Origin of the sequence: Aquincola tertiaricarbonis (assembly GCF_000969605.1) — a bacterium.
In the GTDB taxonomy this organism is placed as follows: domain Bacteria; phylum Pseudomonadota; class Gammaproteobacteria; order Burkholderiales; family Burkholderiaceae_C; genus Aquincola; species Aquincola tertiaricarbonis.
In genome coordinates this window covers 1-205,608 of record NZ_JZUE01000013.1, presented here as the reverse complement: position 1 = coordinate 205,608, position 205,608 = coordinate 1, and the positions used below count along the sequence as shown (strand labels likewise).

The 205,608-nt window shown below is 69.9% G+C and carries 184 protein-coding genes and 1 pseudogene; 104 read left to right on the top strand and 81 right to left on the bottom strand.

Translation table 11 applies throughout. The features are described 5' to 3' along the window. From VO99_RS17770 to VO99_RS17750, 5 genes are all read right to left on the bottom strand, one after another. Window positions 1-184: NAD(P)-binding domain-containing protein (locus VO99_RS17770; RefSeq protein WP_046114221.1), on the bottom strand; the 184-nt coding region annotated here is incomplete at its 3' end. A 30-nt stretch (window positions 185-214) separates the two neighbouring features. Beyond that, window positions 215-1,015 (bottom strand): HpcH/HpaI aldolase family protein, encoded by an 801-nt coding sequence (locus VO99_RS17765; RefSeq protein WP_046114220.1) that lies wholly within the window; start codon window positions 1,013-1,015, stop codon window positions 215-217. Window positions 1,016-1,031: 16 nt separating this feature from the next. Then, entirely contained in the window at window positions 1,032-2,015 is a 984-nt protein-coding gene (locus VO99_RS17760; protein ID WP_046114219.1) for a Bug family tripartite tricarboxylate transporter substrate binding protein, read from the bottom strand. Window positions 2,016-2,105: 90 nt separating this feature from the next. Beyond that, window positions 2,106-2,825, bottom strand: a complete 720-nt coding sequence (locus VO99_RS17755) for a FadR/GntR family transcriptional regulator (RefSeq protein WP_046114218.1) — start codon at window positions 2,823-2,825, stop codon at window positions 2,106-2,108. 124 nt (window positions 2,826-2,949) lie between these two features. Then, window positions 2,950-4,737, bottom strand: a complete 1,788-nt coding sequence (locus VO99_RS17750) for a pectate lyase (RefSeq protein ID WP_232315403.1) — start codon at window positions 4,735-4,737, stop codon at window positions 2,950-2,952. A gap of 358 nt (window positions 4,738-5,095) precedes the next feature. Here VO99_RS17750 and VO99_RS17745 point away from each other — a divergent pair, with 358 nt between their 5' ends. The 6 genes from VO99_RS17745 (at window position 5,096) to VO99_RS17720 (ending at window position 10,176) form a co-directional block, all read left to right on the top strand. Next, window positions 5,096-5,923, top strand: a complete 828-nt coding sequence (locus tag VO99_RS17745; protein ID WP_046114217.1) for an NAD-dependent epimerase/dehydratase family protein — start codon at window positions 5,096-5,098, stop codon at window positions 5,921-5,923. Next, the gene (locus VO99_RS17740; protein ID WP_046114216.1) at window positions 5,920-6,792 is read left to right on the top strand and encodes an SMP-30/gluconolactonase/LRE family protein; all 873 of its coding nucleotides are present in this window, start codon (window positions 5,920-5,922) and stop codon (window positions 6,790-6,792) included. The genes VO99_RS17745 and VO99_RS17740 overlap by 4 nt, the downstream gene beginning before the upstream one ends. A gap of 40 nt (window positions 6,793-6,832) precedes the next feature. After that, window positions 6,833-7,804, top strand: a complete 972-nt coding sequence (locus tag VO99_RS17735) for a TRAP transporter substrate-binding protein (protein WP_046114215.1) — start codon at window positions 6,833-6,835, stop codon at window positions 7,802-7,804. Window positions 7,805-8,048: 244 nt separating this feature from the next. Beyond that, on the top strand, window positions 8,049-8,480 hold the full coding sequence (locus tag VO99_RS17730) for a TRAP transporter small permease (RefSeq protein ID WP_046114259.1): 432 nt from the start codon (window positions 8,049-8,051) through the stop codon (window positions 8,478-8,480). 16 nt (window positions 8,481-8,496) lie between these two features. Continuing rightward, the gene (locus VO99_RS17725) at window positions 8,497-9,786 is read left to right on the top strand and encodes a TRAP transporter large permease (protein ID WP_046114214.1); all 1,290 of its coding nucleotides are present in this window, start codon (window positions 8,497-8,499) and stop codon (window positions 9,784-9,786) included. Window positions 9,787-9,876: 90 nt separating this feature from the next. Beyond that, the gene (locus VO99_RS17720; RefSeq protein WP_046114213.1) at window positions 9,877-10,176 is read left to right on the top strand and encodes a hypothetical protein; all 300 of its coding nucleotides are present in this window, start codon (window positions 9,877-9,879) and stop codon (window positions 10,174-10,176) included. A 90-nt stretch (window positions 10,177-10,266) separates the two neighbouring features. On the opposite strand, the gene VO99_RS30875 is transcribed toward VO99_RS17720, so the two are convergent. Continuing rightward, window positions 10,267-10,410, bottom strand: coding sequence for a hypothetical protein (locus VO99_RS30875; RefSeq protein ID WP_198156975.1), 144 nt, complete (start codon window positions 10,408-10,410; stop codon window positions 10,267-10,269). 24 nt (window positions 10,411-10,434) lie between these two features. After that, entirely contained in the window at window positions 10,435-12,090 is a 1,656-nt protein-coding gene (locus VO99_RS17715; RefSeq protein WP_157039613.1) for an MFS transporter, read from the bottom strand. Between VO99_RS17715 and VO99_RS30325 the strand changes: the two genes are divergently transcribed. Continuing rightward, window positions 12,065-12,220 carry a hypothetical protein gene (locus tag VO99_RS30325; protein ID WP_157039612.1) on the top strand — a complete coding sequence of 52 codons (156 nt, stop codon included), beginning with the start codon at window positions 12,065-12,067 and terminating at the stop codon, window positions 12,218-12,220. The two genes, VO99_RS17715 and VO99_RS30325, sit on opposite strands and share 26 nt — an antisense overlap. A 66-nt stretch (window positions 12,221-12,286) precedes the next feature. Here VO99_RS30325 and VO99_RS17710 read toward each other — a convergent pair whose 3' ends face one another. The 3 genes from VO99_RS17710 to kdgD form a co-directional block, all read right to left on the bottom strand. Further along, window positions 12,287-13,231 carry a 2-hydroxyacid dehydrogenase gene (locus VO99_RS17710; protein ID WP_046114211.1) on the bottom strand — a complete coding sequence of 315 codons (945 nt, stop codon included), beginning with the start codon at window positions 13,229-13,231 and terminating at the stop codon, window positions 12,287-12,289. Between the two features lie 116 nt (window positions 13,232-13,347). Beyond that, window positions 13,348-14,787 (bottom strand): aldehyde dehydrogenase family protein, encoded by a 1,440-nt coding sequence (locus VO99_RS17705; protein ID WP_046114258.1) that lies wholly within the window; start codon window positions 14,785-14,787, stop codon window positions 13,348-13,350. 11 nt (window positions 14,788-14,798) lie between these two features. Next, window positions 14,799-15,710 (bottom strand): 5-dehydro-4-deoxyglucarate dehydratase, encoded by a 912-nt coding sequence (kdgD, locus tag VO99_RS17700; protein ID WP_046114210.1) that lies wholly within the window; start codon window positions 15,708-15,710, stop codon window positions 14,799-14,801. 177 nt (window positions 15,711-15,887) lie between these two features. Between kdgD and VO99_RS17695 the strand changes: the two genes are divergently transcribed. Together VO99_RS17695 and garD are read left to right on the top strand one after the other, a co-directional pair. Beyond that, entirely contained in the window at window positions 15,888-16,877 is a 990-nt protein-coding gene (locus tag VO99_RS17695; RefSeq protein ID WP_046114209.1) for a tripartite tricarboxylate transporter substrate binding protein, read from the top strand. Between the two features lie 7 nt (window positions 16,878-16,884). Continuing rightward, complete coding sequence (garD, locus tag VO99_RS17690; protein ID WP_046114208.1) at window positions 16,885-18,495, top strand: galactarate dehydratase; 1,611 nt, start codon at window positions 16,885-16,887, stop codon at window positions 18,493-18,495. Window positions 18,496-19,056: 561 nt separating this feature from the next. Here the strand turns inward: garD and VO99_RS31865 are convergent. Continuing rightward, window positions 19,057-20,481: pseudogene (locus tag VO99_RS31865) on the bottom strand (methyl-accepting chemotaxis protein); the annotation flags it as partial. A gap of 274 nt (window positions 20,482-20,755) precedes the next feature. Here VO99_RS31865 and VO99_RS17665 point away from each other — a divergent pair. After that, on the top strand, window positions 20,756-22,423 hold the full coding sequence (locus VO99_RS17665; RefSeq protein WP_157039611.1) for a ShlB/FhaC/HecB family hemolysin secretion/activation protein: 1,668 nt from the start codon (window positions 20,756-20,758) through the stop codon (window positions 22,421-22,423). Window positions 22,424-22,433: 10 nt separating this feature from the next. Then, window positions 22,434-27,851, top strand: a complete 5,418-nt coding sequence (locus VO99_RS17660; RefSeq protein WP_198156974.1) for a YDG domain-containing protein — start codon at window positions 22,434-22,436, stop codon at window positions 27,849-27,851. 49 nt (window positions 27,852-27,900) lie between these two features. Here VO99_RS17660 and VO99_RS17655 read toward each other — a convergent pair whose 3' ends face one another. Then, on the bottom strand, window positions 27,901-28,485 hold the full coding sequence (locus VO99_RS17655; protein ID WP_232315402.1) for an OmpA family protein: 585 nt from the start codon (window positions 28,483-28,485) through the stop codon (window positions 27,901-27,903). Between the two features lie 71 nt (window positions 28,486-28,556). Continuing rightward, the gene (locus VO99_RS17650) at window positions 28,557-29,165 is read right to left on the bottom strand and encodes a GNAT family N-acetyltransferase (RefSeq protein ID WP_052736419.1); all 609 of its coding nucleotides are present in this window, start codon (window positions 29,163-29,165) and stop codon (window positions 28,557-28,559) included. Window positions 29,166-29,364: 199 nt separating this feature from the next. On the opposite strand from VO99_RS17650, the gene VO99_RS17645 reads away from it, so the two are divergent. The 7 genes from VO99_RS17645 to VO99_RS17615 all read left to right on the top strand — a co-directional run bounded on the left by VO99_RS17645 (window position 29,365) and on the right by VO99_RS17615 (window position 33,043). Continuing rightward, window positions 29,365-29,688: a DUF4148 domain-containing protein gene (locus VO99_RS17645; protein ID WP_046114203.1), complete on the top strand. Its 324-nt coding sequence runs from the start codon at window positions 29,365-29,367 to the stop codon at window positions 29,686-29,688. 141 nt (window positions 29,689-29,829) lie between these two features. Further along, window positions 29,830-30,171 carry a DUF4148 domain-containing protein gene (locus tag VO99_RS17640; protein WP_046114202.1) on the top strand — a complete coding sequence of 114 codons (342 nt, stop codon included), beginning with the start codon at window positions 29,830-29,832 and terminating at the stop codon, window positions 30,169-30,171. 33 nt (window positions 30,172-30,204) lie between these two features. Further along, window positions 30,205-30,540 carry a DUF4148 domain-containing protein gene (locus VO99_RS17635; RefSeq protein ID WP_046114201.1) on the top strand — a complete coding sequence of 112 codons (336 nt, stop codon included), beginning with the start codon at window positions 30,205-30,207 and terminating at the stop codon, window positions 30,538-30,540. Between the two features lie 101 nt (window positions 30,541-30,641). Beyond that, complete coding sequence (locus tag VO99_RS17630; RefSeq protein WP_046114200.1) at window positions 30,642-30,890, top strand: hypothetical protein; 249 nt, start codon at window positions 30,642-30,644, stop codon at window positions 30,888-30,890. Window positions 30,891-30,908: 18 nt separating this feature from the next. Further along, window positions 30,909-31,856, top strand: a complete 948-nt coding sequence (locus VO99_RS17625; protein ID WP_046114199.1) for a rhodanese-like domain-containing protein — start codon at window positions 30,909-30,911, stop codon at window positions 31,854-31,856. A 55-nt stretch (window positions 31,857-31,911) separates the two neighbouring features. Then, entirely contained in the window at window positions 31,912-32,682 is a 771-nt protein-coding gene (locus VO99_RS17620) for a ParA family protein (RefSeq protein WP_046114198.1), read from the top strand. Window positions 32,683-32,689: 7 nt separating this feature from the next. After that, a complete protein-coding gene (locus VO99_RS17615) occupies window positions 32,690-33,043 on the top strand; it encodes an antibiotic biosynthesis monooxygenase family protein (protein WP_046114253.1) in 354 nt (117 codons plus the stop codon). 12 nt (window positions 33,044-33,055) lie between these two features. Here VO99_RS17615 and VO99_RS17610 read toward each other — a convergent pair whose 3' ends face one another. From VO99_RS17610 to VO99_RS17595, 4 genes are read right to left on the bottom strand one after another with little or no spacing between them, the layout of a single operon-like run. Next, window positions 33,056-33,874 carry a M90 family metallopeptidase gene (locus VO99_RS17610; protein ID WP_046114197.1) on the bottom strand — a complete coding sequence of 273 codons (819 nt, stop codon included), beginning with the start codon at window positions 33,872-33,874 and terminating at the stop codon, window positions 33,056-33,058. A gap of 19 nt (window positions 33,875-33,893) precedes the next feature. Then, window positions 33,894-35,306 (bottom strand): efflux transporter outer membrane subunit, encoded by a 1,413-nt coding sequence (locus tag VO99_RS17605; RefSeq protein WP_046114252.1) that lies wholly within the window; start codon window positions 35,304-35,306, stop codon window positions 33,894-33,896. Window positions 35,307-35,329: 23 nt separating this feature from the next. Then, on the bottom strand, window positions 35,330-38,584 hold the full coding sequence (locus tag VO99_RS17600) for an efflux RND transporter permease subunit (protein ID WP_046114196.1): 3,255 nt from the start codon (window positions 38,582-38,584) through the stop codon (window positions 35,330-35,332). A gap of 13 nt (window positions 38,585-38,597) precedes the next feature. Continuing rightward, window positions 38,598-39,824 (bottom strand): efflux RND transporter periplasmic adaptor subunit, encoded by a 1,227-nt coding sequence (locus tag VO99_RS17595; protein ID WP_046114195.1) that lies wholly within the window; start codon window positions 39,822-39,824, stop codon window positions 38,598-38,600. A gap of 155 nt (window positions 39,825-39,979) precedes the next feature. On the opposite strand from VO99_RS17595, the gene VO99_RS17590 reads away from it, so the two are divergent. The 10 genes from VO99_RS17590 (at window position 39,980) to VO99_RS17545 (ending at window position 49,156) form a co-directional block, all read left to right on the top strand. Continuing rightward, window positions 39,980-40,375 (top strand): winged helix-turn-helix transcriptional regulator, encoded by a 396-nt coding sequence (locus VO99_RS17590; protein ID WP_046114194.1) that lies wholly within the window; start codon window positions 39,980-39,982, stop codon window positions 40,373-40,375. After that, a complete protein-coding gene (locus VO99_RS17585; protein WP_046114193.1) occupies window positions 40,372-40,773 on the top strand; it encodes an OsmC family protein in 402 nt (133 codons plus the stop codon). Before VO99_RS17590 ends, VO99_RS17585 begins: the two co-directional genes overlap by 4 nt. A 183-nt stretch (window positions 40,774-40,956) precedes the next feature. Then, window positions 40,957-42,414, top strand: coding sequence for an MFS transporter (locus VO99_RS17580; protein ID WP_046114192.1), 1,458 nt, complete (start codon window positions 40,957-40,959; stop codon window positions 42,412-42,414). Window positions 42,415-42,442: 28 nt separating this feature from the next. Further along, window positions 42,443-42,817, top strand: coding sequence for a DUF1428 domain-containing protein (locus tag VO99_RS17575; protein ID WP_046114251.1), 375 nt, complete (start codon window positions 42,443-42,445; stop codon window positions 42,815-42,817). Window positions 42,818-42,909: 92 nt separating this feature from the next. After that, a complete protein-coding gene (locus VO99_RS17570; RefSeq protein WP_046114250.1) occupies window positions 42,910-43,305 on the top strand; it encodes a nuclear transport factor 2 family protein in 396 nt (131 codons plus the stop codon). 2 nt (window positions 43,306-43,307) lie between these two features. Then, window positions 43,308-44,132: a helix-turn-helix domain-containing protein gene (locus tag VO99_RS17565; RefSeq protein ID WP_046114191.1), complete on the top strand. Its 825-nt coding sequence runs from the start codon at window positions 43,308-43,310 to the stop codon at window positions 44,130-44,132. A gap of 77 nt (window positions 44,133-44,209) precedes the next feature. Beyond that, window positions 44,210-45,253, top strand: coding sequence for a sensor histidine kinase (locus VO99_RS17560; protein WP_052736418.1), 1,044 nt, complete (start codon window positions 44,210-44,212; stop codon window positions 45,251-45,253). A gap of 167 nt (window positions 45,254-45,420) precedes the next feature. After that, entirely contained in the window at window positions 45,421-45,711 is a 291-nt protein-coding gene (groES, locus tag VO99_RS17555) for a co-chaperone GroES (RefSeq protein WP_046114190.1), read from the top strand. A 132-nt stretch (window positions 45,712-45,843) separates the two neighbouring features. Next, a complete protein-coding gene (gene groL, locus VO99_RS17550; RefSeq protein WP_046114189.1) occupies window positions 45,844-47,487 on the top strand; it encodes a chaperonin GroEL in 1,644 nt (547 codons plus the stop codon). A 130-nt stretch (window positions 47,488-47,617) separates the two neighbouring features. Beyond that, on the top strand, window positions 47,618-49,156 hold the full coding sequence (locus VO99_RS17545) for a DUF1631 family protein (protein ID WP_157039609.1): 1,539 nt from the start codon (window positions 47,618-47,620) through the stop codon (window positions 49,154-49,156). 147 nt (window positions 49,157-49,303) lie between these two features. Here the strand turns inward: VO99_RS17545 and yihA are convergent, their stop codons facing one another. Further along, window positions 49,304-50,038, bottom strand: a complete 735-nt coding sequence (gene yihA / locus VO99_RS17540; protein WP_046114187.1) for a ribosome biogenesis GTP-binding protein YihA/YsxC — start codon at window positions 50,036-50,038, stop codon at window positions 49,304-49,306. 51 nt (window positions 50,039-50,089) lie between these two features. On the opposite strand from yihA, the gene VO99_RS17535 reads away from it, so the two are divergent. The 6 genes from VO99_RS17535 to VO99_RS17510 all read left to right on the top strand — a co-directional run bounded on the left by VO99_RS17535 (window position 50,090) and on the right by VO99_RS17510 (window position 56,643). Further along, complete coding sequence (locus VO99_RS17535; protein ID WP_046114186.1) at window positions 50,090-50,704, top strand: c-type cytochrome; 615 nt, start codon at window positions 50,090-50,092, stop codon at window positions 50,702-50,704. 73 nt (window positions 50,705-50,777) lie between these two features. Beyond that, window positions 50,778-52,898 carry a cytochrome c biogenesis protein ResB gene (locus VO99_RS17530; RefSeq protein ID WP_046114185.1) on the top strand — a complete coding sequence of 707 codons (2,121 nt, stop codon included), beginning with the start codon at window positions 50,778-50,780 and terminating at the stop codon, window positions 52,896-52,898. Then, window positions 52,895-54,238 (top strand): c-type cytochrome biogenesis protein CcsB, encoded by a 1,344-nt coding sequence (gene ccsB, locus VO99_RS17525; protein WP_046114184.1) that lies wholly within the window; start codon window positions 52,895-52,897, stop codon window positions 54,236-54,238. The genes VO99_RS17530 and ccsB overlap by 4 nt, the downstream gene beginning before the upstream one ends. Before the next feature lie 102 nt (window positions 54,239-54,340). Further along, window positions 54,341-55,327 (top strand): protein-methionine-sulfoxide reductase catalytic subunit MsrP, encoded by a 987-nt coding sequence (msrP, locus tag VO99_RS17520; RefSeq protein ID WP_046114183.1) that lies wholly within the window; start codon window positions 54,341-54,343, stop codon window positions 55,325-55,327. A 2-nt stretch (window positions 55,328-55,329) separates the two neighbouring features. After that, window positions 55,330-55,974, top strand: a complete 645-nt coding sequence (gene msrQ / locus VO99_RS17515) for a protein-methionine-sulfoxide reductase heme-binding subunit MsrQ (RefSeq protein WP_232315401.1) — start codon at window positions 55,330-55,332, stop codon at window positions 55,972-55,974. Window positions 55,975-56,019: 45 nt separating this feature from the next. Continuing rightward, complete coding sequence (locus VO99_RS17510; RefSeq protein ID WP_046114182.1) at window positions 56,020-56,643, top strand: YitT family protein; 624 nt, start codon at window positions 56,020-56,022, stop codon at window positions 56,641-56,643. 12 nt (window positions 56,644-56,655) lie between these two features. Here the strand turns inward: VO99_RS17510 and VO99_RS17505 are convergent, their stop codons facing one another. From VO99_RS17505 to VO99_RS17495, 3 genes are all read right to left on the bottom strand, one after another. After that, on the bottom strand, window positions 56,656-57,948 hold the full coding sequence (locus VO99_RS17505) for a TRAP transporter large permease (protein ID WP_046114181.1): 1,293 nt from the start codon (window positions 57,946-57,948) through the stop codon (window positions 56,656-56,658). Next, window positions 57,945-58,442: a TRAP transporter small permease gene (locus VO99_RS17500; protein ID WP_232315400.1), complete on the bottom strand. Its 498-nt coding sequence runs from the start codon at window positions 58,440-58,442 to the stop codon at window positions 57,945-57,947. Before VO99_RS17500 ends, VO99_RS17505 begins: the two co-directional genes overlap by 4 nt. Before the next feature lie 154 nt (window positions 58,443-58,596). Next, complete coding sequence (locus VO99_RS17495; protein ID WP_046114180.1) at window positions 58,597-59,610, bottom strand: TRAP transporter substrate-binding protein; 1,014 nt, start codon at window positions 59,608-59,610, stop codon at window positions 58,597-58,599. Between the two features lie 180 nt (window positions 59,611-59,790). Between VO99_RS17495 and VO99_RS17490 the strand changes: the two genes are divergently transcribed. After that, a complete protein-coding gene (locus VO99_RS17490; RefSeq protein WP_046114179.1) occupies window positions 59,791-60,378 on the top strand; it encodes a hypothetical protein in 588 nt (195 codons plus the stop codon). Between the two features lie 7 nt (window positions 60,379-60,385). Here the strand turns inward: VO99_RS17490 and uvrA are convergent, their stop codons facing one another. After that, on the bottom strand, window positions 60,386-66,073 hold the full coding sequence (gene uvrA, locus VO99_RS17485) for an excinuclease ABC subunit UvrA (protein ID WP_046114178.1): 5,688 nt from the start codon (window positions 66,071-66,073) through the stop codon (window positions 60,386-60,388). Between the two features lie 239 nt (window positions 66,074-66,312). Here uvrA and VO99_RS17480 point away from each other — a divergent pair, with 239 nt between their 5' ends. The 19 genes from VO99_RS17480 (at window position 66,313) to VO99_RS17390 (ending at window position 90,818) form a co-directional block, all read left to right on the top strand. After that, window positions 66,313-67,620, top strand: a complete 1,308-nt coding sequence (locus VO99_RS17480; protein WP_046114177.1) for an ABC transporter substrate-binding protein — start codon at window positions 66,313-66,315, stop codon at window positions 67,618-67,620. 7 nt (window positions 67,621-67,627) lie between these two features. Then, the gene (locus VO99_RS17475) at window positions 67,628-68,488 is read left to right on the top strand and encodes a carbohydrate ABC transporter permease (RefSeq protein ID WP_046114176.1); all 861 of its coding nucleotides are present in this window, start codon (window positions 67,628-67,630) and stop codon (window positions 68,486-68,488) included. A 9-nt stretch (window positions 68,489-68,497) separates the two neighbouring features. Next, entirely contained in the window at window positions 68,498-69,313 is an 816-nt protein-coding gene (locus tag VO99_RS17470; protein WP_046114175.1) for a carbohydrate ABC transporter permease, read from the top strand. Between the two features lie 29 nt (window positions 69,314-69,342). Continuing rightward, complete coding sequence (locus VO99_RS17465; RefSeq protein ID WP_046114246.1) at window positions 69,343-70,398, top strand: ABC transporter ATP-binding protein; 1,056 nt, start codon at window positions 69,343-69,345, stop codon at window positions 70,396-70,398. Beyond that, window positions 70,395-71,786: a D-arabinitol 4-dehydrogenase gene (dalD, locus tag VO99_RS17460; RefSeq protein ID WP_198156973.1), complete on the top strand. Its 1,392-nt coding sequence runs from the start codon at window positions 70,395-70,397 to the stop codon at window positions 71,784-71,786. Before VO99_RS17465 ends, dalD begins: the two co-directional genes overlap by 4 nt. A gap of 2 nt (window positions 71,787-71,788) precedes the next feature. After that, on the top strand, window positions 71,789-72,577 hold the full coding sequence (locus VO99_RS17455; RefSeq protein ID WP_046114174.1) for an L-iditol 2-dehydrogenase: 789 nt from the start codon (window positions 71,789-71,791) through the stop codon (window positions 72,575-72,577). 39 nt (window positions 72,578-72,616) lie between these two features. Next, window positions 72,617-73,537 carry an AraC family transcriptional regulator gene (locus tag VO99_RS17450; protein WP_046114173.1) on the top strand — a complete coding sequence of 307 codons (921 nt, stop codon included), beginning with the start codon at window positions 72,617-72,619 and terminating at the stop codon, window positions 73,535-73,537. A gap of 99 nt (window positions 73,538-73,636) precedes the next feature. Next, complete coding sequence (locus VO99_RS17445) at window positions 73,637-76,102, top strand: PAS domain-containing protein (RefSeq protein ID WP_046114172.1); 2,466 nt, start codon at window positions 73,637-73,639, stop codon at window positions 76,100-76,102. A 96-nt stretch (window positions 76,103-76,198) separates the two neighbouring features. Then, complete coding sequence (locus VO99_RS17440) at window positions 76,199-76,909, top strand: GntR family transcriptional regulator (protein WP_046114171.1); 711 nt, start codon at window positions 76,199-76,201, stop codon at window positions 76,907-76,909. Further along, window positions 76,899-78,206, top strand: a complete 1,308-nt coding sequence (locus VO99_RS17435) for a malonyl-CoA decarboxylase domain-containing protein (protein ID WP_046114170.1) — start codon at window positions 76,899-76,901, stop codon at window positions 78,204-78,206. The genes VO99_RS17440 and VO99_RS17435 overlap by 11 nt, the downstream gene beginning before the upstream one ends. Window positions 78,207-78,283: 77 nt before the next feature. Continuing rightward, window positions 78,284-79,288, top strand: coding sequence for a Bug family tripartite tricarboxylate transporter substrate binding protein (locus VO99_RS17430; protein ID WP_046114169.1), 1,005 nt, complete (start codon window positions 78,284-78,286; stop codon window positions 79,286-79,288). Between the two features lie 10 nt (window positions 79,289-79,298). Next, entirely contained in the window at window positions 79,299-80,837 is a 1,539-nt protein-coding gene (locus tag VO99_RS17425) for a malonate--CoA ligase (protein ID WP_046114168.1), read from the top strand. Next, window positions 80,830-81,054 (top strand): cysteine-rich CWC family protein, encoded by a 225-nt coding sequence (locus VO99_RS17420; protein WP_046114167.1) that lies wholly within the window; start codon window positions 80,830-80,832, stop codon window positions 81,052-81,054. Before VO99_RS17425 ends, VO99_RS17420 begins: the two co-directional genes overlap by 8 nt. A 72-nt stretch (window positions 81,055-81,126) precedes the next feature. Beyond that, complete coding sequence (locus VO99_RS17415) at window positions 81,127-82,341, top strand: lipase family protein (protein ID WP_046114166.1); 1,215 nt, start codon at window positions 81,127-81,129, stop codon at window positions 82,339-82,341. Further along, window positions 82,338-84,398 carry a hypothetical protein gene (locus VO99_RS17410; RefSeq protein ID WP_046114165.1) on the top strand — a complete coding sequence of 687 codons (2,061 nt, stop codon included), beginning with the start codon at window positions 82,338-82,340 and terminating at the stop codon, window positions 84,396-84,398. The genes VO99_RS17415 and VO99_RS17410 overlap by 4 nt, the downstream gene beginning before the upstream one ends. Further along, the gene (locus VO99_RS17405; protein ID WP_046114164.1) at window positions 84,395-85,432 is read left to right on the top strand and encodes an AAA family ATPase; all 1,038 of its coding nucleotides are present in this window, start codon (window positions 84,395-84,397) and stop codon (window positions 85,430-85,432) included. Before VO99_RS17410 ends, VO99_RS17405 begins: the two co-directional genes overlap by 4 nt. A gap of 32 nt (window positions 85,433-85,464) precedes the next feature. Then, window positions 85,465-90,075 carry an SAV_2336 N-terminal domain-related protein gene (locus VO99_RS17400; RefSeq protein WP_046114163.1) on the top strand — a complete coding sequence of 1,537 codons (4,611 nt, stop codon included), beginning with the start codon at window positions 85,465-85,467 and terminating at the stop codon, window positions 90,073-90,075. A gap of 48 nt (window positions 90,076-90,123) precedes the next feature. Next, the gene (locus tag VO99_RS17395; RefSeq protein WP_046114162.1) at window positions 90,124-90,387 is read left to right on the top strand and encodes a hypothetical protein; all 264 of its coding nucleotides are present in this window, start codon (window positions 90,124-90,126) and stop codon (window positions 90,385-90,387) included. Continuing rightward, complete coding sequence (locus VO99_RS17390; protein WP_046114161.1) at window positions 90,384-90,818, top strand: PIN domain-containing protein; 435 nt, start codon at window positions 90,384-90,386, stop codon at window positions 90,816-90,818. Before VO99_RS17395 ends, VO99_RS17390 begins: the two co-directional genes overlap by 4 nt. On the opposite strand, the gene pcaG is transcribed toward VO99_RS17390, so the two are convergent. The 5 genes from pcaG to VO99_RS17365 form a co-directional block, all read right to left on the bottom strand. Further along, window positions 90,815-91,456: a protocatechuate 3,4-dioxygenase subunit alpha gene (gene pcaG, locus VO99_RS17385; protein ID WP_046114160.1), complete on the bottom strand. Its 642-nt coding sequence runs from the start codon at window positions 91,454-91,456 to the stop codon at window positions 90,815-90,817. The two genes, VO99_RS17390 and pcaG, sit on opposite strands and share 4 nt — an antisense overlap. Before the next feature lie 14 nt (window positions 91,457-91,470). Next, window positions 91,471-92,199: a protocatechuate 3,4-dioxygenase subunit beta gene (gene pcaH / locus VO99_RS17380; RefSeq protein WP_046114159.1), complete on the bottom strand. Its 729-nt coding sequence runs from the start codon at window positions 92,197-92,199 to the stop codon at window positions 91,471-91,473. A 115-nt stretch (window positions 92,200-92,314) separates the two neighbouring features. Further along, complete coding sequence (locus VO99_RS17375; RefSeq protein WP_232315399.1) at window positions 92,315-93,292, bottom strand: LysR substrate-binding domain-containing protein; 978 nt, start codon at window positions 93,290-93,292, stop codon at window positions 92,315-92,317. Continuing rightward, a complete protein-coding gene (locus tag VO99_RS17370) occupies window positions 93,289-94,068 on the bottom strand; it encodes an SDR family oxidoreductase (RefSeq protein WP_046114158.1) in 780 nt (259 codons plus the stop codon). The genes VO99_RS17375 and VO99_RS17370 overlap by 4 nt, the downstream gene beginning before the upstream one ends. A 60-nt stretch (window positions 94,069-94,128) precedes the next feature. After that, a complete protein-coding gene (locus VO99_RS17365) occupies window positions 94,129-94,584 on the bottom strand; it encodes a response regulator (protein ID WP_083440684.1) in 456 nt (151 codons plus the stop codon). Between the two features lie 309 nt (window positions 94,585-94,893). On the opposite strand from VO99_RS17365, the gene VO99_RS17360 reads away from it, so the two are divergent. Then, window positions 94,894-99,084 (top strand): DEAD/DEAH box helicase, encoded by a 4,191-nt coding sequence (locus VO99_RS17360; RefSeq protein WP_157039608.1) that lies wholly within the window; start codon window positions 94,894-94,896, stop codon window positions 99,082-99,084. Here the strand turns inward: VO99_RS17360 and VO99_RS17355 are convergent. From VO99_RS17355 to VO99_RS17330, 6 genes are read right to left on the bottom strand one after another with little or no spacing between them, the layout of a single operon-like run. Further along, on the bottom strand, window positions 99,071-99,712 hold the full coding sequence (locus tag VO99_RS17355) for a 2-hydroxychromene-2-carboxylate isomerase (protein WP_046114157.1): 642 nt from the start codon (window positions 99,710-99,712) through the stop codon (window positions 99,071-99,073). The two genes, VO99_RS17360 and VO99_RS17355, sit on opposite strands and share 14 nt — an antisense overlap. After that, window positions 99,709-99,936 (bottom strand): DUF1289 domain-containing protein, encoded by a 228-nt coding sequence (locus VO99_RS17350; RefSeq protein WP_046114156.1) that lies wholly within the window; start codon window positions 99,934-99,936, stop codon window positions 99,709-99,711. The genes VO99_RS17355 and VO99_RS17350 overlap by 4 nt, the downstream gene beginning before the upstream one ends. Continuing rightward, on the bottom strand, window positions 99,933-100,451 hold the full coding sequence (locus tag VO99_RS17345) for a YbaK/EbsC family protein (protein ID WP_046114155.1): 519 nt from the start codon (window positions 100,449-100,451) through the stop codon (window positions 99,933-99,935). The genes VO99_RS17350 and VO99_RS17345 overlap by 4 nt, the downstream gene beginning before the upstream one ends. Before the next feature lie 45 nt (window positions 100,452-100,496). Then, window positions 100,497-101,105, bottom strand: coding sequence for a DUF4126 domain-containing protein (locus VO99_RS17340; RefSeq protein WP_046114154.1), 609 nt, complete (start codon window positions 101,103-101,105; stop codon window positions 100,497-100,499). Window positions 101,106-101,118: 13 nt separating this feature from the next. Beyond that, window positions 101,119-101,553, bottom strand: coding sequence for a hypothetical protein (locus VO99_RS28955; RefSeq protein ID WP_157039607.1), 435 nt, complete (start codon window positions 101,551-101,553; stop codon window positions 101,119-101,121). A 4-nt stretch (window positions 101,554-101,557) separates the two neighbouring features. Beyond that, complete coding sequence (locus VO99_RS17330) at window positions 101,558-101,995, bottom strand: CreA family protein (RefSeq protein ID WP_046114240.1); 438 nt, start codon at window positions 101,993-101,995, stop codon at window positions 101,558-101,560. A gap of 135 nt (window positions 101,996-102,130) precedes the next feature. Between VO99_RS17330 and VO99_RS17325 the strand changes: the two genes are divergently transcribed. Beyond that, on the top strand, window positions 102,131-102,517 hold the full coding sequence (locus VO99_RS17325; protein WP_046114153.1) for an ArsR/SmtB family transcription factor: 387 nt from the start codon (window positions 102,131-102,133) through the stop codon (window positions 102,515-102,517). After that, window positions 102,514-103,119 (top strand): SRPBCC family protein, encoded by a 606-nt coding sequence (locus VO99_RS17320; RefSeq protein WP_232315398.1) that lies wholly within the window; start codon window positions 102,514-102,516, stop codon window positions 103,117-103,119. Before VO99_RS17325 ends, VO99_RS17320 begins: the two co-directional genes overlap by 4 nt. Here the strand turns inward: VO99_RS17320 and VO99_RS17315 are convergent. The 9 genes from VO99_RS17315 to VO99_RS17275 all read right to left on the bottom strand — a co-directional run bounded on the left by VO99_RS17315 (window position 103,086) and on the right by VO99_RS17275 (window position 110,944). Continuing rightward, a complete protein-coding gene (locus VO99_RS17315; protein WP_046114152.1) occupies window positions 103,086-103,664 on the bottom strand; it encodes a DinB family protein in 579 nt (192 codons plus the stop codon). The genes VO99_RS17320 and VO99_RS17315 overlap by 34 nt on opposite strands. Window positions 103,665-103,693: 29 nt before the next feature. Further along, a complete protein-coding gene (locus VO99_RS17310; protein WP_046114151.1) occupies window positions 103,694-104,302 on the bottom strand; it encodes a 2-hydroxychromene-2-carboxylate isomerase in 609 nt (202 codons plus the stop codon). A 65-nt stretch (window positions 104,303-104,367) separates the two neighbouring features. Then, window positions 104,368-105,510 carry an acyl-CoA dehydrogenase family protein gene (locus tag VO99_RS17305; protein WP_046114150.1) on the bottom strand — a complete coding sequence of 381 codons (1,143 nt, stop codon included), beginning with the start codon at window positions 105,508-105,510 and terminating at the stop codon, window positions 104,368-104,370. A 32-nt stretch (window positions 105,511-105,542) separates the two neighbouring features. Next, the gene (locus tag VO99_RS17300) at window positions 105,543-106,208 is read right to left on the bottom strand and encodes an SDR family oxidoreductase (RefSeq protein WP_046114149.1); all 666 of its coding nucleotides are present in this window, start codon (window positions 106,206-106,208) and stop codon (window positions 105,543-105,545) included. Window positions 106,209-106,219: 11 nt separating this feature from the next. Continuing rightward, window positions 106,220-107,401, bottom strand: a complete 1,182-nt coding sequence (locus VO99_RS17295) for an acetyl-CoA C-acyltransferase (protein ID WP_046114148.1) — start codon at window positions 107,399-107,401, stop codon at window positions 106,220-106,222. Between the two features lie 12 nt (window positions 107,402-107,413). Then, window positions 107,414-109,171 (bottom strand): bifunctional isocitrate dehydrogenase kinase/phosphatase, encoded by a 1,758-nt coding sequence (gene aceK, locus VO99_RS17290; RefSeq protein WP_046114147.1) that lies wholly within the window; start codon window positions 109,169-109,171, stop codon window positions 107,414-107,416. A 26-nt stretch (window positions 109,172-109,197) separates the two neighbouring features. After that, the gene (can, locus tag VO99_RS17285; RefSeq protein ID WP_046114146.1) at window positions 109,198-109,866 is read right to left on the bottom strand and encodes a carbonate dehydratase; all 669 of its coding nucleotides are present in this window, start codon (window positions 109,864-109,866) and stop codon (window positions 109,198-109,200) included. Between the two features lie 35 nt (window positions 109,867-109,901). After that, window positions 109,902-110,444, bottom strand: a complete 543-nt coding sequence (locus VO99_RS17280) for a GNAT family N-acetyltransferase (RefSeq protein WP_052736416.1) — start codon at window positions 110,442-110,444, stop codon at window positions 109,902-109,904. Further along, window positions 110,441-110,944, bottom strand: coding sequence for a MerR family transcriptional regulator (locus tag VO99_RS17275; protein ID WP_046114145.1), 504 nt, complete (start codon window positions 110,942-110,944; stop codon window positions 110,441-110,443). Before VO99_RS17275 ends, VO99_RS17280 begins: the two co-directional genes overlap by 4 nt. 59 nt (window positions 110,945-111,003) lie before the next feature. On the opposite strand from VO99_RS17275, the gene VO99_RS17270 reads away from it, so the two are divergent. The 7 genes from VO99_RS17270 to VO99_RS17240 all read left to right on the top strand — a co-directional run bounded on the left by VO99_RS17270 (window position 111,004) and on the right by VO99_RS17240 (window position 114,804). Continuing rightward, window positions 111,004-112,065 carry an MBL fold metallo-hydrolase gene (locus tag VO99_RS17270; RefSeq protein WP_046114144.1) on the top strand — a complete coding sequence of 354 codons (1,062 nt, stop codon included), beginning with the start codon at window positions 111,004-111,006 and terminating at the stop codon, window positions 112,063-112,065. 10 nt (window positions 112,066-112,075) lie between these two features. Continuing rightward, a complete protein-coding gene (locus VO99_RS17265) occupies window positions 112,076-112,510 on the top strand; it encodes a GFA family protein (RefSeq protein WP_046114143.1) in 435 nt (144 codons plus the stop codon). Window positions 112,511-112,574: 64 nt separating this feature from the next. Then, window positions 112,575-112,958, top strand: a complete 384-nt coding sequence (locus tag VO99_RS17260) for a VOC family protein (protein ID WP_046114142.1) — start codon at window positions 112,575-112,577, stop codon at window positions 112,956-112,958. Continuing rightward, window positions 112,955-113,248, top strand: a complete 294-nt coding sequence (locus tag VO99_RS17255; RefSeq protein ID WP_157039606.1) for a hypothetical protein — start codon at window positions 112,955-112,957, stop codon at window positions 113,246-113,248. Before VO99_RS17260 ends, VO99_RS17255 begins: the two co-directional genes overlap by 4 nt. Next, window positions 113,214-113,603 (top strand): VOC family protein, encoded by a 390-nt coding sequence (locus VO99_RS17250; protein ID WP_046114140.1) that lies wholly within the window; start codon window positions 113,214-113,216, stop codon window positions 113,601-113,603. The genes VO99_RS17255 and VO99_RS17250 overlap by 35 nt, the downstream gene beginning before the upstream one ends. A gap of 33 nt (window positions 113,604-113,636) precedes the next feature. Continuing rightward, window positions 113,637-114,005, top strand: coding sequence for a GNAT family N-acetyltransferase (locus VO99_RS17245; RefSeq protein WP_052736415.1), 369 nt, complete (start codon window positions 113,637-113,639; stop codon window positions 114,003-114,005). 130 nt (window positions 114,006-114,135) lie between these two features. Continuing rightward, window positions 114,136-114,804, top strand: a complete 669-nt coding sequence (locus VO99_RS17240) for a hypothetical protein (protein WP_046114139.1) — start codon at window positions 114,136-114,138, stop codon at window positions 114,802-114,804. On the opposite strand, the gene VO99_RS17235 is transcribed toward VO99_RS17240, so the two are convergent. Further along, entirely contained in the window at window positions 114,789-115,373 is a 585-nt protein-coding gene (locus VO99_RS17235) for a metal-independent carbonic anhydrase family protein (protein ID WP_046114138.1), read from the bottom strand. The two genes, VO99_RS17240 and VO99_RS17235, sit on opposite strands and share 16 nt — an antisense overlap. Before the next feature lie 100 nt (window positions 115,374-115,473). Here VO99_RS17235 and VO99_RS17230 point away from each other — a divergent pair, with 100 nt between their 5' ends. Genes VO99_RS17230 through VO99_RS17210 form a run of 5 tightly spaced genes read left to right on the top strand, consistent with a single transcriptional unit; the run spans window position 115,474 to window position 120,290 of the window. Further along, window positions 115,474-117,165: a sensor histidine kinase gene (locus tag VO99_RS17230; RefSeq protein WP_052736414.1), complete on the top strand. Its 1,692-nt coding sequence runs from the start codon at window positions 115,474-115,476 to the stop codon at window positions 117,163-117,165. After that, window positions 117,162-117,896: a response regulator transcription factor gene (locus VO99_RS17225; RefSeq protein WP_046114137.1), complete on the top strand. Its 735-nt coding sequence runs from the start codon at window positions 117,162-117,164 to the stop codon at window positions 117,894-117,896. The genes VO99_RS17230 and VO99_RS17225 overlap by 4 nt, the downstream gene beginning before the upstream one ends. A gap of 32 nt (window positions 117,897-117,928) precedes the next feature. Next, complete coding sequence (locus VO99_RS17220) at window positions 117,929-118,696, top strand: SGNH/GDSL hydrolase family protein (protein WP_046114136.1); 768 nt, start codon at window positions 117,929-117,931, stop codon at window positions 118,694-118,696. 45 nt (window positions 118,697-118,741) lie between these two features. Further along, window positions 118,742-119,299 carry a cysteine hydrolase family protein gene (locus VO99_RS17215; RefSeq protein WP_046114135.1) on the top strand — a complete coding sequence of 186 codons (558 nt, stop codon included), beginning with the start codon at window positions 118,742-118,744 and terminating at the stop codon, window positions 119,297-119,299. Between the two features lie 4 nt (window positions 119,300-119,303). Then, entirely contained in the window at window positions 119,304-120,290 is a 987-nt protein-coding gene (locus VO99_RS17210) for a GlxA family transcriptional regulator (protein WP_046114134.1), read from the top strand. On the opposite strand, the gene VO99_RS17205 is transcribed toward VO99_RS17210, so the two are convergent. The 6 genes from VO99_RS17205 to VO99_RS17180 form a co-directional block, all read right to left on the bottom strand. Continuing rightward, complete coding sequence (locus VO99_RS17205; protein WP_046114133.1) at window positions 120,291-120,932, bottom strand: HAD family hydrolase; 642 nt, start codon at window positions 120,930-120,932, stop codon at window positions 120,291-120,293. Next, window positions 120,929-122,530, bottom strand: a complete 1,602-nt coding sequence (pgi, locus tag VO99_RS17200) for a glucose-6-phosphate isomerase (RefSeq protein ID WP_046114132.1) — start codon at window positions 122,528-122,530, stop codon at window positions 120,929-120,931. The genes VO99_RS17205 and pgi overlap by 4 nt, the downstream gene beginning before the upstream one ends. After that, window positions 122,527-123,480 (bottom strand): transaldolase, encoded by a 954-nt coding sequence (gene tal, locus VO99_RS17195; protein WP_046114131.1) that lies wholly within the window; start codon window positions 123,478-123,480, stop codon window positions 122,527-122,529. Before tal ends, pgi begins: the two co-directional genes overlap by 4 nt. Window positions 123,481-123,558: 78 nt before the next feature. Then, window positions 123,559-124,614: an ABC transporter ATP-binding protein gene (locus VO99_RS17190; protein WP_046114130.1), complete on the bottom strand. Its 1,056-nt coding sequence runs from the start codon at window positions 124,612-124,614 to the stop codon at window positions 123,559-123,561. 12 nt (window positions 124,615-124,626) lie between these two features. Then, the gene (locus VO99_RS17185; RefSeq protein ID WP_046114129.1) at window positions 124,627-126,816 is read right to left on the bottom strand and encodes an ABC transporter permease; all 2,190 of its coding nucleotides are present in this window, start codon (window positions 126,814-126,816) and stop codon (window positions 124,627-124,629) included. Window positions 126,817-126,826: 10 nt separating this feature from the next. Beyond that, complete coding sequence (locus tag VO99_RS17180) at window positions 126,827-127,867, bottom strand: ABC transporter substrate-binding protein (RefSeq protein WP_046114128.1); 1,041 nt, start codon at window positions 127,865-127,867, stop codon at window positions 126,827-126,829. Between the two features lie 161 nt (window positions 127,868-128,028). On the opposite strand from VO99_RS17180, the gene zwf reads away from it, so the two are divergent. Together zwf and VO99_RS17170 are read left to right on the top strand one after the other, a co-directional pair. Further along, window positions 128,029-129,498, top strand: coding sequence for a glucose-6-phosphate dehydrogenase (zwf, locus tag VO99_RS17175; RefSeq protein ID WP_046114127.1), 1,470 nt, complete (start codon window positions 128,029-128,031; stop codon window positions 129,496-129,498). Then, window positions 129,498-130,367, top strand: a complete 870-nt coding sequence (locus VO99_RS17170) for a MurR/RpiR family transcriptional regulator (RefSeq protein WP_046114126.1) — start codon at window positions 129,498-129,500, stop codon at window positions 130,365-130,367. Before zwf ends, VO99_RS17170 begins: the two co-directional genes overlap by 1 nt. On the opposite strand, the gene VO99_RS17165 is transcribed toward VO99_RS17170, so the two are convergent. From VO99_RS17165 to VO99_RS17080, 18 genes are all read right to left on the bottom strand, one after another. Then, the gene (locus VO99_RS17165) at window positions 130,346-130,624 is read right to left on the bottom strand and encodes an STAS domain-containing protein (RefSeq protein WP_046114125.1); all 279 of its coding nucleotides are present in this window, start codon (window positions 130,622-130,624) and stop codon (window positions 130,346-130,348) included. The two genes, VO99_RS17170 and VO99_RS17165, sit on opposite strands and share 22 nt — an antisense overlap. 7 nt (window positions 130,625-130,631) lie before the next feature. Further along, a complete protein-coding gene (locus tag VO99_RS17160; protein WP_046114124.1) occupies window positions 130,632-131,246 on the bottom strand; it encodes an MlaC/ttg2D family ABC transporter substrate-binding protein in 615 nt (204 codons plus the stop codon). Window positions 131,247-131,386: 140 nt separating this feature from the next. Then, complete coding sequence (locus VO99_RS17155) at window positions 131,387-132,157, bottom strand: MlaA family lipoprotein (RefSeq protein WP_052736413.1); 771 nt, start codon at window positions 132,155-132,157, stop codon at window positions 131,387-131,389. Next, window positions 132,157-132,654 carry an outer membrane lipid asymmetry maintenance protein MlaD gene (gene mlaD, locus VO99_RS17150; protein WP_046114123.1) on the bottom strand — a complete coding sequence of 166 codons (498 nt, stop codon included), beginning with the start codon at window positions 132,652-132,654 and terminating at the stop codon, window positions 132,157-132,159. The genes VO99_RS17155 and mlaD overlap by 1 nt, the downstream gene beginning before the upstream one ends. A gap of 23 nt (window positions 132,655-132,677) precedes the next feature. Beyond that, window positions 132,678-133,460, bottom strand: a complete 783-nt coding sequence (mlaE, locus tag VO99_RS17145; protein WP_046114122.1) for a lipid asymmetry maintenance ABC transporter permease subunit MlaE — start codon at window positions 133,458-133,460, stop codon at window positions 132,678-132,680. Then, on the bottom strand, window positions 133,457-134,257 hold the full coding sequence (locus VO99_RS17140) for an ABC transporter ATP-binding protein (protein WP_046114121.1): 801 nt from the start codon (window positions 134,255-134,257) through the stop codon (window positions 133,457-133,459). The genes mlaE and VO99_RS17140 overlap by 4 nt, the downstream gene beginning before the upstream one ends. Window positions 134,258-134,385: 128 nt before the next feature. Then, window positions 134,386-135,861 carry a glutamate synthase subunit beta gene (locus tag VO99_RS17135; RefSeq protein WP_046114120.1) on the bottom strand — a complete coding sequence of 492 codons (1,476 nt, stop codon included), beginning with the start codon at window positions 135,859-135,861 and terminating at the stop codon, window positions 134,386-134,388. Between the two features lie 29 nt (window positions 135,862-135,890). Further along, window positions 135,891-140,660 carry a glutamate synthase-related protein gene (locus VO99_RS17130; protein ID WP_046114119.1) on the bottom strand — a complete coding sequence of 1,590 codons (4,770 nt, stop codon included), beginning with the start codon at window positions 140,658-140,660 and terminating at the stop codon, window positions 135,891-135,893. Between the two features lie 244 nt (window positions 140,661-140,904). Further along, window positions 140,905-141,618 (bottom strand): transposase, encoded by a 714-nt coding sequence (locus tag VO99_RS17125; protein ID WP_046114118.1) that lies wholly within the window; start codon window positions 141,616-141,618, stop codon window positions 140,905-140,907. 44 nt (window positions 141,619-141,662) lie between these two features. After that, window positions 141,663-142,802, bottom strand: coding sequence for a deoxyguanosinetriphosphate triphosphohydrolase (locus VO99_RS17120; protein WP_046114117.1), 1,140 nt, complete (start codon window positions 142,800-142,802; stop codon window positions 141,663-141,665). Between the two features lie 14 nt (window positions 142,803-142,816). Further along, on the bottom strand, window positions 142,817-143,941 hold the full coding sequence (gene aroB / locus VO99_RS17115) for a 3-dehydroquinate synthase (RefSeq protein ID WP_046114116.1): 1,125 nt from the start codon (window positions 143,939-143,941) through the stop codon (window positions 142,817-142,819). Between the two features lie 10 nt (window positions 143,942-143,951). Beyond that, complete coding sequence (locus VO99_RS17110) at window positions 143,952-144,515, bottom strand: shikimate kinase (protein ID WP_046114115.1); 564 nt, start codon at window positions 144,513-144,515, stop codon at window positions 143,952-143,954. Window positions 144,516-144,517: 2 nt separating this feature from the next. Then, window positions 144,518-146,929 carry an invasin domain 3-containing protein gene (locus tag VO99_RS17105; protein WP_157039605.1) on the bottom strand — a complete coding sequence of 804 codons (2,412 nt, stop codon included), beginning with the start codon at window positions 146,927-146,929 and terminating at the stop codon, window positions 144,518-144,520. A gap of 66 nt (window positions 146,930-146,995) precedes the next feature. Continuing rightward, on the bottom strand, window positions 146,996-149,215 hold the full coding sequence (locus VO99_RS17100) for a type IV pilus secretin PilQ (protein WP_232315397.1): 2,220 nt from the start codon (window positions 149,213-149,215) through the stop codon (window positions 146,996-146,998). 23 nt (window positions 149,216-149,238) lie between these two features. After that, on the bottom strand, window positions 149,239-149,775 hold the full coding sequence (locus VO99_RS17095) for a pilus assembly protein PilP (protein WP_046114112.1): 537 nt from the start codon (window positions 149,773-149,775) through the stop codon (window positions 149,239-149,241). Continuing rightward, window positions 149,772-150,467 (bottom strand): type IV pilus inner membrane component PilO, encoded by a 696-nt coding sequence (locus tag VO99_RS17090; RefSeq protein ID WP_046114111.1) that lies wholly within the window; start codon window positions 150,465-150,467, stop codon window positions 149,772-149,774. Before VO99_RS17090 ends, VO99_RS17095 begins: the two co-directional genes overlap by 4 nt. 10 nt (window positions 150,468-150,477) lie before the next feature. Then, on the bottom strand, window positions 150,478-151,092 hold the full coding sequence (locus VO99_RS17085; protein WP_046114110.1) for a PilN domain-containing protein: 615 nt from the start codon (window positions 151,090-151,092) through the stop codon (window positions 150,478-150,480). Next, the gene (locus VO99_RS17080; RefSeq protein WP_046114109.1) at window positions 151,089-152,168 is read right to left on the bottom strand and encodes a pilus assembly protein PilM; all 1,080 of its coding nucleotides are present in this window, start codon (window positions 152,166-152,168) and stop codon (window positions 151,089-151,091) included. The genes VO99_RS17085 and VO99_RS17080 overlap by 4 nt, the downstream gene beginning before the upstream one ends. 267 nt (window positions 152,169-152,435) lie before the next feature. Between VO99_RS17080 and VO99_RS17075 the strand changes: the two genes are divergently transcribed. Continuing rightward, window positions 152,436-154,817, top strand: a complete 2,382-nt coding sequence (locus VO99_RS17075) for a penicillin-binding protein 1A (RefSeq protein ID WP_046114108.1) — start codon at window positions 152,436-152,438, stop codon at window positions 154,815-154,817. 24 nt (window positions 154,818-154,841) lie between these two features. On the opposite strand, the gene cyaY is transcribed toward VO99_RS17075, so the two are convergent. Beyond that, a complete protein-coding gene (gene cyaY / locus VO99_RS17070; protein ID WP_046114107.1) occupies window positions 154,842-155,186 on the bottom strand; it encodes an iron donor protein CyaY in 345 nt (114 codons plus the stop codon). On the opposite strand from cyaY, the gene lptM reads away from it, so the two are divergent. Together lptM and lysA are read left to right on the top strand one after the other, a co-directional pair. Further along, window positions 155,077-155,364 carry an LPS translocon maturation chaperone LptM gene (gene lptM, locus VO99_RS31985; RefSeq protein WP_375136402.1) on the top strand — a complete coding sequence of 96 codons (288 nt, stop codon included), beginning with the start codon at window positions 155,077-155,079 and terminating at the stop codon, window positions 155,362-155,364. The genes cyaY and lptM overlap by 110 nt on opposite strands. After that, complete coding sequence (lysA, locus tag VO99_RS17065) at window positions 155,361-156,707, top strand: diaminopimelate decarboxylase (RefSeq protein WP_083440679.1); 1,347 nt, start codon at window positions 155,361-155,363, stop codon at window positions 156,705-156,707. The genes lptM and lysA overlap by 4 nt, the downstream gene beginning before the upstream one ends. A 90-nt stretch (window positions 156,708-156,797) precedes the next feature. On the opposite strand, the gene VO99_RS17060 is transcribed toward lysA, so the two are convergent. The 8 genes from VO99_RS17060 to VO99_RS17025 all read right to left on the bottom strand — a co-directional run bounded on the left by VO99_RS17060 (window position 156,798) and on the right by VO99_RS17025 (window position 166,666). Next, window positions 156,798-157,787, bottom strand: a complete 990-nt coding sequence (locus VO99_RS17060) for an ABC transporter ATP-binding protein (RefSeq protein ID WP_046114106.1) — start codon at window positions 157,785-157,787, stop codon at window positions 156,798-156,800. After that, window positions 157,784-158,770 carry an ABC transporter ATP-binding protein gene (locus tag VO99_RS17055; RefSeq protein WP_046114105.1) on the bottom strand — a complete coding sequence of 329 codons (987 nt, stop codon included), beginning with the start codon at window positions 158,768-158,770 and terminating at the stop codon, window positions 157,784-157,786. The genes VO99_RS17060 and VO99_RS17055 overlap by 4 nt, the downstream gene beginning before the upstream one ends. A gap of 13 nt (window positions 158,771-158,783) precedes the next feature. After that, window positions 158,784-159,716, bottom strand: a complete 933-nt coding sequence (locus VO99_RS17050) for an ABC transporter permease (RefSeq protein WP_046114104.1) — start codon at window positions 159,714-159,716, stop codon at window positions 158,784-158,786. Then, window positions 159,713-161,284: an ABC transporter substrate-binding protein gene (locus tag VO99_RS17045; RefSeq protein WP_046114103.1), complete on the bottom strand. Its 1,572-nt coding sequence runs from the start codon at window positions 161,282-161,284 to the stop codon at window positions 159,713-159,715. The genes VO99_RS17050 and VO99_RS17045 overlap by 4 nt, the downstream gene beginning before the upstream one ends. A gap of 33 nt (window positions 161,285-161,317) precedes the next feature. Then, complete coding sequence (locus VO99_RS17040) at window positions 161,318-162,301, bottom strand: ABC transporter permease (protein WP_046114102.1); 984 nt, start codon at window positions 162,299-162,301, stop codon at window positions 161,318-161,320. Window positions 162,302-162,437: 136 nt separating this feature from the next. Next, window positions 162,438-164,054, bottom strand: coding sequence for an ABC transporter substrate-binding protein (locus VO99_RS17035; RefSeq protein ID WP_083440678.1), 1,617 nt, complete (start codon window positions 164,052-164,054; stop codon window positions 162,438-162,440). 109 nt (window positions 164,055-164,163) lie between these two features. Further along, window positions 164,164-165,423 carry a porin gene (locus VO99_RS17030; RefSeq protein WP_046114101.1) on the bottom strand — a complete coding sequence of 420 codons (1,260 nt, stop codon included), beginning with the start codon at window positions 165,421-165,423 and terminating at the stop codon, window positions 164,164-164,166. A gap of 211 nt (window positions 165,424-165,634) precedes the next feature. Further along, entirely contained in the window at window positions 165,635-166,666 is a 1,032-nt protein-coding gene (locus VO99_RS17025) for a porin (RefSeq protein ID WP_046114100.1), read from the bottom strand. Between the two features lie 237 nt (window positions 166,667-166,903). Here VO99_RS17025 and coq7 point away from each other — a divergent pair, with 237 nt between their 5' ends. Continuing rightward, window positions 166,904-167,533, top strand: coding sequence for a 2-polyprenyl-3-methyl-6-methoxy-1,4-benzoquinone monooxygenase (coq7, locus tag VO99_RS17020; RefSeq protein ID WP_046114232.1), 630 nt, complete (start codon window positions 166,904-166,906; stop codon window positions 167,531-167,533). Between the two features lie 23 nt (window positions 167,534-167,556). On the opposite strand, the gene VO99_RS17015 is transcribed toward coq7, so the two are convergent. Then, window positions 167,557-167,979: an OsmC family protein gene (locus tag VO99_RS17015; RefSeq protein ID WP_046114099.1), complete on the bottom strand. Its 423-nt coding sequence runs from the start codon at window positions 167,977-167,979 to the stop codon at window positions 167,557-167,559. Window positions 167,980-168,255: 276 nt separating this feature from the next. Here VO99_RS17015 and ilvA point away from each other — a divergent pair, with 276 nt between their 5' ends. Further along, window positions 168,256-169,815 (top strand): threonine ammonia-lyase, biosynthetic, encoded by a 1,560-nt coding sequence (gene ilvA, locus VO99_RS17010; RefSeq protein ID WP_046114098.1) that lies wholly within the window; start codon window positions 168,256-168,258, stop codon window positions 169,813-169,815. 19 nt (window positions 169,816-169,834) lie between these two features. Next, window positions 169,835-170,959 carry a nicotinate-nucleotide--dimethylbenzimidazole phosphoribosyltransferase gene (locus VO99_RS17005; RefSeq protein WP_046114097.1) on the top strand — a complete coding sequence of 375 codons (1,125 nt, stop codon included), beginning with the start codon at window positions 169,835-169,837 and terminating at the stop codon, window positions 170,957-170,959. 16 nt (window positions 170,960-170,975) lie between these two features. Here VO99_RS17005 and VO99_RS30315 read toward each other — a convergent pair whose 3' ends face one another. Continuing rightward, window positions 170,976-171,629 (bottom strand): type II secretion system protein N, encoded by a 654-nt coding sequence (locus VO99_RS30315; protein ID WP_157039603.1) that lies wholly within the window; start codon window positions 171,627-171,629, stop codon window positions 170,976-170,978. A 60-nt stretch (window positions 171,630-171,689) separates the two neighbouring features. Between VO99_RS30315 and gspG the strand changes: the two genes are divergently transcribed. The 14 genes from gspG (at window position 171,690) to VO99_RS16930 (ending at window position 185,194) form a co-directional block, all read left to right on the top strand. After that, on the top strand, window positions 171,690-172,136 hold the full coding sequence (gspG, locus tag VO99_RS16995) for a type II secretion system major pseudopilin GspG (protein WP_046114230.1): 447 nt from the start codon (window positions 171,690-171,692) through the stop codon (window positions 172,134-172,136). A 7-nt stretch (window positions 172,137-172,143) separates the two neighbouring features. After that, complete coding sequence (locus tag VO99_RS16990; RefSeq protein ID WP_046114096.1) at window positions 172,144-172,617, top strand: pilus assembly FimT family protein; 474 nt, start codon at window positions 172,144-172,146, stop codon at window positions 172,615-172,617. Continuing rightward, window positions 172,614-172,982: a type II secretion system minor pseudopilin GspI gene (gspI, locus tag VO99_RS16985; RefSeq protein ID WP_046114095.1), complete on the top strand. Its 369-nt coding sequence runs from the start codon at window positions 172,614-172,616 to the stop codon at window positions 172,980-172,982. The genes VO99_RS16990 and gspI overlap by 4 nt, the downstream gene beginning before the upstream one ends. 2 nt (window positions 172,983-172,984) lie before the next feature. Further along, window positions 172,985-173,614 carry a PulJ/GspJ family protein gene (locus VO99_RS16980; protein ID WP_046114094.1) on the top strand — a complete coding sequence of 210 codons (630 nt, stop codon included), beginning with the start codon at window positions 172,985-172,987 and terminating at the stop codon, window positions 173,612-173,614. Between the two features lie 2 nt (window positions 173,615-173,616). Beyond that, window positions 173,617-174,606 carry a type II secretion system minor pseudopilin GspK gene (gspK, locus tag VO99_RS16975; RefSeq protein ID WP_046114093.1) on the top strand — a complete coding sequence of 330 codons (990 nt, stop codon included), beginning with the start codon at window positions 173,617-173,619 and terminating at the stop codon, window positions 174,604-174,606. 89 nt (window positions 174,607-174,695) lie between these two features. Next, window positions 174,696-175,937: a type II secretion system protein GspL gene (gene gspL / locus VO99_RS16970; RefSeq protein WP_046114092.1), complete on the top strand. Its 1,242-nt coding sequence runs from the start codon at window positions 174,696-174,698 to the stop codon at window positions 175,935-175,937. A gap of 61 nt (window positions 175,938-175,998) precedes the next feature. Continuing rightward, a complete protein-coding gene (locus tag VO99_RS16965; protein WP_046114091.1) occupies window positions 175,999-176,517 on the top strand; it encodes a type II secretion system protein M in 519 nt (172 codons plus the stop codon). After that, window positions 176,514-177,386 (top strand): type II secretion system protein N, encoded by an 873-nt coding sequence (gene gspN / locus VO99_RS16960; protein WP_083440676.1) that lies wholly within the window; start codon window positions 176,514-176,516, stop codon window positions 177,384-177,386. The genes VO99_RS16965 and gspN overlap by 4 nt, the downstream gene beginning before the upstream one ends. Window positions 177,387-177,390: 4 nt before the next feature. Then, complete coding sequence (gene gspD / locus VO99_RS16955; RefSeq protein WP_083440675.1) at window positions 177,391-179,631, top strand: type II secretion system secretin GspD; 2,241 nt, start codon at window positions 177,391-177,393, stop codon at window positions 179,629-179,631. A gap of 16 nt (window positions 179,632-179,647) precedes the next feature. Then, on the top strand, window positions 179,648-181,069 hold the full coding sequence (gspE, locus tag VO99_RS16950) for a type II secretion system ATPase GspE (protein ID WP_046114090.1): 1,422 nt from the start codon (window positions 179,648-179,650) through the stop codon (window positions 181,067-181,069). A gap of 5 nt (window positions 181,070-181,074) precedes the next feature. Then, window positions 181,075-182,301 (top strand): type II secretion system inner membrane protein GspF, encoded by a 1,227-nt coding sequence (gene gspF / locus VO99_RS16945; RefSeq protein WP_046114089.1) that lies wholly within the window; start codon window positions 181,075-181,077, stop codon window positions 182,299-182,301. After that, on the top strand, window positions 182,298-183,062 hold the full coding sequence (locus VO99_RS28945) for a GGDEF domain-containing protein (RefSeq protein WP_052736410.1): 765 nt from the start codon (window positions 182,298-182,300) through the stop codon (window positions 183,060-183,062). Before gspF ends, VO99_RS28945 begins: the two co-directional genes overlap by 4 nt. A gap of 130 nt (window positions 183,063-183,192) precedes the next feature. Further along, window positions 183,193-184,200 carry an AAA family ATPase gene (locus tag VO99_RS16935; RefSeq protein WP_046114088.1) on the top strand — a complete coding sequence of 336 codons (1,008 nt, stop codon included), beginning with the start codon at window positions 183,193-183,195 and terminating at the stop codon, window positions 184,198-184,200. Between the two features lie 37 nt (window positions 184,201-184,237). Continuing rightward, a complete protein-coding gene (locus tag VO99_RS16930; protein WP_046114087.1) occupies window positions 184,238-185,194 on the top strand; it encodes a 5'-nucleotidase in 957 nt (318 codons plus the stop codon). Between the two features lie 5 nt (window positions 185,195-185,199). On the opposite strand, the gene VO99_RS28940 is transcribed toward VO99_RS16930, so the two are convergent. Further along, window positions 185,200-187,113: a hypothetical protein gene (locus VO99_RS28940; RefSeq protein ID WP_052736409.1), complete on the bottom strand. Its 1,914-nt coding sequence runs from the start codon at window positions 187,111-187,113 to the stop codon at window positions 185,200-185,202. Between the two features lie 24 nt (window positions 187,114-187,137). Then, a complete protein-coding gene (locus VO99_RS16920) occupies window positions 187,138-189,255 on the bottom strand; it encodes a M14 family zinc carboxypeptidase (protein WP_046114086.1) in 2,118 nt (705 codons plus the stop codon). Between the two features lie 502 nt (window positions 189,256-189,757). Here VO99_RS16920 and VO99_RS16915 point away from each other — a divergent pair. From VO99_RS16915 to VO99_RS16900, 4 genes are all read left to right on the top strand, one after another. Further along, window positions 189,758-190,651, top strand: a complete 894-nt coding sequence (locus VO99_RS16915) for a transporter substrate-binding domain-containing protein (protein WP_046114085.1) — start codon at window positions 189,758-189,760, stop codon at window positions 190,649-190,651. A gap of 38 nt (window positions 190,652-190,689) precedes the next feature. After that, window positions 190,690-191,580, top strand: coding sequence for an amino acid ABC transporter substrate-binding protein (locus VO99_RS16910; protein ID WP_046114084.1), 891 nt, complete (start codon window positions 190,690-190,692; stop codon window positions 191,578-191,580). A 62-nt stretch (window positions 191,581-191,642) separates the two neighbouring features. Continuing rightward, window positions 191,643-193,505, top strand: coding sequence for a sensor histidine kinase (locus VO99_RS16905; protein ID WP_198156971.1), 1,863 nt, complete (start codon window positions 191,643-191,645; stop codon window positions 193,503-193,505). Beyond that, window positions 193,502-194,845, top strand: coding sequence for a sigma-54-dependent transcriptional regulator (locus VO99_RS16900; RefSeq protein WP_046114083.1), 1,344 nt, complete (start codon window positions 193,502-193,504; stop codon window positions 194,843-194,845). The genes VO99_RS16905 and VO99_RS16900 overlap by 4 nt, the downstream gene beginning before the upstream one ends. Here the strand turns inward: VO99_RS16900 and VO99_RS16895 are convergent. Next, window positions 194,842-195,570, bottom strand: coding sequence for a Crp/Fnr family transcriptional regulator (locus VO99_RS16895; protein ID WP_052736407.1), 729 nt, complete (start codon window positions 195,568-195,570; stop codon window positions 194,842-194,844). The two genes, VO99_RS16900 and VO99_RS16895, sit on opposite strands and share 4 nt — an antisense overlap. 101 nt (window positions 195,571-195,671) lie before the next feature. Between VO99_RS16895 and VO99_RS16890 the strand changes: the two genes are divergently transcribed. The 9 genes from VO99_RS16890 to VO99_RS16850 all read left to right on the top strand — a co-directional run bounded on the left by VO99_RS16890 (window position 195,672) and on the right by VO99_RS16850 (window position 205,496). Then, window positions 195,672-197,618, top strand: a complete 1,947-nt coding sequence (locus VO99_RS16890) for an AMP-dependent synthetase/ligase (protein WP_157039602.1) — start codon at window positions 195,672-195,674, stop codon at window positions 197,616-197,618. 35 nt (window positions 197,619-197,653) lie between these two features. Next, a complete protein-coding gene (locus VO99_RS16885; RefSeq protein ID WP_375136403.1) occupies window positions 197,654-198,505 on the top strand; it encodes an ABC transporter ATP-binding protein in 852 nt (283 codons plus the stop codon). Window positions 198,506-198,527: 22 nt separating this feature from the next. Next, a complete protein-coding gene (locus VO99_RS16880; RefSeq protein WP_046114081.1) occupies window positions 198,528-199,457 on the top strand; it encodes a branched-chain amino acid ABC transporter permease in 930 nt (309 codons plus the stop codon). An 18-nt stretch (window positions 199,458-199,475) separates the two neighbouring features. Next, window positions 199,476-200,540, top strand: a complete 1,065-nt coding sequence (locus VO99_RS16875; protein ID WP_046114080.1) for a branched-chain amino acid ABC transporter permease — start codon at window positions 199,476-199,478, stop codon at window positions 200,538-200,540. A 46-nt stretch (window positions 200,541-200,586) separates the two neighbouring features. After that, entirely contained in the window at window positions 200,587-201,906 is a 1,320-nt protein-coding gene (locus VO99_RS16870; RefSeq protein ID WP_046114079.1) for an ABC transporter substrate-binding protein, read from the top strand. 10 nt (window positions 201,907-201,916) lie between these two features. After that, window positions 201,917-202,756, top strand: coding sequence for an ABC transporter ATP-binding protein (locus VO99_RS16865; protein WP_232315395.1), 840 nt, complete (start codon window positions 201,917-201,919; stop codon window positions 202,754-202,756). A 23-nt stretch (window positions 202,757-202,779) separates the two neighbouring features. After that, window positions 202,780-203,076 carry a hypothetical protein gene (locus VO99_RS16860; protein ID WP_046114077.1) on the top strand — a complete coding sequence of 99 codons (297 nt, stop codon included), beginning with the start codon at window positions 202,780-202,782 and terminating at the stop codon, window positions 203,074-203,076. After that, a complete protein-coding gene (locus VO99_RS16855) occupies window positions 203,073-204,383 on the top strand; it encodes a phenylacetate--CoA ligase family protein (RefSeq protein WP_046114076.1) in 1,311 nt (436 codons plus the stop codon). The genes VO99_RS16860 and VO99_RS16855 overlap by 4 nt, the downstream gene beginning before the upstream one ends. Window positions 204,384-204,527: 144 nt before the next feature. Further along, complete coding sequence (locus VO99_RS16850; RefSeq protein ID WP_046114222.1) at window positions 204,528-205,496, top strand: tripartite tricarboxylate transporter substrate-binding protein; 969 nt, start codon at window positions 204,528-204,530, stop codon at window positions 205,494-205,496. The last annotated feature ends 112 nt before the right edge of the window (window positions 205,497-205,608 follow it).

The following is a 205,608-nucleotide window of genomic DNA, read 5'->3' as shown; positions in this document are numbered from 1 at the left end:
TCAGGAAGACGATGTCGGCCTGCTGCGCCACCTCGGTGGCGTTGGCGCAGGCCACGGCGCCGGCGTCCTTCAGTACTGCGGGCACCTCGCTGCGGGTGTGCACGTACAGCTCATGGCCGGCGGTGCGCAGGTGGCCCGCCATCGGGGTGCCCATGATGCCCAGGCCGATGAATCCGAGTTTCATGTCGTTGTCCTTCGAAGGATGAGAGGTGGGTCAGTAGCCGGCGGCCGGGTCGGCGGCGGGCGGTGCTTCGTGGCCGGCGCGCATGCGGGCCAGCGTCTCCTGCGCACCGGCGGCCATGAGCCGCGCGTCGGAGCTGACGGTGACGAAGTCGAAGCCCTTGGCGATGCGGCCCAGCGCGATGTCGGTGCGGCCGTTGTGGATGCCGGCTCGCAGGCCGTGGGCCTTGGCGCGTTCCAGGATGTGGTCGATGGCTTGAGCCACCAGCGGCTCCACGTCATCGAACACCGGCTTGCAGCCCAGCGCCAGCGACAGGTCCGACGGGCCGATGTAGATGGCGTCCAGGCCTTCCACCGACAGGATGTCGTCGAGGTTGTCCAGCGCCTGCCGGGTCTCGATCATCGCGAAGCTGACGATGGTGTCGTTGGCATGCTCGGCATAGTCGGGCCCGCCGTACAGCAGCGCGCGCACCGGGCCGAAGCTGCGGGTGCCGCGCGGTGCGTAGTGGGTCCAGGCGACGAGGTTCTGCGCGTCCTGCCGGCTGTTGATCATCGGGCAGATGACACCGTAGGCGCCCGCGTCCAGCGTCTTCATCAGGATGCCGGCTTCCAGCCAGGGCACGCGCACCACCGGCACGGTGGGCGTGGTGCTGATGGCCTGCAGCATGCCCACCATGGCCTGGTAGTCCACCATGCCGTGCTGCAGGTCGATGGTGAGGGTGTCCCAGCCCTGGTGGGCCATGGTCTCGGCCGAGAAGCTGTTGGGAATGGCCAGCCAGCCGTTGACGGCGGCCTTGCCTTCAGCCCACAGCGTTCGCAAGCGGTTTTCTCTCATGGCCGTGTCTCCTTGCTCAGTCGAGCTTGACCTTGCCTTCGGCCACCACGGTGGCCCAGTGCTTGCGCTCCTTCTCGAAGAAGGTCTTGAACTCGGTGGGCGTCATCGTGTAGACCTCGGCGCCCTGGGCCGTCAGCCGCGAGCGCACCTCGGGCGAACGGATGATGCGCGTGAGTTCGGCCTGCAGCTTGTCGACCACCGCCTGCGGCGTGCCGGCCGGTGCCAGGATGCCCTGCCAGGTGCCCGACTCGAAGCCCTTGACGCCCTGCTCGGCGATGGTGGGCACCTCGGGCAGCAGCGGCACGCGGGTGGCCTTGCTCACGCCCAGCACCTTGAGCTTGCCCGACTGCACGAAGGGCAAGGTGGCCAGCATGCCGTTCATCACCACCTGCGTCTGGCCGGCCACGGTGTCGCTCAGCGCCTGCGAGCCGCCCTTGTACGGGATGTACTCCCACTTGGCCTGCGTCGCCTTCTCGACCGCCACGCCGGCCAGGTGCGGCGCGCTGCCGATGGCGGTGATGGCGAAGTCCATCTTGCCGGCCTGGGACAGGGCCACCAGCTCCTTCAGGTTGTTGGCCTTGACCGACGGGTGCACCACCAGCAGGTGCGGCGAATAGGCCAGCATCGTCACGCCCTTCAGGTCCTTGGACGGATCGAATGGCAGCTTGGTGTAGACCGACGGGCTGATCGACAGCGCGCCCACGTCGCACATCAGCAGCGTGTAGCCATCGGCCGGGGCCTTGGCCACCATGTCGCTGCCGGTGTTGCCGTTGGCGCCGGGCTTGTTCTCGACGATCACCGTCTGCTTCAGCGCCTCCTGCAGCGGCTGGCTGATGATGCGGGCGATGATGTCCGACGAGCCGCCCGGGGTGTACGGCACGATGATGCGGATCGGCTTGGTGGGCCAGTTGGCCGCCGACTGCGCGCCGGCCAGGCCGGTGGCGGCCAGCAGGCCGAGGGCGGCCGAAGCCTGGAGGAACTTGCGGGTGGTGAACTGCATCGCGGGTCTCCGGGTGGCGCCGGGTGGCGGCCTGTTAACGATAAAGAACTGAGGCGGACAAGGCGGCGACCCGCAAGCAGGGCGCGCGCTTCAGCCGCGTTCTGCCAGCGCGGTGGCGCGGCGGCGGCGTTCGCGGCTGTTGGCCAGGTGGGTGCGCATCGCGGCCCGGGCCCCTTCGGGGTCCTGGTGGACGATGGCGTCGTAGATGCTCTCGTGCTCGCCGTTGACACGGCGCAGGTACTCGCGGCGCTCGGCGTCCAGCACGTCGGCGCCGTTCAGGCGCGCGCGCGGGATGATCATTGCGCCCAGGTAGTTCATCAGGCCGATGAAGTGCGTGTTCTGCGTGGCCCGCGCGATCTCCACATGGAACTGGAAATCGGGGCCCACGGTGTCGCCGTCGGTCTCCAGCGCCACCGAGAAGGCGTCCAGCGCGCTGCGCATCGCGGCCAGGTTCTCGGCCGAGCGGCGCTGGGCCGCCAGGCCGCAGGCCTCGGTCTCCATGCCGATGCGCAGCTCCAGCAGCGCAATCACGTCGCGCAGCGTGCCGAGCTGCTCGCGGTCGATGCGAAAGGGCTCGGCCTCGTCGCCCACGCCGCGCACGAAGGTGCCGATGCCGTGGCGCGTCTCCACCAGGCCGGAGGCCTGCAGCTTGGAGATGGCCTCGCGCACCACCGTGCGGCTGACGCCGAACTCACCCATGATGGCCGCCTCGGTGGGCAGCTTGTCGCCCACCTTGAGCTGGCCGTCGCGGATGCGGTCGCCCAGCGAATCCACCAGCTCGAGCGCCAGCGTGCGGGGCCGGCGGCGCATGGCGGCACCGTCGGCGCCAGGGGACACAGCAGGGTTCACGGAGGTTTGGGGCAGTTTCACGTCAGCATTGTGCAGGGTTGTATGACAACCGACAACAGCCTTGAGCCGTTGCCGGTGCCACACCCTACTTCACCGGTGCCACGTACGCGATGAGCTTGCCCATGCGGCTGACGAAATCGGCCGTGCTGATGCCAAGCGGCCGGTCGCGCTTGGCGTAGGGCGCCACCAGCGGCGGGTCCTGCGGGTCGTAGGGCGAGGTGTCGTACACGTCGCCCACGTGCTTGCTGCGGTACGCATCGCCCGCGTACTCGGTGGCCGGGCCGTTGCCGCGGTAGGGGTTGGTCACCTGGGACAGCGGCGTGAGCCAGTGGTTCTTGGTGCCCAGGTCGGCGATCACCGCGGCGGCATCGGCCTCGGGCACGACGGGGCTCGTCATCACCGCGCCGGTCATCAGGTCGGGGAAGTCCACCTCGCGCAGCGAGAAGTACTTGGGCAGCTCGCCAGCGGCGGTCACCTTCAGCGGCGAGCGGGCGGCCATCTCGGCCACGGCCGCATCGCTCATGCCGGCCAGCTCGTCATAGGTGCGCTGCAGGCCGGCGATGTTGATGTTGCGGCCGGCCGAGTAGTGGCTGGGCGTGTTGCGGTGGTCGTAGTCGACGTAGTAGGCGCCGTTCCAGATGTTGGAGCCGTAGCGGTGCACGAAACGCGCGCGGTTGGTGCCCAGCTCGATGAAGGTGGGATGGGTGCGGCCGCCGCCGAGCAGCGGGTTCTCGGCCACCTGCTGCGCGGTGAGCTTGCAGCTTTCCAGCCAGGCGATGGCCTCGGGCACGCGGGCCAGGTAGTTGCGGTCGCCGGTGATGCGGAAGTAGTTGAACAGCTGCTGCACATTGGTCTGCGTGGTGTGCGTGGCCAGCGCGCGCGGCTCGTAGCTGCGGGCACCGGCGGGCGCGCCGGCAGGTCGGCCGCCCTGGTCGGCGGCCAGGTGCTGCAGGCCCCAGCCGGCCTGCGGCCCGGGCTGCTGCAGCCGGCGCAGGCATTCCATGGCGCGCTGGATGGGCGTGACGAGGTCGGTGCGGCCCAGGCCCTTCACGCACAGGAGCAGGAACTTGATGTTCTCGCCGGCCACGTCGTCGTTGAAGGTCACCTGCTTGGTGTAGTCGCCGTCCTCCATGCCCTGCGTGGCGCCGGCCGGCAGCAGCTGCGGATTGGGCTGCGGCATCGAGGTGATGGCATTGGCCGCGGCCGGGAAGCGCTGCGGCCAGCCGCCGTCGGCGATGCCGCCGCTGAACTGCGCGGCCAGCACGAAGCCGATGGCCTTGTCCACCGAGGCCTTGAAGCGCGGGTCCTTCTTCTCCAGGTACATGCGCAGCATGAACTGGCTGGACACGGCGGTGCCGGCGTCGTCGAAGGTGGCGTTGCCGTAGTAGTGCTGGAACTCCTCGAGCCGCCAGCCGTTGATGCCGATGGTCTCGTACCAGTGCTTCAGCGATTCTTCGCCGGCGAAGTCGTGGATGTAGTTCCAGCCGCCGGCCGGGTGCTGCGCGTCGATCAGCGCCAGCGCGGTGCGCTCGGCGGCGGCGTAGAAGGTCTCGTCGCCGGTGGCGTGGTAAGCGTCCAGCATCGCGTGGCCGGCAGTGGGCGTGCCGGGCGGCTGGATCCAGCACATGGTGCGCTTGGCCTCCATCTCGCCCCAGGTGACGGTGAGGTCGGGCAGGTACTGCCACACGTAGCCGCCGCGGTAGGACACGGTCTGGTCCATGAACACCGCGGCACGCTTCATCGCGTCGCGGGCCTGGGCGGCGGTGTCGGTCGCCGGGTCGGTCGGCGGGGTGTCGTCGTCGTCGCTGCCGCCGCAGGCGGCCAGCGCCACCGGCGCGAGCGTGGACAACATGAAGGAACGGCGTCGCAGCATCTTGGTCTCCTGTGTGGGGCTGCCCAGGGCAACCCTGTCGTTGTGTCGTAGGTCATCGTACAAGTGCCGCCTTGCAGGACCACGGATGGAACCCCGCTTCACAAGCCGCCGCCCGGCGTGCCACCGCGCCCGCGCATGCGCCCGCCCGCGCACGCGTCAACAAGTGAGTACGGCCTGTCACAACTGCCGATTCAGCGCCCGGCCTCTCGGTAGTCGAGAGGCTGGGGGCGGCGGCTTGGCTTGCCGCACCGCCCGCCACCCGGTGCCCGCGCCGGGTAAACCCTGCGTGGCACGCGCTTGACAGTGCTGGGCCGCTCATCGACCATTGCGGCCGTTGTATGACAACTGACAACCGACGATGTCCACTGCCCCGGTCGCCCCATCACCCATCCGCTTCAAGCGCCTGCTGCTGACCGGCGCGGCCGGCGGCCTGGGCCAGGAGCTGCGGCACCGACTGCCGCACTACTGCGACGTGCTGCGCCTGTCCGACATCAACGACCTGGGCAGCGCCGGCGAACGCGAGGAACTGATGCCCGCCCGCCTGGAAGACGCCGCCGCCGTGCACCAGCTGCTGGAAGGCGTGGATGCGGTGGTGCACCTGGGCGGCGTGTCCACCGAGCAGCCGTGGGAACCCATCCTGCAGGCCAACATCGTCGGCCTGTACAACCTGTACGAGGCGGCGCGCAAGCAGGGCGTCAAGCGCATCCTGTTCGCCAGCAGCAACCACGTCACCGGCTTCTACCGGCAGGACGAGGTCATCGACGCCCGCGACCCGATGCGCCCCGACGGCCTGTACGGCCTGAGCAAGGCCTTTGGCGAGAGCCTGTCGCGCTTCTACTGGGACCGCCACGGCATCGAGACGGTGTGCGTGCGCATCGGCTCCAGCTTCCCCGAGCCGCGCAACCGCCGCATGCTGGCCACCTGGATGAGCTACGACGACCTGGAGCGCCTGGTGGTGGCCAGCCTGACGGCGCCGGTGGTGGGCCACAGCATCCTGTTCGGCATCTCCGACAACCACACCCGCTTCTACGACAACAAGTACGGCCAGCACCTGGGCTACCGCCCGCAGGACAGCTCCGAGCCCTTCCGCGCCAAGGTGGAGGCGGCCGATCCCCGGCCCGACCTCAGCGACCCGGCCAACGTCTTCCAGGGCGGCCCCTTCGTGCGCACGGGGCCTTTCGAATGAAGCCGGTATCCGACCTGCGCGACCAGGTGGGCGAAAGCCCGGTGTGGTCTCCCGCCGAGCAGGTGCTGTGGTGGGTGGACATCGACGGCCGCTGGCTGCACCGCCACCACCCGGCCACCGCCCGCACCCAGAGCTGGGCCACGCCCGAGCGCACCGGCTGCATCGCGCTGCATGCGCAGGGCGGCCTGCTGGCCGCGATGGAGACGGGCCTGTGGCGCCTGCAGCCGCAGGACGACGGCACCATGGACACCGCCCGCATCGAGGTGGTGGAGCATGCGCACGAGAACATGCGCTTCAACGACGGCCGCACCGACCGCGCCGGCCGCTTCTGGGCCGGCACCATGGTGCGCGACATGAGCCTGGCCAGCGATGCCGGCGCGCTGTACCGGTATGACGGCCGCGGCCTGGTCAAGGTGCTGCAAGGCTTCATCACGCCCAACGGCCTGGGCTTCAGCCCCGACAACCGCACCATGTACCTGTCGGACTCGCATCCCAGCGTGCAGAAGGTGTGGGCCTTCGACCTGGACGAGGACGGCACGCCGTCCAACCGCCGCGAGTTCATCGACTTCACGCAGCACCCCGGCCGCCCCGATGGCGCCGCGGTGGATGCCGAGGGCGCCTACTGGATCTGCGCCAACGATGCCGGCCTGGTGCACCGCTTCCTGCCCGATGGCCGGCTCGACCGCTCCATCGCCGTGCCGGTGGCCAAGCCCGCGATGTGCGCCTTTGGCGGCGCCGCGCTGGACGAGTTGTACGTCACATCGATCCGCCCCGCCACGCCACCGCCGGAACAGGCGACGCTGGCCGGAGCGCTGTTCGTCGATCGCCCGGGCGCCAAGGGGCTGCCCGAAGCGCCTTACCGGGCCTGAAGAACCGGCCCACGCCCCCATTCCCACAGGAGACTGACCCATGCGCAAGACACTGCTGCTGGCCGCGCTGATCGGCGCCGCCGCCATCGCCCCGGCCGTCAACGCCCGCGAGTTCCGCTCGGCCGACGTGCACAACAGCGACGACTACCCCACCGTGGCGGCCGTGCGCTACATGAGCGACGTGCTCGACAAGCAGAGCAACGGCAAGTACAAGATCAAGGTCTTCAACAAGAGCGCGCTGGGCACCGAGAAGGAAACCATCGACCAGGTGAAGATCGGCGCGCTGGAGATGAACCGCGTGAACATCAGCGCGCTGAACTCCATCTGCCCGAAGACGCTGGTGCCCACCATGCCCTTCCTGTTCGATTCCATCGAGCACATGCGCAAGACGCTGGACGGCCCCATCGGCGAGGAGATCCTCAAGGGCTGCGAGAGCGAAGGCATGGTCGGGCTGGCCTTCTACGACAGCGGCGCGCGCAGCATCTACGGCAAGAAGGCCGTCAAGAGCGTGGCCGATGCCAAGGGCATGAAGATCCGCGTGCAGCAGTCCGACCTGTGGGTGTCGCTGATCTCGGCCATGGGCGCCAACGCCACGCCGATTCCCATCGGCGAGGTGTACACCGGCCTGAAGACCGGCCTGATCGACGCGGCCGAGAACAACATCCCGTCGTACGAAGGCTTCAAGCACTACGAGGCGGTGAAGTTCTATTCGCGCACCGAGCACTCGATGGCGCCGGAGATGCTGGTGATGTCGAAGGTCATCTTCGACAAGCTGCCCAAGGCCGAGCAGGACATGTTCCGCGCCGCCGCCAAGGAATCGGTGGCTTTCCAGCGCAAGAAGTGGGACGAGCAGGAGGCCAAGTCGCTGGCCACCGTCAAGGCCGCCGGCGCCACCATCGTCGATGGCGTGGACAAGGCCTCGTTCCAGCAGGTGATGGCACCGGTGTACGCCAAGTTCATCACCACGCCCGACCTGAAGCGCCTGGTCAAGGCCGTGCAGGACAACAAGTGACGCCCCGGCGGCGCCCCGCGGCCTGCGGGGCGGCCGCCCGCCCCAGAGGATGCCCATGAACACCGCCCTGCCGCCCACGGGCGCGCCGGTTCCCCCCGTCGCGCATGCCGCTTCCACCGCGGCCGTCGCCGCCCCGGTGGCTCCCGCCACCGATCCCCAGCCCGCGCCGCGCCCCGCGGCGCACCATCTCTACAACCGGCTGTGCGCCGCGCTGTCCAAGGCCAGCCTGATCGGCGCGGTGCTGATGCTGCTGGCCATCATCCTGTGCGTGCAGTACCAGGTGATCGGCCGCTACGTGTTCAACGACACGCCCACCTGGGCCGAGGGCCTGGCGCTGCAGCTGGTGCTGTACGTCACCGCGCTGGGCGTGGCCGTGGGCGTGCGCGATGCCGGCCACATCGGCCTGGAATCGCTGGTGGCGCTGCTGCCCGATGCGGCGCGGCTGAAGATCGAGATCCTGATCCATGCGCTGGTGGCGCTGTTCGGCGGGATCATGAGCTGGAGCGGCTGGACCTGGGCGGTGATGAAGTGGACCGACATCAAGCCCATGCTGGGCGTGCCGGTGGGCCTGGACTACCTGGCGCTGGTGGTGGCGGGCGCCCTCATCGTGATGTTTTCGATCGAGCACATCCTGGCGCTGATCGCCGGCGAAGACGTGCTGCCTGCCTGGCATTGAGCCCCGGAGCCCCCTCATGGAACTGACCGTTCTTTCCATCAGCTTCGCGGCACTGCTGCTGCTTGGCGTGCCCGTGGCGTTCTCCATCGGGCTGGCCTCGGTGGCCACCGTGCTGTATGCGGGCATGCCCGTGGCGATCGTCTTCCAGAAGATGGTCGGCGGCATGCAGATCTTTTCCTTCCTGGCCATCCCGTTCTTCGTGTTCGCGGGCGAGCTGATGCTGTACGGCGGCATCGCCGACCGCATCGTGCGCTTTGCCAACAGCCTGGTGGGCCATGTGCGCGGCGGCCTGGGCATGAGCAACGTGCTGGGCTGCACCCTGTTCGGCGGCGTGGCCGGCTCGCCGCTGGCCGACGTGTCGGCCATGGGCTCGGTGATGATCCCGCTGATGAAGAAGGAAGGCTACGACGCCGACTATGCGGTGAACGTGACCACGCATGCGGCGCTGGTGGGCGCGCTCATGCCCACCTCGCACAACCTCATCATCTTCACCCTGGCCACCACCGGCATCGCCTCGGTCAGCGTGTTCAGCCTGATCCTGGCGGGCGTGATCCCGGCGCTGATCCTCACCATCTGCAACCTGGCCGCGGCCTACTACGTGGCCGTCAAGCGCGGCTATGCCATCCACGGCCGCTTCCCGGGCTGGCGCGAGGTGGTGTGGAGCTTCCTGGGCGCGCTGCCGGGGCTGCTGATCGTGGTGATCATCCTGGCGGGCATCCTGTCGGGCATCTTCACCGCCACCGAGTCGGCCGCCACCGCGGTGTTCTGGGCGCTGCTGGTCACCGCGCTGGTCTACAAGACGCTGAGCTTCGAGAACTTCCTCAAGGCCTGCGCCAAGGCCTGCAAGACCACGGGCGTGGTGCTGCTGCTGATGGGCATCTCGTCGGCCTTCGGCTACTTCATGGCGCTGTACGAGGTGCCGCAGAAGACGGGCGAGCTGATGCAGTCGGTGACCACCAGCCCGTGGGTCATCTTCCTGATGATCAACGTGCTGCTGTTCGTGCTGGGCACCTTCCTGGACATGGCGGCCACCATCCTGATCTGCACGCCGATCTTCCTGCCCATCGCCCAGCACTTCGGCATGGACCCGGTGCAGTTCGGCATCATGATGCTGATCAACTGCGCGCTGGGCCTGAACACGCCGCCGGTGGGGACCACGCAGTTCGTGGGCTGTGCGATCGGGGGTGTATCGGTCGGGGAGGTGATGCGAAGCATCCTGCCTTTCTACGGGGCGCTCACCGCCTGCCTGATGCTGGTGACCTACGTGCCCGCCTTCTCGCTGTGGCTGCCGAACATGTTCCGTTGAGGCGCTCGGCACGCTGAGATCCCGGCCCCGCGGCTTGTGCCGCGGGGCTTTTTTCTTGTTGGCGTGCGAAGCCCCGGCACACTCCACGCCATGGCCCCGCCTACTCCATCCAGGTCCTTCATCACCCTCCGCTGGCGCGGCGAGGCGCCGGTGCGCCGGGTGCTGTGGCGCGACATGCTGGGCGCGGGCACGTTGCTGAACCTGTTCACCACGCTGGCCGCGCTCGTGCTGATGGCCCGCGACGCCTCCACCGCCACGGTGGCCCTGGTGCACTTCAGCCCGCTGCCGATCAACTTGCTGCTGTTTGCGGCCGTGCAGCGCTGCCAGGATCGCGGCCGCGTGCATCTGCTGCTGGCCGGGGTGTGGCTGGTGGCGGTGACGGTGGCGTAGCCGCGCGGGCCGCCGGCAGAGAAAAAGGCCCCGGCGCTCACGCCCCGGGGCCTTGCTGCTTGTGGCCGGCAACCTGCCGGCCTCAGCGCCTTACTGCGACGCCGCCGAGGCCGGCGGGTGGGCGGTGTCGATGCCGTGCTTCTCGCCGCCCATGTCGATGCTGCCGCCGGCGGTGCTCAGCACCCAGATGGCGACGGCGGCGAAGAGCACGAAGCCCAGGAGAATCTTCCACATGTGTCGTCGTGCCTCGTCGTCGGGTCAGTCGTTGGCGTAGATGTCCACGTCCTTGGTCTCGCGCACGAACAGCATGCCGATCACCAGCGTGATGACCGCGATCACGATCGGGTACCACAGGCCGTAGTAGATGTTGCCGTTCTGCGCCACCATCGCGAAGCTGATGGACGGCAGCAGGCCGCCGAACCAGCCGTTGCCGATGTGGTACGGCAGGCTCATCGAGGTGTAGCGGATGCGGGTCGGGAACATCTCCACCAGCATGGCCGCGATCGGGCCGTACACCATGGTCACGTACAGCACCAGGATGAACAGGATGCCCACCACGGTGAACCACTGGCTGGAGCCGAACGGGATGGGATCGGCCTTGGCCGGGTAGCCGGCAGCCTTCATCGCGTCGGCCACTTCCTTCTTGAAGGCGGCGATGCTCTTGGCACTGGCCTCGTCGAACTTGTGGCCGCCGGCCGTCAACGTGCCGGTGGGCACCTGCAGCACCTTCTCGCCGATCTTCACCGTGGCCGGTGCGCCCGGGCTGGCCACCGTCTCATAGCTGGCCGAGGCCTGCGCCAGCGTCCGCTTGGCGATGTCGCAGCCGGTGGTGAAATCCACCTCACGGGCGATCGGGCTGCCCTGGAAGGAGCACTGCGCCGGGTCCACCGTCACGCTGATCTGGGCCGAGGACTGGGCCGCCGCCAGCTTGGGGTTGGCCGCGGCGGTGAGGGCCTGGAACAGCGGGAAGTAGGTCAGCGCGGCTAGCAGCAGGCCACCCATGATGATGGGCTTGCGGCCGATCTTGTCGCTCAGCGTGCCGAAGATGACGAAGAACGGCGTGCCCAGCAGCAGCGCGATGCCCACCAGGATGTTGGCGGTGGCACCGTCCACCTTCAGCACCGCGGTCAGGAAGAACAGCGCATAGAACTGGCCCGAGTACCAGACCACCGCCTGGCCGGCCGTCAGGCCGATCAGCGCCAGGATCACGATCTTCAGGTTCTTCCACTGGCCGAAGGACTCGCTCAGCGGCGCCTTGGAGGTCTTGCCCTCCTCCTTCATCTTCTTGAAGGCGGGCGACTCGTTCATCGACAGCCGGATCCACACGCTGATGCCCAGCAGGAAGATGGACAGCAGGAACGGGATGCGCCAGCCCCAGTCGGCGAAGGCTTCCTCGCCCAGCGCGGTGCGGGTGCCCAGGATGACCATCAGCGACAGGAACAGGCCCAGCGTGGCCGTGGTCTGGATCCACGAGGTGTAGGCGCCGCGCTTGCCGTGCGGCGCATGCTCGGCCACGTAGGTGGCGGCACCGCCGTACTCACCGCCGAGTGCCAGGCCCTGCAGCATGCGCAGGGCGATCAGCAGCACCGGCGCGGCCACGCCGATGGTGGCATAGCTGGGCAGCACACCCACGATGAAGGTGGACAGGCCCATGATCAGGATGGTGACCAGGAAGGTGTACTTGCGCCCGATCATGTCGCCCAGGCGGCCGAACACCAGCGCGCCGAACGGCCGCACCAGGAAGCCGGCGGCAAACGCAAGCAGCGCGAAGATGAAGGCCGACGTCGGGTCCAGCGCGCTGAAGAACTGCTTGGCGATGATGGCCGCCAGCGAGCCGTAGAGATAGAAGTCGTACCACTCGAACACCGTGCCCAGCGAGGAGGCGAAGATGACCTTCTTCTCCTCCGCGGTCATCGGCGTGTTTGCTGCCGGCTTGGTGCCGGCCGTCCCTGCCATCGCCATGATGAAAGTCTCCTGCGTTGCGCCGGATCACAACATGCCCGGCGTGGGCGGACTGTCAAAGCGGTGGCTGACGGAAAGCTGACGTGGCGGGCCTGCGGCGGCCCGTCTCCGGGCAAGTGCTGTTGGTACAAACCTGTAGAAGCCGAGCTCAGCGGGCCGAGGCCAGCACCCGCCCTTCGCGGAAGAAGGCTGCTAGGTTGTCGAAGGTGAGGTCGGCCATGGCGGTGCGCGTCTCCTGCGTGCCGCTGGCGATGTGGGGCAGCAGCACCACGTTGTCCAGCTGCATGAGCTCGCCGGGCACATGCGGCTCGCGGTCGAACACGTCCAGCCCCGCGCCGGCAATGCGGCCTTCCTGCAGCGCCTTCACCAGCGCCTGCTCGTCGATCACGCTGCCGCGTGAGACGTTGATGAGGAAGCCGTCCGGGCCCAGTGCCTCCAGCACCTGCGCGTCGATCAGGTGGTGCGTGCCTGCGCCGCCGGCGGTGATGACCACCAGGAAGTCGGCCCAGCGGGCCAGTTCATGCAGCATCGGCTCGTAACCCCAGGGCACGCCGGCCACCGGGTTGCGGCTGTGGTAGCGGGTGGGCATGTCGAAGCCGGTGGCGCGCTGGGCGATGGTGCGGCCGATGCGGCCCAGGCCCACGATGCCCAGCCGGGCGCCGCTGACCTTGCGGCCCAGCGGAAACTTGCGCTCCACCCATTCGCCGCGGCGCACGAAGCGGTCGGCCGCGCTCACGCCGCGGCCCACGTCCAGCATCAAGGCCATGGCCAGGTCGGCCACGCAGTCGTTCAGCACGTCAGGCGTGTAACCCACTGCGATGCCGCGCCGGCCTGCCGCATCCAGGTCGATGCGGTCCAGGCCCACGCCGAAGCTGGACACCACCTGCAGCGAAGGCAGCGCCTCGATCTGCGCCGCGCTGCATCCGTGCACCGCGGAGGTGGCCATGCCGACGATGCCTTCGCCGTGCTCGGCCAGCCAGGCCTCGGGGTCGGGCTGGGTGTCCAGCCGGTGCAGCTCGTAGGTGGCCGCCAGGCGGGCTTCCAGGCCCGGCATCAGCGGGCCCGTCTGCAGGATGCGGTGTCGTGTGGTCATCGGAACTCCTTGACTCGATGCAAGCGAAAAACCCCGCACGCTGGGAGGCGCCGGGGTTGCGAAGGCAGGGCAGCGCGGCCACCCGGCATCATGCCGCCGGGCGGGGCCGCTGGCCATCAGGCCTGGGTGTAGGCGGTCTTCACGGTGGTGAAGAACTCGGCCGCGTACCGGCCCTGCTCGCGCGGGCCGTAGCTGCTGCCCTTGCGGCCGCCAAAGGGCACGTGGTAGTCCACGCCCGCGGTGGGCAAATTCACCATCACCATGCCGGCCTGCGCATGCCGCTTGAAGTGGGTGGCGTGCTTCAGGCTGGTGGTGGCAATGCCCGAGGCCAGGCCGAAGGGCGTGTCGTTGGCCAGGTGCAGCGCCTCTTCGTAGTTCTTTGCGCGCAGCACGCTCACCACCGGGCCGAAGATCTCCTCGGTGTTGATGCGCATGCCGGGCGTGGTGTCGGCGAACAGCGCGGGCTGCAGATAGAAGCCGGGCGCGCCGTCGGCATTGGTGGCGATGGCCTGGCCGCCGGCCACCAGCCGGGCGCCTTCCTGCTGGCCGATGCCGATGTATTCCAGGTCCTGGCCCAGCTGCTTCTCGTCCACCACCGGACCGATGTCGGTGCCGGGCTTGCGGGCGTCGTCCACCTTCAAGGTCTTGATGCGCTCGGCCACCGCGGCGACGAAGCGGTCGTGGATGCCTTCGGTGACGATGAGGCGCGACGACGCGGTGCAGCGCTGGCCGGTGGAGAAGAAGCCGCTGTTGACCGCCGCGGCCACGGCCACGTCCAGGTCGGCATCGTCCAGCACCACGAAGGGGTTCTTGCCGCCCATTTCCAGCTGGAACTTGGCCATGCGGGCCACGCAGGCGGCGGCCACGCGCTGGCCGGTGGCCACCGAGCCGGTGAAGCTGATGGCGGTGACGCGCGGGTCGTCCAACAGCACCGCACCCACTTCGGAGCCGCGGCCCATCACCAGGTTGAACACGCCGGCCGGCAGGCCGCTGCGCGACAGGTTCTCGGCCAGCGCCCAGGCCGAGCCCGGCACCAGGTCGGCCGGCTTGAACACCACCGCGTTGCCGTGCGCCAGCGCCGGGGCGATCTTCCAGGCCGGGATGGCGATGGGGAAGTTCCACGGCGTGATGAGGCCCACCACGCCGACCGGTTCGCGCGTGACCTCCACGCCCACGCCGGGGCGCACCGAGGCCAGCAGGTCGCCGCTGGCGCGCAGGGCCTCGCCGGCGAAGAACTTGAAGATGTTGCCGGCGCGGACCACCTCGCCGATGGCCTCGGGCAGCGTCTTGCCTTCCTCGCGGGCCAGCAGGTCGCCCAGCTCGGCCTTGCGCGCCAGGATCTCGGCGCCCGCGGCGTCCAGCACGTCGAAGCGCTGCTGCGGCGTGCTCAGGCCCCAGGCCGGCGCGGCGGCATGCGCGGCGGCGATGGCCTGCTTCGCCTGCGCGGCATCGGCCTGCGCGTATTCGCCGATCAGGTCGCGCGTGTCGGACGGGTTGATGTTGCGGCTGGTGCGGGCGCCGGGCACCCACTCGCCGCCGATCCAGTTCTTGTGCATGGCGGTCTCGCTCATTGCGGGCCCAGGGTGGCGATCAGGGCCTTCAGCTCGTCGAACTCGGCCTGCTTCAGGTCGCTCAGCGGCGGGCGCACCGGGCCGGCGCCGTGGCCGACGATGGTGGCACCGGCCTTCACGATGCTCACCGCATAGCCCTCGCCGCGGTTGCGGATGGCCAGGTAGGGCAGGAAGAAGCTGTCGATCAGCCGCTCGGTGGTGGCGGTGTCTCCCGACGCCAGCGCGTTGTAGAACTCCATCGCGGTGCGCGGGATGAAGTTGAAGACGGCCGACGAATACACCGGCACGCCCAGCGCCGCATAGGCGGCGGCATACACCTCGGCGGTGGGCAGGCCGCCCAGGTAGGCCACGCGGTCGCCCAGGGCGCGGCGCACGCCGACCATCTTCTCGATGTCGCCCACGCCGTCCTTGTAGCCCACCATGTTCGGGCAGGCGTCCACCAGGCGCTGCAGCGTCTCGGGGCTGTAGCGCGAGGCGCCGCGGTTGTAGACGATGACGCCGATCTTCACGCTGTCGCACACCGCCTTGGCATGCTGGAACAGGCCGTCCTGCGTGGCTTCGGTCAGGTAGTGCGGCAGCAGCAGGATGCCCTGCGCGCCGGCACGCTCGGCCTCCTGCGCATAGCGGATGGCCAGCGTGGTGCCGCCGCCGGCACCGGCGACGATGGGCACCTGGCCGCGGCAGGTCTCGGAAGCCACCTTGATCACCTGGCTGAACTCCACCGGCTCCAGCGAGAAGAACTCACCCGTGCCGCCGGCCGCGAACAGCACCGTGGCGCCGTACGGCATCAGCCATTCAAGGCGCTGGGCATAGCCGCGCGGGTCGAACTTCAGGTCGGCGCTGAAATCGGTCAGCGGAAACGACAGCAGGCCCGACGACATTGCTTGCTTGAGTTCCTGGGGGCTCATGGATGCTCCGGTGTGAGGGGTCAGTGTTGTCGGTCATCGTACAACACGCGCAGGGCGGCCCGCAAGTGTTAACGGTATCCGTACTTCCGCGTAGCGCGTACGTAGACGCCGCAGCTTGACGGCCGAGTTCACACGCCGCAATATGTTGTACGACAACTGATCTGTTCCGGAGACGACATGGCTGTTTCATCGTTCTTCCACGCCGCCCTTGCCGGCACCCTGGCGGCCCTCTGCTCGCTGGCAGCGCTGCCCGCCTCAGCCCAGGACGACTGGCCGGCCAAGCCCATCCGCATCGTGGTGCCCTTTGCGGCCGGTGGCACGTCCGACGTGCTGGCGCGCACCCTGGGCGCGCAGCTGCAGGCGTCGCTCAAGCAGACGGTGCTGATCGAGAACAAGGCCGGCGCCGGCGGCGTGATCGGCGCCGACAGCGTGGCCAAGGCTGCGCCCGACGGCTACACCCTGCTGCTGGGCACCATCGCCACCCATGCCATCAACCCGGCGCTGCTGCCCAAGATGCCCTACAACGCGGCCAAGGACTTTGCCCCGGTGATGCTGCTGGGCAGCATCTCCAACGTGCTGCTGGTGGGCCCGGACCAGCCCTTCAAGACGGTGGCCGAGCTGGTGGCCGCTGCCAAGGCGCGGCCGGGCTCGTTGCAGTTCGCCTCCGCCGGCCAGGGCACCTCGCAGCACCTGTCGGGTGAGACCTTCAAGCTGCTGGCCGGCGTCAACCTCACCCATGTGCCCTACAAGGGCAGCGCCCCCGCCATCCAGGACGTGATGGGCGGCCAGATCCCGATGAGCTTCGAGACCGCGCTGGTGGCGCTGCCGCAGATCAAGGCCGGCAAGGTGCGGGCGCTGGCCGTCACCTCGGCCAAGCGCAGCGCGGTGCTGCCCGACGTGCCCACGATGCAGGAAGCCGGCATCGCCACCTTCGACGTGGCCAGCTGGCAGGCCCTGTATGCGCCGGCCGGCACGCCGCCTGCCATCGTGAGCAAGCTCAATGCCGAGCTGGCCAGGATCGTGGCCCAGCCCGAGACCAAGGCCCGCATCGACGGCCTGGGCCTGGAGTACACGCCCAACACGCCCGAGCAGTTCGGCGCCTTCCAGCGCGGCGAACAGGCCAAGTGGGCGCGTATCGTCAAGGACGGCAACGTCAAGGTTGAATAGACAAGTGATGGCAGACAGCAAGACACCGGCGCAGGCCGGCGCGGCGGCGCGACCGCCGCTGCTCATCAGCATGCACCCGCGCGACAACGTGGCCATCGTCGCCAACGACGGCGGCCTGCCGCCGGGCACGGTGCTGCCCTCGGGCCTGGTGCTGCGCGACCAGGTGCCCCAGGGCCACAAGGTGGCGCTGGTGGACCTGGCCGAAGGCGATGCGGTGCGCCGCTACGACGTGGCCATCGGCTTCGCCGCGCAGCCCATCGAGGCCGGCCGCTGGGTGCACGAGCGGCTGCTGCGCATGCCCGAGGCACGCTCGCTGGACGACCTGCCCATCGCCACCGTGAAGCCGGAGCCGCAGCCACCGCTGGAAGGCTTCACGTTCCAGGGCTATCGCAATGCCGACGGCTCGGTGGGCACGCGCAACATCCTGGCGATCACGCAGACGGTGCAGTGCGTGGCCGGCGTCACCGACTTCGCGGTGCAGCGCATCAAGGCCGAGCTGCTGCCGCGCTATCCCAACGTGGACGACGTGGTGGCGCTGGAGCACGGCTACGGCTGCGGCGTGGCCATCGACGCGCCCGATGCGGTCATCCCCATCCGCACGCTGCGCAACATCAGCCTCAATCCCAACTTCGGCGGCGAGGTGATGGTGGTGAGCCTGGGCTGCGAGAAGCTGCAGCCCGAGCGCCTGCTGCCGCCCGGCAGCATTGCGCTGGTGGACGAACGCAACGTGGCCGACATCGGCGAGACCGCCGAGCCCAAGCTGGACGTGGTGTGCCTGCAGGACGAGGCGCACGTCGGCTTCATGTCGATGATCGACTCGGTGATGCGCCAGGCCGAGCTGCACCTGGAGCGGCTGAATGCCCGCCGCCGCGTGACGGTGCCGGCCAGCGAGCTGGTGGTGGGCGTGCAGTGCGGCGGCAGCGACGCCTTCTCCGGCGTGACGGCCAACCCGGCGGTGGGCTTCTGCACCGATCTGCTGGTGCGCGCCGGCGCCACGGTGATGTTCTCGGAAGTGACCGAGGTGCGCGACGGCATCGCCCAGCTCACCTCGCGCGCCACCACGCCGGAAGTGGCCGAGGCCATGATCCGCGAGATGGCCTGGTACGACGCCTACCTGGCCCGCGGCCGGGTGGACCGCAGTGCCAACACCACGCCGGGCAACAAGAAGGGCGGGCTGTCCAACATCGTCGAGAAGGCGATGGGCAGCATCGTCAAGAGCGGTTCAGCGCCGATCTCCGGCGTGGTGTCGCCCGGCGAGAAAGCGCGTGGCAAGGGCCTGCTGTACGCAGCCACGCCGGCCAGCGACTTCATCTGCGGCACGCTGCAGCTGGCCGCCGGCATGAACCTGCATGTGTTCACCACCGGCCGCGGCACGCCCTACGGCCTGGCGCAGGTGCCGGTGATCAAGGTGGCCACGCGCAGCGACCTGGCCCGCCGCTGGCATGACCTGATGGACGTGGACGCCGGCCGCATCGCCACCGGCGACAAGACCATCGAGGAGGTGGGCTGGGAGATGTTCCGGCTGATGCTGGACGTGGCCAGCGGCCGCAAGACCTGGGCCGAGCACTGGAAGCTGCACAACGCGCTGGTGCTCTTCAACCCGGCGCCGGTGACCTGAGCAGGCTTCCGGCGCCGCGGCCCGCCTAGAAGGTTTCCCAGTCGCCGTCGTCAGCCGTGGCGGCGGCGCGTGCCGGCTGGGGCGCCGGGTTCGCCGGCGGCTGGACAGGTGCCGACTTCGCCGGCGCGGCACTCGATCCATCGGCCGCGGGCTTTGCGGCCACCGGCACGGCCGGCGCGCGCGGCGCGGGGCGCACGAGCGCCGGCCGCTTGGCCAACGCGGGCGCCTTGCCCTTGCCCGGCGCCGCGGTCGGCGTGGCGGCGCTGCGCTTGCCCGACAGGAGGACGCGGCAACCGGCGCGGGTTGGGCGGCGGTGGCCGTCGCCGTCTTGGCAGCGGTGGTGGGTGCAGGCGCGGCGGCCGGCTTGGCAACCGGCGTGGCCGCGGGCTTGGCCGCCGCTGCCGGCGCACCGGCCGGGCTTGGCGGCGCGGCGGCGTCGCCGTGCGCCAGCCGGAACACCGCCACCGCCTGCACCAGCTGGCTGGCCTGGCTGCGCAGGCTTTCCGACGCCGCGGCGCTCTCCTCCACCAGCGCCGCGTTCTGCTGCGTCGCGCGGTCCATCTGCGTCACCGCTTCGCCCACCTGGGTGACGCCGGAGGCCTGCTCGCGGCTGGCGGCGCTGATCTCGGCCACGATGTCGGTCACCCGCTGGATAGCCTGCACCACCTCGCCCATGGTGGCGCCGGCGTTGTTCACCAGCGCGCTGCCATGCTCCACCCGCTCGACGCTGGTGGCGATCAGCGTCTTGATCTGGCGCGCCGCCTCGGCCGCCCGCTGCGCCAGGCTGCGCACCTCGCCGGCCACCACGGCAAAGCCGCGGCCCTGCTCGCCGGCGCGCGCCGCCTCCACCGCGGCATTCAGCGCGAGGATGTTGGTCTGGAAGGCGATGCCGTCGATGGTGCCGATGATGTCCGCGATCTGGCGCGAGGAATCGTCGATGCTGCGCATCGTCTCCACCACCCGGTCCACCACGTCGCCGCCCTGGCGGGCCACCTCGGAGGCATTCAGCGCCAGCTGGTTGGCCTGCTGCGCGTTGTCGGCATTCAGCTTGACCGTACTGGACAGCTGCTCCATCGACGCGGCCGTCTGCTGCAGCGCGCTGGCCTGCTGCTCGGTGCGGGCGCTGAGGTCGCTGTTGCCGGCGGCAATCTGCGCGCTGGCGGTGGCCACGCCATCCGCGCCATGGCGCACGCCGGCAACGATGCCCCGCAGCTTGGCCTGCATGTCGGCCAGGGCGGTCAGCAGGCGGCCCAGCTCGTCCCGGCTGCCCGCGGGGATGGTGCGGCTCAGGTCGCCGTTGGCCATGCACCCGGCCTCCGTCACCGCCTGCTCTGCGGTGCGCGACAGCCGGCCCGACAGGACCATCGCCACGCTGATGCCCGCCAGCAGCGAGCCCAGCCCGGCCACCAGCAGCTCCCAGCGCGCCAGGCTGAACGCCTTGCTGCCGGCGGCGGCGCTGGCCTCGGCACCCTGGGTGTTGATCTCCACCAGCTTCTTCACCGCCAGCGCCGTCTGGTCGAACACCGCGCCCGACTGCACCAGCAGCGCTTCCAGGCCGTTTTCGTCGCCGGCCTTGGCCAGGCGTTCCACCTCGGCGTGCAGGCCGGCATAGCGCTCCCAGGCGGCCACGAAGGCGTCGAAGCCAGCCTGCTCCTCGGGGCTGCTCACCAGGCCCGCATAGGCCCGGCGATGCTTCTCCACCTCGGCCTGGAGGGCCTGCGCCTCCGACCGCAGCGCAGGCAGGCCGCCGGTGTCCTCCACCCGCACCACGATGCGCAGGCGGTTGATGCGGTAGGCCATCAGGTCGTTGCGCAGGTCGCCCAGCCGCTCCACGCCGGGCAGCCAGTTGTCGGCCAGCTGGGTGTTCTCGTGTTGCACCTTGGTCAGGCCACGCAGGGCCAGCACGCCCTGCACCAGCCCGATGAGGATCAGCAGCCCGAAAGCGGCCAATAGTTTTTTCCGGATGCTGAGGTCAGCGAAACGCATGGAAAGCACTCCCGGCGGCCAACAACGCGCAGGCTCGAACACCGACGGGCATCCCACAGACACAGCGCGCGTACCGCTCACCAGGTGATAACGGCAGCATGCCGCGGGAACTTGACCCGCGATTTCGGCTGGTTTGCGCATCTTCGAACCGACTTATGTGGCGCGCAGGCATCGCCTCTGCCGACCTGCAGCCTGCGTGTTCTTCGGGATGAACGTTTTGTCACCGCGGGCGTATCCTCTGCCGCCCCTCGTGGAGGGCCACTGAAAGGACGGCATGAGCAACCCCCTCTCCCCCCTGCCGCGCTGGCGCCGCGCCATGCTGCCGACGGCGCTGCAGGCCGGCCTGCTGGCCACCCTGGCTGGCGCCGCGGGCGCCCAGACGGCCGGTGCACCGCCGGCCGTGGCGTCGGCCCCGGCCGCTGCCGAGGCGCCGCGGCTGCAGGTCAGCGGTTTCCGGGTGGAGGGCAACACGCTGCTGCCGGCCGAGCGCATCGACGCCGTGCTTGCGCCCCATGCCGGCCAGCGCAGCGTGGCGGAGTTGCAGGCGGCGGCAGCCGCGCTGCAGGCCCTGTATGCCCAGGCGGGTTATGGCGGCGTGGTGGCCTTCGTGCCGCCGCAGCAGCCGGCCGACGGCGTGGTGCGCATCACCGTGGTGGAGGGCCGGCTGGCGCGGGTGGCGATCGAGGGCCAGAAGCAGTTCAGTGCCGACAACGTGCGCGCCGGCCTGCCCGCACTGGTGCCGGGCAGCACGCCGCGGCTGCAGGCGCTGGACACGCAGATCGGCATGTCCAACGAGAACCCCGCCAAGCAGCTGCAGGTGCTGCTGCAGCCCGGCGCGGCGCCGGGCGAGACCGATGCACGCATCGTGGTCAGCGAGCAGCCGCTGCAGCGCTGGACGGCCAGCCTGGACAACCGCGGCAACCGGCGCACCGGCCATTTGCGCGCCGGCCTGGGCTGGCAGCACGCCAACCTGAGCGACCGCGACGACGTGCTCACCCTCAATGCGCAGACGGCACCGGACAAGCCCAGCGCGGTGAAGGTGCTCAGCGGCAGCTACCGGCTGCCGCTGTATGCGCGGCACACCTTCGTCGATGCCTATGCCGCCTGGTCCGACGTGGACGGCGGCACCACCACCACCGTGGTGGGTCCGCTGAGCTTTGCCGGCCGCGGCCGCCTGGCCGGTGTGCGCGCCACGCTGCTGCTGCCCCGCTGGGGCGAGGCCGACCAGCGGCTGGCCCTGGGCCTGGACTACCGCGCCTACCTGAACAGCTGCCGCATTGCCGGCCTGCCCGAGGGTGCCTGCGGCTCGGCCGGCGAGAGCGTCTCGGTGCAGCCGGTCTCGCTGGAGTACTCGTTGCAGCGCGGCGGCGCCCTGGCCTATGGCCTGTCGGTCGGCCTGCACCACAACCTGCAGCTGGGTGGCGGCCGGGCCCGCAGCAGCCGCTTCGAGGCGGTGCGCGAAGGCGCCCAGCCCCGGTTCACCGCGCTGCGCAGCACGCTGCAGCTGGGCGCTTCACCTTATGAAGGCTGGAACCTGCAGCTGCGCGCAGCGGGCCAGTTCACCAACCAGGCGATGGTGCCGGGCGAGCAGTTCGGCATCGGCGGGGCGGGCTCGGTGCGTGGCTACCGCGAGCGCGAGCTGGCCGGCGACCGCGGCCTGCAGGCGGCGCTGGAACTGCTGGGCCCCGAGCTGCTGGCCGGCGGCGCCGACGCCACCGTGCGGGCGCTGGGCTTCTTCGACGCCGGCTGGGTGGGCAACCGCCGCGGCCTGCCCTGTGAGGAGGGCCGCGACGAATGCAGCCTGCGCGCCTGGGGCCTGGGCCTGCGCGCCGCGCTGGGCCGCTGGCAGGGCACGCTGCATGTCGCCCAGGCCCTGAAGGCCGCCCCGCAGACCGACCGCCACGACTTGCGCGCGCATGTGGCCGTCAGCACCAGCTTCTGAAGGACACACCATGGCCCGCCTCCCGCTCCCATCCGTCCGCGGCTCCGCATTGCGCGCCCGCCCGCATCCGCTGGCCATGGCGCTGGCCCTGAGCCTGGCCGGCCCGTCCGCACTGCAGGCGCAGGCCCTGCCCAGCGGCCTGCAGGTGGTGCACGGCCAGGCCGCGGCCACCACCGCCGGCCAGCAGATGACGGTGCGCAACAGCCCCAATGCCATCCTGAACTGGCGCAGCTTCTCCATCGGGGCGCAGCAGTCGGTGCATTTCGACCAGGCCAGCGCCGCCAGCCAGGTGCTCAACCGCGTCACCGGCGCCGATCCCTCGGCCATCCTGGGCAGCCTCACCAGCAACGGCAAGGTGTGGCTGCTGAATCCGCACGGCGTGCTGTTCGGTGCCGGCGCGCGGGTGGACGTGGCGGGGCTGGTGGTGTCCACGCTGAACCTGGGCGACGCCGACTTCCTGGCCGGCCGCTACCGCTTCGGCGCGGCCGACACGCTGGCCGGCGAAGGCCGCATCGTCAACCAGGGCGCGCTGCGCACCGCCTCCGGCGGGCGGGTGGCGCTGCTGGCGTCGGCCGCGGGCGTGGCCAACGAAGGCCTGATCGAAGCGCCCGGCGGACAGGTGATGCTGGCCGCCGGGCAGGAGATCGAGCTGGTGGACACGCAGGCGCCCCATCTGGCGCTGCGCGTGGCCGCACCGGCCGGCGAGGCCCTGAACCTGGGCCAGGTGATCGCGCCGGCCGGCCGCATCGACGTGCAGGCCGCCATCGTCAACCAGCAGGGCGTGATGCGGGCCGATGCCCTGGCGGCCGGCCCCGGTGGCGAGCTGGTGCTGCAGGCCAGCCAGCAGCTGCAGCTGGGCGCCGGCAGCCACAGCAGTGCCAGCGGCGGCAGCGGCGGCCGCATCACGCTGGATGCGGGCGCGCAAGGCACGGCGCTGGTGGCCGGCACCGCGGCCGTCATCGGCAGCGCGGGCGGCGGCGGCCAGCTGCGGCTGCTGGGCCGCCACGTGGCGGTGCTGGACGGCGGCGTGCTGGAGGCCTCCGGCCACGCCGGCGGCGGCGAGCTGCTGGTGGGCGGCGGCGCCCAGGGCCGCGATCCCGGCGTGCCGCATGCGCAGGCGGCCTTCATCGCCCCCGGCGCGCTGCTGGCGGCCGACGCCACCGGTGCGGGCGATGGCGGACGCATCGTCGTGTGGTCCGATCTGGCCACCCGCGCCTATGGCCGCTTCAGCGCCACCGGCGGGCCGCTGCGTGGCCATGGCGGCCTGGTGGAAACCTCGGGTGGCTGGCTGGATGCGCGGCCGGCGGCGGTCACGGTGCAGGCGCCGCGCGGGCGCGCCGGCACCTGGCTGCTGGACCCGAACGACATCGAGATCGCGGACAACGTCAGCGACACGCAGATCGTCGGCAACCCCGACTTCACCAGCACCGATGACGCGGCGCAGATCTCCACCCTGACCATCCGCACCGCGCTGGAGGCGGGCAACAACGTCAGCATCACCACCGGCACCGGCGGCAGCAACAGCGAGGAGGGCAGCATCCGCATGATCGGCGCCACCATCGCGCCGGCGCTGAACTCGCCGGTGTCGCTCACGCTGAATGCGCACCGCAACATCCAGCTGTCGGGCTCCACCATCAGCGCGACCGGCGCGCCGCTGGACATCACGTTCAACGCGGCCAAGGACGGCGGCGCCGGCTCCATCGTGGTCGGCAGCAGCACCCTCAACACCAACAACGGCAACCTGCTGCTGGGCGGCAACGGCGTGGCCACCGGGCCGCAGGGCAACGCGCCGTTTGCCGGCGCGGTGGGCGTGGACTCGGACTTCGCCTACGGCGTGGACGTGTTCGGCAGCACGCTCACCGCCGGCAGCGGCAGCATCACGCTGCGCGGCGCCTCGGCGGTGGCCAGCAGCACCACCGGCGGCGTGCTGCTGGACGGCAGCAACCTGTCGGCCCGCAACATCACGGTGCAGGGCTGGGTCGACGGCGGCAACTTCCGCCAGGGCGTGTTCATCGATGGCGGCAGCCTGGTGGCCACGCAGTCGCTCAGCATCCAGGGCCAGGCGCTGGGCGCCACCGATCCCACCGGCACCGATCCCCAGCGCGCCAGCCTGGTGGCCGGCGTGGGCATCGTGGGCGCGCAGGTGAGCGTGCAGCCGCCCGCGCCCGATGCCAGCGCGTCGCTCAGCATCGTCGGCACGGCCACGCTGCAGGGCGCGGCGTCCTCCAGCACGCCCGTGGTGGCACAGGGCGTGTATGCGCAGGCCGAGAACGGCAGCGGCAGCATCAGCGCCGGCAACCAGGCCAGCCTGCTGGTGCAGGGCACGCTGGATTCGGCCGACGGAGGCTACTCGCTGCTGCTGGCCTCCGACGGCTATGGCGGCGCCATCGTGTCGGCCGGCGGCGCGGCCTCGCTCAGCCTGCAGGCACTGGGCAGCGGCGAGCACCGGCTGGGCATCGTCGGCGCGCAGGTAGCCGTGCCCAACGGCGGCACCGCCAGCATCACCTCCACCGGCGGCATCGACATGCTGGATGCCGATGGCGGCTTCTTCAACTCGGCTTCCATCAACGGCGCGCCCACCAGCCTGCTGATGCAGGCGCAGCGCGACATCACCCTGGCGGGCGGCAGCGCCGTCAACTTCAGCGGCCAGGCCACGGCCGTCACGCTGGAATCGCTGGCGGGCGACATCACGCTGGCGGACGCCAGCTTCGTCTCCACCGACAGCACGGTGCGCCTGCTGGCCGCGGGCGTGACGCTGGCCGACAGCACCAGCGTGAGCGCGGGCGCGGCGGGCGATGCCATCGTCATCGCCGGCAGCGGCGGGCGCAATGCCGACCGCTTCAGCCATGGCGCGGCCAGCCCGGCGCTGCAGGCCACCAACGGCCGCTGGCTTGTCTATGCAAGCAACCCGTCCGCCGGCTTCGATGCCGGCAATCTGGCGCACGACTTCCGCCAGTACGACGCGGTGTTCGGCGATGCGCCCACGGTGCTGGGCAGCGGCAACGGGCTGCTGTTCTCGGTGGCGCCGGTCGTCACCCTCAGCGGCAGCATCAGCAAGGTGTACGACGGCTCGGCCTCGGTCCTGCTGGCGCCGGGCGCGGTGCTGCTGGGCAGCGGCGCGCTGGCGGGCGACCAGCTGCAGGTGGGCTCGGGCACCGCCCTGTACAGCGATGCCCGTGCGGGCACCGGCAAGGCCATCACCGCCGACAGCGCGCTGATCAGCGCCACCGACGCCGCGGGCAAGCCGGTGTACGGCTACCGCAGCGCCGGCCTGACCGGCAGCATCACGCCGCGCACCCTGAGCGTGTCGGGCGTGACCGCGGCCGACAAGGTGTACGACGGCCTGACCACCACCACTGCCACGGCCGGCGGTCTGGTGGGCCTGGTGGAGGGCGAGGCGCTCGACCTCACGCTGGATGCCCGCTTCGCCGATGCCAATGCCGGCACCGGCAAGCCGGTGACGGTGAGCCTGGGGCTGGCCGACGGCGCCGGTGGCCGCGCCAGCGACTACCAGCTGGCCAGCAGCAGCGCCAGCACCACCGCCCGCATCACGCCGCGGCCGCTCACGCTCAACGTGCTGGCCGACGGCAAGCTGTACGACGGCACCGACGTGGCCAACGTCAGCCTGGCCGGCGTGTCCGGGCTGGTGGAGGGCGAGCAGCTGGCCTTGACCACCAGCGGTCGCTTCAGCGACGCCAATGCCGGCGCAGGCAAGACGGTGCTGGTGAGCGTTTCGGCCGCCGATGGCAGCAGTGGCCGGGTGGCCAACTACAGCGTGCCGGGCTCGCTCACCACCACCGCCGAGATCGGCCTGCGCACCCTGACCTACCTGGCCGACCCGGTGACCGCGGCCGCCGGCAGCGTGCTGCCGGCCTTCACCGGCCAGGTCAGCGGCTTCATCGAAGGCGAGAACGTGGGCAATGCCACCAGCGGCACGCTGCAGTTCAGCAGCCCGGCTGGCAGCACTTCGCCCGCCGGACGCTATGCCATCGAAGGCGGCGGCCTGTCCGCCCGTAACTACCGCTTCACCCAGGCCGAGGGCAATGCGCTCGCACTGACGCTGGTGGCACCGCCCGTGGTGCCTCCCGTGGTACCTCCGGCCGAACCGCCCGCCCCGCCGCCGCCCAGCGCGCCGCCGGTGGAAGCCACCACGCCGCTGCAGCAGGCGGCGCCGCAGGAGCTGGCGCGGGTGCTGGCCGTGGTGCTGCAGCAGCCGCCGGTGGTGCCCGTGCCGCTGCAGAACCGCGCGCTGGACGCCACGCAGGCGCTGGTGCCCGGCCCCGCCAGCACGCCGCGTTTCGGCACCGTGCCGGTGGGCGCGCTGTCCCAGGAGGCGCTGGCCACGCTGCTGGCCTCGCGCGACCGGCTGAAGCAGCAGATCTTCTCGGATGCGCTGGCCCAGCTCAGCCGCAATCCGCAGGCGGCGGACGTGAAGGCCTGCGAGACGCCGGAGCAGGCCGAAAGCGGCATCTGCATGATCACCGTGAAGCAGCGCGACGAGATCCGCGCCGCACGCGCCGCCCAGGCCGGAGCGCCGGCCGCAGTGCCCGAGGCGCCTGCGCCCGGACCTGCGCCTGCGCCGGCACCTGCCGCGCCGGCCCCGGTGGCTCCGCCCTCCCCGGTGCTGCAGGCGGCGGCGCCGGCCCTGCCCGCGCCGCTGTTCCCGGCCCGCGCCACGGTGCGCAACGCCGCGCTGCCGCAGATCCAGCGCAAGCTCGCCGTGCTCATCGGCACCGACCGCTATGCCGACGGCCGCATCCCGCAGCTGGACAACGCGGCCAGCGACGCACGTGCCGTGGGTGCGCTGATGCAGTCCGCGCTGGGCTACGAGACGCTCGTCATCGAGAACGCCAGCAAGGACACCGTGATGCGCACGCTGAACCGCCTGGCCACCGAGGCCGGGCCGGATGATTCCGTGGTCATCTACTACGCCGGCCATGGCGCGGTGGTGCCTGCCACCGGGGAAGGCTACTGGCAGCCGGCCGACGCCGACGCGACGCGGCCCGAGACCTGGATCAGCAATGCCGACATCGGCCGCGCAGTGGAGCGCCTGGGCGCCAGCCAGGTAGCCTTGATCTCGGACAGCTGCTACTCGGGCACCCTGGTGTCCGACGCCCGCATCCGCGCGGCCACCAGCGCGCTGGACCCGGCGCAGGTGCTGTCACGCCGCACGGCGGTGGTCATGTCCTCGGGCGGCAACGAGCCGGTGTTCGATGCCGGCAAGGAAGGCCACAGCACCTTTGCCTGGAACCTGATGCGCACGCTGCAGCAGGTGCCCACCTGGCAGCCCGGCGGCAACGTGTTCGAGCGCGTGCGCTTCGCGGTCGCCCGCGAGCTGCCCCAGCGCCCGCAATACGGGGCCTTCTCCTCCAGCAGCCACACCGCCGGCGGCGACTACCTGTTCGAGAAGCGCGAACTCGGGCGCTGAACGGCGCTCGGCGGGTGGGCCCGTGCATGCACGGGACCGGGTGCTGCATCTACCGGTTGGTGACGATGGTCACCCGCCGGTTCTCCGGCGCCTCCGGCCGCGCGGCGTCCACCGGCTCGGTGGATCCCTTGCCCTGGGGCGCCAGCCGCTCGGGCAGCACGCCGCGCACGGTCACCAGGTAGTCGACCACCGCCTGCGCGCGCAGCTGCGACAGCTTCATGTTGCGGTCGGCCTGCCCGCGCGGGTCGGCATGGCCTTCCACCCGGAAGCCGAAACCGGCCAGCTTGTCCGATTGCAGCGCCTTGGCCACCGTGTCCAGTGCGGCCTTGCTCTCGGCCGTCAGCTCCGCCGAATCGGTGGGAAAGGTGATGAGCAGCGAGGCCTTGCCCGGCGCGGCCGGCTTGTTGCTGGGCGGACGCACCGCCGGGCGGAAGCCGCGCGTCTTGGCATCTGCCGGCGGCTCGGGCGCCTCGATGGCCAGCGCGTCCACCAGCGCCGATTCGGTCACGTCGGCCCCGCGCAGCATCGGCTCGGGCTGCGATGCGGCCTCGGCCGGCTGCGCCTGCGCCAGCGTGCCGGCACCGGCCAGGACCACGGCCATGAAGAAGCGCGAACGAAGAGCGTGGTGTGTCATGGGCTTCCCCTGCATTGCCTGCGGCCGAGTTTATGGCCGCGCCCGGGCCGCGCGAGGAGCCCGGCGCCTGGCTAGGCCTGCGCGTCGGGCGGCTGCCAGTCCGCATTCACCCGCTGCCACAGCAGGTGGTCGCGCCATTGGCCGTCGATCATCAGGTACTGCGGCGCCAGGCCGATCTGCGTGAAGCTCATGCGGCGGATGAGCGCCAGGCTGCGTTCGTTCTCGGGCCGGATCCCGGCTTCGATGCGATGCAGCCGGCCGCGCGGCGAGAACATCTCCTCGATGCCGCGTGCCAGCGCCTCGGCCATCACGCCGCGGCCTTCCAGGCTCTGGTCCACCGAGTAGCCCAGCGAGGCGCTTTGGAACGGACCACGCGCCACGTTGGAGAAATGCACGCTGCCCACCACGCGCTGCGGCGCATGCGGCTCCACCAGCCAGTAGCGGAAGCCGGTGCCCATGCCGAAGGCCACGGCCGCCATCTGCAGGCGCTCGGCCTGCACCGCCGCGCTGGCGAAGCCGGGCGGCGAGGGCGGGTCCCAGCGGCTGAAGTGGGCCGCGTTGCGGCGGTAGTAGTCGGCCACCGCGGCGGGCTCGACGAAGGCGGAGGCCACCAGTTCCACACGCTGGCCGGCCAGTCGCATGAAGGGGCCTTCGGGCTGGGAGGGAACGGGCAGGGACATGCAGGAATTGTGCGGCAGCCACCCGTCGCATGCGCCGTGATTGTTGACGGCAATGCAATGAGCCATTGGCGTGGCGGGCCTGTTTCCCGAGGGGGTGGCTGCCTACAGTTCATCCCATCGACAGGGCACTCCGACACACAACGCAAGCAGCGCCCGGCCGACGAAACCAGATCACTCCACTCTTGAAGGAATCGTCATCATGAACACCAAGTCCCTCATCGCCGCTTCGCTCGTCGCCCTGCTCGCCTCGGGTGCCGCCACCGCCCAGGTGTATGGCGACACCGGCGGCTACGACGTGCCGGAACTGAAGACCCAGGTCGCCCCCAAGACCCGCGCCCAGGTGCTGGCCGAACTGCAGCAGGCCCGTGCCAACGGCGAGCTGCGCACCGATGCCGACGGCTACGACTTCGCCCGCCGCCATGCCGCGCCCTCCACCCGCACCCGTGCGGAAGTGCAGGCCGAGGCCGTGAAGGCCCTGAAGTCGGGCGAGGCGCTGAGCCGCGGCGACCACATCCGCGGCTGAGCCGGCAGCGCAGCCAACTTGTCTAGGCAAGCCGGTGCGCCCACGGCCACTGTTGCAGCCCACGCAATGACGCATTGACGGCCAGGCGCTTTTTCCAGGCAGCCACCGTCCCTACAGTCTCTCTCCATAGGAGCACACATCATGACCACCAAGAACCGCATCGCCACCACCGTCGCCGCTTCGCTCATCGCCCTGCTGGCCTCCACCGCCGCCACCGCCCAGGTGTACGGCGACACCGGCGGCTACAACGTGCCCGAGCTGCAGGCCCCTTCCACCAAGACCCGCGCCCAGGTGAACGCCGAGCTGGCCCAGGCCCGCGCCAATGGCGAGCTGCGCATCACCGCCGAGGGCTACGGCCTGGGCGAGCGTGGCTTCGCGGCCCCCACCGCGTCCACCAAGACCCGTGCCGAAGTGCGCGCCGAAGTCATCAAGGCCATCCAGGCCGGCGAGCACCTGAGCCAGGGCAACTACAGCCGCGGCTGAGCACCTTACTCACGCAACGAACGAAAGCACATCATGAACAGCAAGACCATCTACGCCGCGGCCCTGGCCGCCGGCCTCACGCTGATGAGCGGCGCCACCTTCGCGCAGGCCCACCTGGGCGACACCTACGGCTACACCGTCACGCAGCAGGAATTCAAGTCCACCAAGACCCGCGCGCAAGTGCAGGCCGAGCTGCTCCAGGCCCGTGCCAACGGTGAACTGCGTACCGATGCCGACGGCTACGGCTACCTGGCCCAGCGCCCTGCGGCTTCCGAGCGCAGCCGTGCCGAAGTTCGCGCCGAAACCATCAATGCCATGAAGAGCGGTGCGCTGAGCCAAGGCCAGCAAGCGCTGTACTCACGCGGCTGACCCGCCTTGCGCCCCGCGCCTGACGACGGGCGGCCTGCAAGGGCCGCCCGTCGTCGTTCCAGGGCTGCCCGCAACCTTGTCTAGACAAGAGGAGCCACACCATGAAGACCGCATTCGTGTTCACCGTCGCCGCGCTGGGCTTTGCCGCCAGCGTGGCCTGGGCCGGCCCGGCGCCGGCGGTGGCACCGCGGCAGGCCGCCACGCCCGCGGCCACCGCACCGGCACAGGCACCCACGGCCATGCCTTCGGCCACGACCCCCTCCGCCACCCCCACCAGCACGCCGGGCACCGCGCCGCGCCAGGCGCCCAAGGTGCTGTGCGCCTGCATCGGCGGCGACCACTTCGCCTGATCGCGGCAAGAATGGGGCATGCAAGCCTTGATGTCCCTGCTGGCTGAACACGGCCTGCTGATCGTCTTCCTGGTCACCCTGGCCGCACGGGCCGGCGTGCCGGTGCCCGCCGCGCCGCTGCTGGTGGTCGCAGGCGGCCTGGCCGCGGGGCCGGCCGGTGGTGCCACGCCGCCATGGTGGTGGGCCCTGGGCCTGGCCATCGTGGCCAACGTGGCCGGCGACGCCGTGTGGTTCGCTGCCGGGCGCCGCTACGGCCACCGCGTCATGGGCCTGCTGTGCCGGCTCTCGCTGTCCCCCGATTCCTGCGTGCGCCAGAGCGAGACGATGATGACCCGCTGGGGCGGCAGCGCGCTGGTGGCGGCCAAGTTCGTGCCGGGCGTGTCGGTGGTGGCCGCGCCGATGGCCGGTGCGCTGGGCATGTCGGTGCCCCGCTTCGTGGCCTACGACGTCGTGGCCGGCGCCATCTGGTCGGGCCTGTTCCTGGGCCTGGGCGCCGCCTTCAGCCGGCAGGTGGATGCGGTGCTGGCGGCACTGGCCCAGGCCGGCATGGCGGCCGGCATGCTGCTGGTGGCGCTGGTGGCCGGCTTTGCCGGCTGGCGCTGGTGGCGCCGCCGGCGCTTCCTGCGGGCGCTGGCGATGCAGCGCATCAGCGTGACCGAGCTGCGCCAGCTGCTGCAGGCGGCCGACGCCGCGCCAGTGGTGATCGACGTGCGCTCGGGCACCGCAGGCCAGCTGGACCCGCGGCGCATTCCGGGCGCCCGCCCCGTGGCCCTGCCGGACATCCTGGCCCATGCGGCCGGCCTGCCGCGCGATGCGCACATCGTGCTGTATTGCAACTGCCCGAACGAGGCCTCTGCCGCGCTGGCCGCGCAGCGCCTGGCCCGTCAGGGCTTCACCCGTGTGCAGCCGCTGGCCGGCGGGCTGGAAGCCTGGGCCGCCGCGGGCCATCCGGTGAGCACGGGCTGAGCAGCTGCTGCATTGCACAATCGGCGCTCCGGATCGAGTCACCAGGGGAAGCCGCATGCGCCGTGTCGTGTTCAATCAGAAGGGTGGCGTGGGCAAGTCCACCATCACCTGCAACCTGGCCGCCATCGGCGCGCAACAGGGGCATCGCACGCTGGTGGTGGACCTGGACTCGCAGGGCAACACCACCCACTACCTGATGGGCCAGGCCGCGGCCGAAGGCCTGGGCGCCGGCGCCGCCGAGTTCTTCGAGCAGACGCTGAAGTTCAGCGTGCGGCCGCCGGCCACCACCGACTTCATCGTGGCCACGCCGTGGGAGAACCTGAGCCTGATGCCGGCCAGCATCCACCTGGACGAGCTGCACGGCAAGCTGGAGTCGCGCTACAAGATCTACAAGCTGCGGGATGCGCTGGCCGAGCTGGCCGACGAGTTCGACGACATCTGGATCGACACCCCGCCGGCACTGAACTTCTATACCCGCTCCGCCCTGATCGCGGCCGAGCGCTGCCTGATCCCCTTCGACTGCGACGACTTCTCCCGCCGCGCGCTCTACGGCCTGATGGAAACCGTGCAGGAGATCCGCGCCGACCACAACGATGGCCTGGAGGTCGAAGGCATCGTGGTCAACCAGTTCCAGCCGCGCGCCAGCCTGCCGCAGCGCACGGTGCAGGAGCTGATCGACGAAGGCCTGCCGGTGCTGCAGCCCTACCTGAGCGCCAGCGTGAAGATCAAGGAGTCGCACGAGCAGGCCAAGCCGATGGTGCACCTGGACGCGCGCCACAAGCTCACGCAGGAGTTCGTGGCGCTGCATGCTGCACTGGCGGCTTGAGCAGGCCATGTACACCTCCACCTTCACCTTCCTGCCCGGGCAGTACGACGACGCCTTCCATGCGCTGGACCAGGTGATCGCCGAGGTGGCGCGCTCGATTCCCGGCTACCTGGGCGAGGAGGCGTGGGAGAACCCGGCCACGGGGCTCGTCTGCAACGTGTACTACTGGGAGTCGATGGACGCGCTGCAGGCGCTGATGCGGCACCCTTCGCACGTTGAGGCCAAGCAGGCCCAGTCCCGCTGGCTCAACGGCTACCAGGTCGTGATCGCGCAGGTGGTCGGCAGCTATGGCGACGGACGCATCGCCCATCCGCTGGCGGGCCAGACCGTCGCGCCGTCGCGGGTGCCTCAGCGAGCCTGACCCCGCCCCGGCCTACCAGCCCGCCGGGTCCACCTGGTAGTAGCCGCGCAACTCGGCATACAGCGCCGGGTGTTCGGCGGCCAGCCGTTGTGGCTGCTCGAAGAACACCTCGGTGGCCACCGCGAAGAACTCCGCCGGCTCGGTGGCGCCGTAGGCATCGAAGAGCGTGGGCTCGCCGGCCGCCAGCTGCTGGCGCAAGCGCTCGAAGGCCGCGCCCAGCACCTGCGACCAGCGCTGGTAGTGCAAGCGCCCGGCCAGCGGCGGCGCACCGTTGGCGGCGCCCGTGATCTGGTCGAGCTGGTGCGCGAATTCATGGATCACCACGTTGTGGCCATCGTCCGGGTCGGCCGCGCCCATCAGCGCGTCGTGCCACGAGAGCAGCACCTGGCCCTGCGACCACGATTCGCCGGCCAGCACACGCCGGTCGTCGTGCTGCACGCCGCCGCCGGCCGGCCGCACCCGGTCCACCACGAAGGCGCCGGGGTACAGCAGCACCTGCCGCAGCTCGGTGAAGGCCGCCTGCGGCCGGTTGAGCAGCAGCAGGCTGGCCTGCGCGGCCACGGTCACGCGCATCTCGTCGGTGACCACCAGCCCGTCGCAGCCGATGAAAGGCACCTCGGCCAGGAAGACCTGGATGCGCTGCTTGAGCTGCAGCTGCAGGTACGCCGGCAGCCTGCGCACCAGCGGCACGCGCCGCCGCAGGATGCGCCGCCAGGCCGCCGGAAACGGCTGCGCACGCCAGCGCCTGCGGCGCTGTTCGCGCAGCCAGGGCTGGCCCAGGAACCAGCCCACCAGCAGCAGGCCCGCCAGGGCCAGGGCGATCATCTCCATCGGAGGGCCAGTGTGCGCGTCATCCGCCGGCCACGTCCCAGCCGCCGCCCAATGCTCGCACCAGGCCGACGGTGGCCTGGTACTGAGCGGCCCGCACCTGCAGCGCCTGCCGGCGGTTGCGCAGCTCGGTGCGCTGGGCGTCCAGCAGGTCGAGCTGGCTCACGTAACCATTGCGGTAACGTGAGGTGGACAGGCTCGTGGCCCGGGTGGCGGATGCCACCGCGCGCGACTGCGCCTCCGCCTGGTCGGCCAGCAGGCGCAGCGCGGCCAGTTGGTCCTCCACGTCGCGGAAGGCCACCAGCACCTGCTCGCGGTAGCCGGCCAGCGCGCCGTCCAGCTCGGCCCGGGCGCTGTCGACGCCGGCCTGTCGGCGGCCGCCATCGAACAGCGGCAGCGACAGCAACGCCCCCACGCCCCAGCTGCGCATCGACCACTTGAACAGGTCGCCGACGTCGGTGGACGCCTGGCCGGCACTGCCGGTGAGCGACACGCTCGGGAACCAGGCGGCCTGGGCCACGCCCACCCGCGCCTGCGCGGCCAGCATGCTGCGCTGGGCGGCGGCCACGTCGGGCCGGCGCTGCAGCACGGTGCTGGGCAGGCCCGGCGGCACCGTGGGCAGCGCGGCCGACCAGTCCTGCGGCGGCACGCTGAAGCTGGAGGCGGCCTCGCCCACCAGCACCGCCAGCGCATGCTCCAGCGTCGCGCGGCGCTGGTCGAGCGCCAGCGCTTCCGATTCGGTGGCGGCCACCTCGGTGCGCACGCGGGCCACGTCCAGCTCGGCGATGTCGCCGGCCTGCTGGCGGCGCTCGGTCAGGCGCAGCGTGTCGCGGTAGGCGTTGACGGTGTCGCGCACCAGCGCCCGCTCGGCGTCCAGCATGCGCAGCGCCAGGTAGGTCTGCGCCGTGTCGGCCTGCACCAGCAGGCGGGTGCTCTGCAACAGGGCCGCCCGGCTCTGCGCATCCAGCTCGGCCGCCTGGCTGGCCCGCGAGAGCCGGCCGAACAGGTCCAGCTCGTACTGCAGGTCGATGCCCACGCGGGCCAGGGTGTTGGCCGGGCCGTTGTTGTCCACACCCGCTTGCCTGGACAAGCCGGCCCCCACGCCCACCTGCGGCGCGCGGTTCGCGTCGGCCGAGCGCACCAGCGCCCGCGCCTGCTGCAGCCGTGCCGCAGCCTGCTGGATGCTGGTGTTCTGCTCGCCGGCACGTTCCACCCAGCGGTCGAGTTCGGCATCGCCGAAGCTCTTCCACCATTCGCCGCGCGGCTGGGCATCGGCCGGCGTGGCCTGGGCCCAGCGGCCATCGGTTTCCTTGAAGGCGGCCGGCGTGGCAGGCAGCAGGCGGTCTTCCACCGGCGGCAGCGCGGTGGCGCAGCCGGCCAGCACCAGCGCGGCCAGCAGCGGCGTGAGCCGCGTCCAACGGTTCAGGTTCTTCATCTTGTTCTCCTTGGCGGCGGGCATCAGGCGTCGTGCGGGTGGCGCGGCGCGGCCGGTGAGGGCTGCAGGCCGGCACCGCCCGTGGCGGGCGCCGCATGGGCACCGGCGAAGGCCTCCAGGTGCGGCACCTCGCCATGCAGCTTCAGCGGCCGGTTGCCGGTGAGCTGGCGCAGCAGCACGTAGAACACCGGCGTGAGGAAGAGGCCGAAGGCCGTGACGCCGATCATCCCGGCGAACACCGCGATGCCCATGGCGCTGCGCATCTCGGCGCCCGCGCCGGTGGACAGCACCAGCGGCAGCACACCCATCACGAAGGCCAGCGAGGTCATCAGGATGGGACGCAGGCGCAGGCGGCTGGCCTCGATGGCGGCCTGCAGCGGCGTGCGGCCGGCAAACTCCAGCTCGCGCGCGAATTCCACGATCAGGATCGCGTTCTTCGCGCTCAGCCCCACCAGCACCACCAGCCCGATCTGCGTGAACACGTTGCTGTCGCCATCGGACAGCCACACGCCCGTCATCGCCGCCAGCAGCCCCATCGGCACGATGAGGATGATGGCCAGCGGCAGCGTCAGGCTCTCGTACTGCGCGGCCAGCACCAGGAACACCAGCAGGATGGCCAGCGGGAACACGATGACCGCGGAGTTGCCGGCCAGGATCTCCTGGTACGTCAGCTCGGTCCATTCGAAGCCGATGCCGGGCGGCAGCGTCTCCTTGGCGATGCGCTCGATGGCCTCGCGCGCCTGGCCCGACGAATAACCCGGGGCCGGGCCACCGTTGATGTCGGCCGACAGGAAGCCGTTGTAGCGCATCGCGCGCTCGGGCCCGAAGCTGGGCTGCACGTTCATCAGCGCGGCCAGCGGCACCATCTCGCCGGTGGCCGAGCGCACCTTCAGCAGGCCGATGTCGTCGGCCCGTGCGCGGTGCTCGGCATCGGCCTGCACCCGCACCGAGTACGTGCGGCCGAACTTGTTGAAGTCGTTCACGTACAGGCTGCCGAGGTAGATCTGCATCGTGTCGAACACGTCGGTCACCGCCACGCCCAGCTGCCGCGCCTTGGTGCGGTCGATGTTGGCGTAGAGCTGCGGCACGTTCACCTGGTAGCTGCTGAACATGCCGGCCAGCTCGGGCGTCTGGTAGGCCTTGGCCATGAAGGCCTTGGTGGCCGCGTCCAGCGCCTCGTAGCCGAGCGAGGCGCGGTCCTCCAGCTGCAGCTTGAAGCCGCCCGTGGTGCCCAGCCCCTGCACCGGCGGCGGCGGGAACATGACGATGAACGCATCCTCGATCTGCGCGAACTGCTGGTTCAGCGCCCCGGCGATGGCGCCGGCGTTCAGGCTCTTGTCGGTGCGTTCCTCGAAAGGCTTCAGGCTGACGAACACCACGCCCGAGTTGGAGCTGTTGGTGAAGCCGTTGATCGACAGGCCCGGGAACGAGATGGCGTGCTCCACGCCCGGCTGCTTCAGCGTGATCTCGCCCATGCGGCGGATCACCTCGTCGGTGCGGTCCAGCGTGGCGCCGTCGGGCAGCTGGGCGAAGCCGATCAGGTATTGCTTGTCCTGCGCGGGCACGAAGCCGCTGGGCACCGACTTGAACAGGCCGAAGGTCAGCGCCACCAGGCCCAGGTACAGCGCCATCATCAGCGCCTTGCGGCCCAGCACGCGGGTGACGCCGCGGCTGTAGGCCTCGGAGCTGCGGCCGAAGGCCTTGTTGAAGCCGCGGAAGAACCAGCCGAAGGCCCGGTCCATGCCGCGGGTCAGCGCGTCCTTGGGCTCGTCATGGCCCTTGAGCAGCAGCGCGGCCAGCGCGGGCGAGAGCGTCAGCGAGTTGATGGCCGAGATCACCGTGGAGATGGCGATGGTCAGCGCGAACTGGCGGTAGAACTGGCCGGTCAGGCCGCTGATGAAGGCCAGCGGCACGAACACCGCCACCAGCACCAGCGCGATCGCGATGATGGGGCCGGACACCTCGCGCATCGCGCGGTAGGTGGCCTCGCGCGGGCTCAGGCCCGCCTCGATGTTGCGCTCGACGTTCTCCACCACCACGATGGCGTCGTCCACCACGATGCCGATGGCCAGCACCAGGCCGAACAGGCTCAGCGCATTGATCGAGAAGCCGAACAGGTGCATCACCGCGAAGGTGCCCACCACCGACACCGGCACCGCCAGCAGCGGAATGATGGAGGCGCGCCAGGTCTGCAGGAACACGATCACCACGATGACCACCAGCAGCACCGCCTCCAGCAGCGTGTGCACCACCGATTCGATGGACGCGCGCACGAACTGCGTGGTGTCGTAGACGATGCTGTATTCCACGCCCTCCGGCATGGCCTGCTGCGCCTCGGCCATGGTGGCGCGCACCTGGTCGGCGATGTCGATGGCGTTGGAGCCCGGCGAAGCCAGGATGGCGATGGCCACCGCCTCCTTGTTGTCGAGCAGCGAGCGCAGCGCATAGTCGGCCGCGCCCAGCTCCAGCCGCGCCACGTCGCGCAGGCGGGTCACGGCGCCGTCGGCACCGGTCTTGACGATGATGTCGCCGAACTGCTCCTCGCTTTCCAGCCGGCCCTGGGCATTCACCGAGAGCTGGAAATCCACGCCCGGCAGGCCCGGCGAAGCACCCACCACGCCGGCCGCGGCCTGCACGTTCTGCTGACGGATGGCGGCAGCCACGTCGCCGGCGGCCAGGCCGCGCTCGGCCACCTTGGCCGGGTCCAGCCACACGCGCATCGCGTAGTCGCCGCTGCCCCACAGCTGCACCTGGCCCACGCCCTTCAGGCGCGCCAGGCGGTCCTTCAGGTTGATGGCGGCGTAGTTGCGCAGGTAGGTGTTGTCATAGCGGCCGGTGGGCGACACCAAATGCACCACCAGCGTGAGGTCGGGCGAGCTCTTGATGGTGGTCACGCCCAGCCGACGCACTTCCTCGGGCAGCCGCGGCTCCGCCTGCGAGACGCGGTTCTGCACCAGCTGCTGCGCCTTGTCGGGGTCGACGCCCAGCGCGAAGGTGACGGTGAGCTGCATCACGCCGTCGGTGGTGGCCTGGCTGCTCATGTAGAGCATGCCTTCCACGCCGTTGATCGATTCCTCCAGCGGCGTGGCCACGGTCTCGGCGATCACCTTCGGATTGGCGCCGGGGTACTGCGCCCGCACCACCACCGAAGGCGGCACCACTTCCGGGTACTCGGACACCGGCAGCACCCGCAGCGCCAGCAGGCCGCCGATGAGCATCAGCACCGACAGCACGCCCGCGAAGATGGGCCGGTCGATGAAGAACTTGGACAGGTTCATGTCGCGCTCCCGATCACGAGTTGGCCTGTGCGGCCTTGCGCTCGGTGGCGGCGGTCACGTCGGGCTTGGCATCCATCGGCACCAGCTTGGGCGCCACCTGCACGCCCGGGCGCACCCGCTGCAGGCCGTTGACCACCACGCGCTCGCCGGCCTTCAGGCCCTGCGTGACGATGCGCAGGCCATCGACCGAGGCGCCCAGGGTCACCTCGCGCCAGGCCACCTTGTCGCCCTCGCCCACCACCATCACGTAGCGCTTGCTCTGGTCGGTGCCCACCGCGCGTTCGTTCAGCAGCAGCGCCTGGCCGGTCCTGGCCTGGCCCATGCGCAGCCGCGCGAACTGGCCCGGCGTGAGCTGCCCCTGCGGGTTGTCGAACACCGCGCGCACGCGCACCGTGCCGCTGCGTGCGTCCACCATGTTGTCGATCAGTTGCAGCCGGCCATCGACCGACACGCCGTCGGCGGTTTCCATGCGCACCGGGATGCGCTGCAGCTGCTCATGCCGCTGCGTGCCCGGCAGCTCGGCCAGCGCCTTGGTGACGATGCGCTCGTCGGCATCGAAGGTGGCGTAGATCGGGCTCACCGACACCAGCGTGGTGAGCACCGGCGCACCGGCACCGGCCGAGATCAGGTTGCCCACGGTCACCTCGATGCGGCCCACGCGGCCGGACACCGGCGCACGCACCTGGGTGTAGCCGAGGTTGAGCCGGGCCGACTGCAGCGCGGCCTGCGCCGCGCGCAGGTTGGCGGCGGCCTCGTTGTGGGCATTGCGGCGCTCGTCCAGCTCGCGCTGGGCGATGGCCTGTTCCTGCCAGAGGCGCTGCGAACGCTCGGCCTCGCTCTGCGTGAAGGCCACGCGGGCCTGCGCCGCGGTCACCTGCGCCTCGGCGCGGTCCACCTCGGCGGCATAGGGCGCGGGGTCGATGGTCAGCAGCAGGTCGCCCTTCTTCACCAGCGAGCCTTCGCGGAAGTGCACCGCCTGCACCGCACCGGCCACGCGGGAGCGCACCTCCACGCGGTCCACCGCTTCCAGCCGGCCGGAGAACTCGTCCCAGGCGGTGACGTCACGCGCCTCGACGGTGGCCACCGACACCGGCACCGCCGGAGGGGCCGCCTGCGCGGCGGGCACGTCGGCCGCATCGCTGCGGGGCGACAGGCTCAGCGCCGCAGCGGCGGCGATCGCGGTGACGGCAAGGCCGCCGAGCCACCAGGCTCGTGGCCGGCTCAAGGGATTGCGGTTCATGGGGGTACTCCTGCTGGAAAAAGGGAAACGCCAAGATCGTTGTTGTCAGCGTTCCGCGGTGCGAGCCGGGGAACTTGGGCTCTACAATGCGATCTCAATTTCCGAATGGCAAGTACCCACCTTTTGGTAAGTGCCACAAATTTTTCGGAGGCGCCATGATTCGCAAGACCTACGGCTGCGGCCTGGAAGCAGCGCTGTCGCTCATCGGCGGCAAGTGGAAGCTGCTGATCCTGTACAACCTGACGGGTGGCGAGGCGCGCCGGTTCGGCGAGCTGCGCAGGCTCATCGGCAACATCAGCGAGAAGATGTTGACGCAGGAGCTGAAGGAGCTGGAACTCGACGGCGTGGTGCTGCGCAGAAACTACCAGGAAGTGCCGCCACGCGTGGACTACACGATCACGCCCTTTGGTGAATCGCTGATGACAGCCCTCGGGCCGCTGTGCGAATGGGGCAGCAAGAACATGAAGCGCATCGGCAACCTGCCCACGCAGGTGCTGCCCGACGAGGAAGAAGCCCCCGTGGCCTGCAACGACAAGAGGATGAAGGCATGACCATCCAGGCGCAATGGAACGTGGACCGTGGCGTCACCGCCTGCGAGGTGGCGCTGCCCGGCGGCCTGCTGGCCGTGGACGTGGACGCCAAGCCCGGCGAGACAGCGGCGCATCCTTCGCCGCACGACCTGCTGGATGCGGCGCTGGCCGCCTGCACCACGCTGACGCTGGAGCTCTATGCCCAGCGCAAGGCCTTCGACATCCGGCAGATCGACGTCAAGGTGACGCACACGCACGAGGCGGGCGTCTACCGCATGCGACGCAGCATCCAGGTGTTCGGCGCGCTCACCGACGACCAGCGTGCCGCGCTGCTTCGCGTGGCCGAGGCCTGCCCGGTGCACAAGACGCTGGTGGGCGACATCCAGATCGACACGCAGCTGGAAGCCGACGCGCTGTAGCGCCAACCCTGCGCAGCGCCGCGCATGGACCGCGCCGCGCCGGGCGTCCCTGCTGCGAGCCTTGGTTACGAATTTTTCGGCGTCGCCCGCTGTGTCCACACCGGCATGTCGATGCGGCCGGCGCTCGTTCGTCGTAGGGTTGCAGGCTCGCCGAGCCGGCTTCACCTCGAGGACGATGGCCCCATGGCGCCCACCGCACCACAAGCGACCGAGCCCCACCTGCGACAGCGCTGGCTGGCACTGACCGTGCTGTGCCTGGGCGTGCTGATGATCGTGCTGGACACGACCATCGTGAACGTGGCGCTGCCCTCCATCCGCGCCGACCTGCAGTTCAGCGAGACCTCGCTGGTGTGGGTGGTCAATGCCTACATGCTCACCTTTGGCGGCTTCCTGCTGCTGGGCGGCCGGCTGGGCGACCTGTACGGGCACCGGCGGTTGTTCCTGGTCGGCATTACCGCCTTCACTGTCGCCTCGCTGGCCTGCGGCCTCAGCCACACGCAAGGCCTGTTGATCGCTTCACGCGCGGTGCAGGGCGTGGCGGGCGCGGTGGTCTCGGCGGTGGCGCTGTCGCTCATCATGACCCTGTTCCAAACGCCGGCGGACCGGGCCAGGGCCATGGGCGTGTACGGCTTCGTGTGCGCCAGCGGCGGCAGCATCGGCGTGCTGATGGGCGGGCTGCTCACCGGCACGCTGGGCTGGCCTGCCATCTTCCTGGTGAACCTGCCGATCGGCCTGGGCGTGTTCATCGCCTCCTGGCGGCTGCTGCCCGCCGCGCGCGGCGGCGCCGGCCCGGTGCGGCTGGACCTGGCGGGCGCAGCCACCATCACGCTGTCGTTGATGCTGGCGGTGTACGGCGTGGTGGACGGCAACGCCGCGGGCTGGCTTTCGCCGCGCACGCTGGGCGTGCTGGGCGCGGCGGTGCTGCTGTTCGCAGCCTTCCTGGTGATCGAGCAGCGGGTGGCCTCGCCGCTGGTGCCGCTGCGGCTGTTCAGGCTGCGCAACGTGGCCACGGCCAATGCGGCCGGCGTGCTGTGGGCGGCGGCGATGTTCGCGTGGTTCTTCGTCTCGGCGCTGTACATGCAGGGCGTGCTGGGCTATTCGCCGATGCAGGTGGGCCTGGGCTTCCTGCCCGCCAACCTTCTGATGGCGGCGTTCTCCCTCGGGCTGTCGGCCCGCATCGTGATGCGCTTCGGCCTGCGCCGGCCGATGGCCGCCGGGCTGGGGCTGGCCGCCGTCGGCCTGGCGTGGTTCGCGCAGGCGCCGGTGGTCGGCAGCTTCATGCTGCATGTGCTGCCGCCGATGCTGCTGCTCGGCCTCGGCGCGGGCGTGGCCTTCAACCCGATGCTGCTGGCGGCGATGAGCGACGTGCGCGAGGACGAATCGGGCCTGGCCTCCGGCGTGGTCAACACCGCCTTCATGATGGGCGGCGCGCTGGGCCTGGCCGTGCTGGCCAGCCTGGCGGCCGCACGCACCAGCGCAGCGCTGGCCGGCGGCATGCCGGCCACCGAGGCCCTTCACACCGGCTACCAGCTGGCCCTGCTGCTGGGTGCCGTGTTCGCCGCCGTGGCGGCGCTGATCGGCGCGCTGTTCATGCGTGCCCCCGTTGCCGCCCGCCCGGCGGCCCATCCCGGCGCGGCCTGAGGCCGGCGCCGACTTCCAGGAGATTCCCATGTCGCGATATGTCGATGGATTCGTGGTGCCCGTGCCCAAGAGCAGGCTGGACGACTACCGCCTGCTGGCCGAGAAGGCCGGCGCGGTGTGGATGGAGCACGGCGCACTGGCCTACTGCGAATGCGTGGCCGACGACGTCAAGGTGGGCGAGGTGACCTCCTTCCCGCGCAGCGTGCAGCTCAAGGACGACGAGACCGTGGTGTTCGCCTACATCGTCTACGCCTCGCGCGAGGAGCGCGACCGCATCAATGCCGCGGTGATGGCCGACCCGCGGCTGGCCGACATGGATCCGCAGAACATGCCGTTCGATGGCAAGCGCATGTTCTGGGGTGGCTTCAAGCCGCTGGTGACCATCGGCGACACGGCGGGCTGAGGCGGCAGGCCGTGGCGCGATGACCTGCGAGGTCGTTGAGCGGTGGCCGCTGCGGGCCGATGCTGGAGGCCCGCAACCTCCTGGAGATCCAGATGTCAGAAGCCCCCACCCCCGCCCAGCAGCAGGCACAGCAGCTGGCCCAGCGCTACATCGCCTTGTGGAACGAGCCCGATGCGCAGCGCCGCAATCACCTGCTGCAGGCGCTGTGGCATGAGGAAGGCCGCTACATGGACCCGATGATGCAGGCCAGCGGCCATGCGCAGATCGACGCGCTGATCACCGCCGTGCAGCAGCGCTTTCCCGGCTTTCGCTTCATGCTGGCCGAAGGCTCGGCCGATGGGCACGCCGACCGGCTGCGGTTCTCGTGGCACCTGGGCCCGGCCGGTGCCCAGCCGGCGCCCATCCGCGGCACCGACTTCGCCACGCTGCACGGCGGCCGGCTGCTGGAAGTCACCGGCTTCATCGACGCGCTGCCGGAGGCCGCCTGACGGTGGCGGCCACCGCCACGCCCATCGGGGAGCACCTGCGCCAGTGGCGCCAGCGCCGGCGTCTGAGCCAGCTGGCGTTCGCCCTGCAGGCCGACGTGTCGCAGCGCCACCTCAGCTGCCTGGAAAGCGGCAAGGCCGCGCCCAGCCGCGAGATGGTGCTGCGCCTGGCCGAGCAGCTGCAGGTGCCGCTGCGCGAGCGCAACGCAATGCTGGTGGCGGCCGGCTATGCGCCGCTGTATGCCGAGCGCCCGCTCGACGACCCGGCGCTGGCGCCGGTGCGCCAGGCCGTGCAGCAGGTGCTGCAGGCGCATGAGCCCTGGCCGGCGTTGGCGATCGACCGCCACTGGCAGCTGGTGGCGGCCAACCGCATGCTGCCGCTGTTGCTGGCCGGCGTGGGCAGCGGCCTGATGGCGCCGCCGGTCAACGTGCTGCGGCTGAGCCTGCATCCCGACGGCCTGGCGCCGCGCATCCTCAACTACCGCGCCTGGCGCGCCCACCTGCTGGAGCGGCTGCGCCAGCAGGCCGGCGGCACCGGCGACCCGGTGCTGGCCGCGCTGCTGCAGGAGCTGCAGGCGCTGCCATCACCGGCCTCGGTGGAAGCCGCCGCGCCCGGACCGGTCGACGATCCCGAGCCTGGCGGCATTGCCATGCCGCTGCGCCTGTCCACGCCGGTGGGCCCGTTGTCGCTGTTGTCCACCACCACGGTGTTCGGCACGCCGCGCGACATCACGCTGGCGGAGCTGGCGCTGGAAGCCTTCTATCCCGCCGACGAAACCACCGCCCAGCGACTGCGCCGGCTGGCCGAGCCGGGCCGCACGCCCCTATAGTCGCGCCCGTCGGGCAGCCCGGCCGTGCATGCATGCGGCCGGGCCCCGCGCGGGGCAACGTCGTGAGGGAGTGCACCTTGAGCAGCCGCCCGTGGGATCGGTTCCTGGCCTTCGCCGCGCGCTCACGCAGCCGGCCGCTGTTCGGCTACGGCTTCAGCCTCGCCACCTTTGGCATCGCGCTGGCCGCGCGTTTTGCCATGGGCGCGTGGCTGCCGCTGGGCTTCCCGTTCCTCACCTTCTTCCCGGCGATGCTGCTCAGCACGCTGGTGGGTGGCCGCGGCCCCGGCGCCCTGTGCGCGGTGCTTTCGCTGCTGGCCGCGTGGTACTGGTTCATCCGCCCGTTCACCGCGCTGGGGCTGGACCTGGCGTCGGTGCTGGCCATGGGCCTGTTCGCCCTGGTGGCGGTGGTCAACATCCTGGTGGTGGGCCTGATGAACCATGCGCTGGACCGCCTGGCCGCGGAGCAGCAGCGCACCCGCGCCCTGCTGGACCAGCGCACCACGCTGTTCAGTGAACTGCAGCACCGCGTGGCCAACAACCTGGCCTTCATCGGCGGGCTGCTGGCGGTGCAGCACAAGCGCCTGGCCCACAACCCGGAAGCCGCGCAGGCGCTCAGCGAAGCCCGCCACCGCTTCGACATGATGTCGCGCATCCACCGCCGGCTGCACGCCCCGGACAGTGCCGACGTGCCGCTGACCCTGACCCTGCGCACGCTGTGCGACGACGTGATCGCCGCCGCCGGGCAGGCGGAGGTGCGCTGCCAGGTGCAGGGCCCGCCGCTGGTGCTGGACTTCGACCGCACGGTGACGCTCTCGCTGCTGGTGGTGGAAGTGGTGACCAATGCGTTGAAACACGGCTTTACCGCCGGTCGGGGCGGCACCATCGATATCACGCTGGACAATGCGGGGCCGGGTCGGTGCGTGCTCACCATCACCGACGACGGCGCCGGCCTGCCCGCCGACTTCGACGCCGATGCCGGCGACCGGCTGGGTTTCCGCATCCTGCGCGGGCTGGCCCGCTCTCTGGGCGGTCGCATCGAATTCCGGCGGCAGGCAGCGCCTGGCGACGACGAGGCGGCCGCCCTGGTGACCTGGCTGGAATTTCCCGTCGCTGGCAGGTAGGCGTTCGCCCACCCCTTGAATCGGCGTCCGCCGTCCCTATAATCCGTTTGCTAGCACTCGACACGGTTGAGTGCTAACACTCCAAAAGAGACCGACTGAACGGGTCGAGGCGACTGCCGCCACGGCCCGTGAGCCCACCCAAAGTGTCAATTGCACTAGGAGAACCCATGAAACTTCGTCCGTTGCACGATCGCGTGATCGTCAAGCGCCTGGAACAAGAAACCAAGACCGCCTCTGGCATCGTGATCCCCGACAACGCCGCCGAGAAGCCCGACCAGGGCGAAGTGCTGGCGGTGGGTCCCGGCAAGCGCAACGAGAAGGGCGACTTCGTGGCCCTGAACATCAAGGTTGGTGACCGCGTGCTGTTCGGCAAGTACAGCGGCCAGACCGTCAAGGTCGACGGCGACGAACTGCTCGTGATGCGCGAAGAGGACCTCTTCGCCGTCGTCGAGAAATAAGCGGGGCCCCCAGGCTGCGGTCGCGGCGCCGCCGCGATCCTCGCCACCCCGAGGGGGCTCTCGCCGGACCGGGGAACCCGGATCCGGCTCGGCTCCCCGTCAGCCCACATTCACTGAATTCGGAGAAGAAACATGGCAGCAAAAGACGTCATCTTCGGCGGCGAGGCACGTGCCCGCATGGTCGAAGGCGTGAACATCCTGGCCAACGCGGTCAAGGTCACCCTGGGCCCCAAGGGCCGCAACGTGGTGCTCGAGCGTTCGTTCGGCGCCCCTACCGTCACCAAGGACGGTGTCTCGGTCGCCAAGGAAATCGAGCTGAAGGACAAGCTCCAGAACATGGGCGCCCAGATGGTCAAGGAAGTTGCTTCCAAGACCTCGGACAACGCCGGTGACGGCACCACCACCGCCACCGTGCTGGCCCAGGCCATCGTGCGCGAAGGCATGAAGTACGTGGCCGCCGGTATGAACCCGATGGACCTGAAGCGCGGCATCGACAAGGCCGTGACGGCCCTGGTCGAGCAGCTGAAGCAGGCCTCGAAGGCCACCACCACCAGCAAGGAAATCGCGCAGGTCGGCTCCATCTCGGCCAACAGCGACGAATCCATCGGCAAGATCATCGCTGACGCGATGGACAAGGTCGGCAAGGAAGGCGTCATCACCGTCGAAGACGGCAAGAGCCTGGACAACGAGCTGGATGTCGTCGAAGGCATGCAGTTCGACCGCGGCTACCTGTCGCCCTACTTCATCAACAACCCCGAGAAGCAAGCCGCGCTGCTGGACAACCCGTTCGTCCTGCTGTTCGACAAGAAGATCTCGAACATCCGCGACCTGCTGCCCACGCTGGAACAAGTCGCCAAGGCCGGCCGTCCGCTGCTGATCATCGCCGAGGAAGTCGAAGGCGAAGCCCTGGCGACGCTGGTGGTCAACACCATCCGCGGCATCCTGAAGGTCGTGGCCGTCAAGGCGCCTGGCTTCGGCGACCGCCGCAAGGCCATGCTGGAAGACATCGCCATCCTGACCGGCGGCAAGGTCATCGCTGAAGAAGTGGGCCTGACGCTCGAGAAGGTGACGCTGGCCGACTTGGGCCAGGCCAAGCGCGTCGAAGTGGGCAAGGAAAACACCACCATCATCGATGGCGCCGGTGCCGCTGCCGACATCGAAGCCCGCGTCAAGCAGATCCGCATCCAGATCGAGGAAGCCACCTCGGACTACGACCGCGAGAAGCTGCAGGAACGCGTGGCCAAGCTGGCCGGCGGCGTGGCCGTCATCAAGGTCGGTGCCGCCACCGAAGTCGAGATGAAGGAAAAGAAGGCCCGCGTCGAAGACGCCCTGCACGCCACCCGTGCAGCCGTCGAGGAAGGCATCGTGGCCGGTGGTGGCGTGGCCCTGCTGCGCGCCAAGCAAGCCGCTGGCGAGATCAAGGGTGACAACCCCGATCAGGACGCCGGCGTCAAGCTGGTGCTGAAGGCCATCGAAGCCCCCCTGCGCGAGATCGTCTACAACGCCGGCGGCGAAGCCTCGGTGGTGGTGAACGCGGTGCTGGCCGGCAAGGGCAACTACGGCTTCAATGCCGCCAACGACACCTACGGCGACATGATCGAGATGGGCATTCTGGACCCGACCAAGGTGACCCGTACTGCGCTGCAGAACGCCGCCTCGGTGGCCTCGCTGATGCTGACGACCGAAGCCATGGTCGCCGAAGCCCCGAAGGACGAGGCTCCGATGCCTGCCGGCGGCGGCATGGGTGGCATGGGCGGCATGGGCATGGACATGTAAGTCCAGGCCAACAGCCTGCTCTCCCGAAAAGCCTGCGGCGAAAGCCGCGGGCTTTTTTTTCGCCGCTTTTCCGGGCTTGGGCACCGGCGGCCGGGCCGAACAATCGGCGCTCGACCACCTGCCGCCCGCCATGCCACGACGCCCGTCGCTGCCTCAGTTCATCGACGATGAACTGGCCCGCGCACCCCTGCTGATGCAGGAGGTGCTCAACGGCGTGGCCGCGCTGTCCGCCGGTTCTGGCCCGGGCCAGGCGCTGCTGCCCGACGTGCAGCGCCTGGTGCACCTGTACCGCGCCGAGCTGGTGTCCGGCTTCGCGCGCCGGTTGGGCGAGCTGTTGCGGCCGCAGGCGCCAGGCGGCCGGCTGCCGCACGGGCTGGGCACCCTGTCGCTGGTCGAGGACGCCGCGGTGCAGACGGACGTGGAGCTGTCGCGCAGCGTGCAGGCGCTGGCCGCCGCCACCGAATTCGAGCTGCGCGAACTGCGTGCCTTCACCTCCGCGCTGGTGGGCGACCTGCACGTGGCGCGCGACACCAATCCGCTGCGGCCCGAGTTGTTCGTGCGTTCGCTGTGGTCCGCCGTCGGCGAACTGCCCGCCTCGCCCGGGCTTCAGCTGGCCTTCTTGCGCACGGCCACGCCGCCGCTGGCGCGGGCATTGCGCATGGCGTATGCCTCGGCCTGCACGCGGCTGGAGGACGCGGGCGTCACGCCCAGCAGCTACCGCACCATCGTCACCGGCACGCAGTCGCGCAGCTGGCATCGCCAGAATCCGCCGCCGCCGACGCTGGAAGGCCTGCGCAAGCAGATGCCTGCCGCTGCGGCCCCGACGGTGGCCGAATCCGCCGCAGTGCTGCCCAACGCCGCAGACGCACCCTTGCTGCTGCCGCGCATCTTCGACGCCATCCTGCAAGGCAGCGGGCTGGCGGCGGACGTACAGGCGCTGCTGCAGCGGGTGCAGCCGGTGGCCCTGCGCGTGGCACGCCAGGACCCCACCACGCTGGATGCGTACACCCACCCGATGTGGGAGTTCATCGACCGCATCGCCTTCCTGGCGGAGCTGCACGAACCGCCCGCGGATGCCCAGCGCCAGCAACTGTTGGCCCAGGCCGGAACGCTGGTGGCGGCCATGGCTTGCGAGGAACAGCCCGACGCCGCCTCCTTCCGCTGGGCGCTCAAGCGCTTGGCGACCCAGGCGCAGCAGCAGTTCCACGACCGCCTGCAGGCCGCGGCCGACGCCATCGCCACGCTGGAGACGCTGGGCCCCAGCTTCCCGCCCACGGCCGCCGAGCGCGGCGTGCCCCTGCCGCTGGACGCGCACATGCTGAGCACGGTGAGCGCCGATCTGCTGGCCGATGCGCAGGCCACCGCCGCCGCGCTGCCGCCGGAGGATGCCGACGAAGCCGCCGCCTGGCTGGACGGCCAGCAGCCCGCGGCCTGGGCCCGCATCTTCATCGACGGCCATTGGCGGGTGCTGCAGCTGCTGTGGCAGGCGGACGACCTGTGGCTGTTCGCCGAGCTGGCCGGCGGCCGCCAGACCTGGGCGCTGCGCCGCTCGGCGCTGCAGCGCCTGCATGCCGAAGGCCTGTTGCGCGGCATGCAGCCGCGCTCGCTGGTCCGGCGAGCCGCCGCCCGGCTGATGCGCCAGATCCAGGAGCAAGGCCGGCGCGGCTGACAGCGCCGCCGGCGGCCGTCGCCCAAGTACCAGCCCCGTGCTCGCGGGGTGTCCGGACCGGCCCCGCTTCCTACACTCGGCCCCGGCTCAGCCCACCGACAACACCAGGGAGTGGCGCTCGAACAAGAGGGGGGCGGGCCGCCTTTTTCATTCGGCCGGATCGGCCGGATCGGCCGCCGCAGCAGCTACCGCCGCCGCTGCCGCTGCCGCTGCCGGTGCCGGTGCCGGTGGATGCACCCAGCCGTACAGGGTTTCCGCAGCATCCCCCACGCCGCTTTTCTTCAGCGCCGAGAACAGGCTGAGGCTCACATCGGCATCGTCGGTGCTCACTTGCGCCAGCACGTCGGTGGCGGCACGCACCGCCGCATCGGCTTCCTTGCGCGAGAGCTTGTCGGCCTTGGTCAGCAGCACCAGCAGCTTGACCTCGCCGGTGCCCACCCGCGGCGCCACGAACTGCAGCAGCTGCTGGTCCAGCTCGGTGAAGCCCAGGCGGCTGTCCACCATCAGCACCACGCCCGACAGGCTGCGGCGAATCTCCAGGTAGTCGGCCATCACCTGCTGCCAGCGCAGCTTGGCGGTGCGCGCCACTGCCGCGTAGCCGTAGCCGGGCAGGTCGGCGAACAGCGTGTCGGGCGCGTCCTTCGGCCCGAGGTGGAACAGGTTGATGTGCTGGGTGCGGCCCGGCGTCTTGGAGGCGAAGGCCAGCCGCTTCTGCTGCGCCAGCGTGTTGATGGCGGTCGATTTGCCCGCGTTGCTGCGCCCCACGAAGGCGATTTCCGGCAGCTCCGAGACGGGCAGCTGGTCGAGCTTGCTGGCCGTGGTGAGGAAGCGCGCGGTGTGGGTCCAGGCGAGCGCCGTACGGGCGTCAGGTGATTCGGTCATCCGGCATTGTAAAATCCGGCGGTTTGAACCTCCAACGCCGCCGCCTACGACATGAAGTCGCTCATTGCCCTGATCTTCGCCGCCGCCTTGGCGCCCGCGCTTGCCGCTGAAGCAACCGCGCCCGCCAAGCCCGACCTGACCAAAGGGCAGGCCATCGCGACGCAGGTGTGTGTTGCCTGCCATGCCGCCGACGGCAACCGCGGCAGCCCGGCCTATCCCATCCTGCAGGGCCAGCATCCGGAATACCTCTCGAAGCAACTGCACGAGTTCAAGTCGGGCAAGCGCAAGAATCCGATCATGCAGGGCTTCGCCGCCCAGCTGAGCGACGAAGACATGCGCAACGTGTCCGCGTTCTATGCCTCCAAGCAGTCCAAGCCGGGCTTTGCCACCAACAAGGAAACCGTGCAGCTGGGCGAAAGCATCTACCGCGGCGGCATCCTGTCCAAGGCGGTGCCGGCCTGCGCCAGCTGCCACAGCCCCACCGGCGGCGGCATCCCCTCGCAGTACCCGCGCCTGAGCGGCCAGCACGCCACCTACACCGAATCGCAGCTGGTGGGTTTCCGCAGCGGCGGTCGCGCCAACAATGCGCAGATGACCGCGATCGCCAGCAAGATGAGCGACGCCGAGATCAAGGCCGTGTCCGACTACATTGCCGGCCTGCGCTAAGACCCTTCGCGCTCCCGTACCCGAGGCCGGTCCCGTACCGGCCTTTTTTCCGCCCGCACGATAATTTCGCCCCATGAGCCTGCCCACCACCGGCCTCGAAGTCAGCAGCCGCTCGCGGGCCTGGCGCGACGCCGTCGAGCTGTTGTCGTCGATGCGCTTCGCGATCTCGCTGCTGACGGTGATCTGCATCGCGTCGGTCATCGGCACGGTCGTCAAGCAGCATGAGCCGGCCAACAACTACGTCAACCAGTTCGGCCCGTTCTGGGCGCAGGTGTTCGACGCCGTGGGCCTGTATGCGGTGTACAGCGCCTGGTGGTTCCTGCTGATCCTGGCCTTCCTGGTCACCTCCACCAGCCTGTGCATCGCCCGCAACCTGCCCAAGATCGTGGCGGAGCTGCGCGCCTACAAGGAACACCTGCGCGAGCAGTCGCTCAGCGCTTTCCATCACAAGGCCCAAGGCACGCTGCCTGAAGGCCGCGACGCCGCCTATGAGCGCATCGGCAAGCTGCTGACGGGCAGCGGCTGGAAGGCCAAGGTGCAGATCCGCCCGCACGGCACGATGATCGCCGCGCGCAAGGGCATGGCCAACAAGGTGGGCTACCTGGCCGCGCACAGCTCCATCGTGCTGATCTGCCTGGGCGGGCTGTTCGACGGCGACCTGGTGGTGCGTGCGCAGATGGCGCTGCTGGGCAAGACGCCCTTCCTGGGCGGGGGCATGCTGCGCGACGTGCCGGACTCGCACCGGCTGTCCGAGCGCAATCCCACCTTCCGCGCCAACCTGCTGGTGCCGGAGCAGGGCCGCGCCGGCACCGCCATCATCAGCATGTCCAACGGCGTGGTGCTGCAGGACCTGCCCTTCGACATCGAGCTGAAGAAGTTCATCGTCGACTACTACGAAACGGGCATGCCCAAGCTGTTCGCCAGCGAGATCGTGATCCACGACCGCGACACCGGCGAGGCGATCCCGGCCACGGTAAAGGTGAACCAGCCGGCCTTCCACCGCGGCGTGACGATCTACCAGAGCAGCTTCGACGATGGCGGCTCCAAGCTCACGCTGAAGGCGCTGCCGCTCAAGCCCGGCACCGAGCCGTTCGACATCCAGGGCCGCGTGGGCGAAAGCACCACGCTGACCAGCGAGGCCCAGCAGCTGACGCTGGAGCTGTCGGGCCTGCGGGTGATCAACGTCGAGAACATGGGCGCGATGAACACCGGCGCCGCCGGCACCGACGTGCGGAAGGTGGATCTGGTGCGCTCGCTGGAGCAGCACCTGGGCTCCGGCGTGAAGACGCAGACCACCAAGACGCTGCAGAACGTGGGCCCTTCGGTCTCGTACCGGCTGCGCGACGCGGCCGGCCAGGCGCGCGAATTCAACAACTACATGGTGCCGGTGGAGATCGACGGCCAGCGGGTGTACCTGGCCGGCGTGCGCGACACGCCGAACGAGAACTTCCGCTACCTGCGCATCCCGGTGGACGACAACGACGGCATCGACGGCTGGCTGCAGCTGCGCCGCGCGCTGGGCGACCCGGCGCTGCGCGCCGAGGCGGTGCGCCGCTACGTGGCCAAGGCCACGCCGGCCGACCGGCCGGAAATGGGCGAGCAGCTGACCGTCACCACGCAGCGGGTGCTGGGCCTGTTCTCCGGTGCCGAGGTGCCGGGCGCCAAGGACGACGCCTCGCAGGCGCCGGGCGGGCTGATGTCGCTGTCGCGCTTCCTGGAAACCACGGTGCCCGAGGCCGAGCGCGCGCGCATCTCCGAGGTACTGCTGCGCATCCTGAACGGTGCGCTGTTCGAGTTGCACAACGCCGCCCGCGAGAAGGCCGGCCTGAAGCCCGCCGAGCCCGGCGACAAGACCCAGGCCTTCATGTCGCTGGCGGTGCTGTCGCTGTCCGACAGCTTCCTGTACCCGGCGCCGGTGCTGCTGCAGCTGAGCGACTTCACGCAGATCCAGGCCAGCGTGTTCCAGGTGGCGCGTGCGCCCGGCAAGACGCTGGTGTACCTGGGCGCGGTGCTGCTGATCATCGGCGTGTTCGCGATGCTGTACGTGCGGGAACGCCGGCTGTGGATCTGGCTCCAAGACGACGGCCAGGGCGGCACGCGCGTGAGCACGGCCCTGTCCACCACGCGGCGCACACTCGACGCCGACGCCGAATTCGACCGCCTGAAGCACGACATCCTGAAGGACGCCGCATGAACACCACCACGCTCACCCTGCAGGGTTCGCGCCGCTATGCCAACCGCGGCGTGTTCGACTGGCTCTTCGCACTGCTGGTGGTGGCCGGCACCGTGTTCGCGTTCAACCGCTACAACGGCTCGATGGACGTCTACGAGAAGGCGATCCTGATCGGTGCGGCGCCGGTGATGATCGCCCTGGGCTGGTTCTGGGGCGCGCTGCGGCTGCTGGGCCTGGCCGTGGGCGCGGCCACGCTGCTGGCCATCGGCCTGTACAACCGGCAGACCGACGGTTTCGGCGCCGACCTGGCGCAGGCCGACAACGTCTTCCTGCTGAAGTACTTCCTGTCGAGCCAGAGCGCCATCTTGTGGATGAGCGTGCTGTTCTTCATGAGCACGATCTTCTACTGGATCGGCTTCTTCGTGCGGGCCGAAGACAACACCGCGCAGCGCATCGGCTCCCGCATGGCCTGGGCGGCGGTGTTCATGGCGCTGGTGGGCACCATGGTGCGCTGGTTCGAAAGCCACCAGATCGGCGCCGACATCGGCCACATCCCGGTGAGCAACCTCTATGAGGTGTTCGTGCTGTTCTGCTGGATGACGGCCGCCTTCTACCTGTACTTCGAGCAGCACTACCGCACCCGCGCGCTCGGCGCCTTCGTGATGCTGGTGGTGAGCGCCGCGGTGGGCTTCCTGCTCTGGTACACGGTGGTGCGCGAGGCGCACGAGATCCAGCCGCTGGTGCCCGCGCTGCAGAGCTGGTGGATGAAGCTGCATGTGCCGGCCAACTTCATCGGCTACGGCACCTTCGCGCTGGCCGCGATGGTGGCCTTCGCCTACCTCATCAAGCAGCAGGCCGACGAGACCCGCTGGTACAAGCTGGCGCCGCTGTGGCTGCTGGGCGTGGTGCTGTGCTTCGAGCCCATCGTGTTCCGCCAGGGCGCGGCCGGCAGCACCAGCAGCACCTACTGGATGGTGTATTTCGGCATCAGCGCCTTCATCGTGGCCGCCATCCTGATGGCGCGCCGGCGCATCGCCGCCCGCCTGCCGGCCTTCGAGCTGCTGGACGACGTGATGTACAAGTCCATCGCGGTGGGCTTCGCCTTCTTCACCGTGGCCACCATCCTGGGCGCCTTCTGGGCGGCCGAGGCCTGGGGCGGCTACTGGAGCTGGGACCCGAAGGAAACCTGGGCGCTGATCGTGTGGCTGAACTATGCGGCCTGGCTGCACATGAGGCTGATGAAGGGGCTGCGCGGCGTGCCGTCGGCCTGGTGGGCGCTGGTGGGCCTGGCCATCACCACCTTTGCGTTTCTGGGCGTCAACATGTTCCTGTCGGGGTTGCACTCGTACGGCGAACTGTGAAGTTGCATCCGGGGCATTGAACCCCGCGTAAGGATCGAGGGTCCACCCCGACTGACAGCCACTGGGTGAGGCCCCCTCACCCGGCTGAACGAGGACCCTCCCATGCATTACCTGAAAGACCGCGGCTTCCAGCACCGCATCGGCTCCGAGATCACGCCGCAGGCGGTGTACGAGGAACGCCGGCGCTGGATCCAGATGGCCGCGGCCGGTGCGGCCCTGGCCGCGGGTGCGGGTGCGCTGGGCACCGCCCGGGCCCAGGTGGCCGGCCCTGGCAAGCTGGCCAAGCTGCCCGGCGCGCGCAGCACCGTGGCCGGCGCCAGCACCATGGAAAAGCCGACCGACTACCAGGACGTCACCACCTACAACAATTTCTACGAGTTCGGCACCGACAAGGCCGACCCCGCGCGCAACGCCACCAAGTTCAAGACCACGCCGTGGAGCGTCGCGGTGGAGGGCGAGGTGAAGAAGCCCAAGGTCTACGACCTGGCCGAACTGCTGAAGCTGGCGCCGATGGAAGAGCGTGTCTACCGCATGCGCTGCGTGGAAGGCTGGTCGATGGTGATCCCGTGGGTGGGCTACTCGCTGGCCGAGCTGATCAAGCAGGTGGAGCCCACCGGCAATGCCAAGTTCGTCGAGTTCGTGACGCTGGCCGATCCGAAGCAGATGCCGTTCGTGGGCTCGCGCGTGCTCGAGTGGCCGTACGTCGAAGGCCTGCGCATGGACGAGGCCATGCATCCGCTCACGCTGCTGAGCTTCGGCCTCTATGGCGAGGTGCTGCCCAACCAGAACGGCGCGCCGGTGCGGCTGACGGTGCCCTGGAAGTACGGCTTCAAGTCGGCCAAGTCGCTGGTGAAGATCCGCTTCGTGGAGAAGCAGCCCACCAGCTCCTGGACCAAGGCGGCACAGCAGGAATACGGCTTCTATTCCAACGTGAACCCGAAGGTGGACCACCCGCGCTGGAGCCAGGCCACCGAGCGCCGCATCGGCGAAGGCCTGTTCGCCAAGCGCCGGCCCACGTTGATGTTCAACGGCTATGAGCCGCAGGTGGGCCAGCTGTACGCCGGCATGGACCTGGCGAAGAACTTCTGACCGTGACGACCGCCTCCCGCGCCGCGGCGCCAGCCGCTGCCCGCAAGCGGCCCTGGCTGCTGCACCCCGCCGTCAAGCCGCTGGTGTTCATCGCCAGCCTGGGGCCGCTGGCCTGGCTGGTGTGGGGCGTGGTGGCCAACACGCTGGGCGCCAACCCGGCCGAGGCGCTGATCCGCGCCACCGGCGACTGGACGCTGCGCTTCCTCTGCCTGACCCTGGCCATCACGCCGCTGCGCCACTGGTTCAACCAGCCGGCGCTGGTGCGGCTGCGGCGCATGCTGGGGCTGTTCACCTTCTTCTACGGCGTGCTGCACTTCCTGTGCTACGCCTGGCTGGACATGAGCCTGGTGCCGGCCGACATCGTGGCCGACATCATCAAGCGGCCGTTCATCCTGGTGGGCACCAGCGCACTGCTGCTGATGGCGCCGCTGGCGGCCACTTCGTTCAACCGCGCGATCAAGGCGCTGGGCGGCAAGCGCTGGCAGGCGCTGCACAAGGCGATCTACGGCGTGGTGCTGCTGGGGCTGCTGCACTTCTTCTGGATGCGCGCCGGCAAGAACGACTTCGGCGAATGGGCCATCTATGCCGCCATCGTGGCGGTGCTGCTGGGGGACCGGCTGATCCGGGCGCGGCGCAAGGCCGCCTGACAGGCGCAGCAGGGGTGGAGGCACGCCGCATGCTTGCAGGCGGCCATGGCCTCCGATTCCGCCACCCTGCCGCCCGTGGACCGACACACGCTGCTCGACGATGCCCAGGCCCTGCTGGCCGGCACGCTGTTCGTCGCGCTCGGGCTCACGATGTACGAACACGCCGGGCTGATCACCGGCGGCGTGGCGGGTGCCGCCTTCCTGCTGGGCTACGCCACCGGCCTGCCCTTCGGTGTGCTGTTCTTCGTGCTGAACCTGCCCTTCTACTGGCTGGCCTGGAAGCGGCTGGGACCCGCCTTCACCGTCAAGACCTTCATCGCCATCGCCCTGGTGTCGGTGTTCACCGAACTCGCGCCGCAGGTGGTGAGCTTCGACCGGCTGCATCCGGTGGTGGCCGCGGTGCTGGGCGGCATCCTGGTGGGCTTCGGTCTGCTGGCGCTGCTGCGGCACCGGGCCAGCGTCGGCGGCGTCAACATCCTGGCGCAGTACCTGCAGGAACAGCGCGGCTGGAGCGCCGGCAAGGTGCAGCTGGTGATCGACGGCGTGATCGTGATGGCCGCGCTGTTCGTGCTGCCGCCGCAGCGCATCCTGCTGTCGGTGCTGGGCGTGCTGTCGTTGAGCGCGATCCTGGTGATGAACCACCGCCCGGGCCGCTACCTGGGCGTCTGACCAGGAAGCCGGCTACTGCATCAGGCCGGGCAACCAGAGCGCCAGGCCGGGCACCAGCAACACCAGGCACAGTGCCAGCACCAGCGCGGCGACGAAGACCCAGACGCCACGGAACATGTCGCGCAGGCGCACGTCGGGCAGCATCGAATTGAGCACGAACAGGTTCATGCCCACCGGCGGCGAGATCAGGCCGATCTGCACCACCAGCACGATGAGCACGCCGAACCACACCGGATCAAAACCCAGCTGCGTGACCACCGGGAAGAACACCGGGATGGTGAGCAGCACCATCGACAGCTCCTCCATCACCGTGCCCAGCAGCACGTAGACGGCCATCATCGCGGCCACCACCGCCAGCGGCGGCAGGCCCAGGTGGGTGATGAGGTCGCGCAGGTCGTTCGGCATCGTCGTGAAATTGACGAAGCTGGAAAACAGCATCGCGCCGATCAGCAGCGTGAACAGCATGGCGGTGGTGCGGGCGCTGTCCACCAGCACCTGGGCCAGCACCTTGAGCGTGAGCGTGCGTCGTGCCAGCGCAAAGAAGAACGCGCCGGAGGCACCGATGCCCGCACCCTCGGTGGCGGTGAACACGCCGCCGTAGATGCCGCCCAGCACCAGGCCCATCAACACCAGCACGCCCCACACGCCGCGCAGCGCACGCCAGCGCTCGGGCCAGGCCGTGCGCTCGCCGGCCGGGCCGGCGGCCGGATCGCGCCGCACCGTCCAGGCCACCCCGCCCATCAGCAGCAGCGTGCACAGCAGCCCAGGCAGCACGCCGGCGGCAAACAGCTTGCCGATGTGCGTCTCTGTGACGATGCCGTAGATGACCAGGATGGTGGACGGCGGGATCATGATGCCCAGGGTGCCGCCCGCGGCCAGCACGCCGGTGGACAAGGCATCGGAATAGCCCAGCCGCTTCATCGACGGATAGGCCACCTTGCTCACCGTGGCCGCGGTGGCGATGGACGAGCCGCAGATGGCGCCGAAGCCGGCGCAGGCCAGCAGCGCCGCATGCGCCAGCCCGCCGCGCACATGGCCGACGAACACGTAGGCCGCGCGGAACAGTTCATGGGCCAGCCCGGCACGCGCCACGAAGTTGCCCATCAAGATGAACAGCGGCACCACCGACAGCGTGTAGGCGAAGCCGCTTTCGAACACCACCTGCGCGGTGCTGGCCATGCTGGCGGGCCAGCCGCGCATCAGGCCCAGGCCGACGAAGCCCACGGCGCCCATGGCCATGGCCAGCGGCACCCGCAGCAGCGCCAGCAGGAACACGGCGGCAAAGGCGATCAGCGATTCGGTCATGTGGCGGCACCGCCCAGGCCGTCGGCCTGCGCAGCGGCTTCGTCGGGCCGGCAGGCCAGCAGCAGGTGCACCAGGGCGGTGACGCCGCACAGCACCGCCATCAGGCCGATGAACGGGCCCTGCGGAATGTGCAGCTGCGCCGTGGTGTCGCCGTACTCGCTCACCTGCAGTGCCTTCTCCCACATCAGCCAGCCGACGCCGCCCAGCGCGGCGGCGCACAGCACATCCACGATGCGGCGCTGCAGCCGCTGCACGCCGGCAGGCAGCAGCCGGTCGAGCGAATCGAACACCACGTGTTCACGCCGCAGCGACACCAGCGGCAGTCCGGCGAAGATGACGACCACCATCAGCAGCTCGGTCAGCTCCAGCGAGCCGGGCACCGAGGTGGCGGCGAACTTGCGCCCGCTCACGTCGACCAGGGTGAGCAGCATGATGGCGAACAGCGCCAGGCCGGCCAGCGCACCAGCCAGCAGGGACAACCAGCGGCGGATCACGGCCTGCCGCCGGGCCGCCCCAAGGCAGGCCGCGCCCCCACGGAGGGCAGCGAACGAAGTGAGCTTGGGGGCACCATGGCCCTGCCGCCGGGCCGCCCCAAGGCAGGCCGCGCCCCCACGGGGGGCAGCGAACGCAGTGAGCTTGGGGGCACCATCACTTTTCCCTGCGGGAAATATCGGCGCGGTAGTCGGCCAGGAGCTTCTTCGGATCGGCGATGCCCTTGGCCTGGGCGGCCTGCACCCATTGCGCCTCCAGCGGCGCCACGCGGTCCTTCACCGCCTGGATCAGCGACGGATCGGCCGGCGAGAACTGCACGCCCGACGCCTGCATCAGCGCCATCGCACGGCGGTCGACGCGGTCCCAGCCGCGGCCGAACAGGCGGGCCGCATGTTCACCCGACAGCGAGTCGACGATCTTCTTCTCGTCGGCGGACAGCTTGTCGTAGCGGGCCTGGTTCATCATGAAGACGAAGCTGGTGTTGTAGAGGCCACCCGGGAAGGTGGTGCCGTAGCGCACCACCTTGTCGATCTTGAAGGCCTCGATGGATTCCGGCGGGAACAACGTGCCGTCCATCACCCCGGTGGTCAGCAGCTCGTAGTTCTCGATGGACGGCTTGAGCGTGACGTTCATGCCCAGCGCCTTGCCGATGTCGTTGACCATGCCGCCGCCCACGCGGAACTTCAGGCCCTGCAGCTCTTCCAGCTTTGTGATCGGCCGCTTGGTGTTGAACACCATGCCCGGCCCGTGGGTGAACACGGCCAGCACCTTCACGCCCCTGTGCTCGTCCTTCATCGCCGGCGTGCGGTCGAACACCTGCTGATAGGCCAGCGACATGGCCTCTGCCGAGTTGCCCAGGAACGGGAACTCGGTCAGCGCGATCAGCGTGAAGCGGCCGGGCGTGTAGCCGTGCACCGTGAAGGACACGTCGGCCAGGCCGTTGCGCACCGCATCGAAGGTGCCCGGCGGCGCCGACACCGCACGCGGCAGGATGTTGCACTTGAGCTTGCCGGCGCTCTTCTGCTCGAGCTGGTCGCACCAGTCCTTCTGCGTGAGCGACAACATGTGGCCGGGCGGCGTCCACGAGGAGACGGTGAGCACCGTCTGCCCCGAAGCGGCGCACGCACCGAAAGCGGCCAGGGTGGCAACAAAAAGCAAGCGAGCGGACATCTGGGGCGGCTTCCTCGAAGGCGGTGGGGCGGGGATGCGGACGATTATTGCCCCAGGCAACGCAAGACCCGTGCGCGCCGGCACGGCCGTGCCGGCGCGCACGCACCGGGAAGCAGCAGCCGAGGCAGGCCCGCGACGTGCTTAGGAGCTGGCGTCGTCATCGTCCGCAAGAGGAACCGCATGAACACCCACCGCCTGGTTGCCACCACCCCGTGCCCGGTACCGCGGCACCGCGCGCTGGAAGTGCTGCCCGGCCGGGCGCGTGATGCGCTGGCCGATGCGCTGCGCCAGCTGGACGAGGCGGAGCTGCAGGACCAGCCGGCCATCCTGGCGCTGGCGCTGGCCCAGGTGGGCCGCTGCTACCGCCGCATGGGCGACGGCGCCACTGCCGAGTGGTACCTGCAGCAGGGCCTGCGCAAGGCCCGCACGCTGTGCGCGCCGGAGGCCTGCATCGAGCTGCTCTGCGACCTGGCGGAGCTGGTGTCCATCCTGTCCACCGAGATCAGCCGCGACGACCCGCGCGGCGCCCATGCGGTGCGCGAACGCGCCCGCGACCATGGCTACGAGGCCGCGCAGATGGTGAGCCTGGTGGGCGACGGCGAATGGGAGGTGGCGGTGCTGCAGCGGGTGAGCCGGGTGCTGGACCGCTGCGGCGACACCGAGGACGCCGCCGCACTGCGCGAGCGCGCCGGCCAGCTGCGCGCGCGCGACCTGCGCACGCTGCAGGCCGCCAACGATGCGCTGAGCTGCGCACGCTCCTTCCAGTAAGCGGCTTCTAGCGGCGCAGCACCGGCGCCAGCGCCTTGCCGGTGTGGCTGCCGGCCAGCACCACCTGCTCCGGCGTGCCGGCGATGACGATGCGGCCGCCCGCGTCGCCGCCCTCCGGCCCCAGGTCGATCACCCAGTCCGCCTCGGCGATCACGTCCAGGTCGTGCTCGATCACCACCACGCTGTGGCCGCCCTTGACCAGGCGGTGCAGCACATGGATCAGCCGCTCGACGTCGGCCATGTGCAGGCCCACCGTGGGCTCGTCCAGCACGTACAGGGTGTGCGGCGCCTTCTGGCCGCGGCGGCCCACCTCGTCGCGCACCTTGCTCAGCTCCGTCACCAGCTTGATGCGCTGCGCCTCGCCGCCGCTGAGCGTGGGTGAAGGCTGGCCCAGCGTCAGGTAGCCCAGGCCCACATCCTTCAGCAACTGCAGCGGATGGCCGATGGCCGGCATGGAGGCGAAGAACTCCACCGCCTCGTCCACCTCCATCTGCAGCACGTCGCCGATGCTCTTGCCGCGCCAGCTCACCGCCAGTGTCTCGGTATTGAAGCGCTGGCCGTGGCACACGTCGCAGGGCAGCTTCACGTCGGGCAGGAAGCTCATCTCGATGGTGCGCATGCCCTGGCCTTCGCAGGCAGGGCAGCGGCCTTCGCCGGTGTTGAAGCTGAAGCGGCCCGGGCCATAGCCACGGGCCTTGGCTTCCAGCGTCTCGCTGAACAGCCGGCGCACCGCATCCCAGAAGCCGATGTAGGTGGCCGGGCAGCTGCGCGGCGTCTTGCCGATGGGCGTCTGGTCGACTTCCAGCACGCGGTCCACCGCCTGCCAGCCCTCCAGGGCTTCGCAGCCCTGCAGCGCCGGCGCGTCGCCCTTGTTCTTGCCCTTGTTGCCGTGCTGCACCTGCGCCTGCACATTGGCCAGCAGCACGTCGCGCGCCATCGTGCTCTTGCCCGAGCCGCTGACGCCGGTGATGGCCACCAGCCGGTGCAGCGGCACGTCGACGTCGATCTGCTTCAGGTTGTGCAGGTCCGCGCCGCGCAGCCGCAGCCTGGGCTCGTCGGCCGCCACCGCGCGCCGCTCGTGCAGCGGATGCTTCAGCGGCGCGCGCAGGAAGCGGCCGGTGATGGATTCGGTCTGCGCCGCCAGCTCGGCCGCGGTGCCCTGCGCGATGACGCGGCCGCCGCGCTTGCCGGCGCCGGGGCCGATGTCGATGATGTGATCGGCGCGGCGGATGGTGTCCTCGTCGTGCTCCACCACCACCAGCGTGTTGCCCTTGCTGCCCAGCTGGTGCAGGGCGTTCAGCAGGATCTGGTTGTCGCGCGGATGCAGGCCGATGGTGGGTTCGTCCAGCACGTAGCACACGCCCTGCAGGTTGCTGCCGAGCTGTGCCGCCAGGCGGATGCGCTGCGCCTCCCCGCCGCTCAGCGTGGGCGCGGCGCGGTCCAGCGTCAGGTAGCCCAGGCCCACCTCGCCCAGGAAGGTGAGGCGGCTGCTGATCTCGGTCACCACATCGCGGGCGATACCGGCGTCACGGCCCTGCAGCGCCAGGCCGTCGACCCAGGCGCGGGTGTCCTCCACCGACGACGCAGCGATGGTGCTGATGGCCTCGCCCGCGAAGGTCACCGCGCGGGAGATGGCATTCAGCCGCGTGCCGTCGCACTCAGGGCATTCGGCGTCTTCCTCCACGCCCTCGACCTCCGCTTCCTCGGCCGGAAAGCTCTGCTCGCGGCCGCGGTTGTCGTCGTCGCGCACCGAATCGTCGAAGGCCTTGCGCTGCTCCCGCGTCAGGGCCAGGCCAGTGCCCACGCAGCCGGTGCACCAGCCGTGCTTGCTGTTGTAGCTGAACATGCGCGGGTCCAGCTCCGGGTAGCTGGTGCCGCAGGTGGGGCAGGCGCGCTTGGTGGAGAACACCTTCACCTCGCCGATGCCGTGGCCGCTCGCGCCGCCGTCCATGGCCGCGGCCAGCCCGTCCAGTGGATGCAGCAGGTGCAGCACGCCCTTGCCCAGGTCCAGCGCCCGGGCCAGCAGGTCGCGCAGCTGCGCCTCGTTCTCGGGCAGCACCAGCAGGTCGCCCACCGGCAGCTCGATGGTGTGTTCCTTGAAGCGGTCGATGCGCGGCCACGGGTCCACCTTCATGAACTCGCCGTCCACGCGCAGGTGGGTGTGGCCGCGGGCCTTGGCCCACTTGGCCAGGTCGGTGTAGATGCCCTTGCGGTTGACCACCAGCGGCGCCAGCAGGCCCACGTGCTGGCTGCGGTGGTCGCGCAGCAGCTGCGCGGCGATGCTTTCGGCGCTTTGCGGCATCACCGGCGTGCCGTCGTGGATGCAGTGCTGGATGCCCAGCTTGACCCACAGCAGCCGCAGGAAGTGCCACACCTCGGTGGTGGTGGCCACGGTGCTCTTGCGCCCGCCGCGCGACAGCCGCTGCTCGATGGCCACGGTGGGCGGAATGCCGTACACCGCATCCACCTCCGGCCGGCCGGCCGGCTGCACGATGCTGCGCGCATACGCGTTCAGCGACTCGAGGTAGCGGCGCTGGCCCTCGTTGAACAGGATGTCGAAGGCCAGCGTGCTCTTGCCGGAGCCCGACACGCCCGTCACCACGGTGAAGCGCCCGCGCGGGATGTCCACGCTCAGGCCCTTCAGGTTGTGCTCGTGCGCATTGACTATGCGGATGGACTCATCCTCCTGGCGGCGCTGGCGGATCACCCGCTGCAGCGGCACGCCGGCATCCTCCACCGCCACCGCCTGGCTGCCGATGCCCAGTGCCGCTTCGTACTCCACCAGCGCCACACCGGTATGCGACCCCTTGAAGGCCTTGACGTCCTCCACCGTGCCGGCGCACACCAGCTCGCCGCCGGCCTCGCCGCCATCGGGGCCGAGGTCCACGATCCAGTCGGCCGCGCGGATCACGTCGAGGTTGTGCTCGATGACGATCAGCGAATGCCCGGCGTCCAGCAGCTTGCGGAAGGCCCGCATCAGCTTGGCGATGTCGTCGAAATGCAGGCCGGTGGTGGGTTCGTCGAACAGGAACAGGCGGCCCTTCTTCGCCACCGCCTGGCGTGGCGAACCGGCCGCCTCGGCCAGGAAGCCGGCCAGCTTGAGCCGCTGGGCCTCGCCGCCCGACAGCGTCGGCACCGGCTGGCCCAGGCGCACGTAGTCCAGGCCCACGTCGACGATGGGCTGCAGCACGCGCAGCACCTCGCGGTCGTCGCGGAACAGCTGCACCGCCTCGCTCACCGTCAGCTCCAGCACGTCGGCGATGCTGAGTTGCCTATGCAACTCGCCGGGCAGCCGGCGCTCGATCTTCACGTCCAGCAGTTCGGGCCGGTAGCGGCGGCCGTCGCAGTCGGGGCAGCGCAGGTACACGTCCGACAGGAACTGCATCTCCACATGCTCGAAGCCCGAGCCGCCGCAGGTGGGGCAGCGGCCGTCGCCGGCGTTGAAGCTGAACATGCCGGCGCCGTAGCCGCGCTCGCGCGCCAGCGGCGCCTCGGCGAACAGCTTGCGGATCTCGTCGAACGCACCCACGTAGCTGGCGGGGTTGGAGCGCGCGGTCTTGCCGATCGGGCTCTGGTCGACGAACACCGCGTCGGTCAGCCAGTCGGCGCCCAGCAGGCGGTCGTGCTGGCCGGGGGTCTCGGTCGGCTGGCCGAAATGGCGGGCCAGCGCGGGGTACAGCACGTCCTGCATCAGCGTGCTCTTGCCCGAGCCGGACACGCCCGTCACGCACACCAGCCGTTGCAGCGGAAAGCTCACCGACACGTTCTTCAGGTTGTGCTCGCGCACGCCCTCGATCACCAGCTTGGGCGTGGACTCGTCCACCAGCCGCGTGAAGCCCGAGCCCACGTGCTTGCGGCCGCCCAGGTAGGCGCCGGTGAGCGTGTCGGCCCGGCGGATGGATTCGGGCGTGCCGTCGAACACGATCTGCCCGCCGCGCTCGCCCGGGCCAGGGCCCATGTCGATCAGCCGGTCGGCGGCCAGCATCACCGCCGGGTCGTGCTCCACCACCACCAGCGTGTTGCCGGCGTCGCGCAGCCGGTGCATGGCCTGCACGATGCGGTTCATGTCGCGTGGGTGCAGGCCGATGCTGGGCTCGTCGAGCACGAACATGGTGTTCACCAGCGAGGTGCCCAGCGCGGTGGTCAGGTTGATGCGCTGCACCTCGCCGCCCGACAGCGTGCGGCTCTGCCGGTCGAGCGTGAGGTAGCCGATGCCCACGTCGCACAGGTACTTCAGCCGCGTGGCGATCTCGTCGTGGATCAGGTGCAGCGCGGTGTCCTGCGCCGAGCCCAGCACGCGCGGGTCCTGCTGCAGGCTGTCGAAGAAACGGCGCAGCCGGTCGATCGACAGCTGCATGAGGTCGTGCAGGCACAGGCCGGGCAGCGCTTCCAGCTGCTCGCGGCTCCACTTCACGCCCTGGGGCATGAAGCGCTTGTCAGGCGGCAGCACCGCATCGGCCTGGGCCTTGCTGCCCAGGCGCCACAGCAGCGGCTCCAGCTTCAGGCGCGCGCCGGCGCAGGTGGGGCACTCGGTATAGCTGCGGTACTTGGACAAGAGCACGCGGATGTGCATCTTGTAGGCCTTGCTCTCCAGGTACTCGAAGAAGCGGCGCACGCCGTACCACTGCTTGTTCCAGTTGCCGTTCCAGTGCGGCGAACCGTTGATCACCCAGTCGCGCTGGGCCTGCGTAAGCTGGCCCCAGGCGGTGTCGCGCGGGATGCCGGCCTCGCCGGCGTACTTCATCAGGTCGTCCTGGGTTTCCTTCCACGCGGGCGTCTGCATCGGCTTGATGGCGCCGTTGCGCAGCGTCTTGCGCTCGTCGGGGATCACCAGGCCCATGTCGACGCCGATCACGCGGCCGAAGCCGCGGCAGGCCTCGCAGGCGCCGAAGGCCGAGTTGAACGAGAACAGCGCCGGCGTGGGGTCGGCGTAGCGGATGTCGCTCTCGGGGCAGTGCAGGCCGGTGGAATAGCGCCAGATCCCGGGCTCGCCCTCCTCCTTGACCGCATACACGTTGAGCCGGCCGGTGCCGCGCTTGAGCGCCAGCTCGATGGCCTCGGCCACCCGCACCGGCTCGGCATTGCTGGCGCGGAAGCGGTCGGCCACCACGTCCAGCAGCTTGCGTTGACCGACGACACGCTCGGCCTGCACACGGGTGAAGCCGCTGGCCGCCAGCCACTGCTCCACCTGCTCGGCGCTGGTATCGGCCGGCAGCTCGACCGGAAAGGTCAGCACCAGCCGCGGGTCGCCCGCCGCCGCGGCACGCGCCAGCAGCTCTTCCTGCAGGCTGGCGGGAGTGTCGTGCCGCACCGGCAGCGCGGTCTCGCGGTCGAACAGGTTCGTCGCGCGGGCGAACAGCAGCTTCAGGTGGTCGTTCAGCTCCGTCATCGTGCCCACCGTGGAGCGCGAGGTGCGCACCGGGTTGGTCTGGTCGATGGCGATGGCGGGCGGCACGCCGTCCACGCGGTCCACCGCCGGGCGGTCCATGCGGTCGAGGAACTGGCGGGCGTAGGCGCTGAAGGTCTCGACGTAGCGCCGCTGGCCTTCCGCATACAGGGTGTCGAACACCAGGCTCGATTTGCCGGACCCGCTGGGGCCGGTGACCACCGTCATTTCGCCGGTGTGCAGGTCGAGGTCGAGATTCTTGAGGTTGTGCTGGCGAGCGCCGCGGATGCGGATGACACCGGAGGTCATGGAGTCCTTCTGTAGAGCGCCCGGACGGGCCGGGGCGAAAGATTCTAGGAGGGGGGCCGAACCGCCATCGGCGCGGGGGCATGGGCCAAAAACCGAAACGCCAATGCGCAAATGAGGGAAAACACCCCCGTTTCAACGCAAGAAAGTACAGGTCGTTGCCTTTCCGGTATCAAGACGCGCATGGGTCGAACGCTAAATTTCCGTCGCCCCGTGACAAGACCTCTGCAGGAGACACGACCATGACAACGCTGAAGACCGCCCTCGTCCTTGCCTTCGGTATCGCTGCCGCGGGCACCGCCTCGGCCGTGGATCTGGTGATCGCCACCGTCAACAACGGCCACATGATCGAGATGCAGAAGCTCTCGAAACAGTTCGAAGCCGCCAACCCGGACATCAAGCTCAAGTGGGTGACGCTGGAAGAAGGCGTGCTGCGCCAGCGGGTGACCACCGACATCGCCACCAAGGGCGGCCAGTTCGACGTGATGACCATCGGCATGTACGAGACGCCGATCTGGGGCAAGAAGGGCTGGCTGAGCGAGATCAAGCCCGATGCCAACTACGACGTGGACGACCTGCTGCCCGCCATGCGCAGCGGCCTGTCGGTGGATGGCAAGCTGTATGCCGCGCCGTTCTACGGCGAAAGCTCGATGCTGATGTACCGCGCCGACCTGATGCAGAAGGCCGGCATCACCCTGCCCGCCCGCCCCACCTGGACCCAGGTGAAGGAAGCCGCCGCCAAGATCCACGATGCCAAGTCCGGCGTGTACGGCATCTGCCTGCGCGGCAAGCCGGGCTGGGGCGACAACATGGCCTTCCTCAGCACCATGGTCAACACCTACGGCGGCCAGTGGTTCGACGCCAGCTGGAAGCCGCAGATCAACTCCGCGCCGTGGAAGGCCGCGGTGACCGACTATGCGGACCTGCTGAAGAAGTACGGCCCGCCCGGCTCGTCGGCCAACAGCTTCAACGAGATCCTGGCGCTGTTCAACGAAGGCAAGTGCGGCATGTGGATCGACGCCACCATCGCCGCCAGCTTCATCAGCGATCCCAAGCAGAGCAAGGTGGCCGACAAGGTGGCCTTCGCCCAGGCGCCCACGCAGGTGACGCCCAAGGGCGCCAACTGGCTGTGGGCCTGGGCCCTGGCGGTGCCGGCCAGCAGCAAGCACCAGGCCGAGGCGCAGAAGTTCATCAACTGGGCCACCAGCAAGGACTACATCAAGCTGGTGGGCAAGGAGCAGGGCTGGGCCGCGGTGCCCACCGGCACCCGCAAGAGCACCTACGCCACGCCCGAATTCATGAAAGCGGCCAAGTTCGCGGAGGCCGAGAAGGCCGCCATCGACAGCGCCAACCCGACCGACAGCACGCTGCCCAAGAGCCCCTACGTGGGCGTGCAGTTCGCGGCCATCCCCGAGTTCCAGTCCATCGGCGTGGCGGTGGGCCAGCAGATGAGCGCGGTGCTGGCCGGAAAGACCACGGTGGACCAGGCGCTGGCCGCGGGCCAGAACGCGGCCGACCGCGAGATGCGCAAGTCCGGCTACTACAAGTAAGCGCCCCATGAGCCGGCTCATTCCCCGCCTGCTGTTCGCGCCGGCGGTGGCCACGCTCTTCCTGTGGATGATCGTGCCGCTGCTGATGTCGGTGTACTTCTCGACCGTCCGCTACAACCTGATGCAGCCGGGCGAGAAGGAGTTCATCGGGCTGCAGAACTTCGAGTTCTTCATCACCGATCCCGACTTCAGCGCCTCGGTGGTCAACACGCTGCTGCTGCTGGGCTCGGTCATCGCCATCACGGTGGTGCTGGGCATCGCGCTGGCGCTGCTGGTGAACGAACCCTTCCCCGGCCGCGGCATCGTGCGGGTGCTGCTGATCTCGCCGTTCTTCGTGATGCCCTCGGCCAACGCGCTGATGTGGAAGCACATGATGATGAACCCGATCTACGGCGTGTTCGCGCAGGTGGCGCAGTTCTTCGGCATCACGCCGATCGACTGGCTGACCGACCTGCCGCTGTTCTCGGTGATCCTGATGGTGTCGTGGCAGTGGCTGCCCTTCGCCTGCCTGATCTTCATCACCTCGCTGCAGTCGATGGACCGCGAGCAGCTGGAAGCCGCCGGCATGGACGGCGCCAACGCCTTCCAGAAGTTCTGGTACCTGTACCTGCCGCACCTGGCGCGGCCGGTGTCGGTGGTGGTGATGATCGAGATGATCTTCCTGCTCAGCGTGTTCGCCGAGATCTACACCACCACCGCGGGCGGGCCGGGCAATGCCAGCACCAACGTGGCCTTCCTGATCTTCAAGCAGGCGCTGATGAACTTCGACGTGGGCGTGGCCTCGGCCGGCGCGCTGTTCGCGGTGTTGCTGGCCAACGTGGCGGCCATCTTCCTGATCCGCCTCATCGGCAAGAGCCTGGACAAGTAGGAGCCCGCCATGGACAAGATCGCATTGACGGTGCGCACGCTGGCGGCCTGGGTCATCACGCTGCTGTTCGTGTTCCCGCTCATCTGGCTGTTCCTCACCTCGTTCAAGACGGAGCTGCAGGCCATCGCGGTGCCGCCGGAGCTGGTGTTCACGCCCACGCTGGACAACTACGTGCACGTGAACGACCGCAGCGACTACTTCCTGTATGCGCGCAACTCGGTCATCACCGCCGTGCTGTCCACGGTGCTGGGCCTGGCCATCGCGGCGCCGGCGGCGTATTCGATGGCCTTCTTCCGCACCCGGCGCACCAAGGACCTGCTGATGTGGATGCTGTCCACCAAGATGATGCCGGCCGTGGGCGCGCTGGTGCCGGTATACGTGATGGCGCAGACGGCCGGCATGCTGGATTCGCTGACCGCGCTGACCATCGTGTTCACCATGTCCAACCTGCCCATCATGGTGTGGATGCTGTACAGCTACTACAAGGACATCCCCAACGACATCCTGGAGGCCGCACGCATGGACGGCGCCTCGCTGGCGGACGAGTTCCGCCACGTGATCCTGCCGCTGTCGATGGGCGGGCTGGCCTCCACCGGGCTGCTGTGCCTGGTGCTGAGCTGGAACGAGGCCTTCTGGTCGCTCAACCTCAGCTCGGCGCGCAGCGGCACGCTGGCCACGCTCATCGCCTCCTACTCCAGCCCCGAAGGCCTGTTCTGGGCCAAGCTGTCCGCTGCCTCGGTGCTGGCCATCGCACCCATCATCGTGCTGGGCTGGTTCAGCCAGAAGCAGCTGGTGCAGGGCCTGACCTTCGGCGCCGTGAAGTGACGGCCCGCCGCATCCTGGAGCACATCCCCATGTCCTTCCTCAAGCTTTCCGGCGTCGAGAAATTCTTCGGCCCGGTGCGCGCCCTCAAGGGCATCGACCTCAGCATCAACAAGGGCGAGTTCGTGGTCTTCGTCGGGCCCTCGGGCTGCGGCAAGAGCACGCTGCTGCGCTCCATCGCCGGGCTGGAGCCGATCGACGGCGGCCGCATCGAGCTCGACGGCCGCGACATCACCAAGCTGCCCTCCAGCAAGCGCGACCTGGCCATGGTGTTCCAGAGCTATGCGCTCTACCCGCACATGACGGTGGCCGAGAACATGTCCTTCGCGCTGCGGCTGGCCCATGCCGACAAGAAGGTGATCGACGAGAAGGTGGGCCGCGCGGCCGAGATCCTCAACCTCAGCAAGTACCTGGACCGCACGCCCAAGGAGCTGTCGGGCGGCCAGCGGCAGCGGGTGGCCATCGGCCGCGCCATCGTGCGCGCGCCCAAGGTGTTCCTGTTCGACGAGCCGCTGTCCAACCTGGACGCCGCGCTGCGCGGCCAGACGCGGCTGGAGATCGTCAAGCTGCACCGCGAGCTGGGCGCCACCAGCATCTACGTGACGCACGACCAGACCGAGGCCATGACCATGGCCGACCGCGTGGTGGTGCTGCGCGACGGCGCGGTGGAGCAGGAAGGGCCGCCGCTGAAGCTGTACGACCAGCCGGCCAACCGCTTCGTCGCGCAGTTCATCGGCATGCCGCAGATGAACGTGGTGGACACGGCCGAGCTGCCGGCGCTGGGCGCCATCGTGGGCGCCGGCGCCACCGACGGCTTCATCGGCGTGCGGCCCGAGCACGTGGCCATCACCGCGCCGGGCGCCGGCCAGCTGGCCGCGCAGGTGGACGTGATCGAGGCGCTGGGCGCCGACACGCTGATCTATGCCCGCACCGCCGGCGCCCGCGGTGGCCCGGGCGTGCAGCTGGTGTCGCGGCAGAACAGCCGCACCTCGCTCAAGCCCGGCGACCCGGTGGGGCTGGACATCGCCTCGCACTTCCACCTGTTCGACCGTGAAGGCCGTGTCGTCGGCATGCGGGGCGCGGCATGACCCGGGCCGACAACATCATCCTGCACCTGGGGCTGGGCTCCTTCCACCGCGCGCACCAGGCGGTGTACCTGGACGACCTGCTGCAGCGTGGCGACGGGCGCTGGTGCATCGTCGGCGCCAACCTGCGCGCCGACATGCAGGCCACCCTGTCCGCACTGCAGGCCCAGGGCGGCGAATACACGCTGGAGACGGTGACGCCGGCCGGCGAGCGGCACTACCGCCGCATCCGCGCCATCCGCGAGGTGCTGCCCTTCGATGCCACGCTGGCGCCGGTGATCGCGCTGGGCGCGCAGCCGCAGACCCGCATCATCAGCTTCACCGTGACCGAGGGCGGCTACTACCTGGATGCGCAGCACCGGCTGGACTTGAGCTTCGCCGACCTGGCCAGCGACCTGGCCGGCCAGACCCGCCACACCATCTACGGTGCGCTGGCCGCGGTGCTGGCCGAACGCATGCGCCGCAACGCCGGCCCGGTGACGCTGATGAACTGCGACAACCTGCGCAGCAACGGCGAGCGCTTCCGCAGCGGCCTGCTCGACTTCCTCGACCGCCGCGGCGAATCCACGCTGCGCGACTGGGTGCAGCAGCACACCACCTGCCCCAATGCGATGGTGGACCGCATCACGCCGCGCCCGCCGGCCGACCTGGCGGCGCGGGTGCAGGCCGTCACCGGCTGGGCCGATGCCGCGCCGGTGATGGCAGAGAGCTTCATCCAGTGGGTGATCGAGGATCACTTCGCCAACGGCCGGCCCGACTGGCAGGCGGTGGGCGTGCAGATGGTGGACTCGGTGCTGCCCTACGAGGAAGCCAAGATCCGGGTGCTCAATGCATCGCACAGCTGCTTCGCCTGGGCCGGCACGCTGCGCGGCCTGACCTACATCCACGAGGCGGTGGCCGTGCCCCTCATCGCCCGCATGGCGCACGACTACATCACGCAGGACGTGATCCCCGCGCTGAACCCGCCCGGCGCGCCCTGCCCGCTGGACCTGGCGGCCTACCGCGACGTGGTGATCGAGCGCTTCGGCAACCCGCACCTGGCCGACACGCTGCAGCGCGTGGCGGCCGACGGCTTCTCCAAGATCCCCGGCTTCATCGTGCCCACGCTGCGCGACCGGCTGGCGGCCGGCCAGCCGATCGATGCCACGGCCGTGCTGCCGGCGCTGTTCTTCGCCTTCCTCGGCCGCTGGCACCGCGGCGAGCTGCCCTACACCTACCAGGACGGCGTGATGGAGGCCGCCACCGCGCACGGCTTCTTCACCGCGGCCGATCCGCTGGCCGCCTTCTGTGCCGACCCGCTGCTGTGGGGCCCGCTGGCCGGCGACGCCCGGCTGCTGGCCGCCGTGCGCGCGGCCGAGGCCCGAGTGGCCGCCTTCCTGCAAGGAGCCTGACCATGACGACACCACGCCTGCAAGGCCGGCATGCGCTGCTCACCGGTGCCGGTGGCGGCATCGGCCTGGCGGTGGCCCGGGCCTACCTGGCCGAAGGCGCGCGCTGCACCATCACCGACATCGCGGCCCAGCCCGGCGCGGAGGTGGCCGCCCTGATGGCCGAGCATGACGGCCGCCTGGCCTACCTGGGCGCCGACGTGCGCGACACCGCGGCCACCGCCGGCTGGGTGGCCGCAGCGGCGCAGCGCTTCGGCCCGGTCGACGTGCTGTTCAACAACGCGGCGGTGTTCGACCTGGCGCCGCTGCTGGACGCCACCGTGGACAGCTATGAGCGGCTGTTCGACGTCAACGTGAAGGGCATGTTCTTCACCATGCAGGCGGTGCTGCGGCAGATGGTGGAAGCGGGCCGCAGCGGCAGCGTCATCAACCTGGCTTCGCAGGCGGGCCGGCGCGGCGAGGCGCTGGTGTCGCACTACTGCGCCACCAAGGCGGCCGTCATCAGCTACACCCAGAGCGCCGCGCTGGCCATGGCGCCGCACCGCATCCGCGTCAATGCCATCTCCCCGGGCGTGATCGACACGCCGATGTGGGCGCAGGTGGACGCCCTCTTCGCCCGCTACGAAGGCCTGCAGCCCGGCGAGAAGAAGGTGGCCGTGGGCAAGGCGGTGCCGCTGGGCTACATGGGCCGGCCGCAGGACATCGCCGGTGCGGCGGTGTTCCTGGCAAGCGATGATTCGGGCTACATCACCGCGCAGACGCTGAACGTGGACGGCGGCAGCGTGATGAGCTGAGACCCCTTTCCCGGAATGCGCAGAACCGCAGGCACCGCCATGGCCCTCCCCCGCAGCAAGAGCCCCGAGCTGGAACACGACGTCGGCCGCACGCCCAGCCTGGGCTACGAGCCGGTGGGCACCTTCGGCTTCGTGCGCTACCTGGAGCACGGCGTGCCCAATCCGCTGGTGCGCTGGCACTACCACGAGGAATACGAGCTCCACCTCATCCTCGACAGCCACGGCAAGGCCTTCGTAGGCGACTACATCGGCCAGTTCTCGCCCGGCCACCTGGTGCTCACCGGCCCGCGGCTGCCGCACAACTGGGTAAGCACCGACCTGCCCGAGAACGGCATCGCGGTGCGCGACCTGTGCCTGCAGTTCTGCGACGCGCCCATCCGCCAGGCCGCGGGGCTGATCCCCGAGATGGCCGAGCTGCTGGCGCTGCTGGAGCGGGCCCGCTTCGGCATCGAGTTCTTCGGCCTGTCGGGGCTGGCGCAGGAGCGGCTGCTGCGCATCAAGCAGCTGCACGGGCTGCAGCGCTTCGCCGAGTTCCTGGCGCTGCTGGGCGACCTGGTGCGCTGCACCGACTACCGGCTGCTGTCCACGGTGCAGCTGCAGGGCTTCGACGACGATGCCTCGCTGGCCAAGATCGGCAACATCGTCGAATACATCACCGAGCACAGCGCCGAGAGCTTCTCGATGGCCGAGCTTTCGGCCCGCGCCGGCATGACCGAAAGCGCCTTCTCGCGCTACTTCCGCCGCGCCACCGGCAACACCTTCACCGACTTCGTCAACCGCCTGCGCATCACCCGCGCCTGCCAGCTGCTGATGGAGACCGACCGCTACATCACCAACGTCTGCTACGACGTCGGCTTCAACAACGTGGCCAACTTCAACCGGCGCTTCCTGCAGATCAAGGGCATGACGCCGAAGGAGTTCCGGCAGCAGGCCGAGGCCCGCTTCGGCCCCGGGGCTTGAGGGGCGGCCGCCAGTCCCACTACCATCGGGGCCATCGATGCCCGCTCCGCGGGCCGGGCAGAAGTCTCGATGGCCCACAGCGGTACGCCTCAGCCACCCGTGCCACCCCCCGCCGGTGAAGCAGCCGACACGCAGGCCCGCTGGCAGCGCGCTCTCGACAGCGCACTCGACGGCTTCTTCGAATACGACCTGCGCAGCCGCGTGGCCTGGTACTCCGCCAGCCTGCGCCGCATGCTGGGCCTGTCGGCCGACACCCTGCCCGACGGCAGCGGCCGCCTGGGGCACCAGCTGCACCCGGACGACAACGCCGCCTTCGAAGCCGCGGTGGAAAAGTCCATGCGCAGCGGCGCACCCTTCGAGCTGGAAGCGCGGCTGCGCGACGGCAGCGGCCAGTGGCGCTGGGTGCGCAGCCGCGGCCGGGTGTGGCCCGGCCCCGACGGCCGGCGCACGCTGCTCGCCGGATCGGTGACCGACGTGCCCGAGGCGCATGAATCCCGCGCCGCGCTGCAGCGCATGAGCGAGCGCTACGAACGCGCGGTGCTGGCCACGCCGCACGGCCTGTTCGAGCGCATGCTGGACGAGGACCGCATGTTCATCGCCGACCGCGTGTGGGAGGCACTGGGCTATGAGCCCGGCGAGCTGTCGGCGGCCCGCAGCACGCTGCTGCAGCTGCTGCATCCCGATGACGCGGCCGGCTACCAGCAGGCCGCCAGCCAGGCCACGGCGCAGCTGGCGCACCTGGACCTGCACTTCCGGCTGCGCAGCAAGTCGGGCGCCTACCGCTGGTTCCACCAGATGGCCGACCCGCATGTGCTGCCCGGTGGCCGCGTGCGTGTCACCGGCGTGCTGATCGACGTGGACGAGCAGGTGCGCGCGCGCCAGGCGCTGGAGCAGGACCGCGCCGAACTGGAGCGCCTGGTGGCGGAGCGCACCGCCCGGCTGGAGGCGGCATTGGCGCAGGCGGAGGCGGCGCGTGCCGAGGCCGAGCGCGGCACCGCGGCCAAGTCGCTCTTCGTCGCCCACATGAGCCACGAGATCCGCACGCCCCTCAACGGCGTGCTGGGCCTGACCGAGCTGGCGCTGCAGATGGCCACCTCCAGCACCCAGCGCCGGCACCTGGAAGTGGCGCTGCAGTCGGGCCAGTCGCTGCTGCAGGTGGTGGACGAGGTGCTGGACTTCTCGCGCTCGCAGGGCGACCCGGGGCCACCCGCCGACGAGCCCTTCGACCTGCCCGAGCTGCTGGCCACCACCATGCGCAGCGTGATGCCGCTGGCACGCGGCCGCGAGGTGGCGCTGCAGTTCGACTGGCAGGGCCGGCGCAGCCGGGTGCGCGGCGACCCGGTGCGGCTGCGGCAGATCCTGGTGAACCTGCTGGGCAATGCGCTGAAGTTCACCGAGCAGGGCCATGTGGCGCTGTGCACCGAGGTGGTGGACCAGGATGCCGGCCACTGCACCGCCACCCTGCGGGTGGAGGACACCGGCCCCGGCATCGCGCCGGACCAGCATGCGCGGGTGTTCGATGCCTTCGTGCAGGTGGATGCCAGCCTGTCGCGCCGCCACGGCGGCACCGGCCTGGGCCTGGCCACCGCGCAGGCGCTGGCGCGCAGCATGGGTGGCGCCATCACGCTGCAGAGCCAGGTGGGCCAGGGCGCGGTGTTCACGCTGCAGCTGCCGCTGGCCACCGACGGCCCACCCGAGCCGGAAGCGCCGCCGCCCGCCGGCCCGGTGTGGCTGGTGGCCACCGAGCGGCACCGCGCCGCCTGGATGCTGCAGCGGCTGCTGCGCCATGGCACCGGCACGCGGCTGTTCACCAGCCTGGAAGAGGCGCTGCAGCAGGCGGCCTGCGCCACCGCGGCGCAGCGCCCGGTGGCGGTGCTCGTGTCCCAGTGGTCGCTCACCGATCCCACCGCGCTGCAGGCGCTGCGCTGCGCGCTGCCGCATGCGCACCTTTCGATGCTGCTGCGGCCCGACTGGCACCAGCCGGCACTGGAGCAGGCGGCCGAGGCCCTGCAGATCACCTGTGCGCCGCTGCCGCTCACGCCGCGGGCGCTGCAGCGGCTGATCAGCCCGCCGCCCTGGGCGCAGGCGCCGCAGACGTCGGTAGCCGCGGCGCCCGCGCCGACCTGCATGCCTGCACCTGCACCTGCACCCGCACCGGCGGCGTTGTCGTCCGGCCCCGGCCCGGGCCATGTGCTGCTGGTGGAGGACAACCCGGTCAACCGCATGATCGGCGAAGGCTTCCTCAAGGCGCTGGGCCTGCCGGCGCAGACCGCCGACGACGGCATGCAGGCCCTGGCGGCCTGCGCGCGGGAGGCGCCGGCGCTGGTGCTGATGGACCTGCAGATGCCGGTGATGGATGGACTGGAGGCCACGCGCCGGCTGCGGGCCCTGCAGCAGGCCGGGCGGCTGCAGCGCTTTCCCATCGTGGCGTTGACGGCCCATGCGCTGCAAAGCGACCGCGACCAGGCCACTGCCGCCGGCATGGACGGCTACCTCACCAAGCCGCTGCTGCTGGACGCGCTGCGCGCCGAACTGCAGCGCTGGCTGCCGACGCTGGTCCGCTGAGCACGGCGCTCCTGGCACCCGGCACCTGGCTTCCGCCACCGTGCATGGCGTAAACCCGTTCTTGTAATTATGAGTTATGCGTTTTAGATTGGACGCATGACCACCTCCGAACCGCTGCGCCCCACCTCCCTGCACGAGGAAGTGGCTGCGCGGCTGCGCACCATGGTGTTCGAGCGCCAGCTGCAGCCGGGCGAGTGGATCGACGAGATGGCCCTGGTGGAGCAGTGGCACATCAGCCGCACGCCACTGCGCGAGGCACTGAAGGTGCTGGCGGCGGAAGGCCTGGTGACGCTGGTGCCGCGGCGCGGCTGCCAGGTGGCCGAGCTGTCGGAGGACGACGCCGCCGACCTGTTCCCGGTGATGGCGCTGCTGGAAGGCCGCTGCGCCTTCGAGGCCGCGCGCAAGGCCACCGATGCCGACATCACCGAGCTGCAGGCCCTGCATGCGGCGCTGGAGGATTGCGCCGCCCGTGGCGACATCGACGGCTACTACCGCCACAACCACGTGTTCCACAGCCGGGTGCAGTCGCTGGCCGCCAACCGCTGGCTGGACCGCACCACCAGCGACCTGCGCCGCTTCATCCGGCTGCTGCGCGGCCGCCAGCTGAGCTGGCCGGGCCGCATGGCGCAAAGCATCGCCGAGCACCGCGCGCTGCTGCAGGCGCTGGTGGCGCGCGATGCGCCGCGGGCCGAGCGGCTGATGCACGACCACCTCATGGCCCAGCTGCAGGCGCTGAAGGCGCTGCGCCGCAACGAGGCAGCCGCTTCCTCCCCTCCCCTTGAAGAGAGTGTTGTCCATGCTCGATGAACTCAAGAGTGCCGCCCGCCGCATGGGTGGCGACTACGCGCTGCGCAGCCTGATGACCGACTGCCGGCGCCTGCTGTCCGAGCGCGGCGAGGCCAACAGCGTGGCCATTGCCCGCACGCTGGTGGCCCGCTTCGACAGCCTGCCGGCCGAGCAGCAGGGCACCTTCTTCGACCGCCTGGCCAACGAGTTCAGCCCCGATCCCCAGGCCGTGCTGGACACCGCCCTGGCCTATGCCGAGAAGCCCACCGCCGACAACCTGATCCGCCTCACTCAGCAGGCCGAGCCGCCGCGCCAGGAGCTGCTGCGCCGCATCAACCGCACGCCGGGCGGCACCGAGGCCGTGGTGCGCATGCGCCGCGCGCTGCTCGACCGCCTGCCCAAGCAGCCGGGGCTGAAGGCGCTGGAGAACGACCTGCTGCATCTGCTGTCCAGCTGGTTCAACCCCGGCTTCCTGGAGATGCGCAAGGTGGACTGGAACTCCCCCGCGCAGCTGCTGGAAAAGCTCATCCGCCACGAGGCGGTGCACGAGATCGACGGCTGGGACGACCTGCGCCGCCGGCTGCTGCCCGACCGCCGCTGCTTCGCCTTCTTCCACCCGCAGCTGCCCGACGAGCCGCTGATCTTCGTGGAAGTGGCCCTGGTGCCCGAGATGCCCGCCGCGGTGGCGCCGCTGATCGACAAGACCAGCCGCTCGGCCGACCCCGACACGTACAAGGTGGCCACCTTCTATTCCATCAGCAACTGCCAGCCGGGGCTGAAGGGCGTGTCGCTGGGCAACTTCCTCATCAAGCGCGTGGCCGACGAGCTCAAGCGCGAGGTGCCGCAGCTGCGCACCTTCTGCACGCTGTCGCCCATCCCCGGCTTTGCAGGCTGGCTGGCGAAGGACGGCGACTGGGCTGCCCTGCCCGGTGTGAAGAAGGCCACCGCCGAACGGGCGCTGGAAGCCCGCGCCACCCTCAAGGCGGCCTGCGGCGGCGAATGGAGCAAGCTGGCCAGCGCCGCCGCGCTGCAGGCCCTGGCGCCGGAGGCGCAGAAGGCGCTGGAGCGGCTGTGCGCCTTCTACCTGGTGCACCAGACGCCGCACCCGGGCGGCGACCCGGTGGCCCGCTTCCACCTGGACAACGGCGCCCGGCTCGAGCGGCTCAACCCGATGGGCAACCTGTCCAAGCCGGGCCTCAAGCAATCCTTCGGCATGATGGTCAACTACCTGTACGACCTGTCGCGCGTGGAAGCCCACCACGAAGCCTTCACGCAGGGCGAGATCGCGGCCGCACGGGCGGTCACCTCGCTGCTGTAGCCCAGCCACCCGCGCGTACCGCGGGGCCTTTTCCAGACCCGGCCCACCGGGCGCCCACCTCTTTCGATGGAGACACGATGACGCAGTACCCCCTCACCCTCACCCGGCGCGGCGCCGGCCTGGCCCTGGCGGCCCTCGCCCTGGGCGGCACGCTGGCCGCCCCGGCGGCGCTGGCGCAATCGGCCTGGCCCAGCAAGCCGGTGAACATCGTCGTGCCCTTCCCGCCGGGCGGCGGCACCGATGCCTTCGCGCGGCCGCTGTTCGCGCTGATGAGCAAGAACACGGGCCACCAGTTCATCATCGACAACAAGGGCGGCGCCGGCGGCACGCTCGGTGCCGGGCTGGCCGCACGGGCGGCACCCGACGGCTACAACTTCTTCATGGGCGCGGTGCACCACTCCATCGCCCCGGCGATGTACCCCAAGCTGGACTACAACCTGGAGACCGACTTCGTGCCGGTGGGCCTGATCTCCAGCGTGCCGCAGGTCATCGTCGTCAACCCGTCCAAGATCAAGGCCACCACGCTGCCCGAGCTGCTGGACTACCTGCGCAAGAACCCGGGCAAGGTGAACTACGGCTCCGCCGGCAACGGCACCTCGCACCACATGGCGGGCGAGCTGTTCAAGCTGCAGACCAAGACCTTCATCACCCACATCCCCTACCGCGGCGCGGGCCCGCTGCTGCAGGACCTGATCGCCGGCCAGGTGGACCTGGCCTTCGACGGCCTGGGTTCCTCGGCCGGTCACATCAAGGGCGGTCGCATCAAGGCCATCGCGGTGGCGGCCGACAAGCGCGCGCCCGGCTTCCCCGACGTGCCCACCTCGGTGGAAGGCGGCGTGCCGGCCTACCAGGTGGCCACCTGGTACGGCCTGTGGGCGCCCAAGGGCACGCCCAAGGAAGCCATCGAACGCATGCAGGCCGAGATGCGCAAGGCCCTCAACTCGGAGGAGCTCAAGGCCGCCTGGACCAGCCTGGGCACCGCCACGCCCGACCTCTACGGCGAGGCCTTCGGCAAGTTCGCCAGCTCGGAAATCAAGCGCTGGGGCGAGGTGGTGAAGGCCTCCGGCGCCAAGCTCGACTGACCTCACGACGATGAACAACCAGAACCTGTTCGCCGCGCTGCGGGCGGCCTTTCCGGCCGACCTGGACACCCCCGCCATCGAGACGGCCGACACGCCGCAGCGGCTTGTCTATACATGGCGCGACCTCGACCATGCCACGGCGATGATCGCCAACCTGCTGCAGTCGCTGGAGCTGCCGGCCGGCACCCGGGTGGCGGTGCAGACGGAGAAAAGCGTCGAGGCGCTGATGCTGTACCTGGGCGTGCTGCGCGCGGGCTACGTGTACCTGCCGCTCAACACCGCCTACCAGGCCAGCGAGATCGAGTACTTCATCGGCAACGCCGAGCCCGGCGTGGTGGTGTGCTCGGGCAGGAACTTCGGCTGGGTGAGCAAGATCGCGTTCAAGGCCGGCACGCAGCATGTATTCACGCTGAACGAGGACCGCAGCGGCACCCTGCTGGAGCGGGCCTACCACCAGCCTACGCAGCATCAGCCGGCGCAGCGCGGTGCCGACGAACTGGCCGCCATCCTTTACACCAGCGGCACCACCGGGCGCAGCAAGGGCGCCATGCTCACGCATGGCAACCTGCTGTCGAACGCGCAGACGCTGCATGCGTACTGGGGCTGGCGCGCCGACGACGTGCTGATCCATGCGCTGCCCATCTTCCATGTGCACGGGCTGTTCGTGGCCTCGCACGGGGCGCTGCTGGCGGGCGCGCGGATGATCTGGTTCTCGAAGTTCGATCCGCAGGCCGTGGCGGCGCGGCTGCCCGAGGCCACGGTGTTCATGGGCGTGCCCACGCTGTACGTGCGGCTGCTGGCCGAGCCGGCGGTCAACCGCGAGACATGCGCCGGCATGCGGCTGTTCGTCGCGGGCTCGGCGCCGCTGCTGATCGAGACCTTCAACGAGTGGCGCAACCGCACCGGCCACACCATCGTCGAGCGCTACGGCATGAGCGAGACCGCCATGCTCACCAGCAACCCCTACCACGCGCAGGACGGCGACCGCCGAGGCGGCACGGTGGGCTTCCCGCTGCCGGGCGTGGGCCTGCGGGTGCAGGACGACCAGGGCCAGCCGCTGCCTACCGGCGAGATCGGTGGCATCCAGGTCAAGGGCCCCAATGTCTTCGTCGGCTACTGGCGCATGCCGGAGAAGACGAAGGAGGAGTTCACCGCCGACGGCTGGTTCAAGACCGGCGACGTGGGCCTGGTGGACGAGCGCGGCTACGTCACCATCGTCGGCCGCAGCAAGGACCTGGTGATCAGCGGCGGCTACAACGTCTACCCGGCCGAGGTGGAAGGCGTGATCAACGAGCTGCCCGGCGTGTCGGAAAGCGCGGTGGTGGGCGTGCCCCACCCCGACTTCGGCGAAGCCGTGGTGGCCGTGGTGGTGCCGCGCGCCGGCGCCACGGTGCAGCCCGACGAGGTGATCGCGGCGCTGAAGCAGCGCATCGCCAACTTCAAGGTGCCCAAGCAGGTCTACGTGGTGCCCGAGCTGCCGCGCAACACGATGGGCAAGGTGCAGAAGAACCTGCTGCGCGACCAGCACAAGGGGCTGTTCGGTGGCTGAAGCCAAGGCGCCGCACGCGGCGCCTTCGCTGCCGTCCTCGCGCGAAGACACCTGCCCGCGCTGCGGCGGCGGCTTCCACTGCGGCGCCAACGACCCCGGGCCGTGCGCCTGCAGCGGCCTGGTGCTGCCGCCGGCGCTGCAGGCGGAGCTGCGTGCGCAGTACGCGGGCTGCCTGTGCGTGCGGTGCCTGGCGGAGCTGGCGCGCACCACGACCTAGGGACACCCCGCGGCGCCACGGCTCGCGCGCAGGCTACCCTCGCCGCTGTTACACAGATCGCGCGAGGCGCCCATGACCACCCTCCTCTTCGTCCACGGCACCGGCGTGCGGGGGGCGGCCTATGACGCCAGCTTCGCCGCCATCCGCGCGCAGGCGGCGCATCACCTGGGCGCCGCAGTGCAGGTGCAGCCCTGCCAGTGGGGCGACCACGTCGGCGCCACCATCGAAGAGAACGCCCTGTCTGTGCCCGGCTACGAGGTGGGCCGTTCGCAGGCCGGCGCCGGCCCCTCGGCGCGCGAGCAGGAAGTGCGCTGGCGCCTGCTCTACGAAGACCCGCTGTACGAGCTGCGCTCCTATGCCGCCCTCACCGCCGGCGCCGATCCGCAGGGCATCGCCCGCTCGCCGCATGCGGCCTCGCCCGCGGAGCGCGCGCTGTCGCAGCTGGCCACCCTGCTGCCTTCCAGCGGCGCACTGGCCCGCAACGGCCACCTGTCGGTGCAGCTGCTGCCCGATGTGCTGGCGCTGCTGCGGCAGGACGGCACCTTCGCCGATGCGCTGGAGGCCGAGGCCCTGACCGCTCCGGAGCGCAGCCGCCCCGTGATCGCCCGCGCCTTCGTGGCCGCCTGGGCGCAGGCCGCCGAGGCGCGTGGCCTGCCCGCGCTGGACGGCGAGCTGCGCGACGGCCTGTACGAGGACGCAGTGGCCGTGCTGGGCGGCGCCACCAAGGGCCTGCTGGACGAGTTCATCGGCGCACTGGGCGGGCTGGCCAGCCGCATCGCCACGCCTATCCTGCGGCGCAAGCGCACCGGCGTCACCGACGCCTCCTTCGCAGCCACGCACGACATCCTGCGCTACCAGACGCCGCACGGCGGCGAGGCCATCCGCGGCCTGATCGCCGAGCGCATCCGCGCCTGCGCGCAGGCCCCCGGCGCCGGGCCGGTGTGGCTGCTGGCGCACAGCCTGGGCGGCATCGCCAGCGTGGAGCTGCTGGCCAGCACAAGCGGGCTGCCGGTGGCCGGCCTGATCACCTGCGGCTCGCAGGCGCCCTACCTGTACGAGGCGGATGCGCTCAGCCTGCTGCGCCGCGGCCAGGCGCTGCCGGAGCACTTTCCGCGCTGGCTCAACGTCTACGACCTCAACGACCTGCTGAGCTATGTCGGCAGCGGCCTGTTCGGCGCGCGTGTGGTGGACCAGGAGGTGCGCAGCCGCCAGCCCTTCCCGCAGAGCCACAGCGCCTACTGGGCCAACGCTGCGCTGTGGCGCCACATCCGGGACTTCATGCAGTGAAGCCTGCCGGCCCGCCGGACCAGGCCTGCGCCGTCATCGTCGGCGTGGAGCGCTGCGGCGTGTTCCCCGACGACCCGCTGCTGGGCCCGGTGCGAGATGCGCTGGCCTGGGCCGACTGGCTGCTGGCGCGCGGCGTGCGGCCGGAGCGGATCGTACTGTTCCTGTCGGCCAAGCCGGCCTCGCAGCCGCTGGTGGACGCCTGGCAGCAGCGCATGACCGCCACCGTGCCGCCGGACCGGCAGCCGCGGCTGCTGCTGCAGCCCACCGAAGCCGCCTTCCAGACCCTGGTGAACACCGAGCTGCCCCAGCTGGCCGCCACGCTGCACGACGCCACGCTGCTGCTGGTGTGGAGCGGCCACGGCGTGATCGACCAGCGCGACAACGAGCGCAGCCGCCGCCTGTTCCATGCCGACGCCACCGACCTGGAGCCGCGCAACCTCGAGCCGCTGTCGCTGATGAAGGCCCTTCGCACCCGGCCGTATGCCGGCTTTGCGCAGCAGCTGCTGGTGGTGGACGCCTGCGCCAACTACGTGATGACCACCGCGCGCGACCGCCGGCTGTCGCGGCCGTCGGACTTCAATGCGGTCACGGCCGAGCCGCGCATCCAGCAGCGGGTGCTGCTGGCCACCGCGCCAGGGCAGGTGGCGCAATCGCAGGCGGGGCTGCCGGCGCGGGAATCGGTGGCGCTGTTCAGCAGCCGGCTGCTGCAGGCGCTGGGCGATCCGCCGGCCGGCAGCTGGCCCGATTTCCACCAGGCCTTCCGCACGGTGCAGCAGGCCTTCGCCGCGGCCGACGAGCAGCAGACGCCGGTGGACTGGAGCTACGGCCAGCCCGACGACGCCCTGCCCGACAGCGGCCTGCAGCTGCTGCCCGAGGTGCGCGCCACGCAGCTGCTGCGCATCGTGCAGGCGCTGCCGGCGCAGATGCTGGCGCCGACCTTCCATGCCGCCCTGCCGCCGGCCCAGCCCACGCCCGCCCACCAGGCCGCGGCCGATCAGGGCGCCGTCGCCATGGCCTGGCTGCTGGGCCAGATGCCGCAGGCCGCCGGCCTGCCCGATGCGCTGCTGCGCTGGGCGCTGCAGCTGCGCTGCCGGCTGCCGGTGCCCACCGACCATCCCGAGCTGCTGCTGTGGATCAAGCGCCAGGGCCAGCAGGACGCCGCGCAGGCCTACCTGGCGCAGGCGCAGGCCGCCCAGCAGGCCGCGGCGGCCGGGGCCACGCTGTGCTTCGTGCTGGTGGCGCAGGCACCCGGCGCGGCCGCCGGCACCACGGTGCTGCACGGCTGGCTGTTCGCGGGCCAGCCGGTGCAGGTGCTGGCCCTCGGCGGCACGTCCGGCGAGGGCGCCGAGCCGCTGGCGGTGCAGGCCGATGGCAGCGGCCGCGCCGAGGCCCTCAAGGCGCTGCTGGACGAAGCCACCACCGCTGCCCAGTCGCTGGGCATCGAGCTGCCCGACTTCATCATCGAGGTGGCGCTGCCGCTGGAGCGCATCGACGACGACGTGGAGGCCCACGGCTTCGGCCCGCGTGGCCGCGAGCGGGCCATCGGCAGCCGGTACCCGGTGGTGCGCCGGCTGGCCGACCGCCTGGCGGCGCTGGGCCACCGCCGCCGCGGCACGGAGATCGTGCAGTGGCAGAAGGCCGCGATGAAGCTGGGCGAGCGCTTCAGCGCGCATGGCCTGCGCATCGTGTGGATGGAGCCGCAGGGCATCCGCGACGGCCTGCTGGCCAGCCGGCTGGATGCGGTGCCGCAGGGCTGCTGCGTCGGCCTGAGCCTGGCGGTGCCCGGCCGCACGCTGGACGAAGCCAGCAAGTACACGCTGTACGACGACGGCCTGCCCTTCGCCTGCTGGTCCGACGCCGCCTGGAGCGAGGCCGACACCGCGTGCCTGGAGGCCGACCTGGGCGCCTGCAGCGGGCCGCAGGCCCTGCTCAAGCTGTTCGCGCTGCGCCAGGCCGATGCCGCCCAGCGCAAGCATCCCGGCAGCCGGCTGCGGCTGCTGTGGGACGACCCCGCACGCAATCCCTACGCACCGCAACTGAAAGCTGCCGAGCGATGAACACGACCCCTGCAACCCAGCCCGCGGACTGGCGGCTGTTCCGTGGCGACCGCACGCCGCATGACGGCATCCACCTGCTGCCGCCGCCGCCGCCGTGGCGGCCCTTCCGCACCCACACCGTGGCATGGGAGCGTCGCATCCCCGCCGACGACGCGCTGCCGCCGGCGATGCGCAAGCGCGGCCGCACCTTCCAGTCGACGCAGGAGATCGTGGAGCTGGTGAATGCAGCCCTGTACCTGCGGCGGCCGCTGCTGGTCACCGGCAATCCGGGCTCGGGCAAGTCGTCGCTGGTGGACGCCATCGCCTGGGAGCTGCGCCTGGGCGAGCCGCTGCGCTGGAGCGTCACCTCGCGCAGCACGTTGCGCGACGCGCTGTACAGCTACGACGCGGTGGGCCGGCTGCATGCCACGCAGCAGGCCCGCAGCGAAGGCACCGAGCACGCCGAGCTGCCCCTCTCCCAATTCCTGCGGCTGGGGCCGCTGGGCACCGCGCTGCTGCCCACCGACATCCCGCGGGCGCTGCTGATCGACGAGATCGACAAGGCCGACCTCGACCTGCCGAACGACCTGCTCAACGTGCTGGAGGAAGGCGAGTTCGAGGTGCCCGAGCTGGCCCGCCAGAAGGCCGCCACGGTGGCGGTGCGGTTGCACGGCGGCGGCCCGGCCGACACCTACCCGGTGACCGGCGGCCGGGTGCAGGCCAAGCAGTTTCCGCTGGTGGTGTTCACCAGCAATGGCGAGCGGGAGTTCTCCCCCGCCTTCCTGCGCCGCTGCCTGCGGCTGGACATGCCCGACCCCTGCAAGGACCCGAAGCGCCTGTCCGACGTGGTGCACGCGCACCTGGCCGAGTACTTCACCGGCACGCTGGCCGACGAAGTGCGGCAGCGCATCGACGACTTCGCGCGGCGCGCGGCCACCGAGCGCCTGGCCACCGACCAGCTGCTGAACGCGGTGCTGCTGGTGGTGGGCCGCGCCGGCCTGCCGGCCGACCGCAAGGAAGCGCTGGTCAAGGCCGTCACCCAGCCGCTGGCCTGACGCGCCTGCGCCGACACCCCTCGCCGCTTCGCATGGTCCGCCCCACCACGCCCTCCGCCGGGCCGCTGCCCGAGGCGCTGGCCCGGCTGACCGCGGCCGGGCTGGCGGAGGACCTCGAGCAGCTGTTGGATGCGCTGTGGCTGGCCTGCCACCTGCCCGCGCCGGCGCCGGCCGAAGCGCCGCAGCCCGCGGGCCGGCCCGACACCACCCTGGCCGCGCCCGCGCTGGCGCAGTCCCCGCGCACCGGCCCGCCGCCGGAGCCAGGGCGCAACGGCGCGCCCGAGGTGGAAGTCGCGCTGCAGCGCGCCGCGGCCGACCTGCCGCCCGCGGCACAGGGCCTGTATGCCCATGCCGGCCCGGGGCCGGCCGAGGACGATGTGCGGGCCCGCGCCCTGCGCGTGGCCGGCGTGCCGGCGCTGCGCGACGGCCCGGCGCTCGCGCGGGCGCTGCGGCCGTTGGGCAAGCGGCGCCCATCGCGCACCCGCTTCGTGCTGGACGAAGCCGCCACCGCGGAGCACTTCGCCGACACCGGCTTGCTGATGCCGATGCTGGTGGGCGAGCGCGAGCGCTTCCTCGCCGCCACGCTGCTGGTGGAGGACAGCCCTGCGCTGCCGCTGTGGCGCGGCCTGGCGGACGAGCTGGAGGCGTTGCTGGCGCGGCAGGGCGGCTTCCGCAGCTTCCGGCGGCTGGCGCTGGCGAGCGTGGACGGCCGGCTGCACCTGCGCAGCCGCAGCGGCGCGCTGCATCCGCCGCGCATGCTGCTGGAGGACGATGCCTCGCTGGTGCTGATCGCCACCGACGGCACGCCTTTGGCCTGGTCGGACGGCCGCATGGCCGCCTTGGCCACCGAGCTGGGCCGCCGCACCGCGCTGGCCGTGCTGCAGTGGATGCCCGAGCGGCTGTGGCCGCACACCGCGCTCGGCAGTGCGGACCTGGGCGTGCAGTCGCCCCGGCCCGGCGCGCCGCTGGCCGAGCTGCGGGTGCAGCGCCCGCGCTGGCTGGGCCGCCATGAGCCGGTGCTGCCGATGCCCGTGGCCGCCCTCACGCCCGCTGCGCTGGGCCGGCTGGCCGCCATGTTGATGGCCAAGCCCGGTGCGCGCAGCCCGGCCGGCCTGCTGTGGCTGGCGCCGCCGGCCGACGACGAAGCACTGGCCGACGAACCCGACGAGGCGCTCGACGACCTCACGCCGGCGCAGCGCATCGCCCGCTTCCGTGGCATGGCCAGCGCGCGGCTGCTGCAGGCCGCGGTGCAGCTGTCGGCCGCGGCGCCGCTCACGCTGCCGGTGGTGCGGCTGGTGCACCGGGTGATGCAGCCCGGCGCGCCGGCGGAAGACCTGCCGCTGCTGCTGCTGGGCGGCCTGCTGGAGCGCCAGCCACGCCCCGCGGGCACGGCAGCACCGTCCGGCCACAAGGACGACGACAACGACGTGACCTTCGACTTCGCGCCCGGCGTCCGGCAGGCGCTGCAGGCCTCGCTGCTGAAGCACGAGGCCGACGCGGTGCGCCGCGCCGTCTCCAGCTACATCGCCGAGCGCCAGGGCAGCCCGGTCGATTTCACGGCGCTGCTGCTGGACCCGGAAGGCGCGCTGCGCCTGCCCGCCTGGGCGCGGCCGTTCGCGGAAGTGAACCGGCAGCTGCAGGCCCTGTTCGCCCCGCCGCCGGCCGCCGCGACGGGCGAGGCACCGCTGCGCCTGCGCGAGCGGGCCTGGGCGCCGGGCGTCACGGTGCAGGCCGAGGTGGCGCTGGGCAAGCCGGCCTTGCAGATCGCCTGGTCGCCCGACGGCCGGCGGCTGGCGGTGCGGCATGCCCGCGGCGTGGTGGTGTTCAAGGCCGTGGTGCAGCCCTCCGGGCGACGCAGGCTGGTGCAGGAGCCGCTGGCCATGCGCGGCCGGGTGCAGATGATGGTGGTGCGCGGCCCCGGCATCGGCGATGCCGCCTTTGAGGCCTGGGTGAGCGCGCTGCGCCAGCGCTGGACGCAGTGGTTCCGCTCCACCCTGGACCTGCGCTTCCACACGCTGGACCTGCAGGCGGAAGCGCCCGCCAAGCGCCGCGGCCCGCCCAGGCTGCGACAGCTGGTGTCGCTGGTGCAGGAACGCCGGCAGGTGGTGTGCGCCGTCGGCACCGCAGCGCCTGGCGAAGGCGCGTGGCTGCAGCGGCTGAAGACGCAGTTCGAGCAAGGCCTGCCGCCCGCCGAGCACCACCGCCTGCTGGCCGCCATCGCCGACGCCGAGGTGCATGACACGCTGCAGGCAGCCGACTGGGCTGTGCAGTCGCTGACATCGGCCCTGCCGCTGGCCGAACGCATGCAGGCGGACATCGACGAAGCGGCCACGGCCGTGCTGGCGTCGCTGGCCCTGCTGGGCGCCGACGCGCTGGAGGACATCGGCTTCGATGCCCAGGCCACCGACCTGGCCTGGCTTCCTGACGGTCGGCTGCTGGTGATGGACGCCGGCCGCCGCGCCGTCGTGCGGGAGGCCGACCTGCAGGTGCATGAAGCCTGGCCGGCGCACTGGGCCCAGGCGCCCGACGGCACGCGGGTCGTCGCCCGCCATGAATTGCTGGTGGAGCGCCAGCGCACGCCGGTGATGGCCGTGGAGCCCGACGGCGGCCAGGTGGCGCTGGCCTGGCGGCAGGACCTGCAGGTTGCGCTGCCGGGTTATGCATCGATGCAGCTGTCCGCCGATGCCGTGGAAGCGCCCATCACCGCGCTGGCCTGGGCCTGGGACGGCGCGCACCTGGCGATGCGGCTGGCCAACGGCACGGTGCGCTTCCTCTGGGCCACGGAAAAGCCAAGCATGGAGATGAAGGACCTGCATGGCGTGGCGCGTGGCCCTGCGTGGGCGCAGCGCAGCCCGCTGCTGGCCGTGGCGATGGGCGACGGCGGGCTGCGGGTGCAAGGCCTGCAGGAGCCTGTCGCCCAGTGGACGACGCCGGACGAGGTCACCGACATCAGCTGGTCGCACGACGACCGCCTGCTGGCCTGCGCGCTGCATTCCGGTGGCCTGCAGCTCGCGCACGGCCTGGCCGCCGGCCATCGCCCGCGGCTGGTCGAGGTGCAGCCGCCCGGCGGCGGCGCAGGCCCGGCGCGTGCCGCCTTTGCGCCGGTGGTGCTCGATGCCGGCTACGAGGCCCTGGCGGTGGCGGACGGGCCGGTGCTGCGCCTGCTGCGCATCGACAGCGCGGCGCTGCAGGAGTCGCCGGCGGCGGCCGCCCACCGCATGCCACCGGCGGCCCCGTCCAGCTCCGACCTCGACCGGCCGCCGGAGGACACCCTGCCCGAGCCCGACGAGGTGGTGGCCGCCGCCTGCACCGTGCTGCATGCGCTGGCCCAGGCCTTCCACGCGGGCGCGATGGCCCCCGGCACGCAGCCGGTGTCCGAGCGTTATGCCCACCGCCTCGGCCTGCGCAGCGGCATGCCCGGCCGCGCCACGCTGGAGGTGCTCGTCGCGCTGAGCCGCGAGGTCATCGGCGGGCCGGTGCGCGAGGCGCTTGAAGGCGGGGCGGATCCGCTGGCGCAACCCGACACCGAGGCAGCCGGCGCGCGCTGGCGCGGCTCGGTCGAGCAAATCGTTGCAGCGCTGCAGGCGCTGCTGCCCGGCGAGGTGCCCGACGCGGCCGACAGCCGCGGCGCCATCAGCCTGATGCAGCGATGGCTGCTGCTGCTGGAGGCGGTGCTGGACGACCTGTCGGAGGCCGACCGTGCGGCGCTGGACGAGGCGCTGGGCTTTCCTGCGGCTGGCTGGCTGGCCTCGCTGGCGCCGCTGCGCGAGCCGGTCATCCGCACCTTCGGCGACGCCCTGCGCCGGCGCCTGCCGATGCTTCAGAGCCTGCACGGCAGCCTGCCGGCGCTGCGCGCCGACGACGTGGTGGAACTGCTGGCGCCGTCGGTCGCCCGCACCACCTGGTTGCATGCCGAACACGGCCATTCCGTGTTCTCAGGCTGCCGCCGGCTGGACGACTTCGCGGCCCGCTTCACCGGCTCGCTCGCCCAGGCCTGCGACTCGCTGCTGGACGGCGCACCACCAACGCCGCCGCTGCGTGTCGAGGTGCCGGTGCCCGTCGCCGAGCTGGCGGTGGCCGCGGGCCTGGCGGCACCGCTCGACCTGCAGCTGATGCCCGATGCCGGCAGCGGGGCCACCGCCACCTGGGCGCTCCACCCCGCGGACGTGGCGCCCACCGTCCGCCTGCTGGGCGCCATCGTCGCCACGCGCCTGGCGTGGCAGAGCTACCTGCCGCCACCGGAGGATTGGGCGGTGCCTGGCCTGCTGCTGCTGTGGGTGGACGACCGGCCCGACAACAACCTGGGCGCGGTGCATGAGCTGCTGCAGCGTGGCTTCCGCGTGCGCACCGCGCTGCACACCGAGGCGGCGCTGGCATTGCTGGCGTCGGACCTGCCGGTGCAGGCCGTGATCTCCGACATGGGCCGCCCGCCCGACGAGCAGGCCGGCTACACGCTGCTGGATGAGATGCGCCACCGCGGCCACAGCCAGCCGTTCCTGATCTTCTCGCGCGCGCCGCGCCCTAAGCACCAGGAGGAAGCCGTTCGCCGCGGCGCGGTTGGCACCACCGACGACTTCGAGGTGATCCTCGGCTGGCTGCAGCGCGAATTCCTGCAGCGGCCCGCCATCAAGCGTGCAGCTTGAACACAGGTCCTGCGTTACACTGATCCCGTGTATGAAAGGAGAACCACCATGGCCAACCTGACCATCGCTGTGGACGACGACCTGCTGCGCCAGGCGCGCATCAAGGCCGTGCAGGACGGCACCAGCGTGAACGAGGTGTGCCGCCGCGCCATCGAGCGTTACGCGCTGGAAGTGGCCGACACGCCGGCCAGCCGGCTGGCCAAGCTGCGCGGCCTGGCGGCACGTGCCAACGGGTTCGAACCCGGCCCTGCCTGGCCGGGGCGTGAGGCCCTCTACGAAGAAGCCCTGTCGCGCGGCAAGGCCGGCCGGTGAGCCACTTTTTCGACAGCAATGTGCTGGTGTATGCGCTGGACGCCACCCAGGGCATGCGCCATGCGGTGGCAGATGCGCTGCTGGAGCGGCACATCACCGCACGCACGCTGGTCATCAGCACGCAGGTGCTGCAGGAGACCTACGCCGTGCTCACCCGCAAGAAGCGCCTGCCGGCCGATGCGGTGGCCGAGGCGCTGGAGGTGTTTCGCCGCGAGCGGGTGGTGCCGGCGGATGCCGACAGCGTGCTGCGCGCCTTTGCGCTGGCGCAGCGCCACCAGCTCAGCCCGTGGGACGCACTCATCGTGCAGGCCGCGCTGGACGCCCGCTGCACCACGCTGCTGACCGAAGACCTGCAGCCCGGCATGCGCTTCGGCGAGCTGCAGGTGGTCAATCCGTTCGAGCAGGCGGCGCATGAGCCGCCGGGCGCCTAGATGTCGAAGAACACCGTCTCCAGATCCTCCGCCCCGCCCTGCCCCTGGATGCGGATGTCGAAGCGGTAGACCGTCTCTGCGCCGCGCTGCTCGCGCTGGGCGATCAGCGTCTTGCGGCGGCTGACCCATTCGATGCCGGTGAGCACCGGGTCGCGCTCGTTGGCCGCCTGCTCGTCGCTGAAGTAGATGCGGGTGTGCAGGCCCATGTTGATGCCGCGCGCCACCACCCACACCGCAATGTGCGGCGCCTGCGGGCGGCCGTCGGCGGCAGGCACCGCGCCGGGCTTGATGGTCTCGAAGGTGTACAGGCCGGTATCGAAGTCCGCGCCGGTGCGGCCCCAGCCGCGGAAGCTCGAAGGCTTCGGGTCCGCCGGATGGGCGTAGTGGCCTTCGCCGTCGGCCTGCCAGATCTCCAGCAGCACGTCGCGCATCGGCAGGCCCAGGCCGTCGTAGACGGTGCCTTCGATGCGGATGCGCTCGCCCGGGGTGTCGGGCCGGGTCAGCACATGGCCGAAGTTGTTCTCGAAGATCTCGAAACCCGCCTGCTGCGGCGCCAGGCCGATGTGCACGTAAGGCCCGCCGGTCTGCGAGGCGGTTTCCTTGTAGTGGGTGAGCTGTTGTTGCGGTTGCGCTTGCATCGTCGTCTCCTGCCTCAGGCCTTGTTCTCGAACCACGTCATGCGCCGGCCGCGCAGGTAGATGTCGAAGCGGTAGGCGCGGCTGTCCAGCTCGATGAAGTTGGCGCGGTCCTCCAGCGCGATCAGGCCGCGGCGCTGCTCGTCGCTGGGCACGGTGGCCAGGATGGGGCAGCCGGCGATCAGCGTGTCGCCCTCGAAGTACATCTGCGTGATGAGCCGCTGCGCCCAGCCATCGCCGTGGATGGCGTAGTGGATGTGCGCCGGCCGCCATTCATTGATGCGGTTGCGCCAGGGGTAGGGGCCGGGGCGGATGGTGCGGTAGCGGTAGTAGCCGTGCTCGTCGGTCAGCACCCGGCCGCAGCCGCCGAAGTTGGGGTCCAGCGCGCCGATGTAGGTGTCCTTGCGGTGGCGGTAGCGGCCGCTGGCGTTGGCCTGCCACACCTCCACCAGCGCATTGGGCACCGGGCGGCCGAATTCGTCCTTCACATAGCCGTGCACGATGATGCGTTCGCCCACCGGCAGGCCGTCCTTGGCGAAATTAAGGATCAGGTCGTCGTCCTTCGGGCCCAGCTCGCTGGCCTGGAACAGCGGACCGCTCATCTCGGTGAGCGTGTTGGGAATGGAGATCAGCGCGTTCTTCGGCGAGCGCAGCACGCTGGTCTTGTAGGTGGGCGTGAGCGCCGGCGCATGCTGGGCGCTGTCGCGCATCGCGAAGGGGCCGTAGTGGGGGCCTTGGTGGGCCATGGGCGTCTCCTGTCGTGGAATGCCGGTTTGCACCGGCTGGTGGATGCGGCACTTTAGGAAGCCGCCTGCCACCGCGCAATTGAAAAGCGCGCCGGCCAGCGATCACCAGCCGTTATCAGTCATCCGTCGCAGCGGTGGCCATCGCACGGCGGCGCGCCGCCTCCGCCCGCACCGCTTCCACCATCGCCTGCAGCGCGGGCCAGGGCGCCTGCTGCGTGGGCAGCAGCAGACCCACCGGCTCCTCGGTGCCGCCGGTGTCCACCGCCAGGCGTTGCAGCGTGCCGGCGGCCAGGTCGGGCTCGGCGGCGCTCAAGGGGGTGAACCACAGGGCATCGCTGCCCAGCGCCATCGCCCGGCCGAGCGAGGCCGAGACGGTCTCGGTGAGGCCGGCCGACGGCAGCACGCCGCGGGCGCTGAAGAAGCTGTCCACGCCGTGGCGGATCACGGTGCCGGGCATCGGCAGCACCAGCGGCCAGGCGGCCACGTCGGCGGCCGAGGGCAGGCGGCCCGCCGCCAGCAGCGGATGGCCGGGCCGGGCGGCCAGCACCAGCGGCTCGGCATACAGCAGCTCGAAGCTCAGGCCCAGCATGTCGTCGGGCTCGGCCAGGCGGCCGATCACCAGGTCCAGCTCCTTGGCGCGCAGCGCCTGCAGAAGCGCGGTGTTCAGGCCGGTGACGACGCTCAGCCGCGCCGCCTCGCCGCCGCTGGCCGCGGCGCCCTGCCGCCAGGCCAGCGCCACCCGCGCCATGACCGAGGGCGCCAGCGTGGGCAGCACGCCCACCCGCAGCGGGCGCTGCGCCGCGCCGGCGGTGACGCTGTGCACCGCCTCGCCCAGCGCGCTCATGCTGGCCTGCGCATGGCGCAGGAAGACGGCGGCCTCGGGCGTGGGCACCGCGCCGCGCCGGCCGCGGGTGAGCAGCCGCACGCCCAGGATCTCTTCCAGCTCGTGGATGGTCTTGGTGACCGCCGGCTGGGTGATGGACAGCCGCTCCGCCGCGCGCCGCAGGCTGCCGGTGTCGGCCACCGCCAGCAGGCATTGCAGGTGGCGCAGGCGCATGCGCGCCAGCGCGCTGGCCGGCAGCGGCGGGTTCAACCCCGTCCCACGAACGGCATCTTGGTGGCCATCACCGTCATGAACAGCACGTTGGCGTCCAGCGGCAGGCTGGCCATGTGCACCACCGCGTCGGCCACGTGCTTCACGTCCATGCGGGCTTCCACCTTCAGGCTGCCGTCGGCCTGCGGCACGCCGGCGGCCATGCGCTCGGTCATGTCGGTGGCGGCATTGCCGATGTCGATCTGGCCCACGGCGATGTCGTGCACCCGGCCGTCCAGCGCGGCGGTCTTGGTCAGGCCGGTGACGGCATGCTTGGTGGCGGTGTAGGCGATGGACTGGGGCCGCGGCGCATAGGCCGAGATGGAGCCGTTGTTGATGATGCGGCCGCCCTTCGGGCTTTGCGACTTCATCACCTTGAAGGCCTGCTGGATGCCGTAGAACACGCCGTTGAGGTTGGTGTCCACCACCTGCTTCCAGCGCTCGATGGGCAGTTCGTCCAGCGTGTAGCCGGAGGCGGAGATGCCGGCGTTGTTGAACAGCAGGTCCACGCGGCCGAAGCGCGCCACCACCGCATCGAACAGCGCCTTCACCGAGTCGGCATCGGCCACGTCGGTGGGCACGGCCAGCGCGCGCTCGGCGATGTCGCCGAATGCGTCGGGCGCGGCGTCGATGGCGGCCTGCAGCGTCTCCTGCCGGCGGCCGGCGAAGGCCACGCGCCAGCCGGCGGCCAGCAGCGCATGGGCTGCAGCCCGGCCGATGCCGCTGCCGGCGCCGGTGACGATGGCGATGCGGTTGTGGGGAGCTGTCTCGGGCATGGGTACATCCTTGTGGCGGAGCGGGGCCCGCCAGTCTGCCAGGGACGGCGGCCCGCGCCTTCAGCGCACCGGGAAGTGCCGCGCCGGGTGGGCCAGCCGCCCGCCCAGCGCGCGCCGCAGGCCCGAGGCCAGCACCCGCAGCTCCACCGGCTTGATCCAGTACTCGAAGGCCCCCAGGCTCATCGCCTTGATGATGTCCATCGACAGCTTGTCGCCGGTGAGGATGGTCACGCGCAGGCCGCGGTCGGCGATGTCCTGGTTGAGGATGCGCACCACCTCCAGGCCCGGGATGTCGGGCAGGTGCATGTCCAGCAGCACCAGGTCGGGATGCTCGCTGCGCACCATCTCCACGCCCTGGCGGCCGGTGGTGGCCTGCAGCAGTTGCACGCCGGGGAAGTGCTGCATCATGCCCTCGACCACGGCCATGCTGGTCTCGGCGTCCTCGATGTAGAGCACCTTGCCCCGCAGCATGGGTGCCGTGTGCGTCAGGTCGGCAGGGAGCTCGGTTGCAGCCATCGGGCCTCCTTGAAAAAACCAGGTTGGGCCGGCTCCAGCCCCATACCAGGAATACTGCGCCGCCGCAGCCCCCAGAGTCAATGGCGCGCGCGTCAGCAACATGTCAGCCAGAGAATATTCACACCCCGGCCTGCCTGCCCGCGCGGGGGCATTCCCGGGCGACTGAAACATCCTGTATCCGCGCCGCCCCGCGCATCCGCCCCGCGGCGGAGTTGCGGCCGGCGGAAGGCTGACAAACTCCGCCCCTCCCGCAGCGGCCCGGCCGCGCCTCGACCTCCTGCCGTTCGCATGCTTTCCACCGCCCGCCCCTTGACCGACCGCACCGCGCAGGCCGTGTACGACGCCCTGTGCCTGGCCGGCGCGCCACGCAGCCGCACCTGGCTGCTGCAGATGCTGCGCTGGATGGGCCACCGCGTGGAGGGCGGTACGGCGCCTGCGCTGGCCGACGTGACCGAGGCCCTGGACCATCTGGTGAACCATGGCCGGGCGCGTCGGGTGGAAGGCCTGGGCACGGTGGTGGACACCGACGAAGCCTGGGCCGCCCGCTTCACCGAACTGATGCTGCAGCCCGAGGCCCCGCGCTACTGGCAGGGCTGGGCGGTGGCCGCCGGCGCCCATGTGCAGCCCAACGGCGCCGCCGAGCCGGCCTGGGTGCATTTGCCGGCGCTGGACGACCGCGTGGCGCTGCTGCGGCTGGCGCTGTACGGCGGCCGCACGATGGAGGAGTTCAGCCGCCTGCTGCAGGGCCCGCTGGTGGATGCCGGCAGCGCCGACGTGATGGTGGCCGCGCTCACGCAGCCCTTCCTGCCGGTGCTGTTCGAGCGGCTGGAGCCCGGGCTGCGTGCCACGGTGGCCACCACCGCCCTCAGCGCCATCGGCCCGGCCAGCCGCCACCAGCCACTGCTGGAAGCGGTGGATGCCTGGCTGCGCCGCGCGCCCGACGAGGTGCCGCCGCCGCTGCGCTGCCTGATGGCCGAGCGCCGCCTGCATGCGGGTGACCTGGCCGGCCTGCATGCCGCGCTGCACGGCCTGGGCGGCCCGCTGGTGGAGCTGTTCGATGCCCTGGCCCTGGCGCATGCCGGCCACTGGGCGCAGGCCGCGGGCGATGGCCTGGCGGCCATCAAGGGGCTGGCCAAGTCCACCGGCAAGCGGCAACCGGTGCTGCCCGATGGCATGGCCTGGCCGCTGGCGCTGGCGCTGCTGGCGCAGCCCGGCGCGGCCGAATGGACGGCCGCGCGCAAGTTCTGCGTCACCCAGTCGGGCAGCCGCACGCCGCCGGCGCAAAGCTTCTGGGGCCTGTGGGCGCATGCGGCCGCGGTGCGGCTGGGCGACCAGGCCATCGACCCGCAGGCCTTCGCCTTCCCCAGCCAGATGGCGCTGCAGCCGCACACCTTCACGCGCCAGGCCAGCCACCTGGTGCTGGCCGCCTGGCTGGGCCATTCGCCCGCCGGCTGGACCGACCTGCGGGCGCGCCACCTGGTGGCCGGCCTCGAATCGCAGCAGGAGCGCTGGATGGCGGCACTGGTGCGCGAGGCCTGCGCCCGCCTCGGCCTGGCGGTGCCGCCCGCGCCGCCGGACGAGCCGGCCGGCGAGCCGCCCGCGCCCTTCCTGGCCGCCCCGCGCGAGGCCTGGCGCGACGCGCTGGCCGCCATCACCGCGCTGGGCGGCGATGCCGCGCCGAGCGACGGCGCACAGCTGCCGGCCACCACGCTGCTGTGGGGCCTGACGCTGGATGACGAAGGCCGGGTGCAGGCGGTGCAGCCCTATGAGCGCCCGCCTGGCGCCCGCAAGCCCAAGCCGGTGAGCCTGAACAAGGTGAAGGCCAGCGCCCGGCTGGATGCACGCGACGCGGCCGTGGCCCGCAACATCGACCGCTCGCGCTGGTCGGCCCGCCAGCTGGTGCTGGACGTGACCGGTGCCGCCCAGGCGCTGGTGCGCCACCCCGCCGTGTTCTTCACCGACGAACCCGGCCAGTTCGTGGAGCTGAGCGAGGCGCTGCCGCTGATCGAGGTGGCCCGCCGCATGGGCGAAGGCGGCGAGCAGTTCGTCTTCCGCATCGATCCGCCCCTGCAGCCCGCCACGCCGCCCCACCTGGGCGAAGGCTGGTTCTATGCCGAGGAACGACAGGCCGAGCTGGAGCGCCGCAACAGCCTGCGCATCGTGCGCGACGCACCCGACCGCGCCCGGCTGATCCGCATCACCGCGGCGCAGCGGCGGGTGGCCGAGCTGGTGTCGCAGGACTGGGCAGTGCCGGTGAAGGCCAAGGCCGAGCTGGAATCGGCGCTGAAGGTGCTGGCCGGCCATTTCCAGCTGCACAGCGACGCCGCCGCCGGCCAGGAGGTGCCCGGCGAAAGCCGCCTGCGCGCGCAGCTGGTGCCGGTGGGCGATGCGCTGCAGCTGCGGCTGGTGGTGATGCCCTTCGGCAGCTTCGGCCCCACGGTGCCGCCCGGCGTCGGCCGCGAGCGGCTGATGACGCTGCACGATGGCCTCAGCCTGGCCACCCGTCGCCACCTGCAGGTGGAGCTGGACCACCTGCGCAGCGTGCTGGATGCCCTGCCCTTCCTCGACGGCAGCGAGGCCGGCGAGGCCGGCTGGCTGCTGGACACGCCCGAGCTGGCGCTGCAGGCGGTGGAGATGCTGCCCACGCTGCCCGCCATCGTGGCGCTGGACTGGCCGCGCGGCCGCCCGGTGCGCGTGACCACCGTGGCACCGCATGCGCTGGCAGTGCGCGTCACCAGCGAGCGGCAGTGGTTCGCCCTGGAAGGCGAGCTGAAGGTCGACGATGCCCGCGTGGTCGGCCTGCAGCAGTTGATGCAGATGGCCCAGCAGGCCAAGGCCGGCCGCTTCGTGGCGCTGGGCGAAGGTGAATACCTCGCCCTCACCGACCGCCTGCGCCAGCAACTGGCCGACCTGGCCGCGCTGGGCGGCGTGCGGCCCGACGGCGTGTTCGCGCTGCCCGCCGCCGGCGCCGCCTGGCTGGAAGCCACGCTCGACGGCATGCAGGTGGAAGGCGACAACCCCTGGCGCGCCCGGCTCGATGCGCTGGAAGCCGCCGCCTCGCTGCAGCCCGAGCCGCCCAAGGGCCTGCGCGCGGAGCTGCGCGGCTACCAGGCCGAGGGTTACGCCTGGATGGCGCGGCTGGCCCATGCCGGCCTGGGCGCCTGCCTGGCCGACGACATGGGCCTGGGCAAGACGGTGCAGACGCTGGCGCTGCTGCTGTCGCGCGCCGAGCGCGGGCCGGCGCTGGTGATTGCGCCCACCTCGGTGGCCGGCAACTGGCTGGCCGAAGCGGCCACTTTTGCGCCCGGGCTGCGCGCCGCGATCTACGGCGACCCCGGCAACGAGCGCGGGCGTGATGCACTGATCGACGACGCCGGGCCGGGCGACCTGCTGATCGTGTCGTACGCGCTGGTGCAGCTGGACGGCGACCGCTTCGGCCGCCGCACCTGGTCCACGCTGGTGATGGACGAGGCCCAGGCGGTGAAGAACGCGGCCACCAAGCGCGCCAAGTCGGTGGCCGAGCTGAAGGCCGACTTCCGCCTGGCGCTCACCGGCACGCCGGTGGAAAACCGGCTGGCCGATCTGTGGTCGATCATGAACATGCTGAACCCCGGCCTGCTGGGCACGGCCACGCAGTTCAACGAGCGCTTCGGCAGCCCCATCGAACGCCAGGGCGATGCGGCGGCGCGTTCACGGCTGCGGCGGCTGGTGTCGCCCTTCCTGCTGCGGCGGACCAAGGCCCAGGTGCTGACCGACCTGCCGCCGCGCACCGAGATCGTCCACCACATCCAGCCCAGCGAGGCCGAGCGCAACTTCCTGGAAGCGCTGCGGCGCAATGCGGTGGAGCGCATCCGCGCTATGTCCAACGACGGCAACCCCGAGGCCGCCTTCCATGTGCTGGCCGAGCTCACGCGGCTGCGCCGCGCCGCCTGCGACCCGCGGCTGGTGGCGCCGGAACTGGGCATCGTCGGCAGCAAGGCGCAGGAGTTCGAGACGCTGGTGCGCGAGCTGGTCGACGGCCAGCACAAGGCGCTGGTGTTCAGCCAGTTCACCGACTTCCTGAAGCTGTTGGGCGCGCGGCTGGACGACGCCGGCATCGCCTACCAGTACCTGGACGGCAGCACGCCCGGGCCCGAGCGTGCCAGGCGCGTGGCGGCCTTCCAGCGCGGCGAGGGCGAGCTGTTCCTCATCAGCCTGAAGGCCGGCGGCTTCGGCCTGAACCTGACGATGGCCGACTACGTGCTGATCGTCGATCCGTGGTGGAACCCCGCGGCGGAAGACCAGGCCATGGGCCGCGCCCACCGCATCGGCCAGCAGCGGCCGGTGACCGTCTACCGGCTGGTCACGGCCGGCAGCATCGAGGAGCGCATCGTCGACCTGCACCGCGACAAGCGTGGCCTGGCCGACGGCCTGCTGGAAGGGCAGGACCAGGGCAAGGCCATCGGCGCGGAAGAGCTGCGCGAGCTCTTGCTGAACGAGAACCCGCTCACCCGCGTGTGACGGCCGGCCGCGGCGCGGCGGCCTCGTCCCACGGCCCGTCGAAGAACGGGTCGCCGGCCAGTGCGGCGGCCAGCATCGGCAGCGCGTCCAGGCCCCAGAACACGCGGCCTTCCAGCTCGAAGGCCGGCACGCCGAACACGCCGCGCGCGATGGCGGCCTGCGTGGACAACTTCAGCTCGTCCTTCACCTCGGCCGATGCCGGGTAGCGCGGCGGCTGCAGCTCGGCCGCCAGCGCTGCCAGGCGCTGCGGCTCGTTGGCATCGGCACCTCCGCTGCACCACACATGGCGGAACAGCGCCTCCACCACGCGCCGGTTGGGCGCACCGCCCGCCGGGCAGCAGGCCAGGGCCAGCCGCTGCAGCGCCAGCGGATTGAACGGATGCTGCGCTGGCGGGGCCAGCGGCGTGCCCTGCTGGCGCGCCAGCCAGGCGATCTGCCGGTAGGTCCAGTCGCGCTTGGGCGCGATCTCGGCCGGCCCGCGCTGGCCCCAGTGCTGCAGCACCGCGCCCAGCAGCAGGGGCCGGTACTCCACTGCATGCGAATGGCCCTCCAGCACCTGCGGCAGCCGGTCGAAGGCCAGCCAGGCGTAGGGCGAGATCACGTCGAACCAGAACCGGATCTGCTTCATGGCCGAGCCTTCCGTTCTTGCACCTTCAGCTGCCGCAGGCGGGTCATGCGCGGCGGCAACAGCGTCCACACCGCGCGCTTGCCGCCGTCGTCCAGCCGGCTCCAGGCGGCGATCTCGTCCAGCGTGCGGCCGCAGCCGATGCACCAGCCGGTCGAGGCATGCATCTGGCACACGTTGATGCAGGGCGAGGCCACCGCCGCGGCCGGACCGGGCGTGCGCGTCATGCCTGCACCACGTCGGCCACCGGCGCGCCGGTCAACGCTTCCAGCTGCTGCGGGCTGAGCATGAACACGCCGTTCGGGTGGCCGGCGGCGGCCCACACCTCGGTGAAGCGGAACAGCTGGTCGTCGATCAGCGTCACCAGCTTCTCGGCATGGCCCACCGGCGACACCCCGCCGATGGAAAAGCCGGTGCGCAACTTCACGAAGGCGGCATCGGCGCGGCCGATCGGCCCGACCAGCGCGGCCACCTTCTTCTCGTCCACCCGCCGGTCGCCGGAGGCCACCACCAGCACGGCCGCATCGTCGGCCTTGCGCTTGAAGATCACGCTCTTGGCCACCTGCCCCACCAAGATGCCCAGCGCATCGGCCGCCTCCTGCGAGGTGCGCGCCGGCACGCCCAGCCAACGCGGCACATGCGGATGGCCCAGCTCGGCCAGCAGCGCGGTGACGCGGGCGAAGCCTTCAGAGGCGGTGGCTATTTCAGGGGTGGTGGAGGTGGGGCTGTCGGCGGTGCTCATGTGGTGATTGCACCACCAACCGCGGCCGGCCGCTGCAGCGGGCCCTCAGGCGGCCGCGGCCCGCCAATGCCCGCGCAGCCGCTGCACCAGCCCGCGCAGAAAGCGCGACAGCAGCACGATGACCGCGACCATCACCACCAGCGCCACCGCCAGCCCGGCAAAGAACCACAGCGGCTGGTTGACCGACAGCCACAGCATGCCGGGCACGAAGGCATCGCCCAGCAACGACAGGCCGATGTTGCTGAACGGCTCGGGCGAGGTGTTGACCGCCGCCCGCGTGGCCGACTTGGCGGCATGCGCGGTGGCTGCCAGCCCGCCGCCCAGCAGCGCGGCGACCGCGCCCCAGGTGGTCTCGTCGCCGCCGAACACGCCGTAGGCCAGCGCGGCGCCGGCCGGGATGCGGATGGCGGTGTTGAGCACGTCCCAGGCCGAATCCACCCAGGGGATCTTGTCCGCCAGGAACTCCACGGCCACCAGCGCGCCGCTGACCGACAGCAGCACCGGGCTCTGCAGCACCTGCAGCCCGCTGGGCAGCTGCACCCAGCCCAGCCAGCCCGACAGCCCGGTGAGGAACACCACCGCATACAGCCGCAGGCCGCTGGCCCAGCCGAGGGCGGCGGCCAGTGCGACGAGCTGGGTGGTGTCGAGGTTCATGCGGAGGTCGGGTTCAGACGGTGTCGCGGCGGTAGGCGCCGCCCAGGGCTTCGGCCGTGCGCCATGTCGGCGGCGGCTCGGCCGTGGCCCAGTGCTCCACCACGCCGGCAATCCGCGGGCCCGTGGCGGGCGGCGCATCGTCGGTGAAACGATAGCGGGCATTGGCGAAGAAGACGCCCGGCGGATGGTCCACGCGCACCACCGCATGCACGCCGCCATCGGCCAGCGCATCCACCGACTGCAGCGTGACGGTCCAGCCCTCGGGGTAGACCGCGTTGGCTTTCACGATGGCATCGGCGCTGAGGAACCACTCGCCGCTGCACGGCCAGTGCGTCACCGCGTCGTGGGCATACAGCGCCCGCATGCCAGCCCAGTCACGCGCCTGGACGCAGGTCCACAGCGTGCGGACGAGGGCGCAGCGTTGGTCAGCGTCGGCCGTGGCGCCCATCGCCTCACTTCACCGGAATCACCGTGCCGCGGTCCACCGGCACGGCCGTCAGGCTGTTCTGGGGCGAGCCTTCGATCACGCGGTCGGAGTAGGTCAGGTACACCAGCGTGTTGCGCGACTTGTCCACCATGCGCACCACACGCAGCCGCTTGAAGATCAGCGAGATGCGCTCGCTGAACATCTCCTGCTGCATCGGCAGCGGCTTGGGGAAGCTGATGGGGCCGGTCTGGCGGCAGGCGATGGAGGCTTCGGCCTTGTCCTCGGCCAGGCCCAGCGCACCCTTCACGCCGCCCGTCTTGGCGCGCGACACGTAGCAGGTGACGCCGGCCACGCCGGGGTCGTCGTAGGCATCGACCACGATCTTGTGGTCGGGCCCGATGAACTTGAAGACCGTGTCCACCTCGCCGATGGGCTCGGCCTGCACGGCGGCCGCGGCCGCCATGGCCAGGCCGAGGAACACGGCACGGGCCGCGAAGAAGCATGGGGTGTGGGCTGGCGATGTCATGTGCCCAGCTTAGCGGCCTTGACAGCTGTGCGGCAGGCTCTATATTCACCCACAAAGGTGAATGATTTGGACATGCTCGACGACACCATGACCGCGCTGGCCGACGCCACGCGTCGCGCCATCCTTCGCAGGTTGGCGCTGGGCGAGGCACGGGTGACCGAGCTGGCAGCGCCCTTCGACATCTCTCTGAACTCGGTGTCCAAGCACATCCGCATCCTGGAGCGCGCGCAACTGGTGCGCCGCAGGGTGGTGGGGCGCGAGCACATCCTGTCCTTCGACCCCGCGCCGCTGGCCCAGGCCAGCGCGTGGATCCACGAGCAGCAGGCCTTCTGGTCCCGCAGGCTCGATGCCCTGGAAGCCGCGCTGCAGGCCGAAGACGCCGCTGCAGCCGCGGCCGCCAGACCCGCCCCTGCGCCAGCCAAGAAGGCGCGCCGACCCGCAAAAGGAAAAGCCCGATGAACCCTTCCACCTCCCCCAGCCCCCTGCAGGACCCGCATGCCGACGCGGAGCCGATGGGCCAGGTGACCGCACCGGCCACCGTGCGCATCGAACGGCTGCTGCCCGGCACGCCGGAACGCCTGTGGTCCTACCTCGTCGAATCCGACCAGCGGGCGCTGTGGCTTGCCGGCGGCCCGATGGAGCCGCGCGTTGGCGGCCGCTACACGCTGCACTTCAAGCACGAAGACCTCTCGCCCACGGTGGAGCCCGCACCCGCGCCCGCCGAGCTGTGCAGCGATGGCGACATCGGGGAGCACGGCGGCACGGTGCTGGAATGGCATCCGCCGCAGCGCCTGGTGCTGAGCTGGCCCGAGCCTGCCGGGGCACCGCCATCGCAGGTGGTGTTCGAGCTGGCGCCGGCCGAGGGCGACCGCGTCCGGCTCACCATCACCCACAGCCGGCTGGCGTCGCGCAACTCGATGCTCAGCGTGTCGGGTGGCTGGCACACGCACATCGGCGTGCTGGTGGACCGCCTGGCCGGCCGCACGCCGCGGCCGTTCTGGTCGTCGTTCCAGCGGATGAAGCAGGCCTACGAACCGGTGGTGACAGCCGCCTGGCGGTAGACGTCTTCCTCGCGCCAGCCCAGCAGCTGCATGTCCGTCACGCGGTAGTGCGCATCGCTGGGCATCAGGAACTCGTCGAGCTGCGGCGGCTTGATGGCGGTGCCGCTCAACATGGCATGCGCCTGGCCGCGGTGGTGCGTCTGGTGCATGAAGAGGTGGGACAGCACATGGCCGGCGGCATCACGCTGCACATGGTCGCCGCGGTCCATCGCCACCTCGGCATCGCAGCCGGCCGGCGTCAGGCGCAGGCAGTAGTCGATGAGGCGCTGGTCGCTCGCGGCCTGCCTTTCCGCCAGTTCCAGCACCGTGTCGGCAGGCTTGAATTGCTCGAAGGCCTGGGCGCCACCCGGCTCGCCGTACAGCGCGCCGATGTAGTACAGGTCCACGGCCAGCAGGTGGTTCAGCGTGGCCGCCAGGCTGGGAAAGAAGCTGGTGCGCGGCGCATGGAACTCGTCGCGGCCGAGCACGCCCATGGCCTGGTGCAGCCTGTGGTTGGCCAGCCGGTTGGCGTGAGCTTGTATGGACAGGTGGCGGGGCAGGTCCATGCGGGCACCTCGTTGAACGCTGGAACGGGCTAGAACGGATTGCCGGACAGCCAGCGCTCGATCTGCGACTTGCGGTCGTTGCCCCAGAAGGGCTCGCCGTCCACCACGAACCAGGGCGTGCCGAACACGCCGGCGGCGATGGCATCGTCGTTCGCCTGCTTCAGGCGCAGCTTCCACTGCGTGTCGCCCCAGGCGGCTTCAGCGGCTTGCGGGTCGATGTCCGAAGCCTCGGCCAGCGACTTGAGCGCGGCCGGATCGTCCAGCCGTACGCCGCGGGTGAAGTACCCACGCAACCCGGCATGCGCCCAGGCCGCGGCGCGCGCCGGGTCTTGCGACTGCAGCCAGTAGAAGATGCGCGCCGCGTTCTGCGTGGGGATGGGGAACTGCTCGGGCTGCGTGTAAGGGATGCCTTCAGCCCGCGCCGAGCGGGCGAAGTCGCGCAGGGCGTATTCGCGCTTGAGCGGATAGTCGACCGGCGGCTTGAGACCGGTGTGCTGGAAGGTGGCGCCCAGCAGGATGGCATGCCACTTCACTGCCCGCCCATGCCGCGCGGCCAACGCTTCGATCCACTCGGAGGCGATGTACGAATACGGCGACGAGAAGTCGAAGTAGAAGGCGATGGGCGCGGCGGCGTTCATGGTGGATTGACCGTATCACGCACCGCCGGGCGGGCGCCTCGGCGGAATCCCTGCCGGCCGCCGCTTCAGCCGGCGGAGGTGGCCAACGCCCGCCCGATCAGGATCTTCTGAACGTCCGACGTTCCCTCGTAGATCTGCGTCACCCGCACGTCGCGGTAGATGCGCTCCAGCGGAAAGTCGCTCACGTAGCCGTAGCCGCCCAGGGTCTGGATGGCGGCGCTGCACACGCGCTCGGCCATTTCGCTGGCGAAGAGCTTGGCCATCGCGGCTTCCTTCAGGCAGGGCTGGCCGGCGTCCTTCAGGCTGGCCGCATGCCAGATGAGCTGGCGCGCCGCCTCGATCTGCGTGGCCATGTCGGCCAGGCGGAACTGCACCGCCTGGTGCTCGAAGATCGGTTGGCCGAAGGCCACGCGGTCCTTGCTGTAGGCCAGCGCCGCCTCGAAGGCCGCGCGCGCCATGCCCACGCTTTGCGAGGCGATGCCGATGCGCCCGCCTTCCAGGCCTGACAGCGCGATCTTCAGGCCCTGGCCTTCGTCGCCGATGCGGTTGGCTTCGGGCACGCGGCAGTTCTCGAAGAGGATCTGCGCGGTGTCGCTGCTGTGCTGGCCCATCTTGTCTTCCAGCCGCGCCACGGTGTAGCCGGGCGTCCTGGTGGGCACGATGAAGGCGCTGATGCCCTTCTTGCCTGCGGCCTTGTCGGTCACCGCCATCACGATGGCGACGTCGCCGTTCTGCCCGCTGGTGATGAACTGCTTGACGCCGTTGATCACATAGCCGTCGCCATCGCGCACCGCGGTGGTCTTCAGGCCATCGGCCTGCGAGCCCACGTGCGGCTCGGTCAGGCAGAAGGCGCCCAGCATCTGGCCGCTGGCCAGCGGCGCAAGCCATTGCTGCTTCTGCGCCTCAGTGCCCCAGGCCATCAGGATCGAACACACCGGGCAGTTGTTGACGCTGACCACGGTGGAGGTGCCGCCGTCGCCAGCCGCGATCTCTTCCAGGATCAGTGCCAGCGACAGGTAGTCCAGCCCCGCGCCGCCGTACTCGGTGGGCACGGCCACGCCATAGCAGCCCAGCTCGGCCAGGCCGCGCAGTTCGGCCGCCGGGAAGTGATGGGCCTTGTCCCACTGCGCGGCCTGCGGGGCGATGCGGTCCTGCACATAGCTGCGCACGGCATCCTGGATCGCGCGGTGGTCTTCGGACAGATGCATGGCGGTCGTCTCCTCTCGTTCCTTGTCCGGCCTTACCAGGACAGCGGCGTGCCGTCGTGGTTGAAGAAGCCGCCGTTGTCGCTCGGCGTGAGCGCGCCGACGGTGCGGCGCAGGTCGGCAGCGCTCTTCTCCGGCGTGAGGTCGGCCTGTGCGCCGCCCATGTCGGTCTGCACCCAGCCCGGGTGCAGCGCCACGCAGGTGGCACGGCCGGCCCAGGCCAGCGACACGTCCTTCAGCACCGAATTGAGCGCCGCCTTGGAGGCGCGGTACAGCCAGCCCGCGCTGGCCGTGCGCAGGCCGATGGAGCCCATGCGCGACGACAGCACCGCCACCCGGGCGCCCGGTGCCAGCGCATCGGCCAGCTGCGGCAGCACGCGCATCGCGCCCAGTACGTTGGTATGCATCACCGCGTCGAAGTCTTCGACGGTGGGCGTCTGCAGGCCCTGCGTCTGCGGGCCGTACACACCGGCCACCAGCCAGACCTGGTCGAAGCCTGCGTTGTCGCAGCGCCAGGCGATGCCAGAGGCACTGGCCGCATCGTTCACATCCAGCGCAAAGGCCTCTGCACCCATGGCCTTGAGCGCGGCCACGCCGTCGTCGCTGCGCGCGGTGGCCGTCACCTGCGCGCCATCGGCGATGAACTGCCGCACCAGCTCGCGGCCCAGGCCGCGCGAAGCACCGATCACCAGCACCTTCATGCGCTGCTCCTTCACAGCATCTCGATGGCCATGGCGGTGGCCTCGCCGCCGCCGATGCACAGCGAGGCCACGCCGCGCCGGGCACCGCGCTTCTTCATCGCGCCCAGCAGTGTGACGACGATGCGCGCGCCCGAGGCGCCGATGGGATGGCCCAGCGCCACCGCGCCGCCATGCACGTTGACGATCTCATGCGGCAGCTTGAACTCGGCCATCGCGGCCATGGTCACCGCGGCAAAGGCCTCGTTCACCTCCCACAGGTCGACCTGGCCGGGCTGCCAGCCCGCCTTCTTCAGCACCTTGTCGATGGCACCGGCGGGCGCGGTGGCAAACCACTCGGGTGCCTGCGCATGCACGCTGTGCGCGACGATGCGGGCGATGGGCTGGGCGCCGTGGCGGGCCGCATCGCTCTCGCGCATCAGCACCAGCGCGGCGGCGCCGTCGCTGATGCTGGACGAGGTGGCGGCGGTGATGGTGCCGTCCTTCTTGAAGGCCGGCTTCAGGCCGGGGATCTTGTCCAGCTTGGCCTTGAAGGGCTGCTCGTCGCGCGTGACCTGCACGTCGCCTGCCTTGCCCGGCAGCGTCACCGCGGCCATCTCCCAGTCGAAGCTGCCGTCTTCGTTGGCCTGCTTGGCGCGCTGGGTGGAGGCGATGGCAAAGGCGTCCATCGCCTCGCGGCTGAACTGGTACTTGGCCGCGCAGGACTCGGCGAACACGCCCATCGCCTTGCCGCGCTCGTAGGCGTCTTCCAGGCCGTCCAGCGCCATGTGGTCGTACACGGCCGAGGCGCCGTACTTGATGCCCTTGCGCGCGACCATCAGGTGCGGCGCATTGGTCATGCTCTCCATGCCGCCGGCCACCACCACGTCGGCACTGCCCGCGGCCAGCATGTCGTGGCCGAACATCATGGCCCGCATGCCCGAGCCGCACATCTTGCTCAGCGTGACGGCGCCGGCCGAATCGGGCAGGCCGGCCTTGCGCGCCGCCTGGCGGGCCGGTGCCTGGCCCTGGCCCGCCATCAGGCAGTTGCCGAACAGCACCTCGTTGATGGCGTCACCCGGCACGCCGGCACGCTCCACCGCGGCTCGGATGGCCACTGCGCCCAGCTCCCAGGCGGGCAGCGCGGCGAAGTCGCCCAGCAGGCCGCCGATGGGCGTGCGGGCGGCGGAGACGATGACGATGGAATCGTTGCTCATGGGTTCGTCCTTTCAAACAGCATGACGGAGATGGAAGCGGCGCTCGGGCTCGTAGGGGAAGACATCGTGCACATGCCCGGCGGCAATGCGCTCCTTGTGGGCTTGCCAGAACGAAGCGTCCAGCAGCTCGGCATGGTGGGCCATGAACACCTTGCGCACCGCCGGGTTGCCCAGCAGGAAGGGTTCGAAGGTCTCGGGGAACACGTCGCGCGGACCCACCGAGTACCAGACCTCGCCGGACATCTCGTCCTCCTCGTTGCGCGGCGCGGGCACGCGGCGGAAGTTGCAGTCGGTCAGGTACTCGATCTCGTCGTAGTCGTAGAACACCACCTTGCCGTGCCGCGTGACACCGAAGTTCTTCCACAGCATGTCGCCCGGGAAGATGTTGGCCGCCACCAGGTCCTTGATGGCATTGCCGTACTCCAGCACCGCATGCTCGATCTGCTCGGGCGTGGCTTCCTGCAGGAAGATGTTCAGCGGGATCATGCGCCGCTCGATGTAGACGTGGCGGATGACGAGCCAGTCGCCGTCCTCCTCGATCAGGCTGGGACAGAAGTGCTTCAGCTCGGCGATCAGCTCATCCTCGAACCGCGCACGCGGAAAGGCCACGTTGCTGTACTCCAGCGTGTCGGCCATGCGGCCCACGCGGTCGTGGGTCTTCACCAGCTGGTACTTGCCCTGGATCTGCTCGCGCGTGGTTTCCTTCTGCGGCGGGTAGAAGTCCTTGATGCACTTGAACACGTAAGGGAACGAGGGCAGGTCGAACACCAGCATCACCATGCCCTTGATGCCGGGCGCGATGCGGAAGCGGTCGCTGCTGTGGCGCTGGTGGTAGAGGAAGTCGCGGTAGAACAGGTTCTTGCCGTGCTTCTGCAGGCCCAGGGCGCTGTAGATCTCGGCGCGCGGCTTGCGCGGCATCAGCGAGCGCAGGAACTGCACGTAGGCGCTGGGGATCTCCATGTCCACCATGAAGTAGGCCCGTGCGAAGCTGAACAGCATCTGCAGGTCGTCCTCGCCGTGCAGCGCGGTGTCGATGATGAGCCCGCCGTCGTCGTCATGCAGGATGGGCAGCGCGAAGCCCAGCTCGCGGAAGCCGTTGATCACCTTGCCCACCAGGTAGGCGCCCTTGTTGCGATAGAAGAGCGAGGCCAGCACCTGGATCTGGAAGTTGGCCCGCAGGCGGGACATGCCCATCTCGGGCTCCAGCACCTCCAGCACGCGGGTGATGTCGCGTTCCAGGTCGACGAAGGGCCGTTGCAGCTGGAAGTTGTGCACCACGCGCACCATGGTCTCGTGCAGCGTCTCCCGCGTGGGGTAGTAGGCGCGGTAGGTGGGCGTGGCGGCGGGCTCGTCGTTCTCGATGTACTCGGTGCTGAGCGCCGGGCGCACGAAGATGAAGTCGTTGAGGAAGTAGCTGTGGTGCAGCACCCGGGTGGTGACCGAGTTGAAGAAGGTCTCGGCCAGCTCGGGCTGGTGATGGTCGGTCAGCAGGCCGATGAAGTGCAGCTTGACCTGCTGCCACACGTCCATCGGCAGGCTGTTGGCATCGAACTCGGTCTGCAGCCGCTCCACCGCCTCGTCCACCCGCAGGTCGTAGAACTCGATGCGCTCCCGCTGGGCCCGCTGCTGGCCCTGCCAGTCGGCCCGCTCGAAGCGCTGCTTGGCTTCCGCGCTGGTCTGGCGGAACAGGGTGTAGTGGCGGTTGAAGCCATCGCGCAGGGCCTGGGCGATGTGGAAGGCACGGCCGTCGGTGAGCTGGTGCGGGAACATGTTCGGTAGGCTGCGCGGTCGCGCTGTCAGGGGGTGAGGGCGTAGCGCTGCTGAAGGGCCGCGAGGCTGGCTTCATAGGCGCCGTTCACGTCGTCCGAACTACCGACGGTGATGCGAAGGTCTTGCAGCAGGCCGTTGTGCAGGCCGTAGAACCAGCCGTGGATCACCACCGTCTGGCCGCGCTGCCAGGCGTCCTGCACCACGGTGGTCTCGCACACGTTGCGGGCCTGCTCCAGCACGTTCAGCTCGCACAGCGCGTCCACCTTGCGGGCCTCGGGCACGGTGTCGAGCCAGGCCTGGTGGCGGCTGCGCACGTCCTGCACATGGCGCAGCCAGTTGTCCACCAGGCCCACGCGCTTGTTGTACAGCGCGGCGCGCACGCCGCCGCAGTTGGAGTGGCCGACGATCATGATGTGCTGCACCTTGAGCTGGTCCACCGCGAACTGCACCACCGACAGGCAGTTCAGGTCGGAGTGCGCCACCACGTTGGCCACGTTGCGGTGCACGAACAGCTCGCCGGGCGCCAGGCCCACCAGCTCGTTGGCCGGCACGCGGCTGTCGGCGCAGCCGATCCACAGGTACTGCGGTTCCTGCTGCTTGAGCAGGCTGCTGAAGAAGCCGGGCTGGCGCTGCTCCACGTCGGCCGCCCATTTGCGGTTCTTGCCGAGCAGGTCGTCAAGGGAATGCGAACTCATGTTGATGACTGAAGTTGTGGAACGGGAGGGTGGCGTCAAGGCCGGTAGATGGCGAACTGCACCCGGTCGATCACGCGGCCGTCCTTGATGGCGCTGCGCGGCATGTCGGCCTCCTTCACGTAGCCGCACTTGCCGGCCACGGCCTGCGAGCCGGTGTTCCACGCGAAGATGGGCGCGAACAGGCGGGTGATGTCGGGCAGTTCCTGCCACACCCAGGCGGTGACCAGGCCCAGCGCCTCGGTGGCGATGCCGTGGCGCCAGTGCGGCTGGCCGATCCAGTAGCCCACCTCGGCATTGCAGCGCAACGGGCCCTGCTGGGGCGCCACGTTCACGCAGCCGATCACTTCGCCGCGCACGTCGATGCCCCACACATGGCCGTAGGCGGAGTCATGCGCGCCGCCGTCGCACCAGGCGATGGCATCGGCCATGGTGTATGGATGCGGGAAACCTTCGAACAGGTTGCGCCACACCTCCACGTCGTCGGCATTGCGCTGCAGGCTGGGCGCATCGGCCGGCACCAGCTCGCGCAGCGTGCAGCGCTGGCCCACCAGCGTGGGCAGCGGTGATCGGGGGGTCATGTCGTCTCCTTGATCTTGCGGGCGGGCCGGCTGGACGCGGGGCGCTTGGCCGCCGCCGGCTTGCGCGCGGCGGGCCGCTTGGCGCCGGGCTCGCAACGGCGTGCCTCGGTGAGCATGCGCCGGCAGCGCGCCTCATGCTGGCCGATCTCGGCCAGCGTCAGCTGCAGGTCGTCGAGCTGCCGCTCCAGCTGCTGCCGGTGCGAGTGCAGCATGGCCAGGAAGGCTTCCAGCTGCTGGGTGGTGTCGGACGGCGACTCGTACATGTCCACCAGCTGCTTGACCTCCGTCAGGCTCAGGCCCAGCCGCTTGCCGCGCAGCGTGAGCTTGAGCCGCGTGCGGTCCCGGTGGCTGTAGATGCGGTTCATGCCGCGGCGCTCCGGCTCCAGCAGGCCCATGTCCTCGTAGAAGCGGATGGCACGCGGGGTGACATCGAACTCCTGCGAAAGCTCGGTGATGCTGAAGGTCTTGCCTTCCGGGGCGGGGCGGGGGGCGGCGGGCATGTCTACACTGACGTTGACGTAAACGTAAATGTAATGCGGCCCGGGCCGCGCACCAAGCCATGGCCAACCCCGACGAACTGCAGCTTGTCTATCCCCTGGGCGACAGCCTGCCCGAACCCGGCAGCACGCTGGAGGTGGCGCCAGGCATCCACTGGCTGCGCATGCCGCTGCCCTTCGCGTTGGACCACATCAACCTGTGGCTGCTGCGCGACCGGCAGGACGGGCGCGAGGGCTGGACCATCGTCGATTGCGGCATCGACAGCACCGAGACCCGCGCCGCCTGGCAACAGGTGTTCGACACCGCGCTGCAGGGCCTGCCGGTGCTGCGGGTGATCGTCACCCACATGCATCCCGACCACATCGGCCTGGCGCACTGGCTGACCGAGCGCTGGCAGTGCCGCATGTGGATCAGCGCCACCGACTTCGGCGTGGCCCAGCTGGCGCGCAGCGGCACCGGCCATGGCGGCGACGAGAACGCCGACTTCCTGGCTGCACACGGGCTGGCGGATGCGCAGACGCTGGAGCTCATCCGCCACCGCAGCGACCACTTCGCGCAGCTGGTGCCGGCGCTGCCGACCAGTTACCGGCGCCTGCTGGACGGCATGGTCGTGCAGGTGGCCGATGCGCGCTGGCGCTGCATCGCGGGCCATGGGCATGCGCCCGAGCACATCTCGCTGCACGATGCGCAGGCCGGCGTGCTGATCGCCGGCGACATGGTGCTGCCGCGCATCAGCACCAACGTGGGCGTGCATGGCAATGAACCCGAAGGCAATCCGCTGCCGATGTACCTGGCCTCCATCGCCCGCACCGCCGCCGAGCTGCCCGAGGACACGCTGGTGCTGCCCTCCCACGGCCGGCCCTTCAAGGGCCTGCACACCCGCGTGAGCCAGCTGCGCCGCCACCACGACGACCGCCTGGCCGACGTGATGGCCGCCCTGGCCCAGCGCCCCGGCAGCGCCGCCGACATGCTGCCGGTGCTGTTCCGCCGCGAGCTGGACGCGCACCAGACCACCTTCGCGATGGCCGAATCCCTCGCCCACCTGCACATGCTGTGGCATGGCGGTCAGCTGCAGCGGCGGCGTGATGATGATGGGGTGTGGCGCTTTGCGCCCGCTGCCTGAAAGGCCCGTGATGACCGCTGCCCAAACCACCCCGACCTTCGAAGGCGGCTGCCTGTGCGGCGCCGTGCGCTACCGCTTCGACGGCCTGCCGCTGTCCAGCAGCAACTGCTTCTGCCGCAGCTGCCGGCTGGCCAGCGGCGCCACGCCCGTGGGCTGGGTGGTGGTGGCGCGCCAGCACTTCCGGTGGCTGCAGGGTGCACCTGCCTTGTTCAACTCCTCGCCCGGCGTCACACGCGGCTTCTGCGCCCGTTGCGGCAGCCCGCTGAGCTACCAGCACGCCGACTCGGCCGGTGAAATCGAGCTGACCACCGGCACGCTGGATGAACCCGACCGCTGCCCGCCCACGCGCGAGATCTTCCATGCGGACCGCGTCGCCTGGGCGCCGTCGGATGCGCAGCTGCCGCATCACGCGCACGGCAGCAGCGAGCCGCCGCTGCCCGGTTGACACGGCGCCCGGTGAAGATGCACCGGCCGGTCAGCGCCGGCCGCGCGGCCGGCACACTGCGGCCATGCATCCGCTCCACCACCTCTCCTTCGGCGTGGCCGACCTGGCCCAGGCCGGCCACTTCTACGACGCCGCCCTGGGCGCGCTGGGCCTGCGCCGGGTGTTCGAGGACGACGAGGCCATTGGCTACGGCTTCCATGACGGCGAAGACCTGCTGTGCCTGAAGCTGCGGCCCGGTGCCAGCGCGCCGGGCCCGGGCTTCCACCTGGCTTTCAGCGCCACCACACGCGCCGCGGTGCAGGCCTTCCACGCCGCCGCGCTGGCCCACGGCGGCCGTGACAACGGCCCGCCGGGCCTGCGCCCCGACTACGGCGAGCATTACTACGCCGCCTTCGTCATCGACCCGGCCGGCCATGCCATCGAGGCGGTGTGCAAGGCGGCGGCGTGAGCGGCGCTGTCCGGCCGAAGGTGGGACTGGCACGGCAGGCCACCACCTGCGCCCTCTTCTGCATCGCCGCGCTGGCCGTCATGGCCTGGCGGCACCCGGCCGACCTGCTGGCCCATGCCCGCACCGCACTGCTGGCGTCGACACGCCTCGTGCGCGGGCTGTACATGGCGCACACGCTCTTCGCGGGCCTGTGCCTGGGCCTGCTGTTTCAGCACCTGGGGCTGCTGGTGGCCATCGGCCTGGAGCCCAACCCGCATGAGACTCGCTTACACCATCCTCTACGTTCCTGACGTCGCGGCCTCGCTGCACTTCTTCGAGCGAGCCTTCGGACTGCGCCGCCGCTTCCTGCACGAGTCAGGCACCTACGGCGAGCTCGACACCGGCAGCACCACGCTGGCGTTCGCCGATCACGCATTGGGGCACGCGAACTTCCCAGGGGGCCATGTCGCGGCCCACAGTTCCCCGCAACCGCTGGGCTTCGAGATCGCCCTGGCCACCGACGACGTGCCCGTCGCGCATGCAGTCGCCCTGACGGCAGGCGCCACCGAGCTGGCCGCGCCACAGCGCAAGCCGTGGGGCCAGACCGTTTCCTACCTGCGCTGCCCGGACGGCATGTCGGTGGAGCTTTACACGCCGATGGGCTGATGATGAGCCACGCCACTGACCGGCTACTGCACGTTGCGGCATCCCGGGACGCGCTGGGGCCTGTGCCTGCGGGAGGACGACCGGCTCATCGGCACCTGCGGCCTGTTCGGCTGGAACGCCGGCTGGCGTCAGTGCACCATCGGCTATGAGCTGCTGCCCCGCCATCAGGGCGCCGGCCTGATGCACGAAGCCCTGCAGGCCGCCATCGGCTGGGGCCACGAGCACCGGCAGCTGCACCGCATCGAAGCCATCGTGCATCCCGACAACCAGCCCTCCATCACCCTGCTGCGGCGGCTGGGCTTCGAGCAGGAAGGCCGCCTGCGCGACGGTGCGCGCTGGGGCGGGCGCTTCCACGACATGCTGCTGTTCGCCCACATCCACACGCCGGCCGGCGCGGCTTGATCCAACGCAAACCGGCCCTGGCCCGCACTGGGTACAAGAGATCCACGCCACCGTCCAGGCGAACAGGGCGGCCTCGGTGTTGACGATAGTGGTTCCGATGCCCCCGGCAGTTGCCACCGTTGGAGGCGCCATGGCCGTCCATTTCTGTGCATCCCTGCCCTGCGCGGCACGTCAGCGGCTGGGCGATGGCCGGCTGATGGAGTTGCGCATCGCCGCCCAGCACGCCCCCGCGCCACCACGCGACGGCACGCTGGCCGAGCTGTCGCAGGCCTGCCGGCACTGCCCCTTTCACCTGGGCCTGCGCGACCTGGGATGCGCCGGCGTCATCCGCCACCCCATCACCGCCGCGGCCGAGCACTGGCTGCTGCAGCGCTTGCCCGACGACCTGGACGCGCCGGCCGCCCGTGGCCTGCTGGCCGGCCTGCAGGCGCCGCAGGCCGATGGCCGCGAAGTGGACAGGCTGCGCCCGCTGCACCGCCACTACGAGCTGCGGCGGCCGCTGCGCCGGCGCTGGGGTGGGCGCTTCAGCGGCCGCACCGTCGTCACCTCCAGCCAGTTGCTGCAGTTGGCGCTGCATGCGGGCAGCCTGCTGCCCACGCAGGCCCGGCTGCTGGCCGGTGCGCTGGGCTACCTGGACGACCGGCATGCACCGCGGGTGGATGCCGACATGGCCAGCGCGCCACAGGACGATGCCTCGCTGCGGGCGCTCAAGCATTTCATGTCGATGGCCGCGGCAGCCGGCCAGCACGAGGCCGGCGTATTCGTCAGCCTCGACCCACAGCCTCAGGGCCCGACGTAGGGAAGCGACGAGTGGTGCACCACGATGCGCAGCTTGCCGCTGTCGTCCTTGAGGAACTTCCAGGTCTTGTCCACCGTGGTGCGCTTGCCGTCGCGGTCGGTGAAGGTGACGTGGCCCATGGTGGTCGCCGTGTCGGCCGCGATGAACATGGCCGCGTTGCGCACCTCCACCTGTCGCCAGCCCTTCAGCGCGAAGCCGGTGTCCTGCGGATAGGCCGCGTCGCCGCCCACGAAGTACGCCAGCGCGCCTTCGCGGGTGATGCGGAAGGTCTGCGGCGCCACCGTCAGTGTGGGCTTGAACAGCACCGGCCCGAACTGGTAGCCGTAGGCGCTGTCGATCACCTGGCCGGCCAGTGCGCGCGCCGCGGCCGGCCCCTGCGTCTCATGCGCCTTGCCGATGGCCACCAGCGCCTCGCCCCAGGCCTGCTGGGCGGCCAGCACCTCGGCCTCGTTGATGGTGGTGTTGACCACCGGCACCTTGGCCGCTGCCGGCAGGGCGGCCGCCAGGGCCAGGGCAGCCGCGGCCGCGGCGCGCCAAGGCGTGGTGATCAGGTTCGGTGCAGGTTGCATGTCGGCTCCTGGTGGGTTGGGATGCCCTCATTGCAGCCGCCTGCACTGAACCTGGCATGAAGCCCCGATGAGCAGCGCCTGAACCGTTCATGAACCGCAGATGACAGTGCGCCGCGTTCATCTGGCGTTCATGCAGCGCATGCCGGTGGCGCCCGAGAATCCGGCGCCTATGCCGTTCCGCCAGCGCCTGACCATCGCCCTCGCCCTGCTGGCCGCCGCCGCGGTGCTGGAAGGCGTGCTTGCGTTGTGGGCGCTCGGCGTGGCCGACAGGCAGGTGCAGCGCGGCCGCGTGGTCAGCGACATCCAGCTCGGCTTCGTCGAACTCTCGGCCAGCAAGCAGCGGCTGCGAACCTGGGTCTCGCAGATGCAGCTCGATGCGGGCGCCGACCCGGCCCAGCGTGACCGGCTGCAGGCCGACATGCGCAACACCCTGGAGCGCCTGAAGCACCTGGCCGAGCGCGCCCGTGCACTCGATGGCCAAGGCGATGCTGCCGACCCCGTCGAGCACCTGCAGCGGCTGGATGCACTGGAGGTGCTGAGCCTCAGCCTGCACGACCTGCAGGCCGCGGTGGACAGCGCCCGGCCGCTGGTGCCGGGCACCGATGCGCGTGCGGCCTGGGCCGCGCTGTCGCAGCTGTTCGACATCTCGCGGGGCCGCGACCTGCGCAGCCTGCTGCGCGAAAGCATCGAGCGCGAATCGGCCGCCGTGGTGCGCGAGCGCGCCGCCGCCGATGCCAGCCTGCGCTGGATGCGCGGCCTGTGGCTGGGCGCCGCGGCCACGCTGGCCCTGGCCGCGCTGCTGCTGGGCGCGCACTTCACCCGCGCGCTGCGGCAGCCGCTGGCAAGCCTGGGCGAAGGCGCGGCCGCACTGCAGCGCGGCGATCTGCAGCACCGCATCCGCATCCGTGGCGCCGACGAGTTCGCGGCCGTGGCCGCCAGCGTGAACAGCATGGCCGCCGAGCTGCAGCAGCACCGCGAGCGCGAAGCCCGCGCCCGCCACGAGCTCGAAGCGCTGGTGCATGCGCGCACCGGCGAGCTGCAGGGCGCGCTGGAAGCCCTGCAGCAGGTGGATGCGCGCCGGCGCCGGCTGTTCGCCGACATCAGCCATGAGCTGCGCACGCCCACCACCGCCATCCGCGGCGAGGCGGAAGTGACGCTGCGCGGCGCCGACAAGCCGCTGGCCGACTACAAGGCCGCGCTGCAGCGCATCGTGGCCACCTCGCGCGACCTGGCGCTGGTGATCGATGACCTGCTCACCATGGCGCGCAGCGACATCGATGCACTGGCCCTGAACCGCCAGCCCACCGACCTGCGCCAGCCGCTGGCCGAAGCCTTGACCCAGGCCCGCGCGCTGGCCTATGAGCGCGACGTGCGCATCCAGGCCACGCTGCCGCCGCAGCCGGCGCCGGTGACGGGCGATGCCGCGCGGCTGCGCCAGCTGGCGGCCCTGCTGCTGGACAACGCGGTGCGGTACTCCCACCCCGGCGGCGTGGTGCAGGCCACGCTGGCATGGCAGCCTGCCGCCGCCGGCGACGAGGAGCCCGCGCACTGGCTGCTGCAGGTGGCCGACCAGGGCATCGGCATCGCGCCGCTGGAGCTGCATCGCGTGTTCGAGCGCAACTTCCGCGGCGAAGCCGCACGCCGCCACCGGGCCGACGGCACCGGCCTGGGCCTGGGCATCGGCGCCGCGCTGGCCCGCGCGCATGGCGGGCAGATCACGCTGCAGTCGCAGCCCGGCCAGGGCACCACCGCGCTGCTGCGGCTGCCCGCCTTGCCCAAGGACAACGAATGAACATCCTCATCGTGGAGGACGATGCCCGCATCTCGGGCTTCCTGGAGCGGGGCCTGCGCGCCGAAGGCCACCGCACACGGCTGGCCACCAGCGGCCCCGAGGCCGTGGCCCTGGCGCAGGACGCCGCGCGCCAGGACGAGGCCGAAGGCACGCGGACCCTGGTGCTGCTGGACGTGATGCTGCCCGGCATGAGCGGGCTGGAGGTCTGCCAGGCGCTGCGGGCTTCCGGCGTGCAGCTGCCCATCCTGATGCTCACCGCGCTGGGCGGCCTGGAGGACCGCGTGGCCGGGCTGCGGCTGGGCGCCGACGACTACCTGGTCAAGCCCTTCGAGTTCGACGAACTGCTCGCCCGCATCGATGCCCTGGCCCGCCGGGCGCGCGAGCAGGCGCCGCCACCGGCCCCGCGGCTGGTAGTGGCCGACCTGGTGCTGGACCGCGACACCATGCGCGCCAGCCGCGCCGGCCAGCCGCTGCAGCTCACCGCCCGCGAGCTGGCGCTGCTGGAGCTGCTGATGTCCGCGCCCGGGCGCCTGTTCAGCCGCGAGCGCATCCTGGCCAACGTCTGGGGTACCCACGAGGATCCGCTGACCAACGTGGTGGACGTGTACATCCGCCGGCTGCGCAGCAAGATCGACGATGGCCAAGCCCAGCCGCTGATCCACACGCTGCGCGGCATGGGATACCGGCTGGAGGCGGGCACCGGCGACGGGCCCGCCGCACGCAGGCCGTAGACACCAGTCCCTGGCGCGCCATACTTCGCGCCATGCTGTTGCTCTACAAGGCCACCCTCGCACCCGCCCTGCTGTGGCAGGGCAGCCGACTGCGGCGCACCGCGCTGCGGCTGCCGGAGCCGGAAGGCGAGCGCAGCGGCGTGGTGGCCGGCACGCCCGGCGACCGCGAGGTGCGGGTGCTGGTGATCGGCGATTCGTCGGCGGCCGGCGTCGGGGTGGAGCACCAGCAGGAGGCGCTGGCCGGGCCCATCGCCGTGGCCCTGGCGCAGCGCACCGGCTGTACCGTGCATTGGCAGCTGGCCGCCCGCTCCGGCCTGGACACGGTGCAGGCGCGTCAATTCCTGCGCACCGTGCCCTTGCAGCCGGCCGACGTGATCGTCTCGGCGCTGGGCGTCAACGACGTCACCTCGCAGACCCCGCCCGCCCTGTTCGTGCGCCAGTACAAGCAGCTGCTGCGCGACGTGCGGCGCCGTACCGGTGCGCGCATCGGCATCGTCTCGGGCGTGCCGCCGCTGCACCAGCTGCCCGCCGCACCGCAGCCGCTGCGCTGGTACCTGGGCCAGTGCGCCCGCCGGCTGGACCAGGAGCTGCAGTACTTCTGCGAGAAGGAAGGCAGGCTGCGCTACCTGTCGCTTCACTGGGCCGACCCGCGGGAGATGTCGCAGGACCGCTTCCATCCGGGCCCGGTGCAGTACGCACGCTGGGCACAGATGAATGCCGAGGCGATCGCCCGTGCGCTGGTGCTGCCATGTCCGGAAACGACCGCAACCGGTCCATCGGCGACACTGCGCACCGGCTGATGCGCCGGCACGATGGCAGCACCTTCCACCCCCGAGACCGCTGCCATGCACACCGCCCTGCTCCTGATCGACGTCCAGCAATCCTTCCGCCACCGGCCCTACTGGCAGGAAGCAGCCGCACAGCCGTTTTTGACCGCCACCAACGCCCTGCTGCAAGGCGCGATGGCCCGCGGCATTCCGGTGGTGCGGGTGTTCCACACCGACGGCCCCGACAGCGCCGACAACCCCTTTGCCCTGGCCAGCGGCCACATCCGCCCGCTGGATGGCCTGGCGCCGTTCGACGGCGCGCTGACGGTGCACAAGCACCGCCACAGCGCGCTGGTGGGCACCGGCCTGCCCGTGTGGCTGCACCAGCAGGGCATCCGCCGCCTGATCGTGGCCGGCATCCGCACCGAGCAGTGCTGCGAGACCACCACCCGCCATGCCTCCGATGAAGGCTGGGAGGTGGACTTCGTCGGCGAGGCCACCCTCACCTTCGACATGACCACGCCCGCCGGCGCAACCCTCGGCGCGGCGGCCATCCGCGAGCGCACCGAGACCGTGCTGGCCGGCCGCTTCGCCACGCTGTGCAGCGTGACCCAGGCGCTGGAACGCGCGGCCTGAGGCCATGGTCGAGGTCTGGTTCGTGGTGCTGCCCGGCACCTTGCTGCTGGACCTGGCAGGCCCGGCCGAGGCCCTGCGCATGGCCAACCAGCGGCTGCAGCGGCTGGGCCAGCCGCCGCGCTTCCACCTGCGCTTCGTAGGCCCGGCGCGGCGGCCCGACAGCTCGGTGGGCCTGGCCCTGGCCGCAGTGGAACCGCTGCCGGCTCGGTTGGCCGGCCCCACCTGGGTGGTGTTGATGGGCCAGCCTTCGGAGCGGCCGATGCTGCAGGCGCCCGAGTGGTTCACCACCCGGCAGTGGCTGGCGCAGGTGATCGCGCCTGCACTGGGCAGCGCCCTGCCCACCGGTGGCGATGCACAGGCCGGCGCCGGCCTCGTGACCATCTGCGCCGGTGCGCTGCTGGCGGCCGATGCCGGCCTGCTGCGGCCCGGCCAGCGCTGCACCACGCACCATGAGGTGGTGGATGTATTGCGCAGCCTGGCGCCTGCGGCCGACGTGGTGGGCAACCGCGTCTTCGTGGAGCAGGGCCCGGTGGCATCGAGCGCGGGCATCACCGCCGGCATCGACCTGGCGCTGCACCTGGTGGCGCGGGAATGCGGCGAGGCCACGGCCAGCGCCATCGCACGCAACATGGTGATGTACCTGCGCCGCGGTGCGGACGACCCGGAGCTGTCGCCGCTGCTCAGCGGCCGCAACCACCTGCATCCCGCGCTGCACCGGGTGCAGGACGCCATCTGCGACAAGCCCGGCGCGCCCTGGTCGGCCGAGGCCATGGCCCGGGTGGCGCATGTGACGCCGCGCCACCTGGGCCGGTTGTTCCGCGAGTTCGTCGGCACCTCGCCGCGGGCCTACGTGGAACAGGTGCGCAGCGCACTCGCGCAGGAAGCGCTGCGCAGCGGCTTGGCCGTGCAGGCGGCCAGCGAGGCGGCCGGCTTCAGCTCGCCGCGGCAGTGGCGCCGGGCCCGCACGCGGGCGCGCAGCGCCGCGGCCTGACTACGCCACCAGGCCCAGCTCCACCAGGCCCTGGCGGATGGCCGGGCCATTGGTGGCCAGCACGGCCTGCCAGCCACGCGCACGGGCGGCTTCGACGTTCTTCGGATGGTCGTCGATGAACACCGTGCGCTCAGGCACCAGCCCGAAGGTGGATTCGGCCAGCGCGAAGATCGCGGCGTCGGGCTTGATCAGCTGCACCCGGCCACTGAACAGCCCATCCTGGAAGTCGCGCACGAAGGCGTACTCGCGCTCCAGGTGGTCCGCATAGGGCGCCGGCATGTTGGACAGGTAGAACTGCCTCAGGCCGCGCTCATGCAGGCCGTGCAGCAGCGCCACGGTGTCCGGCAGCGGCTGCAGCTCGTGCGGCACGGCGTCGATCACGGCCAGCGCCTCGGCCTCGCTCAGGCCGGTGCGCCGGGCGATGCGGCGGGCCAGCTCGGGCACTTCCACCGTGCCGCGGTCGAACTCGGCCCAGTCGCCGCCGAAGCTCTGGAAGAACTGCTCATGCCAGTGCGCGGCGCTGATGTCGTCCTTCACGCGGCTGGGCAGGCTGGCCGCCAGCAGCACCCGCGGCCGCCAGCGGAACAGCACCGCCCCGAAGTCCCACACCACCGTGTCGATCGTGGATCGCGCTTCGCTCATGCCGCGGTAAGCCTCTTCAGCAAGCCGGCGGTGGAGCCATCAAGCCCTTGCGTCTCGCCACTGGACAGGCGAGGCAGCAGGTCGTTGCACAAGGCCTTGCCCAGTTCCACGCCCCATTGGTCGAAGCTGTTGATGCCCCACACCACGCCGCTGGTGAACACCCGGTGCTCGTACAGCGCGATCAGCGCACCCAGCGATTCAGGTGTCAGCCGGTCCAACACCAGCGTGATGCTGGGCCGGTTGCCGGGGAAGGTGCGGTGGCGGGCCACCGTTTCCGCGTCCAGCTCCGCCGAGGCGGTGGGCGCCTTCTCCCCCAGGGCGGCGTCGGTGGTCTTGCCCAGCATCAGCGCCTGGCTTTGCGCCAGGCAGTTGGCCAGCAGCTTGCGGTGCAGGTCGGCATGGGCATGGGTGGGCGTCTTCACCGCGATGAATTCCACCGGGATCACGTCGGTGCCCTGGTGCAGCATCTGGAAGTAGGCATGCTGGCCGTTGGTGCCGGGCTCGCCCCATACCACCGGGCTGGTGCCGAAGGGCAGCGGCTCGCCGGCCAGGTCCACCTGCTTGCCGTTGCTTTCCATCTCCAGCTGCTGCAGGTAGGCGGGCAGGCGCTTCAGGCCCTGGTGGTAAGGCGCCACGCTGCGGCTGGAAAAGCCGTGGAAGTTGCGGTACCAGACGTCCAGCAGGCCCAGCAGGGCGGGCAGGTTCTCGTTCAGCGGCGCGGTGGCGAAGTGACGGTCCATTGCATGCGCGCCGGCCAGCAGCGCGCGGAAATGCTCCGAGCCGATGGCGATGGCGATGGGCAGGCCGATGGCGCTCCACAGCGAATAGCGCCCGCCCACCCAGTCCCAGAAGCCGAAGGTAGTGCCGATGCCGAACTTGGCCGCGGCCTCGATGTTGGTGGTGGTGGCCACGAAGTGCTTGTCGACGTCGGTGCCGCCGTTGGCCACGAACCAGTCGCGCGCCACCTGCGCATTGGCCATCGTCTCCTGCGTGGTGAAGGTCTTGGAGGCGATGATGAACAGCGTCTCGGCCGGCTTCAGCCCGCGCAGCACCGGCGTGATGTCGTGGCCGTCCACGTTGCTCACGAAATGCATGGTGATGGCCGGGTGCACGAAGGCGTCCAGCGCCGGCACCACCATCTGCGGCCCCAGGTCGCTGCCGCCGATGCCGATGTTCACCACATGGCGGATGCCGCTGGCCGCGGTGTCGCGCACCGTCTCGGCATAGGCCAGCATGCGGTTCAGCACCTCGTGCACCTCGGTGCTGAAGGGGCCCTGGCCGGCCGGTGCACGCAGCGCGGTGTGCAGCACGGCGCGGCCTTCGGTGGTGTTGATCGGCTCGCCGGCCAGCATCGCGTCGCGGCGGGCTTCCAGGCCGCATTCGCGCGCCAGGTCGAGCAGCAGCTGGCGGGTGGCCAGGTCCCAGCGGTTCTTCGACAGGTCGGCGAATACCTGCGGCGCCTGCACCGCGAAGCTGGCGAAGCGGCCCGGGTCGCGGGCGAAGGCCTCGCGCAGATCCAGGTCGCGGCCATGGGCCTCGAAGTGGCCCTTCAGCGCACCCCAGGCCACGGTGCGGTCGCAGCGGGGGGCCGTGCTCATTTGCGCAGCTCCTCGATCAGCTTGTCCAGCTTGATGGCGTCGGCGGCAAAGCCGCGGATGCCTTCGGCGAGTTTTTCGGTGGCCATCGCGTCCTCGTTCAGTGCGTAGCGGAATTCGGGTTCGTTGTACGTCACTGCATGGATGCTGGCCGCCTGGGCCGCGGCGGCATCGAGCCGGCGGGCCACGGGCGCATCACCCGCCTGCAGCTGGGCGAGCAATTCTGGGCTGATGGTGAGCAGGTCGCAGCCGGCCAGCGCGGTGATCTGGCCCACGTTGCGGAAGCTGGCGCCCATCACTTCGGTCTCGATGCCGAAGTGCTTGTAGTAGGTGTAGATCTGGCTCACCGACTGCACGCCCGGGTCGTTGGCGCCGGCCATCGCGGCTTCGTCCCAGCCGGTGCCGGCCTGCTTCTTGTACCAGTCGTAGATGCGGCCGACGAAGGGCGAGATCAGCGTGATGCCGGCTTCGCCGCAGGCCACGGCCTGGCAGAAGGAGAACAGCAGCGTCAGGTTGCAGTGGATGCCTTCGTGCTCCAGCGCCTTGGCCGCCTGGATGCCCTCCCAGGTGGCGGCCACCTTGATCAGCACGCGGTCGCGGCCGATGCCGGCACGCTCGTACAGCTGGATGAGGCGGCGGCCGCGGGCGATGGTGCAGGCCATGTCGAAGCTCAGGCGCGCGTCCACCTCGGTGCTGACGCGGCCGGGCACCACCTTCAGGATCTCCTGGCCGAAGCGCACCAGCACTTCATCCACGATGTCGGCCAGCGGCTCGGCGCGGTGCGCGGCCACGGCTTCCTGCAGCAGCGGCGCATAGTCCGCATGCTGCACGGCCTTGAGGATCAGCGACGGATTGGTGGTGGCGTCGCGCGGGGTGAACTGCGCGAGCTGCTTGAAGTTGCCGGTGTCGGCGACGACGGTGGTGAATTGCTTGAGTTGATCGAGCTGGTTCATGGTGATTCGCTCCTGGCGCGCCAGCGGCGCCTTGGCGTCATTAAAACCCGACTGTGGCCGCACCCTGCGTCAAGCGTGTTACGTGCCCGCGGCCACCACCGACACGCCATGGCCCTGCAGCCGCAGCCAGGCCGCCTCGCCGGGGCGCCAGCCGCGCTCCACCTGCGGCGTCACCACGAAGATGTCGCCCAGCTCGGTGGCCAGCGTCACCTCCAGCACGCTGCCGAGGTAGGCGCTCTTGCTCACCGTGCCGGCCAGCGTGTGGCCCGGCTCGCCGGGCAGGTCGCCCAGCGCCCAGGCCTCGGGCCGCACCGCCACCTGCACCGCGCCGGCCGCCACCGGGTGGCGCGATGCAAAGCGCAGCGGCCCCAGCGCCACCGTGCCGTCCAGCGCGGCAGTGGCCGGGAACAGCATCGCCTCGCCCATGAAGCCGGCCACGAACTCGGTGGCCGGCAGCTCGTACAGCGCTTGCGGCGTGCCGGCCTGCGCCACCACCCCGCCGTCCATCACGATGATCTGGTCGCTCACCGCCAGCGCCTCGGCCTGGTCGTGCGTCACGTAGGCCACGGTGAGCTTCAGCCGCTGCTGCAGGCTGCGGATCTCCTCGCGCATCGAGCGGCGAAGCCGTGCATCGAGGTTGGACAGCGGCTCGTCGAACAGCAGCACCGCCGGCTCCAGCACCAGCGCACGCGCCAGCGCCACCCGCTGCTGCTGGCCACCCGACAGCGCGCTGGGCAGCCGGTCGTCATAACCGGTCAGGCCCACCGTCTGCAGCGCGATGCGTGCGCGCTGCAGCTGCTCGGTGCGCGGCACGCCGCTCACGCTCAGGCCGTAGCCGACGTTCTCGATCACGCTCATGTGCGGAAACAGCGCATAGCTCTGGAACACCATGCTCACGTTGCGCTCGGCCGGGCCCAGCGTGGTCACGTCCTGGCCGTCGATCAGGATCTGCCCGCCGGTCGGCGTCTCCAGCCCGGCGATCATGCGCAGCGTGGTGGTCTTTCCGCAGCCCGAGGGCCCGAGGATGGTGGTCAGCGTGCCCTTGGGCACCGTGAAGCTGATGCCCTGCACCACCAGCGGCGTGCCGGGCGCGCCATAGCGCTTGCTGACGTTGCGGAATTCGATGCCGTTCATAGCAGTGCTCTTTCAGGCGGCGCGGCGGCCGAGCTTGCGCTCGCCGACCAGCGCCTGGATCAATGCGGTGGCCAGCGACATCAGCACGATGAGCACGGTGCAGTAGGCCAGCGCCACGCCGTAGTCGCCGTTGCCGACGCGGCCGATGATGTAGGTGGTGGCCAGCTCGTTCTCGGCCGTCACCAGGAAGATCACGGCCGACACCGTGGTCATCGAGCGCACGAAGCTATAGACCAGCGCCGCCACCAGCGCGGGCTTGAGCAGCGGCAGCACCACCCGGCGCAGCGTGGTGAAGGTGCCGGCGCGCAGCACGGCCGAGGCTTCGTCCAGCGAGGGATCGAGCTGCTTGAAGGCCGCCGTGCCCGCCCGCACGCCCACCGGCAGGTTGCGGAACACGAAGCACAGCACGATGACCAGGCCGGTGCCCGTCAGCTCGAAAGGCGGCACGTTGAAGGCCAGCACGTAGCTCACGCCCAGCACCGTGCCGGGGATCGCGAAGGCCAGCAGCGCGCCGAACTCGAACGCGCCCTGCCCGCGGAACTGCGTGCGCGCCAGCAGCCAGGCGATCAGCAACCCGATGAAGGCACACACCGGCGCGGCCACGCCAGCCAGCTTCAGCGTGGTGAACAGCGAGTTCCAGGCGCTGCCGGCCCACACCAGGCCGTGCTCGCCCCATTGGAGGTCGAAGGCGGTGCGGAAGTGCGCCAGCGTGGGCGTGTAGTCGCGCCCCCAGGTCTGCACGAAGCCCCCGGCGAAGGCGAACAGGTACACCACCACGGTGAAGGCGAGCCAGGGCAGCGCCAGCGCCATCACGCTGCGGCGCACCGGCGTGGGCAGCGGCATGGGCAGGCCTGCGTCGCCCTTGCCCGACACGGTGGTGTAGCTGGCCGTGCCCAGCACCTTGCGCTGCAGCACGAACACCGCCAAGGCAAACACGGTGAGGATCAGCGCCAGCGAGGCGGCGCGGCCCTGGTCGTACTGCGCGCCCACGATGGCGAAGAAGATCTCGGTGGACAGCACCGCGTACTGCCCGCCCACGATGATGGGGTTGCCGAAGTCCGCGATGCTCTCGATGAAGCCCACCAGGAAGGCATTGGCCAGCCCGGGCTTGAGCAGCGGCAGCGTCACCGTCATGAAGGTGCGGGTGCGGCTGGCGCGCAGGGTCTGCGCGGCTTCTTCGAGCGAGGGCGCGATGCCCTGCACCACGCCGCGCATGATCATGAAGGCGATGGGCGTGAAGGCGAACATCTGCGCCAGCCAGATGCCGAACACGCCGTAGAACCAGCGCGTGGGCTCGATGCCGAAGGCCCATTCCATGAACTGGTTGGCCAGCCCCGCGCGGCCGAACAGCAGGATCAGCCCCAGGCCCACCACGAAGGGCGGCGTGATGATGGGCAGCAAGGCCAGCACGTTCAGCGGCTTGCCCAGCCGGCGCGCGCCACGCTCGGACAGCAGCGCGATGGCGGTGCCCATCACCGTGGTGCCCGCGGCCGTGAGCAGCGCCAGCCACAGCGTGTTCCAGGCGACGCCGCAGCGCCCGCCGCCAGCCAGGCAGCCCAGGCCCCACACGCGCTCGTTGCCGATGCGCTCGACGATGGCCTGCGCGGACAGCTCGCCATCCTCGGTGAACGCCGCGCCCGACAGCGCGCGCAGCACCGGCAGTGCCACGAACAGCGCCAGCAACGCACCGCAGAACACCACGGCCGCGGCCACGAACACGTCGCCGCGGAAGGCGCCCATGCGCGCCAGGCCCGCGCCCAGCAGCACCAGCAGGCTCAGCAGCACCAGTGCGCCGCCCAGGCCGATGCCGTACTGGCCCTGCGGCAGCTCGCCGAAGCGGGTGTTCAAGGCCTCGAAGGCCCAGCCGGTGGCGCCGATGGCGAAGCCGCTGGCCAGCAGGCCCGCCAAGCCCAGCGCAGCGCCCAGCACCAGCCCTCGGCCCTGCGCGCGGCCGGCGGGCAGCACGAGCGAAACCGCCGCCATCAACAGGCCAAAGGCGCCGATGAGCAGCCAGGGCCGGCCATGCCGCAGCGCGTGCACCGCGCCGCTGGCGGTGTCTGTACCGCCGAACATACCGCCGATCGACTGCAGCAAGGAGAGGTTCTGCGGCAGGTACCAGGGCAGCAGCACGAAGGCGGCCACACCCAGCGCGCACCACAGCGCCAACACGCGCCCGGTGCGCGCGGCTTGGAGCTTGCTCATCACCGGGCGGTCAGCGCGGCAGCGAGTTGACGTCCTTCTCCCAGCGCGCGATCAGCCGCCGACGTTCGGCGCTGGCGCCGTACTTCTTGTAGTCGTACTTGATGAGCTTGATCTTCTGGAAGTCGGGCACCCGCGGGTCCACCGGCGTGGCCTTGTTGGAAGGCAGCTGGAACTGCTTGGCCGCCGCGCCGAACTGCTGGGCCTGCGGCGTGAGCGCCCATTCATAGAACTTCTTGGCCGCCTCCAGGTTGCGCGAGCCCTTGATGATGGACATGGACCCGATCTCGGCGCCGGTGCCCTCCGAAGGTGTCACCGTCTCCACCGGAAAGCCCTGCATCTTCTCGGCCGGTGCGTCATGCACGAAGCTGATGGACACCGTGGTCTCGCCGCGCGCAGCGGCCTTGATGGGGCCGGTGCCGCTGCGGGTGTACTGGCCGATGTTCCTGTGCAGCTGCTTCAGGTAGTCGAAGGCCGGATCCTCGCCCATCAGCTGCACCAGCGTGGCGATCATGGTGTAGGCCGTGCCGCTGGACGCCGGGTTGGCCACCTGGATCTCGCCCTTGTACTCGGGCCTGAGCAGGTCGGCCCAGCTGCGCGGCACAGGCAGCTTCTTCTTGGCGATGAGCTCGGTGTTGTAGCCGAAGCCCAGCGGCCCCGAGTAGACGCCCACCGTGCGCCAGCCCGATTGCTCGGCCTGCTGCTGCGCCCAGGGATACAGCTGCGGCAGCGCGGCCGACTTGTACTCCAGCGTCAGGCCCTGCTCCGCTGCCTGCAGGTGCGGGTCGCCGGTGCCGCCGAACCAGATGTCGGTCTTGGGGTTGGCCCGCTCGGCGATCAGCTGCGCAAGCGCCTCGCCGGAGCCCTTCTGCACGATGTTCACCTTGATGCCGGTCGACTTGGTGAACACCGTCTGGATCATGTTGCACCACTCGGCCTGCACTGAGCAGATGACATTGACCTGCCCTTGCTGGGCGTAGGCGCCGGTGGCGGCGAACAGCGCCAAGCCGGCGGTGCGGCGCAGGGTACGGGCGATCTTATGGCTGAGATTCATCGCAATGTCATAAACGCAAAAATGCATCCTAGCCATGAAACCGTGCGTTTTTGCCGCTTGGCACACCGTACAAACCCCATGCGCCGCCAGACCCAGCGGATTTGACCGCCCCAAGAAACCGCGTCATAGTTCGCACCGTAACTTAATTACATCTGCGAGCCATGTCCTTCGATCTCGTGCTCTTTGGCGGTACCGGCGACCTCACCTGGCGCAAGCTGATGCCTGCGCTGTTCCAGGCCTTCCGCCATGGCAAGCTGCCGGCCGGCGGCCGCATCCTGGCCGTGGCCCGCGACGAGCGCAGCGACGACGCCTACCGCGACTTCATCCGCGAGCGCTTCAACGAGGTGGAAAGCGCCAAGCGCCCGACCGATGCCGAGTTCGACCGCTTTGCCCAGCTGCTGCACTACCGGCGCATGGACCTGTCGCAGCCCGAGCACTACGCCGGCCTGAAGCGCTGGATCGAGCAGCCCACCGCCGAGGAAGGCCGCACCACGCCGGCCGACACCGTGGTGCTGTTCCTGGCCACCAGCCCGCACCTGTTCACGCAGATCTGCGCGCAACTGGGCGCGGCCCAGCTCAACGGCCCGAACGTGCGCGTGGTGCTGGAAAAACCGCTGGGCCACGACCTGGCCAGCGCACAGGAGATCAACCGCGCGGTGGCCGCTTCGTTCACCGAGCAGCAGGCGCTGCGCATCGACCATTACCTGGGCAAGCCCTCGGTGCAGAACCTGTCGGCGCTGCGCTTCGGCAATGCGCTGTTCGAGCCGCTGTGGCGCCGCGAGAGCATCGCCAACATCCAGATCACGCTGGCCGAGGAGATCGGCGTGGGCACCCGCGGCGAGTTCTACAACCAGACCGGCGCCCTGCGCGACATGGTGCAGAACCATGCGCTGCAGCTGCTGACCATGGTGGCGATGGAGCCGCCCGCCAGCAACGACGCCGACGCCATCCGCGACGAGAAGCTGAAGGTGCTGCGCTCGCTCAAGCCCTTCACGCCCGACAGCGTGGTGCGCGACGTGGTGCGCGGCCAGTACCGCGGCGGCATCGTCAGCGGCAAGCCCGTGCCCGGCTACCTGGAGGAGAACAAGGTGCCTGCCGGCAGCCGCACCGAGACCTTCGTGGCGCTGCGCACCGAGATCCAGAACTGGCGCTGGGCCGGCGTGCCCTTCTACCTGCGCACCGGCAAGCGGCTGGCCGCGCGCGATGCGCAGATTGTCGTCAACTTCAGGCCGGTGCCGCATCCCATCTTCCCGGGTGCCAACGTGGCCAACAAGCTGGTGATCAAGCTGCAGCCGGAAGACGGCCTGGAGCTGCACCTGATGGCCGCCAAGGGCGCCGGCCAGGCCGAATCGCTGTCGCCGGTGTTCCTGGACCTGGACTTCGACAAGGCGTTTTCCAGCGAGCGCGTGGGCGCCTACGAGCGCCTGCTGCTGGACGCCATCGCCGGCCGGCTGAACCTCTTCGTGCGCAGCGACGAGCAGGAGCAGGCCTGGCGCTGGGTGGAGCCGGTGCTGGAAGCCTGGGCCCGCGACGATGGCGGCCCGCGCCCCTATGCCCCCGGCAGCTGGGGCCCGCCCGCTTCCAGCGCGCTGGTGGCGCGCGACGGCTACGCCTGGGCCGAGGAACAGTGATGCTCGACCGCATCAAGGCTTCGATTCCCGCGCTGCCGCCGGCCGAGCAGCGCGTGGCGCGCCTGGTGCTGGCCGATCCCCGCAGTTTCTCCAGCCTGCCGGTCACCGAGCTGGCCGAGCGGGCCCACGTCAGCAAGCCGACGGTGGTGCGCTTCTGCCGCAGCGTGGGTTATGACGGCCTGGCCGACTTCAAGCTCAAGCTGGCCGGCACGGTGAACGAGGGCGTGCCCTTCGTGCACCGCGCGGTGGACGAGGACGACAAGGCCGGCGACATCGTGGTGAAGGTGATCGACAACGCGGTGAGTGCCTTCCTGCACTACCGCAACGCGGCCGCCAGCCATGCCTTCGAGCGGGCCATCGCGGCGCTGGCGCAGGCCGGGCGCGAAGGCCGGCGCATCGAGTTCTATGGCGTGGGCAACTCGGGCATCGTGGCCCAGGATGCCCAGCACAAGTTCTTCCGGCTGGGCGTGTACGCCACCGCGGTGAGCGACGGCCATGTGCAGGTGATGCGCGCCACCATGCTGCAGCCCGGCGACTGCGCGGTGATCATCAGCAACTCCGGCCGCAGCCGCGACCTGATCGACGTGGCCGAGATCGCACGCCGCAAGGGCGCCATCACCATCGTGGTGACGGCCAGCGATTCACCGCTGGCCCAGCAGACTACCGCCAGCCAGCAGGTGCTGCTGGCGGCCGACCACCCGGAAGACCACGACCGCTACAGCCCGATGGTGTCGCGGCTGCTGCACCTGCTGATCATCGACATCCTGACCACCGGCGTGGCGCTGCGGCTGGGGCCGCAGCTGCGGCCGATGCTGCAGGAGATCAAGCGCAACCTGCGCGCCAAGCGCTACGCGGCGCCGGGCGGCTGAAGCAGCTCGGCCACGCCATACAGGCCCGCCAGCTCCACCAGCGGAGCCGGCAGGCCGGTGACCTCGAAGCCGTGCCCCGCCGCCAGGGCCGCGCGGCGCGACTCCAGCAGCACGGCGATGGCCGACGAATCGAACACCTGCAGTGCCGACCCGTCGATCTGCAACACGCCAGCCGGCTTGGATTCCAGCGTCGATTCCAGCTGCGTGAGCACGCCGCAGGCGTCGGGGAAGGTCAGGCGCGAAGGCAGGGGCAGCATGCGGGCCTCAGCTCTTGGCGCCCGCGGCCGACTTGTTCAGCTCGCCGAGCTTGCCCAGCAGGCCGTCCACGCCGCCTTGCTGCAGGATGGGCGCGAACTGCTTGGTGTAGTTGGGCACCAGCCAGAAGCCGGCCACGTTCACGTCATAGATCTTCCAGCCACCGTTGCCGTTTTCCAGGCGGTAGTTCAGCGCCACCGGCTGGCCGGCGCCGCGCACCTCGGTCTGCACTTCCACTTCCTTGTCGGTGGCCGCGCCGCGGAAGGGCTTCAACGCCACGGTGGTCGCGGGCTTCACCTCGCGCAGGGCGCCGGCATAGCTGCGCACCAGCAGCGTCTTGAACTCGGCCTGCAGCTTGGCCTTCTGGTCGGCGCTGGCCGAATTCCAGCGCTGCTCGCCCACGGCGCGCGAGGTCATGCGCTCGAAGTTGACGTGCGGCATCACGCGGGTGTCCACCAGCGCATTGATCTTGCTGATGTCGCCAGCCTGGATGGCCTTGTCCGCCTTCACGGCGTCCACCACGTCGTTGGCCAGGTCCTTCACGAAGGCATCGGGCGCCTGCTGCGCGAACGCACCCACCATGGACACGCTGGTGACGAGGGTGGCAATGAACGGCTTGAACATGGATCGGACCCTTTCTCTGCGCCGCGGGAGGGCCCGCGGCTTGTGTTCGTCAGACCGGCGCCCGGCAGGCAAGTTCTGCCCGGCGCCCGGCCGGTTGTATCAACGCGCTGCAGCGCGGCGCGGCGCGGCCGCCGGGCGGCTCAGTTCGGCGGGTTGCCGTCCCACACCAGGCTTTGCCTGCGCTGCACATAGGCGTCGCGCACGAAGCTGTAGCGGTCCAGCGCCACGCTGTCCAGCAGGCCGGTGGCATTGAGCAGCGTGGCTCGCGCGTCGATCGCTTCCAGCGCGGTGATGGAGTAGCGCGTGGGGTCGTGCTGCACGAAGGACGAATCCCAGCCCATGTCCAGCGGCAGCGCCGCGGTCTCGCGGATCTGCGACGGACCCAGCAGCGGCAGCACCAGGTACGGGCCCGCGGGCAGGCCCCACCAGCCCAGCGTCTGGCCGAAGTCTTCCTCATGGCGGGTGATGCCGGCCTCGCTGGCGATGTCCAGGAAGCCGCCCAGGCCCAGCACGGTGTTGGTGGTCACGCGCACCGTCATGTCGTAGGCCTGGCGGGGCTTGCCCTGCAGCACCAGGTTCACCAGCGACCAGGCATCGTCCAGGTTGCCGAAGAAGTTGCCGACCCAGGTGCGCACGATCTCGGGCACGGCCTTCTGGTAGCCGGTGGCCACGGGCTTGAGCACCGCGCGGTCCACCGCGTCGTTGAAGCCGAACACCCCGCGGTTGAAGCCCTCGAAGGGATCGTTGACCCGCGCGGCGGCGGCATCCGCATCGGCGGTGGTCTCGGGCAGCGTGCCACCGGGGCCGGCAGGCTGGGTGGCGGGCGGCGTGGTCTGGGCCACGGCCAGCGGCGCGGCGGCAGCCAGCAGCGTGGCGGCGGCCAGCAGGGCCAGGGATTTGCGGTCAGGCATTACTTCAGACTCCCGTCGAGGCTGGGGGGTGCGGCGGTGCCGGCATCGGCGGCCTTGCTGAACAGCACCTGGCTGATCAGGTCCTCCAGCACCACTGCGGATTGCGTTTCCTTGATGGCGCTGCCGGCCACCAGGTTCTTCTCGTTGCCGCCGGGCTCGATGCCGATGTACTGGTCGCCCAGCAGCCCGGAGGTGAGGATCTTGGCCGACGAATCCTCCGGGAAGGTAACGCCTTCCACCAGTTCCATCGTCACCACGGCCTTGTAGCTCTTGTTGTCCAGCTTGATGCTGGTGACGCGGCCCACCACCACACCGGCGCTGCGCACGGCGGCGCGCGGCTTCAGGCCGCCGCTGTTGTCGAAGGCGGCGGTGACGGTGTAGGTCTGGCTGCGGCCGAAGCTGGCCAGGTTGGCAGCCTTCAGGGCCAGGAACAGCAGGCCGGCCAGCCCCAGCAGCACGAACAGGCCGACGAAGATTTCAATGCGTTTTTTGTTCATGACTATCGATCGGTGAACGCCGCTCAGGGCGTGGAGAACATCATCGCCGTGAGCACGAAGTCGGTGGCCAGCACCGCCAGCGAAGAGATGACCACCGTGCGCGTGGTGGCGAACGCCACGCCTTCGGGCGTGGCCTGCGTCTCGTAGCCCTGGTACAGCGCCACGGCGGTGCAGATGATGCCGAAGGCAAAGCTCTTGACGATGCCGTTGCCCACGTCGCGCCACACATCCACGCTGGCCTGCATCAGGCCCCAGAAGTTGCCGGCGTCCAGGCCGATGAGCATCACGCCCACCACGTAGGCGCCCAGGATGCCGATGGCGGAGAACAGCCCGGCCAGCAGCGGCATGGACACCACGCCGGCAATGAAGCGCGGCGCCAGCACGCGGCTGCGCGGGTCCACCGCCATCATCTCCATGGCCGACAGCTGCTCGCCCGCCTTCATCAGTCCGATCTCGGCGGTGAGCGAGGTGCCGGCGCGGCCGGCGAACAGCAGCGCGGTGACCACCGGCCCCAGTTCGCGCACCAGCGACAGGTTGACGATCAGGCCCAGCGATTCGGTCGCGCCGTAGGTGGTCAGCGCGTAGTACATCTGCAGCGCCAGCACGAAGCCCACCGCCATGCCGGAGGCCAGGATGATGAGCAGCGAGCGGTAGCCGATCTGGTAGACCTGCGCCAGCACCAGCCCGAAGCGGCGCAACGCGGCCGGCGCGAACAGCAGCAGGTCGATGAAGAAGAAAGCCGCATGGCCCAGGCCACGCAGCTGGCGCAGGGTTTGCGCGCCCAGCCAGGCGATGCCATCGATCATGCGCCGAACTCCTCGGCCACCGGCCGTGCGGGATAGTGGAACTTGACGGGCCCGTCGGGCTCGCCACGCACGAACTGCCGCACCTCCGGATCGCGCGAGCCCATCAGCTCCTCGGGCGTGCCCTGGGCCACGATGCGCCCGCCGGTGGCCAGCAGCACCACGTGGTCGCTGATCTCCATGCACTTGGCCACGTCGTGCGACACCAGCAGCGAGGTGGCGCCGGTGGCGTCGTTCAGCTTGCGAATGAGGTTGGCGGTGACGCCCATGGACACCAGGTCGAGGCCGGCGAAGGGCTCGTCATACATGATGAGCGCGGGGTCGAGCGCAATGGAACGGGCCAGCGCGATGCGCCGCGCCATGCCGCCCGAGACCTCGGAGATCATCAGCCTGGCCGCGCCGCGCAGGCCCACGGCATGCAGCTTCATCAGCACGATGTCGCGGATCAGCGGCTCGGACAGGTTGGTGTGCTCGCGCAGCGGGAAGGCGACGTTGTCGTAGACGCTGAGGTCGGTGAACAGCGCGCCGAACTGGAACAGCATGCCCATGCGCCGGCGCATCTCCAGCAGCTGTTCCTTGTCGCGGGCGTTGACCACCTGCCCGTCGAACACCACCCGGCCCGAGTTGGCGCCCACCAGGCCGCCGATCAGCCGCAGCAAGGTGGTCTTGCCGCAGCCCGAGCCCCCGAGAATTGCCGTGATGCGGCCCCGCTCGAACCTCAGGCTGATGTCGCTGAGGATCTTGCGGCTCGGGTCATAACCGAACGTCACATGATCGATCTCGATGAATGTGTCGGGCATCGGGCGGGCAGCGCGCCTGCAGGCATTGCGGCGCGTCTTCAAATGGCTGGGGAGCGGGAGAAATCATTCTCGCACGCAAGGGATTCCCGCAATTGCCGGCGCGCTTCCCCAGTGTGAAGCCCGCGTATTCAGCGCGGCAGCGTGCTGGCGCCCATCAGGTACTCGTCCACCGCGCGCGCGGCCTGCCGGCCCTCGCGGATGGCCCACACCACCAGCGACTGGCCACGGCGCATGTCGCCGGCGGCGAACACCTTGTCGACGTTGGTCCTGTAGCCGCCGCGCTCGTCGGTGGTGGCGCGCGCGTTGCCGCGGTTGTCCTTGTCCACGCCGAAGGCGTCCAGCACCGGCGACACCGGGCTGACGAAGCCCATGGCCAGCAGCACCAGGTCGGCCTTGAGGATCTGCTCGCTGCCGGCCACCTCGGTCATCTTGCCGCCCTGCCATTCCAGGCGCACCGTCTTCAGGCCGGTGACCTTGCCCTTCTCGCCGATGAATTCCTTGGTGGCGATCGCGAACTCGCGCTGGCAGCCCTCCTCGTGGCTGGAGCTGGTGCGCAGCTTGATCGGCCAGTACGGCCAGGTCAGCGGGCGGTTCTCCTCCTCGGGCGGCTGGGGCAGCAGCTCGAACTGGGTGACGCTGACGGCGCCGTGGCGGTTGCTGGTGCCCACGCAGTCGCTGCCGGTATCGCCGCCACCGATGACGATGACGTGCTTGCCGTCGGCGCGCAGCTGGCCCTTGACCTTGTCGCCGGCATTCACCTTGTTCTGCTGCGGCAGGAACTCCATCGCGAAGTGCACGCCGTCCAGGTCGCGGCCCGGCACCGGCAGGTCGCGCGACTGCTCGGCGCCGCCGGTCAGCAGCACCGCGTCGAACTCGGCCTTGAGCTGCTCGGGCGAGATGGTTTCCTTGGCCCAGTTGGTGACCTTGGAGCCTTCGCCCATGCCCTTGTCGCCGGCCACCAGCACGCCCAGCCGGAACTTGACGCCCTCGGCCTTCATCTGCTCGACGCGGCGGTCGATGTGGGTCTTCTCCATCTTGAAGTCGGGGATGCCGTAGCGCAGCAGGCCGCCCACGCGGTCGTTCTTCTCGAACAGCGTGACTTCATGACCGGCGCGCGCCAGCTGCTGTGCCGCGGCCATGCCGGCGGGGCCGGAACCCACCACCGCCACCTTCTTGCCGGTGAGCGTCTTCGGCGGCACGGGCTTGACCCAGCCCTCCTGCCAGGCGCGGTCGGCGATGGCGTGCTCGATGGACTTGATGCCCACCGGGTCGTCGTTGACGTTCAGCACGCAGGCCGCCTCGCAGGGCGCGGGGCAGATGCGGCCGGTGAACTCCGGGAAATTGTTCGTCGTGTGCAGCACGGTGATGGCGTTGTGCCAGTCGTTGCGGTACACGAGGTCGTTGAAGTCCGGAATGATGTTGTTGACCGGGCAGCCGCTGTTGCAGAACGGCGTGCCGCAGTCCATGCAGCGTGCGCCCTGCACCTGCGCCTGCTCGGCGGTCAGGCCGATGACGAATTCCTTGTAGTGCTTGACCCGCGCCTCGACGGGCGCATAGCCCTCTTCCAGGCGGCCGTATTCCAGAAAGCCGGTGACTTTGCCCATGGCGATTGCTCTTCTTTCGTGTCGTCAGTTCACTTGGCCGGAACGGTCTTGCTGCCCTGCTTGCCGGCAGCCTTGGCCTTGGCTGCCGCGGCGGCGGCTTGGGGTGCTTCGTCGGAGGCGGGTGCGATGGCAGCGGCCCGCGTGGCCATCTCGGCCAGCGCGCGCTTGTACTCGTTCGGGAACACCTTGACGAACTTGGCGCGCGAATCGGCCCAGTGGTCGAGCAGCTCGCGGGCGCGCAGCGAGCCGGTCCAGCGGTGGTGCTCCTCGATCAGCTTCTTCAGCGTCACCTCGTCGGCCTGGTTGCGGTGCAGGCCGGCAGGCTGGTCGATGCCGGCCTGTTCAGCAGCCGGCAGCACCTTCTCCAGCGACACCATCGCCGTGTTGCAGCGCTTGGCGAACTGGCCGTCCTCGTCGTACACGTAAGCCACGCCGCCGCTCATGCCGGCGGCGAAGTTGCGGCCGGTCTTGCCCAGCACGGCCACGGTGCCGCCGGTCATGTACTCGCAGCCGTGGTCGCCGGTGCCTTCCACCACCGCGGTGGCGCCGGACAGCCGCACCGCGAAGCGCTCGCCCGCCACGCCGCGGAAGAAGGCCTCGCCGCTGGTGGCGCCGTACAGCGCGGTGTTGCCGGCGATGATGTTCTTGCCCGCGTCGCCCCGGAAGTCCAGGCTCGGGCGCACCACCACGCGGCCACCCGACAGGCCCTTGCCGGTGTAGTCGTTGGCATCGCCGATCAGGTACAGCGTGATGCCGGTGGCCAGGAAGGCGCCGAAGCTCTGGCCGCCCGTGCCTTCCATCTGGATGAAGATGGTGTGGTCGGGCAGGCCCTCGGGCTTGTGGCGGATCAGCTCGCCCGACAACATCGCGCCCACGCTGCGGTTGAGGTTGCGCGCGGCTTCCAGCAGCTGCACCTTCTCGCCGCGCTCGATGGCGGGGCGGCACTTCTCGATCAGCTTGCGGTCGAGTGCCTTGTCCAGGCCGTGGTCCTGCTCCTCCACGTGGAAGCGGGCCACGTCGGCCGGGGCAGCCGGCTGGTGGAACACGCGGCTGAAGTCCAGGCCGCGCGCCTTCCAGTGCTCGATGCCCTTCTTCATGTCCAGCAGGTCGGATCGGCCGATCAGCTCGTCGAACTTGCGGATGCCCAGCTGCGCCATGATCTGGCGCGCCTCTTCGGCCACGAAGAAGAAGTAGTTGACGACGTGCTCGGGCTTGCCGGCGAACTTCTTGCGCAGCACCGGGTCCTGCGTGGCCACGCCCACCGGGCAGGTGTTCAGGTGGCACTTGCGCATCATGATGCAGCCCTCCACTACCAGCGGCGCGGTGGCGAAGCCGAATTCATCGGCGCCCAGCAGCGCGCCGATCACCACGTCGCGGCCGGTCTTCATCTGGCCGTCGGCCTGCACGCGCACACGGCCGCGCAGGCGGTTCAGCACCAGCGTCTGCTGCGTGTCGGCCAGGCCCAGCTCCCACGGCGAGCCTGCGTGCTTGATCGACGACCACGGCGAAGCGCCGGTGCCGCCATCGTGGCCGGCGATCACCACATGGTCGGCCTTGCACTTGGTGACGCCGGTGGCGATGGTGCCCACGCCCACTTCCGACACCAGCTTCACGCTGACGCTGGCCTTGGGGTTGGTGTTCTTCAGGTCGTGGATCAGCTGCGCCAGGTCCTCGATCGAATAGATGTCGTGGTGCGGCGGCGGGCTGATGAGGCCCACGCCCGGCACCGAGTAGCGCAGGAAGCCGATGTAGTCGGTGACCTTGCCGCCCGGCAGCTGGCCGCCTTCGCCGGGCTTGGCGCCCTGGGCCATCTTGATCTGGATCTGGTCGGCCGACACCAGGTACTCGGTGGTGACGCCGAAGCGGCCAGACGCCACCTGCTTGATGCGGCTGCGCAGGCTGTCGCCGGCCTGGAGTTCGTAGTCCGACTCCATCACCTTGCCACCCACGATGTCGGACACCTTGGTGCCCGCCACGATGGGGATGCCCTTCATCTCGTTGCGGTAGCGCGCCGGGTCCTCGCCGCCTTCGCCGGTGTTGCTCTTGCCGCCGATGCGGTTCATGGCGATCGCCAGCGTGGAGTGCGCCTCGGTGGAAATCGAGCCCAGCGACATCGCGCCGGTGGCGAAGCGCTTGACGATGTCGGCCGCCGATTCCACCTCTTCCAGGGGAATGGCCTTGGCCGGGTCGAGCTTGAACTCGAACAGGCCACGCAGCGTCATGTGGCGGCGGCTCTGGTCGTTGATGAGCTGCGCGTATTCCTTGTAGGTCTCGAACTTGTTGGCGCGCGTGGCGTGCTGCAGCTTGGCGATGGCGTCAGGCGTCCACATGTGCTCCTCGCCGCGGGCACGCCAGGCGTATTCGCCGCCGGTGTCCAGCATGCTGGCCAGCAGCGGGTCTTCGCCGAAGGCCACGCGGTGCATGCGCAGCGCTTCCTCGGCCACCTCGAACACGCCGATGCCGCCCACCTGCGTGGCGGTGCCGCGGAAGTACTTCTCCACCATCGGCTTGTCCAGGCCGATGGCCTCGAACAGCTGGGCGCCGCAGTAGCTCATGTAGGTGGACACGCCCATCTTCGACATGATCTTGGACAGGCCCTTGCCCACCGCCTTCACGTAGTTGTAGATGGCCTTGTCGGCCGACAGCTCGCCCGGCAGCTCCTTGTGCAGCGCAGCCAGCGTCTCCATCGCCAGGTAGGGGTGCACGGCCTCGGCGCCATAGCCGGCCAGCACGCCGAAGTGATGCACCTCGCGCGCCGAGCCGGTTTCCACCACCAGGCCGGCGGTGGTGCGAACGCCTTCGCGCACCAGGTGGTGGTGGATGGCCGACAGCGCCAGCAGCGCCGGGATGGCCACATGCTCGCGGTCCACATGCCGGTCGGTGATGATGAGGATGTTGTGGCCGCCCTTGATCGCGTCCACGGCTTCGGCGCACAGCGAGGCCAGCTGCGCCTCGATGCCTTCCTTGCCCCAGGCCAGCGGGTAGGTGATGTTCAGCTCATAGCTCTTGAACTTGCCGTTGGTGTGCTGCGCGATGTTGCGCAGGCGGGCCATGTCGGCGAAGTCGAGGATGGGCTGCGTCACTTCCAGCCGCATCGGCGGGTTGACGGCGTTGATGTCCAGCAGGTTCGGCTTCGGCCCGATGAAGCTGTTGAGCGACATCACGATGGCTTCGCGGATCGGGTCGATCGGCGGGTTGGTCACCTGCGCGAACATCTGCCGGAAGTAGTTGTACAGCGGCTTGTTGCGGTCGCTGAGCACGGCCAGGGGCGAGTCGTTGCCCATCGAGCCGATGCCTTCCTCGCCGGCCTGCGCCATCGGGCTCAGCAGGAACTTCAGGTCTTCCTGCGTGTAGCCGAAGGCCTGCTGGCGGTCGAGCAGGGTCTCCTTCGATTCGGCCGGGCCGGCGCTTTCCGGCGCGTCGATGGCGTCCAGCCGCACGCGCACGTTCTCGATCCACTGCCGGTAGGGCTTGGCGAAGGCGAACTGGTTCTTCAGCTCCTCGTCGTCGACGATGCGGCCCTGCTCGAAGTCGATCAGGAACATCTTGCCCGGCTGCAGGCGCCACTTCTTGACGATGCGGTTCTCGGGGATGGGCAGCACGCCCGACTCCGACGCCATCACCACCAGGTCGTCGTCGGTGACGATGTAGCGCGCGGGGCGCAGGCCGTTGCGGTCCAGCGTGGCGCCGATCTGCTTGCCGTCGGTGAACACCACGGCGGCCGGGCCGTCCCACGGCTCCAGCATGGCGGCGTGGTACTCGTAGAAGGCGCGACGGCGCTCGTCCATCAGCGTGTGCTGCTCCCAGGCCTCCGGGATCATCATCATCGCGGCATGGGCCAGCGGGTAGCCGCTCATGGTGAGCAGCTCCAGCGCGTTGTCGAAGGTGGCGGTGTCGCTCTGGCCTTCGAAGCTCAGCGGGTACAGCTTGGGCAGGTCGTCGCCCAGCACCGGCGACTTCATCACGCCCTCACGCGCGCGCATCCAGTTGAAGTTGCCCTTGACGGTGTTGATCTCGCCGTTGTGGGCCACCATCCGGTACGGGTGCGCCAGCGGCCACTCCGGGAAGGTGTTGGTGGAAAAACGCTGGTGCACCAGCGCCAGGGCCGACACCACGCGCGGGTCCTGCAGGTCGAGGTAGTACTTGCCCACCTGGTCGGCCAGCAGCAGGCCCTTGTAGATGATGGTGCGGCAGCTCATGCTGGGCACGTAGTACTCGCGGCTGTGCTTGAGCTTCAGCGCCTGGATGGCGCTTGAGGCCGTCTTGCGGATGACGTAGAGCTTGCGCTCCAGCGCGTCGGGCACGATGACGTCGGGGCCGCGGCCGATGAAGATCTGCTTGATGATGGGCTCGGTGGCGCGCACCGCCGGCGACATCGGCATCTCGCGGTCGACCGGCACCTCGCGCCAGCCCAGCAGCACCTGGCCCTCAGCCTTCACCGCACGCGCCAGTTCCTGCTCGCAGGCCAGGCGGGACGCATGCTCCTTGGGCAGGAAGATCATGCCGACGCCGTACTCGCCCGGGGGCGGCAGTTCCACGCCCTGCTCCGCCATCTCGGCGCGATAGAAGTCGTCAGGGATCTGGATGAGGATGCCCGCGCCGTCGCCCATCAGCTTGTCCGCACCCACGGCACCGCGGTGGTCCAGATTCTCCAGGATCTTCAGGCCCTGCTCGACGATGGAATGCGCCTTCTCGCCGCGGATGTGGGCGACGAAGCCGACGCCGCAGGCGTCGTGTTCGTTGGCGGGGTCGTACAGGCCTTCGCGGCGGAGCGCGTCGACGTCTGCAGGGGTGGTCATGCTCGGCACAGGGCTGTTGGCAGGCGTCGTCATGGCGCGCTCCACGTGAGAGGGAAGAGAAGGACCGTGAATTTAATGCAGTGCAGCAGGGGAAACAACTACAACAAATAGGGTCAGGTGCGTATTATTGATCCGCACAGGTGTCCTCATTTTCAAATAGGGACAGGTCTGAGGGCTCGCGACATGGCGGCGATGCATAGCGCGTGCCGACCCTCGGATGCGCTTCCCGTCGCCCGTCGAGGGCCTAATCGGAGCCAGACCCTGGCGCGGCGCCGCCAGCGTCTGTCTTGCGCGGCCGCCCGCGCGGACGCGGCGCCAGTGGTCGCGGGGTGCGCTGGGCCATCGTGGCCAGGAAGGCGGGCGATCCCAGTACCCAGCCCTTGTGCTGCGCCTGCGACAGCTCTTCCACCCGGGCCGACGACAGCCCGCGCGACAGTTGCGCACGGAAGGCCGCCTCGCGGTCGAACGGCGTGTTGCCCAGCGCCCAGAAGGCGCGGTGCTCGGTGATCACCGGGTCGCGGCGCAGCCCAAGATGGTGCAAGGTGCTGGACCATGGCCACACCGCACCCAGGCCGGCACGCTCGGCGGCAGAGTCGACGAATACCAGCGCATCCAGGAACCAGCGCTCGGCCTCGATCACCGTTGCACGGAAGCGACCCTCCCACAACGTGCCGGTACGGCCGTGCCGTCGGTTGAAGCGCGCCACGTATTGGCGGCCCAGCGTCTGCATGCAGCTGCTCAGGCTGTCGGCCGCGGCCGGCGTGGCCAGCAGGTGCACCTGGTTGTGCAGCAGCGCATAGCCGTGCACCGCCAGCCCGCAGGCGGGCGCGGCCGCGGCCAGCGTCTGCAGGTAGCTGGCGCGGTCGGCATCGTCCTGGAACACCGGCTGCGCGTTGTTGCCGCGCTGCAGGATCAGGTGGAGTTCTCCCTCGATGGAGAGCCGTGCGAGGCGGGCCATGGGCGGATTCTAAGAAACCCGTCCCTCATTTTCCGCGGCGCAAGTCAGGCCGGGCCGAACAGCGCCTGGCCGCCCAGGCGCACATGCTCCCGCAGTGCGAAGCGGTCGGTCATGCCGGCGATGTAGTCGGCCACGGCACGGTGGCGGTCGGGCGCGGCGGCATAGTCGGCCGGCATCTCGCCGGGCGCGGCCAGGTAGGCGCTGAACAGCTCACGCACCACTCGGCGGGCGCGGTCGGTGGTGTCCATCACCTGCGGGTGGCGGTACAGCTCGCGGGTGAGGAAGCGCTTGAGCGCGGTGCTCTGCTCCCGCATGACGGGGCTGAAGCCCACCAGCGGCGGCGCCTGGCGCGCCTCGTCGGCCGAGCCCGGCGCGGCCGCATCGATGGCCATGCGGGTGGTGGCGATCACGTCGTACACCTGGTCCGACAGCATGCGGCGGATCGCCTCGAACAGCAGGCGGCGGCCCTGCCCGGCCAACAAGGGGTATTCGGCCAACGCCTCGTCCCGGTAGCGGGTGAACAGCGGCACCGCCTCCAGCTGCTCCATCGTCAGCAGGCCCGAGCGCACGCCGTCGTCGATGTCGTGCGCGTTGTAGGCGATCTCGTCGGCCAGGTTGCACAGCTGCGCTTCCAGGCCGGGCTGCGTGCCGTCCAGGAAGCGCCGCGCCACGCCGCCGGGTTCATCGGCCTCGATCAGCAGCGCGTTGCGGCGCGCGCAGTGCTTGAGGATGCCCTCGCGTGTCTCGAAGCACAGGTTCAGGCCGTCGAACTGCGGGTAGCGCAGCTCCAGCTTGTCGACCACGCGCAGGCTCTGCAGGTTGTGCTCGAAGCCCCCGTGCTCGCGCATGCAGTCGTGCAGCGCGTCCTGCCCGGCGTGGCCGAACGGCGTGTGGCCGAGGTCGTGCGCCAGCGCGATGGCCTCGACCAGGTCTTCGTTCAGCCCCAGCGAACGGGCGATGGACCGGCCCAGCTGCGCCACTTCCAGCGAGTGCGTGAGCCGCGTGCGGAACAGGTCGCCCTCGTGGTTGAGGAACACCTGTGTCTTGTAGACCAGCCGCCGGAAGGCGGTGCTGTGCACGATGCGGTCGCGATCGCGCTGGAAAGCGCTGCGCGTCGGCGCTGCCGGCTCCGGCACTCGCCGTCCGCGCGACTGGGCGGGATCGCAGGCGTAGGGGGCGAGCATTGGCGGTGGGCGTTTCAGCCGGCGTGGGCGGCGAGGGTCTCGCGCACCAGCGCGTCGGGCGCCGGCCGCATCACCGCGCTGCCCAGGCGGTCGACCAGCACGAAGCGGATCTCGCCGCCTTCGGCCTTCTTGTCCACGCGCATCAGCTCCAGGTAGCGATCGGCGCCCAGGTCCGGGCCGCGCACCGGCAGCCGCGCGCGGTCGACCAGCCGCTGCATGCGCTCGAGGAAGGCCGGCGGCATCAGGCACAGGCGCACCGACAGGTCGCTGGCCATCACCATGCCGCAACCCACGGCCTCGCCGTGCAGCCATTCGCCGTAACCCAGGCCGGCCTCGATGGCATGGCCGAAGGTGTGGCCGAAGTTGAGGATGGCGCGAAGCCCGCCCTCGCGTTCGTCCTGGCCCACCACCCAGGCCTTGATCTCGCAGCTGCGCTGCACCGCATGCGCCAGCGCGACGCGGTCACGGGCGAGCAGCGCGTCCAGGTTGTCCTCGATCCAGCCGAGGAAGGCCTCGTCGGCGATGGGCCCGTACTTGATCACCTCGGCCAGGCCGGCACTCAGTTCGCGGTCGCTCAGCGTGTCCAGCACGGCCAGGTCGCACAGCACCCGCTGCGGCTGGTAGAACGCGCCGATCATGTTCTTGCCCAGCGGATGATTGATGGCCGTCTTGCCGCCCACCGACGAATCCACCTGCGCCAGCAGCGTGGTGGGCACCTGCACGAAGGGCACGCCGCGCATGTAGCTGGCGGCGGCGAAGCCGGCCATGTCGCCCACCACGCCGCCGCCCAGCGCGAACAGCACCGTCTTGCGGTCGGCGCCGGCGGCCAGCAGCTGGCTGAAGATCAGGTCGAGGGTCTGCCAGTCCTTGTGCGCCTCGCCGTCGGGCAGCTCGATGCACAGCACCTGGCGGTAATGCGGGGCCAGCGCGGCCGCCAGCCGCTCGGCATACAGCGGCGCCACGGTCGTGTTGGTGACGATGGCCGCCAGCGCGGCCCGCGGCAGGCCTTGCCAGGAGGTGGGGTCGTCGAGCAGGCCGGCGCCGATGCGGATGTCGTAGCTGCGGTCGCCGAGCGCGATGGGCACCGTGACGGAAGGGGCGGCAGCGGCGGAGGCGGAACGGGTAGCGGGCGCGGTCATGCGCCCGAGTTTACGGTTCGAGCCTGGCGCGATCGACCGGCGAAGGCACGACCGACGCATCCACCAGCCCGGCCAGTTCCAGCTGCATCAGCACCATGCCGACGAGGGCCGGCACCGAGGGGCGGCCAGTCTCGATGACGAAGTGCGCGCTGCGGCGGTAGAGCGGGTCGCGCTCGCGGTGCAGGTCGCGCAGCTTGCGCAGCGGATCGGGCACCTGCAGCAGCGGCCGGTGGGTGTCGTGCCGCAGCCGGCGGTAGATCTCCTCGGCCGACGACCGCAGGTAGATGACGGTGCTGCGCGAATGCAGCGCCTGCCGGTTGGCCTCGCGCAGCACCGCGCCACCGCCGGTGGCCAGCACGCCGGTGCCGTTGCGGGTCAGCTCGTCGATGACCTGCTCTTCCAGGTTGCGGAACACCGCCTCGCCATGCTGCGCGAAGTAGTCGCGGATCGAGCCGCCGATGCGTTCCTCGATCACATGGTCGGTGTCGACAAACGGCACCCCGAGCTGCCGCGCGAGGTGCCGGCCGACGGTGGACTTGCCACCGCCGGGCATGCCGACGAGGGAGAGGAGCACGGTCAGTTCGCGTCTTGGCAGCTGCGGCCGACACCGTAGGGGCTGACGACGAAGGCCGGTGTCCGGTCCCGCTCATTCACGTCAGACACCGGGTACGGCAAGCCGCCCAGGCCGTACAGCAGGCCGGTGAACTTCGCGCGCGCCTCCGTGCCCGAGATGCCACCAGCGGTCACGGTGATGACGAAGTCAACCCAGGACGCCAGGTTCTTGCCGTATTCGATCTGCACGATGGCCAGGCCGTTCGCATCGGTGCGCGACGAGCCGACCATCTTGATCGCCACGTCGGCCTTGCGCGGGTCGAGCTCACCGTTCCAGTTCAGGTCTTCCTCACGTGCGGACAAGGCGGGGGCGGCACCGCCCACGGCCCCGGCCTCGCGCACGCCGTTGCGGTTGACGTCCTCGTTGGGGCAGGAAGGCTGCGTCGTCACACCGGCGTTCTGGCTCCACGCGCGGGCGCCCGCGTTCCAGCTGTAATGCTCCGTGCTGATTGCACCGGTGCCCGGGCGCGCGTCTGCGGTGTACAGCGTCAGGAACTGCACCCAGCGATCGCCGACGAAGCTGAAGTAGCCCTTGTAGTAGGCCGGAAGGTCGACTGAAGGTGTGATCTGAACATCCGGCTTGGCTTGGCCTGCCGCATCCACCACCAGCACCACGAACTGCTTCACGTAGGTGAGGTCGGCGGTGCCGGTGCCCACCAACTCGTTCGTGCGGATGCTGACCGACAGCGCCTCGGAAGTGACCGTCAGGGTGGCGCGCACGGCATTCGGGCAGGTGTTCACATCGAAGTCGGTCGTGCTGTAGCACGCGCGCACGGTGATGCCGTTGGTCGGACTGGAGCGCAGGCCGGGGGTGAACGTACCGCGGGCCACGCCGGTAGTGTCCGAGTACGCATAGTTGCCGCCCAGCCAGGAGGTGACGCCGTCGCTGGAGTTGGCATTGCCGTCCAGGTCGAAGCGCACACGGACGCGCGGGATGGGCTGGTTGTTGGCACCGAGAAACAGCGCACGCAGTTCCACCTGGTTGCTCGAGCTGCCCGCGGTGTTGACGCTCACCACGCTGGGGCTGGGCGTCACCGAGGCTGACAACGGCGCCTGCGGAGCCGGCGCCACCGAGCCCGCACCGCTTTGCTGGATCTGGATGGTCTCCGTCAAGGAATCGCCGGCCGCGCTGGCGGTGAGCGTCAGCGTGCCGCTGGTCGTGGGCGCGTTGTAGGTGTAGGTGTACTTGCCCGCGCCATCGGTGGTGGCCGTGACCGACGGCAGGCTGACGCCAGTGATCGAGATCGGCTGACCGGGCATGGCATTGCCATTGGTGTCCACCAGCGTGTACTGCACCTGGTTGCCGCTGCTACCTGCATCGATCAAAGGCGCGAACGTGGCGGTGAGCTTGGCGCCGATCACGCGGAAGGAGGCGCTGCGCGTCAGCGCGCCCGATGTGGCACTGACGGTGATCACCCGATTGGTGCGGTCGGCACCGATGCCCACGGTGGCCGTCACGACGCCCTGTGCATTGGTCACCGACCCGCTCACCGCAGCCACGGCGCTGCTGTCGACCGAGATGGTCACCGGGATGCCCGGCAGCGCATTGCGGTTCGCATCCACGGCGGTGACCGTGGCGACGATTGCGCTGGTGCCGCCATTGCCCACGGTATTGGCGTTCAGCACCAGGCTGAGGTCGCTGGCCACGGCCGTGCCGGCGTTGCTGGAAGGCGAAACGGTGAAGGTCTGCGTCTTGACCAGCGTGCCGCTGGTGGCGGTGACCGTCACCGTGCGGTTGGTGGCATTACCGCCCGTGCTGAGCACAGCTGTCAAGACGCCATTGCTGCCGGTTGTGGCACCCGAAGGCTGTGCAATGCCGCTGTCCACGCTCACCGTCACCGGCACGTTGGCCACCGTGTTGCGCTTGGCATCGAGCGCCGTCACCGAAGCGGTGATGGTCTCGGTGCCGTCATTCTTCATGTTGGCGCTGCTGAGCACCAGGACGATGTCCGACGCAGTGCCGCCGCCGCCTGCATCCGTGACCTGCAGCGCGGCCGTCTTCGTCAGGTTGCCGCTGCGCGCGGTGACGGTGATGACGCGGCTGGTGCGGTCGGAGCCGATGCCCACCGTCGCGGTGAGTGAGCCCGTCTCGTCGGTGACCGCGGCCGATGGCGTGGCCAGCGCGCTGCTGTCCACGCTGATGGTCACCGGCACGCCCGGGATGGTGTTGCGGTTGCCGTCCAGCGCGGTGGCCGTGGCCACCACGGTTTCGGCGCCGGTATTGGCGACGGTGCCCGCGCTGAGCACCAGGACCAGGTCGGTCGCGGAGACCGCACCCGGGGTGCCGCCGCCCCCACCCGTCCCACCCCCCAGCACCGGATCCCCCGAGCTGCCGCCCCCGCCACCGCAGGCTGCCACCAGGGACAGTGCCGCCACGGACAGCCATGCCTTCAACATTCGCATCATCGTCGTCATCTCGCTTTGCTTTGGCCGAAGTGCCCGTTACCGCGCGGTCACGCGGTCGGTCACCACCTTCGGCGTGATGAATACCAGCAGCTCGGTCTTGTTGCTCGACCGGACCGTGTTCTTGAACAGGTGGCCCACCACCGGGATGTCACCCAGCAGCGGCACCTTGTTGACGTCGTTGCGCTCTTCCTGCGTGAAGATGCCGCCCAGCACCACCGTGCCGCCGTTCTCCACCAGCACCTGCGTGTTCACATGCTTGGTGTTGATGGCCGGGCCGGCCGTGGTGGCCGCGCCTCGGCTGTCCTTGGCGACGTCCACCGTCAGGATCACGTTGCCCTCCGGCGTGATCTGCGGCACCACTTCCAGCTTCAGGCTCGCCTTCTTGAACTGGATGGACGTGGCGCCGCTGGAGGTGGCCACCTGGTAGGGGATCTCCTCGCCCTGCTCGATCACGGCCTTGATCTGGTCGGCCGTCACCACCCGCGGGCTGGACACGATCTTGCCCTTGCCGTCCGCCTCCAGGGCCGACAGCTCCAGGTTCAGGAAGCGGTTGGCCGAGGCGCTGAACAGCGACAGCGCGAAGGTGGCCGCCTGCGAGCCGCCCAGGTTGGTGACGTTGGCCGGCAGGTTGATGAACTGGTTGTTGTAGCGGCCGGTGTCGCTGTTGAGCTGGTTGACGTCGGTGCTCGGGCTCTGGCCGGTCTGGCCGTTCACGGCGTTGTAGCCGCCGCCCACGGTGACGTAGTTGCCGCCGCCCACGCTCCAGCCCGGGATGCCGCCCTGCACGCCGCGCAGGTCGGAGCCGCCGAGCTTGATGCCCAGCGCCCGCCCGAAGGTGTCGTCGGCTTCCACGATGCGCGCCTCGATCAGCACCTGGCGCACCGGGATGTCGATCTTGGCGATGATGGCCTGCACCTCCTCCAGCTTGCTGGGGATGTCGGACACGAACAGCTGGTTGGTGCGCGTCTCGAAGATCACGCTGCCGCGCGGCGACAGGATGCGCGTGGCCACCGCAGCGCCGCCACCCTGGCCGCCCGGCTGGCTGCCGGTGCTCTGCCCGGTCAGGCCCTTGGCCACTTCCTCGGCCTTGGTGTAATTCAGCTGGAAGGACTGCGTGCGCACCGGCTCCAGGTCGGCGATCTTCTTGCGCGCCTCCAGCTCCACCTGCTCCTTGGCCGACAGCTCGTCCTTCGGCGCGATCCACAGCACGTTGCCGTTCTTGCGCAGGCCCAGGCCCTTGGCCTGCATGATGATGTCCAGCGCCTGGTCCCAGGGCACGTCCTTCAGCCGCAGCGTGACGGTGCCGGTCACGGTGTCGCTGGTCACCACGTTGAAGTTGGTGAAGTCGGCAATGACCTGCAGCAGCGCCCGCACCTCGATGTTCTGGAAGTTGAGCGACAGCTTCTCGCCCGAGTAGCCGGGGCCCTGCACCAGCTTGTTGGGGTCGATCACCATCGGCCGCACTTCCACCACGAACTGGTTGTCGCTCTGGTAGGCGCTGTGCTCCCAGGCGCCGCGCGGCTCGATGGTCATGCGCACGCGGTCGCCCGTCTGCACCGTGGTGATGGCGCCCACCGGCGTGCCGAAGTCGGCCACGTCCAGGCGGCGACGCAGCCGGTCCGGCAGCGTGGAACGCAGGAACTCCACCACCAGCTGCTGGCCCTGCTGGCGGATGTCCACGCCCACCTGGCTGTTGGGCAGGTCCACCACCACGCGGCCGGCGCCGTCCTGGCCGCGGCGGAAATCGATGTCGCGCAGCGACAGCGGATCGGTGTTCTGGCTGGGCGCGAAGTGCACCGGCGCGGCTGCCTGCTGCGCGGCCGGCGCAGTGCCGGGCGGCGTGGCGGCTGCAGCCATGGTCGCGTCGGCCGGCCCGCCGCTGTCCACCACGATGAGCAGGGCCTTGCCTTCCAGCTGTGCGCGGTAGGTGGCGGCCTGCTTCAGGTTGAGCACCAGCCGCGTGCGGTCGCCGCCGCGGGCCACGTTCACCGAGCGCAGGTTGCCCTGGTTCAGCTCGACGATGGAACGCGGCAGCGCACTGCTCACGCCGGGCAGGTCGATGGCGATGCGCGGCGGCGCCTGCACCACGAAGCCCGCGGGCACCGCGGCCAGCGGCTCGCTCATCTCGATGCGCACCACCTCGCTGCCGGCCTGCTGGGTGCTGGTGATCGACTGGATCACCCCCTGCGCCAATGCGGCGATGGGCACGCCCATGGCCAGCACGATGGCCGTGCCCCAGGCCTTCCAACGGGTCATAGTGCGCTTCTCCTGGTTCTTCGTCATCGCTTGCCTTCCTGCAGCTGCAGGCTGGTGCTGCGCTCTGTCCATTCGCCGGAAGCGTCCTGCACGATCTCGCGCAGCGTCACTTCCGTTTCCGTGATGCGGGTGATGCGGCCGTAGTTCTGGCCGAGGTAGTCGCCGGCCTTGACCTGGTACAGCAGGTTGTCCACCCGCAGCAGCGCGTAGGGCGCGCCCAGGCGGCTCACGCTGCCCACCATGCTCATGCTGTCCAGCGGAAAGGCCTCCAGCGGCTCCTTGCGGCGGTTCAGCTCGGCGGCCAGCAGGCTGCTCGGCTGCCGCGCCTCCTGCTTCAGGGCCACGCTGAGCTTCTGGGTGCTGAAGGGCTCCACCGCGTCGCCGCCGTTGTAGGCCTGCGGGTTGAAGCGCTTGGGCGGCTGCAGCGGCTGCACGCTGGGGCGCACCTCGTTCTTCTGCTGCTGCATCCAGGCGTTCAGCTCGGTGTCGTCGGCGCCGCAGCCGGCCAACAAGCCCAGCGCCAGCCATGCGGCGCCGGTGGGTATCAGGCGGCGCTTCATTTCTTGGCCCCCGCGGCCTTGGCTGCCGCACGGGCCCTGCGCTGTTCCTCGATCTCGGCCGGGTCCAGGTAGCGGTAGGTGCGCGCGGTGGCTTCCATCGCCAGTGCGCCGTTGGCATCACGCACCGGGGTGCTGATGCTCAGGTCGTGCAGGGTGACGATGCGCGAGAGGTTGGCCACGTCGGCTGCGAAGGAGCCCATGTCGTGGTACCGGCCGCTCACGCGGATGGCGATCGGCAGCTCGGCGTAGTAGTCCTTGACCACCACCTGGCCGGGGCGGAACAGCTCGAACTGCAGCCCGCGGCCCAGGCCGGCCTGGTTGATGTCGGACAGCAGCGCGTCCATCTCGGCCTTGCCGGGCAGCTGCTTCTCCAGCTGCACCACGTATTCCTCGACCTGCGACTTCTGCTTGCGCAGCTCGCTCAGGTTGACGGCCTGGTTCAGCTTGGCGCGGTAGTCGGCCTTGAGGGCCGGCTCGCGGTCGCGCTCGGCCTGCAGCAGGTCGGCTTCTTCCGACAGCAGCAGCACCCAGCCCAGCGCCACGGCGATCAGCGTGACCACCGCCCAGGCCGCCAGGCGGGGCAGAAGCGGCCACTGGCCGGGCTCCTTCATGTCCAGGCCGCGGAACTGGGCGGCGGCCCGTTCGAAGGACTCGTTGATGTCGATGCTCATGCGCTTGGAGGAGGTTGCCATCGCCACCGCCTCAGGAAGCCACGCGCGGCGCCGAAGCGGCGCTGGCGGCGCCGGCGGGAGCGGCCGGCCGCTTGATGGACACGCGCATGGAGAAGTCGAACAGCCGGCGCTGCTCGCGGTTGTCGGCCGGCTTCAGCGTGGCCACCTTGATCTCCACCAGCTCGGGCCGCTCCAGCCACTCGGAGTTGTAGAGCGCGTTGCGCAGCAGCTCCGACACCCGCTCGTTGGTCTGCGCGATGCCGGTGACCGCGATCACCGAATCGGTCTGCTTGATGGACGTGAGGTACACGCCTTCGGGCGTCTGGCGCGTCAGCTCGTTGAGCAGGTGCACCGGCACGTTGCGGTCGGTCTGCAGGTCTTCCACGGCCTTCTGCCGGGCCTTCAGGCTGTCGATCTCGGCGCGCAGGGTGGCGATGTCCTTGATCTGGCCCTCCAGCAGCGCAATCTCGCGCTGCAGGAACGAGTTGCGCTCGTCCTGCCCGGCCTTCAGCTGCTGCAGGCCGAGGTACCACAGCACCACCACCAGCAGGCCCACCAGCGCGGACATGCCCAGGCCGGCGAAGAACGCCGCCTTGCGGCGCTTGCGCCGCGCTTCCCGGTGAGGAAGCAGGTTGATCAGGATCACTGCGTGAATCTCCGCATCGCCAGCCCGCAGGCGGTGAGGTACGACGGCGCCTCGCGGCGCACCTTGGCCTCGCGCACCGCGGACCCGAGCTTCATCTGGTCGAACGGATTCACCACCATGGAGGCGAAGCCGGTCAGGTCGGTCACCCGCTCCTTCAGGCCCGGCAGCGTGGCGGTGCCGCCGGCCAGCATCACGTAGTGCACCTTGTGGTGCGGCGTGCTGGTGAAGAAGTACTGCAGTGCGCGGCCGATTTCCTGCGAGAGGCTGTCGACGAAGGTGTTGAGGATGGTGGACTCGTAGTCCTCCGGCAGGTCGCCCGACAGCTTCTTCTGCTCGGCCTCCTCGAACGAGAAGCCGTACTGCCGCGAGATGAGCTGCGTGAGCTGCGAGCCGCCGAAGGCCTGGTCGCGGTCGTAGAGCATCTCCTCGTCGCGCAGCACCTTGAGGCTGGTGACGTCGGCGCCGATCTCGAACAGCGCCACCAGCGCGTCCTTGCCCTCGTTGGGCAGCGCATGGATCACGCGGCTCATCGCCAGGCGGGAGGCGTGCGATTCGATGTCCAGCACCACCGGCTTCAGGCCGGCGGCCTCGGCCAGGCCCTGGCGGTCCTGAACCCGGTCCTTCCGGGAAGCGGCGATCAGCACTTCCACGTCGCCCATGGACGTGGGGCTGGGGCCGATGACGCAGAAGTCCAGGCTCACCTCGTCCAGCGAGAACGGGATGTACTGGTTGGCCTCGGACTCGACCTGCACCTCGAGTTCCTCCTCGCGCAGGCCGGCCGGCAGCATGATCTTCTTGGTGATGACGGCCGACTGCGGCATCGCCATCACGACCTGCTTGGTGCGGCTGCCGCTCTTCGCGACTACGCGGCGCACGGCTTCGGCCACCTCGTCGAACTTCTCGATCTGGCCGTCGGTAATCCAACCCTTCTCGAAGGGTTCGGACGCAAACCGTTCCAGCACATAGTCGCCAGACTTGTTTTGCCCCAGCTCCACCAGCTTGACGCTGGACGAACTGATGTCGAGGCCGATCGTTGGCGGGTGCTTGCGGCCCAGCAGCGCGTCCAGAAAGCTCACCGGGTTCTCCCAACGTGTGGCGCTTGCGCACCGCACACTTCAGCGATTGTTAAGAAGTTACTTCAATGCTAGCAGTAAAGCCTTTGTGCAAGATGGGAAAAGCCGGGTAAATGCCCGCTTGCTCGGCGGCACGCCAACACACACGCCGCACGAGGGAAATCCCCAGTTCAGGGGCGTTGCCGCAGGCCAAGCAGCCGTCACCGGCGGACACGGGGTGCCGGCGCCCCGGTTTCTATAATTCAAGCGCCCCCGCCTTCGGAAACCTTCATGCCCAAGACCGACGGCAAGACGCCGCCGCCCGCTCCTCGCGCCCCTCGCCCTGCCCCACCCACGCCTGCCGGCTCCAGCTGGGCCGCGTCGGTCGGCCGCATCGTGGCCTGGCTGTTCGGCTTGGCGGCGGCCGGCGGCATCGCGGTGCTGGTGCTGCTGGCCATCGCACTGTCGGTGGCCTACCCCAACCTGCCCGAGATCAGCGGCCTGACCGACTACCGGCCCAAGCTGCCGATGCGCATCTACTCGGGCGACAACGTGCTGCTGGCCGAATACGGCGAGGAACGCCGCAACTTCGTGCCCATCGGCGAGATGCCCACGGTGATGAAGAACGCGGTGCTGTCCATCGAGGACGCGCGCTTCTACCAGCATGGCGGCGTGGACTACCTGGGGGTGCTGCGCGCCGGCCTGGCGCAGTTCAGCGAGGCCAAGAGCCAGGGCGCCTCCACCATCACCATGCAGGTGGCGCGCAATTTCTACCTGTCCACCGAAAAGACCTTCACCCGCAAGATCTACGAGATCCTGCTGGCGCTGAAGATCGAGCGGCAGCTCAGCAAGGACCAGATCCTGGAGCTGTATATGAACCAGATCTACCTGGGGCAACGGGCCTACGGCTTCGCGGCGGCCAGCGAGATCTACTTCGGCAAGCCGCTGCGCGAGGTGACGGTGGCCGAGGCCGCGATGCTGGCCGGCCTGCCCAAGGCGCCCTCGGCCTACAACCCCATCGTCAACCCCAAGCGGGCGACCACGCGGCAGCAGTACATCATCGAGCGCATGCGCGACAACGGCTTCATCAATGCCGACCAGGCGCGCGAGGCCGCGGCCCAGCCCCTGCGCTACCGCGCGCCATCGGAAGTGCCGGTGCATGCCGAGTTCGCGGCCGAGGCGGCCCGCCAGCTGGTCTACAACCAGTACGGCAATGACGCCTATACCCGCGGACTGAACGTCTACCTCACCCTCAAGGCACCGGAGCAGATGGCCGGCTACCGCGCCCTGCGCAGCGGCCTGATCGAGTACGAGCGGCGCCAGGTGTACCGCGGCCCCGAGGCCTACGTGGTGCTGCCCACCGACCCGGCCGACATCGACACCCACATCGCCGAGGCGCTGGCCGACCATCCCGACAACGACGACCTGAAGGCCGCCGTGGTGCTGGAGGCCTCGCCGCGCAAGGTGGTGGCGGTGCTGCAGTCGGGCGAATCCATCACCGTCACTGGCAACGGCCTGAAGCCGGTGGCCTCCGGCCTGAGCGACAAGGCCGCACCGCAGAAGCAGATCCGCCGCGGCGCGGTGGTGCGTGCGGTGCAGGTGGGCAAGGAATGGGCGCTGACCCAGGTGCCCGAGGTGGAAGGCGCGCTCATCGCCATGTCACCCACCACCGGCGCCATCAGCGCGCTGGTGGGCGGCTTTGATTACCGCAAGAGCAAGTTCAACCACGTGACCCAGGCCTGGCGGCAGCCGGGCTCCAGCTTCAAGCCGTTCATCTACTCGGCCGCGCTGGAAAAGGGCTTCACGCCGGTGACGGTGGTCAACGACGCGCCGCTCTTCTTCAATGCCGGCAGCACGGGCAGTCAGCCGTGGGAACCCAAGAACTACGACGGCAAGTTCGACGGCCCGATGGCGATGCACACCGCGCTGGCCAAGTCGAAGAACATGGTGTCCATCCGGGTGCTGCAGTCCATCGGCGCGCCCTTCGCACAAGATTGGCTCACCCGCTTCGGCTTTGAGGCCGAGAAGCACCCGGCCTACCTGACGATGGCGCTGGGCGCGGGCTCGGTCACGCCGATGGAGATGGCCAGCGCCTACAGCGTGTTCGCCAACGGTGGCTACCGCGTGCCGCCGGTGCTGATTTCCCGCATCACCGATTCACGCGGTCGCACGCTGCAGGAACGCAAGCTGGCGCCGCCCGATGAATCCGCCCGGGTCATCAGCGCCCGCAATGCCTTCGTGATGGGCACGCTGCTGCAGGAGGTGGTGCGCTCGGGCACCGGCAACCTGGCGGCGCGCACGCTGAAGCGGCCGGACCTGTTCGGCAAGACCGGCACCACCAACGATTCGCTGGACGCCTGGTTTGCCGGTTGGCAACCGTCCACCGTGGCGGTGGTGTGGGTCGGCTACGACCAGCCGCGCAAGCTGGGCGACCGCGAGACCGGCGGCGGCCTGGCGCTGCCGATCTGGACCGAGTTCATGGGCCAGGCCATCAAGAACGTGCCGGTGACGGAGGCCAGCGCGCCCTCGGGCGTGGTGAACGTCGGCGGCCAGTGGGTGTTCGAAGAGTTCGGCCAGGGTGCCGGCGTGAGCAGCCTGGGCCTGGAAGACCGCATGCCGCAGGCACCCACCGAGGACGAGAAGCGCGGCATCCTCGACCTGTTCCGCCGCTGAGCGGCGGGCGGCCGGCGGCTGCGATCAGGCGGGCCGGAACTGCAGCGGCTTGCCGCCCTGCTCGCTGGCGCGCGACGAGAGCAGCGCGAACAACTCGTGGCCCTCGCGGTCCCGCCAGGCGCCGTCAACGTACTTGAAGTGGTAGCCGCCAGCGCGCGCGGCCACCCACAGCTCCTGCAGCGGCGGCTGCGTGTTCACCACGATCTTGCTGCCGTTGGGGAAGGCCAGCTCCAGCAGCCCGCCGGTGCGGCTGGCGTCGATGTCGATGACGTCGTCCTGCAGCCAGGCGTCCACGGTGCTTTCGATGGTGGCCAGCACCGCGCCGGCGAGGCGGTGGTATTCCAGATCGCTGAGGTCGGTGTGTGACATGGTGCTGGCTAGAATCTTTGACATGAATGCAACAACTGATTCGAGTGTAGCGGCGCGCCTTCGGCCCGTGATAACGGCCCTGCTGTGCGCGATGGGGCTGGGCCTGGCCGGCTGCGGCCAGAAGGGGCCGCTGGAGCTGCCGCCCGCACCGCGCGCGGCCTCCGGGGTGGCGCGATGAGCGCCACCGGCCGGCCACCCGAAGGCGGCGCTCGTCCGTCGTGGAGGGATTCCGCGCAGCGGGAGGGTGCATCGGCGAACCTGCCTGGCAGCCCCTGGATCGCCTACACCGAAGGTGAGCTGGTGGTGGAGGACGTGCCCGTCAACCGCCTGGCGGACGAATACGGCACGCCGCTGTACGTGTACTCGCGCAATGCCATGCGCACGGCCGCCGCGGCTTACCAGGATGCGCTGGCCGGCCGGCCGCACCTGGTGTGTTACGCCATGAAGGCCAACTCCAGCCTGGCCGTGCTGCAGACCTTCGCCGAGGCCGGCTGCGGCTTCGACATCGTCTCGGGCGGCGAACTGGCCCGCGTGATCGCCGCGGGTGGCGACCCGGCCAAGGTGGTGTTCTCCGGCGTCGGCAAGACCCGCGCCGAGATGCGCCAGGCGCTGCAGGCCGGCGTGCGCTGCTTCAACGTCGAAAGCGAATCGGAGCTGGACACGCTGTCGTCGGTGGCGGTGGCCATGGGCGTGCGCGCGCCGGTGAGCCTGCGCGTCAACCCCGACGTGGATGCGAAGACGCATCCCTACATCTCCACCGGCCTCAAGGGCAACAAGTTCGGCATCGCGCACACCCAGGCGCTGTCGGCCTACCGGCATGCGGCCTCGCTGCCGGGGCTGCGCGTGGTGGGCATCGATTGCCACATCGGCTCCCAGATCACCGAGCTGTCGCCCTACCTGGATGCGCTGGACCGGCTGCTCGACCTGGTAGAAGCGGTCGAGCTGGCCGGCATGCCGATCCGCCACATCGACGTCGGCGGCGGGCTGGGCATCACCTACACCGACGAGGAGCCGCCCGAAGCGGGCGCGCTGATCGCCGAGCTGCTCAAGCGGCTGGACGCGCGGGGCCACGGCCACCGCGAGCTGCTGTTCGAGCCGGGCCGCTCGCTGGTGGGCAATGCCGGCGTGCTGGTGACGGAAGTGCTGGTGCTCAAGCCCGGCGCCAAGAGCTTCTGCATCGTGGATGCGGCGATGAACGACCTGGTGCGCCCCGCGATGTACGAGGCCTACATGGGCATCGTGCCCTGCAAGCCGCGCCACGAGCCCACGCGCCCGTGGGACGTGGTGGGCCCGGTGTGCGAATCGGGCGACTGGCTGGGCCGCGAGCGCGAACTGGCCGTCAAGCCCGGCGACCGCCTGGCCGTGCTGTCCTGCGGCGCCTATGCGATGACGATGGCCAGCAACTACAACACCCGCCCGCGCGGCGCCGAAGTGATGGTGGACGGCAGCACCGTCTCGCTCATCCGCGAGCGCGAGCAGGTGCCGCAGCTGTTCGCGGGCGAGCGGCTGATCAGGCGCTAGGCAAGCAAACGAACCGCCGGGCCGCCCCAAGGTTCGTTTGATCCCCCTCGGGGGGCGGTGGGCCGTTCAGGCCCGCCTTGGGGGCTGTCATCAAATCCTGCCCTCTTCCACCGCATGGCACGCCACGCGGATGCCCTGGAAGTGGATCAACGCCGGCCGCTCGCTCTTGCAGCGCGCATTGGCATGCGGGCAGCGCGGATGGAAAGCGCAGCCGGTCGGCGGGTTCAGCGGGTTGGGCACCTCGCCCTGCACCGGCGTCCGCGACCGGCCCGTCATGTGGATGTCGGGAATCGCGTCCAGCAGCATGCGGGTGTATGGATGCCGCGGCTGGCCGAACAGCTGGGCCTTGTCCGCCAGCTCCACCAGCCGGCCCAGGTACATCACGCCCACCTGGTCGGCCACGTGCCGCACCACCGCCAGGTTGTGCGAGATGAACAGGTAGGTCAGGCCCCGCTCGCGCTGCAGGTCCTTCATGATGTTGAGCACCTGCGCCTGCACCGACACGTCCAGTGCCGAGGTGGGCTCGTCGCACACCAGGAACTCGGGCTGCGTGGCCAGCGCGCGTGCAATGGAGATGCGCTGCCGCTGACCGCCGGAAAACTGGTGCGCGAACTTCTCGGTGTCGGCCGCGCTCAGGCCCACCTGCTGCAGCAGCTCACCGACACGCTGGCGCAAGGTGTCCTTCTTGGTCACCAGGTCGTGCTCGCGCAGCGGTTCGCCCACGATGTCGATGATCTTCCAGCGCGGGTTCAGGCTGGCATATGGATCCTGGAAGATCATCTGCATGCGGCGGCGCAGCGCCCGTGCGCCTGATGAGGCAAACACGGTTCGGGTGTCCTGCCCGTCGAACTGCACCGAGCCGCGCGTGGGCCCGTACAGCCCCACCAGCAGCCGCGCCACGGTGCTCTTGCCGCAGCCGGATTCACCCACCAGCGCCAGCGTCTTGCCGCGCTCGATCGAGAAGCTGACGCCATCGACCGCATGCACGAACTGCCGCGGCTTGCGCTCCACCACCCGGTTGAGCCAGGGCGCGGACACATCGAAGACCTTGGCCAGGTCGTTCACTTCCACCAAGCTCATGCCGCGGCCCTCCGCTCGGCACCGTCCACCAGCCAGCAGGCGGCTTGCGTGGCGCCGGCATCCATCAGGCCGGGCCGCTCCTGGCGGCAGCGGTCGAAAACCTTGGGGCAGCGCGGATTGAAGGCGCAGCCCTTGGGGATGGACGTCAGCCGCGGCATCGAGCCGTCGATCTGCAGCAGCCGTTCACGCTCTTCGTCCATCGCGGGAATCGAGCCCATCAGGCCGTAGGTGTAGGGGTGGGAGGGACTGTGGATCACGTTGTGCACGGGGCCGATCTCGGCCACGCGGCCGGCATACATCACCGCCACGCGGTCGCAGGTTTCGGCAATCACGCCCATGTCGTGCGTCACCAGCATCACCGCCGCGCCGCGCTCCTTGCAGATGCGCTTTAGCAGCGAAATGATCTGCGCCTGGATGGACACGTCCAGCGCCGTGGTCGGTTCGTCGGCCACGATCAGCTTGGGCTCGGCCGCCAGCGCCAGCGCGATCACCACCCGCTGGCGCATGCCGCCGGAGAACTGGTGCGGGAACTGGTCGATGCGGGCCTCCGCCGCCGGGATGCCGGTGTCGCGCAGCAGCTGGATGGCCCGTTCGCGCGCCTGCGACTCGTTCAGCGGCAGGTGGGTGCGGATGGTCTCGATGAGCTGCCGGCCGATGGTGTACAGCGGGTTCAGCGAGGTCAGCGGGTCCTGGAAGATGGCGCCGATCTGCCGGCCGCGGATGGCGCGCATCTGCTCGTAGGGCAGGTTGTCGATGCGCTTGCCGTCCAGCAGGATCTCGCCGCCGGCGATGCGGCCCGGCGGCTCCAGCAGGCCGATGATGGCCGCGCCGGTCAGCGACTTGCCGGCGCCGGATTCACCGACCACGCCCAGGATCTCGCCAGGGCGGATCTCGAACGAGATGTCGTCCAGCGCCAGCAGGTTGCCGCGCCGTGTAGGGAACTCCACCCGCAGGTGGCGTACTTCAAGCAAGGGTGCCGTCATGGATGAAAAACATTCAGCGCAGGCGCGGGTTCAGCGCGTCGCGCAACCAGTCGCCCAGCAGGTTCACCGACAGCGCGATCAGCACCAGCATCGCGCCGGGGAAGATGGTGATCCACCATTCACCGGAGAAGAGGAAGTCGTTGCCCACGCGGATCAGCGTGCCCAGCGAAGGCTGCGTCGGCGGCACGCCCACGCCCAGGAACGAGAGCGTGGATTCGGTCAGGATGGCCAGTGCCACCTGGATGGTGGCCAGCACCAGCACCGGCCCCATCACGTTGGGCAGCACATGCTTCCACATGATGCGGCTGGAGCTGACGCCGATGACCCGCGCCGCCTGCACGTATTCCTTGCTGCGCTCCACCATGGTGGAGCCGCGCACCGTGCGCGCATACGGCACCCAGCCCGGAATGGCGATGGCGAGGATCAGCACCGCGAAGGCCAGCGTGTCATGCGCGTTCGGGAACATCGCCCGGCCCACGCCGTCGATCAGCAGCGCGATCAGGATGGACGGGAAGGACAGCATCACGTCGCACACCCGCATGATGAAGGCGTCGATCTTGCCGCCCACGAAGCCCGACAGCAGCCCCAGGCCCACGCCCAGCACCACCGACAGCAGCACGGAGGCGATGCCCACCAGCAGCGAGATGCGCGCGCCATACATCAGCGCGGACAGGATGTCGCGGCCCTGGTCGTCGGTGCCGAACAGGTACTTGCTGCTGCCGCCTTCCTGCCAGGCCGGCGGCAGCCGGGCGTCCGACAGCTCCAGCGACGCCAGGTCGAACGGGTTGTACGGCGCCACCACGTAGGCGAACAACGCGCAGAACAGGCACACCGCGGCGATGAAGGCCGCCGCGATGGCCATCGGCGAGCTGCGGAAGCTGAACCAGACATCGCTGTCCAGCGCGCGTTGCCACCAGGCGGGGGCGGCTGCAGGGGCTGTGCTCATTTGGCTTTGACCGTGACCCACTTGAAGAACATCCGGTTGTCGGGCAGCTGCACCAGGCTCACGTTGCTGCGCATGGCCCAGGCCAGCGCCTGCTGGTGCAGCGGGATGTGGCCCACGTCGTCCGCGTGGATCTTGAAGGCCTCGCGGATGTAGGCATTGCGCTTGGTGTCGTCGATTTCCGCGGCCACCTTGGCGGCCAGCTCGTCGAACTTCGGGTTGCTGTAGCTGCCCAGGTTGAACTGGCCCTGGCCCTTGTCGGTGGGCGTGGCCATCAGCGCCGACATCGCGTCGTGCGAGTCGGTGGTGCTCGGCGTCCAGCCCAGCAGGTAGAAGCTGGTGTCGCGGCGCAGGATCTTCGGGAAGTAGGTGTTCTTGGTCTCGGTCTGCAGGTTCACCTTCACGCCGATGCGCGCCAGGCTGGCGGCCACGGCCTGGCAGATCGGGCCGTCGTTCACGTAGCGGTCGTTCGGGCAGTTCATGCCCACCTCGAAGCCGTTGGGATAGCCGGCCTCGGCCATCAGCTTCTTGGCGGCTTCCACGTCGTAGGGCAGGCGCTTGTTCATGTCGGCCTGGAAGCCGCGGATGCCCGGGCCCACCATCAGCGCAGTGGGCGACGAGGCATTGCGCATCACGCGCGACTTGATGGCGTCGATGTCGATGGCCTGGTAGAAGGCCTTGCGCACCCGTACGTCCTTGAACGGGTTCTTGCCCTTGACGTTGGAGAACAGCAGCTCGTCTCGCTTCTGGTCCATGCCCAGGAAGATGGTGCGCAGCTCGGGGCCCTGCAGCACGGTGAAGCCGCCGGCCTTCAGGCGATCCACGTCCTGCAGCGGCACCGGCTCCATCACGTCCACCTCGCCCGACAGCATCGCGGCCACGCGAGTGGCGTCGTTGCCGATGGGGGTGAACACCACCTCGTCGACGTTGCCTTCGAACTTCTCGAAGTAGTTGTTGTTGCGCACGATCACCGTGCGGGTGGAGGGCTGGCGCTCCTTCAGGCGGTACGGGCCGGTGCCGTTGGCCTTGAAGCTGGCGTAGTTCTCGACGCCCTTGCGGCGGTCCACCGGGCGCTCGGCCTTGTTCTCCTCGCACCACTTCTTGCTCATGATGAACAGGCTGGTCAGCGTGTCCGGCAGGATGGGCAGCGGCGCGGTGGTCTCGATGTCGACCGCGAAGTCGTTGACCTTGCGCACTTCCTTGATGGGGTTGGTGTAGCCCTTCATGTCGGAGCCTTCGGAGGCGCCGCGCTTGAAGGAGAACACCACGTCGTCGGCCGTGAACGGCGTGCCGTCATGGAAGGTGACGCCCTTGCGCAGCTCGAAGCGCCACACGGTGGGCGAGGTCTGGGTCCACTTGGTGGCCAGCCCGGGCTTGAGCGACATGTCCTTGCCGCGGCTGACCAGCGGGTCGTAGATGTTCTGCGTGAAGCTCAGCTGCAGGGTTTCGTTCAGCGAGTGCGGGTCCATCGACTGCACGTCGCCGACGTCGGCCACGCGCAGGGTGACGGCGTGGGCCAGGCCGCAGGCCAGGGCCAGGGCGGCGGCGATCAGGGTGGGCTTGAACTGCATGGTGATGACTTCCTGGGGGAAAACGGAAAACGCTCAATGGCCAGCGGTGCTGCCGTCGATGCGCAGGCGCGGGTCGACTGCAAAGTACAGCAGGTCGACCAGCAGGTTGATGAGCACGAAGATCAGGGCCACCAGGCACAGGTAGGCCGCCATCACGGGGATGTCGGCGAACTGCACCGCCTGGATGAACAGCAGGCCCATGCCGGGCCACTGGAACACCGTCTCGGTGATGATGGCGAAGGCGATCAGGCCGCCCAGCTGCAGGCCGGTGATGGTGATCACTGGCACCAGCGTGTTCTTCAGCGCATGGCCGAAGTACACCGCGCGGGTGTGCAGGCCGCGGGCGCGGGCGAACTTGATGTAGTCGGCGCGCAGCACCTCCAGCATCTCGGAGCGCACCAGCCGCATGATCAGCGTGAGCTGGTAGATGGACAGCGTGATGGCCGGCAGCACCAGGTGCTTGAGGCCGTCCACGGTGAGGAAGCCGGTGGTCCAGCCACCCAGCGACACCACCTCGCCACGGCCGAAACTGGGCAGCACCTTGAGCGTGACCGCGAACACCAGGATCAGCAGGATGCCGATCAGGAAGGTGGGCAGCGACACGCCCAGCAGCGAGAACGTCATCAGCGCCTGGCTGAGGAAGTTGCCGCGCCGCAGCGCCGCATACACCCCCATCGGCACGCCGATGACCAGCGCGATGACGGCCGCGGCCAGCGCCAGTTCCAGCGTGGCCGGGAAGCGCTCGGCGATCAGCGACGAGACCTTGCGGCCCTGGCGCAGGCTGAGGCCGAACTCGCCCTGCACCGCATTGCCGACGAAGGCGGCGAACTGCACCGGGAAGGGTTTGTCCAGGCCGAGGTCGGCGCGCAGTTGCTGGCGCTGCTCGGGCGTGGCGTCCTGGCCGAGCAGGTTGGTGACCGGGTCTCCCACGTACTGGAAGAGCATGAACGCGATGAAGGCCACCGTCAGCATGACGACGATGGCCTGCAGCAGGCGGCGGAAGATGAAAACAAGCATGTGCAGCGTGTTGCATGGGCCCTGCGAGGGGCCGGCAATCCTTCAGGTGCGGTACGGTGGGCGCCGGGCAGGCGGGCCGGCGGCAGGTTCCTTCGGCTGCATCCTGGAACCGCCGCGGCGCTGGGGTGGAGGGCGGTCAGTCGATGCGCACGGTGCGCATGTCGATCCGGTTGTCCGCCCGATGGACCATGTTCACATTCTTCTTCATCGCCCAGGGAATCACCTGGTTGTGCAGCGGAATGTGCGACACGTCGTCGTGCGACAGCTGCAGCGCCTGCTCGATCAGCAGGTTGCGGTTCTTCTGGTCCACTTCCTTCTTGATGCGCTCGATCAGCGCGTCCATCTGCGGGTTGCTGTAGCGGCCGACGTTGTAGTTGCCGTCGCCCTGCGCACCCACGCTGCGCACCAGCGACTGCAGGGAGTACAGCGCGTCGAAGGTGGGCACGCCCCAGCCCAGCATGTAGATGCTGGCCTCATACCGCTGGATCATCGGGAAGTAGGTCACCAGCGGCAGCGTGCGCAGCTTGGCCTTCACGCCCACGCGCGCCCACATGGCGGTGATCGCCTGGCAGATTTCCTCGTCGTTGATGTAGCGGTTGTTGGGGCAGGCGAAGTCCACCTCGAAGCCGTCGGCATAACCGGCCTCGGCCAGCAGCTTGCGCGCCTCGTCCGGGCTGTAGGGCCAGCGTGCGTCCACCTTCTTGGTCCAGCCGTTGACCTGCGGCGCGATCAGCGTGCCGGTGACCTGGGCCAGGCCGCGCATGGTCACGCGCTGGATGGTGTTGATGTCGATGGCCTGGTACAGCGCCTTGCGCACCCGCACGTCCTTCAGCGGGTTCTTGCCCTTGATGTTGGAGCCGGCGAGTTCGTCGCGGAACTGGTCCATGCCGAGGAACATGGTGCGGTTCTCGGCGCCGTCCAGCACCTTGAGCGATCCGGCGCTGCGCAGCCGCGGCAGGTCGGCGGGAGAAGGGTCGAGCACCATGTCCACCTCGCCCGACAGCAGCGCGGCCACGCGCGTGGCCTCGGCCTTGATGGGGGTGTAGACGATCTCGGTCAGGTTGCTCTCGGACTTGCCCCACCAGTTGGGGTTCTTCACCAGCACCAGCTTCACGTCCGGGTCCCAGCTCTTGAGCATGAAGGGGCCGGTGCCGTTGGCGTTGCGGTGGGCGAAGTTCTCTTCCTTGGTCTTGATGTCCTTGGGCTGCAGCGACTTGTTCTTCTCGGCCCAGTCGCGGTCCATCATGCGCAGCTCGGTCAGCTGCCGCAGCAGCACCGGGTTGGGCCCGCGGGTGAGGATGTCGACGGTGAAGTCGTCCACCTTCACCACCTTGTCGATGCCCTGGGTGAACACGCCGTAGTTCGACGTCTTTTCCATCGCGCGGGTGAGCGAGAACACCACGTCGTCGGCGGTGAAGGCCGCACCGTCGTGGAACTTCACGCCGGTGCGCAGCTTGATGCGGACCTGCGTGGGGCTGACCTGCTGCCAGCCCGTGGCCAGCATCGGTTCCAGGTCGAACTTGGCGTTGTAATAAAAGAGTGATTCGTAAACCGACGCGTGCACGCCGTTGGCCAGCGCATTGTTCTGGGAGTGAATATCCCAGGTAGGGATATCACTGGCACTGGCCCATTTCAAAGTCTTGGCCTGAACAGGCAGCGCTGCAAATACAGCCGCGAGCACCACCGGCGCCAGCGCCGATGTCTTGAATTGCACCACCTTGGGCACTCCTGGAAAGTAAAGAGCCCGGATCATCCGCAAAATGCGTGCCGCCCGCCAAGGCGGGTAAGTCCGAATGCCTGAAACGAAGATACCGGCACGGGGCCGGTATCGCTTGGATTCGGCGGACAGGCCGCCGAGAAGATCAGAAGGTGTGACGGATGCCGATGCCGATGGTGTTGGACTTGCCGCCAGAGTTCACGCCGACGCCGTTCCACACCGGCACCTCACGCAGGCCGGTGGCCACCAGGAAGGGCTCGGGGCCACCGTTCAGGCGGGCGCCCGGGCCCACCAGGATGGAATTGCCCTCGTCGTCCTTCAGCCAGCCCAGGCGGGTGTACAGCATGGTGCGCTTGCTCAGCATGTAGTCGGCACCCAGCACGAAGGCGGTGTCCTTGCCTTCGGTGAAGTTCTTGAACTGCTGCACGCCGTACATCGCGCCCACCTGCCAGTTGCCCATCAGGTAGCGGGCACCGACGGCGAACGAACGGATGTCCATGCCGTCGCGCAGGGCGGCGATGGGCGTCGACTTCACGTCGTAGGAACCCTCGCCGTAGGCGGCGGCCACCGCCCAGCCGGTCGTGGAGATGTAGCGGCCCGACACCACGTAGCTGCGATAGTCGTCCAGCACCGCCAGCGGCGTGGCGCCGAGGAACAGCGGCACGTTGAAGCGGTTGGTGTGGTAGGCCGCCGAGACGCTGGCGCCCGGGCCGCCCGGCAGCGGGCTCTGCGCCCAGTTGACGAACGCACCCCAGGTGCGGCCGGCGCCCTCGGCACCTGCCGACTGGCCACCCAGGATCTGGGCGCCACCGTTGGTGACGCCGCGTGCGGCGCCGGTGACGCCGGAGCGGCTCACGCCGGCATTCGGCGATGCGGCCACGCTGGCGGTGAACTGGCCCACCCGTGCCCAGTAGCTCACCTGGTTGTCCTGCCGCACCTGCAGCTGGTTGATGGTGAGCAGGCCGGTGAACAGGTCGGTGCCGGCCAGCCGCTCGGTGGTGGAGAACGCCTTGGCGTAGAAGAACGGCGCATATTGGCGGCCCAGGCGGATCTCGCCGTAAGGCGTGGTGAGCGACACATAGGCCTGGCGGCCCCAGGCGCGGCCGTCGTTGCCCAGGGTGCCGGTGTCCGGCGTCGGCTGCATTTCCAGCACGAAGGCGGCCTTCAGGCCACCGCCCAGGTCCTCGGTGCCGCGGAAGCCCAGCGCGCTGATCGATGCCATGCTGGGCGCCAGGCGCTCCTGCCGCCCCACCCGGCTGGGCAGCACGGAGGACACACCGGTGGTGCGGTCGGTGGTATCCACCGCCATGTCCAGCGTGCCGTAGATTTCCACCGTGGACTGTGCATGCGCCGGAAAGGCCAGCATCGTCGCAGCGGCGGCGGCCGCAAGAATCGTTTGCTTCATTTATGGTCTCCGTGCAGCGAATGGATTCGCCTGTCTGTCACTCAGCGTGGGCCATTATTGCCAGCACGTGAATCAGGCGCGTCGGTCTGTTGCAGGCCTTGCACAGGAAAAAACCCCTATCAACCCTGTCACCTGCGTTACCCGGAAACGAAAAAGCCGCCCGAAGGCGGCTTTTTGACTGAGAACAAGCTGCCTGTCGGCAGCCGGTCCATCAGAACGAGTGACGAACACCCAGCTCGAAACCCTTCGAGTCGTCTTCGCCGCCACGCACCAGGGCCGTGTTGCGGCCGCCGACGCTGTAGGTCGCGTTGCCATCGTTCTTGATGATGGCCACGGTGGTGTACACGGCGGTCCGCTTGGACAGGTTGTGCACATAGCCCAGCGCGAACTGGTCGGCGTCGCTGCCGTCGATCGAGCCACGGCCCTGCACCTTGGTGTAGGAAGCGCGGATCAGGCCAGCGCCCACGGGCACCGAGCCCCCGAACGTGAAGTGACGCTCCTTGGCCGACAGGAACTTGTTTTCCGACACGATGCCGTTCAGCTTGAAGGCGCCGAAGTCGTACATGGCAGCGATGCCGCCGGTCTTGAAGTCTTCGTCGCCGGTCGATTCGGTCTGGCCGTAGAAGCCGCCGACGTTCAGGGGACCAGCCGAGTAGCCCAGACGGCCACCGATGTACTTCTTGCCGACGGTGCCTTCGCCAGCGGCGACGGACACTTGGCCGTAGAAGCCACCCAGCGTGCTGGGCAGGAAGTAGCTGACCATGTTGTCGGCACGCACCAGGGTGTCGACAGCCGGACGCGAAGCGGCGGGCAGCGAAGCCAGGTTGGTGTGCAGACGGCCGACGTCAGCGACGCCGTTGGTGCCGAACGGATCGAAGTCGGCGTAGCCCGTGAAGGTCGGGACCAGGTCGCGGCCCAGACGCACTTCACCGAAGCCGCCCATCAGGCTGATGGTCGAACGACGATGCCAGAAGCGGGTGGCGTTGCTGGTGCCGTCGTCGTTGTTGACGGCCGATTCCAGCCAGAAGCCGGCCTTCAGGCCACCGCCGAGGTCCTCGACGCCACGGAAGCCCAGGCGGCTCGAAGCCAGGCCGCTGTTGCCCAGTTCGGTCAGCTTGGTGCCGTTGTTGTCGGTCCAGCGGACGTTGGCGTCAACGATACCGAACAGCGTGACGGACGATTGCGCAGCGGCCATGCCCGAGAAGGCGCCAAGAACGGCCAGAGCGAACAGAGATTTTTTCATTGCATCGATCTCCTAAGTTGAACAAGAGGTCCCGCTCACGACTTCTGCCCGATCACGTGAATCAAGACTGCCGCGCAGGCCAACCTCCTTTGCGGAAGCTGGGCGGATTGCACCAGACCACCCGGTGCGATGCAAAGAATTGACCACGGAAAGCCGGCTTGTGTTGGCTGCGCGCAACGGCCGTCGACGGCGGGCGCGGCGGCTGCAACACCCGGTTTCGCTATGCTTGGCCCCATCATGATCCAAGCCGATGCCCTGCTGAACGCCGCCGACACCGCGCTGCGCACCCTGTCGGGCGGCGCCCGTGCCGCCCGCCCCGCGCCCGACGTGCCGGAGGCCGCGGGCCGCGAGCTCACGCCGGAAGAGCGCCGGTTGTCCGGCGCGCTGATGCGCGTCAACCACGTGGGCGAGGTCTGCGCGCAGGCGCTCTACCAGGCGCAGGCCCTCACCGCGCGAGACCCGGCGCTGCGCGAGGCGATGAATCGCGCGGCGCGTGAGGAGATCGACCACCTGGCCTGGACCAGCCAGCGCCTGCAGGAGCTGGGCGACCGGCCCAGCCTGCTCAATCCGCTCTGGTATGCGGGCGCGTTCGCGATCGGCCTGGTGGCCGGCCGCGCCAGCGACGCGGTAAGCCTGGGCTTTCTCTCCGAGACAGAACGCCAGGTCGAACAGCACCTGGACGGCCACCTCGACCGGCTGCCGGCGCACGACGAACGGTCGCGCGCCATCGTCGCGCAGATGAAGATCGACGAGGCCCGCCATGCCCAGCATGCCGAGGAAGCCGGCGCCCAGAGGCTGCCGCGCGCCGTCACCGGGCTGATGCGGGCGGCCAGCAAGGTGATGACCTTCACCGCGCACCGCATCTAGCAGCGGCGCGCCCTCGCGGCTGGTCAGGCCGCGACGATCTCGAAGCCGGTGGTGATCTCCGCCGTCTTGGCCAGCATGATGGTGGCCGAGCAGTACTTTTCGTGCGACAGCTCGATGGCGCGCGCCACCGCGGCTTCCGGCAGGTTGCGGCCGCTCACCTTGAAGTGCAGGTGGATGCGGGTGAACACCTTGGGGTCCGCCGGCGCGCGCTCGGCCTGCATCTTCACCTCGCAGCCGGTGACCTCGTGGCGGCCTCGCTTGAGGATCAGCACGACGTCATACGCGGTGCAGCCTCCGGCGCCGGCCAGCAGCGTTTCCATCGGCCGCGGCGCCAGGTTGCGGCCGCCGCCGTCGGGTGCGCCGTCCATCGTCAGCAGATGGCCGCTGCCCGTCTCGGCCACGAAGCCCATGCCCGTCGAGGGCATCCAGTTGATCGTGCATTCCATCGCTGTTTTGCACCTGGGCGGTGCATTAGTGCCTATGTGATGTTGATTTTGCAACGCGAACCGACGCCGCGCCGACCGGAACGGCAATTTTCCGTCGCCGCCATATTGCAGTGCAGCAAGTCCTTTGCTAGAGTGACTTCCATCGGTTCAGTGACTGCTGAACCCACCGGTTGTCTCCTCCACCTCCTCCATTGGTGGATTCGGCCCCGAGGCGCAAGCCTCGGGGCCTTTTTCTTTATCATGCGGCGCCGCATCATAAGAAAGACGACCGTCACCATGGCCGGCGCCCGCCCCCAGCGACCCTCTCGCGGCAGTACCTCCTCCCCCCACCCCGATTACCTGCGCAAGATCCTCACCGCGCGTGTGTACGACGTGGCGATCGAGTCGCCGCTGGATGCCGCGCGCAGCCTGTCCAAGCGGCTGGGCAACCAGGTCTTCCTCAAGCGCGAGGACCAGCAGCCGGTGTTCAGCTTCAAGCTGCGAGGCGCCTACAACAAGATGGCGCACCTGTCGGCCGAGCAGCTGGGCCGCGGCGTCATCTGCGCCTCGGCCGGCAACCATGCGCAAGGCGTGGCGCTGAGCGCCCGGAAGCTGGGTGCCAAGGCCGTGATCGTGATGCCGGTGACCACGCCCCGTGTAAAGGTGGACGCGGTCAAGGCGCTGGGCGGCGACGTGGTGCTGTTCGGCGACAGCTACTCCGACGCCGCCGAGCACGCCAAGCAGCTGCAGGCCGAACGCGGCCTCACGTTCGTCCATCCGTTCGACGATCCGGACGTGATCGCCGGCCAGGGCACGATCGCGATGGAGATCCTGCGCCAGCACGAAGGGCCGATCGACGCGGTGTTCGTCGCCATCGGCGGCGGCGGGCTGATCTCGGGCGTGGCCTCGTACATCAAGGCGGTGCGGCCGGAAATCCGCGTGATCGGCGTGCAGACCACCGACTCCGACGCCATGGTGCGCTCCGTCAAGGCCGGCAAGCGCGTGGCGCTGAACGACGTGGGCCTGTTCGCCGACGGCACCGCGGTCAAGCTGGTGGGCGAGGAAACCTTCCGCCTGGCGCGCGAGCTGGTGGACGACTTCATCGTGGTGGACACCGACGCCGTCTGCGCCGCGATCAAGGACGTGTTCCAGGACACCCGCAGCATCCTGGAGCCGTCCGGCGCGATGGGCGTGGCCGCCATCAAGCAGTACGTGGACACGCACAAGCCCAGGGGCAAGACCTTCGTGGCCATCACCTGCGGCGCCAACATGAACTTCGACCGCCTGCGCTTCGTCGCCGAACGCGCGGAAGTGGGCGAGGAGCGCGAGGCGGTGTTCGCCGTCACCATTCCCGAAGCGCGCGGCTCCTTCAAGCGCTTCTGCGAGCTGATCGGCCCGCGCAGCGTCACCGAGTTCAACTACCGCATCTCGGACGCCGAGACGGCGCACGTGTTCGTCGGCGTGTCCACCCAGAAGCGCGAAGAAGCCGCCACGCTGGCGCGCAGCTTCGAGCGCCAGGGCTTCAAGACGCTGGACCTCACCGACGACGAGCTGGCCAAGCAGCACGTGCGGCACATGGTGGGCGGCCGCACCGAGCTGGCCCGCGACGAGCACCTCTACCGCTTCGTGTTCCCCGAGCGGCCCGGGGCGCTGATGCGCTTCCTCGCGGCCATGCACCCGAACTGGAACATCAGCTTGTTCCACTACCGCAACCAGGGCGCCGATTACGGCCGCATCCTGGTGGGCCTGCAGGTGCCCAAGGCCGACCGCAAGGCGCTGCGCGAATTCATCGATGGGCTGGGCTACCCCTTCGTCGACGAAACCGACAACCCGGTGTACCGGATGTTCCTGCGGTAGGCGTGCTTAAACTGGGTCCATGCCCGTCAACCGCTCGCTGATCTCGCCCACCTCCAGTGCCCTGCTGGAAAGTGCCCTGCGCGACAAGCTGCTGCGGCGCAGCGAGACCACCGGCAGCCTCGGCGAGCTGGAGCCGCTGGCGGTGCGGCTGGGGCTGATGCAGAACACGCTGAAGCCCCGGCTGCGCGATCCGCAGGTGGTGCTGTTTGCCTCCGACCACGGCCTGGCGGTGGACGGCCTGCACCATCCCCACCTGCGCAGCACGCGCGAGCAGGTGCTGCAGCTGCTGAGCGCGCAGCTGCCGGTGGCGGTGTTCGCACGCATCCAGGGCATGGAGCTGTCGGTGGTGGACTGCGGCGTGGCCGAGACGCTGTTGCCGCATGACCGCCTGCTGATGCGCAAGATCGCGCACGGCACGCGCAATTCCCGGGTCGGCCCGGCCATGACCACCGAGCAGGCGCATGCCGCCATCCGCGCGGGCATGGAGATCGGCGATGCGCTGCGAGGCAACCTGGTGGCCTGCGCCGGCATTGGCGTGGGCAGCCACGAGAGTGCCGCGCTGGTGCTGTCGCGGCTGAGCGATTCCTCGATACGCGAGCTGCTGATCGAAGGCCCGCAGATGAACCAGGACGACCTGGCACACCTGATGGCCATTGTGCAGGGCGCGCAGGGCCGCCACCGCGAGACGAGCGACCCGGTCGAGGTGCTGGCCGCCTTCGGCGGCTTCGAGATCGCGATGATGGTGGGCGTGATGCTGGTCTCGGCCAGCAAGCGCCACCTGGTGATGGTGGACGGCATGGCCGCCTGCGCGGCGCTGATGGTCGCCTCGCGCATCGCCGCGCCGGTGACCGACTACTGCGTGTTCTGCCGCAGCCATTCGCACCAGGGGCTGGACCAGGCGCTGGCGCTGTTCCGCGCCTCCGCGCTGCTGGAGCTGGGCATGGAAAGCACCGACGGCACCGGTGCCACGGTGGCCTGGCCGCTGCTGCGTGCTGCCGCGGCCCTGCTGACGGAGGTGGCCGAAGGGGAGGACCCGGGTCCTTCCCGCCCGCAGGTGATGGTCACTGCGGAAGGCCCGCTGACCGTGCCGGGCGACGACGCCACCCGCCCCGGCCCGCTGGACGCGCCGGACCTCCCGCTGTAAGCGCCAGGCGGCCGACTCAGTTCGTCTGCTGCCCTTCGGGCGCTTCCTGCGCCGGCTGGATGGGCTGCGCGGGCACCGGCTGCGGCAAGGGCATGCGCGAGGGCTGCTGGCCCGGCATCATCGGCGCGCCGGTCATCGGCGGCGGACGGAAGGTGGCAGCGGGCATGCCGCCCGGCGGCTGCGGCACCGAAGGCAGCGTGGTGGCGCCGTAGTCCTCCACCGGCAGCGTGCCGGTGTTGGGCGGCGGCAGCGGCGGCAGTTCCAGCCGCACCTGCGGCGGCTCGCCGCGCGGGCCCAGCACGGCGCCGCGGGCGTGCACCGCCTGCAGCACGATACCGGCCTCGATGGCCGTGCCCACGCGGTAGGCGCGGGCCGGCTTGCCGTCGACCGCGATCAAGGCCACGCCGCCGGGTCGGTCGGTGCTGCGCGGCGCGGCCACGCCCACCAGCTGGAAGCGGCTGGCCACCTCGGGCGCAAGGGGTGCGGCTTCCACGATCACCGGCTCCTGGCCGAGCACGCGGGACAGGTCGGCCGGCGGCAACGAAGCCCCGTCGGCCGGCTGGGCATGGCCCGGCACCTGCGGCGTGGCCACGAATACCCGCATGCCCCAGAACACCGCGGTGGCTGCGGTGGCTGCCCAGATTGCAAAGGCCAACAGTCGTGCCGTCATGCGGCGATTATGATCGATCGGTTTTTCGCCTCGTGCGCCGTCACCGGCCCTTTGGAAGTCATGCCCCCGACCCTGCGTTCCCACCTCCACCGCCGCCGTGCCGGCCGCGGCTTCACGCTGATCGAGCTGATGGTCGTGCTGGTGATCATCGGCGTGCTGGCCGCCTTGATCGTCCCCAACGTGCTGGACCGGGCCGACGACGCCCGCGTGACGGCAGCCCGCACCGACGTCAACAACCTGATGCAGGCGCTCAAGCTTTACAAGCTGGACAACCAGCGCTTTCCCACCGCCGAGCAGGGCCTGGAAGCGCTGGTGCGCAAGCCCACCGTGGGCACCATCCCCAACAACTGGAAGCCCTATCTGGACAAGCTGCCCAACGACCCCTGGGGCCGGCCCTACCAGTACGTCAACCCGGGCGTGAAGTCGGAGATCGACGTCTTCAGCTACGGCGCCGACGGCCAGACCGGCGGTGACGGCAACAACGCCGACATCGGCTCCTGGCAGTGAGCCCGGCATGGCACGGCAACGCCGGGCCGCTCGCGCACGCGGCTTCACGCTGATCGAGCTGATGGTGGTGGTGGCGCTGATCGCCATCGCCGTGGGCGTGGCCAGCCTGGCGCTGCGTGATGGCTCGCAGGTGCGGCTGGAGCGCGAGGCCGAGCGCCTGGCCGCGCTGCTGGAGGGCGCGCGCGCCCAGGCCCGTGCCGGCCAGCTGGCGGTGCGCTGGGAACTGAGCAGCGGCCCCAACGCGGATGGCACCGACTTCCGTTTCGTGAACCTGCCCGGCGATCCGCGCGAGCGGGTGCGCGAGATGCGCTGGATGACGCCCGGCGTCACCGCCGACATCGTGGGCAGCCGCGTGGTGGTGCTGGGCCCGGAGCCGCTGATCGGCGCCCAGCGCATCGTGCTGGGCCTGGAAGACCAGCGCATCACCCTGGCCACCGACGGCCTGGGCCCCTTTGCCATCGCCACGGACGCCGCGCCATGAACCGGCGCGCCGAGCGCGGCTTCACGCTGATCGAGGTGCTGGTGGCCCTGGTGATCGTGGCGGTGGCGGTGGGCACCGGCCTGAAGGCCGCGGCCTCGCTGACCGACAACGCGCAGCGGCTGTCGGAGGTGATGGCCGCGCAATGGTGCGCGGACAACCAGCTGGTCACCATCACCACCCGCACCGGCTCCTATCCGGGCATCGGCGAAACGCGGTTCGAATGCGAGCAGCTGGGCCGCGTGTACCGCGGCAGGCTGGTGGTGCGCGCCACCATGAATGCCGACCTGCGGGTGGTGGAGGCGGTGGTGGCCAACGAGAACGATGTCCCGCTGGTCACGCTGTCCACCGGCATGTACCGGTACTGACCATGCGGCGCCACTGCACCCGGCCTGCCCCCGGCCAGCGCGGCTTCACCCTGGTGGAGGTGCTGGTGGCGATGTTCATCATGGCCGTGATGGCGGGCATGGCGTGGCAGGGGGTGGACGCCATCTCCCGCTCGCGCACCGTGGCGCAGGCCAGCGTGGACCGCACGCTGCGCCTGGGCACAGTGCTGGCGCAGTGGCAGGCCGACCTGCAGGCGCTGCATGCCACCCGCAGCATTCCGCCGCTGTACCTGGCCAACCAGGTGGCCCGCTTCGCGCGCACCACGCCCACCGGCGTGCAGGTGGTGGTGTGGCAGGTGCGTGCCGGCCGGCTGCAGCGCTGGGCCAGCCCTTCCACCACGCGGGTGGCCGAGCTGCAGGAGTACTGGTTGCGCAGCCAGCAGCTGATGGGCAACGAGAGCGCCCAGCTCACGCTGCTGGAGGGCGTCGCCCGCTGGCAGACCTATTGCAGCGACGGCGGCCCGGGCCTGAACAACTGCGAATCCACGCAGGAATCGGCGGTGCCGCTGGCGGTGCGGCTGGAGATGCAGCTGCAGGGCGAGCTGAGCGGCCAGGTGACGCGCGACACTGCGCTGCCGCGCATTCCGCTGCCGGGCGTGCAAGCCACCAACTGACCATGCGCCAGCTGCCGCTCCGCCACCTGTCTAGACAACCGCGCCGCCGCCAGCATGGCGCGGCGCTGCTGATGGCCATGATCATCCTCACGCTGGTGGCCACGCTGGCGGCCGGCATGATGTACCAGCAGGACCGCGCCATCCGGGTGGAGGCCGCCGAGCGGGCACATGAGCAGACGGCCCGCGTCGCGCGCGGTGCGCTGGAGATGGCACGCTGGATCCTGCGCCGCGACACGGTGAGCAGCGCGGCCACCGACCACCTGGGCGAAGGCTGGGCCACCCGGCTGCCCGAGACGGAGCTGTCGTCCCTGATCGCCGGCAACGACCGCTCGCCCACCGAGCAGCCGGTGATGCGTGCCTTCGTGCGTGGCGGCATCACCGACGTGCAGGGCCGGCTGAACCTCTACAACCTGGTGACCGACAAGAACGAGCTGGACCCGCTGCAGCACAACGCGTTGCGGCGGCTGTGCAGCAACGCGGGGCTGCCGGCCGAGATGGCCGACCGCATCGCCGAAGGCCTGCTGCGGGCCTGGTCGCAGCAGGCGGTGCAGCCGGATGCAGCGGTGGCACCGGTGCACCTGTCGCAGCTGAGCTGGCTGGGCGTGGAGCCCGGCGCCATCAAGGCGCTGCGGCCCTGGGTGGACATCCTGCCGGTGCGCACGTCGCTGAACATCAACACCGCGCCGGCGATGGTGCTGAGTGCTGCGCTCAACATCGACATCGGCAGCGCGCAGCGGCTGGAGCAGGAACGCAGCCGCTCGCCAGGCAACAAAGGGTTCGAGAACACCGCGCGCATCACCGAGATCCTGGGCAAGGAGGTGCTGGAAAAGACCATCGCACTGGATGTGAAGTCCAACTGGTTCGAGGTGGATGCTTCCCTGCGCATCGGCGACGAATACTCCCGCCAGGCATGGCTGCTCGAGCGCACGCCGCGCACGGTGGTCGTGCGCCGCGAGGAACGCCGGGCCCTCGACGAGACCTTCGGCTCATGATGCACGCTGCGGCGAGCACCAAGCAGAAACGGAATCGCTTTCCTTTTCCAATTGCTGCTGTCATTCAAAGACGTTAGCCTCAGGCACCCATGTCCATTCTTGTTGTCAAGATCCCGCCCCGCGACCGTCTGCAGCCGGGGCGCGCCGAGCCGGTGGAGCGAACGGCCAGTGAATACGCCTACGTGCTGAGCAGCGATGGCCTGGCCGTGTCCGGTGCCGGGCGCTGTGCGCCGGCGCTGCTGCCCAAGGCCGACACCGTGGTGGCCGTGCTGGCCGACACCGACGTGAGCTGGCAGCGCATCACCTTGCCGCGTGCGCCGGCCGCCCGCCTGCGCGCCGCGCTGGTGGGCGTGCTGGAGGAAGCCCTGCTGGAGGATGCCGAGGCGCTGCACCTGGCGGTGGCGCCCGGCGCGGCCGCCGGCCAGCCCACCTGGATCGCGGCCATGCCGCGTGCCTGGCTGGCGCTGCACCTGGCCACGCTGGAGACCGCGGGCCTCAGCGTGGAGCGGGTGCTGCCGGCGGCCTGGCCCGACGAAGCGGCGCTGGGCCACTTGGCGGAACCGTTGCAGGGCGATGCCGATGCCGCGCCGGTGCTCACCTGGGCCGATGCCGATGGCGTGCTCACCCTGGGCCTGAACGGCGGCCTCGCAAGGCAGATGCTGCCGCAATGGCAGGCCACCGCGGCCCGCTGGAGTGCCACGCCGGGCGCTGCCGGCGCCGCCGAGCAATGGCTGGGCGCGCCGGTGCAGGTGCTGTCGGACGACGAGCGTGCGCTGCAGGCGGTGCGCTCCCGCTGGAACCTGCGGCAGTTCGACCTGGCGCCCCGGCACCGCGGCATGCAGGCTGTGCGGGAGGCGTGGCGCCGCTTCATGAGCCCCGCCTTCCGGCCGGTGCGCTGGGGCCTGGCATCGCTGGTGGTGGTGCAGATCGTGGGCCTGAACCTGTGGGCCTGGCATGAACGGGGAGAGATCGAAAGCCGCCGCCTGGCGATGCTGCAGGTGCTGCGCACCGCGCATCCGCAGGTGCGGGCGGTGCTGGATGCGCCGCTGCAGATGGCGCGCGAGACCGAGCAACTGCGCGTGGCCGCAGGCAAGCCGGGCGAGACCGACCTGGAGGGCCTGCTGAACGTGGCGGCATCGGCCTGGCCGGTGGGCGCGGCGCCGGCCGCTTCACTGCGCTTCGAGCCCGGCCGGCTCAGCTTCACCGCGCTGGACTGGGGCCCGCAGCAGATCGAGGAGTTCCGCGGCCAGCTGCGGCCCGCGGGCTGGCAGGTGGAAGAGTCCGCCGGCACCCTCACCGTCAGCCGCGCACCCACGGGGCGCACGTCATGAGCCACATCCACCTCAGGGCCCTCGGGCGGCCCGGCTTCTCCCCGAGCGGGAGGCAGACGTCATGAATGCCGTCCTCACCCCCGCCCAAGGCGGCCTGGCCGCGGTGCGTGCACAGCTGCGGGCGCGCTGGCGCAGCCTGGGGCAGCGGGAGCGCCGGCTGATCGCCGCGCTGGCGCTGGTCGTTGGCGTGGCGCTGGTGTGGCTGCTGTTCGTGCAGCCGGCCTGGACCACGCTGCGCACCGCGCCGGCCGAGATCGATCGGCTGGAAGCCCAGCTGCAGCAGATGCGCCGCGAGGCCGCCGAGAGCGAGCAGCTGCGCGCCGCGCCCCGGCTGAACCTGGCGCAGGCCAGCGAAGCCCTGCGCGCCAGCACCGAACGGCTGGGCGACGTCGGCAAGCTGCAGGTCATCGGCGACCGCGCCACGCTCACGCTGGCCAATGCCAACGGCGAGCAGCTGCGGCGCTGGCTGGCCGAGGCCCGCAGCGGCGCCCGCGCGCGGCCGGTGGAAGCGAACCTGACCCGTGGCCCGCAAGGCCATTCCGGCACGCTGGTGGTGGCGCTGCCGGGCAGCAATCCATGACGCGCTGGAACGCGCTTCGTCCACGCCGCGCCGCCCGCCTGCCGGCGACGCTGGCCATGCCCGAGACCGGCCGGCCGCACCGCGCGCGCCGCTGGGCGGTGCTGGGCGCCACCCTGGGCCTGCTGGCCGGCGTGGTGGCCTTCGCGCCGGCGGCCTGGCTGTCGCGGGCCCTGTCATCGGCCACCGACGAGCACCTGCTGCTGACGCAGACCCGCGGCACCGTGTGGTCCGGCAGCGCGCTGCCGGTGTTCACCGCCGGGCCGGAAAGCCGCACCGCGCTGTCGCTGCCCGGCCGGCTGGAATGGTCGCTGCACTGGCACGGCCGCACGCTGGAGCTGCAGGTGCGCCAGCCCTGCTGCCTGGCCGCGCCGCTGGTGCTGCAGCTGCGCCCCGGCCTGGGCCAGATGCAGGTGACGGTGCTGCCGCCGCCCAACGGCGGCCTGGTGGGTCAATGGCCGGCGGCCTGGCTGGCCGGCCTGGGCACGCCCTGGAACGCGGTGCAGCTCAGCGGCACCGTGCGCCTGCGCACACCGGGCCTGACCATTGAACAGGTGGCCGGCCGCACCCGCTTCACCGGCGAAGCCACGCTGGAACTGGGCAATGCGGCCACGCCGCTGGCCCCGCTGGACACGCTGGGCAGCTACCAGGTGCTGCTGCGCGGCGACGCCGCCAGCGGCGCCGCGTCCACAATCACGCTCACCACGCTCGAAGGCGCGCTGCAGGCCAGCGGCCAGGGGCAGTGGGGCGAAGGGCGGCTGCGTTTTCGCGGCGAACTCCGGGCTGCCGAAGGCCAGGAGGGGGCGCTGTCCAATCTGCTGAACATCGTCGGGCGACGCCAAGGTGCGTCGTCCGTCATCTCGATCGGATGACTTCATGAATTATCGAGTCCACGCGCTGGTGGGCGCCCTGGCCTGTGCCGGCATGGTGCTGCCGCCGCCGCTGCTGGCCCAGCAGCCCACCCGCCCCGCTTCGGCCGCCGCCGCGCGGGCCAGCACGCCCGTCACGCTGAACTTCGTCAATGCCGACATCGAGGCGGTGACCCGCGCCATCGGCGCCATCCTGGACCGCCAGTTCCTGGTGGATCCGCGCGTCAAGGGCACCATCACCGTCTACAGCGACCAGCCGGTGCCCGTCACCGTGGCCTACCAGAACTACCTGGCCGCGCTGCGCGGCCTGGGCTTCGCGGTGGTGGAAAGCGGCGGCCTGCTCAAGGTGGTGCCGGAGGCCGATGCCAAGCTGCAGACCGGCACCGTCACCATCGGCCAGGGCCAGCCGCGCGGCGACCAGGTCATCACGCAGATCTTCAAGCTGAGCCACGAGAACCCCAACAACCTCGTGGCCATCCTGCGGCCGCTGATCAGCGCCAACAACACCATCAACGCCAACCCCAGCAACAGCACGCTGGTCATCACCGACTACGCCGACAACCTGCAGCGGCTGGGCCGCATCATCTCGGCGCTGGACCAGCCGGCCAACACCGACATCGAAGTGGTGCCGCTGCAGCATGCGGTGGCCAGCGACATGGCGGCGCTGGTGCAGCGGCTGGCCGACGGCGGCGGCGGCGCGGCGGTGCCGGGCGTGCCGGTGGCCCCCGGCGGCGCCGGTGCCGGCAGCGGTTCGGTGCTGGCCGATCCGCGCAGCAACTCGCTGATCGTGAGGGCGGCCAACCCGGTGAAGCTGGCGCAGATCCGCTCCATCATCCAGCGCCTGGACCAGCCGATGAAGAGCGGCGGCCCCGCCGGCAACATCTGGGTGGTGTACCTGAAGAATGCCGACGCGGTGAAGCTGGCCACGGTGCTGCGCGCCGCCTTCTCGCCCAACAGCGGCGGCGGTGGCGGCAGCAGCGGCCTGTCCAACACCGGCAATGCCGGCACCGGCGCACTCAGCGGCCTGCAGAACACCGGCGGCCTGTCCAGCAGCAACAGCCTCGGCGGCGGCGGCAGCAGCGGCAGCAGCGGTGGCCTGGGCAACTCCGCGGCCACGGCGCCGCTGCAGGCCTCCCAGGGGCCTTCCACCGGCGGCTTCATCCAGGCCGACCCGTCGACCAACTCGTTGATCATCACGGCGCCCGAGCCCCTGTACAGACAGGTGCGCGCGGCCATCGACCAGCTGGATTCGCGCCGCGCGCAGATCTATGTCGAGTCGATGATCGTGAAGGTGAACGCAGAGAAGCTGGGCCAGTTCGGCGTGCAGTGGCAGCACCTGTTCGGCAACACGGGCGACAGCACGCTGCTGGGCCTGGGCACCAACTCCTCGGTGGGCGGCAACAACATCCTGGCGCTGACGGCGGCCACCGCGGGCGGCGTGCAGGGCGTGGCGGGTGCGGTGGGCTCCATTGCCAGCGGCCTGAACGTCGGCGTGATCCGCAAGATCGGCAGCACCTTCACGCTGGGCGCGGTGGCGCACTTCCTCGAGAACAACGTCGGCGCGAACCTGCTGTCCACGCCCAACCTGATCTCGCTGGACAACGAAGAGGCCAAGATCGTCATCGGCCAGAACGTGCCCTTCGTCACCGGCACCTATGCCAACACCGGCGGCAGCAGCACGGTCACGCCGTTCCAGACCATCGAGCGGCAGGACGTGGGCCTGACGCTGCGCATCAAGAGCCAGATCGGCGAAGGCGGCACCATCCGCATGACGATCTACCAGGAGAACTCGTCGGTGCTGTCCACCAGCTCCACCGCCGGCCCCACGACGGACAAGAGCAGCATCGAGACCAGCGTGGTGGTGGACGACGGCCAGATCATGGTGCTGGGCGGCCTGCTGAAGGACGAGTACACCGACGGCGAGGACCGCATCCCCGGCCTGAGCGGCCTGCCGGTGGTGGGCAACCTGTTCCGCAACGAGCAGCGCAAGCGCGTGAAGACCAACCTGATGGTGTTCCTGCGCCCGGTGGTCATCCGCGACCAGGCCACTGCCAATTCGCTGACCATCGACCGCTACGAATCCATCCGCGCGCTGCAGCAGAGCGGCCAGCCCACGCCCAGCGTGGTGATCCCGGTGAACGAGGCGCCGGTGCTGCCCGCCTTGCCGCCGCAGCCGGCCGCCCCCGTGCCGGCACCGCTGGGCCAGGGCGTGCTGCCGCCGGAAGGCGCGGCCTCCGCGCCGCGCTGAACATCAAGGAGTCGCGATGAGCGCGAGGCACCCCCTTCCGTATGCCTTTGCCAAGGCCCATACGCTGCTGCTCGAAGACAACGGCGAGCAGCTGACGCTGTACTGCGGCGACACCTCGCCGGCCACCGCGCTGTCGGAAGTGGTGCGGCTGTACGACATCGCCGCCTTCGAGCGCGAGCCCAGCGCCACGCTGTCGCAGCGCATCGCCAGCGCCTATGCCGGCGGCGAATCCAGCGCCGCCACGGTGGTGGGCGAAGTGGAAAGCGCGGTCGACCTGAGCCGGCTGATGCAGGACCTGCCCGCGGTGGAAGACCTGCTGGAAGCGGCCAACGACGCGCCCATCATCCGCATGCTGAATGCGCTGCTGACGCAGGCCGCGAAGGACGGCGCCAGCGACATCCACATCGAGCCCTACGAGCGCAGCAGCTCGGTGCGCTTCCGGGTGGACGGCACGCTGCGCGAGGTGGTGCAGCCCAACCGCGCGCTGCATGCGGCGCTGATCTCGCGGCTGAAGATCATGGCCGAGCTGGACATCGCCGAGAAGCGCATGCCGCAGGACGGCCGCATCAGCCTGCGCATCGGCGGCCGCGCCATCGACGTGCGGGTGTCCACCCTGCCCAGCGCCCACGGCGAGCGCGCGGTGCTGCGGCTGCTGGACAAGACCGAATCCAAGTTCACGCTGGAAGGCCTGGGCATGAGCGGCGACGTGCTCTCGGCCTTCGACCGCCTGATCAAGCAGCCGCACGGCATCGTGCTGGTCACGGGCCCCACCGGCTCGGGCAAGACCACCACGCTGTACGCCTCGCTGGCCCGGGTGGACACCAGCACCACCAACGTGCTGACGGTGGAAGACCCGATCGAATACGAGCTGCCGGGCATCGGCCAGACGCAGGTCAACGCCAAGATCGACCTCACCTTCGCCAAGGCCCTGCGCGCCATCCTGCGCCAGGACCCGGACGTGATCATGATCGGCGAGATCCGCGACTTCGAGACCGCGCAGATCGCCATCCAGGCCTCGCTCACCGGCCACCTGGTGCTGGCCACGCTGCACACCAATGACGCGCCCAGCGCCGTCACCCGCCTGACCGACATGGGGGTCGAGCCCTTCCTGCTCAGCTCCAGCCTGCTGGGCGTGCTGGCCCAGCGCCTGGTGCGCAAGCTGTGCCCGGCCTGCAAGCGGCAGGACGAGCATGGCCAGTGGCACCCGGTGGGCTGCCCGGCCTGCAGCATGAGCGGCTACAAGGGCCGCACCGGCGTGTACGAGCTGATGGCCGCCGACGGCAAGGTGAGCGCGCTGATTCACGAACGCGCCGCCGAGAGCGAGCTCACCGCCGCTGCGCGCACCACCGGCCTGCGCTCCATGCGCGAGGACGGCGACCGGCTGGTGGCTGCGGGCATCACCTCGCCCGAAGAAGTGGTGCGCGTCACGCGCTCGTAGCACCGATGCCTGCCTACCGCTTCGAGGCGCTGGACGCCGCCGGCAAGCAGTCCACCGGCCTGCTGGAGGCCGACAACGCCCGCGCCGCGCGTGCGCAGCTGCGGGCGCAGCAGCTGGTGCCGCTGGCCGTCACGCAGGTGGGTGCGCAGGCCACCACCTCCACGTTGGAAGGCGGCGGCGCGCGGGCCGGCCGGCGGGTGTTCAACAGCACCGGCCTGGCGGTGTGGACGCGCCAGCTGGCCGGCCTGGTGGGCTCCGGCCTGCCGCTGGAACGCGCGCTCACCGCGCTGGCCGACGAGGCCGACGACAACCGCCAGCGCGAGCTGGTGGCCCACCTCAAGAGCGAGGTGAATGCCGGCGCCAGCTTCGCCCGCGCGCTGGCCAGCGCGCCCAAGGACTTCGACGACGTGTACCGCGCCGTGGTGGCCGCCGGCGAGCAGAGCGGCGCGCTGGGCATCGTGCTGGAGAAGATGGCCGACGACCTGGAGGAACGCCAGGCACTGCGGGCCAAGCTGATCGGCGCGGCGCTGTATCCGGCCATCGTGTCGCTGATCGCGGTGGTGATCGTCATCTTCCTGGTGACCTACGTGGTGCCGCAGGTGGCCTCCGTCTTCACCAACAGCAAGCGGGCGCTGCCGGGCCTGACGGTGGCCATGCTGGCCATCAGCGACTTCGTGCGCCACCAGGGCTGGATCGCGCTGCTGGCACTGCTGGGCGGCGCCGGCGCGCTGTTCGTGGCGCTGCGCAACGAGGGCTTCCGCGAGCGCTTCGATGCCGGCTGGCTCACGCTGCCGCTGATCGGCCGCCTTTCGCGCGGCTACAACGCGGCGCGCTTCGCCAGCACGCTGGCCATGCTGGCCGGCGCGGGCGTGCCCATCCTGAAGGCGCTGCAGGCGGCGGCGGAGACGCTGTCCAACCGCGCGATGCGCGCCGATGCGATGGATGCGCTGGTGCGGGTGCGCGAAGGTGCGCCGCTGGCCTCGGCCATGGCCGGCAAGAAGCGCTTTCCCGGCCTGCTGTCGATGTTCGCCCGGCTGGGCGAGCAGACCGGCACCCTGCCCGCCATGCTGGGCCGCGCCGCCGCGCAGATGAGCGCGGAGGTGCAGCGCCGCGCCATGGCGCTGGCCACGCTGCTGGAGCCGCTGCTCATCGTGGCGATGGGCCTGGTGGTGATGCTCATCGTGCTGGCGGTGCTGCTGCCCATCATCCAGCTCAACACCTGGGTCAAGTGAGCGCCGCGGCCGCCAGCCCGTACCGGCACTGGCTGCTGCGCCTGGGCCCGCGCGGCGCGGCGCTGCTGGCGGTGCTGCTGGCCGCGCCGCTGGCCGCCCTGATCGCCGCCGCCGTGCTGGCCCTGGCCCGGGTGCCGGTGGACGCCTGGGCCTGGCCGCTGCTGGGCGCCGCCCTGCCCGCCACACTGGCCGCGCCCTCGGCCGCCCGCCTGCTGGTGCGGCTGCTGCATGAGCTGGAAGAGGCCCGCGGCGAAGCCGAGCGGCTGGCACTGATCGACCCGCTGACCGGCGTGGCCAGCCGCCGCCAGTTCTTCCAGTTCGCGGAAGCCGAATTCGCGCGCAGCCGGCGCGCGCAGGTGCCGATGCCGGTGCTGGTGATCGACCTCGACGGCCTTCGCCACATCAACGATGCGCATGGCCATGCCGCCGGCGACCAGGTGCTGCTGGCCGTGGCCGGCGCCTGCCGCGGCGACCTGCGCGACTACGACACCCTGGCCCGACACGGCGGCGACAGCTTCGCCGTGCTGCTGCCGCACACCGGCAGCGACACCGCGGTGACCATCGCCGAGCGGGTGCGCACCGCCGTCGCCGGCCTGGTGCTGCCGCTGGCCGGCGTGGCCGAGCCGCCCGCCCTGCGGGTGACGGTGGGCGTGGCCACCGCCGTGGCCGGGAACGCCGATTCGGTAGACGACCTGATGGAGCAGGCCGAGCAGGCCTTGTCCCGCGCCCAGCAGGCCGGGCGCAATCGGGTGGGGACCTGAAGCGCCACGGAACACCGGGCGCGATACTTGCTCCCAGCAACAAGGCAATTGCGGTGTGTTTGCGCCGTTGATCGCCCCCTGGGGTGGTCTCGGCTGCGCTGCAATCAAGCTGCACAGCAAGGAGGCTTCCATGGGCGACCTGTCACCCGCCACCGACCTGGTTCCGGTCCCGTCCGGAACATCGATCCCGCTCGCGCAGATGCGCAGCGTCTACCGCGTCGACGACGTGGAACGCAAGCTGGCCAAGCTGCCCGCCAAGGAGCATGAAAGCCTGCGCTCCACCTACGAGCGCATGCTGGAAAAAGGCGCGCAGCGCTTCCAGGTGAAACCGTCCGGCCTGCCGGCGATGGAACACCTGTACGGCGAGCTGCCCAACTTCCATGACGCGCTGGACGACGTGAAGCGCCAGCTGGCCCTGTGCCACGACAGCCGCGACGCGCTGGAGATCATGCCGATGCTGCTGCTGGGCCCGCCCGGCGTGGGCAAGACCCACTTCGCGCGGGAGGTGGCGCAGCTGCTGGGCACCGGCATGGGCTTTGTCTCCATGAGCAGCCTGACCGCCGGCTGGGTGCTGTCCGGCGCCTCGTCGCAATGGAAGGGTGCGCGGCCGGGCAAGGTGTTCGAGACGCTGGTGGACGGCGCCTACGCCAACCCGGTGATGGTGGTCGACGAGATCGACAAGGCCCGCGGCGAGCATGCCTACGACCCGCTGGGCGCGCTCTACGGCCTGCTGGAGCACGACACCGCGCACAGCTTCACCGACGAGTTCGCCGAGGTGCCGATCGACGCCAGCCAGGTGATCTGGGTGGCCACCGCCAACGACGAGCGGGCCATCCCCGAGCCCATCCTCAACCGCATGAACGTGTACGAGGTGCAGGCGCCCGACCGCGATGCGGCACGCAGCATTGCGCTGCGGCTGTACACCGGCATCCGCGGTGCGCACGATTGGGGCCGGCGCTTCGAGCCGGAGCCCATCGACGCGGTGCTGGAGCGCATGTCGGAGATGGCGCCGCGCGAGATGCGCCGCGCCTGGATGGCCGCCTTCGGCAATGCCCGGCTGGACAAGCGCGACCGCATCGAGCTGCGCGACCTGCCCGGCGCCAACCCGCGCCGCGCGCGGATCGGCTTCCACCACTAGGCGCCTGCGCACATGGCGTGGTCCTTATGATCACGCCATGCCTGCCACCCTCGACGGCCGCCTGGTGGTGGCCCTTTCCTCCCGCGCGCTGTTCGACTTCGAGGAAGAGAACCGCATCTTCGAGGCGCACGACGACCGCGCCTACATGCAGCTGCAGCTCGAGCGGCTCGAGCAGCCGGCGCGGCCCGGCGTGGCCTTCTCGCTGGTGCACAAGCTGCTGGCCTTCAATGGCGACGATCCCACGCGGCGGCTGACCGAGGTCGTCATCCTCTCGCGCAACGATCCCGTCTCGGGCATGCGGGTGTTCCGCTCGGCGCAGCACTACGGCCTGCCCATCGAGCGCGGCGTGTTCACCCGCGGGGAGAGCCCCTGGCGCTACCTGCGGCCGCTCAACGCCCACCTGTTCCTGTCGACCAACGAGGCGGACGTGCGCTCGGCGCTGGAAGCCGGCGTGCCGGCGGCGCGGGTGTTCCCGCATTCGAAGCGCGCTTCCGACGCCCATCCGAACGAGGTGCGCATCGCCTTCGACGGCGATGCGGTGCTGTTCTCCGACGAGGCGGAGCGGGTGTTCCGCGACGGCGGGCTGCACGCCTTCCAGCTGCATGAGCGCGAGCATGCGGTCACGCCGCTGGCCGCCGGCCCGTTCAAGCCGCTGCTGATGGCGCTGCAGAACCTGCAGCAACAGGCGCCGGCCACCGGCATGCGCATCCGCACCGCGCTGGTCACGGCGCGCAGTGCGCCGGCGCATGAACGCGCCATCCGCACGCTGATGGACTGGCACATCGATGTCGATGCCGCGATGTTCCTCGGCGGGCTGCCCAAGGGCGAGTTCCTGCGCGAGTTCGAGCCCGACTTCTTCTTCGACGACCAGACCGGCCACATCGAGAACGCGGCGAGCCACGTGCCGGCGGGGCACGTGGCCTCGGGCGTCACCAACCTGCTGGTGGCGCCGCTGCCGGGCGCCACGCTGGTGCGGCCGCCCGAGCCTGTCTAGACAAGCTAGACCGGTGCCACGCAGCGCGCGGTGTTGTTGCCCGTGGCGGCGGCCGTGGGCCGGGCCACCGGTGTGTAGCTCACCACGCTGCCGGGCACGCCCACGTTCAGCCGGCGCTGGTCATAGCCGGCCGAGGCATTCACGCTGCTGCCGATGACGAACTGCTTGAGCTTGCCGTCGGCCGGGTCCACCGAGGTGAAGTCACGCACCGCGCCGTTGTCGGCCGCCGTGTTGCAGGCTGCCGTCAGGTCGCTGCCGGTGGGCGCCTGGAAGAAGCCCAGCACGTCGTTGGGTCCCCGCACGTACAGGAACTGCAGCCGGTTGGCGCCGCCAACGCTCACGGTGCGGCTGAAGTACCGGCCCGACCACAGGCGCGAACGCGTGGCTTCCGACAGGCCCGTCACCGCCTTGGCGCCGGCGGGCGTGCCCAGCTTCACCAGCCGCAGGCCGGTCATGGAGAAGCTGCCGTCCGGCTGTACCGTGCCCACGCCCGGGTTGCTGGGAATGGCCAGGTTGCCGTTGAAGGCCACCGTGGTCTCGCCGAAGTTCACCACCGTGCTGCCCGCCGCTTCGCGAGCGTAGGCGCCCTTGCGCATGCCGGCCGACTTGGCGGTCTCCAGCGGGCTGGCGGTGCCGGTCTGCGGGTCGTTCTGGTAGTAGAAGGTGCTGTGCACGTAGGTGCCGTCACCGAACATCACCAGCACCTCGGGCTCGCTGCTGCCGTCCGGCCGCACCCAGGCGCCCACCAGCGGATCGGTGGCGCTGGCCACGCGGGTGAGGCTCAGGCCATTGGGGCCGGTGAGCGTGTCGCCGGCCACCGTCACGCCGGTGACGGCGCCCGCCTTCGGGCCCGACACCTCCTGCGCCTCGATCACCGTGGTGGTGAGCGTGCCGGCCGCATAGCTGTAGCGGCCATAGCGGTAGCCAAAGCCGTTGTCGAACTGCGTGGCCGTGGTGGGCGCGCTGGTTTCGATGACGCGATGCACGTAGGTGCCGTCGCCGGCAAACACATACAGCTCCTTCACGCTCTCGCCGGTGGGCAGCGTGCTGGTGCCCGTCCAGGCGCCTTCGATCGGCGCGGCGGCCGTCTTGGCGGCCGCGGCCGCACTGGCGGCCAGCGTGGCAGGCGTGGGCACCAGGCTGTCCTTCACCGCAGTGAACAGCGTGCCGCGCTGCTCGGCCGTGAGCGGCGCCGACACCTGCGCCGCCACCTGCTGCAGCGAGCCGGTGGCCACCATCCCCAGCGCGCTGCTGGCAGCCTTGCCGGTGAGGCCGGAGGTGGCCGCTGTCTCGGCAAAGCCGCGTGCCAGCAGCTGGGCCACGCCATACATCTTGGCCCGCTTGGTGGCCTGCGCCGCCACCTCGTCGGCCACCGGCAGGAAGCTGTCGTACACCGTCAGGCCGCCCACGTCGCCGGCGATGCCCACCATGCGGTCCAGCAGGTCGCGCTCGGCCTGCACCAGGTTCTCGGCGCGGCCGCCGTCCAGCTCGGACACCAGCAGCGTGGTGTAGGGCGTGATCACCGCGCCCTTGCCGGCCGGCGCCGCCAGGGTGTAGCCCTGGGTGATGGCGCCGTAGTCGGCATCGGTGGTGGTGCCGGCGGTGGCCACGGCCAGCACCGTGTGCAGCGGCAGCTTCGCCTCCTCGGCCGTCAGCGTGAACTTGCCGTCGGCGGCGGTGGTGGTGCTGGGCTCGTCGGCATCGCAGGCGCGGTTATCGTCGAGGTCCAGGCACACCCTGGCATTGGCCAGCGCGCCGTCCAGCACCACGCCGCTGAGCTGCGCGGTGGGCGCAGGCGGCGGCGGTGCAGTGTTGTTGTCATCATCGCCGTCGCCGCCACAGGCGGCCAGCGACAGCACAGAAGCGGCGACCGATGCGCGGCACAGCGCGTTCAGCAGGCGCTTGTTTGTCAGATTCATGGCTTGTCCTCGTGTTCTTGGAGATCAGTGGTTGCGGCGGCGACGCAGGCCGGCGATCGCGCCCAGGCCGGCGGCCAGGGCGGCCAGGTCGAACCAGCCCAGCGCACCACCGCCGCTGTCGTCGTCATCCGCGTCGGCCGGCGCGGCCGTCACGTCGAGGAAGGCGGCCGACACCGCACCGGGCTTGCCGTCGGCATTGGTGCCCTGCACGTAGACCATGTGTCGCCCCGCAGGCAGGCCCGTGGTGTCGATCTCACCGGTGGCGGTCTTGGTGGCATCGGGGAAGTCGGAGCGGGCCTGGGCGGATTCGCTCAGCTTCATTTCCACTCCCACGGCGCCGGCTTCCCACGGCAGCTTGTTGACGTAGGCCTTGGCGCTGGCGATGTTGTAGACCACCGGATACGGCGGCGGCTTGATGGTCGACTGGCCGGCGTTGCTGTAGCGGTAGCGGTTGTCGTCCACGGTGGCGGTCACCGCCACCTTGTTGCCGGACTGCACCGAGCTGGCACCCATCACCACGTTGACGGTGTCGGGGCCGAAGGGCAGCTTGTACACGCGGTGCAGCACACGGCTCAGGTAGTGGAAGCCGTTGAAGTTCTCGGGGTAGGTCTCACGCTCGAAGACGCCGCAGTCCTCGTAGAAGGAGCGACCCATCTCCACCGTGTAGGCCGGCGCGCCCAGGTAGCCGTAGGCAGCGTCCTTGGTGGTGCCCTCGGTGTTGTAGCTCAGCAGCTGCTGCGACGAATAGTTGTTGTGGTACGCCAGGCGCTGCGCGATGACGGCCATGCCCTTGTTGTTGGGCGTGTGGGTGTTGAAGTCGTTCTCGGTGCGCTCCACGCCCCAGGGCCACAGCACCGCGCGGGCATTGCTGTGCAGGTCGATGAACACGCCGCCGCCGTACTCGTCGCTGGCGCCGGTCTTCCAGTCGAGCTCGCCGGTGTTGCTGCTGCGGTTCTCGGGGTTGCAGTACTCCGCGCTCTTCGGTCGGCCGTCGGGCAGCGCGCCGCCTTCCCACTTGCAGGCCGCCTGGTTCCACGTGCCACGCATGTAGTTCAGCACGGCCTGGGTCTCGGGCTCGGAAGCCGGGGTGACGCCGCGGTAGGTGGCGCCGCACACATTGCTGTCCGAGCCTCCCGTTCCGCCCGTGGCCCAACCGAATGGATAGTTGCGGTTGAGATCGACGCCCGAATCAAGGGTCCTCGGGATCCCGTCGCTACCCGCCGTTGTGCATTCCGCTGTTTCGTAATTGATGTTCTTGCGCTGACGGGCGTTCGCGTCCTGCTCGGCCAACTTGCGGCCGTCAGGGTTATGCACGATGAAGTGGTAGCGGTTGGTGTCGACCATCATGCGGGCATTGGCATCGGACTCGTAGTTGGCCAGCAGCCACTCGATGAACTTCATGCCAACTTCCTGCGGAGCATATTCACGCGCGTGGATGCCGCCGGTCCACACCATGTTTGGCGGCCGCTCCGTCTGCGCGTCCTGCTTCTCGAAGTTGCCGACGATGATGGCCTTGATCGGGCTCGCATCGGCGGGCAGCAAGGCCTTGTCGAACAACGCAAGCGCGGACTCGGGAAGGTACTTCGTCAGCAGGTCGTAGAAGGTAGGCCGGCTGGTAGCCGACTTGTCCTGCTCCGCGCCTATCCAGCTCTTGCCCAGCGTCTGGATCTTCACCAGCTTGGGGTACTTCGCCGCCAGTTCGTCGTAGGTCTGGTAGATCTGCTCCACCGTGCGGTAGCAGGCATGCACGCCGTTGGCGATGCTGCTCGGCTTGGCCACGCCCAGCGCGCGCGCGATGCCGCCGGACTTCACGTCCTGGGCGCGCGACTGGATGAAGTGCTGGATGCGGGCGGTTTCGGCCTCGTTGATCTGCGGTGCCATGCCGGCGGCCTTCAAGGCCTCCATCTCGGCCGGCGCCACCTCGGCATGGATCTGCATCTTCTTCTGGTCGACGTACGGATGGTCGAGCAGCTTGGTGGCGAAGGCCAGCTGGTTCTCGTTGGCATACGGCACGATGATCGACAGGACCGCACCCCCGTCGTCATGGGCATGCGAGTCCGCGGTGTGCGCCGGCATCGCCATGCTGGCAAAGGCCAGCGCCAGCGCTGCGGACAGCTTCGAGGGGCAGGTCGGCTTGAACATCAGTTCCCATCTCCAAGGCTATGGAACGACACCGCAACGGCATCGACGGCCGGGCGGCCGATGGGCACTGCATTGCTCGAACTGTGCCAAGTGCTTCACGATGCTTCACAGCGCCTTCACGCTGCATCGCAGCAGTGCCGCTCCACTTGTCTAGACAACTCGGGCACTGCACACCGTGTTTGCCTATGACAGCCAAGTGACAGGCGGGCTGCAGGGCCGGCCGCTTGCGGCGGCCCCGGATGCCTTGGCAGGCCTTGCCGGCCGGCCGTTACCGGCGGCGTGCCTCAGGCGGTTTTCCGACACCTGCCGCCAGGGCGCGACGGATTTCCGTCCGGCCCGCGCGACCGCTGCAGAGCAGGTCGTGCCGCCAGGGCCGGCATGGCGGTCGGCAGCCAAGGGATATCCCTGGGAAAGCGGCTGCACGTCCCCCCGCCCGGCGCTGGCACGCCTCGTGCACACAATGCGTCCGTCGTGGGTTTGAGCTGCCGTGGTCGTGTCGTCGATGTCTGGAACCGTCTTTCGTGCCGTGCTGGTGTTGTGCTGTGGATGGGCCCTGGCCCTGCCGCTGCGGGCGCAGAACGACACGCTGGCCAAGATCTCCGAGACCGGCACCATCAGCCTGGGCCACCGCGAGTCGTCGGTGCCCTTCTCGTACTACGACGGCAAGCGCCAGGTGGTGGGCTACTCGCACGAGCTGATGCTGCAGCTGCTGGACGCCATCAAGACCGAGTTGAAGCTGCCGGCGCTCACGATCAAGCTGGTGCCGGTGACGCCGCAGAACCGCATACCGCTGGTGCAGAACGGCGCGGTGGACATCGAATGCGGCTCCACCACCCACAACGAGGAACGGGCGCGCCAGGTGGCGTTCTCCACCTCCATCTTCGTGATCGGCACCCGGCTGATGACCAACCGCCGCTCCGGCATCAAGGACTTCCCCGACCTGGCCGGGCGCAGCGTGGTGGTCACCGCCGCCACCACCTCCGAGCGGCTGCTGCGCACCTACAACGAGAGGCTGGGCGGCACCATCAACATCGTGGTGGCCAAGGACCATGGCGAGTCCTTCCAGCTGCTGGAGGTGGGCCGTGCCGAGGCCTTCATGATGGACGACGCGCTGCTCTACGGCGAGCGGGCCAAGGCCCAGCATCCCGAGGACTGGATCGTGGTCGGCACGCCGATGTCCGCCGAGGCCTATGGCTGCATGATGCGCCGGGGCGACGTGACGCTCAAGCGCATCGTCGACCGCGAGCTCACCCGCCTGATGCGGGACGGCGAGGCCCTGCGCATCTACGCCCGCTGGTTCCAGCGGCCCATTCCACCCAAGGGGCTGAACCTCAACTGGCCGCCTTCCGATGCCCTGCTGGAGCTGTACCGATCCCCGTCGGACAAGCCCCTGTGACCCCTCCACCGACCCCTGAGACGAAAGAAGAGACTCCCATGACCAAGACCCTGTTCGCGATCGCTGCGCTGCTGGCGCTGGGCACCGCACATGCCGACACGCTGAAGAAGATCAAGGACACCGGCACGGTGACCGTCGGCACCCGCGAGTCGTCCGGCGCGCTGGCCTTCACGCTGGGCGACGGCAAGTACACCGGCTTCCATTACGACATCTGCCAGAACGTGCTGGCGGACGTGCAGAAGCAGCTGGGCATGAGCAAGCTGGACATCAAGTACCAGCCCGTCACCTCGCAGAACCGCATCCCGCTGGTGACCAACGGCACGGTGGACATCGAGTGCGGCTCCACCACCAACAATGCCACGCGCCAGAAGGACGTGGCCTTCGCCGTCACCACCTACGTGGAAGAGGTGCGCATCGCCGTCAAGGCCAACTCGGGCATCAACAAGATCGAGGACCTGAAGGGCAAGACCATCGCCACCACCACCGGCACCACCTCGGTCCAGACGCTGCGCAAGCACCGCCGCGCCAGCGGGCTGGAGTTCAAGGAGGTGATGGGCAAGGACCACTCCGACTCCTTCCTGCTGCTGGAATCGGGCCGCGCCGATGCCTTCGTGATGGACGGCCAGATCCTGGCGGGCAACATCAGCAAGTCCAAGGCCCCGGCCGACTTCAAGATCGTGGGTGAAGTGCTGTCGGTCGAGCCGATCGCTATCATGATCCGCAAGGACGACCCGGCCTTCAAGAAGGCGGTCGACGACAGCATCAAGGCCCAGATCGCCCGGGGCGACGTGGCCAAGCTGTACGACAAGTGGTTCATGCAGCCGATTCCGCCCACCAACACCAAGGTGGGCCTGCCGGCATCCGATGCCACCAAGGCGGCATGGGCCAATCCGAATGACAAGCCGATGGAAGAGTACGCAGAGAAGTGATCGGACCCGAGGCGCCTGGCAGGCTGGTCCTGCCGGTATGGCGCCGATTGTTGTGGGGTGCGGTGGCCGTCGGCCTCATCGTGTGCAGTGCCTGGCTCGGCTTCACGCTGAGCGAGAACCGCGGCATTGCCACCTTGCGTGCCGAATCCAACCACCGGCTGGACCTGTTCGCCTCCGCGGTGGAGGGCATGGTCAAGCGGCTGGAGCATGTGCCGGCCACCATCCAGCTCAGCCATGACGTGCTGAACCTGCTGCGCGAGCCGGGCAACCCGCGCCGCGTGCAGGCCGCCGACAGCTACCTGCGCCGGCTGAATGCCCACGTGGGCAGCATGTCGGCCTTCGTGCTGAACGACCGCGGCGTGGTGCTGGCTTCCAGCAACGCCGACCGCAGCGACGACAGCCGGGTGGGCGAGGACGTGTCCTTCCGCCCCTATTTCCTGGAAGCCCTGTCCGGCCGTGTCGGCCGGCATTTCGCCATCGGCGTTCGCGGCGAGCCGGGCTACTTCGTGTCCCATCCCATCCGCGACGGCGCGCGCGTTATCGGCGTGGCCGCCATCAAGATCAGCCTCGAGCCCATCGACCAGACCTGGCAGATGGTGGGTGCACCGGCGCTGCTGGCCGATGCCAACCAGGTGGTGATCCACTCGTCCCAACCCGGCTGGCGTTACACCGCGCTGGTGGATCTGCCAGTGGAGCGGCGCGTGGACCTGCTGCTCACCCGCATGTACAACAGCATGCGCATCCGGGCGTTTCCCCTGTCGCCGATGCTGTGGATCGGCGAGGACGGCCAGCTGCTGGACGGCCCGGGCACCGGCGGCCAGCAGCAGATGCTGCGACGGGCCACCGGCACCGGCATGCTGGTGATGAGCCGCCCGCTGGACGGCATGGACTGGCGGGTGATGCTGTTCCTGGACCTGCGCGAGGTGCGCACCGCCGCCGCGCTCAACGGCATGATGGCCTCGGTGGTGGCGGCCTTCCTGCTGCTGCTGGCGCTGTTCATCGCGCAGCGCCGGCGCATCCAGCGCCAGCGGCTGGAGTCGCGTGCGCTGCTGGAGCGGGCCAATGCCGACCTGGAGCAGAAGGTGGCCATGCGCACGCTGGACCTCACCGCAGCCAACGACCGGCTGCGAAAGGAGGTGGCCGACCGCGAGCAGGCCGAGAAGACGCTGCGCGCCACGCAGAGCGAGCTGGTGCATGCCGGCAAGATGGCCGTGCTGGGCCAGCTGGCCACCGGCATCACGCATGAACTGACGCAGCCGCTGGGCGCCATCCGCACGCTGTCGGGCAATGCCATCGAGTTCCTCAAGCGCGGCGACATGAACACGCTGTCGGGCAACCTGGGCATCATCGCCCGGCTGGCCGACCAGATGGGCGGCATCATCCATCCGCTCAAGGGCTTCGCCCGCAAGTCGGAGCCGCTGCCGGCGCGCACCGACGTGGCGGTGGCCATCGGCAATGCGCTGTTCCTGTTCGGCCTGCGGCTGCGCAAGGAACATGTGGAGGTGGTCAACCTCTGCGAGACCGGCGTGGTGACCGCCTGGTGCGACGCCAACCGGCTGGAGCAGGTGCTGATCAACCTGGTGGGCAATGCCATCGACGCGATGGACGGCCAGCCGGTGAAGACGTTGACGCTGGCCGCCGGCTACGAGGAAGCGGCGCCCGGCGATGCGGTGGAGCGCTGGGCCCGCATTGACGTGATCGACAGCGGCGCGGGGCTGGACCCCGCCATCCTGTCGCATCTGTTCGAGCCCTTCTTCACCACCAAGACACAAGGCGCCGGGCTGGGCCTGGGGCTTGCCATCTCGCGGGACATTGCCCGCGAGTTCGGCGGCGACATCGTGGCCCACGGCCACCCGGACGGCGGTGCGTGCTTCAGCCTGCGGCTGCCGGCCGCCGCCACCGTGCAGGAGACATCGATTCCATGACCAACGATCTATCCGTTCTGATCGTCGAGGACGATCCGCATGTGCAGCTGGGCTGCGTGCAGGCCATGCAGCTGGCCGACCTGCCGGTCAACGCGGTGGATAACGCCGAGGCCGCGCTGCAGCGCGTGCAGGAAGGATTTGCCGGCGTCATCGTCACCGACATGCGCCTGCCCGGCGCCGACGGCCTGTCGCTGGTGCGGCATTGCCGGGAGATCGACGACGGCCTGCCGGTCATCATGATCACCGGCCACGGCGACGTGAGCCTGGCGGTGGAGGCCATGCGCAGCGGCGCCTACGACTTCATCCCCAAGCCGTTCTCGCCAGAGACGCTGACCGAGGTGGTGCGCCGCGCGATGGAAAAGCGCGCGCTGACGATGGAAGTGGCCACGCTGCGCCGCATGCTGGACACCCGTAGCGGGCTGGAAGGCCGGCTGATGGGCCGCTCACCGCAGATCGAGCGGGTGCGCCAGCTGATCCGCGAGGTGGCCGACAGCCCGGTGGACGTGCTGATCCATGGCGAGACGGGCACCGGCAAGGAGGTGGTGGCGCAGAGCCTGCACGAGATGTCGGTGCGCAAGGCAGGCCCCTTCGTGGCGCTGAACTGCGGCGGCATGCCCGACAACCTGCTGGATAGCGAGCTCTTCGGTCATGAGGCGGGTGCCTTCACCGGCGCGCAGAAGCGCCGCGTGGGCAAGATCGAATACGCCAACGGCGGCACCTTGTTCCTGGACGAGGTGGAGAGCATGCCCATGGGCATGCAGATCAAGCTGCTGCGCGTGCTGCAGGACCGCCGCATCGAGCGGCTGGGCAGCAACCACAGCGTGCCGGTGGACGTGCGCGTGGTGGCCGCCACCAAGGACGACCTGCTGCAGCGCGCCAGCGAGAACGCCTTCCGCGCCGACCTGTACTACCGGCTGAACGTGGTTCAGATCGAGCTGCCGCCGCTGCGCGAGCGGCGCGAGGACATCCCGCTGCTGACCGAGCACTTCATGCTGCTGGCCGCCAGCCGCTATGGCCGCACCCAGCCGCCGGTGACGGTGGAGCAGATGCAGCGGCTGATGGCTCATTCCTGGCCGGGCAACGTGCGCGAGCTGCGCAACGTGGCCGAATGCCTGGTGCTGGGCATCCGCAAGGATGTGCTGGGCGCCGGCCCCGCCGCAGTTGGCGAGCATGCGGACGCCAGTGCCTCGCTGGTGGAGATGGTGGAGGGCTTCGAGCGCAGCCTGATCGCGGCCGAGCTGGCCCGCAACGGCGGCAACATCGCCCACAGCGCCAAGGCGCTGCGCGTGGCCAAGACCACGCTGAACGACAAGATCCGCAAGTACGGGCTGCAGGGCTAGCGCCGGTAGCGGCGCAGCGCCTCCAGGTCCAGCACCTGCACGCCGCCGTATTCCACGCGGATGAGCGCGGCGGCCTGCAGCACGCGCAGCGCCTCGTTCACCCGCTGGCGCGAAAGGCCCACCAGGTAGGCCAGCTCCTGCTGCGTGATGCGCAGCAGCGTGCCCACGCCGGGAAACAGCACCGGGTGGAACAGCCCGGCCAGGCTGCGTGCCACGCGGCTGTCCGGGTCGGTCAGGCGGTCGGTCTCGCGCGCGGCGATGAACTGGCTCACCCGCTCGTTGAGCTGGTTCATCAAGTAGCGGTTGAAGGGAATGCTGCGCTCCAGCAGCCACTCGAAGGTGTCGATCGGCAGGCCGGCCACCACGCTGCGGCGCAGCGTCTCGATGTTGTAGCGGTAGCTCTCGCGCTTGAGCAGCGTGCCCTCGCCGAACCAGGCGCCTGGCGGCAGGCCGGAATAGGTGATGGCGGCCTCCACCGAGGCGTCGTTGGTCATCTTGAGCAGCCCATCCACCACGCCGAACCAGTAGTTGGCGCGGCGGCCGATCTTGCACACCAAGTCGCCGGGGTCGGCATCGGCCACCTCCAGGTCGGCCACCACGCGGGCGCGGTGTTCGTCATCCAGCACCTGCAGCCACGGCACCATCGACAGCTCGGCCGCGGTCGCGGCGCGGGCGCGGGCACGCAAGGCGGAGCCGGGGCGATGGTGGGCGCTGGACGGGTTCATGCGGGAAAGCACCGGGGCGGGCTGTCCCTAGGATTGTCGTCAGAACGACAAGCGGGCGTCAATTTCTTTCCTACAGTGCTTTCAACACAAGGAGACATGCCTTGGAAGACACCTTTCCGCGGTTGATGCTCGAACACGCACGCCAGCGCCCCACGGCGCCGGCGCTGCGCGAGAAGGAATACGGCATCTGGCAGACGCTCACCTGGCAGCAGTTGGCCGACATGGTGCGTGCGCTGGCCGCGGGCCTGCATGCGGCCGGCCTGCGCCGCGGCCAGCACCTGGTGGTGATCGGCGAGAACCGGCCGCGGCTGTATGCCAGCATGCTGGCCGCACAGAGCATCGGCGCGGTGCCGGTGCCGCTGTACCAGGACGCGGTGGGCGCGGAGTTCGTCTTCCCGATCAACAACGCCGAGATCGCCTTCGCGGTGGTGGAAGACCAGGAGCAGCTCGACAAGCTCATCGAGATCCGCCCCCAGTGCCCGCAGCTCACCCGCCTGTGGTTCGACGACCCGCGCGGCCTGCGCAGCTACGCCGAGCCGGGCATGGCCTCGCTCGACGATCTGCTGGCCGAAGGGCAGGAGTTCAACCAGCGCCAGCCTGCCTTCTTCGATGCCGAGGTGGCGCAGGCACAGGCCACCGACGTGGCCGCGATGTTCTTCACCTCCGGCACCACCGGCAATCCAAAGGGCGTGGTGCACACGCATGCCTCGCTGCTGGACCGCGCGCGTGCCGGCCAGAGCTTCGACAAGCTCACGGCGCAGGAAGAGGTGCTGGCCTACCTGCCGCCCGCGTGGATCGGCCAGAACATCTTCAGCTATGCGCAGTGGCTGGCCTGCGGCTACGTGGTGAACTGCCCCGAGTCCAGCGCCACGGTGACGATCGACTTGAAGGAGATCGGCCCCACCTACTACTTCGCGCCGCCACGCATCTTCGAGGGCCTGCTCACCAGCGTGATGATCCGCATGGAGGACGCCGGCCGCCTCAAGCGCTGGCTGTTCCACCGCTGCCTGGCCCTGGCCAAGCGCGTGGGCCCGGCGCTGATGGACGGGCAGCCCGTGGGCGCGCTCGACAAGCTCAAGTACAAGCTGGGCGACCTGGTGATGTACGGCCCGCTGCGCAACACGCTGGGCCTGTCGCGGGTGCGGGTGGCCTATACCGCGGGCGAGGCCATCGGGCCCGACCTGTTCAGCTTCTACCGCTCGATCGGCATCAACCTGAAGCAGCTGTACGGCAGCACCGAGACCGCCGTGTTCGTGTGCCTGCAGCCCGACCATGAGGTGAAGGCCGACACCGTCGGCGTGCCCATCGATGGCGTGGAGATCCAGGTGACGCCCAGCGGCGAGATCCTGGTGCGCTCGCCCGGGCTGCTCAAGGGCTACTACAAGAACGACGCCGCCACCGCGGAGGTGCTGACGTCGGACGGCTGGTACCGCACCGGCGACGCCGGCTTCATCGACGCCGGCGGCCACCTGAAGATCATCGACCGCGCCAAGGACGTGGGCCGCATTGCCGGCGGCCCCAACGACGGCGCGATGTTCGCGCCCAAGTACGTGGAGAACAAGCTGAAGTTCTTCCCGCACATCAAGGAGGCGGTGGCCTTCGGCGATGGCCGCGACCGCGTGTGCGCCTTCATCAACATCGACTTCGAGGCGGTGGGCAACTGGGCCGAGCGGCGCAACCTGCCCTATGCCGGCTACACCGACCTGGCCGCCAAGCCCGAGGTGACGGAGCTGATCCGCGATTGCGTGGAGAAGGTCAATGCCGACCTGGCCAGCGACGAGCGCCTGGCCGGCTCGCAGATCAGCCGCTTCCTGGTGCTGCACAAGGAGCTGGACGCCGACGACGGCGAGCTGACGCGCACCCGGAAGGTCCGCCGCGGCTTCATCGCCGACCGCTATGCGGTGCTGGTGGATGCGCTGTACGGCGGCAAGTCCGAGCAGTTCATCGAGACCGCGGTGAAGTACGAGGACGGGCGCACCGGCGTGGTCTCGGCCACCCTGAAGATCATCGACGCGAAGACCTTCGCACCCGTTGGAAAGGCAGCCTGATGAGCCACGCGGCACAAGCGATCGAACCGGGTGCGATGTTCACCACGCAGCCGCCCGCACAAGGCAGCGGCGCGCTGCCGGCGGCGCAGCAGCCGACGGACACCGGCGGCCGCCGCATCGGCGAGGTCATCCTGGACGTGCGCAACATCAGCCTGCGCTTCGGCGGCGTGAAGGCGCTCACCGACATCAGCTTCAACGTGCGCGAGCACGAGGTGCGCGCCATCATCGGCCCCAACGGGGCCGGCAAGAGCTCGATGCTCAACTGCATCAACGGCGTGTACCAGCCGCAGGAAGGCGCCATCACCTTCCGCGGCCAGACCTTCAAGCACATGAACTCGCGCCAGGTGGCCGAGATGGGCGTGGCCCGCACCTTCCAGAACCTGGCCCTGTTCAAGGGCATGAGCGTGCTGGACAACATCATGACCGGCCGCAACCTGCGCATGAAGAGCAACATCTTCCTGCAGGCGCTGCGCTGGGGCCCGGCCGAGCGCGAGGAGATCGCCCACCGCGAGAAGGTGGAACGCATCATCGACTTCCTCGAGATCCAGGCCTGGCGCAAGACGCCGGTGGGCCGCCTGCCCTATGGCCTGCAGAAGCGCGTGGACCTGGGCCGTGCGCTGGCGATGGAGCCGCAGGTGCTGCTGCTCGACGAGCCGATGGCCGGCATGAACGTCGAGGAGAAACAGGACATGTGCCGCTTCATCCTCGACGTGAACGACGAGTTCGGCACCACCATCGTGCTGATCGAGCACGACATGGGCGTGGTGATGGACATCTCCGACCGCGTGGTGGTGCTGGACTACGGCAAGAAGATCGGCGACGGCACGCCTGACGAGGTGCGTGTGAATGAAGACGTCGTGCGTGCCTACCTCGGCACCTCAGATTGACCGGCCGCCGCAGGAGTAGCGCATGGGCTTTTTTCTCGAAACGCTGTTCGGCGGCCTGATGGCCGGCATGCTGTACGCACTGGTGGCGCTGGGCTTCGTGCTCATCTTCAAGGCCAGCGGCGTGTTCAATTTCGCGCAGGGCGCGATGGTGCTGTTCGCGGCGCTGTCGATGGCGCGCTTCTCGGAGTGGCTGCCGCAGTGGTTCGGCTTCAGCAGCGCGCTGCTGGCCAACGTGCTGGCCATCATCGTGTCCATCGGCGTGATGATCGTGCTGGCCTGGCTGATCGAGCGGCTGGCCCTGCGGCAACTGGTCGGGCAGGAGCCCATCGCGCTGCTGATGGCCACGCTGGGCATCACCTACTTCGTCGACGGCGCGGGCCAGCTGATCTTTGGCAGCGCCACCTACAAGATCGACGTGGGCATGCCCAAGGACCCGATGATCCTGTTCGAGAACACGTTCCAGGGCGGCCTGCTGCTCAGCAAGGAAGACCTGTATGCCGCGCTGGTGTCGGCGGTGCTGGTGGCCTGCCTGTCGCTGTTCTTCCAGAAGACGGCCACCGGCCGCGCGCTGCGTGCCGTGGCCGATGACCACCAGGCCGCACAGTCCATCGGCATCCCGCTGTCGCGCATCTGGGTCATCGTGTGGTCCATCGGCGGCATCGTCGCGCTGGTGGCCGGGATCATCTGGGGCAGCAAGCTGGGCGTGCAGTTCAGCATCTCGCTGGTGGCGTTGAAGGCGCTGCCGGTGGTGATCCTCGGCGGCCTCACCTCGGTGCCCGGCGCCATCGTGGGCGGCCTGATCATCGGCTCGGGCGAGAAGCTGTCCGAGATCTACCTCGGCCCCTTCCTCGGCGGCGGCATCGAGAACTGGTTTGCCTACGTGCTGGCGCTGGGCTTCCTGCTCGTCCGCCCGCAAGGCCTGTTCGGCGACAAGATCATCGACCGCGTCTGACCCCCACCGGAGACCTCCATGCTCTATCGTGAGAACGGTCAGTTCAAGCAGACCTACCGCACCGACCTGCAGATCTTTCCCGTGCTGCAGGACAAGGTGGCGATCCAGCTGCTGCTGGTGCTGGCCTTCGTCGCGGTGCCCTTCGTCGCCAGCGACTACGCCTTCCGCGCCATCCTCATCCCCTTCCTCATCCTGTCGCTGGCGGCGATGGGCCTGAACATCCTGGTGGGCTACTGCGGCCAGATCTCGCTGGGCACCGGCGCCTTCATGGCCATCGGGGCCTATGCCGCCTACAACCTGCAGGTGCGCATCGACGGCATGCCCTTGCTGTTGGCATTGATCGGCGGCGGCGTGTGCGCCACGGTGTTCGGCGTGCTGTTCGGCATCCCCAGCCTGCGAATCCGCGGGCTGTACCTGGCGGTGGCCACGCTGGCGGCGCAGTTCTTCACCGACTGGTTCACCAACCGCGTGCCCTGGGTCACCAACAACTCGTCGTCCGGCTCGGTCAGCGTGCGCGAGCTGTCCATCCTCGGCATGCCCATCGAGACCCCGGCGCAGAAGTACCTGCTGTGCCTGGCCATCGTGGTGGTGTTCGGGCTGCTGTCCAAGAACCTGGTGCGTGGCGCCATCGGCCGCCAGTGGATGGCCATCCGCGACATGGACGTGGCCGCGGCCGTGATCGGCATCCGGCCGGTGTACGCCAAGCTGTCGGCCTTTGCGGTCAGCAGCTTCATCGTCGGCGTGGCCGGCGCGCTGTGGGGCTTCGTGCACCTGGGCTCGTGGGAGCCGGCCGCCTTCAGCATCGACCGCTCGTTCCAGCTGCTGTTCATGGTGATCATCGGCGGGCTGGGCTCCATCTCGGGCGCCTTCTTCGGCGCGGCCTTCATCGTGCTGCTGCCGCTGCTGCTGAACTACGTGCCGCACTGGCTGGGGCTGCCGCTGTCGACCGCCACCGCCTCGCACCTGGAGCACATGATCTTCGGCGCGCTGATCGTGTTCTTCCTGATCGTGGAGCCGCACGGGCTGGCGCGCCTGTGGCTCACCGCCCGCGAGAAGCTGCGCCTGTGGCCCTTCCCCCATTGATTCCTGCCAGACCCATAACAGACACACACACCGGAGACCGACCACCATGAAGTTCGCTTCCTTCTCCCTCACCGCTGCGGCGTTCGCTGCCGCTCTGTCGCTTGGCACCGCACCCACCGCCGTGCAGGCGCAGGCCGCCGAGCAGTTCGTGCCGCTGCTGGTCTACCGCACCGGCCAGTTCGCGCCGCTGGGCATTCCCTGGGCCGACGGCAAGCAGGACTACCTGAAGCTGGTGAATGCACGTGACGGCGGCGTCAACGGCGTGAAGCTGGTGTTCGAGGAATGCGAGACCGCCTACGACGCCGCCAAGGGCGTGGAGTGCTACGAGCGGCTGAAGACCAAGGGCACCGGCGCCTCGGGCTTCGACCCGCAGTCCACCGGCATCACCTTCGCGGTGACCGACAAGGCCTTCAACGACAAGGTGGCCATCCAGACGCTGGGCTATGGCCTGTCGCAGTCGGTGGACGGCACGGTGTTCGAGTGGAACTTCCCGCTGCTGGGCACCTACTGGACGGCCGCCGACGTGATGATCCAGGACATCCTGAAGAAGGAGAAGGGCAGCCTCAAGGGCAAGAAGATCGCCCTCGTCTACCACGACTCGCCCTACGGCAAGGAGCCGATCCCGCTGCTGCAGAAGCGCGCCGCCAAGGACGGCTTCGAGCTGGCGCTGTTCCCGGTCACGCCGCCCGGCGTGGAGCAGAAGTCCACCTGGCTGCAAATCCGCCAGCAGCGGCCCGACTATGTGCTGTTCTGGTCGGCCGGCGTGATGACGCCCGCCGGCATCCGCGAGGCGCAGGCCAGCGGCTTCCCGCGGGAGAAGATGTACGCGATCTGGTGGGCCGGCTCCGACCACGACGTGAAGGACATCGGTGCCGGTGCCAAGGGCTACAACGCCATCACCGTGCACAACAGCGCGGCCCGCGACAAGGTGCATGACGACCTGAAGAAGTTCGTCTACGAGAAGGGCCAGGGCACCGCCAGCAACGACAGCAGCGTGGGCGTGATGGCCCACACCCGCGGCATGATGATCTCGATGCTGCAGGTGGAAGCCATCCGCACCGCCCAGGAGAAGTATGGCAAGGGCAAGACGCTGACGCCCGAGCAGGTGAAGTGGGGCTTCGAGAACCTGGACCTCAGCGCCGACCGGCTCAAGGCCCTGGGCTTCGGCGAGATCATGCGGCCGGTCAAGACCTCGTGTAGCAACCACATGGGCACCGACTGGGCCCGCATCGTCCAGTGGGACGGCGGCAAGTGGAACATCACCTCCGACTGGTACCAGGCCGATCAATCGCTGATCGACCCGCTGGTCAAGGAGATGTCCGCCAAGTACGCCAAGGACAAGAACATCAAGCCCCGCAGCTGCTGAGCGCCATCGCATGCAACCCGCAGCCATGCCCCAGGCCGAAGCCGGCCGCCGCGACTTCCTCGACGTCAACGGCATCGAGGTGATCTACAACCATGTGATCCTCGTCTTGAAGGGCGTGTCGCTGCGCGTGGAGGAAGGCGCCATCGTCGCGCTGCTGGGCGCCAACGGCGCCGGCAAGACGACCACGCTGCGCGCGGTGTCCAACCTGCTGCATGCCGAGCGCGGCGCGGTCACCAAGGGCTCGATCGCGCTGCGCGGCGAGCGCATCGAGAACCTCACGCCAGCCAGCCTCGTGGACCGTGGCGTGATCCAGGTGATGGAGGGCCGGCACTGCTTTGCCCACCTCACCATCGAAGAGAACCTGATGACCGGCGCCTACACCCGGCGCGACGGCCGCGCCGCGGTGGCCGAGACGCTGGAGAAGGTCTACGCCTATTTCCCGCGACTCAAGACCCGCCGCACCAGCCAGGCCGCCTACACCTCGGGCGGCGAGCAGCAGATGTGCGCCATCGGCCGCGCGCTCATGGCCAACCCGCGCATGGTGCTGCTGGACGAGCCGTCGATGGGCCTGGCGCCGCAGATCGTGGAAGAGGTGTTCGAGATCGTGAAGGACCTCAACACCAAGGAAGGCGTCACCTTCCTGCTGGCCGAGCAGAACACCAACATGGCCCTGCGCTATGCCGACTTCGGCTACATCCTCGAGAGCGGCCGCGTGGTGATGGACGGCCCCGCCGCCTCGCTGCGCGAGAACGAGGACGTGAAGGAGTTCTACCTCGGCACCGGCGGCGAGGGGCGCAAGAGCTTCCGCGACGTCAAGAGCTACAAGCGCCGCAAGCGCTGGCTGGCCTGAACTTTCCTGGAGGGCTGCAGCCCATGTCCGACACCCCCGACTTCTTCGCCCTGCCGGCCTTCAAGCCGGCGGAGGCGCTGGTGCAGCTCAAGCGCCAGCTGCGCGACCTGCGCCTGACCGAACGCGGCGACCGCTACGAGCTGGCCGGCCTGGCCGTGGCCGAGCTGGCCGCCACCGACACCACCCTGGAAGCGCGCCTGGTCAGGCGGCCCGCCCGCACGCCCGAGTGGACGACGCACCGGCTGGCGTCCAGCGCCGATGTGCGTCGCTTCGTCGACCACGTGAAATCCCAACTGGCGCGCTGGCGCGACGACGAATGAAGGCTGCCGAGCATTTCGACGCGCTGGAGACACGCGACCCTGCCGAGCGCGAAGCCGCGCTGATGGCCGCGCTGCCCGCGCACCTGGCGCAGGCGAAAGCGCAAAGCCCAGCCCAGGCTTTGCGGCTGGCCGGCATCGACGCCGCCTCGGTGACCTCGCGCGAGGCACTGGCCCGCCTGCCGGTGCTCCGCAAACATGAACTGCTGGCATTGCAGCAGGCTCACCGCCAGGCGCGGCCGGATGCACTTGCGGACGGTGTGGCGGCGGGCGATCCCTTCGCCGGCTTTGCCGCTGCGGGCTGGAACGGCCTGCGCCTGCCTCGCCCGGCCAAGCGGGTGTTCCAGTCGCCCGGCCCCCTCTACGAGCCCCAGGGTCGCAGCAGCGATTCCTGGCGGTTGGCGCGTGCGATGCATGCGGCTGGCTTCCGCGCCGGCGACCTGGTGCACAACAGCTTCAGCTACCACCTCACCCCCGCCGGCGCCATGATGGAAGAAGGTGCCCTGGCGCTCGGCTGCACCGTGTTCCCTGGCGGCGTCGGCAACACCGAGCTGCAGCTGCAGGCGATGGCCGAGCTGCGGCCTCATGGCTACTGCGGCACGCCCAGCTTCCTCAAGATCGCGCTCGAGAAGGCCGCCGAGCAGCAGCTGGCGTTGCCGTCGCTGCGCAAGGCATTGGTCAGCGGCGAGGCGTTTCCGCCGTCCCTGCGCGACTGGCTGCACGAACGCGGCGTGGCGGCCTTCCAGTGCTATGCCACTGCCGACCTGGGCCTCATCGCCTATGAAACCGAGGCGCGGGAAGGCCTGGTGCTGGACGAAGAGGTCATCGTCGAGATCGTGCGGCCCGGCACCGGTGACCCGGTGGCCGACGGAGAGGTGGGCGAGGTGGTGGTCACCACCTTCGACGCCGACTATCCGCTGATCCGCTTTGGCACCGGCGACCTGAGCGCGGTGTTGCCCGGCCCTTGTCCCACCGGCCGCACCCAGACCCGCATCCGCGGCTGGATGGGCCGTGCCGACCAGACCACCAAGGTGCGCGGCATGTTCGTGCATCCCAGCCAGGTGGCCGAGGTGCTGCGGCGCCACCCCGCCGTGGGCCGCGCGCGGCTGGTGGTGGAGGGCGAGATGGCCAACGACCGCATGACACTGCATGCCGAGGTGACCGAGGAGGGGCCCAGCGGCCCGCTGGCCGAACAGCTGGCGGCCAGCGTGCGCGACGTCACCAAGCTGCGCGCCGATGTGCAGCTGGTGGCCGACGGCAGCCTGCCCAACGACGGTGTGGTCATCGAGGACAAGCGAAGCTACCGCTGAGCGCAGCGCAAGGTGCGGATTTTGTCGCATGAGGGGTGGACATCGGGCCACTCCCTACGTAGTCCCCGACGACCCGGCGGCGCGTGCTTGTCTAGCATCACGCACCGTGCGCATGCACCTCAAACCAAGGAGCTTCGTTCCATGATGAAAAAGTTTTTGATTGGCGGCGCATTGGCTGCGGTGAGCGCCGCAGTGTTTGCGCAATACCCCACCCGCCCGGTGACGATCATCGTCCCGTTCACCGCCGGTGGTCCCACCGACAAGGTGGCGCGTGACCTCGCTGAAGCCCTGCGCAAGCCGCTGGGCGGCACCATCATCATCGAAAACGTCGGTGGCGCCGGCGGCACGCTGGGCGCCGCCAAGGTCGCCAAGGCTGCACCGGACGGCTACACCCTGCTGCTGCACCACATCGGCATGGCCACCTCGCCCGCCCTGTACCGCAGCCTGCCGTACAAGACGATGGAAGACTTCGAGTACCTCGGTCTCGTCAACGAGGTGCCGATGACCCTGATCGGCCGCCCCACCCTGCCGGCCAACAACTACGCCGAGCTGGTGAAGTGGCTGGAGTCGAACAAGGGCAAGGTCAACCTGGCGAATGCCGGCCTGGGCGCGGCCTCGCATTTGTGCGGTCTGCTGCTGCAGTCGACGATGAAGAGCGACATGACCACCGTGCCCTACAAGGGCACCGCCCCGGCCATGAACGACATCCTGGGCGGCCAGGTCGACATCATGTGCGACCAGACCACCAATACCTCGGGCCAGATCGAGGCCGGCAAGGTCAAGGCATTTGCCGTCACCACCACGCAGCGCCTCACGACGCCGGCGCTGTCCAAGCTGCCTACTCTGGATGAATCCGGCCTGAAGGGCTTCAACGTCACCATTTGGCACGGCCTCTATGCCCCCAAGGGCACTCCGGCCGCCGTCCTGGAGAAGGTCAACGCCTCGCTGCGCACCGCGCTGAAGGACGCTGACTTCGTCAAGCGCCAGGAAGCGCTGGGCGCTGTCGTCGTCACCGACAGCCGTGTGGGTTCTGCCGAGCACAAGAAGTTTGTGCAAGCCGAAATCGACAAGTGGACGCCGGTTATCAAGGCTGCAGGCCAGTACGCCGACTGATTCAGTCGTCGCTCAACGTCAAACGGCCCTTCGGGGCCGTTTTCTTTTGTCGGAGCCAGGAATGTCTCGTCCCCAAAGGCAAAAACCCCCGCACAACTGTTCGTTATGCGGG

Bases quoted from the DNA above. Each gene is read 5' to 3' on its own strand.
- VO99_RS17765 (WP_046114220.1), bottom strand. From the start codon at position 1,015: ATGAGAGAAAACCGCTTGCGAACGCTGTGGGCTGAAGGCAAGGCCGCC.
- VO99_RS17760 (WP_046114219.1), bottom strand. From the start codon at position 2,015: ATGCAGTTCACCACCCGCAAGTTCCTCCAGGCTTCGGCCGCCCTCGGC.
- VO99_RS17755 (WP_046114218.1), bottom strand. From the start codon at position 2,825: ATGCGCCGCCGGCCCCGCACGCTGGCGCTCGAGCTGGTGGATTCGCTG.
- VO99_RS17750 (WP_232315403.1), bottom strand. From the start codon at position 4,737: ATGCTGCGACGCCGTTCCTTCATGTTGTCCACGCTCGCGCCGGTGGCG.
- VO99_RS17745 (WP_046114217.1), top strand. From the start codon at position 5,096: ATGTCCACTGCCCCGGTCGCCCCATCACCCATCCGCTTCAAGCGCCTG.
- VO99_RS17740 (WP_046114216.1), top strand. From the start codon at position 5,920: ATGAAGCCGGTATCCGACCTGCGCGACCAGGTGGGCGAAAGCCCGGTG.
- VO99_RS17735 (WP_046114215.1), top strand. From the start codon at position 6,833: ATGCGCAAGACACTGCTGCTGGCCGCGCTGATCGGCGCCGCCGCCATC.
- VO99_RS17730 (WP_046114259.1), top strand. From the start codon at position 8,049: ATGCTGCTGGCCATCATCCTGTGCGTGCAGTACCAGGTGATCGGCCGC.
- VO99_RS17725 (WP_046114214.1), top strand. From the start codon at position 8,497: ATGGAACTGACCGTTCTTTCCATCAGCTTCGCGGCACTGCTGCTGCTT.
- VO99_RS17720 (WP_046114213.1), top strand. From the start codon at position 9,877: ATGGCCCCGCCTACTCCATCCAGGTCCTTCATCACCCTCCGCTGGCGC.
- VO99_RS30875 (WP_198156975.1), bottom strand. From the start codon at position 10,410: ATGTGGAAGATTCTCCTGGGCTTCGTGCTCTTCGCCGCCGTCGCCATC.
- VO99_RS30325 (WP_157039612.1), top strand. From the start codon at position 12,065: ATGACCTTCTTCTCCTCCGCGGTCATCGGCGTGTTTGCTGCCGGCTTG.
- VO99_RS17715 (WP_157039613.1), bottom strand. From the start codon at position 12,090: ATGACCGCGGAGGAGAAGAAGGTCATCTTCGCCTCCTCGCTGGGCACG.
- VO99_RS17710 (WP_046114211.1), bottom strand. From the start codon at position 13,231: ATGACCACACGACACCGCATCCTGCAGACGGGCCCGCTGATGCCGGGC.
- VO99_RS17705 (WP_046114258.1), bottom strand. From the start codon at position 14,787: ATGCACAAGAACTGGATCGGCGGCGAGTGGGTGCCCGGCGCCCGCACC.
- kdgD (WP_046114210.1), bottom strand. From the start codon at position 15,710: ATGAGCCCCCAGGAACTCAAGCAAGCAATGTCGTCGGGCCTGCTGTCG.
- VO99_RS17695 (WP_046114209.1), top strand. From the start codon at position 15,888: ATGGCTGTTTCATCGTTCTTCCACGCCGCCCTTGCCGGCACCCTGGCG.
- garD (WP_046114208.1), top strand. From the start codon at position 16,885: ATGGCAGACAGCAAGACACCGGCGCAGGCCGGCGCGGCGGCGCGACCG.
- VO99_RS17665 (WP_157039611.1), top strand. From the start codon at position 20,756: ATGAGCAACCCCCTCTCCCCCCTGCCGCGCTGGCGCCGCGCCATGCTG.
- VO99_RS17660 (WP_198156974.1), top strand. From the start codon at position 22,434: ATGGCCCGCCTCCCGCTCCCATCCGTCCGCGGCTCCGCATTGCGCGCC.
- VO99_RS17655 (WP_232315402.1), bottom strand. From the start codon at position 28,485: ATGACACACCACGCTCTTCGTTCGCGCTTCTTCATGGCCGTGGTCCTG.
- VO99_RS17650 (WP_052736419.1), bottom strand. From the start codon at position 29,165: ATGTCCCTGCCCGTTCCCTCCCAGCCCGAAGGCCCCTTCATGCGACTG.
- VO99_RS17645 (WP_046114203.1), top strand. From the start codon at position 29,365: ATGAACACCAAGTCCCTCATCGCCGCTTCGCTCGTCGCCCTGCTCGCC.
- VO99_RS17640 (WP_046114202.1), top strand. From the start codon at position 29,830: ATGACCACCAAGAACCGCATCGCCACCACCGTCGCCGCTTCGCTCATC.
- VO99_RS17635 (WP_046114201.1), top strand. From the start codon at position 30,205: ATGAACAGCAAGACCATCTACGCCGCGGCCCTGGCCGCCGGCCTCACG.
- VO99_RS17630 (WP_046114200.1), top strand. From the start codon at position 30,642: ATGAAGACCGCATTCGTGTTCACCGTCGCCGCGCTGGGCTTTGCCGCC.
- VO99_RS17625 (WP_046114199.1), top strand. From the start codon at position 30,909: ATGCAAGCCTTGATGTCCCTGCTGGCTGAACACGGCCTGCTGATCGTC.
- VO99_RS17620 (WP_046114198.1), top strand. From the start codon at position 31,912: ATGCGCCGTGTCGTGTTCAATCAGAAGGGTGGCGTGGGCAAGTCCACC.
- VO99_RS17615 (WP_046114253.1), top strand. From the start codon at position 32,690: ATGTACACCTCCACCTTCACCTTCCTGCCCGGGCAGTACGACGACGCC.
- VO99_RS17610 (WP_046114197.1), bottom strand. From the start codon at position 33,874: ATGGAGATGATCGCCCTGGCCCTGGCGGGCCTGCTGCTGGTGGGCTGG.
- VO99_RS17605 (WP_046114252.1), bottom strand. From the start codon at position 35,306: ATGAAGAACCTGAACCGTTGGACGCGGCTCACGCCGCTGCTGGCCGCG.
- VO99_RS17600 (WP_046114196.1), bottom strand. From the start codon at position 38,584: ATGAACCTGTCCAAGTTCTTCATCGACCGGCCCATCTTCGCGGGCGTG.
- VO99_RS17595 (WP_046114195.1), bottom strand. From the start codon at position 39,824: ATGAACCGCAATCCCTTGAGCCGGCCACGAGCCTGGTGGCTCGGCGGC.
- VO99_RS17590 (WP_046114194.1), top strand. From the start codon at position 39,980: ATGATTCGCAAGACCTACGGCTGCGGCCTGGAAGCAGCGCTGTCGCTC.
- VO99_RS17585 (WP_046114193.1), top strand. From the start codon at position 40,372: ATGACCATCCAGGCGCAATGGAACGTGGACCGTGGCGTCACCGCCTGC.
- VO99_RS17580 (WP_046114192.1), top strand. From the start codon at position 40,957: ATGGCGCCCACCGCACCACAAGCGACCGAGCCCCACCTGCGACAGCGC.
- VO99_RS17575 (WP_046114251.1), top strand. From the start codon at position 42,443: ATGTCGCGATATGTCGATGGATTCGTGGTGCCCGTGCCCAAGAGCAGG.
- VO99_RS17570 (WP_046114250.1), top strand. From the start codon at position 42,910: ATGTCAGAAGCCCCCACCCCCGCCCAGCAGCAGGCACAGCAGCTGGCC.
- groES (WP_046114190.1), top strand. From the start codon at position 45,421: ATGAAACTTCGTCCGTTGCACGATCGCGTGATCGTCAAGCGCCTGGAA.
- groL (WP_046114189.1), top strand. From the start codon at position 45,844: ATGGCAGCAAAAGACGTCATCTTCGGCGGCGAGGCACGTGCCCGCATG.
- VO99_RS17545 (WP_157039609.1), top strand. From the start codon at position 47,618: ATGCCACGACGCCCGTCGCTGCCTCAGTTCATCGACGATGAACTGGCC.
- yihA (WP_046114187.1), bottom strand. From the start codon at position 50,038: ATGACCGAATCACCTGACGCCCGTACGGCGCTCGCCTGGACCCACACC.
- VO99_RS17535 (WP_046114186.1), top strand. From the start codon at position 50,090: ATGAAGTCGCTCATTGCCCTGATCTTCGCCGCCGCCTTGGCGCCCGCG.
- VO99_RS17530 (WP_046114185.1), top strand. From the start codon at position 50,778: ATGAGCCTGCCCACCACCGGCCTCGAAGTCAGCAGCCGCTCGCGGGCC.
- ccsB (WP_046114184.1), top strand. From the start codon at position 52,895: ATGAACACCACCACGCTCACCCTGCAGGGTTCGCGCCGCTATGCCAAC.
- msrP (WP_046114183.1), top strand. From the start codon at position 54,341: ATGCATTACCTGAAAGACCGCGGCTTCCAGCACCGCATCGGCTCCGAG.
- VO99_RS17510 (WP_046114182.1), top strand. From the start codon at position 56,020: ATGGCCTCCGATTCCGCCACCCTGCCGCCCGTGGACCGACACACGCTG.
- VO99_RS17505 (WP_046114181.1), bottom strand. From the start codon at position 57,948: ATGACCGAATCGCTGATCGCCTTTGCCGCCGTGTTCCTGCTGGCGCTG.
- VO99_RS17495 (WP_046114180.1), bottom strand. From the start codon at position 59,610: ATGTCCGCTCGCTTGCTTTTTGTTGCCACCCTGGCCGCTTTCGGTGCG.
- VO99_RS17490 (WP_046114179.1), top strand. From the start codon at position 59,791: ATGAACACCCACCGCCTGGTTGCCACCACCCCGTGCCCGGTACCGCGG.
- uvrA (WP_046114178.1), bottom strand. From the start codon at position 66,073: ATGACCTCCGGTGTCATCCGCATCCGCGGCGCTCGCCAGCACAACCTC.
- VO99_RS17480 (WP_046114177.1), top strand. From the start codon at position 66,313: ATGACAACGCTGAAGACCGCCCTCGTCCTTGCCTTCGGTATCGCTGCC.
- VO99_RS17475 (WP_046114176.1), top strand. From the start codon at position 67,628: ATGAGCCGGCTCATTCCCCGCCTGCTGTTCGCGCCGGCGGTGGCCACG.
- VO99_RS17470 (WP_046114175.1), top strand. From the start codon at position 68,498: ATGGACAAGATCGCATTGACGGTGCGCACGCTGGCGGCCTGGGTCATC.
- VO99_RS17465 (WP_046114246.1), top strand. From the start codon at position 69,343: ATGTCCTTCCTCAAGCTTTCCGGCGTCGAGAAATTCTTCGGCCCGGTG.
- dalD (WP_198156973.1), top strand. From the start codon at position 70,395: ATGACCCGGGCCGACAACATCATCCTGCACCTGGGGCTGGGCTCCTTC.
- VO99_RS17455 (WP_046114174.1), top strand. From the start codon at position 71,789: ATGACGACACCACGCCTGCAAGGCCGGCATGCGCTGCTCACCGGTGCC.
- VO99_RS17450 (WP_046114173.1), top strand. From the start codon at position 72,617: ATGGCCCTCCCCCGCAGCAAGAGCCCCGAGCTGGAACACGACGTCGGC.
- VO99_RS17440 (WP_046114171.1), top strand. From the start codon at position 76,199: ATGACCACCTCCGAACCGCTGCGCCCCACCTCCCTGCACGAGGAAGTG.
- VO99_RS17435 (WP_046114170.1), top strand. From the start codon at position 76,899: ATGCTCGATGAACTCAAGAGTGCCGCCCGCCGCATGGGTGGCGACTAC.
- VO99_RS17430 (WP_046114169.1), top strand. From the start codon at position 78,284: ATGACGCAGTACCCCCTCACCCTCACCCGGCGCGGCGCCGGCCTGGCC.
- VO99_RS17425 (WP_046114168.1), top strand. From the start codon at position 79,299: ATGAACAACCAGAACCTGTTCGCCGCGCTGCGGGCGGCCTTTCCGGCC.
- VO99_RS17415 (WP_046114166.1), top strand. From the start codon at position 81,127: ATGACCACCCTCCTCTTCGTCCACGGCACCGGCGTGCGGGGGGCGGCC.
- VO99_RS17405 (WP_046114164.1), top strand. From the start codon at position 84,395: ATGAACACGACCCCTGCAACCCAGCCCGCGGACTGGCGGCTGTTCCGT.
- VO99_RS17400 (WP_046114163.1), top strand. From the start codon at position 85,465: ATGGTCCGCCCCACCACGCCCTCCGCCGGGCCGCTGCCCGAGGCGCTG.
- VO99_RS17395 (WP_046114162.1), top strand. From the start codon at position 90,124: ATGGCCAACCTGACCATCGCTGTGGACGACGACCTGCTGCGCCAGGCG.
- pcaG (WP_046114160.1), bottom strand. From the start codon at position 91,456: ATGCAAGCGCAACCGCAACAACAGCTCACCCACTACAAGGAAACCGCC.
- pcaH (WP_046114159.1), bottom strand. From the start codon at position 92,199: ATGGCCCACCAAGGCCCCCACTACGGCCCCTTCGCGATGCGCGACAGC.
- VO99_RS17370 (WP_046114158.1), bottom strand. From the start codon at position 94,068: ATGCCCGAGACAGCTCCCCACAACCGCATCGCCATCGTCACCGGCGCC.
- VO99_RS17365 (WP_083440684.1), bottom strand. From the start codon at position 94,584: ATGGCTGCAACCGAGCTCCCTGCCGACCTGACGCACACGGCACCCATG.
- VO99_RS17355 (WP_046114157.1), bottom strand. From the start codon at position 99,712: ATGAAGCAGATCCGGTTCTGGTTCGACGTGATCTCGCCCTACGCCTGG.
- VO99_RS17350 (WP_046114156.1), bottom strand. From the start codon at position 99,936: ATGACGCGCACGCCCGGTCCGGCCGCGGCGGTGGCCTCGCCCTGCATC.
- VO99_RS17345 (WP_046114155.1), bottom strand. From the start codon at position 100,451: ATGAGCACCGCCGACAGCCCCACCTCCACCACCCCTGAAATAGCCACC.
- VO99_RS17340 (WP_046114154.1), bottom strand. From the start codon at position 101,105: ATGAACCTCGACACCACCCAGCTCGTCGCACTGGCCGCCGCCCTCGGC.
- VO99_RS28955 (WP_157039607.1), bottom strand. From the start codon at position 101,553: ATGGGCGCCACGGCCGACGCTGACCAACGCTGCGCCCTCGTCCGCACG.
- VO99_RS17330 (WP_046114240.1), bottom strand. From the start codon at position 101,995: ATGGCGGCCGCGGCCGCCGTGCAGGCCGAGCCCATCGGCGAGGTGGAC.
- VO99_RS17325 (WP_046114153.1), top strand. From the start codon at position 102,131: ATGCTCGACGACACCATGACCGCGCTGGCCGACGCCACGCGTCGCGCC.
- VO99_RS17320 (WP_232315398.1), top strand. From the start codon at position 102,514: ATGAACCCTTCCACCTCCCCCAGCCCCCTGCAGGACCCGCATGCCGAC.
- VO99_RS17315 (WP_046114152.1), bottom strand. From the start codon at position 103,664: ATGGACCTGCCCCGCCACCTGTCCATACAAGCTCACGCCAACCGGCTG.
- VO99_RS17310 (WP_046114151.1), bottom strand. From the start codon at position 104,302: ATGAACGCCGCCGCGCCCATCGCCTTCTACTTCGACTTCTCGTCGCCG.
- VO99_RS17305 (WP_046114150.1), bottom strand. From the start codon at position 105,510: ATGCATCTGTCCGAAGACCACCGCGCGATCCAGGATGCCGTGCGCAGC.
- VO99_RS17300 (WP_046114149.1), bottom strand. From the start codon at position 106,208: ATGAAGGTGCTGGTGATCGGTGCTTCGCGCGGCCTGGGCCGCGAGCTG.
- VO99_RS17295 (WP_046114148.1), bottom strand. From the start codon at position 107,401: ATGAGCAACGATTCCATCGTCATCGTCTCCGCCGCCCGCACGCCCATC.
- aceK (WP_046114147.1), bottom strand. From the start codon at position 109,171: ATGTTCCCGCACCAGCTCACCGACGGCCGTGCCTTCCACATCGCCCAG.
- can (WP_046114146.1), bottom strand. From the start codon at position 109,866: ATGAGTTCGCATTCCCTTGACGACCTGCTCGGCAAGAACCGCAAATGG.
- VO99_RS17280 (WP_052736416.1), bottom strand. From the start codon at position 110,444: ATGACCCCCCGATCACCGCTGCCCACGCTGGTGGGCCAGCGCTGCACG.
- VO99_RS17275 (WP_046114145.1), bottom strand. From the start codon at position 110,944: ATGCCCGCCGCCCCCCGCCCCGCCCCGGAAGGCAAGACCTTCAGCATC.
- VO99_RS17270 (WP_046114144.1), top strand. From the start codon at position 111,004: ATGGCCAACCCCGACGAACTGCAGCTTGTCTATCCCCTGGGCGACAGC.
- VO99_RS17265 (WP_046114143.1), top strand. From the start codon at position 112,076: ATGACCGCTGCCCAAACCACCCCGACCTTCGAAGGCGGCTGCCTGTGC.
- VO99_RS17260 (WP_046114142.1), top strand. From the start codon at position 112,575: ATGCATCCGCTCCACCACCTCTCCTTCGGCGTGGCCGACCTGGCCCAG.
- VO99_RS17250 (WP_046114140.1), top strand. From the start codon at position 113,214: ATGAGACTCGCTTACACCATCCTCTACGTTCCTGACGTCGCGGCCTCG.
- VO99_RS17240 (WP_046114139.1), top strand. From the start codon at position 114,136: ATGGCCGTCCATTTCTGTGCATCCCTGCCCTGCGCGGCACGTCAGCGG.
- VO99_RS17235 (WP_046114138.1), bottom strand. From the start codon at position 115,373: ATGCAACCTGCACCGAACCTGATCACCACGCCTTGGCGCGCCGCGGCC.
- VO99_RS17230 (WP_052736414.1), top strand. From the start codon at position 115,474: ATGACAGTGCGCCGCGTTCATCTGGCGTTCATGCAGCGCATGCCGGTG.
- VO99_RS17225 (WP_046114137.1), top strand. From the start codon at position 117,162: ATGAACATCCTCATCGTGGAGGACGATGCCCGCATCTCGGGCTTCCTG.
- VO99_RS17220 (WP_046114136.1), top strand. From the start codon at position 117,929: ATGCTGTTGCTCTACAAGGCCACCCTCGCACCCGCCCTGCTGTGGCAG.
- VO99_RS17215 (WP_046114135.1), top strand. From the start codon at position 118,742: ATGCACACCGCCCTGCTCCTGATCGACGTCCAGCAATCCTTCCGCCAC.
- VO99_RS17210 (WP_046114134.1), top strand. From the start codon at position 119,304: ATGGTCGAGGTCTGGTTCGTGGTGCTGCCCGGCACCTTGCTGCTGGAC.
- VO99_RS17205 (WP_046114133.1), bottom strand. From the start codon at position 120,932: ATGAGCGAAGCGCGATCCACGATCGACACGGTGGTGTGGGACTTCGGG.
- pgi (WP_046114132.1), bottom strand. From the start codon at position 122,530: ATGAGCACGGCCCCCCGCTGCGACCGCACCGTGGCCTGGGGTGCGCTG.
- tal (WP_046114131.1), bottom strand. From the start codon at position 123,480: ATGAACCAGCTCGATCAACTCAAGCAATTCACCACCGTCGTCGCCGAC.
- VO99_RS17190 (WP_046114130.1), bottom strand. From the start codon at position 124,614: ATGAACGGCATCGAATTCCGCAACGTCAGCAAGCGCTATGGCGCGCCC.
- VO99_RS17185 (WP_046114129.1), bottom strand. From the start codon at position 126,816: ATGAGCAAGCTCCAAGCCGCGCGCACCGGGCGCGTGTTGGCGCTGTGG.
- VO99_RS17180 (WP_046114128.1), bottom strand. From the start codon at position 127,867: ATGAATCTCAGCCATAAGATCGCCCGTACCCTGCGCCGCACCGCCGGC.
- zwf (WP_046114127.1), top strand. From the start codon at position 128,029: ATGTCCTTCGATCTCGTGCTCTTTGGCGGTACCGGCGACCTCACCTGG.
- VO99_RS17170 (WP_046114126.1), top strand. From the start codon at position 129,498: ATGCTCGACCGCATCAAGGCTTCGATTCCCGCGCTGCCGCCGGCCGAG.
- VO99_RS17165 (WP_046114125.1), bottom strand. From the start codon at position 130,624: ATGCTGCCCCTGCCTTCGCGCCTGACCTTCCCCGACGCCTGCGGCGTG.
- VO99_RS17160 (WP_046114124.1), bottom strand. From the start codon at position 131,246: ATGTTCAAGCCGTTCATTGCCACCCTCGTCACCAGCGTGTCCATGGTG.
- VO99_RS17155 (WP_052736413.1), bottom strand. From the start codon at position 132,157: ATGCCTGACCGCAAATCCCTGGCCCTGCTGGCCGCCGCCACGCTGCTG.
- mlaD (WP_046114123.1), bottom strand. From the start codon at position 132,654: ATGAACAAAAAACGCATTGAAATCTTCGTCGGCCTGTTCGTGCTGCTG.
- mlaE (WP_046114122.1), bottom strand. From the start codon at position 133,460: ATGATCGATGGCATCGCCTGGCTGGGCGCGCAAACCCTGCGCCAGCTG.
- VO99_RS17140 (WP_046114121.1), bottom strand. From the start codon at position 134,257: ATGCCCGACACATTCATCGAGATCGATCATGTGACGTTCGGTTATGAC.
- VO99_RS17135 (WP_046114120.1), bottom strand. From the start codon at position 135,861: ATGGGCAAAGTCACCGGCTTTCTGGAATACGGCCGCCTGGAAGAGGGC.
- VO99_RS17130 (WP_046114119.1), bottom strand. From the start codon at position 140,660: ATGACCACCCCTGCAGACGTCGACGCGCTCCGCCGCGAAGGCCTGTAC.
- VO99_RS17125 (WP_046114118.1), bottom strand. From the start codon at position 141,618: ATGGCCCGCCTCGCACGGCTCTCCATCGAGGGAGAACTCCACCTGATC.
- VO99_RS17120 (WP_046114117.1), bottom strand. From the start codon at position 142,802: ATGCTCGCCCCCTACGCCTGCGATCCCGCCCAGTCGCGCGGACGGCGA.
- aroB (WP_046114116.1), bottom strand. From the start codon at position 143,941: ATGACCGCGCCCGCTACCCGTTCCGCCTCCGCCGCTGCCGCCCCTTCC.
- VO99_RS17100 (WP_232315397.1), bottom strand. From the start codon at position 149,215: ATGACCCGTTGGAAGGCCTGGGGCACGGCCATCGTGCTGGCCATGGGC.
- VO99_RS17095 (WP_046114112.1), bottom strand. From the start codon at position 149,775: ATGAAGCGCCGCCTGATACCCACCGGCGCCGCATGGCTGGCGCTGGGC.
- VO99_RS17090 (WP_046114111.1), bottom strand. From the start codon at position 150,467: ATGGCAACCTCCTCCAAGCGCATGAGCATCGACATCAACGAGTCCTTC.
- VO99_RS17075 (WP_046114108.1), top strand. From the start codon at position 152,436: ATGCCCAAGACCGACGGCAAGACGCCGCCGCCCGCTCCTCGCGCCCCT.
- lptM (WP_375136402.1), top strand. From the start codon at position 155,077: ATGTCGATGACGTCGTCCTGCAGCCAGGCGTCCACGGTGCTTTCGATG.
- cyaY (WP_046114107.1), bottom strand. From the start codon at position 155,186: ATGTCACACACCGACCTCAGCGATCTGGAATACCACCGCCTCGCCGGC.
- lysA (WP_083440679.1), top strand. From the start codon at position 155,361: ATGAGCGCCACCGGCCGGCCACCCGAAGGCGGCGCTCGTCCGTCGTGG.
- VO99_RS17060 (WP_046114106.1), bottom strand. From the start codon at position 157,787: ATGAGCTTGGTGGAAGTGAACGACCTGGCCAAGGTCTTCGATGTGTCC.
- VO99_RS17055 (WP_046114105.1), bottom strand. From the start codon at position 158,770: ATGACGGCACCCTTGCTTGAAGTACGCCACCTGCGGGTGGAGTTCCCT.
- VO99_RS17050 (WP_046114104.1), bottom strand. From the start codon at position 159,716: ATGAGCACAGCCCCTGCAGCCGCCCCCGCCTGGTGGCAACGCGCGCTG.
- VO99_RS17045 (WP_046114103.1), bottom strand. From the start codon at position 161,284: ATGCAGTTCAAGCCCACCCTGATCGCCGCCGCCCTGGCCCTGGCCTGC.
- VO99_RS17040 (WP_046114102.1), bottom strand. From the start codon at position 162,301: ATGCTTGTTTTCATCTTCCGCCGCCTGCTGCAGGCCATCGTCGTCATG.
- VO99_RS17035 (WP_083440678.1), bottom strand. From the start codon at position 164,054: ATGATCCGGGCTCTTTACTTTCCAGGAGTGCCCAAGGTGGTGCAATTC.
- VO99_RS17030 (WP_046114101.1), bottom strand. From the start codon at position 165,423: ATGAAGCAAACGATTCTTGCGGCCGCCGCCGCTGCGACGATGCTGGCC.
- VO99_RS17025 (WP_046114100.1), bottom strand. From the start codon at position 166,666: ATGAAAAAATCTCTGTTCGCTCTGGCCGTTCTTGGCGCCTTCTCGGGC.
- coq7 (WP_046114232.1), top strand. From the start codon at position 166,904: ATGATCCAAGCCGATGCCCTGCTGAACGCCGCCGACACCGCGCTGCGC.
- VO99_RS17015 (WP_046114099.1), bottom strand. From the start codon at position 167,979: ATGGAATGCACGATCAACTGGATGCCCTCGACGGGCATGGGCTTCGTG.
- ilvA (WP_046114098.1), top strand. From the start codon at position 168,256: ATGGCCGGCGCCCGCCCCCAGCGACCCTCTCGCGGCAGTACCTCCTCC.
- VO99_RS17005 (WP_046114097.1), top strand. From the start codon at position 169,835: ATGCCCGTCAACCGCTCGCTGATCTCGCCCACCTCCAGTGCCCTGCTG.
- VO99_RS30315 (WP_157039603.1), bottom strand. From the start codon at position 171,629: ATGACGGCACGACTGTTGGCCTTTGCAATCTGGGCAGCCACCGCAGCC.
- gspG (WP_046114230.1), top strand. From the start codon at position 171,690: ATGCCCCCGACCCTGCGTTCCCACCTCCACCGCCGCCGTGCCGGCCGC.
- VO99_RS16990 (WP_046114096.1), top strand. From the start codon at position 172,144: ATGGCACGGCAACGCCGGGCCGCTCGCGCACGCGGCTTCACGCTGATC.
- gspI (WP_046114095.1), top strand. From the start codon at position 172,614: ATGAACCGGCGCGCCGAGCGCGGCTTCACGCTGATCGAGGTGCTGGTG.
- VO99_RS16980 (WP_046114094.1), top strand. From the start codon at position 172,985: ATGCGGCGCCACTGCACCCGGCCTGCCCCCGGCCAGCGCGGCTTCACC.
- gspK (WP_046114093.1), top strand. From the start codon at position 173,617: ATGCGCCAGCTGCCGCTCCGCCACCTGTCTAGACAACCGCGCCGCCGC.
- gspL (WP_046114092.1), top strand. From the start codon at position 174,696: ATGTCCATTCTTGTTGTCAAGATCCCGCCCCGCGACCGTCTGCAGCCG.
- VO99_RS16965 (WP_046114091.1), top strand. From the start codon at position 175,999: ATGAATGCCGTCCTCACCCCCGCCCAAGGCGGCCTGGCCGCGGTGCGT.
- gspN (WP_083440676.1), top strand. From the start codon at position 176,514: ATGACGCGCTGGAACGCGCTTCGTCCACGCCGCGCCGCCCGCCTGCCG.
- gspD (WP_083440675.1), top strand. From the start codon at position 177,391: ATGAATTATCGAGTCCACGCGCTGGTGGGCGCCCTGGCCTGTGCCGGC.
- gspE (WP_046114090.1), top strand. From the start codon at position 179,648: ATGAGCGCGAGGCACCCCCTTCCGTATGCCTTTGCCAAGGCCCATACG.
- gspF (WP_046114089.1), top strand. From the start codon at position 181,075: ATGCCTGCCTACCGCTTCGAGGCGCTGGACGCCGCCGGCAAGCAGTCC.
- VO99_RS16935 (WP_046114088.1), top strand. From the start codon at position 183,193: ATGGGCGACCTGTCACCCGCCACCGACCTGGTTCCGGTCCCGTCCGGA.
- VO99_RS16930 (WP_046114087.1), top strand. From the start codon at position 184,238: ATGCCTGCCACCCTCGACGGCCGCCTGGTGGTGGCCCTTTCCTCCCGC.
- VO99_RS28940 (WP_052736409.1), bottom strand. From the start codon at position 187,113: ATGAATCTGACAAACAAGCGCCTGCTGAACGCGCTGTGCCGCGCATCG.
- VO99_RS16920 (WP_046114086.1), bottom strand. From the start codon at position 189,255: ATGTTCAAGCCGACCTGCCCCTCGAAGCTGTCCGCAGCGCTGGCGCTG.
- VO99_RS16915 (WP_046114085.1), top strand. From the start codon at position 189,758: ATGTCTGGAACCGTCTTTCGTGCCGTGCTGGTGTTGTGCTGTGGATGG.
- VO99_RS16910 (WP_046114084.1), top strand. From the start codon at position 190,690: ATGACCAAGACCCTGTTCGCGATCGCTGCGCTGCTGGCGCTGGGCACC.
- VO99_RS16900 (WP_046114083.1), top strand. From the start codon at position 193,502: ATGACCAACGATCTATCCGTTCTGATCGTCGAGGACGATCCGCATGTG.
- VO99_RS16895 (WP_052736407.1), bottom strand. From the start codon at position 195,570: ATGAACCCGTCCAGCGCCCACCATCGCCCCGGCTCCGCCTTGCGTGCC.
- VO99_RS16885 (WP_375136403.1), top strand. From the start codon at position 197,654: ATGTTCACCACGCAGCCGCCCGCACAAGGCAGCGGCGCGCTGCCGGCG.
- VO99_RS16880 (WP_046114081.1), top strand. From the start codon at position 198,528: ATGGGCTTTTTTCTCGAAACGCTGTTCGGCGGCCTGATGGCCGGCATG.
- VO99_RS16875 (WP_046114080.1), top strand. From the start codon at position 199,476: ATGCTCTATCGTGAGAACGGTCAGTTCAAGCAGACCTACCGCACCGAC.
- VO99_RS16870 (WP_046114079.1), top strand. From the start codon at position 200,587: ATGAAGTTCGCTTCCTTCTCCCTCACCGCTGCGGCGTTCGCTGCCGCT.
- VO99_RS16865 (WP_232315395.1), top strand. From the start codon at position 201,917: ATGCAACCCGCAGCCATGCCCCAGGCCGAAGCCGGCCGCCGCGACTTC.
- VO99_RS16860 (WP_046114077.1), top strand. From the start codon at position 202,780: ATGTCCGACACCCCCGACTTCTTCGCCCTGCCGGCCTTCAAGCCGGCG.
- VO99_RS16855 (WP_046114076.1), top strand. From the start codon at position 203,073: ATGAAGGCTGCCGAGCATTTCGACGCGCTGGAGACACGCGACCCTGCC.
- VO99_RS16850 (WP_046114222.1), top strand. From the start codon at position 204,528: ATGAAAAAGTTTTTGATTGGCGGCGCATTGGCTGCGGTGAGCGCCGCA.